Origin of the sequence: Glaciimonas soli (genome assembly GCF_009497155.1) — a bacterium.
GTDB classification, from domain to species: Bacteria; Pseudomonadota; Gammaproteobacteria; order Burkholderiales; family Burkholderiaceae_D; genus Glaciimonas; species Glaciimonas soli.
The window spans coordinates 7137-237822 of the sequence record NZ_WINI01000007.1 but is presented as its reverse complement, the minus strand read 5'-3'; the positions used below and the strand labels follow the sequence as shown (position 1 = coordinate 237822).

Sequence of the window (230686 nt, the reverse complement as noted above, 5' to 3'; positions counted from 1 at the left end):
ATCCAACAAACACCGTAGTTCCCGGTGTCTGGTAATACTGCGCCAATTGGTATTTTTTATCAGCGATGTTATTCCAGCGTATCAGTGCCGACCAGTCAGGCGTGATTTGGTAGGTCGAATACAGATTCAGCAAGCCGTAGCCGCCGAGTTGATTTTGGTTGGCAGCATCGTCGAAGCGCGCACCCGACAGTTCCCATTCGAGTCCCGCTTTGAGCGCACCGGTGCCATAGTCTACGCCGAAATTGGCGTGTTTTTTGGCCCGACGTGCCAGCACAGTATCAGTAGTTTGGTCTACCGGGTTTTGCAAATCAATGTTGCCGCGTACCGTGAAATCACCCAGCTTGTGGCTACCGGATAAGGTCACCCCTTGCAGCACCGCATGGTCGACGTTGTAAGCACAACCATAGCTGTATGTTTGCGGTTCGAATGGGCAAGGGTAGGCGTTGACGATTAAGTCAGTGATGCGATTGTGATAGTAAGCCGCGCTTAATTGGGTCATGCCATCGTCATAGCGCAGGCCTGCTTCAGCATTGCGTCCTTGTTCCGGTTTATTGGTCGGAATACCGTAACCAGGGTAATACAGTTCATTGAAAGACGGCGCGCGGAAGCTGGTGCCATAACTGGCAGTGGCACGTAGTGTATCGGTGATGCGATAACCGTAGCCGAGTGCACCGGTAACTTTGGAACCGTATTGTGAACTGTCGTCGTCACGCACACTAACGTTGAGCAGATGATTGCCGCGTTTCATATTATATGAAGCGGCGAACGAATTGGTGGTGCGGTCACCGCCAAGTTCTGGTGTTGAGCTGGATACCACTTGTTCCTTGCGGTAGCCATACAACAGTTGCAAGACGTCGCTGCCGATGTTGATGTCATTTTGCCACGTGAAGTCTGTTTGTTTAGTGTTGATTTGACTAAAACCATAGACCGGATCGGCGCTGCTGTAATTGGCTTGATCGTCGCGCGTTTGCGAGACTTGTACCAGACTTTGCCAGTTGGATAAGATCTGATTTTTACTGTAGACCGCGATATTGTCTAAATTTTGTACTGCGTGTGAATTATAGGTAGATGGGCCATTGTCGAATTGCGCATCAAGATGACTATTCAAAAATACCAAGCCAACTTCCTGACCTTTTGCTAACTGAAAACTGAATTGTCCAGACGCGTTTTGCTTGTTGTAACCGTCGTTGCTACCGTATGGATTATAGGAGTAGTTACCGGGAAGAGTTGCCGGGAAACCGGTTGACTGTTCTTTGCCCGCTTGAATCGCATAGCTGAAATTATGATCGCCACCGGTAGAGCCAGAAATGCTGCCGTCGTATTTATTGGTGTTGTAAGTGCCAGCGCCAACAGAGGCAGTTACGCTTGGCGCACCTGCGCCTTTTTTGGTAAAAATCTGAATCACGCCGCCAATTGCATCGGCACCATACAAAGTGGAAAGCGGGCCGTACACAATTTCGATATGGTCAATGGCGCTTAATGGAATGGCGCTCCAGTTGGCAGCGCCAGTTGTTGACGATCCAATACGCACCCCATCGATCAGTACGACGTTTTGGTTGCTGTTGGCACCGCGGATGAAGACGCTGGAAGTTGTGCCAGGGCCGCCATTGGTCGATATTTCAATTCCGCGTTGGCGTTGCAACAAATCGACGATAGAACCGGCGCCGGATTGGGCAATTTGATCGGCATTAATGACCAGAGTATCGCTAATAACATCGCTGGTTAGTTGTGGCGAGCGGGTCGCGGTAACGATGACCTGATTGGCGCTGTCACTGCTACTGACATTGTTATTGTTGTTTGGGGCAGTTTGTGCAAAAGCAGAAGATGCCGAACTCATGGCGAGCGTAGCTAACGCCAGCGACGTCAAGGTCGCACGGTGTGAAACAGGATGGGTCATGATTTTTTCAATAAATAAGCAACCAGCCTACCTCCCCGTAGGCCGGATTGTACAGAAGCAGTAATGCAAAACGTGCTTCCACCTGATTTGGCCGGTATCCGGGCTGACAAGCAGGTAGTCAGTTCAGCTGAATTAGTGGGTATAAATTGTGTCTTTTTCCGCCTGGCTGCGTTGTTCGTTGTCGCCATAGCTTGCTATGACTCCTCCTCGCGCCTCGCCAGACGAAAAAATCCATCAATTTCTATCCCACCAATCCAACTGAACTGACTACCATCGCCCTACCTTCCCATGCAAACACAGTGGTTTTAAATAGGCGACTTATCGTCGATGATGCTGACGACACTTGTTGACCGTTGCGGGGGCAGCACACGTGAGCCGCAGGAATCTGGCGGCTTCGTGTTTCCCGTTTAACTGCACGTCTGGACAGACGCGCGGGCACCAAAACAGCGACATTATAAATGCAATGAGTGGGCAATGCGAAGGCAATCCGGTCAATGGGCGACGCAACTGTTTGAGAAGATCAACGTTCCAGAATGATGGGTGTACCGTATGGAATGCGGTGCCGGGTTGTCGCGGCATGACGCGCGATTTTCGATAGTGACAAATCTACATTGTTTTCGTGCTCAGCATGCTGATGACAAGCTGTCAGCAAACGGATGGTGCCAGCATGGCAAATGATGATGACTTCATCATCCGGTAAATTTTGAATATCTGCATAAAATCCAGCAACGCGTGTCGCCATTTGCAGCACACTCTCACCGTCACCGGGACGGTAGTGAATCAAATCTGATGCCCAGGCGTCAATTTCTGTGCGTGGAATTTCGTCCCATGAACGCATTTCCCATGCACCAAAATGCATTTCGGTGAGACGAGCATCGAACTGTAGTGATGGATAATTGAGACGTGCAGCTAATTCCGCGCAGCGTCGTAACGGACTCGAAAAGAGTGCGGCCGTTTGCGGTAACGTTATTGATAAAGAGTTTGATACCCGCGTCAGCTCGTCATCTGCGATTGCCAGATCGCTGCTGCCGTAACAGATGTTAGCAGCGACTATGGGTTTGGGGTGACGGACTAAGGTGATGCGCATAGGAACAATGATATCAGTGCCAGACACCGTGCTGCAGGCTGGTGAGTATAGCCAGATAAATAATCACTTCCGTCACTTGTTGTACCGCGCCCAGACAATCGCCTGTATAGCCGCCAATGCGACGCACAAATTTTTGTGCGAGCCAGGCGGTAGCGATGACGGTAGCGAGTACAGCGCCGGCCAGCGTAGTCCAGGACACATAACCTGCAGCGCCACATAACAGGATTGGTAGTGCAGCGGTGATGGCCGCAATTAACCATTCTGAATTTTGCATTTTCTGCGCCAGTGGTTTGGCTTTTCCTTCTGCACGCACATATTCCAGTTGCCAAATCAAAGTCGTTGCCGCTAGCCGCGACAAAGGATGGGCAACAAATAACGCCACGATTACCAGCTGTGGTGGTAGCAGCGCCAGAGTAACGCACTTTAATGCCAGCAAACTTCCTATGCCAATAGCCCCATATGCGCCGATGCGTGAGTCCTTCATGATTTCCAGCACGCGTTGCGCCGTCAGACCGCCACCGAAGCCATCGCACATATCGGCGAAACCGTCTTCGTGAAAGGCGCCGGTAATATAAATTCCGGCAGCGGTTGCCAGTAGTACAGCTACTGGTGTTGGTAACAGCCATGCCGCCAGCGCATAGACCGCAGCACTAATGGCGGCGACCACGACGCCGACTAAAGGAAAATAACGTGAAGAGTGATGCAGCCAGTCAGGCTCAAATCCGACCCAGCGCGGAATTGGCAGGCGCGTAAAGAATTGCAGGGCGGTGAAGAAAAGGCGGATTTGATGCATGGGTGATTTTATTTATGCGATTGTTTTTAGCTCTTCTCCTGCTTGTGAAAGAAGAGCTAAACGATAGGCGCCAGTAATAGGCGAAGAGGTTAAGACGCTAAGATTTTTCGCTAACCTGAGCCGATTCAAACGTCGCCATCTGATTCAAAAAATTAACCGATGCATGCAAGAGCGGCAAAGCTAATGCGCAACCGGTACCTTCGCCTAAGCGCAAACTCAGTTGCAGCAGCGGACGTGCGTGCAGGTGTTGCAACATCTCCCGATGCCCATGTTCGTTCGAGCAATGCGAGAAAACGCAATAATCCAGAATAGCCGGTGAAATCCGTGCCGCAACCAGCAGAGCGCTGGTGACGATAAAGCCATCAATCAGCAGCACCATGCGACGTTCTGCCGCTTGCAACATCGCACCCACCATCATCGCGATTTCCAGACCACCGAAGGTGGCCAATATGTCTAGTGGTTCTATTGCAGTTGAATGCAACGCCACAGCAGCTTCAATCACACGCTGTTTGTGGAGGACGCCATCGCTAGACAGGCCAGTTCCGGCACCAACGCATTGCGCTACCGGTATGCCAGTCAGTTTATGCATTAACGCAGCCGCAGCGGTGGTGTTGCCGATCCCCATTTCACCAAAGCCAATCACGTTACCTTGAAGTTCTGCTACCAGTGCCATGCCGCTAGCAAGGGCGCGATGACAGGTCTCTGGCGTCATAGCGGGTAGTTGTGCGAAGTTGCGAGTTCCGTGCGCCAGTTTGCGGTCTATCAAACCATCACGTGATCCGAAATTGTGATTCACGCCGGCGTCAATAATTTGCAAATCGCAATGATTTTGTTGTGCGAACACGTTGATGGCTGCGCCTTTGGCAAGAAAATTTGCCACCATTTGCCAGGTTACGTCTTGTGGGTAAGCTGAAATACCCTCCGCAACAATCCCATGGTCTGCGGCAAACACCAGGATCACCGCTTGTTTTAGTGAGATGTCGGTCGTTTGCTGGATTAATCCAATTTGTTTGGCGAGTGTTTCCAGCATCCCCAGGCTACCGAGCGGTTTGGTTTTGTTGTTGATGCGCTGATCGAGTTGTGCCGCCAATGCGGAATTGTCGATTGCTGCAATGGTGGGGATAGTGGTAGGAATAGACATGGTCATCAATATGAATAAAGTAGTGGCGTAAATTTTCTAGCGCTACGATAGCACACTGAGTACATAGAAAAAAAAGCCAGTCAGCAACGTACTGACTGGCTTTAATACTTCAAATACCGAACTTGATTACAAACCTAATTGCGAGATGAAAGCATTGGTGAAGCCTAAAGTGCCTGCTGTGCCATACGTATTGCAAGTCGATGAAGCCGACCCTGGTGCGCAGTCATTATCACGATCAAACGACCAGAAATGGACACCGGCTAGTTTGTTAGCGAGCACGAATTGCGACACTGTCGCGACGTTAGCGATAGTGAAAGTTTCGCTAGCTGAATCGTTACCACCTATCATTGGCGTCAGTTCGATCTGGGTAAATGGCACACCATATTGTGTGTTCAGATCTTTGGCCGCCTGGATGGCTGATGCCCCCATATCGCATTGACCGCTGCTATTCAGCATGCAATTGCCACCTGCCGGGCTACCGTAGTCCATGACCATCAAATTGACGTAGTAGTTGGTCAAACCATAGGCTTTGATCGCGCTCATAACATTAACGCCATAAACATTCAGGCTAGGCGATACATTGCCACCCAAGGTTGCGATGGTGAAGCTGAAGCGCATATTTGGATAGGTTTTTTGTGCAGTTACTACACGTTGGACCAAATTGTTGATGTCGGCTTGGCTTTGACCTGCTTCGATGTCAAAGTCGACACCCACCATGTTTGCCGAGTAGTAGGTCTTGATGAAACTCAGGAATCCCGCATCGGTAGTACAAGTGAATGAACCCGCAGCGCCGCCAGTGGAGACGATGTAGTTTTTGCCCGCATTGACGAAGGCTTGAACGTTAGCGGCAGCAAATGCCGATGCTGTTACACCGCCCCAGTTTTCGCTACCGCAAGCACCAGTAGCGAATGCCCAAGTCAATGTGGATAGCTTGGCCGGCATAACCGAAGTAACAGGAGATAACGTACCAGTTACTGCTGAACTAGCGACATTTGTGTTCCAGTTCATGTTGATGCCAACGTCTTTATAGGCGCTGTAGGAGAACGGACCAGCCGGCGGGGTCGTTGGTGGCGGTGTCACCGGAGGAGGTGTTACCGGTGGTGGCGTAACAGGCGGCGGAGTTACCGGAGGCGGTGTCACGGTTCCGGAGCCGCAGCTGCCTTGACTGGTCCACGGTTGACCAGTACCGATAACGCCGTTATTGGTCGCCGGATCATTTCCTTGTGTCCACCAGTTAGCAAGGTAATTGATGTTGTTTTCGCTGGCAGTATTGCCGCTGGTATAGATGGCGGTAGCAGTCCATGCTGCTGCACACGCCGGTGCTGACGTTGTTTGCGTTTTCACTTTGGTTGTCGTGACTTTAGCACCCATCGCTGAAGCACAACCACTCGCCACTGCGCTACAAGCAAGCGCGATGGCAAGTACCTTTGTAATTTTTACTTTCAAGTTTTTCTCCTAGATTCGTCAGGTTTTTCAACTCGGATGGCAGGTAAGGAGGCCAGCCATCAATCCCTAAAAACCGGATGATTACTTCCTCTTATTGCCGCAATTATTTCCTCATGGAAATAATGTACGCACTGTAGAAGCGTCAAAAGCGGCTGTCAATCGGTATCTAAGTGGTACTAGCGAAATAATTTTTTATTACGTTTCGATACAAATTTGAAGAGGGTAATGCCTTGTTTTCATTGATTTTCTTTGATTATTCAGAACCGCTCATTAGGAAGTGGACTGGTCGCCCTTTTTTGGTTTTCTTTAAAAATTTTGATGAAAATAGCTTTATTGACTGCGTTTTTGAGCAGCAGATTGCATTAAAAATGTAATGCAGCTTTCCAATGGGAATTCCAGTCGTGTAATACGAATAAAGTAATTTAGCGTGATTTCACCGATTATGAGCAAAATTTGGTGAATTTCCATAGACAAAACCGAATGCAGAGAACAACAACACCTGCCGCATTGTCAGCAATATTCAATATTGCCAAATATTCCCCTGATTTTCGCGTTATTTCGTGTTGCAACGCAGCAATTGCGAAAAATGACTACCAGTCCACCTCTCAAAACAACAAAGTAAACAATTTACACAATAGGCAATAAAAACAAGCGCTTAAGTAACGCTATGTATCGTTGAAATTAAGACCAAAATTTATATTGACAATACCAGTTAAATACCGATTGACAGTCCAATTGGGTACTTTTAAAGTTCGCCTGATTCAAATTTCCTTAGGGAAATGTTTTGATGGGGCAATGTTTTGTTGTAAGCCGATTGGTTGCTCAGAGTTGCATGAAGTGGTCGAAAAAGCGGTTGAAAAAAGGGTTTGGAGTCGAGGTAAATCCGGACCAAAAAAAGATACAAAAAAAAAGCGTTCTGCGTGCGTCAGGCTCATTTTTTTGGCGTCAGAACAAAAAAAAATCATTTTTAAAAAATTTTAGCCGGAACGATTTCCGAGACTAAATCCACGGAGGATAGACGAGATGAAACGAAATTTGACACCAATCGCATCTGCAGTTGCGCTTCTTGTATTGAGCGCTGCGATGCCTGCAATGTCAGCTTATGCGCAGCAAACGACGGACGGTACTGTCGCTCCAACTAGTGCAATCGCTCAAGCCAGTACACCTGACCAAACCACTCCAGCGACCAAAGCAGCCGTCAACGACCAGCAACCTGAAAAAGGTATTCAGACAGTGGAAGTGTCTGGTATCCGCGCTTCTTTGCAAAAATCCCTGGATCAAAAGCGCAACGCCAGCAGCTTGGTTGAAGTGATCACCGCTGAAGATGTAGGCAAGTTACCGGATAAAAACGTCGCCGATGCGATTCAGCGTTTGCCCGGCGTTAATACAAGTTCAGCAGCTACCGGGGAGGGTGGTTTTGATGAAAACGATCGCGTCAGTATTCGCGGTACTAGTCCTAGTCTGACGCAAACGACGATCAATGGTCATGCGGTCGGCACTGGCGACTGGTTCATTCTGAGTCAAGAAGGTAGTGTTGGCCGTAGCGTGAGTTACTCTTTGCTGCCATCGGAAATTGTCAGCTCGGTAGTTGTGCACAAAGGTTCGCAAGCCGATTTAGCAGAAGGCGGCGTGGCCGGTACGGTCGATATCATCACCCGTAAGCCTTTGGATGAAAAGCAGCAACTGACGGCCGAAGCGTCGGTCGGTGCTGCCTATTCCGACTTGGCGGATAAAACAAAACCGCAGTTCAGTGCTTTGGTGAACTGGAAAAATGATGCGAATACGTTCGGTATGTTGTTCCAGGCATTTTCAGAAGAACGTAGCTCGCGCCGTGATGGTCAGGAAATGTTGGGTTACACCACCATTGATGGCACGATGGCAGCCGGTAAAGCGCATCCCGATTTAGTCGGTGTTGCCGTGCCAACCAGTATCAACCAGGCGTATTTTACGCAAGATCGTAAGCGTGACGGTGGCGTCCTGAATTTTGAAATCAAGCCGACCAGAGATTTAACATTGGATCTTGAAGGCTTCTATTCAAAAATGGATGCATCGAATACCAATATCAGTTTTCTCGGCTGGCCGGGACATGCGATTGCAAATGGCGCAATCCCAAGTTCTTATACTGTCAAAAACGGTACTTTAGTTGGCGCAACGTTCCCGACCAACACGACCACTCCGATGGCTTTGGTGGACTCGATCTATCGTCCAGGTGAAGGCGAGAAAACCAATTATATTAATTTGGATGGTAAATATCGGGCAACCGATGCGCTGACAATCTCGGGCCAGATTGGATATACCAAGGGCGAAGGTTATACGCCATCACAACCAGCGTATGAGTCCGATATTAATGACATCGGTCTAACCTATCAAATGCATGGCATCGGTGCGCCAGCCAGTTTGTCTTTCCCTGGTTATAACGTGAAATATAATCCTGCACAGGCTTCAACCGGTTGGGCGTGGGATAACAATTTGATTGTCGACGACACCGAGTCTTATGGAAAATTGGATGCCAATCTGAATATTGAAAATGCCGGTCCATTGGATGCAATCAAGTTTGGTGTGCGTTTCAACGACCATCAGCGCGTCAGTCATTGGGAAGGTTACGGTTGTAACAGCGGTTGTTGGGATGGTTCTTTAGCTACATATACGGGCGCAACTTTCCCAAGTAATTTTGGTAACAATCTGGGCGGTGGCGGCTTTCCTACCAACGGTTTCTATTTCAATCAAGGTCCTATCCAGACCTATAACAATGTCAATGTTAACTTTGATGCGACACAACGTCACAATTGGCCAGGTGAGTTGAACGTCAAAGAAGACGATACAGCTGGATATTTGATGGGAGACTTGCAGGGTGATCATTGGAGCGGCAACGTTGGCGTACGTCTGGTGCGTACCGATCAAACCAGCATCGTCAATGTATTAGGTGGGTCTAGTCCTATCGTCGGCTCTTTATTTGGACCTTATACGCCAACCTCGATCAATCATGTATACAACGATGTTCTGCCTAGTTTGAACTTGAAGTATGACTTAACCAAAGATCTGGTATTGCGTGGATCACTTGCACGAGTGATGTCACGGGCTGATTACAGCGCGCTTGGTGGCTCGGTAACGTTGAACGACAGCACTTTGAGTGGTGATGGCGGCAATCCAAATCTGAAACCAATTCTGTCTAACAATTTCGATACCAGTCTGGAGTGGTATTTCGCACCGAAGTCGTTGGTGTCGATTGGCTTCTTTAATATGGATTTCGGATCGGCGGTATCGTATGGCGTCAATTCCGGTTTGTATTACAACCAGCAGCAACGCCAATTTACGATGTATGAAATCACGTCACCAACAAATGTTAAAGCGACAAACAGAGGCGTAGAGCTATCATATCAAGCGCCAGTCTGGGGTGGTTTCGGCGTATTGGCAAACTATACCTACGCTGATGGTCGGGAGAAGGATGGCAATCCTATGGTCGGCAATTCGCAAAACACATTCAACGTTGAAGCGTATTACGAACAAAATTCTTTGAGTGCACGTCTGGCTTATACCTACCGTTCTGACTTCCTGGTTGGTTTGGATCGTAGTTTTGCTGAAAATGAAGCAGCTGTTGGTACGCTTGCAGCATCTATTAATTACAAAATTAATGATCATTTGACGCTTAATTTCGATGCACTCAATCTGAATAATCCGACATTGAAGTATTACGCCGAGAACAAAGATCAACCTCGTGCCTTCTATACAAACGGTCGGCAGTTCTATTTGACCTTGCGCGCAAAGATGTAATTTACGGCTAATCCGCTTGGGAGCGGGGCAATTTAGAGCGTTGTTTTGCCCCAAGTGGTATTAAAGTGGTTGCTCTAATGGTAGGTAAAGTGGTCTGCAGAATAATGTAAAATAGAAGTGCACGGTTGTGCTTTTATTTGGTGAATTTAATCATCCTTGATAAAAATATAACTGCACAAATGCGAGCAAAAAGGTGTTGGAAAATCGGGCACAGAATTTGCATAGCTAATGCAGGTGCATTACAACTCATCGTAATGCTTTTATAAGAAATTTGCAAAAACACAAGGAAGATACTGAGAATTTGATAGCAAAAATTCACGAAACAGAAATATACCGATATTAAAATACGTATTAATTAAGCAGAAGCACATTAAGGCAACAAAGAGCCGGGCGTCGTCACCAAAATATAAGTTGCCAAATGTCGGGCGAAAAATAGGAGTCGTTGTATGGATTTTGCGAAGAATGGGGAAAGCCCCGGAAAGAATTTCACCGGCATTGCTCTGGTGATTCTTTTGCATGTAGTGATTATCTACGCGCTGCTTACTGGATTGGCACGCAAAGTAGTTGAAGTAATCCAAAAACCCGTTGAAACGGTGATTGTTCCGGAGATTAAGCCGGATATACCGCCACCACCACCAAAGCCTAAGCCAAAAATGGAGGTAACTCCTAAGACGAAGGCGCCGCCACCACCATTTGTACCTCCTCCAGAGGTAAAAGTGAATGTGCCGGTACAGCCAACCATTGCTGCGGTATCGCATGACGCGCCACCAACGCATGATTTGCCACCGCCGTCGGCTGAGCAACCGTCTGCTAAAGCAGCGCCGTCAAATACGGCACCAACTGCTGTTAGTAGTACTTGTGCCAAGCCAGAATACCCACGCCAATCATTGCAAGATGAGGAAGAAGGTATTGTTACGCTATCATTCTTGATTAGTGCACAAGGTAAGGTCGTCAAGGCTGATGTAGCGCACTCAAGTGGTTTTAAAGCTTTGGATAGAGCTGCTCTAAACGCATTGAGTCAATGTACGTTTAAGCCAGGTACTGTCAATGGTGAGCCACAAGAATCGTCAACGAAGATGCAGTATGTTTGGAAGCTGGAGTGATGAGAACGAGAGTAAATAAAATAATCTAGTACCTCATTTATCTTAAAAAAATTATTGTGTTTATTCTGTATTACGATTTTAGAACCCATTTAACAAACTAACATTAACACTGCATGTAAACATTTACTGACCGCTTACAAAGCACTCATTAAATGGTTATATATTAGATTTCATTAAAAATTTTGGAGAACTTTATGTCAATTCTATCAACCCGTACATCGACTTCAGTTTCAGCACTGATCGCAGGCTTGCTACTGTCAGTAGCTACATTAGGCGTGCCAATGACCGCCGGTGCAGCTGATGCAGCGCCAGCAGCAACAGCTGCGGCATCAACTGATGCTGCTGCTTCAGCAACTGCACCTGCTGCGAGCGCAACAGATGCTGCTGCATCAACAGCAATGGCTGATACACCAGTTCCACCACCGCAAGCAGCGGATCATGAGACAGTTAGCAATCCATACGGCCTGGACGCTTTGTGGAAAGGCGGCGATTTTGTGGCACGCGGCACTTTGATCATTCTGGTTCTGATGTCCATGGGTAGTTGGTACATCATCATCACTAAGTTGATCGATCAGATGAAACTGATGGGCCAAGCTTCTGCTGCTAAAAAATCATTCTGGAAAGCTAGTTCAGTACAAGCTGGTATCGCTAGCTTGAAAGAAGGCAGCCCATTCCGCTATATCGCTGAAACAGGCAGCACTTCAACTGAACACCATGACGGTGCATTGCTGGAACAAATCGACTTGAACACATGGGTGACTATGTCTATTCAACGTGCTGTTGAAAAAGTGCAAAGCCGTCTGCAAGATGGTTTGTCATTCCTGGCAACTGTTGGTTCAACTGCTCCTTTCGTTGGTCTGTTCGGTACAGTTTGGGGTATCTACCACGCGTTGACAGCAATCGGTATCGCTGGTCAGGCTTCTATCGATAAAGTTGCTGGTCCAGTTGGTGAAGCGCTGATCATGACAGCAATCGGTTTGGCTGTTGCTGTACCTGCAGTGTTGGGTTACAACTGGTTGGTACGTCGTAACAAGAGCGCAATGGAAGATATCCGTTCGTTCAGCGCTGATTTGCACTCTGTTTTGTTGAGCGGTGTTATGTCTTCTGCTGCTGGTCAAGCTCCACGCGCAGTTAAAAAAGTCGGCTAAGCAAAGCAAAGCAAAGTAAAGTAAAGGTTAATAATCATGGCAATGCAACTCGGCTCCGATGAAGGCGAAGACGAAGTCATCGGCACGATCAACACGACACCACTAGTTGACGTCATGTTGGTTTTGCTGATCATCTTCTTGATTACGATTCCAGTGGTGACACATACAATTCCTGTGAAACTGCCGAACGAAACGGTTAATCCTTATAAGACAAATCCGGCAAATATCAACCTCGCAGTGAATAAAGAGGGAAAGATATTTTGGAATGAGCAATATGTTCCAAGTACCGATATTTTGTTCAATAAGTTAGCCAAGGTCGCTGTGATGGTGCCTCAACCAGAAGTTCATATTCGCGGCGATCAAGCCACGCCATATGAATATATTGGACGAGTGATTTACACAGCACAGCGTGCACAAATCGCGAAGATTGGTTTCATTACAGAACCACCTGCGCGTGGCGGCTAATCGCAGTTAAATTAGCGCATTAGTGCACTGGGATAGAGCAGAGCGAAGCGTTGGTCTAGCTCTATCCCCGACTCAATAACAGGACGAAGGAATAAATCATGGGCATGAATATTGGTTCAGGTAACAGCAATAAAGAACCTGAAGTGATGATGGAAATGAATATGACGCCGTTGATTGACGTGATGTTGGTATTGCTCATCATGTTAATTATCACGATCCCTATTCAGAATCACGCAATTAAACTGAATATGCCGGTGGGAAATCCACCTCCGCCATTGACGCAGCCATTGGTGATCACGATCGACGTGACCCCTGACGGTACTGTTATATGGAACGGTGAAAATATCCCGAATCGTACGGTATTAGAAGCAAAGTTGAAAGATGTTGCTGCGACACCTGATCAGCCAGAAGTGCATCTGCGCCCTAATAAGTTAGTTCCTTATAAGGATGTTGCTGCAGTAATGGCGTCGGCACAAAGATTGGGCGTTACTAAGATTGGTATGGTTGGTAACGAGCAGTACACCAACTAAAAAACCTGTCTGAGTTGCTACTCAGTTAGCAGATGTATGTGTTTTGTTCCTCTCCCCAGAAAATGGGCGAGAGGGACAGTCTAGAAATCCATTAAAAAAAGTTAAAGATAATGTCCAAGCTTCGCCTTACGCACCTTGGCCTGATAGTGGCCGCAATTAGTTTCACCAGCTTTGCAGTTATGACTTCCGTACATGCAGCAGAGGCCGCGGCGACAGCGCCCGCCAAAGTAGAGACAGTGCGACCAGAAGTCGGTAAGCCACTGAATGCTGCGCAAGAGCTGATCAAACAGAAAAATTATGCGGATGCACTGGTACAAGTACGACTGGCTGATAGTGTTGGAGAGCTAACCCCATTTGAAGCATTTTCCATAGATCGTATGATGGCACTGCTTTCAGCTGCCACTGGTGACGATATCACTGCGATTAAATCACTCGAAGCGGTGATTGCGACTGGCCGCTTGCCGGCAGCAGAGCAAAGTGTCTATATCCAGACACTGGCGCAAGAATATTACAAAGTTAAAGACTACCCAAAAACAATCAGCACTGCCACGCGTTACTTCAAGGAAGGCGGCACCGACGCCAAAACGCGCAATATGTTGATTCAGGCTTATTATCAAAATAACGAATTTGCCAAAGTTGAAGCAGAAATAAGCGCAGACATCGCTGCACAAGAAAAAGCTGGAAATGCGCCAAGCGCAGATCAGCTCAAAATGCTAATCAACTGTGAAAAACAACTGCACGGTGATAAAAGCGCTGGCTATGCGGCTGCAATTGAGAAGATCGCGACTTATTATCCTGAAAAGCAATATTGGGATTTCCTGTTAAATCGGGTGCAGTTGCAGCCAGGTTTCTCCGACGCTTACTTGTTGGATGTTTATCGTCTCAAGCTAGCGGTTGGACCACTTGATAACGCGAAACAGTACAGTGATGTTGCACAGCTTGCCAATGCCAAAGGCTTTTCGGCAGAATCGCAAAAAATATTGGCGCAAAAGTCGCAATCCGGTATGTTGAAAATGCCTTTTGAGTTAGCAAAGTCACAGCAATGTGTCGCGACAGGAAAAACGGGCATTGGCCTGATTAATGCGGGTTACGACTGCGTAACACAAGGTAAATTTGATCAGGGCCTGAATTTGATGGAGCAGGGTTTGCACAAGGATGATTTGAAACGTCCCGATGAGGCCAAACTTCACACCGGTATTGCTTATGCCATGGCTGGTCGCAAAGCAGATGCCATCAACATGTTCAAAACGGTGCAAGGTACTGATGGCGCCGCAGATTTAGCGCGATATTGGGTAATACAACTTAGTCGTCCAGTAAGTCAGTAAGCAGTAAGCAGTAAGTCAAGTCAGTAGCGATAAATCCCTTATGACGGTGACGTTGAATGAACAGAGACAACGACACAAGTAATGCCGACAACGGCAACAATTACAAAGCAGCGCTAGCAGCAATACACAACGCGCCGTCATAAGAAGAATTTCCCATTTTGGTACTCGCGTAAGTATCGACAGGTGATCTGTCGCATGCTCGGGCAGTGCTGTACCTGAAAAATGGAACGCACGTTGAAACATCAGGAACAAAAATAATAATACCGCGTTGATGATGGTGGCTTTGTCACGCCGGTATGCATCAAAATTGATTCAAAAAAACCGATTCAGCAGTGATCATGTGAAAGTTAAAGGAAAACACCATGTTAGCCCAGCTTCGTGATTTTAAACCTGATAACGATAGCGTCACCCCTTTGTATTTGCAGCTGGCAAACAAACTCTCGGCCGGTATTGCTGAAGGTCTTTGGCAGCCTGCCGAAGCATTGCCTTCAGAGCGCGTATTGTCCGACTCACTGAGTATTTCCAGAGTGACGGCGCGTAAAGCCATCGATATTCTATGTGATCGCGGATTGCTGACACGTCGCCGCGGATCAGGTACTTACATTACACCCAAATTGGAGCAGCCCTTGTCACGTCTGACCAATTTCAGTGAAGAATTGCGACAACGCGGATTTCAGCCGGGATCGCAATGGCTGGTCCGAACTAGCGGGATTGCCGTCGCCGAAGAAATTCTGGCACTGGGCTTATCGCCCAATACTGCGGTATCGCGCTTAAAGCGTTTGCGTACGGCTGATAACGTAGTGATGGCGATAGAAACGACTACTATTCCAGCACTTTATTTACCGGATCCAAAAGCGGTGACAGATTCTTTATATGTCTATTTGGGCGAACATGGTCGTGCGCCGACCAGAGCTTTACAGCATATCCGCGCCGTCAACGCCAATGCGGATCAGGCGCGTTTAGCCGGGATCAAATTAGGCGCGGCGATGTTGCATATCACGCGGGTTGGCTATCTGGAAAATGGGATGGCAATTGAACTGTCGCATTCGTATTGTCGTAGTGATTACTATGATTTCGTCGCGGAGTTGCGTAGATGAACAGCGTACAACAAGCGCAAAATAATTTGCATGGAAAACTGACAGGTAATGTCCTGACGCCGCACGGTTGGGTTAGCGGGACAATGTATTTCAACGATAGGATTGCCGAAGTTAACGGTTTGACAGTCAACCCCGACCACAACGCCGACGATTACATCTTGCCGGGATTTATTGATTTGCACGTGCACGGTGGCGGTGGCAAAGACATCATGGATGCTGGCGATGCGGTGTACGCCATCGCGAAAATTCACGCGCAGCACGGCACTACCAGCATGTTGGCTACCACCATGACGTCGCCGCCTGGCGATTTGGAACAGGCGCTCAAAGCAATCGGCCACGCATGTTGGGAGCGTAAGCCCGGGACTGCACGCGTGTTGGGAACGCATCTGGAAGGTCCCTATATCAACCCCGACAAACTCGGTGCGCAACCGGATTACGTACAGGAAGCGACATTGGCAGAGGTGGAGCGTCTGAGTGCTTTAGCGCCACTGAAATTAATCACCGTGGCACCGGAAATGAGCGGTCATCTGGAGCTGGTACGTGTGCTAAGCAATGCCGGTATGAGAGTGCAGATAGGCCACACCTCAGGCACCTACGAAGACGGTGTCCAGGCTTTGCAGCACGGCGCTTCTGGTTTCACGCATTTGTTCAATGCGATGAGTTCTTTCCATCATCGTGAACCGGGAATGGCTGGAGCTGCGTTGGCACACGCCCAATATTCCGAACTGATTCCCGACTTGCTGCATGTACATCCAGGGGCGATTAAAACCGCATTGCGCGCAATCCCGCATTTATATTGTGTTACCGATTCTACCGCTGCCACCGGCATGCCAGACGGCGAATATATGCTGGGGCGCCAGATTGTGCACAAATGTATGGGAGGAGTGCGTTTGGCCGATGGAACCTTGGCAGGCAGCACCCTGACCATGGATCAGGCACTGCGCAATCTGGTTTCGCTGGGTTTGGAGATAGAGGATGCATCGCGTCGTGTTTCCACATACGCAGCAGATCATCTCGGTCTGCATGATCGTGGGCGCTTAATTCAAGGCAGCTTTGCCGACGTAGTTGTGCTGGATCGACAACTCAATTTAAAAGCAGTATATGTTGAAGGGGAACAGATTGGTCTCACCGATATGCAGTTTGGCGCCACAAGGCTCAATGGCCAGTAATTTACCAACATACAGTTCACTGATGCTGAAAGAAGCGTGCTCGGCATCGGAATATGTAGCGTTACAACTGGCCGCAGATAGAGAGCGTTATACCGAACTAGGGCAGCATTTGCGTGCGGCACAGCACTCTACGGTATTGACCGTGGCCCGCGGCAGTTCTGATCACGCCGCAAATTATTGCGCTTATTTGATCATGGCGCGTTTGGGGCGGATAGTGGCATCGCTGCCAATGTCTCTGGTGACGCTTTGTAATGCACCTTTGCAGACTCGCGCTACCCTTGCTATTGCGATTTCTCAATCAGGGCAAAGTCCCGATGTCATCGAGCCAATACGTTATTTTCGCGAAGGTGGTGCAACGACTGTTGCCTTGGTTAACGATGCCGCATCGCCTCTTGCGCACGGTGCTGAGTGGTCGATGCCCTTGCATGCCGGGCCGGAACTCAGTGTCGCAGCCACCAAAAGTTTTATTACCAGTCTGGTTGCGGCTGCACGACTGACCGGTCACTGGCAAAATGATGCCGCATTTTTAGATGCAATTGCAGAGCTACCGGAAGCTTTGCATAGAGCGACCTGCTGCGATTGGTCGCAAGCCATCGACGTATTGGCTCCATCGTCAAAAATCATGGTGGTGGGACGCGGCACTGGTTTTCCTGTTGCGTTAGAAGCTGCACTCAAATTAAAAGAAACGTCGGCGATACAAGCAGAGGCGTTCAGCGGTGCAGAAATTAAGCACGGTCCGATGGCGTTGATAGACGAAGGTTATCCGCTGTTGATTTTTGCACCACGTGGCCCGACACAACATAGCCTGATCAGGCTTGCTGCCGAAATGCGCGGTCGTGGTGCACGCGTATTGTTGGCAGCACCCGACGATATAGTCGAACGAGATTTGACCTTGCCGATTGCCGCAACACCAGATTTAGACCCGATAGTGGCGATACAAGCGTTCTATGTGATGGCGGCACAGTTGTCGATTGCGCGTGGAATGAACCCGGATAAGCCGCGCCATTTGAACAAGGTAACGAAGACGAATTGAGAGTTAGGAAAAGCGGTATGGCGGATGAGTATCACAGCGCTCCATCCATCCAACTCCGTTCTGTTTTTCGATGAAAAAGTAGATAATGCAGAACGCACAAATGCAGAGAAACGAATTGATATGAACACAGAAATTAAGTCCTTAAATCCGCGCCAGCTAGCTGGCCAGCTCATCATGATCCGCATCCCCAATACGGTGTTGGATGCAGAGACCGCCGATTTTTTGCGCGACAATCAGATCCGCGCCATTTGTCTGTTCCGCCAGAATATGGTCGATGCCGCACAACTATCAAAATTGACTGCAGATTTGCGCGAGGTGATGGGGGAAAACGCGTTGATCGCGATAGATCAAGAGGGCGGTGCGGTGGTGCGCTCAACCTGGGTACCCGCACCGCCAGCGGCAATGTCGCTGGGCGCTGCCGATGATACGACGTTGGCGTATGCCGTCGGCGCCGCGGTAGCGCGAGGTGTTAAAGCCTTGGGATTTAACTGGAATTTTGCACCAGTACTGGATTTGAACAACAACCCGGCGAATCCAGTGATTTGCGAACGCTCTTTCGGTTCCGATCCCAAACGTGCTACCGAATTAGCGTTGGCATGGATGGAGGGTAGTTTATCCGAGGGTGTCGCATGCTGCGTCAAACATTTCCCCGGTCATGGCGATACGCACGTTGACTCACATCGCGATTTACCTACAGTCGATAAGCCTCGAGCTGAACTAGACGCGCTTGAATTGGCACCATTCAAGGTCGCCGCCATGGCAACTAAAAATGCTCCTGCCATGATGAGTGCGCATATTGTTTACCCCGCGCTGGATAGGGAATTTCCCGCCACCATGTCGCGCAAAATTCTGACCGGTTTGCTGCGTGAAGAATGGCAATATCGCGGTGTCATTATTACCGATGGCATGGATATGCATGCGATTGCCGGTCGCTATGGCGTTGGCAAAGCTGCGGTACAAGCGTTTGTCGCAGGTGCCGATATGGTGATGGCTTTGGGAACCAGAGCCACGCAAAATGAAACTTTGGATGCATTGGCTGAAGCGATTGCATCCGGACAATTCCACCAGGAAGAAATTGCGACTCGCTTACAACGTCTTGACCGTTTGGCGCAGACTTACCCTTGCGCCGGCACCGACGGCATTTATGCCGCAGAAGCAGCTGATCACCAACTGATGCGTGGCGCCTGGCAGCGCGGTTTGACAGTGCATGGCAATCCACAAGCAATACCCGTGGGCAGCAAAATCCGTCTGGTCATGCGTACCGATACTGTCAGTGACGGCGTCTCCGAAGCAGGCGTGCCTGCCAGTGTGGTTAGTGCGATGTTGGCCCAGCATTACGACGTTGAGATGACTACCTTTGCTGATCCAGATACGTTTATCTGGCCATCCTTGCCGGCCGATGGTCGCATCACTGTATTGGCTTCCACTTCGCGTGCACGTTATAGCGAGCAGGTTCGTAACAGCTGGCGACCAGCATTGCATCTGGCGTTGTGGAATCCGTTTCATGCATTTGATATTGCCGCTCCGGCAGTGATGTCCTATGGATTTGCACCGCCTGCGTTACAAGCGGTGAGCGCATGGTTGACGGGAGAAATAGAGGCGCACGGACAATTGCCTGTGGCCGGGATGATGTAATGCGTTTTATCCCCTCTCCCGGACGCGGGCGAGGGGAGGTGTATGTGCTGTATCTAAAACAAAGTTTTATCGAAAAAAACGAAAATATACTGAGACCATGCATAACGAAAAAACACCAAAACGTCACCCCATCACCTGGGTTCCCACCTTGTATTTTGCCGAAGGCTTACCCTATTTTCTGGTCGCCACCATGGCCGGTCTGATGTACAAAAGCATGGGCATAGCAAACGAACAGATCGCTTTATGGACTGGCTTACTTGGTTTTGTCTGGGTCTTCAAACCGCTGTGGAGTCCGTTTCTGGAAGTCGCACGCAGTAAAAAATCCATCGTTTTGCTGTTTCAATTTCTCGGCGGTGCTGCACTTGGTTTGCTGGCATTGGCGCTGCATTTGCCGACGTATTTCGCCGCCAGCATTGCCTTGTTGGCGTTGGTCGCGATTGCTTCTGCAACCCACGATATTGCTGCCGATGGTTTGTACATCGCCAGTTTAGACGCTAAACAACAAGCCGCATACGCAGGGTGGCAAGGCGGTTTTTACAATGTTGCACGCTTTTTTTCTTTAGGCGGATTGGTGGTATTGGCCGGCTATTTTGAAAAACGGATGGATGTAGCACACGCCTGGTCCATCATTTTCGGGATGCTTGGCGCCATTATGATCACATTGGCCGCGTACCATATCTGGGCACTGCCGAATGCAAACAATGTGGTTCGTTCTGATACCTCTATGCGCGGTGTCTACAAGACATTGCAAGACGTGATTCTGGATTTTTTCAAGAAGCCTGGTATTTGGTTAGCCATTCTTTTTATTATCTTGTTCCGCGCAGGCGAAGGCCAAGTCACTACCATTGGCCCTCTGTTTTTGCGCGCTGCGCGTGCCGAAGGCGGTTTGGGGTTAACCACCACGGAAGTTGGTGCCTTGTATGGCACTCTGGCGACCGTGGCGTTCATCGGTGGCAGTATTCTGGGCGGCTATTTCACTGCTTGGTTAGGCTTACGTCGAGCGATGTTCTTTCTGATTTTAGCGATGAATTTGCCTAACCTTGCATACTTCTTTTTAAGCACTTTTTTACCAACTAATTTCAGTGTGATCGCAGGCGCGTTGAGTTTAGAAATGTTTGGCTATGGTTTTGGTTTCGTCGGTTTGATTTTGTTCATCATGCAGGAAGTCGCTGTCGGCAAATATCAAATGGCGCATTACGCACTGGGTACTGGGGTGATGCAACTCGGTTATGTGCTGTTCAAAATCATGAGTGGCGCGATACAAGCCGCATTGGGCTATCAGCATTTCTTTTTGTGGGTCTTGCTGTCTGCAATACCGGTGTTGCTATTGTCACGCATTGTGCCGATAGGGCGCCATGACAGAGCGGTGCTGCATGTTTCATCGACGCGTGCGGTTGAGGGATAACATGCGACGCATGCTACTCTTGTGTGGGTTGGCAGCGAGTACTTTAGTATCCGCTGCGCATGCCAGCCAGGAAATATTCTTTGACGATTTTCACTATGCAGACAAAGCAGCGCTGCTCAAAGGCGGTTGGATTATTCGTGGTCAACGTGGTCATCCCGGTATCGATGGTGGGCAATGGGGATCCGATAGTATTGCGTTGATAGACGATGTGGATAATAAAGGCCGTCGTTTATTACGATTAACAGCTCGCACCGACGGCACGCCACAAGGCACATTCCAGGCACAGCTATGTCATCAGCGTAAATATCTAGAAGGTACGTACGCCGCCCGTATACGCTTTTCCGATGCACCTGTTACCGGGCCGAATGGTGATGTGGTGGTGCAGACTTTCTATGCCGTCAGCCCGTTGCGCTTTGATCTTGATCCGCAGTACAGCGAAATGGACTGGGAGTATTTGCCCAACGGCGGTTGGGGTGATGTCAACAGCCGACTGTATAGCGTCACCTGGCAAACAGTACAGATGAATCCATGGCAAGCCTACAATCAACCGCATCAAAAATTCGTCAAGTTAGGTAATCAATCTGGTGGTTGGCACACTTTGGTGATGCAAGCGGCAGCCGGCAAGACGCGCTTTTTTCTGGATGGCGAACAGCAAACCGAGAATGGCGGTCGCAATTATCCGGTGGTGCCAATGTCGATTAATTTCAATCTTTGGTTTTCACCTGGCGGGCAGTTGCCAGATACCAGTGCTGAACGGGTTTACCAACAAGATGTTGCCTGGGTTTTTCATGCCCGCAATCAGGTATTGTCGCCCGCTGAAGTGGATGATGCTGTGAAAGATTATCGGAGGGCGGGGACACATCAGATGGATACCGTTCCGCAGAGTGAGCCGCCATTGGCGTCGACTTGTGATTTTTAGAAGTGTAGAAAATAGTAGGATGAGTATCGCTGCGCTCTACCCATCCTACTTCGTAACATAATTAACGCCGGTGTTGTTTCATCGCCGATTGCACTTCACGATGCGCATCGCGATCTTTTTCGGTGGCGCGTTTATCGTGTTGCTTTTTACCTTTGGCTAAACCCACTTCGCACTTAATCCGGCCACCCTTGAAATGCAGGTTGATCGGTACCAGCGTGTAGCCAGAACGTTCAACCTTGATCATCATGCGGCTGATTTCGGCTGCGTGTAACAGCAATTTGCGGGAGCGTAGCGCTTCTGGATGAACGTGGCTGGAGGCGCTGAGCAGGGCGCTGATGTGCGCACCAAACAAGAAGATTTCGCCATTGCGAATGATCACATAGGCCTCTTTCAACTGCGCACGCCCGGCGCGGATGGCTTTGACTTCCCAGCCATGCAGTTCCATCCCCGCTTCGAAGCGCTCTTCGACAAAATAGTCGTGGAAAGCTTTTTTATTATCAATAATACTCATAATGTCCGTAACGCTTGCTGCTCGGTTAAAATTCCAGGTTGTGATTCTATCAAATGGTAGGGATTTAATGGCAGTTGTGCATAAAACAGTGTTATTGGGGTACAGCGCAGAACAAATGTTCGCGCTGGTTGATCGGGTCGAAGATTACCCGCAATTTTTGCCATGGTGCGGCGGAGTAGAGGTACGAGAGCGCACCGACACCAGCTTGATTGCCACCTTGAATATCCATTACCATGGTATCAAACAGTCATTTACTACCGAAAACGCACACATTGCACCGGTCGAGATGAAAATGCGTTTGGTCGAAGGGCCGTTCAAACATCTGGACGGCACCTGGCATTTTAAAGCACTACGCGCCGATGCCTGCAAGATAGAATTCAATTTGCATTATGAATTTTCCAACAAAATCCTGGAAAAAATCATAGGACCGGTTTTCAGCATGATCGCCAACAGTTTCGTCGATTCCTTTTGCAAACGCGCTGAAGTTGTTTATGCGGATAAAACACGATGACCGCGCCAACAATAACTGTTCAGGTTTGCTATGCCACCCGTGAACATCAAATTTTGCGCAGCTGCACGGTACCAGAGGGTATTTCGTTGCACGATGCGATTAAGCAAAGCGGCGTGCTGGAAGAAGTTAAGGAATGCGATTTAAGCACTTGCAGAGTTGGTATCTTCGGTAAATTAAAATCGCTTGATACGCCCTTACGTGATCAGGATAGGGTGGAAATATATCGTCCTTTGACTGTCGATCCTATGGTTTCCCGACGCCGACGTGTGGCGAAAGTGGTTAAGGAAGAGGCGCGGATCGCGAGTATGAAGAAGTCCCGTTGAATATACTTGGTAACTGATGCAACGCCCACCGATAATTTAACCGCAGTCATTCCGGCGAACGCGGAAATGACGGTGATGGGGCATTGCAGTCTAAAAAGGTTGGACTTTCCAACCCAAGCTATAAAACTATTTATTCGCCGCGTCTTTGGACTTGATGTTGCAATTTTCCTTCAAAAATTTCAGCGCCAACATGTATTTCAAATCATCTTCGTCCAGCAAATATTGTTCAGCTTCCGGCAGAAATTCCTCTTCCCACAACGCCAGTAAATTCTCTTTTAACTCAAACGGCGCTTCATCTTTAATGAAGCTGGCAACCGCATCATTATCAAAACCAAACTCACGCACTTGGCGGATGATGGTTCTGGCTTCTGTTTCAGATAATGTCGTTTTTGGTTTGATGCTGGCAGCCAGGCATAAAAACACCGTCAGGCGAGAGTAGGGATCTTCTTTGCCTTGAGTGATTTTGTGCCACTCTTTAGCAATTAAAGCATCAAAACTACCGATTTCTTCCATGCCACTGTCGGCGATGAAGTAACGCAGTTCTATTGTGTTGATTAGCTCGGCCAGCGTCATGCTTGCATTTAAGATCAATGAAGCATCATTTTTTTCGATTTCACGCCGGACTTTTTGCGTTATGGCGCTATATTCTGATGGCACATCATCCAGCAGTTTTTTTGAAATTTTGAATTTCCCGCTCGCTAAAAATTGCGTACGGATGTGATCCAAAGCGTGCGCAAAGGCCAGGCGTGTAGGTGGGTTGTTCGCATATTCCTCTACACCGCTGGCGCGCAATAATAACGCTGTACGGATCACGGTTTCGGCGCTGGTGAAATCTAAAGCAGATTGTTGTGCAACTTGCATCTGTTCGGCAAACCACAAGGCTGCATGCATGGTCAGCTCGGCATCCAGACGAACTTGACGTTCTTTCCGGTATGCCTTGAGAGAAAACGGCTTCTTCAGCGTGTGTTCGTTCTGAAACTCCTTTACCGACTGGCTTTCGCTATCGCCGAACACCGTGCAATTGGGTAGCGCATGCAATGCTTTGAGCATCTCATTGCCGCCGCGAGAGTGCGACAGAAACGTATTGTCACGCAGTGATTCAGCGGCTAGTTTCAGGTTGTCTTCAAACCGATCTTCGAGATACAGGCTGACCAGATGAGTAATGCGTAAGCGTGCATTTTCTAAATCTGATTGCAAATGTTTAGTGCCGAAAAAATCGGCGACTTGCAACGTGCCTTTGGCGCCATCAGCGATGATGGTCTGGCATTTTTCGTGCGAAATGATGGCGTTTTTTACACCGAACGCTAACGCCTTCTCAAAATAAGGGCGCTTGTCGATGGTGGCAATGCTGTGTTGTTTGGACATGTTCAGGGAGGTTACAGAGTTACTGTTCTGCTCCTCTCCTGCAAGCAGGAAAGGAGAGCTACTCTTAATTACAGCGCCGATTCTTCCGAAGGATCGATCGGGGTAGATGGCTTGCTTGGCGCTTTCGCCAGTGCGGCTGGTTTAGTGGTGCGGTGATGCACAGGTTCCGGATCAAGTCCCAAACCAAACTCATAACCATCTTCTTGTTCCAGTCGTTCCAATTCGGCTTCACGCTTCTTGCGTTCTTTACTGCGTTTTTTCAGCGTTGGCCAGACTTGTTCGAAGATATCAGCATGCTCGTGTTTTAACAGCCAGGCTAATTCTTTCCAGTCATGATCACTGACCTCGCCTCTGTCAACGGCATCAGCTTCTTCGGTAAAGTTAATATTGAAGGTATCAAATTCTGCGAAATGGGCAATTTCTTCATCGCGATCGGCCAGGTAATCAATGAAAGCCGAATATCCACCATCAAGGTCACCGATAGCTTCGATGAAGTCGCCGGTTTTGGTATCGTCGCGGAACAACACCGCATTCATCATCCCACGCAAACGCGCATGGGTAACATCTGCGTACAGCTTTTCGATGATGACGGCGCGGGCGAATTGCTCCGGCGTGACCAGCAAATTGACGACAGATTCTTTCGAGGAGTCGAATTCACGGATTACTGCCAACAAATCCTTTGGCGGCATTTCTTCCAGTACGGCGACCAAAGCGTAATCGCCTTCAGTTTCCGCTAAATTGACTAAAGCATATTCGGCGCCGGCGATATCGCCTTCGCGGATCAGGCTACTGGCTTTGAGAACTAGGGCATTTTTTGTCATGGATTTACTTTGAAAAAAGAATTTGCTTTAAGCCCTTCCTCCGGTTGCAGGAGAAGGAACAATTCAGTGTTGACACAGTAAGCTTAATGTCGGTCAAAGCCTTGCTCCGCCAACCAATCCGCACCCTCGGCCTCAAGATCTCCTTCGCGGTCTTCATCGCGCTCGACTTCATCGACGCTGTCGTCGGTTTCGTCAATTTCGGGAGCGTATTTGCCGTGGTAATGACCTTTATTTTTTTCGTATAAATATTCCAGGCAAACGCTGGTAATCAGAAAACGTTCGCCGGCAGGTTCTTGCAGCGCGATCTCGACCAGTTTTTCTGCCCACGGTGCAAACTGCACCATATCAGCGTATTCGTACCACGATGGGAATTCATCCGGCTCGTAAGAGGCCAGCATGACCATTGCATGCGCATTGGAAAAGCTGATGCCGCCATGAAAAGACACTGCCACCATTTCCGGCGCCATATCGATCATCGGCATCATTGCAGCAAATTGCGCGCGTTTGGTCTTTAACCGCGCAGCAAGAACATTTTTACCTTCGGAATCGCTTTGCAAGTCTTCTAGTTCGGCTTGATACGCCTTGGTCAAATCTTCAAAATAGGAAGAAAGCATCATTGCAAAACCTTATTTATGTATGTGGTCCAGATTTGTTCGGCGGAGGCCAGTGGATTTTCCAGCAGGCTGCGGCGCCGATTCTCATCGTAACTTTGTCGTTTGTCGGTATCCGATAACAGGTCATATGCTTCCTGCACTTCCCTGAATTGGGCAGGTGCATCGGACGCGGTATTTCTATCGGGATGAAACTCAGCTGCTTTTTTGCGATAGGCGGCTTTTATCGCGCTTTGTGATGCATCACTGTCTATGCCAAGAACGGCGTAATAATCGTTCATGCGTCCTTACTGTTCTGTGCTTGTATGAATGATCAACGCTAGATGATCAGGAGGAGAGTACAGCGTAGCGTATTGAGTATTTCTTTGTTGCATTTCTTCGAAAATGCTCGCGTGAGTATACGCCAGCTGAGCTCCGAAGTCCATTCTCCTGCGAATAAAAGATTTCTGTTATGCAAAATGGTTCTATGTACATGCGAAAAATTTCGTTCTCTTTATAACATTCGAGTGCGATTATCTCTGTTCGTTAGCCGTTTTTGTAATAAGAGAACCGAAGAGGATGCATGATGGCTACATTGGCCACTTTATCGAATAAGCAACAAATCGCTATCAGTCGCCCATTTCGCGTGATGCCCGGATTTCGTTTGTCGCTAGGTTTCACGCTGTTTTATCTGGCTTTGATTGTGTTGATCCCATTGTCGGCGGTGTTCCTTAAAACCTTCACCATGACTTGGGATGCGTTTGTGGCCGCAGTGACATCGCCAAGGGTGATGGCTTCATACCGATTAACATTTGGTGTTGCTTTTTTGGCTGCGTTATTAAATGTGCTATTCGGCGGCATCGTCGCCTGGGTGTTAGTACGTTATCGGTTCCCGGGTAAAAAAATAATCGATGCCTTGGTCGATTTGCCGTTTGCCTTGCCGACCGCAGTGGCCGGGATTGCGCTGACTACGTTGTACTCCGCCAACGGCTGGTTAGGGCGTTATCTGGAGCCATTGGGTATCAAAGTCGCTTTTACGCCGTTGGGGATATTGATAGCACTGACTTTTATCGGCTTGCCGTTTGTAGTGCGTACCGTGCAACCGGTATTGGAAGATGCCGAATGTGAACTCGAAGAAGCCGCCGCCAGTCTCGGCGCCGGACACTGGCAAATTTTCATCAAAGTGATATTTCCAACGGTGTTGCCGGCTTTGTTGACAGGATTTGCATTGGCTTTTGCGCGGGCCACTGGTGAATATGGTTCGGTCATTTTCATCGCAGGCAATATGCCGATGATTTCGGAAATTACGCCTCTATTCATTATCACCAAATTGGAGCAATACGATTACACCGGCGCGACCGCGATTGCGGTGGTGATGCTGAGTGCTTCATTCATTTTGCTGTTGACGATCAATGTTTTACAGGCCTGGACCCGCAAGCGCGGACAGGCAGTTTAAAGGGAGAGGAAGTATGGGCACCTATGCTAGTTATATTCCAACTCCGGCGACGTCGGCTGCTGTAACGCCAAGCAAGCCTGCATCCGTTGTAACACCAAGTGCGACGCAGGAGCCATTATGGGTACGCACGATATTGATTAGCGTCGCATTGTTGTTTTTGACCTTGTTTCTGGTGGTGCCGTTGGTTTCGGTTTTTGCAGAGGCTTTAAAAAAAGGATGGGAGGCATACATCGCCGCCATCGTTGAGCCGGATGCCATCAGCGCCATCAAATTGACCTTGCTGACAGCAGTCATTGCGGTCCCGCTGAATCTGGCATTTGGTGTGGCGGCATCGTGGTTGATTGCAAAATTCAATTTTCGCGGCAAGAGTATTTTGTTGACCTTGATTGATTTACCGTTTTCCGTATCGCCGGTAATTTCAGGTTTGATTTATGTCTTGTTGTTTGGCGCTCAGGGCTGGTTTGGACCGTGGTTACGTGAGCATGACATCAAGATTTTATTCGCTGTGCCAGGCATCGTTTTGGCGACTATTTTTGTCACCTTTCCTTTTGTTGCACGTGAACTGATTCCATTGATGCAGGCACAAGGCAGTGAAGAAGAAGAGGCCGCTTTGGTATTAGGTGCATCAGGCTGGAAAACCTTTTGGCACGTGACGTTGCCGAATATTAAATGGGGTTTGTTGTATGGCGTGATTTTGTGTAACGCCAGAGCGATGGGGGAATTTGGTGCAGTGTCTGTCGTCTCTGGTCACATTCGTGGTGAAACGAACACCATTCCATTACAAGTCGAAATTTTATATAACGAATACAACATTCAGGCCGCATTTGCAGTGGCGTCACTATTGGCGTTTTTAGCTTTGGTGACGTTGGCTTTGAAATCGTTTATCGAGTGGCGCTTACGAGATGAGACAGGTCTTGAAACGCATCATTTTGTTGAAGAAGGAAAGAGGCCATCATGAGTATCAGCGTCAACAATATCAATAAACAATTCGGTACATTCACCGCATTAAACAATGTCTCTCTCAATTTCCCCAGTGGCGAATTGACAGCGTTACTAGGCCCATCCGGCTGCGGAAAAACCACCTTGTTGCGCATTATCGCCGGCTTGGAAGGACAGGATTCCGGTCAGGTTTTATTAGATGGCGAAGACGCTTCTGCGCGTCATGTGCGTGAGCGTCAAGTCGGATTCGTGTTTCAACACTACGCTTTATTTAAGCATATGACCGTGTTTGAGAATGTCGCTTTTGGCTTGCGTGTGAAACCGAAGGCGCAAAGACCTAGCGAAGCGGCGATCCGTGAAAAAGTCAAAAAATTATTAGATTTGGTGCAGCTGGACTGGCTGGCAGATCGTTATCCGCCACAACTATCTGGCGGTCAGCGTCAGCGAATTGCCTTAGCCCGTGCTTTGGCAGTGGAGCCGCGGGTACTGTTATTGGATGAACCATTCGGCGCACTCGACGCAAAAGTGCGTAAGGAGCTACGTCGCTGGTTGCGTCGTTTGCATGATGAACTGCATGTGACCAGCATTTTTGTGACGCATGATCAAGAAGAAGCGCTCGAGGTGGCGGATCAAATTGTGTTGATGAATAAAGGTAATGTGGAACAAGTTGGCACGGCAAAACAAGTGTATGAGCATCCGGCGTCACCATTCGTCTATGGATTTTTGGGCAGCGTCAATGTGTTCCATGGCCGTGTTCATCAAGGTGTATTAGCCAGCGATGGCATACGTTTAGCGTCACCAGCGCATGCAGAAACTGAAGATACTGCTGGTATCGCCTATGTTCGTCCACACGATCTGGAAGTGGATCGTTACACCACCGGTGCAGAAGGCGTGGTGGTGCAACTCAAACGCGCCCACGCAATCGGTCCGTTGGCGCAATTGGATCTGGAGCGAGATGACAACGATGGTTTGATAGAAGCTGTAATTTCGAGTGAACGTTTTCATCAACTCAAATTAAAGGAAGGGGAAACCTTAGTCGTGCGACCGCGTCGGCTGCAGGTTTTTCTAGAACAGAGCGCGTAATGTCAGGCGCATATGTGGTATCCGCCTCACTTGGGCGAACCGTAAATCACAAAATATAGGAATCTGGAAAATGAACTTCCAACAGCTAAGATCCATTCGCGAAGCAGCGCGTTGCGGCTTTAATCTAACCGAGGTAGCCAACGTTCTTTTCACCTCACAACCTGGCGTAAGCCGTCAGATCCGTGAATTGGAAGAAGAGTTGGGCGTCGATATTTTCGTTCGTAATGGCAAGCGTCTGATGGGTTTGACCGAACCAGGAAAAGGGATTTTGCAGATCGTTGAAAAACTCCTGCAAGAAGCCGAAAACCTGCGTCAAGCCAGCCAGGAATACTCCGGTGAAACTACCGGAACCCTGACGGTCGCTGCGACGCACACACAAGCGCGCTACGCCTTGCCACGTGTGGTGCAAGGTTTTCGCGCACGCTTTCCTGACGTTCGCATCGCTCTGCAGCAAAGCTCGCCAGAGCACATAGCTGAATGGGTGATTTCAGGTAAAGCCGATGTCGGTATTGCGACGGAAGGCTTATCGCAGTTTAAAGAGCTTATTTCATTTCCATGCTACGAATGGCGCCACATAGTGGTAGTGCCGCAGCATCATCCATTGCTGCTGATAGAAGGCCCGATTAGTTTGCACGATTTGGCCGCTTATCCATTAATTACTTATGACGTCGGATTCACCGGTCGGGGTCATATCGACAGCGCATTCCAGCGCGCTGGCATCAATCCCGATATCGTGTTGACGGCGATGGATTCGGATGTGATTCAACAATACGTTTCACTGGAACTGGGTGTCGGTATCATCGCCGGCATGGCGGCAGAACATACGCGCCAGAATGGTTTGCAGACTATCGAAGTCCCGCATCTATTTGGTTCCAATGTCACCCGTTTGGCGGTGCGTCGCGGTGCTTATTTGCGGTCGTATATCGTTGACTTTATTCTGCAATTTGCCCCGCAATTGAAGCGCTCCGATATCATGGAAGCATTGTTGGCAGAGGCAGCATAAATAGCTATTTGGTCGCAAATCGATGGAAAAGCGCGTTTGAATTGCGCAATAGCATCTTAAAACTGGATAAATGGATAGGCTAAACATACAATATGTTTAGCCTATTTTATTTTTATCCCATGAAAATTCTAGAAACTGAACGCCTCATCTTGCGCACTATTAACGTTGAAGACGCTGCGTTTTATCTTGCATTGATCAATTCCCCGGGTTGGTTGGCTTATATCGGCGATAGGGGTATACGGACGCTGGAGGCGGCTAAAGAAATGGTGATAGCCGGGCCGATGGCGGCGCAAAAACGGGTAGGTTTTAGCTTCTATCTCACAGCTTTAAAAGATAGCGAAGAACCGATTGGTATTTGCGGTTTAATGAAAAGGGAAGGCTTGGACGACGTCGATATCGGCTATGCGTTCATGCCAGAATTTTGGGGTAAGGGTTACGCCTATGAGTCGGCATCTGCGGTGCTCGCTTACGGTAAAAATACGCTCAAATTGCCACGGATAGTCGCTATTACGAATCCTGCAAATCATGCTTCGATCAAGGTGGTAGAAAAGATAGGTCTGAAGTTTGAAAAAATGGTGAGACTAGCTGAAGATAAACCTGAAATAAATTTATATAGTATCGATTTTTGAATATATGCCAAATCAATTGAAGAGATAAGCGAATAAACAAATATCAATAGAAAAAATCATTAGTTTCTACGTGGAAATTGTCGAAGTAAAGTAAGTTTCCTTCACTTTTCGACAAAGACCATGACCACAATCAATGCCTTAACTTTGCCATCACAATTTCGTCTTTCTAAAATTGCCATGCTGGTTTTCTCGGCAGCTTCTTGCTTAAGCCTCAGCAGTGCGTGGGCTAGTCCAGGCAATCCACTGGCAACGACGGATCAGCAGAATCTCGATGCGACTGCGATTCGCGTGCTTGGGAAAAGCCAGCAATTTTTATCAGGAGGATTGACCTTTGATGCGCTCATCGCGACCAACAAAGCGGCTTATCTTGCTGGCAGTCTGGGGGCATTGATTGGAGATGCGCAAGCAAGTGCAGCATTGGCGCCGACGATTAATGAGTTGGTTTTTAGCGCCATTCAGAAAGCGGTAAACAGCGACCCGGCGCATCCGAAAGTCTATTGGGACAGTGACGCAAAAGCAAAGCAATGGTTCGGATTAAATGTACCTGCTGGTCGCTATTCGTATGACAACCCGGATGCGATTTATCGTTTGATTCCTATTGGCGGCCAATATACGTATGCAATCAGTGCTCATCGCACAGGCAATGGCCCAACTGATCAGACCTTTTCTTTGATCAGCGATCCAAACTCACAAACCACGATTGCTTACCTCTCTAAAAATAATATCGTCGTCGATGCCAATGGCAATTACACCATTACGATTTCCAGCGCTGCTCCCGCCAGTGGTCAGACGAATTACATTCAATCGACAAGCGCCGCTAAATTTCTTCTTGTACGTGACAATCTTGGTAACTGGAATACCGAAACCCCAGATGTGTTATCGGTGCAACGCACTGATAGCCTGACTACGCCGGCAGCTATTACTGATGCGCAGATTATTGCCACTGCAGCAGTCAACCTGACCGAAGATGCGGCAACTTATGGGGCAGGTACTTTGGGCGTGAAAACGTATATCAACCCGGTCAATACCTTTTCATCACCAACCCAGTCCTCCACATTGGGCACTTTGGTAACGCAGGCCAGTTCGTTCGCGCACGTCAACATTCCGACTGGTCAGGCATTAGTATTTACGGTGCAGACGGGTGGCGCAGGTTATTTTGTGGTTCCAGTCAGTAATCCCTGGACGATCACGGTTGATCCGGTAGGTCATCAATCCAGCTTGAATAACAAACAGGCAGTTGCCAATGCCGATGGTTCCTATACCTTTGTCATTGCCAATCAAGATCCGGGCGTGGCGAACTGGATTGATCCGGCAGGGTTTGTAAATAACACGTTGATGGTTCGCTGGCAGAATTTGTCGGCTAGTGGCGTCCCGGCGATCACCAACGTACAGTTCGTCACGTTGCCAGCAGCATCGGTGCCATTGACAGCAGTACCACCAGGATTGCAGGAAGTGCTTCCGGCAGGAAGCGCGTCTGATTTCTTTAGTTCTACGCAACGTGCAGCGCAGTTGGCAGCACGCGCTGCTGGCTACGCACGTCGTTTGTCTACGCAATAATTGCGTTTTAATTTGCGTTTCATCGCCTCTCTTTCGTTGGATTGAGAGGCGTTTTTTTGCTGTAAGCTGCATCAAGTCACGTCAACGCCCATCCGCCTGCATTCCCCACCGCTTTTACAATGAATAGGTAATGACATAAGATGTACTCACACTAGCCTAAGCTATTCATGGGTACATTTTTCATCCTGTTTATTTGAAAGCATTTTCAATGACAAAATCTGATTCCCTTCCGGAAGAAATTCATACCAAACGTCTGTTGATTCGTGTCGCTCGTCCAAGTGACGGAGCGATGTTTAATCAAGCAATTGTTGAGTCAGCAGGGCAGTTAAAAGATTGGCTGGGATGGGTGACGCCGGTGCCCGGCATTGACGATTCCGAGCAGTCTTGTCGCCGTGCTTATGCGCGCTTTTTATTGAATGAAGATTTGATGGCATTCTTCCTTTTAAAGTCGAATGGTGTACTGGTTGGTGGAAGCGGTTTGCATAACGCCAATTGGGATTGGCGCCATTTTGAAATCGGCTATTGGGGAAGAACCAGTCATCTGGGAAACGGATTGATTAGTGAAGGCGTGAGCGCATTGGCGCAATATGCGATTGAAAACTTGAGCGCGAACCGTGTCTTTCTGACGACGGATGAAAAAAATCTTGCCAGTTGGCGGCTTGCCGAGAGAATTGGTTTCGAGCTGGAAGGGACGCTCCGGCAAGATAGAAAGAACTTACAGGGGCATCTGCGCAACACACGCGTCTATTCCATTATTCCAGCTTCGAGATGAATCGCAAGGGTGTAAAAAAAGCACTGCGTGCAGTGCTTTTTTATTTTGCGTCAGATTAATTCTACGATGGTTCTACGCTGGGATTGCCGACGGCGGTGTGTGCTGCTTTATGCTTCTTGCTAAATTTCTTTTTCGACCACACCAAGAAATCGTCCACATAAGTAAACACCACCGGTATCACCAACAAGCTCAAGAACGTTGATGTCACCAGGCCGCCGATCACCGCAATTGCCATCGGCGATTGGAAACTGGCATTCGCACCGAAACCTAAGGCAATTGGCAACATGCCGGCACCCATTGCGATAGTGGTCATGATGATAGGCTGGGCACGTTTATGGCAAGCATCTATCAACGCATCGAAGCGACTCAAGCCGTGATCGCGTCTGGCTACGATGGCATATTCGACTAGCAAAATCGAATTTTTAACCGCAATCCCCATCAGCATCAACAAGCCAATCAGCGAAGGCATGGAGAATGAATTATGCGTGATGAGCAACGCGGCAAAAGCACCACCGATAGACAACGGTAAAGCAGCCAGAATCGTTACTGGTTGCAAGAAGCCTTTGAACAGCAATACCAACACCATGTACACGCACAACACGCCGGTCAACATTGCCAAACCAAACCCGGTGAACAGTTCTTTCATGACTTCTGCGTCACCTAATTCGCCACGATGTACATTCGGTGGCAGATTTTTCACGCTAGGTAAGGCATCAATTTTTTTCATGACTTCCCCGATTTCATGACCATTCAGTTCTACGTGAATGATGACGCGGCGATTGCGATCCAGGCGATCAATGCGTGCCGGGCCACTATCAAAATGAATATCTGCTACCGCGTTTAACGGGACGTTACCATTTTTTCCGGGTACGGATAAACGCTCTAATACACTCAAATCTTGACGTGCATTTATTGGCAAGCTCACGCGGATAGGGATCTGACGTTCTGGCAAATTCAATTTTGCCAGCGACTGATCATAATCACCGCTCGTGGCTATCCGCAAGGTTTCACCGATTGCGGCTGCAGTGACGCCCAGATCCGCCGCTTTGGCAAAATTCGGGGTAACAATGATTTCTGGGCGAACCAGATTGACGCTGGAGGTGATATTGCCCAAATCAGGAATGGTACGGATATCACGTTCAATGTTACGCGTCACATCGCGGATGGCTTTTGCGTCATCGCCGGTTAACAACAATGCAAATTCTTGACCGTTACCGTCGGCACCAACGGTGGTACGCAGACCTGGAAGATTGGCCAATGCTGCCCGCAATTGGATATCAACTTTGGTTTGACTATCTTTGCGCTCTGGCATGTCTTTTAACAAGATGGTCAACGTGGAGCGTTTGGCTTCATCACCGCCGATGGCACTATATACCTGTTCAACATTCTTGTTTTTCATGATGATCTGGCGTGCAATTTCAGAACTGACACGGGTTTCTTCCAAGGTGCTGCCAGGAGGTAATTCCAGTGTCACTTGGGTGCGGCCTTGATCGCTCGGTGGAATAAAGCCGGTAGGCAAAAAGGGAATCATTGCCAGTGAGGCGATAAAGAACGCTGTCGCCATCATTGCAGTTTTGACGCGATGCTGTAAGCACCAGGTCACTACTTTCAAGTAGGTGCTCATCATGCGGCTGTCTTTTTCCGGGCGCACGATAGGCTTGAGCAGATACGCGGCCATCATCGGTGTCAACAAACGCGCGACTACCAGTGACGCCAACACCGCGATGGCAGCAGTCCAACCGAACTCCCTGAAAAATTTACCGACGATACCGTCCATGAAAGCTGTCGGTAAAAATACGGCAACTAGCGTAAAGGTAGTGGCGACTACGGCCAGCCCAATCTCATCGGCTGCTTCCATGGCGGCTTGATACGGCGTTTTCCCCATATGCAGGTGGCGTACGATGTTTTCAATTTCGACAATGGCATCGTCCACCAGAATACCTATCACTAAAGCCAGTGATAATAAGGTGATGCCATTGAGCGTAAAACCAAAGAGATGCATTACCATGAAAGTCGGAATGATCGACAGTGGCAACGCGGCAGCAGCAACTAGCGTGGCACGCCAATCGCGTAAGAAAAACCATACAACCAGGATCGCCAAAATCGCGCCTTCGTATAGCATGGACATCGAGCCATCGTAGTTTTCTTTCACCGAATCGACTTGATTGAATGCCTCTTTGATGGTGACGTGTTTTTCTTTCGCGCTCAATTCAGCTATGGCTTTGTGAACCGCATTGGAGACAAGGATTTCACTGGCGCCTTTGCTGCGGGTGACTTCAAAACCGACTACTGGCTTGCCATCAAGCAGGGTGATGGCAGTACGTTCTGCGATGCCATCAGTGACTTTGGCGACTTGGTCGAGGCGGATAATATTGCCGCCTGGCAGAGCCATCTGTAAGGCCGCGATTTCAGCAACGTTGCCGACGGTGGCGATGGTACGTACCGATTGGCGCGCGCCGCTGATATCGGCTTTGCCACCGGGTGCTTCTTGTTGCACCTGACGCAATTGATGTGAAATTTGGGCGGGAGACACATTCAAGGCTGCCATGCGTACCGGATCAAGTTCGATCAATACCTCACGATCAACGCCACCGACCCGATTGATTTTTCCAACCCCCGGTACTGTAAGCAGTGCTTTAGATACGTCGTTATCGACAAACCATGACAAGGCCGCTTCATCGAGTTGATCGGACTTGACTGTGTAGGTCACGATCGGTCCACCAGACGTAGTGATCTTGGAATAGATCGGATCACGCACATCAGATGGCAAATCGGCACGAATGTTATTGATGGCATCGCGCGTTTGATCCATGGCTTCGCTGATGTCTTTTTCCAGGCGAAACTCCAGTTGAATATTAACCACGCCATCATTGATGGTGGTGTACATATGGCGTATGCCAGAAATCGTTGCCAGCGAATTTTCTATCTTACGGGCGACCTCAGTTTCCAACTGCGATGGTGAGGCACCAGGCAGGCTGGTGGTGATGGTGATGATAGGTAATTCTATATCCGGTTGATCCTGAATGATCATGCTTTTGAAACTCATCAGGCCCATGATAGTGAGCAAAATGAACAGCAAAATCGCCGGAACCGGATGCTTAATGGAGAGGGCGGAAAAATTCATGGTGTCCTCGCTTATTTCGAAGCTAAGGTTGAAGTGCCTGCTACTTTTGCACTTGCTGAGTGTGTTTTAGCGGGCGAAGTAACTGCGGATGACGCCGGTGCAGTTGGTGCAGCCACCACATTGACCGTGTCACCATCAGCTAAGAAGCCGGCACCTTGTGCCACCAGCGCCATGTTCTCGTTAATCCCATTAGTCACTTCAATCCGGTTGCCGACGCGTCGTCCCAGGCTAACTTTGATTTGCGTGACTTTATTGTCCTTACCAATTTGGTACACATAGCTATAACCATCGCGTATCACCACGGCAGCTTGTGGCAAGCTGAGTCCTTCCGCGCTGCCAATTTCGAACTCGCCGGTACCAAACATACCTGCATGGACTGCGCCCGGAGCAGGCAAATCAACATACACCAGACCGTTGCGAGTTGCAGAGTCTACGGTAGGCGCAATCATGCGTACTTTGCCATCGACGGTGAGGCCGTTGGTGATGGTTAATTTCACCGCCTGACCCGGTTGAATCCGCAGCAGATCGCTGGCATTGACTTCGGCACGCCATTCCAACCGATTCTTACGTATCAATTTGAATAACTCTTGTCCCGAATTCGTGACTGCGCCGACAGTGGCGGTGCGCGAAGAAATCACGCCATCGTCAGGCGCAAGCACTTGTGTCTGGCGCATGCGAATTTGCTGCATATCCAGAGTCGCCTGGGCATTCAGTACACGTGCCTTGGCGCTGCGTTCCGCCACTGCATATTGTGTGGTTTGCTGTGCGCTCAAGGCGCCGCTGTTAGCTAAAGTCTGTGCACGTTCAACGTTTGATTGTGCTTCAAACAAAGCTGCGCGGGCTTCTTCCAACGCGGCTTTTTGTTGCGCCAATTGTGCTGCCACGCTGTCGCTATCAAAGCGTGCCAACACTTGACCACGATGTACAACATCGCCGACATTGACGCGGACTTCGGCTAACTGCAAACCGCTTAACTCGCTGCCGACCACTGCCTCTTGCCAGGCAGCGACGCTGCCGTTAGCAGTTAAGGAAGTCGGCCAGTCACTATTCTCGGCTTTGATGGTGGTGACGTTCAGGGCAGCTTTAACCTGATCACCACTAGTTGGTTTATCTGCCGGCTTGCTTTGACTGGCGCGGGTGTACCAAAACACACCGCTACCGATGACAGCGATAAGGGCGATTGCCGTAATATGTTTGCAAGAGAGCTTTTTCATAGAAGGTCTTTTGTAATTATCTTGTGTAGGACTTATTGAATTTTGGCGTCATTATCGGCAGTGCTAAGCCAACCGCCACCCAATGCTTTGTACAACGCAATCCACGCATTGATGCGGTCACGTTGTACGCCAATCAAGGTTTGCTGTGCAATCAGCGAGGTGCGGCGGGCTTCTTCCAGATCTAACAAACTACCGCTACCGGCTTTGAATTTATCGTCGTTGGCGTGAAAGTAACGTTGATAATCACGCGCCGAATCGGCTGCATCATCTTCACGTCGGGTGTTGGCATCCAATTGCACCAATGCACCTTCGATTTCACGTACCGCACCGCGTACCTGCGCCTGATATTTGGCATAGGCCTCATCGTAAGTGGCTTGCGCCAGAGCGACATCGGCTTTGCGCTGGCCGCCATCCATTATTGGCAGCGTGAAGGTTGGCCCGAACGACCATGAATTGGAACGTTGGGTTGTGCCATCCAGATGCAAGCCCAGAACGCCGATGCTGCCGAGCAGCGATATGCTGGGATAACGCTTGGCTTCAGCGACATTGATATTGGCACTGGCGGCAGCTAAGTCACGTTCGGCAGCAGCGATGTCGGGACGTTGTGACAATACCTTGGCCGGTATCGCAGTCACAGTGAAGTCGCGCGGCTGTGGCAAACGCGGATTGGCGGCGAGCTTGCTGCGCAGAGTGGGCTCTGGAATATCCGTCAATTCAACCAACGCTTTGATATCGACATCACACTCGGCGCGTTGTTGCGTCAAACGCTGCTTGGCATCGGCGGTAGTAGCGTTGCTTAGTGAGCCGTCAGCTGGTGCGGTGAAGCCCGCTTTTACTTTGAGTTCGGTCAGCTGCGTGGTTTGCTGACTGGAGCTGACATTTTCCGCCAGCACTGCAGCGGTCGCCACACAAGCGCGATAATTGACCAAATCGGTACCGACTTCAGCCGCCAGCGTTACGCGTGAACCATGCCAGTCTGCCTGACGAGCGCGGTAGCGATCATCAGCGGCTTCGTTACCTTTGCGGATACCGCCAAACAGGTCGAGTTCCCATGTGGCGTCAAAGGCTGCAGTGCTATAGGTGCTGGGGATGGATTGGCCAATACTAATGTTATTGCTACGCGAGCTGCTGGCATCGGCGTTAAGTTTTGGATACAAACCGTTGGCAGAAGCCTGAGCACGTGCCTGAGCAACCCGCGCCAGCGCTTGAGCGACTGTCGGATTGTTGGTCAATGCCGTATCCACCAATTCAGCCATCAGAGGATCATCAAATTGCGCCCACCAGTTCACCAGATCACTAGTGCCCTTGGCGGTAGTCGGTAAATTTGCCTGAAACTGCGGTAACACAGCTTGTGACGCGGTAGTTGGCGTGGGGACTTGATAAGTCGGCCCGACCACACAACCTGCGATCACGGTCAGCAGGGGTATGCTGACCATCATTTGATACAAACGCATCCAACTCTCCCAAAGTTTAATGATTTTCTCTTTACGGAACTCTTATGTAAGCCAGCATAACTGTTTATACGTCGGCCCCTTCCTTGTCGTACCGGTCGTTCTACCTGCTTCGGGGCACCGGGTCTAAACAGTTATGCAAATTCACTTGATTTTATTGCATTGTTCTATTGCCAAATAATTGTCTTGCGGGAACTCGCAATCTTACTATGTTTCACAGCGTTTTCTGCTGCTAAGTCTATCTATTTAAAGGGGAATTTGCAGATAGAGCATGACTAACTGTAATGAGGATTGTTGCCTTGTGGTATGAAATTGCGACAAGCTGCACGTTCGAGGGGATGAAGTGAGTAAAAACAGGGATGAACAGTAATTATCGGTGGATGAAATGCGCAAATAGCCATTTTTTGGCATTTTGCTTAAGACTTCCCCATACGTTGAGCAGTTACAAAGTACTTTATTTTTCCGAAGTCTCAGTTGGGCTGAATGTTGCCGATTGAGGGAATACACTTTCCTGTAGCTTAGGAGATTTGCCATGTGAAATCAATGCAGGTGAGGCTTGCTTCCTCATAAAAACGCGCTTAAACCAAAAGTGAATAGGGCTAATTAAAAACACGTTGATTGCAGTCCAGTTTTGGCGTAATTGAATACTAACCAACAAAATGAAAATATCGGCACCGATAACATTCATCAATAGTACAAAAGACAATAGCTCAGGATTGATGACAAATAAAATAATCGTGCACAGACCGATTACCCCGGCATATTTTTTTGCAAAACGACTTTTTAAAACGTTACTGATAAAAGGCATTTTTCCCTCGGCTTAATTGTGCGCGATTAAAACCACACTGACCGCGAATGAGCAGATCAACCGAAAATATTGCATATTTGGAACTATCAGGTAACTGATAGAACTTACATGTTTTGTAACGAAATCATTCAGCGCCTTCTATCGATGTTCAAACTTGATCTGACTGGCTGTATCAGATCAAATCTAGTTCGGGTTGCATTGTGGCTGGCTAAATATTCCTGGCCAGTTTTTACTGGCAATTGCCTATTCGCGTTAAAACTGCCGCAGTTTTACTTCGGGAATTCCTTGATAACCATGTAGTCACGCACGGCTTAGTTCGAAGGCTTCGGCTTGGCGGTGAAGTTGGTTGCTGTGACTTCATCGTGGTAGACGATGAGCGTCTTCGTGTCGCCAGCCGCCGATTTGGCCCCATTGCGATACACGCCATACTGGACAGAGCCGATGCCGGTCCACGGTGTGCCGTCGGGACTCGCGGTCACATAAGTCTGGAGATTTTTCATCGCGACGGTGTGTCCTAACCCCGTTTCTCCGGGCAATTTCATCTGGAAGGTGAAATCGCCAGAGTTGTCGCTCTTCCAGAGGACATCGAAACGAAAATCTATCCACTGGTTCACATAGGGCATGACATTGTCGATGACTACCATCTTATAGGCATTGCCACCCCAACCGAGTTTGAGCTGCGTACCCTGAAGTGATAGATGAATATCGTGCCCGCCGCCGTGATGTTTGAACTGCCAGACCACATCCTCGGAAGGTGCTTTGCGTGTGCCTTTCACGGACGGCACGAGATCTTTCAACAACATACTGAAAGTGTATAAGCCATGGTCGCCGTCGCGATAGCTGGCACCTGCTACGTGCCCAAGTCCGAATTCGCTGCGCGGGAAACCGCCGCCCACATAAGCAGGGTCATCCAAAACCACCTTGTTCGCGACCGCGAAAGCAGTGTTATGAGCGCCGCCGGCCACAATATAAGCAGCATCTTGGGCGGTGGCGAGACCCGGTTCGATACCTGGAATTTCGACTCGGTCCGGGCCTTTCGTCGGATATCCAGAACTCACCGTGCCATCTTCGTAGTCGGCATGAAAGATCGCCTGCGCCGAGGAAGACGCGGCAAGCGTCGAGAGAGCTATCACAGCAATTATATGTGTCGATTTCATGATGGTTGATCTCAAAAAAAACGAGGCAGAGCCCGTTAAGCTGCATTATATTGTTACGATGCAACTTTAATGTGCGATTTCCTCCATTTTTTGCGCTTCCCGCTTTTAACGTCAAAGTTCTGGGAAATTTCGGGTAGGTCGTCTGTTCAATATTTGGCATCTCGTCGTTCCCAAAATGCCAAATTGATGTATATTTTTTAATCTATGAATTGCAGTCGACCTTCATGTTCAGGTCGTCTCATCTGGCCCAAAACGCGTTGCGCCAACCAATCCTACAGAAAGCTTTTAAATGACTTATGAAACTTTATCCGTCAGTCTGACGCAGAACATCGCCATTGTTCGCCTGAATCGCCCGGACAAGGCAAATGCGATGAACATGCAGATGTGGCAAGAGATTCGTACAGCTTTCGAATGGGTGGATGCGACACCGGAGGCGCGGGTAGCTATTCTCGAAGGAGAAGGAAAAAATTTCACCTCTGGCATAGATCTGCAAATGATGTCGGGACTGGGATCGCAAATCCAGAACGAATGCGACGGACGCAAGCGTGAAGCCTTGCGTAGCTTAATTCTACATTTGCAAGACACGCTAACCAGTCTGGAGCGCTGCCGCAAGCCGGTATTAGCCGCAGTGCATGGCGCTTGTGTTGGTGGCGGTATCGATTTGATTACTTGCGCCGACATGCGTTATTGCTCAAGCGACGCTTATTTCAGCATTAAGGAGGTCGACATCGGCATGACCGCCGATGTAGGCACGCTACAACGGCTGCCAAAGCTCATAGGAGAAGGCATGGCGCGCGAATTGGCCTACACGGCGCGCAAGGTGGATGCAGCGGAGGCCCGCGAAATTCATTTGGTCAACCGCGTATTCGAATCCCACGAAGCGCTACGCGAGGGAGTGTTGGAGATTGCCGCCAACATTGCAGCAAAATCGCCTCTCGCCATTCGCGGCACCAAGGAGATGATCACTTACGCACGCGATCATTCGGTAGCCGACGGTCTGAAATACATTGCCACTTGGAACGCAGCGATGTTGATGTCTAACGATCTGCAAGAGGCCATGATGGCCAACGCGGGCAAGCGTTCAGCTAAATTCAAGGATTGATGGTAATTACGTTCTATATACCAGCGCAGAGTGTTGAGGGTTTATTAATTATCGCGGCATCTTTCTTTGACAGGCTGTTATTGGTATGGCTTGTACGCCGTTCAATGTAATGCGGCGTCAGCTTGCGGTATCATCTCGCTCTATGAATATATCTGAAAAATTACCTGAAGTAGAACCGACACCAACGCTCTATCAACGCATCGGTGGCGACATCAAATTACGCGAGTTAGTCGACCGCTTTTACGATTTAATGGATTTGGAGCCTGCTTTTGCGACTATCCGCGCCTTGCATCCAACCACATTGGATGGTTCACGTGACAAGTTTTATTGGTTCTTGTCCGGTTGGAGCGGCGGGCCCGATTTGTTTGTTGAGCGTTTCGGCCACCCGCGTTTGCGGGCGCGCCATTTACCTTACGCGATTGCTACACCGGAGCGTGATCAATGGCTGCGCTGCATGGCGTTGGCGATGCAGGGCGTTGGCTTCGATGAATCCTTGCAACTGCGGCTGATGTCATCATTTTTTGAAACGGCTGATTGGATGCGCAACAAGGCCGATAAAGTCGATTAGTTATTAAGTAACATCAAGGGCTGCGATGGCAGCCCAAATATTTTGTGATTTTGAACATTCAGCAAATAGAACCTTATGACCACCCAGATCGAATTCATTATTTTCTTGTTATTAGCCGCTGTTGTCATTGTCTTGCAAGTGATTGCAATTCTGCGCAATGGCCGTGGGTTGGGAGAGCAAATCGCACCACAACTGACGCAGTTACAAACGGATTTACAGCGCCAGCAGCACGACATTAGCGAACGCCAGCATCGCAGTCAGCAAGAGCTGCGCAGCGAAGTGCAAACCAGCGCGCAAAGTACGCGACAAGAACTAGGCAGCAATTTTGGACAGTTTCAGCAAACGCTGGCAGCGCAGATGACCAGTGTCGCTACGATGCAAAATAATCAGATCGATACGTTTGCTCAACAACTGGTCAAGCTCAATGAAACCAACGCACAGCAATTAGATAGCATGCGTTTGACGTTGAACCAACAAGCACAAAGCAATCGCGAAGAACAGGCGCAATCACTTAAACGTTTTGGCGATACGCTGAATCAGACTTTGGTAACGCTGACAGAATCAAATGCACAACGCATGGCGGAAATTCGTACCACCTTGGAAGCCAAAATCAAAGACCTGCAAAACGATAACGGTTTACGTCTGGAAGAAATGCGCAAAACGGTCGATGAGAAACTTCATGCGACCTTGGAAAAACGCTTGGGGGAGTCATTTCAGATCGTTTCAGATCGCTTGGAAAAAGTGCATCAAGGCTTGGGGGAAATGCAGCAATTGGCGATTGGCGTTGGCGATCTCAAACGCGTGCTCACTAACGTCAAAACGCGCGGCACATGGGGTGAAGTGCAACTGGAAATGTTATTAGAGCAGGTATTGACGCCAGAGCAATACGCCAAGAACGTCGAAACCATACCTGGCACCGGAGCGCGGGTGGAGTTTGCCATCAAATTGCCCGGCAACGATGATGGTGGCACACCGGTATGGATGCCGATTGATGCCAAGTTTCCGAAAGAGCAGTATGAACGTATCGTTGATGCCGCCGATCGCGCAGATGCTGACGGTGTGGCACAGGCCGGACGTGAGCTGGAAAACGCCATTCGCGGCGAAGCCAAGACCATCGCCGAAAAATATCTGTCGCCGCCATTGACCACTGACTTTGCGATTCTGTTTTTACCGACCGAAGGTTTGTATGCTGAGATCATGCGGCGCCCCGGTTTGGCTGATGATTTGCAACGCATACATCGGATCAGCATCGCTGGGCCATCGACTTTATCGGCGTTACTCAATAGTTTGCAAATGGGTTTCCGTACTTTGGCGTTGGAAAAGCGTTCGTCGGAAGTGTGGCAAGTGCTGGGTGCGGTGAAAACAGAATTCACTAAATTTGGCGACGTGTTGGCAAAAACCAAGCAAGCCTTGGAGCGTGCCGCAAGCAATATTGAGAAAGCCGAAGTACGCAGCCGCGCCATGACGCGTCAGTTGAAATCGGTGGAAGCGCTGCCGAGTGATGTAGCGCAGAAGCTATTGGGTGGTGCGTTGGCAATTGAAACTGAGCCGGAAGAAGATGCTTTGCCGGATGAAGAGGGCATTTAATTAGATTGAGCAAGGCCAATCTATCATTCTTAAAATGACCTCGTCATTCCCGCGAAGGCGGGAATCCATCTTACGTAACTTGGATCCCCGCGTTCGCGAGGATGATGGCGGTAGTTTTTGAAATGATTATTTAAAATCACATAATGTCCGTTTGGAAATAGGATGTATAGATAGGCGATGGTATCTAAGACTCTGCAGGTCTTTACAATGGCGCGTTTCCCCCCTCTCTCGTAAGCGGGTACGGGGCCACATTCAAGACTTATCAGAGTTGCCTAATCTTAATATCCACTATGACTTTGTCTCGTCGTTTAGTTGCCGAAGCGCTCGGCACGGCTTTTTTGCTTGCGGCTATCGTCGGTTCCGGCATCATGGCCACGCGTCTGTCCGGCAGCAATGAAGGTGTTGCTTTACTTGCCAATACCGTGGTCACTGGCTTGGCTTTGATGACCTTGATACTCACTTTTTCACCAATTTCTGGCGCACATTTCAATCCCGTTGTGACTTTGCTGGAGGCATGGCAAGGGAAAATGGCATGGCGTGAAGTGCCTTCTTATTTGGCAGTGCAGGTGATAGGTGCTTGCGCTGGCGTGGCTGCCGTTGATGTGATGTTTGGCTTGCCGGTTTTTTCTGCGGCAACGCAAGTCAAATCTGATTGGCCGCAATTGTGGAGTGAATTTGTGGCGACGTTTGGGTTGATCGCGGTGATTATCGGCTGTTCGCGTCGTCGTTCTTCGGTAACTCCTTTTGCTGTCGCCGCTTATATCGTGGCAGCATGCTGGTTTACTTCCTCATCGTCATTTGCCAATCCGGCGGCGACCATAGCGCGGGCGATGAGCAATACGTTTACGGGTATTCGGCCAGTCGATGTAATCGGTTTTATTGTTGCCCAAGTCATGGGTGCGAGCTGCGCGGCCGTGGTGTTTGATTGGTTGTTTCCGTCTGAGGGGCCAGTGCAAGCGATTGTCGATGTTGATAAAAATGTCGGCAGAGAAACTGATAATCGGGTAATTTTTTGATGCTTGTTTGAGATGTTGATTTTGGTGTTGGCTTTATTGTGTCATTGATATTTAATTGTTTTTATCATCATAATATAATTGCAAAAAGAAAAACGTTATTGCCGATTGTGCAAGTTGCTTTTTATATCAACCCTAAGCCATCCATACTACAAACCATCATGAAAACAATCACCTTCTCGGATCTGGGCTTGCGTATCGCAGCCTCTCTCGTTTTAGTCTCCTGTTTGCCGACTATGGGCATTGCGCAAACTACGGCAGTTTCTACTCCAGCGGCGGTGGCGGACGTACCTGCTCATGCGCATGGCTTTGATTACGCTGATCAAAAGGCATGGCGTATTGAGTCAGGTGAATCGCAATCGCCGATAGCAATCGTCACCAAAGATTTGAAATTGGCAGAACGCACTGCAGATGAAAACGATGCAATCAAACTGCACATTGCATCTGGCAGTGCTGATGTAATCGACAATGGACATACCATCCAAGTCATACCAAAAAATAGTACGGCAACTATTCGTGGCCGTCACTTTACGTTGCAGCAAGCCCATTGGCACGCACCGGCAGAACATACGGTCGATGGCAAGCGTTACCCACTTGAAGGGCACTTCGTATTTAAAGCTGAAGATGGTCGTTTGGCAGTGATTGCAGTGTTTTATGAAGAAGGCGCTGAAAATGCGCAGTTTGATGCAATTGCTAACGCGGCTCAGCGTGACAAAACCGTACCTTTAGCGAATTTTACTGCTGAATCATTGTTGCCAAGGTCAACCAGCACCTACTATCACTATGACGGTTCGTTGACGACGCCGCCACTGACTGAAAATGTGGAGTGGTATATCTTGGCTAAACCTGCGCAGTTATCGGCAAAAGATATTGCAGACTTCACAAAATCTTATGCGCATAATGCCCGTGATCAACAGCCATTGAATGAACGTCCTGTGTTGAAGTATCAGGACGTTAAATAACTGTTTTTTTGTGACGGTTTTGGACGCGACCGAGTTTTACTCTTCGCGCCCAAAATAAGAGGCGCGTGATCAGCCAAATACGGTATCGAGCAAACGCTTTACGGTCACCGTTTCAGCTGCCACCAATTCCGATGCAACCCGTGCCCGTTCGTCCCCTTGCAGACGGCGCTGATGTTGTAATTTGCGGAAGTGGCGATAGGCATTCGCCACTTCGCCTGCCAGCGCAGCGTCGATCAATCCGAGATCCCCACACAGTTTGAGCAAAGCGATATTGCCGATGTCGGCGGTCAATTGTGGATGGGTTGCCGCGTAACGCAAGATTAGAAATTGCACGAGAAATTCAATATCTATCATGCCGCCGGCATCATGCTTCAGATCAAACAAGTCACTACGATTCGGATTGGCGTCGCGCATTTTCTGCCGCATGTCCATTACTTCTTTTTGCAATTTTTCCGGGTCACGTACTTGCCGTAACACGTCTTCGCGTAGTGCTTCAAAACGTTCGCCGATCTGCGCATCACCCGCGCAGAAACGGGCACGTGTCAACGCCTGATGCTCCCACAGCCAGGCGGAATTGCGTTGGTATTTCTCAAACGTGGCAAACGATGAGACCAGCAAACCACTGGCACCATCCGGGCGCAGCGCAATGTCAATGTCAAATAAAATCCCGGCAGGCGTATGGCTGGTCATCCAGGTGATAAAGCGTTGCGCCAGTTTTGAGTAGAGTCCCGGGGCTTCTTGATCATCATCGTCGTAGAGGAATACGATATCCAGATCGGAGGCATAACTGAGTTCTTTTCCACCAAGTTTGCCGTAAGCGATGACGGCAAAGTGCGGTATTTCACGATGACGGTTATTGATCGTATGCCAGACCGCAGGAATGGTGATGGATACCAGTATATCGGCCAAAATGGAGAGATAGTCAGCCAGTGTTTCAACGCTCAATTTCCCTTCCAGATCTTGTGCCAGCAAGCGGAATAATTGTGCATGATGGCATTCGCGCAAGACATCCAGTTGACGTTCCGTATCACCCGCGACGCTGTCGAGCTGGCGTTGGCAATCTTGTGTAAAAGTCGGCCAGTCAGGCGCTGCATTGAGCGTTCGACTATCTAATAACTCATCCAGCAAAATAGGATGATGTGTCAAAAATTTTGCGGCCCAGTCGCTGGCACCTATCATGCGAATCACGCGCAATAAAGTATGCGGATATTCTGCCAGTAATGCCAGATAGGCTGCACGACGGGCGATGGTTTCCAGAAAATCGAGCAAACGTCCCAATGTCGTTAATTGCGATGCAAATTGGCTGTTGGCATTGACTTCGCTCAGTTTGCCGATGATGGGTAACGCGACATTGATTAATGTGGCAAAGCGGCTGCGGCTGATTTCCGGCAGACTTTGTATTCGCGATGAATTCCAGGTGCTGTGCAGGCGTCGCGCGCTATCTTCTGCTTCACTGAAGCCCAAGATGGTCAATCTGCCGGTAATAATTTCCAACGGATCGGTATCGCTTAAGATGATCTGCGTTTCTTTTTTGTCTGTATCACTGCCGGTGCTATGTGGATTTTCTGATTTCTCTTGTTTGTCACTGAAAATGGCATCGAATTGCGTTGCGACTAACACGCGCCGCTTTTCCAGCTCGTCCAATAAAGTGGCGACATCTTGATATCCCATAGCTTGAGCAATAATCAAACGTTCTGCTTCTATGCTTGGCAGGGTATGGGTTTGAGCATCATTGAGATATTGCAATCTATGTTCCAGATTGCGTAAAAAATCATAGGCCTCAAGTAGCTGTGCGACAACATCAGCAGTGAGCAGATTTTTTTCTGCCAGGGTGCGCAGCGTTTTACGGGTGGAGCGGTCACGTAAATCATGGTCGCGGCCGCCGCGTATTAGTTGAAATACTTGCGCGAGGAATTCGATTTCACGAATCCCGCCACGTCCCAGCTTGACGTTGTTATTTCGATCTGGGTGCAGCGCTTCCTGGCGTGTCACTTCAGCGCGAATTTGCGCATGCATGGAGCGCATCGCATCAATTGAACCAAAATCCAGGTAGCGCCGAAATACAAACGGGCGGCAAATATTTTCCAGCAGTGCGATATCTTCCGTCCGCCCGGTCATGGCGCGGGCTTTACACCAGGCGTAACGTTCCCATTCACGGCCTTGGGTGACTAAATAATTCTCGACCATGTTCATGTTGGCAACCAGTGGCCCGGATGCGCCGTTGGGGCGCAATGCCATATCGACACGGAAAGTGAAGCCGTCTTCAGTGATCTCTGAAATGGCCGCAATCAGTTTTTTGCCCAGGCGAATAAAGAATTCGTGATTCGATAATGCGCGTTGCCCGGCATTGCTGGTTTGGGTGTCGCCTTCTTCAGCGTAGACAAATATCAAATCAATATCAGAAGATACATTTAACTCACCGCCACCCAGTTTGCCCATGCCCAAAACGATTAACTCTTGCGGCTGGCCGGACTCTTCCCCTATAGGTGTGCCATGCAACGCCACCATGTCGGACATCAATGCGGCCAAATGGGTTTGGACGGCGAAATCGGCGAAAGCGGTCATGGTTGCAACCACTTCTTCCAGATCAGCTTGCCCCTTGAGATCGCGCTCAATTAACGTGCAAACAATCAGGTTGCGCAGGCGCCGCATAGCACGGGGCAAAGGCATGCCAGAATCTGTTTCAGATTGTAACAACTGCGCGAACGGTGCATGGGTCAAGGATAATTGTGCAAGTACAGCAATTTTCTCTGCACGATGGTTTTCAGCGTTAACCCAATGCGTATAGTAATGGGACGCGGCGGAACTGCTTATGAGAGAAGGGGTCACAGTTTTGAGTGTAAATAAATAATGTGCAAGGTAAAATATCATACAAAATAAACAACGCGATTTATTTTACCTCGATATCTCCTCAAGACTGAGACAATGTGGTTTTAAAACGGCCCTGGCAGTTCTGTTTTTAGTATATTCCCCGTCGTTGTTTTTACCTCTTATTTTAAATTTCACTTGCATCCTGATTAATGTCGGCAGAACAAAAAAATATTTCCTCTAGTTTTAGTCGGCTTTCATACTGTTGGCGAGCCTTGTCTGCGGGCTGCCGTCATACCTATCGTCACGTTAACCTGATCACGCATCATTTAGTAGGTTTTGTTTTAAAAACCTTGCTGGTGTTATATTTTTTGTTTTGTGCTTTGTTCCTGACGCTGCGTTATGGCATTTTGCCTAACATTGATCATTACAAAGCGGACGTCGAGCAACTTGCCAGCAAAGCGTTGGGAAATCCGGTTTCTATTGGCACTATTTCAGCATCCTGGCATGGCTTGCAACCGAGTTTGAGGCTGGGCGATGTATTGATTCGTGACAAGCAGAATCAACCCACATTGCGATTGCAGCAAGTTGCTGCAATCGTGTCTTGGCGTTCGCTAATGCTAGGCAAAGCCCATCTGGCTTCGCTGGAAATAGAAAAGCCGGATCTGCAGATATCACGCGATGCGCAAGGTCATCTTTTTGTCGCGGGTATCTGGGTCAATAATCCGGCTGATCAGCGTGGTGAAGGAGTCAATTGGATATTGTCGCAACAACAGATTGTGATTCGCAAAGGGAATGTCCGATGGAATGACCAATTGCGTCAGGCACCGGAATTGACGTTGAGCGACGTTAATCTGGAATTGCGCAATGGTTGGCGCAGCCATCGCTTCACGTTGCAAGCAACACCGCCTTCCTCATTCTCTGCACCTATAGATGTACGAGGAAAGTTTGTGCATCCAGTGTTTGCCAAGAATATCGCTGATGTGAGTCGCTGGAAGGGAACCTTATATGCTGACCTGCGCGATGCGGAATTAATGGCATGGAAACCATATATTGATTATCCGATAGAAATTAATCAGGGGAGTGGTTCAGTACGCGCCTGGCTGGATGTCAATGCCGCCAAGGTCAGCAATTTGACGGCGGATTTGCGGCTGTCGAATTTGTCGACACGTCTGCGTCAGGATTTAGCGCCACTGGAACTGATGCAAGTCGGTGGACGTATTTCTGCCAGCGAGAATCTGGGGCCGGAATGGCAAGTGGCTTTAACCGGAAAATTGCTTAAAAAAGCAGAGTCGGAGCAAAGCGTGCCGGGCGATGGCAAGCTGGCGTTTGGCCGGAATGGCTACAGCATCGGGCTAACTAATTTCACTTTAAAAACCGACGCTGGTTTGACTTTGCCACCCACTACGCTGCAAACGTCGTACTTGCCTGCTCAGGGAAAACAACCAGAAAAATTTACCGCAAGTGCCAGCCAGCTTGATTTGCAAAACATGGCGACATTTGCGCAAAGCCTGCCATTGACTGCGGCGCAGCTGCAGATGCTGACTAATCTTGCACCTCGAGGGCAGTTGCAGAATTTTTCTGCGGAGTGGCAGGGTGCTTATCCAGCAATTACAGCCTATCAGGTGCAAGGTCAATTTCAAGGCTTAAGCATCAACGCACAAGCGAAGCAGGCAACTCCTCAGGCAAACTCTCCGGCTGCGCCAGGGATACCGGGGGTGCAAAATCTATCGGGCAGCATCAACGTCACTGAAAAGGGCGGCAGTCTGGATTTGGCATCAGAGAATATGACCCTGATATTGCCGGGCAGTTTGGCGCAACCCGTCGTGCCATTTTCTGTTTTGAAGATGCAAACCAAGTGGGATGTTACGGATGTCGAAGCGCAGAAGAATATTTTGCTAAAAATCGACAACATTGAGTTTGTTCAAGATGGTGCTACCGGCTCTCTCGCCGGTAGTTACGCTTTTCCGCTAAAAGATGGCCATATAGCTGCTGCGGGTGTCATGGATATGACGGGTAAGCTCGATGCTTTCGATTTGAAAAAACTCGATGCCTATTTGCCATTGCATACGCCAGTGCCTTTGCATGATTGGCTGGTTGGCGCAATTCAGGGCGGTCAGGCGCACGATGTCACGATCAGGCTGAAAGGGGATTTGGCACATTTCCCATTTAGTGCAGGGACTGCAGCAGGAACCACGGGAAATACAACGGCGGCGAATAACGCAGCCAATAAAATCAACGGTGAATTCACCGTGCAAGGCAAGATTGAAAATGGCAAGCTGGAATACGAGCCGGGTCATTTTGGACAGGATGGCAAGCAGCCTTTATGGCCCGTTCTGGAAAAAATAAATGGATCGTTCGCGCTGGATAGGCATCACCTGCAAATTAAAGGCGACAGCGCCAGCACCTCGTCCGTCGCGTTGAGCAATGTAGTGGTGACGGTGCCAGACTTGTTCACGCACGATGAGATGTTGATCATAGAAGGTAATGCAGCAGGAGCATTTCAAAACTTCGTACAGTTTGCAAATAACAGCCCTGTAGAACATTGGATCGGTGGTTTTACTAACGATATTGAAGGCAAGGGCAACGCTAAATTAAAACTGAATCTGGAAATCCCTTTATCGCATGGACAAGATACCAAGGTGCGTGGCGAATTGCAGTTTGTGAACAATGATGTCGTGTTGCAGAAAATAATTCCGCCGATTCTGAACGCGAACGGTGTGCTGAATTTTAATGAAAAGGGTTTCGCAATAAATACCATCACCGGTAATTTTTTAGGTGGCCCGGCGCAAGCCAGTGGCGGCACACAAGCCGACGGGCAAAGTCAGATAAAAATTACGGGTAGTGCTTCGGTGGAGGGATTATTGGCCAATTTAAGTGCTAATAAGCCTGTCAATTCCGCTAACAATACGAACACAGGTATGCAGCATCTGTTGGGCCATGCCAGTGGTGGTACAAATTACACTGCCACCGTCAACATTCATGATCACCGACAGGAATTGTTAGTTGAGTCGAGCATGCAAGGGTTGGCATTGAATTTCCCCGCACCATTGCGCAAGGCTGCTAATGAGAGCATGCCTTTGAAATTTGAATGGCTGACTACACCGTCAAATGGCGCTGCGTATCAAGTGCAGAATCAAGTGCAGAATCAAGCGCTGAACCCAACGCCGAATCCACCTTCGATAATCAACGATGAAATACGCCTGTCACTTGGCAGCACTATCATGGCGCATTATCAACGCCAGAAATTGGGCAATGCAGAGTGGCAGGTATTGCGCGGCGGGATTGGCATCAATGTTCCTGCGCCAGAACCGGAAAGCGGCGTGGCACTACACTTACAGGCAAAATCATTGAATGTAGATGAATGGCACAAGTTGGACAAGCAGCTGAGCGATGGTGCGACCAACCCAGCTGCCAATGCAGCTAATGATGGGTTTTCACAATTGATCACGCCCAACGTGGTAGCGGTTCAGGCAAATGAATTAATTCTTTTAGATAAGAAACTGGATAACGTGGTGGTCGGGGCGACCCATCAAAAAAATTCCTGGCAAGTTAATCTTGATGCGACTCAGGCATCGGGCTACATTGCCTGGAACGAACCAGATTCTGGCAGGGGATTAGGCAAGGTGACTGCGCGCTTGTCGTCATTGCATATTCCCGAAAGTGCCACTTCCGATGTCAAAGACTTATTGGAGAGCAAAGATACGGCGACGCAGATTCCAAGTTTAGACATCATTGCTGACGATTTTGAGCTGAAAGATAAAAAACTGGGGCGGCTGGAACTGGCCGCCGATAATGTACGTGCGAGTGTTGGCACGGAGTGGCGTATTAACAAGCTATTAATCACTAATCCTGATGCAGAGTTCAAAGCGACAGGGAAATGGACTACGGCGAATGACCATAATCTGACCAATTTAGCCTATACCTTAGACGTTATTGATGGTGGAAAGTTACTGGATAGGTTTGGCTTTGTCCATGTCTTGAAAGGCACCAAAGGCCACATGGATGGGGATGTGAACTGGAAGGGCTTGCCGTTTTCGTTCGACATTCCATCGCTGTCAGGGAAAGTTAATCTGGAGATGAAAAAAGGCCAGTTTTTGAAGGTTGACTCTGGTGCTGCGAAATTATTGGGTGTGCTCAGTTTGCAATCGTTACCGCGTCGTTTAGCGCTGGATTTCCGGGATGTGTTTTCTGATGGATTTGCATTTGATACGGTGGTGGGATCGGCTGATATTACAGATGGTAAGCTACACACGGACAACTTTAAAATGGGCAGCGTCTCAGCCACCGTGTTGATGGACGGCGGCGTAGATATTGCAAAAGAAACACAAGATTTGCATGTGGTAGTGTTGCCGGAAGTGAATGCCGGAGCCGCTTCGTTAGCCGTTCTCGCGATTAATCCAGTGGTTGGTATCAGTACCTTTTTAGCACAGTTGTTTTTGCGGGAACCATTGCGGAAAGCATTTACCTACGAGTATCACATTACAGGTCCCTGGAGCGATCCAGTAGTGCAGAAAATTGAGAGTAAAGCGGCTGAAGCAGTGTCGGCGACTAAAGAGGAATTTTCACTGGGGAATCGGTGATTTTTCTTTAGTTGGTCTGACGTAAACTGGACTAGTGGCAGCATTTTCTGCTCAGGGTCTTATGGTGTAGATTTGAATGGCATGTTTTTCCGGGTGAGCATCTCAGATATTAACTTTTTTCTTTTTCAGCTTCGTCTTTTCTGAGCACAAAATGCTGCCACTAGCCCAGTTTACGTAAAACTTATTTAGTATCTCTTCATTCTTCACTCATCAGCGTTTTTAGGAGTGCTTCATCATGAGTCGTAACTATAAAGTGGCCGCCATCCAAATGGTAGCTACTCCGCAGCTGGAACAAAATATCGTGACTGCACGTCGCCTGGTGGGCGAAGCAGTGCAGCAGGGCGCGCAATTGGTGCTGTTGCCTGAATACTGGCCTATCATGGGGATGCAGGATAGCGATAAAGTCGGTATCGCTGAAACACCGGGTTCGGGGCAAATTCAGACTTTTATGGCGCAGTTAGCGCGCGAACATAAAATCTGGTTAATCGGTGGCACTTTGCCGCTGGCGTCAAGTGAAACGGGCAAAGTTCTTAATGCCACCTTGGCTTATGATCCTGACGGCCAACAGATTGGCCAATACGACAAAATACATCTTTTCAGTTTTACTAAAGGCGAAGAATCTTACGACGAAGCGCGAACGATTTCTGTCGGAAAAAACGTCACGACTTTTGATGCGCCTTGCGGAAAAGTGGGACTGTCGGTTTGTTATGACCTGCGTTTTCCCGAGCTCTATCGCGCCATGGGGCCATGTACACTAATCGTCGTGCCTGCCGCGTTTACCTATACTACCGGCAAAGCACACTGGGAAATTTTGCTACGTGCGCGTGCAATTGAAAACCAATGCTATGTGCTGGCATCAGCACAAGGCGGCATGCATGTGAATGGTCGTCGTACTTGGGGACATAGCATGCTGATCGATCCATGGGGCACAATTAAAGCGGTATTGCCTGAAGGCGAGGGTGTCGTGTGTGGCGAAATTGACGAGGCATTCATGCAGAATGTGCGTGAGAGTTTGCCAGCTTTACGGCATCGGAAGTTGTAAGGTATCCAATCAGGAGAGTCTTGTGGCAAATGTAATTGTGCGTAGAGCAGAATTATCTGAGAAAGTAGCTATCAGGAATTTGCTAGAGCTATATACGCACGATTTGTCTGAGTTTTGGCCAAACGAAGTGGACGAGCATGGATTGTTCGGCTATCCCACCCTTGACTACTATTGGCGTGAACCTGACCATACTCCGTTCATATTCACTGTCGATGATAACTATGTTGGTTTTGCGTTGGTAAACAACGATGTTTGTTTGCCTGAAAATAAACTATGGATGGCGCAATTTTTTGTGATGCGGCGATACCGCGGTCGTGGTATCGCACGTGAGGCTGCAATCGCTATCTTTGATGAGATGCCAGGGAAGTGGGAAGTTGGCCAAATCCCTTTAAATAAACCTGCGCAAATATTTTGGCGTAAAACTATCCTTGCCTATACAAAAAATAAGTTCAACGAAACTTATCTCGAAAACGATGCGTGGCACGGCACGCTGCAATGGTTTGATAATAGTCGCCCGCCGTTAGAGGTGAGCTAATCGATACAATTGTTGATTAGTATTGATTCATCGCTTATTTGAATCGCTTTATATCTACAGAGAAATTGCTTAAATTGTTATTGTAAAAGTTATAGTGCTTATATCTTTATGCGTGTTATATTTTTCATGCTGCACTTGCACAAATTGATTTGATGCCAATATGTACAGAGTTGGTCTAGTGTTAATGCACCCGTGTTGACCCATTTCATGAAGAGGAAACTATGACTGAAGACGACGTTCGTCGCAACGCATTTGCGATGCCAATAACCAACCCCGCATATCCTCCGGGCCCCTATCGTTTTGTGGATAGAGAGTTCCTGATCATCACCTACCGCACAGATCCCGAAGCGCTGAAAAAAATCATTCCTGCACCACTTCAATTTGTAGAGCCTATCGTTAAATATGAATTCATTAAAATGCCAAACTCGACCGGGTTTGGTCATTACTACGAATCAGGACAAGTGATTCCGGTGACACTGAATGGTGTCAAAGGTGGTTATGTTCACAGCATGTATTTGAACGACCACCCACCGATCGCTGGTGGCCGTGAACTGTGGGGTTTCCCGAAGAAATTAGGTGATCCGGAATTGCGTGTGCATAAAGATACCTTGATGGGTACACTCGATTACAGTGAGTTTCGGGTAGCCACTGGCACGATGGGCTACAAGCACAAAACACTGGACAACGATGTCATCAAAAAATCGCTGGAAGAACCAGCTTTCTTATTGAAGATCATGCCGCACGTCGATGGCACTCCGCGGATTTGCGAGATCGTGCAATATTCATTGACCGATGTTGTCGTTAAAGGTGCGTGGAGTGGCCCTGGCGCGCTTGATTTACATCCGCATGCATTAGCACCAGTCGCCGGTTTGCCGGTGCTGGAAGTATTATCCGCCACACATATTTTGTCTGATTTGACTTTGCCGCTCGGTACAGTTGCGTATGACTATTTAGCCAACAACAAATAAAGGAGATACCCATGTCACTTAACAATAAAGTAGCACTGATCACAGGTTCAGCCAGTGGTATTGGTAAAGAAATAGCGATTGAATACGCCAAGGCTGGCGCGAAAGTCGTTATCGCCGATTTGAATCTGGAAGCAGCACAGGCGGCGGCGAACGAAATCACAGCAGCAGGCGGTACAGCTATGGCCGTAGCGATGAATGTGACTGACGAAGCACAAGTTGATAAGGGGATTGCCGATACGGTTGCCGCTTACGGCAGTATCGATGTATTGATCAGTAATGCCGGTATTCAAATTATTGCGCCTATCGTTGACTCCACTTTTGATAACTGGAAAAAGATGCTGGCGATTCACCTCGACGGCGCTTATCTGACTACGCGCGCTGCGATGCGCGAAATGATTAAAAAGGGTAACGGCGGTTCGATTATTTATATGGGTTCAGTGCACTCGCATGAAGCTTCACCGTTAAAAGCGCCTTATGTCACGGCAAAGCATGGCTTGCTTGGTTTGGCAAAAGTGGTAGCTAAAGAAGGCGGCAAGAATAAAATTCGTGCCAATGTTATTTGCCCAGGTTTTGTGCGTACGCCATTGGTAGAAAAGCAAATTCCTGAGCAGGCAAAAGAATTAGGTATCACGGAAGACCAAGTCATCAAAAACGTGATGTTGAAAGACACAGTTGATGGCGAGTTCACAACGACTCACGATGTCGCGCAAACTGCGATATTCCTTGGCGGATTTGAATCGAATGCATTGACTGGTCAATCGATCGTGGTAAGCCACGGATGGTTCATGCAATAAGCAATAAGTAATGCAGGGGCACAAATGGTAAAAACCGGCGTGCCCTTTTTATATTTGCCCACATAAACCTCGTCCCTAAATTCTCCCTCCTCATGACCAAAAAAAATACGGCATCAAGTTCTGCAAAAAAGTACTCCAATGATGACTTTTCTCAACCGCGTGTAGTGTTGGTTTTGCAAGGTGGCGGGGCGCTGGGTGCATATCAGGCAGGCGTTTTTCAGGCCTTGGATGAGAGCGATTTAAGTCCCGATTGGCTGGTTGGAACCTCGATCGGCGCGATTAATGCGGCGATTATTGCGGGTAACAAGCGTGAAGACCGCGTGCCACGATTGCGGGAATTTTGGGAGCTTGTTAGCCACGGCGATATGTTGGATGTGATGAATGCTTCTGATCGTCTGCGTCAGGCCAATGTCTGGACGACTACGCAAGATACTTTTTTGCGCGGGGTTCCGGGATTTTTTGAACCACGTGGAATCTTTAATCCATTTGCATTGGGAATGTCGGTAGATCCGGAAAAAGCCAGTTTTTACGATACCACTCCGTTGGCAGCGACCTTAAGCCGTTTGATTGACTTCGACTATTTGAATTCCGGCAAAGGTCCACGCTTAACAGTCAATGCCTTGAAGGTTGCTTGTGGCAATCTGGAGAATTTTGACACGGAACAACGCACTATTGGCGCAGAACACATCATGGCCAGCGGAGCATTACCACCAGGATTCGCACCAGTGCGTATTGATGGTGATCTGTATTGGGACGGTGGCTTGTATTCAAATACGCCATTGGATGTCGTGCTTGATGATGGAGCGAAGGTTGACACGGTATGTTTGATGGTCGATTTGTGGCGGGCAGAAGGAGAGGAGCCTACCACGTTGGAGCAAGTCCAGACGCGCCAGAAGGATGTCACTTACGCCTCGCGTTCGCAGCGTCATCTGGAAGAACATGCTGAAGCGCATGAGTTACGCCGTGCAGTACAAGCAATGGCACTTAAATTACCAGCATCAGAACGCACCAAACTCAGCACCGATCCTGCATTGAAAAAACTGATAGGAGCACGCGATGACAGTACGTTGCATATCGTACGTCTGCGCTATGCCGGACATGACTGGAATATGTCGACCAAGGATGTAAATTTCTCGAAAAGCTCAGTGCAGTGGCGTTGGGAACAAGGTTATGAAGATGCCAAGCGTGTGATACGTAATGCTAAAGGTAAAGCTTTCACAAAGTCGGAAACCGGCTTAGTGATTCATGATGTACCACTGAACCATGGTCAGTCCGGCTAAAACAGGCGAAAGTTCTATTTCATTCAAGTAAGGTCTAAAAGTCGATTTGAATTTCAGATGCAAGCTTGGCAAGCAATAACTCCGCCGCGCTCACCGTTGATTTAGAAATGGAATTACAATTGTTCCTTTATGCCTTCATTTTTACTCTAAAGACCCTACCATGATTCCATTTGAACCAAATATCGGCACACTCGCTGTTGCACGCGACATTCTGTTGACGCCTTTCGGCCTCGATGAAACAAGTTTGCAAAAAGCATTGGCGACGATGTTTACACATAAAGTGGACTACGCCGATTTGTATTTTCAGTTTACTAAGAGCGAGGGCTGGAGTTTAGAAGAAGGGATCGTCAAGACGGGAAGTTTCTCTATTGATCAGGGCGTTGGCGTACGCGCGATATCGGGCGATAAAACGGCATTTTCATATTCGGATGAAATTTCCGAGCGTGCTTTGCACGATGCCGCAGTGGCGACTCGCACAATCGCGCGACAAGGCGCAGGTAAAGTCAAAATTGCCAGTCATATGCAAGCGAGCGGTGGTCGCTCACTGTATTTGCCAAACGACCCGCTAAGCTCATTGGATGCAACTGAAAAAGTCAAACTGCTGGAACGCGTAGAACGCATTGCACGTGCCAAAGATCCTCGCGTGGTGCAAGTCATGGCAGGTTTGGCAGCAGAATATGATGTGGTGTTAGTGGCGCGTAGCGATGGCGTAATGGCGGCTGATATTCGGCCATTGGTGCGCTTATCGGTAACTGTGATTGTTGAACAAAATGGTCGACGTGAAACGGGTAGTAGCGGTGGCGGCGGCCGTTATAGCTATAACTATTTCAGTGAAGCTTTGTTGGAAAAATATGCATCTGAGGCAGTTGCCGGCGCGTTGGTGAATCTCGATGCGCGGCCTGCACCGGCAGGGCCGATGACGGTGGTATTGGGTAACGGCTGGCCGGGCATTTTGTTGCATGAGGCAATAGGTCACGGCCTGGAAGGCGACTTTAATCGCAAAGGTTCCAGCACCTTCTCAGGACGTATCGGCGAACGTGTTGCAGCTAAAGGCGTGACAGTAGTGGATGACGGCACTTTGGCTGATCGTCGTGGTTCATTGAATATCGACGATGAAGGTAATCCTACACAATGCACGACGTTGATCGAAGATGGTATTTTGAAAGGTTACATTCAAGATACGATGAACGCGCGTTTGATGAAAATGCCGGTGACTGGTAATGCGCGTCGTGAATCATTCGCGCATTTGCCGATGCCCCGTATGACGAATACGTATATGTTGGCAGGCGACAAAGATTCTGCAGAAATTTTGGCATCAGTAAAAAATGGTTTGTACGCAGTCAACTTTGGCGGCGGTCAGGTCGATATCACTAACGGGAAATTTGTGTTTTCCGCCAGCGAAGCCTACATGATAGAAAACGGCAAGGTTACTTATCCAGTCAAAGGTGCGACCTTGATTGGTAATGGCCCGGATGTCTTGAATCGCGTGTCTATGATAGGCAACGATATGCAACTTGATCCCGGTGTAGGCGTCTGCGGTAAAGAAGGACAAAGTGTGCCGGTTGGCGTGGGTCAGCCGACGTTGCGGATCGATGGTGTGACGGTTGGCGGCACCGCATAAGTAAAAAGCATAGAGGTTGTAATGACAGCATCGGATAGTAAAAGTCTAGAGAGTAGAACTGATCAAAAAATGACCGCAAATAAAGTCCCTTTGTTGTGGTCCTGGCAGCCATTTCACTCTTTAACTACCGCGCAGCTGTATGAAGTCATGGTTTTGCGCCAAAGGGTTTTTGTGGTGGAGCAAGCGTGTGCATTTCAGGATGCTGACGGTATCGATCCGCAATGCTGGCATGGGCTCGGTCGCATGCCTGATGGTGAGTTGGCTGCTTATGCGCGGATAGTTCCACCTGGTTTGGCATTTATGCAACCATCTATCGGGCGGGTCGTGACCTCTCCGACTTTGCGCGGCGTCAACGCGGGTAGGCAGTTGATGGAACAGGCGATGGTGCAGATACGGCGTTTATTTCCAAGTCAGGTAATTCAGATCGGCGCGCAAGTTCACCTCCAGGGTTTTTATAATGGCTTCGGCTTTGAGACTATAGGCGAACCTTATGATGAAGATGGCATCATGCATGTTCATATGGTCACAAAAGCAGGAGATGCGATGAGTGTGCGTGATCCAGAAACTACAAAATATTAATCAGCAGTAATGAATTGATATTTTTTTGCCATTGTTTAGCAATCTGACTTGGTTCAGCTTGCTAAAAAATCAGAATTGCTGCACTATCTTGTGAACAGATTTAACTACTCATCGAAAACTATGTCTTTTGCGTTCACATATTTTTATTTCTTCTTTAGCTATTCCAGCCCCAAGGCGGTGAAAAGCGGTGAGCGTTCGTAGACTTAAAGAACAAACCGAAATTTCTAAAAACCGCCTGGACAGGCGGTTTTTTTATGTCCAATTACTTTTGAATCAGGAGAAAAAGATGCCACGTACCGACGATTTACGTATCAGAGAAATGAAAGAACTTGTGCCACCTTCGCATTTAATCCGTGAGTTTGGCGCTACTGAAAAAGTGGCAGAAACTGCCGCACAATCACGTATTGCACTGCACCGCATTTTGCACGGACAAGATGATCGGTTGATGGTGGTGATTGGACCTTGTTCAATTCATGACACCAAAGCGGCGATGGAGTATGCCCATAGGTTAGTCGGTGAACGTGATCGTCTCAAAGGCGAGTTGGAAATCGTGATGCGGGTGTATTTCGAAAAACCACGTACTACGGTAGGTTGGAAGGGCCTGATCAACGATCCATATATGGATAACAGTTTCCGCATCAATGATGGACTGCGGATGGCACGTGAATTATTGTTAAATATCAACCAGCTAGGTCTGCCGGCCGGCACAGAATTTCTGGATGTGATCAGCCCACAATATATTGCGGATTTGATCAGTTGGGGCGCGATTGGTGCGCGTACGACTGAATCACAAGTTCATCGTGAACTCGCATCTGGATTGTCATGTCCGGTCGGTTTCAAAAACGGCACCGATGGCAATGTCAAAATTGCCGTTGATGCGATCAAGGCGGCATCGCAACCCCATCACTTTTTGTCAGTTACTAAAGGTGGCCATTCAGCGATTGTGTCGACCAATGGTAATGAAGATTGCCACATCATTTTACGTGGTGGAAAAACGCCGAATTATGATGCAGCCAGTGTTGATGCAGCTTGCAAAGACATCGCAGCGAATGGTTTGGCGCAGCGTCTGATGATTGATGCGTCGCATGCAAACAGCTCCAAAAAGCCGGAAAATCAAATCCCGGTATGTGCTGATATCGCAACGCAAATTGCTGCTGGCGACGACCGTATCACAGGTGTGATGATTGAGTCACATTTGGTCGCAGGTCGTCAGGATTTGGTACCGGGTAAGGAATTGACCTATGGACAATCGGTCACCGACGGATGTATTAGCTGGGAAGAAAGTATTGCCGTGCTGGATGGTTTGGCCGCAGCTGTCAAACAACGTCGTTTGTTGAAAAGCACCAACAATTAATCATCAGATTTTTCCTCTCTTCCATCAATAGAAGAGAGGAAAATAGGCATTAGTCTCTGAAATTATTAAATTCCAACGGCAAATCGGCAATTTCTTTGCGTAACATCGCCATCGCTGCTTGTAAATCATCGCGTTTGGCACCAGTGATACGGACTGCATCACCTTGTATGCTGGCCTGGACTTTCATCTTACTGTCTTTGACGACGCGTACGATTTTTTTAGCATCATCACCCTCGATACCATTTTTGATCTTGATGACACGCTTGACCTTGTCGCCGCCAATTTTTTCAATTTTTCCCGTATCCAGAAAACGTACATCAACATTGCGTTTGACCATGCGCCCGACCAGAACGTCGTGCACCTGATCTAATTGAAAATCAGAGTCGGCATAAGTAATGATTTCGCGCTCTTTTTCTTTTAACTCAACCTTTGAAGAGCTTCCTTTAAAATCGAAGCGAGTAGTGATTTCTTTCCCTGCCTGTTCGACGGCATTCTTGACTTCAACAATATTTGCTTCTGAGACGGTATCAAATGATGGCATGACGGCTTCCTTAGTGGCGACTATAAACTAGGATTTACGTAAAACTGCTCCGGCGGCGTTGCGCATACTACTGCATGTAGTCAGGGTTCACTGCTACACCATTCGTATTGTCTGCGTACGGCAGGGTTTGCAAACTCGTTGCAGGGACAATTTTGCGTAAGTCCTATAAACGTACGCATTTTAGCGGAAAAATGCGCTAATACGGTTTGCTGCGTGCGATGTCCCTGCTATCCAGCTTAACTTACGTCTATAATTCTAAGCCTATGACAGTACACTCACACACCATTCCCTCATTGCCGGTACAAACCACATTCTCACTGCGTCATTACAATACTTTGGGTATAGATGCCACGGCGCGTGCTTATCTTTCAGTGACATCAATCTCTCAATTACAGCAGCTTATAGCTGAGCCTGCGTTGGCGAAATTGCCACGTTTGGTTCTTGGTGGCGGCAGTAATTTAGTGTTGACGCAAGACTTTGATGGCTTGGTGCTGCATATGTGTAATCTCGGCATGCAGAAAGTCGGCGAGGATGACGATACCGTGTATGTACGCGCCGCCGCAGGTGAAAATTGGCATGGTTTTGTGCGGTGGACGTTGGCGCAAGGGTTTGCAGGTTTGGAAAATTTATCACTGATACCCGGCAATGTTGGCGCTGCACCGATACAAAATATCGGTGCTTATGGCGTTGAGATGCAAGAACGTTTTCATAGTTTGACCGCGTTTGATTTCAACACAGGCAATGTCCTGACCTTAGATCGAACGGCCTGCGCTTTTGCCTATCGCGACAGTGTGTTTAAACATGCGTTGCGCGATCGTGTTGTGGTGCTGGATGTGACCTTTGCGTTGCCTAAGCATAGTCAGCCTGTATTGGCTTACGCCGACGTTGCGCACGAATTACATACACTAGGCATCAAAGTGCCGACCGCAAACGACGTCAGTGCGGCAGTGATTGCCATTCGTACGCGTAAATTACCGGATCCTGCTGTCATTGGTAATGCCGGAAGTTTTTTCAAAAATCCTATTGTGACAGCGATGCAGCGCGACGCTCTGTTTGCGCAGCATCCGCAATTGGTTAGCTATCCTCAACCCGATGGCCGTTTTAAATTGGCAGCCGGCTGGTTAATCGATCAGTGTGGATGGAAAGGCAAAAATCTCGGTCCGGCCGGGATGTATGAAAAACAGGCTCTGGTATTAGTCAATCGCGGCGGGGCGACCGGTCAGGATATCGTTCGGTTGTCACAAGCAGTGCAGGATGATGTGATGCACCGCTTCGGTGTGAATTTAGAACCTGAGCCTATCTTTATTTGATTTCCGCTTAATTTTCGTCCAAAGCTTTCAATAACGCCTTATTAAATCGTTCTGGCGCTTGTATTTGCGGAGCGTGGCCGAGATCTTCGAATTCAATTAACTGCGCATGCGGGATACGTGCTGCGGCCGCCTTTCCCAGTTCTTTGTAATTTCCCAAACGTGCACGGACTTCCGGTGGCGCCGTATCTTTACCAATCGCCGTATTATCTTTCCAGCCGATAAATAGCGCGGTTGGCATCTTTAACTGTTCAAACTCATAAAACACCGGCTGGGTGTAGATCATGTCATAGGTCAGCGCAGAGTTGCGTGCGACGGCTTGTAACCCGGGGCCACGATACATGCCAGCCAGCATCTGTACCCAACGATCAAATTCAGGTTTCCACTCATCGGCGTAATACGTATTACGTTGATAATTTTTAATGCTGTCAGCAGAAGTCTTCAATTCTCGCGCGTACAGCTGATCTATGGTTGAATAGGGCACGCCTTGCGCTTTCCAATCTTCTAAACCGATAGGATCAACCAAGGCTAAGCGTTCTACTGCATCTGGATACATCAATGCATAACGTATCGCCAACATACCACCCATCGAATGTCCGACTACGATGCTTTTGCCAATTCCTAAACTATCCAATAAAGCCCGCGTGTTGTTAGCTAATTGATGCAGGCTGTATTGATAACGTTCTGGTTTGGTCGATTTACAAAAGCCGATTTGATCTGGTGCGATGACGCGGTAACCATCATCGTTTAACGCTTTGATGGTGGTTTCCCAGGTACCGGCACAGAAATTTTTACCATGCAATAAGACTGCGGTGTGGCCGTTAGGTTTGCTCGCATTGCTTGGCGGAGAGTCTATATACGCCATATGCATTTCTTCCGCTTGCGATTCAAATGCATAGATGTGAACCGGATAGGCGTAATCAAAGCCTTCAAGTTGCTCACCGTAGACTACCGGTTTGTTCTTAGGATTACCTTGTGCCTGACTGAGGGAGGCCATCAAGAGTAATGAAAGTAACAGGATGGTTGCGGTAAAGATTTTGTGCGTAAACAAAATTTTCTCCTGGTTGATTGCTGCATTCTTTGACAAGGCCAACGCCAACACTTCATAACATGACGTATTTTATATAAAAAATTGCAAATACAATCACATATAAATATGTATTGACTACCTTCAAAACCTCGGACTATATTGAGAAGAATTCCATATTGGAAACTTTCAAAAATGCCACTTTTCTAGTTGAAAACGCAAAAAAATAAAATACAGCACAGGTAATTTAGTCACTTCTAAATGAGGGAACTAAATGATGGAAGTTAAAGCTTCAGAACGGCCAAAGTCGAAGCGAAAACATACCTCTAGACGCGCCGACTTTTTGCATGCAATGGATAAGCTCGTGCCGTGGGATAGTTTGTTGGAAAAGATAGATCCTGCCTATCCAAAACCAACTAAAAAAGGAGGGCGCCCAAGCTTTCCGTTAACCGTGATGCTGCGCATATTTTTGTTGCAGCATTGGTTCAAATTATCTGATCCAGCAATGGAAGATGCTTTGTATGACATTAAAGTAATGCGCGCATTTGCGGGCATTAAGCGTGATCAGCAAGTCCCATCGGATACAGCAATGTTGCGCTTTCGCCATATCTTAGAGAAGCATAATCTGATGGTGCAGGTTTTGTGGGAAATCGATGCAACCTTACATGTGCATGATGTTTCGCTGCGGATAGGGAAGATGGTTGATCCTGGCTTGCATGCGATAGTCGGCAAATCGCATGCAAGCCATTGAGGGCTTACGTCAAGCTATCAGACGAAATGGCAAACGTAATTCAAGGTTTCAACTACTTCAATATCAAAACGCGAATTTGCTGCGACTTCAAAGCGATCACCTGCACTGTATTTAGTCCAAATCTGCTGGCCCAATAACCGAACACGGCAAATGCCGCTGGTGATTTCCATCACTTCAGCTGCATTGGTATTGAATGTCAGTGACGACGGCAAAATGACGCCCAACGTTTTCTTGTCGCCGTTGGCGGTGATGACGGTGTGAGAAACGCATTTGCCGTCGAAATAGACGTTGGCTTGTTTTAAAACGGATACGTGGTCGAGTTGTGATTTCATTTTTATTACCTCATAAATGGCTAATGAATTTTGGCAAAAAAGAACCGGCATGTGCCGGTTCTTAATAGTTACGGTGCAGATTAATGCTTATTGACGTTTTTATTTACGTTTGTTGCGTGCATTTGCAGCAATCCGCATACGTAGCGCATTCAATTTAATGAAGCCACCAGCATCGGCTTGATTGTAAGCGCCGCCATCTTCATCGAAGGTGGCGATTTTCATATCAAACAGAGAATCGGTCTTGGAATCACGAGACACCACAATCACATTGCCTTTGTACAATTTGACGCGTACCCAGCCGTTGACGGTTGCTTGAGTATGATCGATCAGGGTTTGCAACGCGATACGTTCTGGTGACCACCAGAAACCGTTGTAAATCATCTCGGCGTAACGTGGCATCAGATCATCCTTCAGATGCGCGACTTCGCGATCTAAAGTAATGGATTCGATAGCACGATGGCCTTTCAGCATAATCGTGCCGCCCGGGGTTTCATAGCAGCCGCGTGACTTCATGCCGACAAAACGGTTCTCGACCAGATCCAGGCGACCGATACCATGCTTGCCGCCTAAGCGATTGAGTTCTGCCAACACGGTAGCAGGTGACATGCGTGTGCCATTCAGTGCAACGATGTCGCCTTTTTCGTATTCGATATCCAGATATTCAGCCTGGTCCGGTGCCGCTTCCGGGCTAACGGTCCAACGCCACATGGATTCTTCAGCTTCGGCACTTGGGTTTTCCAGATGGCGACCTTCAAAGCTGATGTGCAGCAAATTGGCATCCATAGAATACGGAGCGCCGCCGTTTTTGTGTTTCATGTCGATTTCAATGCCAGCGTCTTCTGCGTATTTCAGCAATTTTTCGCGCGACAGCAAATCCCATTCACGCCACGGCGCGATGACTTTTACGTTCGGCATCAATGCATAAGCGCCCAATTCAAAACGGACCTGATCGTTACCTTTGCCAGTGGCGCCGTGTGAAATTGTGTCAGCGCCAGTTTGGCGGGCGATGTCGATCAAGCGCTTAGCGATCAATGGACGTGCGATAGATGTGCCGAGCAGGTATTCACCTTCGTACACAGTGTTAGCGCGGAACATCGGGAATACGAAGTCACGAACGAATTCTTCGCGGACGTCGTCAATGAAAATATTTTCTGGCTTGATACCAAATTTCAGCGCTTTTTGGCGTGCTGGTTCCAATTCTTCACCTTGGCCCAGATCGGCGGTGTAGGTGACGATTTCGCATTGGTAATTATCTTGCAGCCATTTCAAAATGACTGAAGTATCAAGGCCGCCGGAGTAGGCGAGGACTACTTTTTTTACGTCGCTCATGGTGTGCTTTCTAGTGTTACAAATGATAAAAAATTAGGAGGTGAGTTTGCCTAGTACCAAATATTCCAGCAATGCTTTTTGCACATGCAAGCGGTTTTCAGCTTCATCCCAGACTACAGATTGTGGACCGTCAATGACTTCGGCAGAAACTTCTTCGCCACGATGTGCTGGCAGACAATGCATGAACAAGGCGTCAGGTTGGGCACGGGCCATTTTTGCCTGATCAACGATCCAGCCGTCAAATGCCGCCAAACGTGCGTTGTTTTCTGCTTCATAACCCATGCTGGTCCAGACGTCAGTGGTTACCAGATGCGCGCCTTGGCAGGCGTCAGAAGGGCTGTCGAATAAAGTGTAATGGCGACTATCGGCTGTCACCAAAGTTGGGTCGAGATCGTAACCTTTGGGCGTAGACACATTCAGATGGAAACCAAATACCTCTGCCGCTTGCAGCCAGGAATACAACATATTATTGGCGTCACCAACCCAAGTCACTGTTTTGCCGGCAATAGAGCCACGCTGTTCGATGAAGGTAAATACATCGGCCAATACCTGGCAAGGATGATGCTCGTTGGTCAGGCCATTGATGACTGGTACACGTGAATTGGCGGCGAAGCGTTCAATAATGTCTTGGCCAAAAGTACGAATCATGATGACGTCGCACATGCGTGACATGACTTGACCCGCATCTTCGACAGGTTCACCGCGGCCGAGTTGGCTATCGCGAGTGTTTAAATATATCGCGGCACCGCCGAGCTGATGCATACCAGCTTCAAATGATAAGCGGGTGCGAGTGGAATTTTTCTCAAACACCATGACCAACGTACGATCCAGAAGTGACCAGTGTTGTTCGTAATTTTTGAATTTGCGTTTGATGAGATGGGTACGTGCTATCACGTATTCATATTCATCCAGAGTAAAGTCAGAAAACTGCAGGTAATGTTTGATAGCCATAGATGGACTTTAGAAACGAAAACGGCGGTCAGTAAGACCTGCCGCCGATGATTGTAAGCCGTTCAATTATAAGGGATTTTATAAGAATAGGCAGCTCTTGGGGCAATACAGATTATTGCAATAATAAAAATCTTTTCATCGCGATATCTTTGACTTGTGCCATGCGAGGGTAGGATGGGCACGGCAGGCATTTTGTGCCTGCATGGTATTCAGTCTGTTGTGCTTGTGGCTGGATTACGCTTGCATCGGTATTTCTGGTCTTAATAACGCTCTTTTCTGAAGTCTTGGCATGGGCACAAAATGTCGCGCCCATCCTGTTTCGAACTCCATATTCATGAAGGCTTTTGAACCTCAATACAAGGTCTGTGACGATTCATGCAACAACTGCTTATATAGCTGATGTCGCATGGGCGCAATTTTGCCCTCTTGTACTGCTTCTAAAACGGCGCAGCTGGGTTCAGTCAGATGATGGCAATTATAGAATTTACAGTGCCCAAGGTACGGTTTAAATTCGCGGAACGCACGTTCCAGCATACCTTCACTTAATTGATATAGGCCAAACTCTTGAAAGCCTGGTGAGTCGATGATGCTGGTTCCAGGCAGATCGCTTGCCACCGGATTTTCAACTTCATAAAGCCGGGTAAAGGTTGTTGTGTGTTTGCCAGTATCCAATGCCGCCGAAATTTCTCGGGTGGCGATATCCGCATCCGGCACGATCAGATTAATCAGTGACGATTTCCCCATCCCGGATTGACCAATCAGGATGGTCGATTGGCCGATCAACAATGGCATCAGCGTTGCGCAGGTCTGTTCGGGCATGCCGATCGCTGAGACTTCATGGACTGGATAACCCAGATTTGTGTACAACCGCAAGCGTTCGCGAGTGCGGGGCAGGGCATCTGCGATATCAATTTTATTGAGAATGATATGCGCAGCTATGCCAGCAGCTTCCGCCGCAACCAAGGCGCGGGAAATCAAGTCATCGGTAAACCCCGGCTCGGTCGCCACGACGATAAATAATTGGGTAACGTTGGCGGCCAATAATTTGGATTTATATTGGTCGGAGCGATACAACAAGCTGCGCCGTTCGGCTATGGACTCGATCACCGCCTGATTGGCGGAGGTCATGTTCAGATTCACATGATCGCCGACGGCGACATCGCTTTTCTTGCCTCGTGTTACGCAATGCAGTTTTAACAGCTTTCTATCTACTTCGGCATGCACCAGATAGTGACGCCCGTGAGCGGCAATGACTGTGCCTATGGTTGCGGCGACGTTGATTTTAGCCGTTTTAGAAGGCTTCGCTTTGTAATGATCAACCATGTATCGCTACCGATTGTGCTGTCAATTTAGCGATACGCGCGGTTGCCGGCGGATGCGAATCATAGAAAGTCGAATGCAATGGATCTGGTGTCAGCGTAGAGGCATTGTCTTCATATAGTTTGACCAGCGCCTTGATCAGATCGTCGGCGTTAGTGTGTTTGGCGGCAAAAGCATCGGCTTCGAATTCATGTTTACGAGATGTGATGGAGTTGAGCGGCGATAACAGGAAAGTAAACACCGGCAGCACCAACATAAACAAAATCAAGGCCATTGCATTGTTATTTGATAAATTGTCCAGCAAGAGCGGATTGACACCCAGACCTGTGTAAAACCAGACTTGTTGTTTCAAATAGCCCAGCAATGCCAGAAATACCAATGAGATCGCAAACATCACAACGATACGTTTGACAATGTGTTTGAGTTTGAAATGTCCAAGTTCATGCGCTAATACGGCTTCGATTTCATTTGGTGCCAGACGGGCGATCAAGGTGTCGAAAAACACGATGCGTTTGCTTGCACCGAAACCGGAAAAATACGCATTGCCATGCGCGCTACGTTTGGAGCCGTCCATCACAAACAAGCCTTTGGACGCAAAACCAACACGCTTCATGAGACCTTCGATGCGTTCGCGCAGGCTGTCATCCGTCATCGGCGTGAACTTGTTGAATATCGGTGCAATGACGCTAGGGTATAAAACCATCATCAATAATTGAAAAGCACTCCACACCAGCCAGGCATAGAACCACCACAGTGCGCCGGATTTTTCCATTAGCATCAATACAATCCAGATTAGCGGCAAGCCTATTGCGGCACCAAGCAAGGTGTTTTTCAGCATGTCAGTAAAAAACAGTTTTGGTGTCATCTTGTTGAAGCCAAAACGTGCTTCCAGTACGAATTGTTTGTAATAATCAAACGGCAAGTCGATCAGACCAGAAATCAAGGCAAAGGCTACCAGCAAGCCGATTTGATAGGTCATGCCCGGTCCGGCCCAGTCAAATATTGTGTGTGAAAGCCACTGCAAACCGCCTAATAACGTAAAGCCAATCAGCACTACGGTACTCACAAATAAGCCCAGCAAGCCAAATTTAGTCTTGGCAATCGTATAATCAGCGGCTTTTTGATGTGCCTCCAAGGGGATTTTTTCGGCAAATTCAGCAGGGACAGCGCCTCTGTGTTGTAGTACATGGCGTATCTGGCGCGAGCTTAGCCACAGGCGCAACAAAACGCTGATGGCGAGAAAAACGATAAATAATATTGAAAAAGCAAGTGAAGACATGTTGCCCCTATGTGAGAAAATACACGCATATATAAAATTTATGCGTATTCCCCAAATTTAAATAGTAAAGAGAACAATTATGTCACAAGCCATAGATACATCCACTGCAAATGACACGACATCCGCTGTCGTTCCTGCAGAAACTGTACGCCCGAACGAATTCAATTTGATCTGGGTCGATATGGAAATGACGGGTTTAGATCCTGATGCGGAGCGCATCATTGAGGTTGCAGTCGTCGTAACGGATCCGCAATTGAATATCCTGGCAGAAGGCCCGGTGTTTGCGATTCATCAGTCAGATGAATTATTAGACGGCATGGATGCATGGAATAAAGGAACACATGGCCGGTCAGGTTTGATTGAGCGCGTGAAAACCTCCACCGTTACCGAAGCTCAGGCAGAAGAAGAGTTGATCGCGTTTCTGCGCAAGTATGTACCGAAAGGGAAGTCGCCAATGTGCGGCAATACCATATGCCAGGATCGACGATTTATGGCGCGCGGTATGCCGAAACTAGAAGCATTTTTTCATTATCGCAATCTGGATGTTTCCACGCTTAAAGAACTTTGCCGTCGTTGGAAGCCGGAATTGGCCAGCGGTTTCAAGAAGCATCAAAAACATACCGCATTAGCCGACATTTTGGAATCGATCGAAGAGCTGAAATATTATCGCGAGCATTTCATTAAAGAATGATGGCTTAAGATTCTCCTAAGTTTGCGCATGTAATCTACGTCCTTACTTAGTGGTATCAATTACATCGCACCGTTTGGTGCGATGTGCCGTTTACGGAGTTTGTATGGAAGCATGGAATCAAAACCTGTTTTTAATGCTGAATGCGCCTGCGCATCCCAGCAATTTCATGTTACTGACAGGTGTTTTTTTTGCCGAATATCTGATTTGGATCGTGCCGGCACTTTTAGTAGTTGGATGGTTGTGTCAGCCTGAAAGTATCAAGAAATTATTATTGGAAGCTGCATTGGTCAGCGTTGTCGCTTTGTTGATTAGCGCCTTGATTGGCTCGCTCTGGGAGCATCCTCGGCCATTTATGATTGGGCTGGGTCACACCTTGATCTATCATGCAGCCGATGCTTCTTTCCCTAGTGATCATATGACCTTGATGTGGTCGGTGGCATTTAGTTTGTTATTTAATCAGCGCACCCGCACGGTGGGTTGCGTCCTGGCCTTGCTCGGTTTGCCGGTTGCCTGGGCACGCATTTATTTGGGTGTGCATTCACCGATTGACATGGCCGGTGCCTTAGCAGTTGCGATTGCCAGTGCAGTCCTGGGTTTGATGCTGAAAAAAACGGTTGTTGAATTTTTGTACGGCTTGATTTCAACGATCTATCGTTGGTTATTTGCACCGCTTATTCGCAGAGGTTGGGTGAAGTAATGATGATAAGAACTTACGCAATATCGTCCTGTATGAACAATTTTGTGCTGGTTCTCAATTTTCAAGAAGCGTATTTTCTAAGCCAGGCTATTGCGCCGGGCAAAATCAATTAAGTCAGCTAACGTTTGTAAATTAAGTTTTTGCATCAGACTTACTTTATAAGTACTTACCGTTTTATTGCTAATGGAAAGCAGCTCACCGATTTCCTTGTTGGATTTACCTGCGGTGAGATGTTGCAATATCACGAGCTCACGTACTTTCAGTCGCGGTATCAAATCTGCTTCTTCAAACGATCCTGCAATACTGGTAAGTCTGCTTAGCGTAATTTGTGGGAAGTGCACGTAGCCATCCATCAAGGCTTTTGCAGCGCCGATGACGTCTGCAATGTTATTTTCTTTGCAGACGTAACCTGATGCGCCGGCTTGCAGGCAGCGTGCAGCAAAGTGCCTGGGATTTTGTGTGCTTAACACTAATACCTTGATCCGTGGCATGTTGAGGCTGAGACGTTTAATGACGTCAAGACCATTTATTCTCGGAATGCCGATATCAAGTATCACCAGATCAGGCTTTAATTCTGCAGCTAAACGCAAAGCGTCGATACCGTTTTCCGTTTCACCAACGATTTCGTAATTTTCTTTCTCTAGCATGATGCGTAAAGCATGCAAAATGACAGGATGATCATCGACGATTAATACTTTGATTTTATGCATATATTTAATCCCGTTTGCCTTTGGTTGGTTGCAAAAAATATAACATAAATTATCAAATGATTAAAGTTGTGCGTAAGGAAATCGCTATACCCGCCATAGTGAGAGTGCGGTAACATCGCTACCAGCCAAGCCGGGTAGCTGCATATCTGGTATCAAAAGGGTAGCCAAGTGGGTAGCTAGCGCTAGAAAATTAGCCTTATATTCTTGGTAACCCGCATAAAATAAGGATGTTAAGTAATGTTAAAAATAGCGACCTGGAACGTTAACTCGCTCAAAGTACGTTTGCCGCAAGTATTGCAATGGCTGACGGAGAATCCAGTGGATATCTTGGCTTTGCAAGAAACCAAACTGACAGATGATAAGTTTCCACAGGCAGAAATCGAAGCAGCGGGTTATAACGTCGTTTTTAGTGGTCAGAAAACATATAACGGCGTCGCTATTTTGTCGCGCCATCCCATCACGGACGTGATCAAGAACAACCCGTTATTTGAAGATGAACAACAGCGTTTGCTGACAGCGACGATTGCCGGAATACGGATAGTCTGCGCTTATATCCCTAACGGACAGTCGCTGGAGTCTGATAAATATCAGTACAAACTAAAGTGGTTGGCTGCTTTGTATGACTGGATAGCGAGTGAATACGAGCAGCACGAGAATTTGGTATTACTAGGTGATTACAACATTGCGCCAGAAGATAGAGATGTGCACGACCCGGCTGCATGGGTAGGTGAAAATTTAGTATCGCCCTCGGAACGTGCCGCTTTTGCCGGATTTCTGGAATTGGGATTGACCGACGCTTTTCGGATGTTTGAGCAGGAAGAAAAGTTATTTAGCTGGTGGGATTACCGTCGCATGGGATTCCGCTTGAATCGGGGAATGCGGATTGATCATATTTTGCTTTCACCGCCATTGGCGGCAAAATGCACTGCTTGCGTGATCGACAAAGTGCCACGCAAATGGGAGCAACCCTCTGATCACGCCCCGGTGATCGCAACTCTGGATTAAAAAATGCTTTAAGTTGTCGGCATTCGCTGCACATATATTTGTAGAAATTGAAAAGGCCGTTCTCTGTTTGAGAGCGGCCTTTTTTTATCAAAAATGGTGGGTTTATTCTGATGCATAGGCTTATTGCGGGAGTCAAATTTTGTCGAGGTTCGCTTAAAACAAGCAGTTTCCGATCAAAAAAGTAATAAACATATTTGCAAATATTATAAGCAATTGCTAAAAAACAGCACAAATAATTAAACTTCATGAATTTATCAAAATTCATCAAGAAAAAGTATTGAAAAACATGTTTTTTGATTGCGAATAGGTATTATTCATTTCGTCCAGTTTGTAACATTAAGTAACGTTAAGCGTCATTTTGTTGCTAATGGATAGAGCTATCACCTGATAAGTCATTGCTCATCAAGGCGGGCGCCAATATAAAAATATTTTTATATCAACAAAGGAAAGAAATGAAAAAAACAGTATTCGCATTAGCCGCTCTTGGTGTCATCAGTGTCAGCGCGCAAGCGCAAAGCAGCGTCACCATTTACGGGATACTCGACGCCAGCATCACCTACACTAGCAAAGTCGGTCCTCAAAACAATAGCCGTGTCAGTCTCGATTCAGGTGATCTGACAACTTCCCGCATAGGTTTTAAAGGAGTGGAAGATCTTGGCGGCGGATTAAAGGCGCTTTTCCAGTTAGAGAACGGCTTTAATACCAATGACGGCTCACTGGCTACAGCTAATACATTGTTTGACCGTAAATCGGTGGTTGGTTTGTCGGGCGATTTCGGGATTGTTACTATCGGTCGTCAAACCGACTTCTTGGATGATCTGGGTAGCAAATATACATCAACGCAAACATTTGGCGGCAACGGTATCAAAGGCGCTCACTTTAATAATCTTGATCGTGTTGCAGGCGGCGCGCGCACCAATAGTTCGATTCGCTATGACAGCAGTAATTTCAGCGGATTTACTGGTAGTTTGTTCTACGGTTTCGGCGGGGTTGCAGGACAAGCTACTGCTGGCCAATCGTTCGGTATCGGTGGTAACTACGCGAATGGCCCATTTGGAATTGGTGCCGCCTATTTCCAAACTAAACTGGCTGCGAATACGTTGACTGCAGAAGCAGGCGACACCAGTTTGAAAACCTTCACTCTCGGCAGCAGCTATCAGCTCGGCTCTGCAAAGATCTACGGCGCTTGGTCGCAAGTAAAGCAACCGTTGGCAGTGGCTGTAGCATCGATTGGCCTGGTCAACATTACGACTGCAACCAAAGCGAATATCTTTGATGTGGGTGTCGATTACGCACTTTCAGGAAATCTGCATTTACTGGGAAGTGTGATTTATGATCGTGCCAACATCAGCCGAAAAACGGTTGGCCCGACGAGCGTAAATACTACTCAGCTCAATTTTGGCGCTGACTACTATATGTCAAAGCGTACCGATATATATGCTCTCTACAGCAATCAGCGCGCGAATGACATTAAGAATCCCGGTGTGATTAACGCCGCTTACTCTAATGCACCGGCAGATGACAGCAGTCAAAACGTGTTGCGAGTCGGCATACGACGCAAGTTCTGAGTAATTTTCCTATAGCCTGATAAAAGAAAATGGCCACAGTTTTTACTGTGACCATTAAAAATAGGAAATTTTTCAGTGAAATGGACTGGCTACTTACGAAGTTTTGCCGCCACCCATTTTTGATTTGATCAAGCCAACGATTATCATCAAGACTGCACCGCCAATCCCGCCGCTACCGATGCTGCCAATGATGGAGGTTAGATCGAGCCCGCCAGCTGCTGCACCTGCGCCAGCCGCGGCACTACCAGTCAGAGCCGCAATAATTTGACCACCCAGACCGCCGCCAACGATACCAGCGATGGAATTGCCTAAAGTACCGAGATTAAAATTCTTCAAAAGCCCACCTGCAACATTACCGCCTATAGCGCCAGTGACTAATTGGATAATCAGTGTGGTTAAGTCCATAGCAGATTCCCTTTTCGTAGTGTCAGTTAGTTGAGTGATGACAGTATCCGTTTTCAGACGATAGACAAAAAGACATCGACTAATCAGGATGCGCTTACTATACGCTCAGATTATTTCCTTGTGTTAATAATCTCTTGGCAAGAAAGCTAATTGCCTTTATTGCAATCTCATTGATTTTTCGTCTGAAACCCTACACTTTTAAAACGTAAATTCCAGCACAAATAAAAACAGGAGCCATAGGCTCCCGTTTTTGTTTTGCATGACTACATCGTCATTTTTGTATCTTCATTCAACAATGACTACCTTATTTTGCATTCGCCCGTTGAATCAAGAAGTTTGTCAGCAGTGGTACAGGACGTCCGGTAGCGCCTTTGGCAGCGCCACTTTTCCAGGCTGTACCAGCAATATCCAGATGCGCCCAAGTGTATTTCTTGGTGTAGCGCTCCAGGAAGCAAGCTGCAGTAATGCTGCCGCCAGCAGGGCCGCCGATGTTTGCCATGTCGGCAAAATTCGACTTCAGCTGCTCTTGATAGCTATCCTCAATTGGCATGCGCCAGGCAGTATCACCAGATGCTTTACCAGCACTGAGCAACTCGTTCGCCAAATGATCATGCGCACTGTCATGACGTGTGAACAAGCCCGAATTGTGATGGCCGAGAGACGTAACGCAAGCACCAGTCAATGTCGCAATGTCCACTACAGCAGCCGGTTTGAAGCGTTCAACATATGTCAAAGCATCGCATAAAACCAAGCGACCTTCAGCATCGGTATTGAGTACTTCAATGGTTAGGCCTGACATTGATGTGATGATGTCGCCAGGTTTGGTTGCTGTGCCAGAAGGCATATTTTCTGTCGCAGGAACCACGCCAATCACATTCAACTTGAGCTTTAACTCAGCAATCGTACGGAAAGTACCAAATACCGACGCTGCGCCGCCCATGTCGTACTTCATCTCATCCATGCCAGCACCGCCTTTAAGCGAAATGCCGCCGGAATCAAAAGTGATGCCTTTGCCAACCAGCACCACTGGCGCGTCTTTCGCTTTGCCGCCCATGTGCTTCATGATGATGAATTTTGGTGGCTCACCGCCATTAACACCGCCGTTTGCGACAGACAGGAAACTGCCCATCTTCAACGCTTCAAGTTGTTTGCGATCGAGAATCTCAACGCCCAGTTTGAATTCTTTAGCTAATTTTTTGGCTGTATTGGCCAGATAGGTCGGGGTGCAGACGTTGCCAGGCAAGTTACCCAGATCCTTAGTCAGATCCATGCCGTTTGCAAGAGCAACAGCATGCACGACGGCTTCTTTTGCTGCAGCAGTCTGGGCTGGCGTTGCCAAAAATATAAACTTGTTGACGCCGTTATAAGCCGCTTCTTTTTTGCTTTTCAGTGTGTCAAAAACATAGCTGTTTTCACGTATGGCCTGAATCGTTGTGCGAATTGCCCATTCGTTACTATGCTGACCGTGTTCTTTGATGTGGCTGAAAGGCAGGGCAATGACAATGTCGTTGCTACCGAGCGCAGCACTAACTTTGGCAATGCACAACGCGGCGACGGAAATTACTTTGCCCGTGATTTCCGCTTCCTGTCCAAGACCGATCAGTAATACGCGTTCAGCTGTGACGCCAGTGACTTTACGCAAAAGCAAAGTTGAGCCGGGTTTGCCTGAAATGTCGCCCGATTTCAGGGCAGCAGTGATCTCGCCGCTTTTGTCCAGCGCTTGTGCTTGTGGTGAGAGTTTTTTTCCTTCAAAGACGCCGACTGTGATACAGCCGGTTTTGATTGTAGCGATTGATGTTTTTGCCTCGTGGGTTTTTATGCTAAAGTCCATCAGTTCCTCCATGTTGGTCTTTAATTATATCCTCCCATGATCTTTCAGCGCGCACTTCGACGCGAATTAATTAGCACCGCTGGTGCAGTTTTCACGACGCTCTTCACAATTACCATCACTGTGATGTTAATTAAGATATTAGGACAGGCCGCCGGTGGCCAGATTGCCTCGGGGGATGTGCTCGCCCTTATCAGCTTTCAAGCCTTGAATTATTTGCCAACCATTCTGATTTTGACTGGATACATTTCGGTCTTGATGGTGGTCACGCGCAGCTATCAGGATTCTGAAATGGTGGTTTGGTTCGCTTCCGGCCAGAGCCTGACACGATGGATTGCACCAGTGCTCACTTTTGGGCTGCCCATCATTATTTTGACTGCCATTTTGAGTTTTGTAGCTACCCCTTGGGCCAATCAGAAAAGTGCGGAGTATCGGGAGCGCTTTGAACAGCGCGAAGATCTGTCGCGTGTTTCGCCCGGTAAGTTTCAGGAATCGGCTGCCGCCAATCGCGTTTTTTTCGTTGAAGGCATGTCCGGTAATAGCGGCAATGTCAAAAATGTTTTTATCAACACGCAAAAAGATGGCAAAAACAGCATTGTGGTAGCCAAAGAGGGCATGGTTGAAGTGAAGCCTAATGGTGAAAAATTCCTGATTTTGTCAAAGGGTCGTCGTTACGACAGCAGCGGAATACCCGGCCAGGCCGATTTTAAGATTATGGAATTTGATCGCTATGGTGTGCTAGTGGCCAATCAGTCGGCCGCCGTTACCGGTGATAAATCGGCACAAGCTCTTTCGACTGCCGCTTTACTGGCACAGCCGACCAATTTTAATCGCGGCGAATTGTTGTGGCGTTTATCGCTGCCGTTGATGGCCTTATGTCTGATGTTGTTGGCAGTGCCGCTCAGTTTCGTGAATCCGCGTGTAGGGCGCTCTGCCAGCCTGGTGATTGCGCTTTTACTGTGTGTCACTTATCTGAACGTGATCAATATTTTTCAATCAGCGGTGCAACAAAACAAATGGTCGTTCGGCGTCGCATGGTGGCCGGCACATTTGGTGCTCTTGTGTATTGTGGCCTTGCTGTTCTTGTGGCGTTTGAACGTCAATAGCCCTTATCACCCATTGGTGATGTGGTCGGCTATAAAACATGCACGTTTAATTGATAAAACGCGTGACAGCAATAAAAATAAAAAATCGGTGGCGCCATGAAGGTATTACAACGTTATTTCACCGCTGAGATTGTGCGCTCGGTCATTTTCACTCTGATTGCATTTTTGGCTTTATTCACTTTTTTCGACTTGCTTGGCGAGCTCAAATCCGTAGGGCGCGGTGGCTATAAATTGCAGCATGCATTTGGTTTTGTCATGCTGGGCTTACCAAACTATGCCTATGAATTGATGCCGATTGCGGCATTGATTGGTACCATTTATACCTTGTCGCAATTTGCTGCGCGGTCGGAATTCACCATCATGCGCGCATCCTCCATGTCGACCAAAATGGCCGCATGGATGTTGATCAAGATAGGACTCATATTTGTGATTGCCACCGTCTTGATTGGCGAATTGGTTGCGCCCAAGAGCACAGAGTTTGCCGAGAAAGTAAAACTGCAGGCACAAGGTTCATCCATCTCGCAAGAATTCCGCTCCGGATTGTGGAGCAAAGATGTGATCCGTCAGAATGGTATGGAGGGCGACATTATTGGTTCGCGCTTTATCAACATTCGTGAAATTCGTCCTGATGGCCAATTAGAGGGCGTCAAAATGTACGAATTCGATAGTGAATTTCATATGACGGCGATGATATTGGCCAATCATGCCGACTATCAGGGTTCTCATGTATGGCGCTTGAGCGATGTCGTGAAAACCGATTTCGTCGCTGGTACGGGGGCTACCACAGAAAATATCAGTACCGCGCTCGCCACCATAAAAACGCCGCAGGTGGATATGGTGTCTGAGGTGACGCCAGAAATTCTTGCGGTATTGTTCGCCGATCCGGATCGTATGTCTTTGTATAACTTGCATAGTTATATCAATCATTTGAAAGAAAATAACCAGCATACTGAGCGCTATGAAATCGCCTTCTGGAAGAAGCTGATTTATCCATTCTCGGTCTTAGTCATGATGGCTTTGGCATTGCCATTTGCTTACTTACATTTCCGTGCCGGCGGCGTCAGTCTGAAAATTTTTACCGGCATCATGATTGGTGTCAGTTTTCAGTTGGTCAATAGTTTGTTCTCGCATGTCGGTTTGTTGAACACATGGCCGCCATTGATTACGGCCGCATTGCCAAGCCTGATATTCCTGCTGGCAGCGATGGGCGCTTTATGGCGGGTTGAGCGACATTGATATGTCTGTAAAAACACAACAAGCGCTGATTTTATTCGCCCATGGCTCACGCGATGCCGGATGGTTAGCGCCGTTCGAGCGCCTGCAAAAGATCACGCAGACGCAGCTGCCGGATGTGCACGTCAAGTTGGCATTTCTGGAGTTGATGGAGCCCAGGTTGCCGCCATTGTTGGCTGATTTAGCGGCAATGTCGATTCAAGAAGTCAGCGTAGTTCCAGTATTTTTAGGGCAGGGTGGGCATGTAAAACGTGACTTACCGGTACTGATTGCGCAAGCGCAGCAGCAATATCCGTCTATGCAGATTAAAGTCGTAGAGGCGGTTGGAGAGCAGGTAGAAGTGCTGCAGGCGATTGCGCAGTATTGTGTGAAGAGTTTGTAGATTTCTTAGGATGGGTATCGCTATGTTCTACCCATTCTGTGTCATGCAGCGTTTTGGCTAATTGTTTCTGTGATTGTTACTTGTTGAGCGATCCGACTTTGCAAGGCCTCACCTATCATCACCAACACCGGCCCATCACATTGCGCCAAACCTTCTTCTAACTGATCCAGTCGCAAGCGCAAGATACGTTGATTGTCACGGCTGCAATTTTCCACTACGACTACCGGAGTTGTTGCAGCACGGCCTTGTGCTAGCAAGCGTTGCGCTGTAGTGCTGGCTTCCCGGCCACCCATGTACTGCACCAGTGTGTCGCAATTTGGAATGTTGACTTGATCTGATTCATCTGGAGCAGTGCTGGATGTGAAGAAAGCCACGCTACGGGCGATTCCGCGCTTGGTCAGTGGCTGTTGTGACGCGGCAGCGGCGGCCAAAGCGGCGCTGATGCCGGGTACAACCTCTACTGTGATGCCATGACTTTCCAACGCACGTAATTCTTCATCTGCCCGACCAAACAACATCGGATCGCCGCCTTTCAAGCGAACGACGACCGCATATTTTTTTGCATTGTCGATCAACTGTTTGTTGATAAATTGCTGTGCGGTGGAGAGTTTCCCGCAGCGTTTCCCGACGGCGATTTTTTTCGCTTGCGGACAGAGTGCGAGCATGTCTTCAGTGACCAAAGCATCATGCAAAACCACATCTGCCAGCGCCAGAAAACGTGCGCCACGCACCGTGATCAGATCGGCAGCGCCGGGGCCAGCGCCGATTAGATAGACTTTGCCATAATGGGATGTGTGGTTGTTTTGCATAATGCTAAATCACTTTGCTAATTGCTTTAATTGCAGTAACTACGATTTAATCTAACCGAATCATCCCAGCTGCCACAGTCTGATGCGTCACTTCATCAATCAAAATGAACGCGCCGGTTGCACGAATTGCATCATAAGCATCGACAGCAATCGCTTGTTGCACGTTCAATGATACGCGCGCGATGTCGTTCAGTTGCAATGATGTTGCCGGACGTCGTTCTTGCGTATTAATGTCGAGCAGTGTATCGACATTAGTCACGCGGGCGGCACATTGTTTGCTGGTATGTTTGATCCAATACTTGCGACGCAGATCCAGCGCATCTTCCGACAGCCAGCATAAATCGGCGCTGACTGTTTTCAGCAGGGTTGGCGCACGGTCACTGGATGCCAGCATGTCACCGCGCGAAATATCCAGATGCTCTTCCAGCAATAAGGTCACCGATTGTCCGACTACGGCCGATTCCAGCGAACCTTCCAGTACCAAAATATCTTTCACCGTCGCACTCTGGCCACTCGGCTGTACCGTCAGCTTGTCGCCTTTGCTGACTTTGCCTGCTTCGATGCGACCCATGTAACCGCGAAAATCGTTGGCTTCGTGGCCGTTGTGGCGTGCCACTAATTGCACGGGGAAACGGAATGGCTCATCATGTGCTTCATCGTAGACGCTCAATGATTCCAGCAACTGAATCAGGGTTGGCCCTTGATACCACGGCATGTTGTCGCCAGCATCGACGACATTATCGCCAGCCAGTGCCGACAAAGGAATTGCCGTCACATCACGCAAACCGAGCTGCTGTGCGAACGCTTGATAAGCAGCGACGATGCGGTCATAGACGGTTTGATCATAATTCACCAAATCCATCTTATTGACGGCCACAATCACGTGTTCGATTTGTAGCAAATGCGCGATGGTGGAGTGGCGTTTAGTTTGCGTTAATAATTCAACGCTGCCGTCGTCACCGAATTTAACTTTAGAGACATCGACCAGAATAATGACCGCATCGGCAGTCGAGGCACCGGTCACCATGTTGCGTGTGTATTGCTCGTGCCCTGGGGTATCGGCGATGATGAATTTACGCTTTGGCGTTGCAAAATAACGGTAAGCGACATCAATCGTGATGCCTTGTTCGCGTTCTGCTTCCAGGCCATCGGTCAACAGCGACAGATCTATCGTGTCGCCGACTGTGCGCTTATGTTTAGCGCGCGACATGGCATCAAGTTGATCGGCAAAAATACCCTTGCTATCGAACAGCAAGCGACCTATCAGAGTGCTTTTTCCATCATCAACAGAACCAGCTGTAATAAAGCGTAGCAAGCCGCGTTCTTGAGCGGAGGTTTTCAACAGTTTTTCAGAAACGGCGGCATTCATCAGAAATATCCTTCTTTTTTACGTTTTTCCATGGAGGCTTCAGAAGTCTGATCATCCATCCGGGTAGCGCCACGTTCTGTAATTTGCGTGATCGCAGTTTCGGCGATGATGGCTTCGACAGTCGTGGCATCGGAAGCAACAGGGCAGGTGCAGGAGATATCGCCGACGGTGCGGAAGCGCACTTCGCGGGTTTCAACTACTTCACCTTCTTTGGCTGGCGTCAACGGCGTTAACGGCACTAACAAACCGTTGCGTGGAATAACCTGGCGCTGGTGTGCGAAATAAATGTTTGGCAATTCCAGTTTTTCACGTGCGATGTATTGCCAGACATCGAGTTCTGTCCAATTGGAAATCGGAAATACGCGCATGTTTTCGCCCGGATGGACGCGCGTGTTATACAAGTCCCACAATTCCGGGCGCTGTGCTTTTGGATTCCACTGACCGAATTCATCACGGAAAGAAAAAATCCGCTCTTTGGCACGGGCTTTTTCTTCATCGCGACGAGCACCGCCTATGCAGGCGTCAAATTTGTATTCGGCGATGGTTTCCAGCAAAGTTACTGCTTGCGCTGCGTTACGAGAATCGGTTTGCGGATTGCGCAGGCGTACCGTACCGCGTTTGATTGAATCTTCAACAGAACCGACGATCAGGCGTTCACCTAACTCGGCAGCACGTTTATCGCGGAAGGCAATGACTTCTTCAAAGTTATGACCAGTATCGATATGGACTAAAGGGAAGGGGAATTTGCCGGGGCGAAAAGCTTTTTCAGCCAGGCGCAACATCACCACCGAGTCTTTACCACCGGAAAATAGCAGCGCCGGATTACTGCATTCGGCAGCAACTTCACGCATGATGTGAATGGCTTCGGACTCCAACCAATCCAGATGACGGTCGCTGGTGTTATCCAGGAAAATTTTGTCTACGGCAGTGTTCATATCGATTTTCTTTTTTAAAAATTTCAACAAATGCTAATTAAGCGTTTTGCTGTGCAACCGGTTTAATCCGCACCAACTTCCCATCCACTACATGCAAACCACATTCCTTCGACTCTGGGGTTTCCCACCACCAGCGTCCGGCGCGTACATCTTCACCGGGTTGAATGGCACGGGTGCACGGTTCGCAACCTATCGATGGATAGCCTTTATCGTGCAGCGGGTTATACGGCACATTGTTGCTGCGGATGTATTCCCACACATCTGCTTCAGACCAATCGGCTAGTGGATTAAATTTCACCATGCCATGCGCTTCGTCCTGCTCTTGCACATGCAGTTCTGCACGTGTGACAGATTGTGCGCAGCGTTGGCCGGTAACCCATGCCTTGTTGCCAGCTAACGCACGATTCAATGGTTCCATCTTGCGTATGCGACAGCATTCTTTGCGCATTTCCACGCTGTCGTAAAACGCGTTCAAACCGTTTTGCGCAACGTACTGTGCGATTGCCTCAGGTTGTGGGCGGTAAGGCGTAACGTCATAACCATACGTCGTTTTAATCGTGTCCAGCATACCTAGTGTTTCAGCATGCAAACGACCAGTTTCCAAAGTGAAGATGCCGATAGAAAGTTTGTTGCGCAAGATCAAATCAGTTAGCACCATATCTTCAGCTGCCAGGCTGGAGGCAAATACCGCTGGCGTGAATTCACTGGCGATATTCTCTAAAGTCGCCGTTGTGGAGGCAATTAATTCTGGCAATGAAAAAGTAGTCTCCATCATGCACTTTCGCTAACCGACTGGCGATTTACACGGCGGAATAGCGGCGTTTTTTCATCCCACGATGTTTGATATTTTTCCGAAAAATCGGTCAACCCTTTTAACGCATCGTGAATGTCTTTATCTGCACGCACTGCAAAAGCATCAAAGCCGACGCGTGACATATAAAACAGTTGATCGCGTAAGACATCTCCAATCGCGCGTAATTCACCGGTAAAGCCAAAGCGTGTACGCAGATGAAAAGCGATAGAGTAACCACGGCCATCGGTGAAAGCAGGGAAGTCAACCGCGATCACGTCAAAATAGCTGAGGTCGTTTTTGATAACTTCAGCGCCCGTATCACCATTGAGCCATACACCTAAACCAGTGCGACCCTCCAACGGCGCGCGTTGTGCTTGCCAGACGGCGAAAGGAACGATCACTTTGCCGGCAGGTATAGCTACGCTTTCAGCAGTTTCACCTTCAGCTAAACGCAGTACGGTCCAGTCATCGGCGACGATTTGTTGATTTTTTATGATTTGATTAGACACAAGCTGCCTCTTCACTTTTCACTTCATTTAGTGCGGTTGCTATCGGTGTTGCGTAAACATATTCTTTGAACGGTGCGACGCCTATCCGTTGCACGGTGTCGATGAATAATTCTTCATCGGTACGCTGTTGCACATAGACATTCAGCAAGCGCTCGATCACGGTTGGCATTTGATCAGCTGCGAATGATGGGCCGATGATTTTGCCTATGCTAGTGCTGTTGCCTTGCGCGCCGCCGATAGACACTTGATACCACTCCGAACCATCTTTATCGACACCGAGAATGCCGATATTGCCGACGTGATGATGACCGCAGGCGTTGATGCAACCTGAGATGTTCAACTCGATATCGCCGATGTCATGCTGGAAATCGATGTTGTCGAATTTCTCTGCAATTGCTTCTGCAATCGGGATCGATTTGGCATTTGCCAATGAGCAGAAATCTCCGCCAGGGCAGCAAATCATATCGGTCAGCAAACCGATATTCGGCGTTGCCAGACCTTGTGCTTTAACCGCTTGCCAGAGCGTGAACAAGTCAGTTTGCTTGACATCAGCCAGCACCAGATTTTGCTCGTGCGTGACGCGGATTTCACCGAAACTGTATTTGTCGGTTAAGTCGGCAACGAAATCGAGTTGTTCTGCGGTGATGTCACCCGGTGGTACGCCGGTTTTTTTCAAAGATAGAACGACGGCGGCATAACCACTGCGTTTATGCGTTTTGACGTTGCGTTTTAACCAGTTTGAAAAAGCTTTATCAGTGGTTTTCAATTGTTCAAATTGTGCGTCAACAGCAGGTAAGGCTTCGTATGCAGGATCGTTGAAGTACTGAGCAACGCGTTGCAATTCTTCGACAGTCAATGTGCCTGGACCATCTTTGATTTCAGCCCATTCCGCTTCGACTTGACGACCAAATTCCTCTGGGCCCAATGCTTTTACCAAAATTTTGATACGTGCTTTGTATTTATTATCGCGCCGACCATATTGGTTATAGACGCGCAAAATTGCTTCCATGTAGGTCAATGCATGTTGCCAGGGCAGATATTCCCGGATTACGCTACCGATGATAGGCGTACGACCCATGCCGCCACCGACCATGACTTTGAAGCCGACTTCACCAGCGGCATTTCTGACCATGGTCAAACCGATATCGTGCACTGCCGTAGCGGCGCGATCTTCTTCAGCGCCATTGATGGCGAATTTAAATTTGCGCGGCAAGAAGGCGAATTCTGGATGGAAGGTACTCCATTGACGCAACATCTCTGCATAGGGGCGTGGATCTATCACTTCATCCGCAGCGACACCCGCGAACTCGTCGGAAGTGATATTGCGGATGCAATTGCCGGAAGTCTGGTTAGCATGCATTTCGACAGTAGCCAATTCCTGCAAAATCTCTGGGACATCTTCCAGTTTTATCCAATTGAATTGAATGTTTTGACGGGTTGTCATATGCCCATAGCCACGGTCGTATTTACGGGCAATATGCGCAAACATGCGCACTTGTGCTGACGACAGCAAGCCATAAGGGACTGCGATGCGCAGCATGTAGGCATGGCGCTGCATGTACAAACCGTTTTGAAGGCGCAGTGGCAGGAATTCTGCTTCGGTCAATTCACCGGACAGGCGACGGCGTACCTGATCTCGAAATTGTGCGATCCGTTCTTTAACAAGTTGATGGTCGTATTGATCGTAGCGGTACATCTTGTGTTCCTAACTCAGTATTTAAAATAAATTTTAATAAATTAATTTCACAGCAACTGTGGACAACGTGATGGCTAATAAGCCACGTAAAAACTTTTCAGGCACGGCACGTGCAGCGAGCGAACCTAAAGTGATGCCGGGGACAGAGCCAAGCAGTAGGGCTGCTAGCAGATTCCAGTCGATAGAGCCCAGCCACCAATGGCCTAAGGCGGCAATCGCGGTTAACGGCACGGCGTAGGCGATATCAGTTCCCGCAACTTCTGCAGGTGTCAGACGGGGGTAGAGCATGACTAGCAAAGTGGCGCCGACAGCACCCGCACCGATCGATGAAATCGTCACCAGTGCGCCGAGTACGACGCCAGACAATATCGTTGCGGCAGTTAACTTGGCGCCGCTTAGTTGTTTTTCCGGATGTGCATTTAGCCAGCGCAGTAACTTGCCTTTGAACAGCAAAGCGATAACAGTCAGAAATACCGAGGTGGCAATCGAATAGCGAATAAATTGACCTACGCCAGCATCGACAGCACCAAAATGTTTCAGGCCTAATGCGGTAATGATCGCTGCCGGCAGAGCGCCGATACAGAGCAGTCTGACGATGTTCCAACGTACGGTTCCACTAACGCGATGCGCAACCGTTCCCGCGACCTTGGTTGCCGAAGCAAACGCCAAATCGGTGCCGACTGCAACGCTGGGGTGTATGCCGAACAGCAGCGTCAACAATGGCGTCATCAGCGATCCACCGCCAACTCCCGTCAACCCTACCAATAATCCCACGGCAAAACCGCTCACTACATAAGAAAGAGTCATAAAGCCTCGTACAGAATAGGGTGAATCGTAATAAACTTCACACTTGATACCAACTACAGAGTATTTATTTGCTTATATGCATATTTGGTATATGAAAATTCGGGATGAGAATACGAATGATCAGCAATTGCTGCAGTTGAGTTAATAGAAAGTAAATTGATGGGCTTTTCCGCCTGCCAAGTCGGAAGCAGTAGGGCTTTATGCGGCTTGTTGCACGCGTGGGTAGTGGTTTCGCCGCTCCCTTTAAGGAAGGCGGCAGTCGTCGTGCGATATGGCGATGGCCGATATTGCTGTCAGATGAGAACAAATTGCGATGCTGCAGGAGCGACATATCGTATCCTGCAAACAAAAAATGAAAGAAATACAATGAAAGATATGTCATGAATCTCCATCAGTTCCGTTTTGTGCGCGAAGCAGTGCGGCAAAACTTCAATCTGACTGAGGCCGCCAAAGCGTTGTATACATCGCAACCCGGGGTCTCGAAAGCGATTATTGAATTGGAAGAAGAGTTGGGTGTTGATATTTTTACACGTCACGGAAAGCGCATCCGAGGTTTGACCGAACCCGGCCGTGAAGTGCTGAAGTCGGTTGAAATGATCATGCAAGAGATTGAAGGTCTGAAACGAATCGGCAAAGAGTACGCTGCTCATGACAGCGGAAGTTTCACGATCGCGACTACACATACTCAAGCGCGTTATTCATTGCCTAAGGTGGTACAGGCTTTTACGCAAAAATACCCTAAGGTACGATTGTCTTTATTGCAAGGAAATCCTAAGCAAGTGGCGGACATGGTGCGTAATGATCAGGCTGATTTGGCATTAGCGACGGAGACCATTGCTAATGCGGAAGGCTTGATTACTTTGCCGTGTTATCAATGGGAGCATGTGGTGGTGGTCCCGCCAGATCATCCGTTATTGCAGTCGAAGTCACTTACCTTAGAAGAGATCGCAACGTTTCCGTTGGTGACGTATGACCATGCTTTTGCGGGACGCAGCAAGATCGATCATGCCTTTTCTTTACGTAATCTCAAACCTGATGTGGTGTTAGAGGCAATTGATGCCGATGTGATCAAAACCTATGTTGAACTTGGCATGGGGGTAGGAATTATCGCTGGTATGGCATTTGATCCAGAACGTGATCCGAATTTACGAGCGATTAAAGTAGCGCATTTGTTTGGTACCAATGTCTCGCGCGTCGCGGTCAAGCAAGGCGCATATTTGCGTGGCTATGTGTACACATTCATTGAGTTATTGGCTCCCACCATGAACCGCAAGTTAATAGAGCAGTTGATGGCCGGAGAAAAAGATATGTACGAACTGTAATTGCGACGCATCTCAATGCATAAAAAAAACGCACCCGGGAGGGTGCGTTTTTTGTTCATGCTGCAGCGTTGATGCCAATTAACGATCATACCCACGATAGTAACCACCGCCACCGTAATAAGGACCGCCGCGTGGGACAACGATGCAACCGGCAAGCATAGAGCTTAATATTGTGCCAAGGACTACTAGTTTAATGAGCTTTTTCATATGCGCTCCTCCACGTCAATTGATGATGGAGTGAGGATGCCCGTGTTGTTGCTGGCTAGGTGATACCGTTTGGTGTTAGTTGTAAGCGCATGTTAAATCACACTTTAATAGAGCGCGATAAGCAAAGCCAATTTACAACGCAAAGCTTATTCACCAGCCGCGACATGTTCAATTTTCCCCTGCAGCTTAATTTGCGGTACGCGACGCACCAGAAATAATGAGATGACGGCAACCGCCACCGCCAAACTTACACCGGTATGAATAGAGCCGACCAGAGATTGTCGCGCTGCTTCTAATAACAATTGGCCGTTATGCCCGGCATCGGCTAATTGTTTTAAGACGCTGGCTTGGGTTTCGTGGCTGATCAGAATTTGCGGGTCTGCAAAGCTGGAAAACCACTGACCAGCCTTGTCGCTATCCAAAGCCTGTTGAACGCCATTGGCATACATATGATTAATCAGCGTGCCAGTGATGGCGGTGCCCAACATGCTGCCGATCATACGCAATGATTGCATTAACGCTGTGGCTATACCAAGATTTTCACGACCAGCTTCTTGCTGAATAAAGATCGTCAGATTCGGCAAGATTAGCCCTAATCCGAGTCCACCTAACGCCATGAAAGCAACGATCACGCTATGCGATGTCCAGCGGTGGGATATCACCACACCCATGCAGGATAATGCCAAGAGGGCGAAGCCGACATACAGCATCGTAATCGGATTTTTAAGGTGCATGATTATTCGGCCATTGGCGATACTGCTAATGGTGATACACGCTACCAGCGGCGTGATAAGCAAACCGGCTTCTTGCGGTGACAAGCCAAAACCGCCCTGATACAGCAGTGGCGAATAAAACATTAGCGCAAACATGGTAAAGCCGCTAAGTACCGATAGCAAAAACAAGGCCGATAATTTTGGGGCAAACAGTAAATTAAATGGCAATATCGGATGGGACGTATAGCGCTCCCATTTCCATAGTGCATAAAAAGACGCAATACTAGCGGCCAGCAAGCCCAGCATCACCAGCGATAGACCATGCTTAGGGAACATTTCGACGAACAATTGCAAGCCGCCTAGCGAGGTAGCAATTAACACAGCGCCTGGCCAATCAAGGCGCATCTTGCTATCAGGATCGCGATGTCGTAAATGCGGCAGGAATTTCCAGACGAAAATCAGCGATAAAACACCGACCGGAATATTGATATAAAACACCCAGCGCCAGCCCCAATATTGCGTCAAAAATCCACCCAACGAAGGGCCAACGGCGGTAGAAATACCGTACGCGGTGCTCATAAGCACCTGCCACCGCAAGCGTACATGCGCGCCGGGAAATAAATCAGGGATGCAGGCGAACGCAGTGCCGACCAGCATGCCGCCGCCTATGCCTTGAATGCCACGTGCAATGACGAGCCACAACATGCTATCGGACATGCCGCACAACACTGAAGAGCCCGTAAATAGAATAATCGAGACAATCACAAACGTCTTGCGACCGTAATAATCACCGAGACGACCGAAAATCGGGACGGTGATGACTGAAGTGAGCAAGTAAGAAGTGGCGACCCAAGCATATAGATCGAAGCCTTTCAGCTCAGCCACAATGGTTGGTAAAGCAGTACCTACTACGGTTGAGTCGAGACCAACCAGCATCACCACAAAAGCGATGCCTATCATGGCAAGTAAAGATTCACGGAAAGGGAGGACTTGATCGCTGGAGTGTGCAGCGGCGGAATGGAGAGCCATGTTATTGGTTTTGGAGCGATTGACTAACTGTGAATTATGTCTACAGCGATCAATTCAGATTGATTGGCAAAAACGTCATCATACGCTCGTTCGCTTGAGTCCGCTTAGGCATACCGATTAATGCATAACCAAACATGGTGACTTTGCCTCTTCTTGCTGTACAGTTATGAATACAACGTAAATAAATTATAATGCTGCCTTTGCATCGCGCTTGATGTCCGTATTTGGTGTCCGTACTTGAGCTGCTAAGAGCACACTTCATGATCCATTTTCTCTCTACTATTCCAGATCAGACTTGGCGACGTATTCGCCGCGCATGGCGCAAATACGGCATTTTATGGTTGGGAGCTGTGCTGGTTGGTCTCGTCGCGGTGTTGTATGCATGGCTGATAGATCTTGGATTTGCCGCTTTTCGCTCTGTACAACAAGCACATTTCTGGTTGCCCATCATTATTACTCCCGCGGTGAGCGCTTTATGCGTGTGGCTGACACGGCGTTATTTTCCGGGAGCCGAGGGCAGTGGTATTCCCCAAGTGATTGCAACGCTGGAAGAGGATACGACCGAGCGTGGATTGTCTTTATTGTCGATAAAAGTCGCGTTGGGGAAAATTGCCATTTCTTTTATGGCAATACTTGGCGGTATGACGATAGGCCGCGAAGGGCCGACAGTGCAGATTGGCGCCGCATTAATGTTCAATTTGCGGCGTTTGTATCCACGTGCCAATGCCGCCTTGGAGCGACGTTTGATTTTAGCCGGTGCTGCAGCGGGGCTTTCCGCCGCATTTAATACGCCGTTAGCGGGGATTGTGTTTGCGATCGAGGAATTGACGCGCAGTTTCGAGCATCGTGCCAGCGGTGTCGTGATTACGGTGATTATTTTTGCCGGGGTGGTGGCGTTAGGATTAAATGGCAATTACACCTATTTCGGCACGATACAGATCAATAGTGCGTTGACCGATATGGTTGCGTTGGCGGTCGTGATAACTGGTGTGGTGACCGGAATTGCGGGCGGTATTTTTTGCTGGTTGTTATTAAATACCAAACGCTGGATGCCTAAGGTTGTACAAACTTTGCGTAGCGAACGTCCGGTAGTGTTTGGCGCTGCTTGTGGTTTGCTGGTGGCGATGATCGGCATCGCTGCAAGCGGCCATACTTTTGGTAGTGGTTACGCTGAAGCGAAAAATCTGTTGGAAGGAAAAGAACAACTCTCGGCGTTTTATCCAGTGCTAAAAATGGCCTCCATGGTGGGGTCGTACTTGCCGGGTATTCCAGGCGGGATTTTTGCCCCGTCATTGTCGATCGGTGCGGGTTTTGGCAATCTGCTGCATCTGCTGTTTGAGCACGCTTCGTTGCAAATGTTGATTGCGTTGGCGATGGTTGGTTATCTGGCTGCTGTGACGCAATCGCCGATTACGGCATTCGTGATTGTGATGGAAATGATTAATGGCCACGCTCTGGTGATTTCGCTAATGGCAACTGCGCTCATCTCTAGTCGTATCTCACGTTTTTTTGCGCCACCGTTGTACGATGCATTATCTGAGCGTTATCGGCTTGCTGCCGCGTCAGCTATACCGGTTAAGTAATCGCCATAAGTATTTATGCGTTGTTGCCCTGCCTTGTCGTACTAAAGTACTGCCTGCGACTGGGTGTCTGGTCTAAATACTAATGCGGAATTACTTACTCCAGCTCCATTAAAGAATTAAAGTATTAAGGAAATGAAAAATGTTGAAAATTGATATGGCGGAGTATTACGCCAAACGTGCCGCAGTTTACGAAGATATTTATAGTGCGGCCGAACGCCAGGATGATTTGCTGACCTTGCAAGTGCGTGTGCAGGAAATTTTAGAAGGTCATGATGTATTGGAGGTTGGTTGTGGCACAGGCTTTTGGACTGAGCAGATTGCCGCAACTGCAAATTCTGTACTAGCGACGGATGTGAATCCAGAAATGATGAAGCTTGCTCAAGCGAAGAATTTTCCTGCCGATAAAGTTCAGTTTGCAATTGCAGACGTGTTTAATCTGCAGTTTGATCCACAGCCTGCGCAGCCATTTACTGCGGTTTTCCTTGGGTTTTTATGGTCACATATCGGCCGTCAGGATCAAAGCAAATTGCTGGCGCATTTACGGGAAAAACTAGGTGCTGATATCTTGTTGGTGATGATAGATAACAGTTACGTTGATGGCAGCAGTACCGTGATTGCGCGCACTGATGAATACGGTAACACCTATCAACATCGCCGTTTGCCGGGACAACCGAATGGTGATCGTTATGAAATTATGAAAAATTTTCCGACCGATAGCAATTTACGCAAGAGATTAGCCCCAGATACGCGTGATTTACGCATATTACGATTGGAATATTACTGGATGTTGAATTGCAAGTTGAAATGAAAATAAAGAAATAAAACAAAAAAACGCCGGATTTTATTCGGCGTTTTTTTTTCGTTTTAACGGATGAGATTACGCAAAATGGCAGTGAGCGGATGTGTTGTGTTTGATGGAGGTGCTTGTGTAGCATTGCTTTATTTATTTTTGATGCATAAGCAATTTGCAGGCATTAATTTCCCATTTTGTTGAAAATATAAAAATATTTCCCTTAGTCCCCCATGTGAATTAGTGTCAAATACTAAATTGATAATACTGCTATCTTAAAAAGATAGCAGTACCTCATATTGCTCTATAATGCTTTTCTGGCATTAATTTTTTAATAATTAAAACAGAAGAGGAAGACGATATGAGTATGATCGAAGAGGCAACACTAGATAGTAGGGCAAGCGTTACGATCGCCGAAAAAAGCCCAGCAAAAGTACAAGGAAAAATCAGCAAAGTTAAGTCCATAGTAGCCATTACTGTTGGCAACGGTTTGGAGTTTTTCGAATTTACGAGCTACAGTTTTTTTGCCATTATTATCGGCAAACTTTTTTTCCCCGCCGAAGGTGATATCGCGCAGTTATTGATGATCACGGCAACCTTTGGGATAGGCTTTATTGCACGTCCTGTCGGGGGTTTATTCCTGGGTTTGTATGCCGATCGTGCCGGCCGTAAAGCCGCGATGACATTAACATTGTCGCTGATGGCAATTGGTTCTGCCATCATCTTACTGGCTCCACCGTATGCTTACATAGGCGTGGCGGCACCGGTGCTCATTGTGCTGGCGCGCCTGATACAGGGTTTTGCGCTGGGCGGTGAAATTGGCGCATCCACATCTTTGCTGATGGAGTACGCGGATAACAATTCGCGCGGTTTTTATGGCGGCCTGCAACTTCTCAGCCAAAATGCTAGTGCGTTAGCCGGGTCATTGCTGGGATTGACGTTGACCACTTTCCTGAGCACAGAATCTCTGGAAAGTTGGGGATGGCGCCTCCCTTTTGCGATAGGTTTATTGATGGGGCCGCTTGGTGTGTTTATCCGTCGTAATCTGCATGAAACCCTGGATCATGAAGCACAAGAGGAAGCCAAAAGCAAAAGCACAAAACAAGCTATCGGCACCATTTTTTCGGAACAATGGCGCGTAATTTTGGCGGGCATTGCCATTGTCTCTGCAGGCACGTCTGCCGTGTACATCTCGATGTATTACATGCCGACATACGCCAAAATTTTGCATTTTCCGATGACGACAGGATTGTTGGCATCGTGCGTAGCGACGGGAGCAGCGAGTATTTTCGCACCGATCTGCGGCATGATTGCCGATCGTGTTGGCCGCAAAAAAATGTTGATAATGATAGTTACAGTGCAGATGATAGTAGCTTGTCCGGCATTTATGATTATCAACTCCCATCCATCACTACCACTATTTTTGACGGTGGTTGGAGCGTTGGCCTTGTTAGCTACTTTAATCGGTGTGCTGATGACGGTTTTTATCACAGAAATGTTCCCTAAGCACATACGTGCAACCGGCATATCGATTGTCTATTGTGTCGGCGTATCTTTATTTGGTGGCTTCGCACCTTTTATTTCAACCTTATTGATTCAACTATCGGGCAGTAATCTGGCGCCATCATGGTACTTAATATTCTGCTGCGTTTTGTGTTTATCGGCAGTGCCTTTTCTTGTTGAAAAAAACGGCAAGTCGCTTGATTAGTCGTTTGATGGGTTACTTGATTAAACGACGTAATGCGCAATTGAACAGAAGCAGGGCGGCAAAAAAATGTAGCTATCCTACTTCTGCGAGATAGTTGTCGCACATGAAATAAATATTTATATAGATAATATGAGGAGACGCAACATGAAATTGATCGACGCTATTGTTCAATCCCATGCTGAAATTCAAGCTATCCGACGTGACATTCACGCACATCCAGAGCTCTGTTACGAAGAAGACAGAACCGCCGATCTCGTCGTGAGCAAGCTGACAGAGTGGGATATTCCTTTTGTCCGTGGTTTGGGTAAGACGGGTGTCGTCGGCATGATTCAACACGGAAGTAGTTCACGCTCTATCGGCCTGCGTGCCGATATGGATGCATTGCCGATGGCAGAATTAAATACTTTTGCACATGCTTCTACGTATGCAGGAAAGATGCATGGATGTGGGCACGATGGCCACACTGCGATGCTGTTAGGTGCCGCCAAATATTTGTCAAAGCAACGTCATTTTGATGGCACGGTCTATTTGATTTTCCAGCCGGCAGAAGAAGGTGGCGCCGGTGCCAAACGAATGATAGAAGATGGACTATTTGAAAAATGTCCGATGGACGCAGTATTTGGCATGCATAACTTTCCCGGTGTTGCTACAGGTGCTTTTGCCGTCAAGTCTGGTGCGATGATGGCATCCAGTAATGAGTTTGAATTGACGATTATCGGGAAGGGTTCACACGCGGCACAACCGCAAAATAGCATTGATCCCGTGATGATCGCGGTGCAGATTGCGCAAAGCTGGCAAACCGTCATTACCCGCAATCGGAATCCCATAGATCCTGCCGTATTGTCGATTACCCAAATTCACGCAGGCACCGCAATCAATGTCATCCCTGATGAAGCGAAATTAATTGGTACCGTTCGCACCTTTTCAATGGAAACGACCGATTTAATCGAGCATCGTATGCGTGAAATCGCGTTACATACCGCAGCCGCATTTGGTGCTGCCATCGAATTCACATTTCATCGTAATTATCCACCACTGGTGAATCATGAAAAAGAAACGGCGTTTGCGATCGAGGTGATGCGTGCCATGTCCGACGAGGACAATGTGAATGTGGCCTTTGAACCGACGCTAGGATCAGAGGATTTTGCTTTCATGTTGCAGCATAAACCAGGTTGCTATGTCATCCTTGGTAATGGATCAGGTGATCATCGTACAAAAGGTCATGGGCTAGGGCCATGCCATTTGCATAATGGTAGTTATGATTTTAATGATGAACTACTGTCTATTGGTTCTAGTTATTGGGTGCATTTGGCGGAGGCATATTTAAAACCAGCCGCATAATGGGTTGTCCACGTGAGTTTCGTGTGTAATTTATATATCCTTAAAACCGCCGCAAGGGCACGAGATGTCGTGCCCTTGCGGGCAAAGGTAGTTATCGGCTATCGCAGTATTAAGGAAATACTGGAATATGTGATTCGACGCCACCAAATTTTGCTTCAGGATGACGCTTTTCTATCATGGCTTCGATTTCATTGACGCGTTGATAAGGCACATCGACTATCAATAAGACTTTGCCATTTTCAATATCCCCTTGAAAATTCGCCAGTCGCGAATTCGGTAAGGCTGCAGCTGCCATGCCGGACATCCAGCCACCCAATACCAGGCCGACGGCGGTGGTGATCAATATTGTTAATATATTCAGATGTATCCAGGCGGGTGGAAAAAATACTAGCCAGATGCCCCCTAGGAAACCGAGTAGTCCGCCGATAATCATGCCGTTTTGCGCACCATGAGTCAGGTCGGTTTTGTGCCAGAAACTGGCGTCCGGCATATCGTCGGGCAAGTCGCCATCTTTCGCCCAGAAGCGCATATGACTGATTTCTATCCGCGCTAATAACAATTCATCCAGCATTCCACGTGCGCTGCGGACATCCGGTAACATGAAATAAAGTCTTTGTCTGGCTAACATGATGGTCTCCTTGGCTTAAGTAGTGCCCAAAAACCGTTTAGATGTTGTTGCATCTATTTGTCGTCCTTGCTGGACGCGGTCGTGCCTGCATGCACAACCTGTTTCGCAGGCGAACTGCTGCGCAGTTCGAGTTCCCTGGCCTGTACTGCTCTCGTCGATGCGCCTAATCTAAACGGAATTTAGGCGCTACTTCACTTCAGTTTCCGCCACAAGGTGGTTCGATTACCATTGAAACGCGCAAGCACTTCTTCGACCGTTGGCGTTACTTCAGGTATTGCTTTTGGTACCGTTAATAATGCGCTTTTTGGTGATGTTGTGAAAGTAGTTTTTATCGTTGTTTCGGCGGCTAATTCCGGTGCTAAATTGATCACAAATACGAATACAAATACAAGCGCTCGCGCTTGCAAATGCTTTGCAGCCAAATGTAGTGTCTAACGCTCCATCAGATTAGGTAATTCACGCACATTACCAGGGCAGTGACAGCTCACAAATAATGTAGCGGGCGCTTTTAGCTCGACGTGCTAATTGCGATGTTTGCGCCTTTTTTTGTCATCGCTTGCACTTCAGGTTGGGTGGTGCATACGATAGAACAACGAATTGATAGCAAAATTATTTGCTGATCGACTAACTATGTTGGCCCAGAAGATTTAAAATTTGTTTTAATTGGTAGGCGAAAATAAACCCTGATCGGGATTTAATCTACACTCCGCCAGTCAGTAATAACTTCCTCAACAACTCATTTCCAGGTGAAAAAAATGTTCGCAAAATTCCCGATTTTTTCCGTAATGACCGCGACTTTATTGTTGAGTGCTTGTGGATCCAGTGTGCCATTAACTGAAACGCGTCCGGCATTGGCGGCTGTTATCCCTGGAATACCATCACCGTCGCTACACGCAGGGAAATATTCTTGTGAGTCAGGCAGTCGTGTAGAGATTCAACAAGATGATCGGGGCGCTGTGCAATTAATCTGGCTAGGCCGTGCTTATGTGATGACGCCGGTGGTTACCTCAACCGGTGCTGTGCGTTTGGAAAATGCGCAAAGTGGTTTGGTATGGATACAGATTCCCGCCAAGTCGATGCTGCTTAATACCAAACAAAGCTCTCAACTGGCGAATGGCTGTAACGCCGGTTAAATATAATTGTGCGGGGTAGGCGGCTCAAGAGCCAGCCCTCCCTATGCATCACAGGTGAAGGCGCAAAAAATCTGCCCCATTTTATTTTGTTTTTATCAGGAGTTTCATTAGTCCCTCATCAAATCAATAAGGGAAAAGATGTCTGCACATATCTCCAACGTCCGTCCAAAATTCGACAAAGTGCTAGTCGATATCGTCGATTACGTCACTAAATACAAAATCGTTTCCACGGTTGCTTACGATACGGCGCGTAATTGTTTGATCGACACCTTGGGTTGTGGTCTGGAAGCGTTGGAATATCCTGCGTGCAAAAAATTAATGGGCCCGATTGTACCGGGGACAGTGGTGCCGAATGGGGCCAAAGTGCCCGGCACCCAATTTCAATTAGATCCGATTCAAGCCGCCTTTAACATCGGGATAATGATACGTTGGTTGGATTTTAACGATACCTGGCTGGCAGCAGAGTGGGGTCATCCTTCCGATAATCTGGGTGGCATTTTGGCGACTGCCGATTGGTTGTCGCGCAATGCAGTGGCCGGCGGTAAGAGGCCTCTGACGATGAAAACTGTCTTGACCGGCATGATCAAGGCACATGAAATTCAAGGGTGTATCGCGCTTGAGAATTCGTTCAACAAAGTCGGGCTGGATCATGTCGTGCTGGTCAAAGTGGCATCCACTGCGGTGGTTGCAGAGATGATGGGATTGACGCGTGAAGAAATACTCAACGCCGTGTCTTTGGCATGGGTCGATGGGCAGGCATTGCGCACTTATCGACATACCCCGAATACCGGCTCACGCAAATCATGGGCAGCCGGTGACGCAACATCACGCGCAGTGCGTTTAGCGTTGATGGCGAAGACCGGCGAGATGGGTTATCCATCTGTATTGACGGCAAAGAGCTGGGGTTTTTATGACGTCTTATTCAAAGGTCAGCCATTTAAATTCCAACGTAAGTACGAATCCTACGTGATGGAAAATGTCTTATTTAAAATTTCCTTCCCTGCAGAATTTCATGCGCAAACTGCGGTAGAAGCGACGATGACCGTGCATCAGCAATTGGCTAAAGCCGGTAAATCGGTTGATGACATCAAGAAAATCACGATCCGTACCCATGAAGCTTGTATTCGCATCATTGATAAAAAAGGGCCGTTGAATAATCCAGCTGACCGTGATCACTGCATACAATATATGGTTGCCGTGCCATTGATTTTTGGCCGGCTGACTGCGTCTGATTATGAAGACAACATCGCAGCAGATAAACGCATTGATGTGCTGCGCGACAAAATCGTCTGTGTTGAGGATGTCGCGTTCAGCAAGGATTATCACGATCCTAAAAAACGTTCAATCGCCAATGCGTTGACGGTTGAGTTCAACGACGGCAAAAAACTCAAAGAAGTCGCGGTTGAATATCCGATCGGTCATGCGCGTCGCCGTAAAGAAGGCATCCCGCTATTGGAAGCGAAATTCAAAATCAATTTGGCGCGTCAGTTCCCCAGTAAACAACAGCAAAAAATTCTGGAAGTATCTTTAGATCAGAAGAAGTTGGAAGCGATGGCGGTGCATGAATATGTGGATTTGTATGTGATTTAAGTCATCGCTGATGGGCATCCGTTGTTAAAATATTCATGCTCAGATATTGTCATACACCATGATAAAATCAAAAGCATTGGAGATTTACATATGGCAGCCGTCACATTTGATACTTTGAAGTTTGTTAAGACGCTGGAAGCCGCAGGTGTTCCTGCGTCACAAGCCGAAGCTTTTTCCGATGCCGTCCGTGATTCACATGAGGCGGTGGATGTTGCTACGAAACGTGATGTCGATGATCTGCGAAAAGATGTGCGTAAAGATATTGACGTACTACGATTCGATATGGATTCCAAGTTCGAGAAATTGGAGCTTCGCTTAACGATAAAACTCGGTACTATTGTTGTATGTGCCCTCGGTGCTTTTACAGCACTGTCAAAATGGATCGCCTGATCGTTCACCTTTAACGTCCCTGCAGCAAACTATCCCATGCAAACTATCATTCGCCCCGCATCTATCGCCGATGCTGAAGCCATTTGCCATATTTATAATCACTACGTATTAAATACTTCCATTAGTTTTGAATCGGACGTTGTGTCGACACAGGAAATGGCGCAGCGGATAACTGAAGTCACTGCAACATATTCGTGGTTGGTGTGCGTTCAGGATGAACGGATTGTCGGCTATGCCTACGCCAGCAAATGGCGCGTGCGCGCAGCGTATCAGCATGCGGTTGAAAGCTCCGTCTACCTGGCGCACGACGTTGGTGGAAAAGGTTTTGGGTCATTGTTGTATCGTGCTTTGATCGAAGAGTTAAAAAAACTGCGCTTGCCAATTCATACCGTGATCGGTGGCGTTGCGCTGCCTAATGCTGGCAGTGTTGCGTTGCACGAGAAGTGTGGTTTTGAAAAAGTTGCTCATTTTCGAGAAGTCGGAAAAAAATTCGGCAAATGGATTGATGTCGGTTATTGGCAGCTAGTGTTGCAACCGCAATCGTGACGTCGCAAAAATCATCGTTAACGCCATTGCCGGTTGTGGATGGAGTCGCGCCAAGTTATCTGTGGCTGCCGGTGGGAGAATGGCCAGACTTGTTGGCGTTTTTAACGCAGCGTTTCCCGGCAATTTCCAGTGATACCTGGATTGCACGTATGGAAAAAGGCGAAGTAGTGGATCAGTATGGCGTCCGGTTGCTTCCTGAAACGCCATATCATCGGGGGACTTGTATATTTTATTATCGTGAACTGGATGCAGAAACCGTTATTCCTTTTGAGGAAACGATTCTGTATCAGGATGAACGTTTGTTAGTCGCCGATAAACCCCATTTTTTACCGGTGATTCCAACCGGGCGGTTTTTGCATGAGACTTTGCTGGTACGCCTGAAAAAGAAAACCGGATTGATCAATTTGACGCCAATTCACAGGCTGGATCGTGAAACTGCCGGCGTGGTCATCTTTTCTCATGACATTGCTACACGCGGTGCTTATCAATCATTGTTTCAACAAAGAGTGGTGGAGAAAGTGTACGAGGCAGTAGCGGCGACCATACCTGATATGGTATTGCCGATGACGTATCGCAGCCGCATGGTCGACGGCACGCCTTTTTTCCGCATGCAAGAAGTACCCGGCGAGCCGAACTCTGAAACACGGATTTCCGTGATTGAACGACGTGAAGAAAATAGCTTGTATTGCTTACAGCCGTTGACCGGAAAAAAACATCAATTAAGAGTGCACATGGCGGCATTAGGCATGCCGATCATGAATGATGCTTTTTATCCAGAAGCAAAGCCATGCAAGGGCGACGACAATTCGGCGCCACTGAAATTATTAGCGCGTGCAATAGCATTTGACGATCCGGTGACAGGTAAGCGCATGCATTTTGCAAGCGATAGAACATTGTAGTTTGATTAAAGATATGGAGAAACAAATGGCATCCAGCGGCAGATCAACCAGAGCAGCAACCGCAGTGGAGCGGCTTAACGCGCGCAGCGAGGGTGTGCGTTATTCGATGGCGCGCACCGGTGATCAATTGTTTTATCTCACACAAAATGCAGGTGATGAACCGGCGATTCGTCTTTGCGATGCGCTGGACCTGGATGGCTTCGTGCAATTTGTGAATGCCTATGGGCCACAAAAGCCCAAGCGGATTAGTAAATTGGATGTGGCTTTTGAGAAGCAATTGCAGAAAAAAGAAAAATGAATTTGAAAAAATACCGCGCCATCTTGAAAACTGGCGCGGTATTGGTTTTAAGCTACCGATCTAAACTTAACCCTTGCACTCACTCAATATCTGCTGGTTATCTCGCGATGCCTGTGCGCGTTGATTGTCGTCGAGAAAACTGCGCTGACCATTTGCATCGGTTTGCACTAGTCGTATGCCGGAATCGAGACTCCGTTGATAAGCCTGTGCATGCGCACAATTTTGCGCTTTATCTTGGGCTAGCTTTGCATCGGCATCGGCTTTTTTATTTTTTTCTGCTAATTCATCCTGGCGTTTGCGAAAAGCCGCATCTTGTTCCGCCAATGTCGGCGTCGTTTTATCTGTAGCCTTACTCGCGCCTTTGTTGTCATCGTCGCTTGCGCCGGAAAAATCACCTTGCAAAGTACGAACGTTTTTGACATGGGCAGAGGTTGGCGGCGGCATATCTGAATATTGTTTATGGCCATTTTCGTCCACCCATGCGTATTGGGCTAGGGCTGCACTGCTGATGCAAAGCAGGGAAGTGGCGATCAAAAAATGTTGCAAGCGTAATACGGTCATTTCAGTCCTTGCTCTGCTAAAAGGGATAAAAAAGTGATTTAAGGCAATGTTTAGTGATTCTCCATGGTTTGCTCAACATGTCAATCAGTTAAGGGCATTTTTTAAGCGAATTAAAGCATTAAATTTCGTGAAAGCAGCAAAAACCTTGCGCAACTCAATGACGCGTTATTCAAATTTCTGTATAATTTGCTTTTGCGCCTATAGGAAAAACTATGCGTTTAGTTCAAAATGCACTCACATTCGATGATGTGCTCTTAGTTCCAGCTTATTCTGACATCCTCCCTAAAGACACCACTCTTAAGACTCATTTGACGCGCAATATCGTGTTGAATATTCCACTTTTGTCTGCTGCAATGGACACAGTGACAGAGGCGCGTTTGGCGATCGCCATGGCGCAAGAGGGCGGTATCGGTATCATTCACAAAAATTTGACCGCGCAAGAACAAGCGCGTGAAGTTTCCAAGGTCAAGCGTTTTGAGTCCGGCGTGGTACGTGATCCGATCACGATTCCACCGACCATGAAAATTCGCGAAGTGATTGCCTTGTCAGAACAGCATGGCATCAGCGGCTTTCCGGTAGTCGAAGGTAAGAATCTGGTCGGTGTTATCACCAACCGCGATCTGCGCTTTGAAGAAGAACTGGATGCTGAAGTGCGTGCCAAAATGACACCGCGTGACCGTTTGGTCTACGTTCAGGATGGTGCCAATCTGGAAGAGGCTAAGCGCTTAATGAATAAGCACCGCCTTGAACGCGTGATGGTGGTTAACGATGCATTTGAATTGCGTGGTTTGATTACCGTCAAGGATATCCAGAAATCGACTACCCATCCGCTCGCTTCAAAAGACAGCCAAGGCAAACTGCTGGTTGGTGCTGCAGTCGGTGTCGGTGTTGATAACGAAGAACGCATCGATCTGTTGGTGAAAGCCGGTGTGGACGTGATCGTGGTTGATACTGCGCACGGCCATTCCAAAGGCGTACTGGATCGCGTCAAATGGGTTAAAGAAAAGTATCCTCAGGTTGATGTCATCGGCGGCAATATTGCTACTGCTGCCGCAGCGTTAGCATTGGTTGCGCATGGTGCTGACGGTGTTAAAGTCGGTATCGGCCCGGGTTCGATTTGTACCACCAGGATAGTCGCTGGTGTCGGCGTTCCGCAGATTTCTGCTATTGCTAACGTCGCTGAAGCACTCAAGGGCACAGGCGTGCCAGTGGTTGCTGATGGCGGTGTGCGCTTTTCTGGTGACATCGCCAAAGCGATCGCCGCCGGTGCTTCAACCGTCATGATGGGCAGTATGTTTGCCGGTACAGAAGAAGCGCCGGGCGAAGTGATTTTGTTCCAGGGCCGCAGCTATAAATCATATCGCGGCATGGGTAGTCTGGGTGCGATGTCGGATGGCTCTGCTGACCGCTATTTCCAGGACTCTGCTAACAAAGCTGATAAGTTTGTACCAGAAGGTATTGAAGGTCGTGTTCCTTACAAAGGCAGCGTATTGACCATTCTGTATCAAATGATTGGTGGCATGCGTTCTTCCATGGGTTACTGTGGCTGCGCGACGATAGAAGATATGCAGAATAAAGCTGAGTTCGTCCAAATTACTTCCGCTGGTATGCGCGAATCGCATGTGCATGATGTGCAGATTACCAAGGAAGCACCGAACTATCGGACAGAATAATAAAGTTTTTATTTTTTGAAACTGCATAGCATTCTGCGCCACGTCTGGTTTACCAACGTGGCGTTTTTCGTTTATCGCATCGCTTTTTGAACCATTATTAGTTTTTTTCTGATTCTCTTACTAAGGCATTTGTCATGTCCTCACATTCAAAAATCCTCATCCTCGATTTCGGTTCTCAAGTGACCCAGCTAATCGCTCGCCGTGTACGCGATGCCGGTGTCTTTTCTGAAGTCTATCCTTATGATGTCAGCGACGAATTCATTCGTAACTACGGCGCATCCGGAGTGATTTTATCGGGCGGTCCAAACAGCGTTACCGATGGTGATACGCCACGTGCCCCGCAAGCTGTGTTTGAGTTGGGCGTGCCGGTATTTGGTATCTGTTATGGCATGCAAACCATGGCGGAACAACTCGGTGGTCAGGTTGAAATGGGCAAGGTACGTGAATTCGGTTATGCCGAAGTACGTGCTCGTGGCCATACTGCGCTGCTAAAAGATATCAGTGACTTCATCACACCTGACGCGCATGCGATGCTGAAAGTATGGATGAGTCACGGCGACAAAGTGACGCATATGCCTGCTGGCTTCAAACTCATGGCGTCGACACCAAATTGCCCGATCGCGGGTATGGCCGATGAAGAACGCAGATTTTACGCGGTTCAGTTTCACCCGGAAGTCACGCACACTGTGCAAGGCGAAGCGATGATCAAACGTTTTGTCATCGACATTTGCGGCTGCAAAGCGGATTGGAATATGCCCGATTATATTTCCGAAGCGGTCGAATCCATACGTCAGCAAGTTGGTGACGATGAGGTCATACTCGGCTTGTCCGGCGGTGTCGACAGCAGCGTTGCGGCAGCCTTAATTCACCGTGCAATTGGCGATAAACTCACTTGCGTATTTGTCGATCACGGTTTGCTGCGTCTGGACGAAGGCAAAATGGTGATGGAGATGTTTGCCCAAAACCTCGGCGTCAAGGTGATTCACGTCGACGCCACTGCACAGTTCATGGGGCATCTGGCGGGTGTCACCGATCCAGAAGCCAAACGTAAAATTATTGGTCGCGAATTCGTCGAAGTTTTCCAGGTTGAATCTGCCAAACTGAAAAATGCGAAGTGGTTAGCACAAGGCACGATTTACCCTGACGTGATCGAAAGCGCTGGAAAAGGTAAAAAAGGCGCGCACACTATTAAGAGCCATCACAACGTCGGCGGCTTGCCGGAAACATTGAATCTGAAATTGTTGGAACCTCTACGCGAATTATTTAAAGACGAGGTTCGCAAGCTCGGTGTAGCGCTTGGCCTGCCACATTCCATGGTGTATCGCCATCCGTTCCCAGGCCCAGGTTTGGGCGTACGTATTTTGGGTGAAGTGAAAAAAGAATTTGCAGATTTACTGCGACGCGCCGATGCGATTTTTATCGAAGAATTGCGTAGCACCATAGAAGAAAATGGTGGTGAAGAACCACGATCATGGTACGACAAAACCAGCCAGGCATTCGCCGTATTCTTGCCAGTCAAATCCGTTGGCGTGATGGGGGATGGTCGTACATATGAATACGTAGTTGCATTGCGTGCAGTACAAACGCAGGACTTCATGACAGCACATTGGGCGCATTTGCCGCACGAACTGTTGGGCCGCGTGTCGAATCGCATCATCAACGAAGTGCGCGGGATTAATCGTGTGGTGTACGATATTTCTGGGAAGCCACCTGCGACGATTGAGTGGGAATGATTTGATGTCTAGCATTAGCTAGCATGCAAAAGTAGAACGTCCAAAAAAGCCCGCTTAAATGCGGGCTTTTTTATTTGGATCCGGCGGTTGCATAAAGTAGAGGGACGAGCGTAGCGATACTCGTTGGCGTTTGTTCCTGTAAATGACGGATATCGTTACGCACCCATCCTACGGTTAGAGATAAGTTACAGTCATCACTACCGGATCAGTTTTCCCGGAAGAGTTTTTCTCACCATTGGCAATAACGTTTAACGATTTTTGACCTGAAAATTGCAGGTTGACGCGCTGCATCTGGTCTTTTGAAAGTGCTTTGCCACCTTGCGTTAGAGTGACATTCGACAAAGCTGGTCCAGCAGCGTTTTTCGCGTTATTAAAAGATATGTCGAAAGCGGCTGGGCGAGGGCAGTTGGCATTGATAGTATTAGCTGATTGTTCTGTCGCAGCAGTATCGAAAGTACATGGAGACTCAACAATGCGGCCGCTAAAATGAATAGTTCCACCGGGCGCTGAAGCGGCAAAGGCAATGGATGTCGTTGCAATAAATGCCGTGGCAATGATAGTACGTGCGATTAGTTTCATGCTTGCTCTCCAAAGTGACATGAGAGGAAAACTCTCAGATGTACAGGGATGCAGAATTTATAGCTCTGTAAATGTATTGCTTGGCTACTTGATTACTTGCAGCTCTATGTTGCATTGCATAGATAACGGCAAACTCATCTGAATAGTTATGGCAGTACATCTAACAACGATAAAAAATCGCACCCTATATAGTTCCATATGGAAACATAAAAATTGCTTGGTATCAATTAACTTCGCACGTAAATATCACCACATTTTTTTGTAAATGTGAATGTTAAATTAATGAAATGTGAGATCGAAAATATCTCTAGGAGACGGGAAGTTTGATTTAACAAAAAAGCCCGATTTGAAGAAAATCAAATCAGGCTTTTGATGTTGTAAAAAATCGTTGTTAACTATTATGGAGTGTGCAAAATGCGTCCGATTTCAGCGCTGCGTACTACTATCTTGTCGGCATCGAGATAAAGTTGAGCGATACGTCGTTGTAATGGCCACCATCCTGACCAGGCGACGCATTCCTCTGTCGCTGGATTCATCATCGTGTTTGTTGGCTCCGGCGTTATTGTCGATGGAGTAGTCGAAGTTGATGCGGAAGCTGTCTTACGCATTAACGCATGTTCTGCTTGTTTCAATGATGCGCAAACATATGAAGTCGCTTGTTCTATTTGCGCATTAATTACTGCCTGCGGAACATCCAAATCATAACGGCGCAACAGCAAGCGCAGCCCCGCCATATGCGCCATCACCAAATAATTTTGGACGATTAATTGATTCAATTCTTCTACTGCACGTTGCTTACTGACGGGTTCATCGAGCATCCGTACCAGCGTGCCGATTAAATCGGCAATACTGTCGAGGAAGCGTTTGCGGTTGACGCGATAAATAAAATCGTCCGGGGTTTCGCCGCGCAACATGGCATTGCCTGCTTTTAGAAAGCCTTGATTACTTTGCAGCGTGCGGCGAATCAGCTGTGGCAAGGTGCGATATTCCCAGCTCGGTAGCACAAAGCTGCAAGCGGTTGCGATGGCTGCGCCTATCATTGTGTCAAGCAGGCGCTCGCCAATTACAGCACTACTGCTCGGTATCACTAAATTAATCTGCAATAAAATTTGGATACTGGCCGCAATCGCGGTGTAACGATATTTGATGTAAATAAACGCCGGTGCTGCCACCGTTGCGACAAATAACAAACCAAGCAGGGCGATGGGTTCATGCACAAATTGCAGAATTAACGCGGTCGCTACGCAACCGATCAAGGTACCAATCAGACGATCGACACGGCGTTGTTTGGTTTGGCTGAAACTCGGTTTAAGGATAATCGCAATCGTCAATACGACCCAGTAACCATGCGATGCGTACGGTAAATGATCCGCGATAAGCAAGCCCAGCATGATGGCCAGCGCAGCACGCAAGGCAAAACGAAAGACCGGCGATTCCCAGCGCAAATTTTGAATCAATACGCCCAGCCGATATTTTTGTTGCGTCAGGAACGGTGTCATATCCGCCCCTAGCATTTTAGGCATGTCGCTCTGCACGCCTTGCGTCGCCAGATGCAGTTTGTCGATAATGTCGAGGGTGTCGCGGACTTTGCTATAGGCTACGCGGACTATATCTAATGTTTCATCCGCCATTTTTCCCGCTAATCCATCTTGCTGTAATTGCTGCATTTCGATTTCAAGTGAGCGCAATTCTGCTTTGTAACTGATGGTGGTAAATGCCGGACGCTTACGAGTAATGGCATACGCAATGGTTTCAATATCCTTGGCCATCTTGTTGATCAAATCGCGCAAATAGATCAGCACGTCAGCATCGGCAAAATGATGACGTAGCAGAGCGTATTCGGTTTGTGTCGACAAGATATGCTCATACAGATCGAACATCACAAAATGCACTTGCAGCAAAATCTTGTCTTGTTCAGTCTGGACATCTCGCAATACCAGGTCGCGCGATGCTTGCTGTTTTTCCGCTAAGATGATTTGCTGACGTACCAGCCGATTAAACTGGCTATTCAAGTCAACATGGATATCGTAAAAATCAGCCTTGATATCAATATAACGTGCCAGCTCAAACAACGCTTCCGCCAATATTTGTTGTTTGACCCGATGGCGCAAAAACCACGACACCGTCATCGAATAAGCCAGATAAACCAAACCGCCGACCAGGAAAAATCCGGTATGGAAAAACGCCTGCGATACCGATACCGCATTTTCCATCGACAACACCATCGCAAAAAGTGCCGAAAACTGCAAAGGCATCGCTTTTTTTCCATACACCAGCATCATGCAGGCTAAAAAAGTCACCAGCACCAACACAGCGGATAGCAGCAAATGAAACGGTGCACACAGGCTGACGATCAACGTAACGATAGTGCATAGCAACACGCTAGCGAACATTTCATTGAACTTATGTCGTAGCGGACTTGGCAAATCCATAAAACTGGTCGACAGCGCACCGATACAAATGGTCATCGCTGTCGTTAAATCCGTGTAGGGAAGCACCAGCATGGTCAACCCAACGACGCCGACTGCAATGCGTAGCCCGGTATAGAAATAATGGCTATAAATGAACGTGCGCAGGTCTAGGGCGTAGTGCATAGATGGTAGCGGTGGCTGTCGAAGTACGAAAGTGTACCGCGTTTGCGCATCAAAATCCGTGTCTTTTCGGCAAATATTGGATAAATGCCAATCTTCATTTTTACACTTTGTTTACACCCCATCCCCATCTCTTTACACCATTTTTAGAACGCTCTCGATAACATTGCACAGTTGGAATTATTCAATTTGTGTAACGTGGAGATCGCAATGGACTTGCTAATGGATGCAATTTTCATCGGAGGCATCGCTGTATTTTTGGCTTTGACCTGGGGTTTGGTGGTTGGTTGTAAAAAGTTAGAGGAGCGGAAATGAATCCGTTTTATGTGTTGGGCGCGGTGGTAACCGTAGCGTTGCTGGTTTATCTGGTTGTTGCGTTATTGAACGCGGAGGATTTTTAGAATGACTACCCAATCTGTTCTGCTATTAGTCGCCTTTTTGGCGGTGCTATTAGCATTGAGTTATCCACTGGGTAAATTTATCGTACACGTTGCTGGTGATGGCGCGGTTCCTGGTTTTGGCTGGTTTGCACGCGTTGAGCGCGGTTTGTATCGCGTTGCTGGTATTCCTAAAGTCGGTGCCGAGAACGGCGAAATGGGCTGGAAGCATTACGCAATTGGCTTGTTGATTTTCAATACAGTCGGTGCTTTGTTCGTTTACGTGCTACAGCGCTTCCAAATCTGGTTGCCGTTGAATCCACAACATTTTGTAAACGTATCTCCTGATTCTTCTTTTAATACAGCAGTGAGTTTTATCACTAACACCAACTGGCAAGGCTACGGCGGCGAAAGCACGATGAGCTACTTGACACAGATGTTGGCATTGGCGGTGCAGAACTTCCTGTCGGCAGCGACAGCGATTGCAGTAGCGTTTGCATTGATTCGGGGTTTTTCACGTCATTCAGCACAATCCGTCGGTAATTTCTGGCGCGATCTGACCCGTTCGACGGTGTACTTGTTGTTGCCACTGTCTCTGATTTTTGCGACGTTTTTGATGGCGCAAGGTGTGATCCAGAATTTCGATTCTTATAAAGATGCGACCTTGACGCAATCGTTGACCTATCAACAGCCTAAAAACGGCCCCGATGGTCAACCATTGAAAGATGCTAAAGGCGAGCCAGTAATGGAAACCTTGACCACACCAACGCAGCCGTTGGCGATGGGACCGGTAGCATCGCAAGAAGCGATCAAGATGATTGGTACCAATGGTGGTGGATTCTTCAATGCGAACTCCGCACATCCATATGAAAATCCAACACCGCTGACTAACTTCTTCCAGATGATCGCGATCTTTTTGATTCCGGCTGCGCTGTGTTTCACCTTTGGTTTTATGGTGGGCGATATCCGGCAGGGTTGGGCCGTATTGGCGGCGATGACGGTGATTTTCGTCGCGATGACGCTAGTGGTGTTGTATGCCGAACAGCAGGGGCATCCGGGTATCAGTGCTTTGGGTGTAGATCAATCGGCCAGCTTGATGCAGTCGGGCGGCAATATGGAAGGTAAGGAAACCCGCTTCGGTATCAGTGCATCAGCCTTGTTCGCAGCAGTGACTACGGCCGCCTCTTGCGGTGCAGTGAACGCGATGCATGACTCCTTTACTGCGCTCGGTGGCATGGTGCCGTTGGCATTGATGCAAATGGGTGAAGTGGTATTTGGGGGAGTGGGTTCCGGTCTTTACGGCATGCTGATATTTGCCATCATGTCAGTGTTTATCGCTGGTTTGATGATAGGACGTACGCCGGAATATTTAGGCAAGAAAATTCAAACGTTTGAAATGAAGATGACAGCGATTGCGATTTTGGCGGTGCCACTGTTAGCTTTGGGCGGTACAGCGATTGCGGTGATGTCGACCGCAGGGCTGGCTGGTCTTGCTAATCCGGGTGCGCACGGTTTTACCGAAATTCTGTATGCCTTTACTTCGGCAGCGAACAATAACGGCAGTGCATTTGCCGGGTTATCAGCAAACACACCGTTCTACAACATTGCCCTGGCGGTTGCGATGTGGTTTGGTCGTTTTGTTCCTATCGTTGCTGTATTGGCGATTGCCGGTTCGCTGGCGTCTAAGAAGCGTATCGCCGTCACCTCGGGCACGATGCCAACGCATGGACCGTTATTTGTCGCGTTGTTGGTGGGTGTCGTACTGCTGGTAGGTGTGCTCAATTATGTGCCGTCATTAGCACTGGGACCGATAGTCGAACATTTACAGATATTTCATTAACTGACTTGCTTCCTTCTCCCGCTTGCGGGGGAGGGAGTAAAAAAGTGAATCATCAATTTGAAATTCAAGATCAAGGAACATCATGTCACGCACTAATTTGAAGTTGTTCGATTCCGCGCTGTTAGGTCCGGCTATCGTTGCTTCGTTTAAAAAACTCAGTCCACGGGATCAATTACGTAATCCTGTCATGTTTGTGGTGTATATCGGCAGCATACTCACCACGTTATTGTTTTTCCAAGCCTGGTTTGGCAAGGGTGAAGCCAGCCCTGCATTTATTTTGGCGATTTCTATCTGGCTCTGGTTCACGGTATTGTTTGCTAACTTTGCCGAAGCTTTGGCAGAAGGACGCAGCAAAGCGCAAGCAGAATCACTGCGTGCGTTGAAACAAACGGTGATGGCAAAAAAGTTAGACAAACCAAATGCACCAAAGGGTAATGTCAGTGACTGGACGGTTGCCTCGGCCACTACCTTGCGTAAAGGTGATGTCATCTTGATCGAAGCCGGCGATGTAGTGCCGGTCGATGCGGAAGTTATCGAAGGCGTCGCATCCGTAGATGAAAGTGCCATTACCGGTGAATCAGCACCCGTTATTCGTGAGTCTGGCGGCGATTTCTCTGCGATTACGGGCGGTACACGCGTATTGTCCGATTGGCTGGTAGCACGCGTCGCCGTTAATCCCGGTGAAGCCTTTTTGGATCGCATGATCGCCATGGTGGAAAGCGCTAAGCGCCAAAAAACACCGAATGAAATTGCATTGACGATTTTGTTGGTGGCGTTGACGATTGTGTTCTTATTGGTGACGGTAACGTTGCTGCCATTTTCGCTGTATAGCGTGACCGCCGCTAAAGTCGGTGTGCCAATTACGATTACCGTCTTGGTGGCATTGTTAGTGTGTTTGATTCCGACCACGATCGGTGGTTTGTTATCGGCGATTGGTGTGGCGGGCATGAGTCGTATGATGCAATCGAATGTGATTGCGACTTCTGGCCGTGCGGTGGAAGCGGCTGGTGACGTGGACGTATTGTTGTTGGATAAAACCGGCACCATCACACTCGGTAATCGTCAGGCATCTACTTTTATTCCTGCACCAGGCGTCACTGAGCAGCAATTGGCGGACGTTGCGCAATTGGCGTCATTGGCAGATGAAACACCAGAAGGCCGCAGCATCGTGGTGCTGGCAAAACAGCGCTTCAACATCCGTGAGCGCGAAATGAGTTCGTTGCACGCTGAGTTTGTGCCATTTACAGCACAAACCAAAATGAGTGGTGTCAACATCGGCACAGGTTCGAACATTCGTGCTATCCGCAAAGGTTCGTCTGAAGCATTGAAGAAATATGTTGAATCGCTAGGTCAAGCATTTCCACCAGAAGTCGCGTTGAATGTGGATGATGTTGCTCGTCGCGGTAGCACTCCATTGGTAGTCGTTGACGGTGGTGTGGTGATGGGCGTGGTCGAATTGAAAGACATCGTCAAAGGCGGTATCAAGGAACGTTTTGCAGAGTTGCGTCAGATGGGTATCAAAACCGTGATGATTACCGGTGACAATCGCTTGACCGCTGCAGCGATTGCGGCAGAGGCTGGTGTTGATGACTTCCTGGCTGAAGCGACACCTGAAGATAAACTCAAATTGATCCGTTCTTACCAATCGGATGGCCGTATGGTGGCGATGACGGGCGATGGCACTAACGATGCGCCAGCCCTGGCACAAGCCGATGTTGCGGTTGCGATGAACAGCGGTACGCAAGCGGCGAAAGAGGCCGGCAATATGGTGGATCTGGATTCCAATCCGACCAAATTGTTAGAGATCGTCGAAATCGGCAAACAGATGTTGATGACGCGCGGTGCATTATCAACGTTTTCGATTTCCAATGACGTGGCTAAATACTTTGCGATTATTCCGGCTGCATTTGTCACTACTTACCCACAATTGGGTGCGCTTAATGTGATGCATTTGGCTAGTCCATCTTCGGCAATTATGTCCGCGGTGATTTTTAATGCATTGATTATCGTGGCCTTGATTCCATTGGCTTTGAAAGGTGTGAAATATCGTGCAGTGGGTGCAGCTTCGCTGTTACGTCGTAATCTGCTGATATACGGCCTGGGCGGGATTATCGTGCCATTTATCGGTATTAAAGCGATTGACATGTTGTTGTCCGTTCTTCATTTGGTATAGGAATTTTTCATGAAATCCTCATCTACATCTTTAGCATCACCAGCTTTAGCAACAAATAAAAAGGCAGCGGCAGTAACTAGTGCAGCAACCCCGATGTTGCGTCCGGCGTTGGTATTATTTGCCGCATTAACTTTGGTTTGTGGCGTGTTGTATCCGGTGGTTGTAACGGGTATTGGTAAGCTGGCTTTCCCCGATCAGGCAGCAGGCAGTTTGATCGTGAAAGATGGCAAAGTAGTCGGTTCACGCCTGATTGGCCAGGAGTTTTCAGATCCTAAATACTTCTGGGGACGCGTATCCGCAACTAGCCCAATGCCTTACAACGCGACTTCTTCCGGCGGTTCTAATTTCGGTCCAAGCAATCCTGCCTTGATGGATGAAATCAAAGGACGTATCGCAGCTTTGAAGGCTGCCGATCCTGGCAACACCAAAGCAATTCCAGTCGATCTGGTTACTTCGTCGGGTAGTGGCCTTGACCCGGAAATCAGCTTGGCTGCGGCGTATTACCAGGCCGATCGGGTTGCGCGTGAACGTAAAGTCAGCGTCGATGCTGTGCGCGGAGAAATCAATGCACATCAAATGGTGCGTTACTTCGGCTTCTTCGGCGAGCCACGAGTTAATGTATTAGAGCTTAATTTAGCGTTGGATAAATTAGCTAAATAAGCCATGTTGGTTGGGCTGCTCAGCCCAACCAACCGCTCTGTCAATACGCAAAATCTGCGTAAAAAATAGTCATCGTTTGTTCCTGTTCGATTTGACGACATTTGTCGTTGGGTATTGTTGCGCCCATATAAAAGCACTTATTAATAAAAATTTTATTAGAGCATTGTTCATTATGAAAAAAATCATTATTGCTTCAGCAATTATCTCGACTTTTGCCACATCGTTTTCTTATGCACAAGAAGCGCAGACTGTTGCTCAGCCGGCGGCTACGGCAACAGAGCCAGCCGTAGCTGTTGTCGATGTACCGCTAACTTCAACCGGCGTAACGTCTGCAGCCCCGGCAACTGCTGCAGTTCCGGACAATGCAGTTACTTTTAATATCGGTGCCGTTTCAGATTATCGCTTCCGTGGCATTTCCCAAACACGTTTAATGCCAGCCTTGCAAGGAGGTGCCGATTATGTCAATAATCCAACTGGATTCTATGCCGGTACATGGCTGTCCACATTGAAGTGGATAAAAGACAGTGGTGGTCATGACAATATTGAATGGGATATCTACGGCGGAAAGAAAGGGAATATTACGACGGATTTGACATACGATATCGGTGTACTTAACTATGTCTATCCTTCAAACGACTTGCCTACAAATGCCAATACAACTGAAATTTATGGTCAGCTGGGTTATGGACCGGCCTACATTAAATATTCAAGTTCGGTAACCAATCTGTTCGGTTTCGCGAATAGCAAAAATAGTGGTTACCTGGATATTGGTGCAAACATTGATGTGACTAATGGTTACACACTTAATCTGCATGCAGGTCATCAAACCGTTAAAAACAATTCTGCTTCTAGCTACAACGACTGGAAAGTGGGAGTTACCAAAGATTTCGGCTTTTTATCTGCCAGCCTCGCTGTAATTGGTACGGATACAAAAAACTATGTGGGACCAAGTCCAGATATGAAAAACCTGGGTAAAACAGCGTTAAATCTGAACCTTACCAAGACTTTTTGATTGAATAGAAAAATCTGTTAAACGCGACAGCGACTCTACTGTCGCGGCATAATCAAGAAACCAGGCATCGCTTAATTCAGATATTTTTGAATAAGTGATTGCTTGGTCTTTGTTTACCTGCATTTGTGTTGATAATAGCCATACAATCATGAGCAATAGCGCATGACTTATATCGCTGATAAAACCTTACATCCACCTATGTCATCAAACTATCCAAACAAAGACCAACGTCCTGACCCCGATGCTTTGTTAGCGCGTATGCAAGCGGAACAGATCGCTATTGCGCGCGGCAAGTTACGGATTTATTTCGGTGCTTCGGCAGGTGTTGGCAAGACTTACGCCATGCTTCGGGCAGCGCATGCCTTGGTTGCAGAAGGCCGTGAAGTACTAGCGGGCGTGATCGAAACGCATGGTCGGGTGGACACGGCAGCATTGCTGGCAGGTTTGGAGATATTGCCTTTAAAGCAGATTAGCTATCGGGATAAGCAACTTCCGGAATTTGATATCGATGCCGCGTTAGAGCGTCATCCTTCATTGATCTTGATGGATGAACTGGCGCATTCCAACGCGCCGGGCTCTCGCCATCCTAAACGCTGGCAAGACGTTGAAGAATTGCTGAGCGCCGGGATCGATGTCTTTACAACGCTTAATGTGCAGCATCTGGAAAGTCTGAATGACGTAGTTGGTGGTATTACCGGTATTCGGGTTGCAGAAACACTACCCGACACGGTGTTTGATCATGCCGATGAAGTGGTGCAGGTGGACGTACCCGCGGATGAGTTACTGGCGCGTTTGCGACTGGGGAAAGTGTACAAGCAGGCGCAGGCGGAGCGTGCGTCACAGAATTTTTTCCGTAAAGGGAATTTGATTGCATTGCGCGAATTAGCCTTGCGCCGCACGGCGGACAGGCTGCAGGGTGATGTCCAGGCATATCGCATTGAGAAATCGATCGGCACCGTCTGGCAAACTGATAGTGAGTTATTGGCCTGTGTCGGTCCATCGCCGGACGCGGAACACGTAATCCGCAGTACGGCCAGATTGGCGCGTCAATTGAATTCTGAATGGCGTGCCGTTTATGTGGAAACGCCAAGCTTGCAGCGTTTGTCGTCAGCCAAGCGTGAAGCGATTTTGGAAAACTTAAAGTTGGCGCAAAATTTGGGTGCGACCACGGCCGTATTGTCTGGTGGTGATGTCGCCACGGTGATCACCGATTTTGCGCGTGGCCATAATATTTCTAAAATATTGATAGGCCGTACGCATAAAAACATTACCTGGCGAACGTTATTTTCTTTTTTGAAAATCAATTATGCGGCACGAATCGCGGCGCACGCGGAAGATATTGATTTGATAGAAATCGGCCATCCGGTCATTCGAGCCAGTAGTAAGCAAGAAAAAGCCGATAATAGCGGCAAACACACCATAGATCTTTCAGTAACCAAACCGACAAAAATATTTAGTCGTTCCAGTAGTTGGGGATATGTCTGGGCCGTTGGCGTATGCGCGTTAGTGACATTATTGGCGACACCGATTACGCCGTATTTTGATCTGGCAAATATTGTGATGCTGTATTTATTGGCAGAGGTGTTGATCGCGATTCGTTTTGGTCGAGGTCCCGCGATTTTGGTGGCTCTGCTGAGTATCGCGTCCTTCGATTTCTTTTTTGTGCCACCGCGTTATTCATTTGCGGTCAGCGATTTTCAATATTTACTCACCTTTGGCGTGATGCTGGCGGTGGGGTTGACGATCACCCATTTAACCACCGGTCTGCGTTATCAGGCACGCGTGGCGTCCTATCGTGAAAGCCGTTCGCGTGCTTTGTTTGAATTTTCGCGCGAACTGTCAGGGGCACTACAAACCGAGCAGGTTTTTGATATTAGCCGTAAATTTTTGCAACGTTCCTTCAATGCGCAGACTTTGTTGCTGGTGCCTGACTTGAATGACCGCTTGCACCTGGCAGAGTCGCGTGATGAGGTTCCTGATGCGCAGGACATTCACGCTTCATTTGATATGGGCATTGCGCAGTGGGCGTTTGATAATGCTAAAAATGCCGGGATAGGGACGGACACCTTGCCCGCTAGTCCCTACCTTTATTTGCCGCTGGTAGCACCGATGCGCACGCGCGGCGTGCTGGCGATTTTGCCGCATAGTCGACGCTGGATACTGATTCCGGAACAGCAACAACAGCTGTACACATTTGCGGCATTGGCAGCGATTGCGTTGGAGCGTGTGCATTATGTTGAAGTGGCGCAGGATGCCTTAGTGCGTATGGAGTCGGAGCGTTTGCGCAATTCGCTGTTGTCAGCTTTATCGCATGATTTACGTACACCATTGACGGCGCTGGTCGGCCTGTCGGAGTCGCTGGTCATTAGTAAGCCGCCTTTGGCGCAGAACGCACAAACGCTGGCGACCGCGCTGCACGACGAAGCATTGCGCATGAGCGCGCTGGTCACCAATTTGCTGGATATGGCAAGGATACAAAGCGGCGAAGTGAAATTGAATTTGCAGTGGCAACCGTTTGAAGAAGTGGTCGGCAGCGCCTTACGTGCCAGTTCTTCGCTATTGCATGGGCATATTGTGGAGACGCACGTTGCGCATGATTTACCACTGGTACGATTTGACGCAACTTTAATTGAACGCGTGTTATGTAATTTGTTGGAAAACGCCGCCAAGTATGCGCCAATTCAGGCAGCAATCACATCTGCACTCCCGGCTGGACGATCTGCCGCACTCATCGGCTTGTCTGCAGTGGTAATGGGGCGATTTTTAGCTGTGACGGTGTCAGATCACGGACCTGGTATCCCCGCAGGAATGGGCGATGCCATCTTTGAAAAATTTACACGCGGCGAGCGCGAATCGGCCAAACCTGGTGTTGGTCTTGGCTTGGCGATTTGTCGTGCAATTGTAGAAGCGCATGACGGAACTATCAGCGCAAAAAACGGATCAGATGGCGGTGCGGAATTTACTTTCACCATTCCTTTGGGCACACCACCGAGCATGCCAGAACCTGAAGATATAGAGAGACCCATAGCATGACAGCACAAACCACTCCGGTAGCAATTCTGGTCGAAGACGAGCCACAGATCCGTCGCTTTGTACGCGCCGCGTTGGAGGCCGAGGGCTGGCATATTTTCGAGGCGGATACGCTACATCGCGGTTTGATTGACACCGGTACACGCCAACCAAATTTGATTGTGCTCGATCTTGGATTGCCGGACGGCGACGGCATTGATTTTATTATCGATGTGCGGAAATGGTCAAAAGTCCCAATCATCGTGTTATCTGCGCGTGTCAGCGAGACGGAAAAAATCAGAGCGCTGGATGCGGGTGCCGATGATTATCTGATCAAACCTTTTGGCGTCGGCGAGTTAATGGCAAGGGTGCGTGCGACATTGCGACGTCAGCACCAACCTTCATTGGATGCCGATGGCCTAATTCGTTTTGGCGACGTAACACTCGATCTGCAAGCCAGATTAGTTACTAAAGCGCAGCAGCAAGTGCATTTGACGCCGACGGAATATCGCCTGCTTTCAGTGCTGGTGGCGAATGCGGGCAGGGTGGTCACGACACCGCAATTGCTACGTGAAGTGTGGGGGCCATCGCATTCGGAAAGCGGTCATTATCTGCGAATTTACATGGGGCATTTACGGCAGAAACTGGAGGATGATCCGACTCAGCCTAAACATTTGCTGACTGAAACGGCGGTGGGATATCGGATTGTGTTGTCTGCTTAAATACAAATAGATAGTCCAGTTAATTGCGCTGGACTATCTAATTTATCTATTCGACCAACATTTATTCGTTGTACCCCAACATCGCCGAAATCTGATGCGCGGTGCTGACCAAGTCTTCCACCCATTCATCTTGCAAACGATCTGCAGGCGCTGAAATTGACAAGCCGGCAACCAGTTTTCCGCTATCGTCTCGGATGCCTGCGGCCATGCAGCGCACGCCTAATTCCAATTCTTCATTATCTCGGGCATAACCCAACGAGCGAACCAGACTCAATTCGCGTTCCAACTTAGTCAAATCGGTGATGGAATTTTTATTATGGCCCGCTAAGCCTGTGCGCGTGGCGTAAGAGCGTACTAGTTTTGGATCATCTATCGACAGAAAGAGCTTGCCGGTCGACGTCAGATGTAGCGGCGCACGGCCACCGATTGCACGGACAACCTGCATGCCCGAGCGCTCAGAAAATGCGCGGTCAATGTAGATGATTTCATCACTTTGACGCACAGACAGATTAACGGTTTGGTTGGTTTTGCGATGCAGAGCACGCATGAAATCAAGCGCCGCTTCACGTACATTGAGACGGCTTTTGACGACATTGCCAAGCTCTAGCAAGCGCATGCCTAGCCGATATGTACCTGGTTCGGAACGATCAACTAAACGCTTGAGTACCAGATCACTCAATATTCTATGGGCGGTGGAAGGATGCAATCCGGTCGCTGCTGAGAGGTCTTTCAGACTGACCGGATCGGGCGCGAGCGCAAGCGTATCCAATAACGATGTCATGCGCTCGATAACTTGTATCGAGGTTTTTTCAGACGTGTCAGGTGTTGCAGTTTTCATCTGTGTTTATATTTCTTTAATGTTATTTCTATGCAAAACAAGCGATGATTTTTCTATATGATGTTATATCATAATGTGAAAAATTGCGGAATGCTCTGCGCATAAATGACAAGATACATATTGATAAATAACAACAAATAATTAAGATTCTCTTGATTTCAGCCAGGTCAGCACACCTTGCGCGGCATGCCGGCCCGTCGCAAAACAGGCGGTTAATAAATAGCCGCCGGTTGGCGCTTCCCAATCCAGCATTTCACCAGTGCAAAATACTCCGGGTACGGCATTCAACATCAAATCGTGATTGAGCGCTTCAAATGGCACGCCGCCAGCGCTACTGATAGCTTCGTCGATTGGTCTTGCTGCGATGAGTGTGATTGGCAGGGCTTTGATTGTGTTGGCGAGTTGTTCCGGGTCGTTAAAGTCATCCATCGCGCATTCACGTAACAGGCCAATTTTGACGCCTTTTAAGCCGAGACGGCTTTGTAAATGGCTGGACCAGGAGCGGGCGCCGCGCGGGCGAGATACTTCATCGGCGACACGTTGCAGTGACCAGTCAGGTAATAAATCGAGGTGTATGCGCGCGCTGCCGTGACTGGCGATGCGGTCACGCAGTTGTGCAGAGATCGCATAAATTAAACTGCCTTCCACGCCGTCGGCACTGATGATGAATTCGCCTTGCTTGCGGTAGATGGTGGTTTTGTCTGCAGTTCCCTCCGCAGTTTCGCTCATGTCGGGCAAGCTAATTGCGACCGACTTCAAATGATTGCCGGCAAAGCGCTCTTGAAAATAAGCGCTCCAGTCAACGTTGAAGCCGCAGTTGGATGGACGTAAGGGGGCGACTGTGACGTGGCGCTGCTCCAGGAATGGAATCCAGCTACCGTCGGAACCCAGACGTGCCCAACTGCCGCCGCCAAGCGCTAATACGACAGCATCGGCCGAGGCGGTTATCGCTCCATCTGGCGTCGCAAATATCAGTTGTTGTGCGTTGTCCCAACCTTGCCAGCGATGACGCATATGAAACGTTACACCGGCCTGGCGCAGCCGTTGTAGCCACGCGCGCAATAAAGGAGCGGCTTTCATGTCGGATGGAAAAACTCGCCCGGAGCTGCCGACAAAGGTATCTATGTTCAACGACTGCACCCAGTCACGTAGCGCTGCCGGGTTGAAGTTGTTGATGATAGGTGTCAAATCTTCCTGGCGTTCAGCGTAACGCGTTAAAAAATCGGGTAACGGTTCTGAGTGCGTCAGATTCATGCCACCTTTACCGGCGAGCAAAAATTTCCTGCCAACCGATGGCATCGCATCGTAGAGATGAACCTCTGCACCATTGTTACTTAGTACTTCTGCCGCCATTAAGCCTGCGGGACCACCGCCGATGATGACGACTTTGTGAGAGTTGAGCATAGGGTAGTTGTATGCCGAATGATTTGTTTAAAAGGTTTAAGTAATACCAAATAATCGACTTGAAAATATCGCCGTCATCCTCGCGAACGCGGGGATCCAAGTTACGTAACATGGATTCCCGCATTCGCGGCAATGACGAGGGTATTTGCAAAAAATGTCTGGCCCTACTTATGCAATGCGTTTTGCGTAAATTCTAATAGATATTAAAAAGCCGTTCGTGCTAACTAACCCGAACGGCTTTTGTCACAAATAGGATATTAAATCCTGACCTGATTACTTATCGACCACGACCACCCGAGCGGCGTGGTGCTGATGGCTTAGCATTACCGCCGCCGAAGCCGCTTCGCGCTGGGCCAGCTGGTTTAGCGCCAGGTGCTTTGCCTTGACCACTACGTTGACCCTGTGAACGACCGCCACCGCCGCCATGACCGCGTCCACCGCCGGCACTGCGCAGCTGGATCGGTTGTGGCTTAGCATTCGGATCGGGAATAAATCCGTCAATGATTTCTTTGGGCAGTTCACGTTTAATGAATTTTTCGATGTCCTTCAACATTTGCAGTTCATCGACGCAGACTAGCGATACCGCTTCACCACTGGCGCCGGCACGACCTGTGCGACCAATGCGATGCACATAATCTTCAGGGACGTTAGGTAAGTCGTAGTTGACTACGTGTGGCAACTGATCGATATCAATCCCGCGTGCAGCGATGTCGGTGGCGACCAGCACTTGCAAGCTACCGTCTTTAAATTCAGATAGCGCTTTGGTGCGGGCAGCCTGGCTCTTATTGCCGTGAATTGCCATCCCGCTGATTTCATCTTTTGCCAGCTGTTCCACCAATTTATTGGCGCCGTGCTTGGTGCGAGTGAAAACCAGCACTTGCGACCATTGATGGGTTTTGATCAGATGGGCTAATAAAGGATGTTTTTTATCGCGATCAACCGGATGCACCTTTTGCTGAATCACTTCAACAGTGGAATTGCGACGTGCCACTTCTATCATGGCAGGTGAGTCGAGCAAGTTATCCGCAAGGGCTTTAATGTCGTCGGAGAAGGTCGCAGAGAACAGCAAGTTCTGACGCTTCTTCGGCAATACCGCCAGAATTTTTTTAATGTCACGGATGAAGCCCATGTCCAGCATGCGATCTGCTTCATCCAATATCAGGATTTCTACGTGTGTCAAATTGACTGTACCTTGTTGCATATGGTCCAGCAAACGACCAGGTGTACAGACCAGAATATCGACACCGTGTTTCAATAATTTAATTTGTGGGTTGATGCCAACACCACCAAAAATCACGGCCGATGTAAGCGGTAGATATTTACCATACACGCGCACGCTTTCTTCAACCTGTGCAGCCAATTCACGCGTCGGCGTCAAAATCAGTGCGCGAATAGGGCGCTGTGATCCTGATCCAGTTGGCATGCTTGCTGCAGTAGCCAGGCGATGTAGTAATGGCAAAGTAAAGCCGGCAGTTTTGCCGGTGCCGGTCTGTGCACCTGCCAGTAAGTCACCGCCAGCTAGCACGGCAGGAATCGCCTGCGCCTGAATGGGGGTAGGGGTGGTGTAACCGTGTTCGGTAATAGCACGAACAATGGCTTCGGACAAACCGAGTTCAGAAAATAACATGGGGACTCTATAGAGGAATATCGGCCTGTCGTCACAGAAGGACGCCAGTCGCAGGCAAACGGATTAACGGATGGGTGTTGTCGAAATGATTAACCCTGACAGCGGTATTTGACTGGTGAATCACCGTGCCGGGGCAGAGTATAACAGTGACAGCCAGAAGTTAAGCAATTCTGATTGGATTATTAATTTTTGTTACACAAAAAATAGCAGTCGCATGTTATGCCTAGCCATAAGTTATCCGCCGTCATTCCCGCGAAAGCGGAAATCCATTTTCCGGAATGCAAAGCTACGGCGTGTTTACTGAAGTAAACTGGATTTCCGCGTTCGCGGGAATGACGGTGGGGTAAGCGCAGCACGCGATGCCCGCGCTACTGCTTAACCCATTCAAGCTGGCTTTTTACTTGCCATTTCTTTCATGAAAGCAGCCGCACGTTCACGGATTTCTTCTTCGGAGTAATCGGCAATGTGGGTGGAGACGGTCCAGACGTGACCAAATGGATCTACTAATGTGCCAGAGCGATCGCCGTAAAACTGATCTTGCACTGCGCGCATTTCCTTGCCGCCGGCGGCAATGGCTTGTGAAAATAGTGTATCCACATTGTCTACATACAACATGATGCCAACCCCTGTGCCGCCTAATGTTGCGGGTGATTTATTACACGCCATTTCAGGATCGGGAGAAAGAAATTCATCGGCCAGCATGATGCGCGCATTGCCGATTTGAATCTCAGCGTGCCCAATTTTCTTATCGGGACCTTCCATGCGCAGGATTTCGGTGGCACCGAAGGCTTTTTTGTAGAAGATGAGCGCTTCTGCCGCACCTTTTATGGTGAGATAGGGAGTGATACTGGTATAGCCATCAGGAATAGGTTTGACCGCCATGATTGATCTCCAGGGTGATGTGTATGTGTTAAATGCATCAATGTGAAAAAAATAACGTCGTGGTAATGCTGCAACGCGCTTTTTTATCAATGTCCTTTTTTCACCTGGCGCACGTCGCTTGCTAAGGTTTTGAAAGAACTCTATTGATCACTTCATACTGATTGATATCAGCCTGAATGTGCGGCGCTATGTAACATCCCCATTAAGGATAGAACGTCGCACCGCATCATGCTACCTGCCTTACTATTATTTTTTTGCGAAAGGCGATAGTAAGTTGACCATTTGCGAAAAGATCTTTGGGCTACCGGCTAAGACATCGCCCTTGTAGAGATAATCTGACTCGCCTGAAAAATTACCAACAATACCGCCGGATTCCATAATTAACAACGAGCCTGCAGCGATATCCCAAGGCTTCAGGCCTTTTTCAAAGAAGCCGTCAAGGTAACCGGCAGCTACGTAAGCCAAGTCCAGCGCTGCAGAGCCTGGGCGACGCAAGCCTGCGCAATTCTGGCTCATGATACGAAACATTTTGATGTATTCATCCATGACCAGACCTTCAGTGTCGATCCCGCGGAAAGGAAAGCCAGTACCGATCAGGCCATCGGCAACGCGATCACGTTTACCGACGCGGATACGTTTGTCATTTAAGTAAGCACCGGCACCTTTGGTGGCGGTAAACATGTCGTTACGCGTAGGGTCGTAGATGACGGCTTGTGTAATTTGGCCGCGATGTTGCAGGGCGATTGAAACGCAATATTGTGGAAAGCCGTGGATGAAATTGGTGGTGCCGTCGAGCGGATCGATAATCCAGACATTCTCGTTTTCGTCATGCAGATTGTCGGAGGCGCCAGACTCTTCGGCCAGAATCGCATGATCAGGATACGCATTTTTCAACACGTCGATGATGGCAGCTTCCGCGTTGCGATCAACTTCGGTGACAAAATCGTTATGTTCTTTTTTCTCGACTGACAATAAGCCAAGATCAAAAGAGGCGCGAGTGATGACCGCGGCACCGCGACGGGCGGCCTTGACGGCCGTGTTGAGCATAGGATGCATATTCTGAATTCGATTCCGTTAGAATGGCGGCACTGAGCGCTTTATCTCTCTAATTGAGGGATAAATGAAAGCAGAGCCACCTATATTAAATAATAATGAACGATGCAGATAATTGGTTGTGAATTATCCGCGATACCTCTATTTTAAATGAACCTGACCAAAACCAACATGCCTGTTTTTGATTCCTTGTCGAATCGACTATATTCTCGACTACGTTTTGTACTGGTTGAAACCAGTAGCCCCGGCAACGTCGGCGCTGCTGCACGGGCCATTAAAACCATGGGATTTTCCGAATTGGTATTGGTAAATCCTCGTTTTCCTGATGTGTTACAGCGCGAAGAGGCGATTGCGTTTGCGAGTGGCGCACAGGATATTTTGGAATCGACCAGGATAGTAGATAGCGTTGCGGCTGCATTGGAGGGTTGTAATTACGCCGCTGCATTGAGTGCACGGTTACGCGAGTTTTCACCACCAGTGGTGGCACCCAGAGCCTTAGCCACGCAATTAACGGCGCAGCTTGCCAGCGACGAGAATTTTCATGCTGCATTGCTGTTTGGGAGTGAGCGCTATGGCTTGCCAAATGAAATCGTGGAAAAATGTAATATTTTAATCAACATTCCAGCAAATCCAGTCTATACCTCACTTAACCTGGCGCAAGCGGTGCAGGTGTTAGCGTATGAATGTCGTATTGCGGCAGAAACTTCCAGCGATATTGTTACTAATAGTGTTGCCAGTATTGCAAATAGCAACACTGGTAGCGGCGACGACATAGGATTCAAAGGACAGGCTGCGAGCCTGGCTGAGATTGACGGCATGTTTTCTCACCTAGAGCGTGCTTTGATAGAAATCGATTTTCTCGACCCGGCACATCCGAAAAAACTGATGTCGCGGTTGAAACGCTTATTTTCACGGGCTGGGCTGGAAGCTGAAGAAGTAAATATTTTGCGTGGCATTGCCAATCAAATTTTGACCAAGAGACGCCGGCTGGATCGTTAAATTAGTCTAAACAATCAATTTGAAGCCCATCGTCATCCCCGCATGGGCGAAGATGATGATGGTGAGTTCATCTGCAGAACTTGCAATTGAAATTCAAAACGGTTTTTAAACGCATTGCAAGGGCGCGACAGGTCGTGCTCTTTTTAATTCCAGCTACGCAATAATCCTACCGCCAAACCTTCGAGTACAAAATCCTCTTGATCGCTCGTGACTACAATAGGCTGAAAATCCGGATTTTCTGGCAGCAGCTGTATCGTCGTCCCGGTTTTTTGATAGCGTTTCACCGTCACATCGTCACCTAAGCGAGCAACAACGATTTGCCCATTTCTGGCGCTGTCGGTTTTCTTTACGGCCAATAAATCGCCTTCAAGTATCCCGGCGTCGCGCATAGACATGCCACGTACTTTTAACAAGTAGTCAGGTCTGGCACTGAAAAGCGCAGGGTCAACCTGATATGTTGATTCAATATGTTCCTGTGCCAGTATTGGCGAACCAGCGGCAACCCGCCCAACCAATGGCAAGCTCAGTTGCATGATGGCAGGGTGAGGCAATGTAAGCTGCAAATGCTCCGTACTGCGACTCTTGGGGCGTGAGCTGATGCTGTTCAAGTCATCCGCGTGTCGGGCGATCAGGCGTATGCCGCGCGAAGTGCCGGGAGATATTTCAATGGCACCTTTTCGCGCCAATGCCTGCAAGTGTTCTTCTGCGGCATTGGCTGAGCGAAAACCAAGCTCTGCGGCGATTTCTGCGCGAGTGGGAGGGAAGCCAGTGTTTTCTATTGCATCCTTGATCAAATCAAGGATTTGCTGCTGTCTGGCGGTTAGTTTGATCATGGTGTTGGTTAGCTGTGTATATAAACAGTCTGTATTTTTGTACAGTCTTTGTGATAAAGCAAGTGAATTTACCTGCAAAATAACTTAAGTTGAGTCGTTTGCTTAGTGAAAGACCAAGTAGACCAAGTGCGCGGCGGGTAAGTCATTGAAAATATTGAATAATGGTAGGGATTAATTCAAATGAGGCGTTGAGTTTTGACAAGTTTGGCTGTATAATTCCGCGTTTTCCTCTTCCCACACTCGTCTTGACGCCGAGGTGGGCGATTTTTCAATCAGTCCATAAAGGAGTTTTCATGCGTCATTATGAAATAGTATTTATCGTACATCCGGATCAAAGCGAGCAAGTGCCTGCAATGATCGAGCGCTACAAAGGCATCGTCACTACACGTGGTGGCGTTGTACATCGCGTTGAAGACTGGGGCCGTCGTCAATTGGCATACCAGATTCAAAAACTGGCGAAAGCACACTATGTTTGCTTGAACATCGAATGTGATAGCGAAACCTTAGCTGAAATCGAAACTGGCTTCAAATTCAATGATGCTGTTTTGCGTCATTTGACAGTCAAGTTGAAAAAAGCTGAAACTGCGCCGTCGCCAATGATGAAATCTGTGCAGAAGGAAGATGCTGCTAAGAGTCATCGTGCTGAAGCACCGGCCGCGCCAGCAGCTGCAGCTTAATTCATTTCCAGATATTTATACGTACCCGCAGGTGCTTTTAAGCGCCATTAAGGAGTGAGCCTACCAAATAACAACGTGTTTCAACTGGTTGCCGAAATCGTCGAGCGAGAAGTATTGCGCTATACGCCAGCAGGCATCCCGATCGTTGCAGCAACTTTGCTGAATCGTTCAGAGCCAATTGAAGCAGGTGTGCGACGTCAGATTGAGTTTGAAATTGCCGCGCTGGCCGCGGGTGAGATTTCAGGGCAATTCGATAAAGCGGTGTTAGGTGGGAAGTATCACTTCACAGGATTTTTGGCACGTAAGAGTCGCAACGGTAAAACTCTGGTATTTCACATCACTGAATTTGCTGCTATTGATTGAGTTAATTATTAATTACCTTAGCTAGAGCAGCATAATATTTTATACAGGAGCCAAAAATGGCATTCGGTAAAAAGTTCGATAAAAGCAAACTGAAAAACAAGCGTCCACAACAAAACCCATTATTCAAGCGTAAGAAGTTTTGCCGCTTCACCGCTATGCACGTTGCAAGCGTTGATTACAAAGACGTCGACACCTTGAAAGATTTCGTTCAAGAAAACGGCAAAATCATGCCAGCGCGTTTGACCGGTACTAAGGCAATCTATCAACGTCAAGTAGACACCGCGATCAAACGCGCGCGTTTCTTGGCTTTGTTGCCATACACCGATCTGCATCACGCTTGATCGACGACTTGAATTAGGAGAAAAACATGCAAATTATTCTGTTAGAAAAAGTCACTAATGTCGGTAATCTTGGTGATGTAGTTAAGGTTAAAGATGGCTACGCTCGTAACTTCTTGATCCCGCAAAAATTGGCTCGTCGCGCGACAACTTCAGCAGTTGCTGAATTTGAAGCAAAGCGTGCTGAACTGGAAAAAGCAGCTGCAGCTAAATTGGCAGCAGCGCAAACCCAAGGCGAAAAATTGAACGGTTTGACCGTGACAATTTCGCAAAAATCTGGCGTTGATGGTCGTTTGTTCGGTTCCGTTACTAATGCAGATATCGCAGAAGTATTGACCAAACAAGGCTTCCCAGTTGAAAAAGCGCAAGTGCGTTTGCCATTAGGTCCGTTGAAGATCGCTGGTGAGCACGCTGTTGCCGTTTCTTTGCACACTGACGTAGTGGTTGACGTAACTGTTGCTGTGGTTGGTGAGCACGCTTAATTGCGCGTACTTATTTGAGGCTTCAGCCAAGGTTGAAGCCCCTGATCATAAAAAAGCCGGGTTTTCCCGGCTTTTTTTGTGACTTTTTTGTGACTTTTTTGTGTGGTGCAGCAATGTGAGGGAAGCTTAAGCAGGTATAATTCGCGCCATGAACGCACCCCCAGATCCCCAGCTAGATTCCCTTCGTGTCCCGCCACATTCCATCGAGGCAGAGCAATCTGTACTGGGTGGACTGCTGCTTGATAATGCTGCCTGGGATCGCATTGCCGATTTTGTTCGGGCAGATGATTTCTATCGCTACGATCACAGAATGATTTTTCAGCACATTGCCAAGCTGATCAATAACACGCGGCCAGCTGACGTCATTACCGTTTTCGAATCACTGAACAGCATTGGTAAAGCCGAGGAAGTCGGCGGGCTGACTTATCTCAATGCGCTCGCGCAAAATACTCCCTCCGCCGCTAATATCCGCCGTTATGCCGAAATCGTGCGTGACCGTGGCGTCTTGCGTCAACTCATTACCGTTTCCGACGAAATTTCTGGACAGGCTTTTAGCCCGCAAGGAAAAGAAGTCAAGCAGATGCTGGATGAGGCTGAATCCAAGATTTTTGCAATCGCTGAAGAAGGCTCGCGCGGCGCATCCGGTTTTCAAGGCATTCAACCGCTGTTGACACAAGTTGTCGAGCGTATCGATGAGCTGTATAGCCGCGATAATCAAAGTGAAATCACTGGTGTTCCAACCGGTTTCGCCGATCTGGATAAGATGACTTCCGGCTTGCAGCCTGGTGATTTGATTATTGTTGCAGGGCGCCCATCGATGGGTAAAACTGCATTTTCGATCAATATCGGTGAAACCGTCGCCATTGAGAGCGGCTTGCCAGTTGCCGTGTTTTCAATGGAGATGGGCGGCACACAGCTGGCAATGCGTATGCTTGGCTCTGTTGGAAAGCTGGATCAACATCGTCTGCGTACCGGTAAGCTAAATGATGAAGACTGGCCAAGATTAACGCATGCGATTCAAAAAATGAACGATGCGCAGTTGTATATTGATGAAACGCCAGCCTTGAGCTCAATGGAGCTACGAGCGCGTGCGCGTCGTTTATCGCGCCAATGCGGTAAATTAGGCCTGATCATTATCGATTATTTACAATTGATGACGGGTAACAGCCAAGGTGAAAACCGTGCTACCGAGATTTCTGAGATTTCGCGTAACTTAAAAGGGCTGGCGAAAGAATTGCAATGTCCCGTGATCGCTTTGTCACAGCTTAATCGCTCTTTGGAGCAACGGCCGAACAAACGTCCTGTCATGTCCGATTTGCGTGAATCCGGCGCGATTGAACAGGATGCGGACGTGATTTTGTTTATCTATCGCGACGAAGTCTACAATCCCGATTCACAAGAAAAGGGAACTGCAGAAATTATTATCGGTAAACAGCGTAATGGTCCGATTGGGAGCATACGTTTGACCTTCTTGGGTCAATACACCAAGTTTGATAATTATTCAGGTGCTTTGGCGGCACCATATGGCGGCGATTAATCGCATTCCCGAAGTTGAGTTTTAATTAAGAAAAGAGAGTAACCATGTTTGGACGACTGATGCCCACCGAGGGCAAATTTTTTGATCTCTTTAATCAGCATGCTGAATTGTGCGTAAAAGGGGCAAAAGAAATGGTGGCGCTGATGACCAATTTCGATGACCTGGAAATTCGTGTGCATGCGATCGAAAGCATTGAAAAAGAAGCTGACAAAGTTACGCATACTGCGATCGACATGCTGCACAAAACGTTTATCACGCCGATAGATCGCGATGACATTCATCAGTTGATCACACGTATGGATGACATTCTTGATTTGCTCGAAGATGCGGCGCAAACCATTTCGCTGTACGACATCAAGGCGATCACGCCGGAAGCCAAGCGACTGGCTGAATTATGTCTGGCATGCGCTGAGAAAGTTAAAATCGCAGTAGGTTTGTTGCACAACATGGACAACTCGGGCAAGATTTTGGATGTTTGCCAGGAGATTGACCGTTTGGAATCGGATGCCGATCATGTGATGCGTGCCGCCATGTCCAAGCTGTTCCGCGATGAACCCGATGTCCGTACTTTGATTAAACTCAAGGCCATTTACGAAATTTTGGAAACTGTGACTGATCGTTGCGAAGATGTTGCCAATATCATCGAAGGCATCATTGTAGAGAACGCCTAATCACATGCAAACTCTTCACATCAGTATCTACGTTCTAGCAGGACTCATCGCATTGGCGTTGGTATTCGACTTCATGAATGGTTTTCATGATGCGGCCAATGCCATCGCCACCGTGGTTTCTACCGGTGTACTCAAGCCGCAGCAAGCCGTCGCCATGGCAGCGATTTTCAACTTTGTTGCGATTGCTATTTTCCAATTGCACGTTGCTGCCACAGTCGGCAAGGGCACCATACATCCCGAAGTGGTCGACCATTACGTGGTGTTTGGGGCACTGGTCGGGGCTATTTTCTGGAATATCATCACGTGGTATTACGGGATTCCTTCTTCTTCATCGCACGCATTGATCGGTGGTCTGGTCGGTGCTGCAGTGGCCAAGGCTGGCACCGGTTCATTGATTGCTTCCGGCTTGATCAAAACTATTGTCTTCATCGTTTTGTCACCGCTGTTGGGCTTTGTTTTTGGCTCCATCATGATGGTGCTGGTATCGTGGATATTCGTAAAATCGACACCGCGTAAAGTGGATAAATGGTTCCGTCGTCTGCAACTGATTTCAGCTTCTATGTACAGTCTGGGTCATGGCGGTAACGATGCGCAAAAGACTATCGGGATTATCTGGATGCTGTTGATTGCAGCCGGTGCGACCAGCGCTTCGGATGCGTTGCCACCATGGTGGGTGATCTTGTCCTGCTACAGTGCGATTAGTTTGGGCACCTTGTTTGGCGGCTGGCGTATCGTCAAAACCATGGGACAGAAAATCACGAAGTTGAAACCAGTCGGCGGTTTTTGTGCTGAAACAGGTGGCGCGATTACCCTGTTTTTGGCAACGATATTAGGTGTGCCGGTATCGACTACGCACACGATCACCGGCGCGATTGTCGGCGTTGGTTCAGCGCGTAAAATGTCGGCGGTCCGCTGGGGCGTGGCGGGTAATATTGTATGGGCCTGGATTTTCACGATTCCGGCATCCGCTTTTGTTGCCGCGATTGCCTGGTGGATTGGGGTGCATATTTTGTAATGCATAGCCGTATTCGGCGATGCCGGGTACGTCGAGCGAGTTCGTTTAGCGGGGCAGGGTTTTCAATTGAGAACCTTGCCCCGTTTTACGTGATAAGACCATTAACGCAAACGCGCCATATGATAAACACTCACAAATTCTCCGTTGCGAAAAGCGTACTGCGCTGATTCGCCCTCAATAATGAAGCCATGCTTCTTGTAGGTAGCGATGGCAGCAGCGTTGTCAGTGAATACAGTCAGTTCAATCCGAGTGATATTGAGCCAGTTATCTGCAAGATCAATCGCAGCAGCGAGCAATTTACTGCCGACTCCTTGACCTTGATAGGCATCTTTTACTGCAATACCAAAGCTTGCGACATGCTTGCGTCGCGGCCTTTGATTTGCCTCCAAACCTAACTGTCCGACAATGATGTTATCAATGACGGCGACCAGACTGTACACGCCCACTGGTAATTCACTCAGCTGTTTTTGCCATTTTTTTAGTGTCGGAAAGGGTAGTTGCAGCGTCCCGGCCATCGCCTTGGGACACGCATAAATATCTTTTATCGCTTCAATGTCTTCTGCTTCACTATGCCTTATGTGGATCTCTTGCATGATTGCCCTTTGAGAGTAGTTCACTGTGCGATCTTGAATTTCAAGATTCAATTTCATTATGCTTGCGTTGGCGCATGCTGAATACTACGCAAGCAATACTAAACAACAATAAGAATAAGTTCAGACATCTCAGGAGCGTAGGGTGATCTGTACTAAAAGTGAGATACAAAGGCGATATAGCAAATCCCATTGTCGAAATGAATAAAAATATCGCGATTGTGAGACTTAAAGCAGCTGCGGCAACGAGTGTCGTTTGTAGTTTTTTCATGTCGTCGCTTTAAAAATGATAAATAGATGCAATCACTGTTTTTTTAAATCCGACCAGGACGGCATTGCATGTTTACATGCACTGTAAAAATAATAGACAACTGCACATAGTGCAATACCTAAATCGCTACCGGCAGTTATAGCCAGCAGTATGCGAATCATTGAGGCGCCCCAAATCGGTCGACATATAACCACGCGGTACCTGTCATTTATCCATTCCGGTATCAGCAAAAATCCCTGCTATGAGTAGTCAACTCCCCCAGCAAGTGAGACATATCCACCAGCCGCATCGCCACCAGATGCTGGACGCCACCTTTGCTCTGCCAACGCCCATACACCGCTAACATCGCCGAGTTGTACACCTCGTTGCGGAAGTCTTCCACCAGTTTGGGCCAGACGATTACATTTACCGTCCCGGTTTCGTCTTCCAATGTGATGAAGATCGTCCCTTTCGCCGTCTGCGGCCGCTGCCGTACCGTGACGATGCCGCAGCCCCTGACCAGAGCACCATCGCCACAGGCATTCAGAGCATCGGCGGTCAGCAGTTTTTTTGCGCTCAGCTGATGCCGGAGTAGTGCCAACGGATGGCGGTTCAGCGTCAGCCCGGTACTGCGATAGTCGTCGACTATGGTCTGGCTCTCGGTCGGCGCTGCTAGTTCCAGGTGCTCTTCAGCGACTTTGGCTGGCCGCAATAAGTCCTTGTCCGGGATGCTGACTGCCGATTGCCACTGCGCCTGACGCCGGTTGCCTGCCAACGATTTCAGCGCGTCTGCGGCGGCCAAGGCCTGCAGCGTCTTGCGACTCAATTGCGCGCGCTCCGCCAGATCGCTGACGCTGGCAAACGATTTGATCGCCCGGGTTTCTTCGATGCGCCAGGCGGCATCCTGCTCCAGACCTTTCACATTATTCATACCCAGACGTACTGCGGCATGTTGCTTATCGCTTTTCTCCAGCGCGGCCTCCCAGCCGCTGATGCAGACGTCAACCGGCCGCACTTCGATACCGTGTCTCCTGGCATCCTGTACCAATTGTGATGGTGGATAGAAGCCCACAGGCCAGCTATTCAGCAACGCAGCCAGGAAAGCGGCTGGTTCATGGCATTTCAGCCAGCTACTTGCATAAGCCAGCAGCGCAAAGCTGGATGCGTGCGATTCCGGGAATCCGTATGAGGCAAATCCGCGGATTTGCGCGACGATAGATTCGGCGAATTCCGGGGTATAGCCGCGCTCGGCCATGCCGGTCCGTAGTTTGGCGTCGAACTGCTCCAGGTTGCCCTTGCGCTTCCAGGCGGCCATGGCTCTGCGCAGCCGGTCCGCTTCTCCGGGCGTAAAGCCAGCAGCAACCATCGCGATTTGCATCACCTGCTCCTGAAAGATAGGCACCCCCAATGTGCGCTCCAGTACAGCTTCCATCGCCGGACTCGGATAGCTGACCAGTTCCTCGCCGGTGCGTCGGCGCAGGTAGGGCTGGATCATGCCGCCCTCGATCGGCCCAGGTCGGATGATCGCGATCTCAATCACCAGGTCGTAAAAGGTACGCGGCTGCATCCGGGGCAGCATAGCCATCTGCGCGCGACTCTCGATCTGAAACACGCCGACCGTATCTGCCTGGGAGATCATGTCATAGGTCGCCGGATCCTCGGGCGGGATGTCGTACAGTTCGAAGCGTTCGCCACGCTGTTCCGACACGATGTCCAGTGCCCGCCGCAGGCAGCTCAGCATGCCGAGTGCCAGGATATCCACCTTCAGCAGCCCGACCGCATCCAGATCATCCTTGTCCCACTGCACAATACTGCGGTCGATCATCCGAGCCGGTTCAATCGGCACCAGCCTCGACAACTTACCGCGCGAGATCACGAAGCCTCCCGGGTGCTGCGACATATGGCGTGGGAAGCGCATCATCTTATCGGCGATATCCGCCCATTTGGCAGCGATCGCCGAATCCGGATCGAATCCGCAACTGGCTAATCGTTCCATCAGGTCCGAAGTACCACCCCAGCCGTCGCGCGCATCGTTCACCTTATCAATGATGGACTGGTCCACGCCCAAGGCCTTGCCGACGTCAGTCAGGACACTCTTGACACGGTAGCTGCGGACGACTGCCGTCAGTGCAGCACGAACCCGGCCGTATTTATTGTAGATGTACTGGATGACTTCTTCGCGGCGCTGGTGTTCAAAGTCGATATCGATATCCGGCGGTTCGTTGCGCTCCGCACTGATGAAGCGTTCGAACAGTAATGTGCCGCGTGCGGGATCGACTTCCGTGACGCCCAAACAGTAGCAAACGGCAGAATTGGCCGCCGAGCCGCGGCCCTGACACAGGATTTTCTGACTACGGGCGAAGCGGACGATATCGTAGACCGTCAGGAAATAGGCTTCGTACTGCAGTTGCGCAATCAGCGCCAGTTCATTCTCAAGCTGTTGCTGAACGTTGGCTGGGATACCACCGGGAAAGCGCCAGTTAGCGCCGATATAGACTTCCTTGCGCAGGTAGCTGGTCGGCGTCTCGCCGGGCGGTGCCAGTTCTTCCGGATATTCGTATTTCAGCTCATCCAGGCTAAAAGTGCACAATTGCGCGACTCGTAGCGTCTCTTCCAAGGCCTCCCGCGAGTACAGGTTGCCCAGCCGTAGTCGGGAACGCAGGTGCTGTTCCGCATTCGAGGCCAGCCGGAAGCCGCATTTTGCGATCGGTAGTTTGTGCCGTATAGCGGTCATCGTGTCCTGAATCGGTTTGTATGAGCGAACATGCATGCAGACATCACCGGTCGCCACGACAGGCAGGCTATATTCCTCGGCGACTTCAGCGACGAGCGCCTTGTGTTCGTCGTCCTTGGAGCGGTAATGCAGACTCAATGCGATCCTGGCTCGACCCGGCGCCGTATGCACCAGCCAGGCCGCTTGTCGGGACAGCGTTTCCTGATCGATACCGTACGCCGGTGCCAGGATCAACTGGCAGTCCGGCATCCCGCGCAGATAGAACAACTCACCGCCGGGGTTGGCGATATCTTCCGGTTTAACCAGATAGCTGCCTTTCTTGCCACGCATGCGGCCGGCGGTGATCAGCTCGCACAGATTACCGTAGCCGTTCTTGTTCATGGCCAGCACGATCAGATTGAATGGCGGGCTATGTTCTTCGGGAGTGACTAACATCTGGCTGCCGATGATCAGATGCAGGCCCAGGTCCTTGGCCGCGACATGCGCCTTGACGGCACCGGCAACGCTGCATTCATCGGTGATCGCCATTGCCGCGTATCCGAGCTTGGCTCCGCGCTCGACAAGGTCTTCAGGGCAGGATGCGCCGCGCAGGAAGGAATAATTGGAGACGGTTTGTAGTTCGGCATAGGCTGGCAGGATGGAAGGAGCAGCCATGATCGTTCACGCAAACAGTCCGTGCAGGTACCAGCGGCTGTCCGCTATCCGTTCCAGATAGACCCAGTAACAGGTACCGTCTACCCCTTGGCCGACGTAGTAATCGCGCGCTGCCAATTTGTCGTCAAACCACCCAGACTCGATTCGCTCCGGACCGCTGATCAGTTTCAGCGCCGAGCCATAGAAGGGGCGCTCATCGCGTATCAGCAATTGGATGGGTTTGTCCAACAGCAGTGCTGGTCGCCGCAGCGGCTCGGGTTCTTCGGTCTTCCGGGGGCGTTTGTCGGTTACCGGCATCCAGCAATTGGCTGTTTCGGGTCGATGGTCGGCCTCGCCAACCAGAGTCAAGACATTCTCTTTGCCGAGACGTGCCACCAATAGCTCCACCAGACGATGGAATTCTTCCGGCGAGCCGCCGGGCTCCGGGAATAGCGATTCGGTCGGCGGTAGCATTGCAGTGAGCTGGGCGGCGTCCAGGCGCAAGGCGATCACCGGCGCGATCAGTTCTATCCGGCCCAGGCGTTCCTTCAACAGGCGGACCAGATGCTCCTCGCGCCAGGCAGGCTCGGCCAGAGCTACTTCCAGTTCGGTCGGCGCAATCGCGGTGCGGCCGCGCTCATGCTCCATGGTCAGCACGAACCGGGTCACCGCCAGCTGGTGTGAAACCAGCCAGCCGACCAGTTGCAAGATCAGCCGGTGGGCGCCGATCAGCAGCGCGTCCGCATGTTCGATACGATCGTGCGTTTCCACCCGAGCTGAGAACAATTGCGGGGTCTTGATCCATTCGAACAGCTCGAGGGCTTCACCATAGGCTTTATCGAGGGATTCCAATAGCTTTTCGTTGGTGCGTCGCTGCAGGCCAGCGCGTGGTAGCGCTCGCAACTGGCCTAAGCAGTCGCAGCCTATGCCGCTGAGCCAGTCGGCGTAGATGACTGCATTGGGTAGCAAGTCACATGGGAGTTTATCCAAGCGGCGCGCCATCGTGTCCATCTTGATCGCGCGACGCCGGACTGGAAGCTTGCGGGTGGATCTCGCTCTAGCCAGTAGCCAGGCGCCCAGTGCTGTCGGCGCAGTACCGATTCGGGCAGTGAATCCCAGTGCCTTGACGTTGGTCTGCAGGCACCTGCACAGCGCTAGTTGGCCGCCGAACAGGCGCAGGCTCGCGGTGACATTGAGCAGGATGCTGAAATCATCCTGGATCGTGACTTCCGGCGTAAATTGCAGCAGCGCCATGGTGATCGCGTCGAAAGCGATTGCCTCCTTGTGGAGGTCACGCTCCAGCAGGACCGTGCTCGGTGAAATGGCCGACACGCTGCCGCGGCGCATGCCAGGGCGAATACCGGCGGCGGCCGCTTCGATGGAGACGGTGAGCACGCGGTCCTGGTCCAGAAGCGCGTACTCAGCAGGTTCACACCAGCAGGGTCGGAATGCTTCGAGCGGCAGCGATGGCAGGTGCACGCTGATCCATAGGCGCATGTTCGATTTCCTGAATGTGGCGGGTGGTTGGCATATCCGGTAAAGGGATATACAAGGTTTCTTCCGAAGTCGGGCCGCGGCGTTTGACGATGTCGACGCTGACACCGCCGAAGGCCGGCCGCAGCGCCAGACGCAATGGCGCCGGCGAAGTATCTTGTCGTGCGGAGATCGGGCGTATCAACCAAAACACCGTATCGCCGGACTGGGCGGCCAGATTCAGACGGCGCAGCGCTTCAGTACGGATATTGTTTTGCCAGAGGATGAGGGCGCCGCAACTGCCGTTTTTCAAGATCTGCTCGGCGCTCCACAATGCATCAGCGGTCGACTTGGCTTTCATCCAGAACAGGCTTTCGGGGCGCAGGCCCCAGCCATGGAAGGCGGCACCGTGGGGTAAGTGTGGCGGCTGAATCAGTGCGATACGTTGGCTGCGAGCCAAGGTGCTCAATGTCGGTTTCAACAGTTGCAGTTCGCCTATGCCGGCTTGTTGGAGTAGCAATTCAATCAATGTGGACTTCGGCCATCCGGCGTTCGGCAATTCGCCGTCCAGGGCTGTAAAGCCGGATGGCAGCGTTGATGTCCGGCAGGTCGCCATCTCGTTCGCCCGCCATAAAGCATTCGGCATCTGGGCGATGGCGTTGGCGGCACCCGCCGACATGGTTGAGACTATTGCCATGTTCTCTCCTCTTGCGTGGTGAATTAGAGAGCTTTTAATAACTCTGAATACTGTGCATGCATACAGTATAAATGAAAGAATTAAAAAAGTTTATAGGCGGGTGAAATTTAATTTATCATTTCTTATTGGCAATAAAATTCGCGAGCTAAACAGACTTAGCTGCAAGACGACACAGATGTTGCAGCGAGTGCAGGATTGCGGATGACGTATATGAGCACTCAAAACGCTCTCATTTTGTTGTGTGATATTGGACGGTGATAACGTGAGATCAATAAAAGACATGGATCTTAATATTCGTGCGTGCGTGACGGATTTGGAAACTAGTCGTTTACATCTTCGGCGATTCCAGTCTGGAGATGAGGACGCATTATTTCGAGAATATTGCGGAGACGCGGAATCTTCGAAATATCTGCAACGAGAAGTGCATTCGAACATTGATCAGACGAAAAAAATGCTGGACGCTTGGTGCAATATAAGATGGAGCGATAAGAGCCCGGGATTTGCTTGGGTAATTAGTTACCGTGAAACAAATATGGCGATTGGAATTTTTTTGATTTGCTTCGAAGGAGGCACTTGCGAGATACATTTTGGAATTGGCCGCCGTTTTTGGGGGAAAGGTCTGATGACGGAAGCCGCGGGAGCAGGGTTGCTTTTTTTGGAGCAGAGTGGTTGTTTTGAGAGAATCTGGACAGCCTGCGATATTGAGAATATCGGTGCGCACAGAGTCCTTGCGAAACTTGGGCTCCAGCAGGAAGCACTGCTGGAAAAGTGGTTCGTGCTGCCCTCATTCGGCGACAAAGCCAGGGACTGCTTTCGCTTTTCTCGTGTCTATAGTTAGTGTTTTGAGAACGTACTAAATCCGTATTTTTGAACGGAATTTTTGGTATTTAGGCTCACTGAGGTACGAATGATGACGACTCCATTAATTACTATTCCAAATAGTATGCAGGCATTTGTATTGAAGGCTTACGGTGGCCCGGAACTGACAAGCCTTGGGCAAGTGCCTGTACCCGTGCCTAACGCGAGGCAACTTCTCATCCGCGTCAGAGCTGCAGGACTGAACCCCGTGGACTTCAAGATTCGCAAGGGCGACTTGCGAATCGTCCAGCGTTATCAGCTGCCAGCAGTGCTTGGCAACGAACTGGCGGGTGAGGTAGTCGCATGCGGCGGACAGGTGCATCGTTTTCACATTGGCGACCGCGTGTTCGCACGCGTTGCCAAGGAAAGAATGGGAGCTTTTGCGCAGTTCGCGATCGTCGAGGAGGATCATGCGGCCCAGCTACCGGCGAGCCTCGACTTTGCAGCCGCCGCTGCCATACCCCTTGCCGGACTGACCGCTCTTCAGGCACTGCGCGATGAATTGCGCGTTGAGAAGGGACAGTGCATCTTCATTTCCGGAGGCGCTGGTGGTGTAGGTAGCTTCGCCATACAGATCGCCAAACACCTTGGCGCCCAAGTCGCGACCACAGCGTCACCGCGCGGGGAAGCGCTGGTACGGCAACTTGGAGCTGACATTGTCGTCGATTACACGAAAGAAAAGCCCATGTCAGTTCTGTCAGAATTCGATGGTGCATTCGATTTGCTTGGCGGCGATACCCTTGAACAGGCTTTCGCCATAGTGCGTCCAGGCGCAACCGTTGTGACGGTTGCCGGCATTCCGGAGCCGCTAACCGCATCGAAAGACTTGGGGCGCGGGTTTGGTTTGCAGGCATTGTTCTGGTTCGCAAGCTTCTTGTTGCGGCGTCACGCCAGAAAGCATGGCGTGCACTACCGCTATCTGTTCATGCACCCGAGCGGAGCAGACTTGGCCGAACTCGCTCGCCTCGTTGATGCAGGTGTGATCAAGGTGATCGTCGACAGCGTTTATCCGTTTGAAAACATCATCGACGCGATGGCCAAGCTTGAATCGGGACATGCAAAGGGAAAAATTGTTGTCACAATGCCGGAAATCTCTTCAACACAGAAGTAAAAAAAATGAATGACTGCTCTTCGGAATCTCGTCCAGCAGTTCCGGCTGAGAAGCAAAACAAATAAGTGAAATTTTTAGAGACGGCTCGCGGTCAGGAGCGCCGCTCGATCCAACTACAATATACTTTTCATTAGGTGCCGCGAATCATGGAACAGATAAATAAAAATGCAGCTTTGCTCATCATCGACATGCAACAAGGCATCAAACACCCTAAACTTGGCAAGCGCAACAATCTGCAAGCAGAAGAAAACATGGTATCGCTGTTGACGTCATGGCGATTGACTAAGCGTCCCGTGGTGCATATCCGACATGTATCCAGGTCGCCTGAGTCTGTATTCTGGCCCGGTCAATCGGGTATTGAATTTCAAGATTCGTTCATTCCGCTGCCGGACGAACACATAATCGAAAAAAATGTTCCCGATGCTTTTGTTGCAACCGGATTGGAGCGTTGGTTGCATGTGCGAGGAATTTCTCATCTGGTGCTGGTCGGCGTCGTGACGAACAATTCAGTCGAAGGGACAGCCAGGTCCGCTGGGAATCTGGGCTTTAAAACTATCGTTGTCGCTGACGCTGCGTTTACTTTCGATCAGCGTGATCTCAATGGTCGTATTTGGTCGGCAGAAGACGTGCATGCGCTCTCGCTGAGTAATATTGCTGCGGATTACGCATCAATTTGCACGACAGCGGAAGTGATAAATGGCCTGCAATAAGTCAATGGTTCGGTTATCAATGCGTGCTTGTGTAATGACATCGCCGACGATCCCGACATGATTCGCATCTACGAAGCTTAGAGTGCCTTTAGTTAGTCTCTTGCGCAGAGCATTCCTCTTTTGCGCAATTTTTCTTCAATTCCGGTAGCCACGCAACAAGGACACAGGGAGCGTGGCCCCGGATCAAAAGGCTACGGTCGCTGTTGCCATCACGGTGTCCGTACTCGACGGCCGGTTCTTGCTACTTACTGTCGGGATCCAGCGCAGAGCGAAGCTAAGTGGTGTTTTGCCGCTGAGCTTCGTATCATAAGTTATGATCGGTCCGACCGCCCAGTCGTAGCCGCGAAAGCCATTGAGCTTGTCCGCAGTCGGGCCGCTGTCGTTACCAAGTTGCTGGACCGTACCCACGACCAGGCCGGCGCCGACGCCGTTGGCGAAACGTTTGAGCCCCATGACGTCGAGGGTAAACAGGGGAGCGTTCTGATAGTCAGTGGCGTGGTTGCGCGTATAGAATTCGACACCCGCCGTTGCGTCAAATTCCATACCGCTGGAGGGAAGGAGCTTGGTATAGCTGACGGTGGGGATAAAGGTCCAGTTATTCAGACTGACGTTGGCCAGACTGGTCGGATCGTACTTGCCGGTGGGAGCCCATATATTGAGGCTCAAGGCAACGTGATCAGTTGAGGAAAAGTGGTATCCGGCGATGATCGGCGCGAAGGTCAGATCGAACAGCCCCGACGCTTCCTGTTTCACGCTGCCCGCGCGGGTGCCCACACCAAGCGTTGCGCTTGCACTGGTCCAGGCATAGGGAAGCGTCACGCTTGACGCAAAGTTCCATCGACCGGGTCCTGTATCCCATACTTTGAGCAGTGTCGCAAGCGTAAACGAGACTTTGGCATCTAGGCCAAGAGTGGCCTTGCCCGCTATCGGCACGGAGTGGCTGGCGCTGATGGTACCATCGTAGTAGATCTCGGCCAGGTTCACGATCCAGCCTGGCTCGGGCGGAATGATCCCGGCATCATTTGTCACGCCAGAGCCGGAGATGGGGCGACCAAGCCCCCCTTCGGTGCCGTACGCGGTGAACGGAAATCCCAGCGTTACAACGACCACAGAAGTGCCACAGATTCTCTTGAACATATTCCTTTCCCCCTGAATAGTTTGCGTCGTTTTTTTCTGCTTTCTTTGCACATTTAAAATGGCAAATTCTGCACTCCTTTAATTTATCTTCTCGATATCCGGTAAGACCCAAGTCTTTTCGAACAATGCCTTCTCTGGACCATAGAGACGGAACAAGACTTCAAAGCTCCCGCCGGGCCGGGTCGGAATCCAATTTGTTTCCTTGCCGCTGGGCGCGTTCGGCCCGAAATAGACATCCACGGAACCGTCGACGTTCTGTTGGAGCCCGGGGTTCTGCGAGGAACGACTGGACCACTGCAGATCGCGAATGAAACCATGCGTTGCGCGATCGTAAACGGTAGCAGACCAATACTGCGTGACAGGCGCCTTTGCCGGCACTGTCAGACGGTAGGTGCTACCTCCATCGAAGTTCTCGCCGTCTTTATCCTTGATTGTCATCAGATAGAACTGCCCGGTTCCCAAGTGCTTCGCACTGAAGAATCCCATGGAGTAGGTGCGGGCTCTGGAATCGATGGGATAGGTGTCGGGATTTGCGAACAATGTTGCATTTCCCTCTATAACATCGGGCGTTGCTGGTATTGCCCATCGACCGGTTTTGAAAAAAGGCGGCTGAAAAAGAGTTTCATTGTATAAGTCCAACCAGGCGCGCGCCTCACTGGCGGCCGACTTGAGGATTTCCTGGATGGTGGCATCGGGCTTGAAAGCCTTGCCTTTTTCGATGCCGAGCGATTTGAGGTGATTGATCATCACTTTGTCCCGCGTCAGCCAAGGCTCAATTTGCACAATGCGGTCGAGCGACTGAAAGTAACGTAAATCGTACGGGATAGTGGCGTCGAATACGACATCGATCGCATCAACGAATATGGTCGCAGGTGGATTGGCAGCCTGCGAGAGAGGATAGAGTTTGATTCGCTTGCCGTAGGCGACGGCCTTGGTAATATCGGCCTCGCTGCCACCCTTCAAAATGGAGCGAAGAAGCGCGTAACTTTGATAGGTATCGGACGGTAGCGTGATATAGCCATCGGGTGTGCTGTTCTTATACCCAGGCGGCAGGATCAGATACTTACCCCCTTTACCTTTGTCCACACCGGCGGTCCCCACGTCTTCCAAGGCTGCCTGCCAGGCATCGTCTACGCTCCCGGTTATCGAGCCATCGTCGGCGGGAGGGATCTCGAGCACCATCGGACCGACGTCCTTCGTGTTGATAAAAGGCATGATGTAGATCGCGTCGGGGTTAGGTGTCAACGTCTGATTTTTCCAATCAGGGAGTCCTGACCAGTAAACGATTTGGTTGTATACACCTTTAGTCTCGCGGACCATTGCTTGATACATGAGATCGTAGTTAACTGCTGGCATGCCCCAAATTACCGCCTCAAAGGCGCGGCGCTCAAGCATGCGACGCTCAAGCTCAGCAGAACCGAATACTGGTGGTGCTGTTTCCATGGTGAATCCTCCCATTCTGGTTGAAATGCAAAGATAAGTTACGGTAGCAAAGAAAATTACGACTCGCTATTGCCCTTTAGGGCAGACAAAGATCGCGGCCCGGAACCCACTGAATTTTGAAGAAAACGTAAGCGTTGGAAGATGTCTGTGCAACAACGGAGTGAGTTCGGACGGATAGGTAAGTACCCATATGACTGAATGAATGCCAACGTATGAACCTTGGAGGCATCTCCGATAATGCAATTAAAACCGCTATCTACCAGCGACTGTCAGCGGAATGGCATCGGTAAAATCATAGACCGCAGTGTTGAGCAGCTTCCTCGTTGCCTTGTTTATATCTATGGGAAAGCTGTTTTGATAATGGCTTTGGAAAGCAAGCTAGAGAATGAGCCAGATGAAAAAGTAAAACACGGGCATAAAACCACGCGCTGGCGGATTGGAGATTAGTTCCGATATTTCATACAGTCGGTATCGGCCAGGAGCTGTCGTTGAGAATGAGTCTTCAAAGCAGACAGTCGGGTGTGTAGGGTGTATGCTTGCCTGTCCATCGCAAATATCAGACCCGACGTTCCAACGGCCGCTCGCATGTGCGTTTAGAATGCGTTCATCAATCATTGACCTACGCTAGCGATCGGGAAGAGCCGTTTGGCGGCGTTATTAATTGTTAGGAGCAACATGCCTCACCTCACGCTCGAATACACAGACAACTTACATCAGTTTAATGCCGACAACGCTTTGCTGGAGCTAAATAAAACTCTCGTTGCTTCCGGTCACTTTGACGAGATCGACATTAAAAGCCGCGCCGTTCGACTCGGCACATTTCTTGTCGGCACATCACCGCAAGACCGAGGCTTCGCATATGTAAAACTAGCCATCATGAGCGGTAGGTCAACTCAAACGAAGCGTGAGCTTTCGGAAAGCTTGCTGCGCATACTGAAGCAGGTCTGTGGGGCGCCCACTAATTCAAATGTTCAGCTTTGCGTTGAAGTTCAGGATATCGTACGGGAATCTTACACAAAGACTAGCATTGGCCCTTAATCAGTCTGGAAATGCGATGGCCAACTATCGGCCAACAGCGGCCTTTCGCAGGCATCAGCAAACTGTAGTGAAACTATTTTCAAACGAAGCTAATGGTTGAGCGTAAGTGAATTGCCCAAGCTATTGATTGCTTTCGACCATCGACACATCATTGATATGGCGCAGCAGCGGCTTCGACAGAAAACCTTGTATTCGATGATTCCAGTATTCTGTTTGCCTGAAAAATTCAGCATCGGCCAATTGATCAAGGTGATTGACGCAATCATCGAAAAGCCAATTCAAAGAAAAAGTTTAATGCGACGGATTGAAGCATCAGAAATGTTCGAAATTTCCAATGAGAAAATATCTTCTGGGGGGGCGATTGGCGCAGCTCTATGCACTGAAGCCAGGTGTTGATATTGTTAATTTTGAACGAAATTTAAGCGTTTAACGCGAGAGAAATCCTTAAGGAAAACATGATGGCATTTAACGCCCCTGCGCCGATTCCCGGATTATCAGACACCAATGGATCCAGGGAAGTTATCGGTGATCTGTCATCTTTATACGCAGCCGGACAAGGCGATACCGTTGCAGGCGCCGTTTTGGCAATACTCGACAAACACGCGATAGCTCTCGATACGCAAAGTTATCCAGCAAACCTCTATGCTGAATCGTTGCTGTACATGGTGTATTGGTTCCATCGCCTGCGTGACCCCATCCGCAAGCATGGCATCGAAAATTGCATCGGTAAATATCTGAACGTGGATCATCAATCCGCGGTGGTGAACGCGTTGTTGTCCGATCAAGAACTGAAAATTCAGGCCAGGCAGCGAATCGATCGGGGAGTCATGGTTCGTAAGACTGTCGACGTACTTGTGATGCGGGAAGGAGAGCACGGGCGGGAATTCTTGACGGTGAACCGGACGTTTTTTCCTGAAGGCATGTCGCTGCCGGGCGGCTTACTTCGGGACGAAGATGAACAAAACGAGATCGGAATTCCGGCCAACATTTTTGCCGCGCTAAGGGTAACGAGCAGCAAAGTGTTCGGATCAGTAACACCAGAATATGGCATCGCAGAATTAGACGGGCGTAAATACTATTTCGTCCGGAGCGAAGCTGGAAAAGAAGCGCGAATCTATATGGATAGAACCATTTCTCACGGCTATCGCGATCACCTTAAAGACATCGCTTTACCGTCAGATCCGCGCCATATCGTTGATACGGTTGGATTCCTCGTAGAAATCCTCGAAACGGAAGGAGTCGATGGCCGGTGGCTCTCCGAGAGCGTGATTACTACGCCGAACGCGAAAGAAGGCTCCTTTGCTTTCGGTCACCATAAACAGATCGCCGCTGCGCTCATTGCGAAAAACTTTACTAAAACGCTGGGAGTTTCTCATCATGAATGGATACGGGAAACGGTAAAAAACCCATTGGATGTTTACCGTGGATTACGGGCACGGTTTGCGTCGAATAACGACAACCTGGATACGCCAATTCTGGAATTGTTGCCGGTGGTCGAATACGTTCGCAGCCAGATGATGCTATCTGGGATAGAAGAGAAGTGCCGCGACAATACCGCACTTGCGTCGATGCGTGACCAGTTGCTGCACAAGCTTCACCACGTTACGATCCAGAATGGCCCGATGTGTCCTTATGCGCCGACGCTGCGTATCTTGTTTGAAGCCGTAGGCTTTTTTGATGTGGCCTGCCGTATCGAGAAAGATTTGAGCATCCACTTTCAAAAGAAGTACTGGTACCGGTACGAAGAGCTGATGCATCGGCTTCCCGAAGTGTTCATCATTCCGACTTTTGATAACATTTCCGCCACCGATCTCATGAAGATCCGCGGCACTCCAATCTATTTCATAGGGGTATCAACGGAGCCTGTGTATGTTGATGAGTTCTGGCAGTCTCCACTCGAATTTCTCATTCATGATCTTAACCATGCCTGGAAGATGATGGACATGGATGACAGGTTTTTGGAAAAACAAACAGATTTGAGCAGGGACGAGCTCATGAATGAATCCAATGAATTCATCCGTGAGTACTTTCCGAGTATCGCCATCCAAAAAACAGATACGGAACAACAAAAGGAAATGAAGAAGCTCAAGAAAATTCTTTTGTTTGAAGTCAGTCATGAAGACGCCAGGCCCCTGTTGCCGAATATCGTCAATGAGGCGCTTCTGGAAGATGAGGGATACGAGTTTCCAGACAACGTCGTCCGTTACGACGAAGGCGCGAATCAGGCCTATTTGGAAAAGCGCACCATTCCTGGCATCACTGCGCTTTCTTACGTCAGACACAAATTGCAACACGGCTTCTTTGACCAGACTGACTCGCAGAACATTCAGATAGTATCGCCAAAATATCGGACGGTAGAGTGGATTGTGAGAGCAGCGGAAGAATTACTGACAGAAATGCATGCGAAAATTCCTCCCGCTGTTCAAGCGGAAGGATTGACGGAGTACCTGACGCGGCAAGCCTGTTCCCGAGGTCCCACGATTCTTCACTCGCTAGAAAATTTAGACCCCGTTGTGGGAGAGTATGGGGATGGAACGATTATTCAGGCGTAGTTATTGACCAGCGGCTCTGACGATACAGAGAAATCAAGCTACGGCTCTTTTCGGGCAGAAGCGGCCATCTATCAATTGGTATAGCTCGTAAGATGGAAATCGCTTCATGAAGGGCCGCCGCAGTTGCACTCCAAATTGACCTGCCAGTGTGTAGACCAGTGACAGGAAGTATTTTTTACGAGCTGTTAGGGAGTTGTATACGTGAAAGCGAAAATAGTCTTCATTGCTTCGTTAGGAATTTTATTTTTTCAAACATCGCTATCTTTTGCGAATACTGGTAATGGGAAAAATATTTATTTGGCGAGATGCGCCATGTGTCACGGAGTAGATGGCAAAGGCACAGGGGCATTAGCCAATAAAAGCAATCCTCCTACACCTGACCTTACAACGCCCGCTTTCAAAAAACGACTAAGTGATTATCCTGGTGTTATCGTGTCATCAATAATACTCCGTCCAAACGGAGACTTGATTCCAAAGACTTTGCGAGAAAATGGCATAAAGCTGTCACCGTACCCGTGGACGATCAAAGACCTACGGGATTTAAATGAATACATGATTGGTGTGATTTCAAAAAAGTGACGAATTCAAGATGCGAGGTAGGCGACATGCCCTCCCATTTGAATTAGTCTCAAGTTTGGACTCCCATCCATTGAGTGACTTCTCAGGGAGGCGGATTCAACCGGTCGCGATGGGCGCAAAACGGCCAGCAACGGTCATTCAACATTCGTCCCATCATCGTCCATGATAGAGAACCAAATACTGGCGCGCCTTGCAGGCTATGTAACCAAAATGTAATCAAGGAGAAAATCATGCGAAAAATCGTTTCGTTTGTACATGTGTCACTGGATGGTTTTGTTGCCTCCACCGATGAGGGCATGGCTAGCCTGGGCTGGATAAGTTTGAGCGACGATATGTTTGGATATGTGGAGCAGCGGATTCAGCAGACCGACACTGCGTTATACGGGCGCGTCACCTACCAGATGATGGAGTCGTACTGGCCAACCGCTGCCGAGCAGCCCAACGCCAGTCCGCATGACCGTGCGCATTCGCGTTGGTATAAAACCGCCCGAAAAATTGTGTTATCGAAAACCTTGTTGGAAAAAAATCATCCTGATATCCAAATTATCAGTAGCAATTTAAGCGATGAAATCAGCAAGCTCAAGCACAGCGCGGGCAGCGAGATTTTAGTGTTTGGCAGCCCCTCCGCCACTCACGCGCTGATGGCGGAAAACCTCATCGACGAGTATTGGCTATTCATCAATCCGATTCTGCTGGGGCAGGGCATTCCCTTATTCAAAAACATTAAGGACAGAACTGCACTCACGCTGGTGAAAAGTAAAATTTTTGCGTCGGGCGTGGTGTGCCTGCACTACGAGGTAAAACGAAATCAATGATGTAAGGTTGTGATTTTTCATTGTGGTATTAGGAAGCTATCTGTCTCTTATGGGGCGAACTCGCTCATTCTCGAAAGACCGAAATCAATTCATTGTGGGTGGTGCTTGCTGAAATTATTTAATTATGGGATATTGAACGCATGAAATTTTTCTACACGCACGCCACTACGATTATTTGCTCCATTCAAAAAATGGTGGGGTAGCTTTTGTATTCAAGTAGCTAAATAACCTGCCCCAAGAGGCAGTTTTTTTTCGACTGCTTTTTGGGAAATTTACCCACGCAATCGGAGAATTCCAAAAAAATGACAGCACAAGTATCGCCAATGCTTCACCTGATATGCGGAAAAATCGCCTCTGGGAAATCCACATTGGCTCATCGGCTTGGGGCAGAGCCGAAGACCGTGTTAATCAGCGAGGATGAATGGTTGAGTCAACTTTTTCCAGGTGAAATAGCCTCACTGCAGGACTATGTGCGATGTACTGCTCGTCTCCGTGGCCTCATGGGTATTCATGTTGAACACTTGCTTCGCACCGGGATTTCGGTCGTACTGGATTTCCCGGCCAATACATTGGATAGTCGTCAATGGATGCGCAATATTTTTGAGAGTGCTGGCTCGGCCCATTGCCTTCACTATCTGGATGTCGCCGATGAAGAATGCAAGCGAAGGCTGCGGCGAAGAAATGATGACGGCTCCCATCGATTCACGACCAGTGAAGCCGAGTTCGATGCGATAAGTCGCTATTTTATAGTGCCATCATCTGAAGAAGACTTTAACGTCCTTAAGGAATAAATACCTTTATCCAACGAATGTCTATTTTGGGTTGAATTCGGTTTGTTGCAAACGACTGAGTCCGCCGCCTACAATCGGCTGAGCGCGGCAAAAGCAATGCAAGCAGGTATTCTTGTAATTTGCATTCAACATGAAATAGTGATCTTGAAGATCACTCTTAAAACCGGGCCTCGTTGTTGAGTGATAAGTGGCATATGTGGCGATACCAAAATTAACTGATGGACCGCAGCTCAAAGCTGTCAAAGGATATTGGAGTGCAAATTGACAAATCAATTACCTATTACGGATAACCTGTACAAATTAAGCGGCGAATGCCATTGCGGGAACATCAATCTCGACATTAACTTGTCCAAGCCGCCATCATCTTTTCAGGTACGGGTCTGCGATTGCGATTTTTGTCGCAAGCATGGCGCAGGTTTTATCTCTGATGTACATGGTTCGTTGCTAATTAGTGTCAAACATGCAAATCAGTTGGGTCATTATCAGCAAGGCAGCAGTCTGGCAGATTTTTTATTTTGCAAAAAATGCGGGGTATTTATGGCTGTTACGTTTCAGTCCGGCGGCCAGCTGTATTCTGCAGTCAACAGCAAAGCGATCAATGAGAATGTGGTTTTTGGCGAGATAGTCCCGGTATCGCCTAAACTTCTTTCCGCATTGGAAAAAACCGATAGGTGGATAAATAACTGGTTTGGCGATGTAAGTATCCAAATCCTGGATACATAAAAATTCACCATCAAATCTTGCAGATACAGCTATCGGATTGCGTAGTTTTGAACGAATATCTTCTTACGGGAATAAGGACTGTTTCTTTCGGGGCGGACGCTGCCAATCTCCAGTGTCCCCTAAATGAACGGTGGCAACCCGAACTGGCTACCACCAGAAAAACGGACGCAGCGCTTTTGGTCATGAGCGTCTACTAGTTTATTAATCTCGTCGTGATCATCACTTCAAAAATCCTGGGGAAATAAATCATGAAAAGCAGCCCAAAAGGCGGTCTCGTCTATTCGACCGACGTCGGGCGCATGTGCTCTGAATGTCGGCTTGCGCTCGCAGAATGCATCTGCAAGGCTAGAGCCAAGGCCGTGCCAGTAGGTGACGGCAAGGTGCTAGTGTCGCGCCAGACCAAGGGCCGGGGTGGTAAGAGCGTGACCATCGTCAAAGGACTTGCGCTCGATCCGCTTGCTCTGGCTTTGCTGGGCAAGCACCTGCGCACGACCTGCGGTTCTGGTGGGACAGTTAAGGACGGTGTGATTGAAGTCCAGGGCGACCATTGCGAGCTGGTCATGGAGGTGCTTAGTAAGCATGGTCATAGTGCGAAGCGGGTTGGTGGCTAACCTTGCGCATTCTCGAATGGAGCCTATCGGATGAATAGTTTCAATGTACGATCATTCAGATGGCAATGGCAGCGTTGGGGCGTGGCGCGATTCGGCACTTGGCAGTCCGTGGCGTATCCCGCGAATTTGATGGTGTTATTGCAATTTGCATGGCAACTTACCCAACATTCGACAGATGGGTACTTTTAGGCGAACTACACCAGGAGGAAATATGTCTGAGCGCGACACTAAGCTTCACGGTTGTTGGCGGTTGGTTTCTTTTGATACTGAATTTCAGGATTCAAAGGAGCGTACTCAACCGTGGGGTACCGACCCCAACGGCCACCTTATTTTCGGCTCTGATGGGCGAATGATGGTGCTAATTACTGCAAAGGCGCGGGAGCCAGGAAATACGGATGAGAAACTGCTGGCACTTTTCCGTACTGTGATGGCCTATACCGGACGGTATCGGATAGATGGGGATAGGTTCATCACAAAGGTTGACGCATCTTGGAATGAAGCCTGGAACGGCAGCGAGCAGGAACGCTTCTACCAGTTGGATGGAGACGCGCTCGACGTCAGAACGAACTGGATGCCGAATCCGTTAGTATCAGGAAATCCCATAGGAAGGGCTATTCTCAGTTTCAGACGCGAGTAATTTTTCCTGCGCTGCGTGCGCAACTAGTCGTTAGTTTGCAGGTCATCAACTTGACGGTGAGTCTGGCGCCAGGCAACCACTTTTGACTGACAGCATTGTGGCGGCCCCTCGGTCGGCAAGAGCAGGGGCGAATTGCGACTCTCACGTTGGGGCGTGTCTTGTCGATCAAATCACGATTTATACAAGTGTGGCAATCAACTCTTTCGCTGCTTGATTGCCACTACGTACCGCCGATTCCAGCGTGGCAGGATAGTCGCCAATCGTATAGTCGCCAGCAAGATAGATCCCGCTAATGCCACTGTCATTACTTGGGCGAACGAGTGATGGAGCGCAGGCGAAGGTGGCGCGTTTTTCTGAAATCACTTTGCTCCAGATAGGCTGAGCCAGTTCTGGCCGCTGAAATACTTGAGCAAGTTGTTTGGCCGCTGCGGCGATTAATGTTTCGTGACCGTCCGCTATTGCGGCTGAGGATGCACTGATAACAACCGCAAATAAGCCAGCTTGGGTAGCATCGAGTTGACCGCGATCAAAAACGAATTGTCCCCAATGTCCTTTTTCCTGATCGTCGACCAAAGCAAAAAACGCCTGTGATAATTGCACTGTGGATGCGTATTGTAAATAGCAGGTGGTAATGGGTTCGTAGGTAAATTGTTTGAGTAAGCTGGTGTCCGCGCTGTTATTTTCAATTCCATCTAATAAATGTGCGGCGGTTTCGGCTGGCGTTGCAATAATGATGGCGTCAAATTTTTCTTGCACGTTGGACGTAATCACTTGCCAGCGGTTGCTATTGGGTAGGTTTGTAGTGATTGGATTAATTTTTTTAACGCTGCAACCAAGTTCAATTTTTCCGCCATGCTGCGCGATAAATTTTGCCGCATGATCAGGCATGAGCGCGCTCAAATCTACGCGTGGTATCAACATATCCGATGCGGCACGACGTGCACCTAAACTATCGCGCAAGACCGCTAAAAACACTTGAGCAGAAGCGCGTTCTGGCGGGGTATTCAGTGCCGCAATACACAATGGCCGCCACATCAGTTGGCATAATCTTTCCGTCTGAGCGAAGCGTTCGAGCAGCGTACTGACGCTGCAATCATCATACAATTGCCAACCCATCCAACGCGCCGCGGAAGAAAATCTGGCCAATGCGAGTTTGTCATCACGCTGCAAACCTTTTGCCCGCCACAGCGCCACCGCCAGATGAAAGGGCGCTGGTAAACGCGCAGCTTCAAACGTCATGCCGTCGGTCCCATCGGGATAGCACATTTGCATGGGCAAGCGCAGCAGTGCCTCATGCTCTGCGATGCCTACGGTGCGCATGAGTTGTAAGCTTTGTTGATACGCGCCCAGCATGATGTGCTGACCGTTATCCAGTACGACATCGTTGACATCGACTCTTCTGGCGCGACCACCTAAAACGCGTGCCGCTTCGAACAACGTGACTTGATGCCTAGCTTCGGTTAATGCAACCGCAGCAGCACAACCAGCCCAGCCGGCACCGATGACAGCAATTTTTTTACTGTCACCCGCGGACATAGGTCTTCCATGCCAGCCACAATTTACGAATCGGTGTTAATGAAATCCGTTGGTTCAGTACGTGATAACCATCACGTTCGATTTCTACCAGCAATGCACGATAAATCGCTGCCATCATCAAGCCGGGACGTTGCGCGCGGCGATCTTCTTTGGGTAATAAGGCGAACGCTTCATCATAAGTTTGCTGCGCACGGGCGACTTGAAAGCGCATCAGGTTTTCAAAATTATCGGTGTGTCGCGCATTGAGCAGATCGGCGGCGGTGACGTTGAACTGTTGCAGTTCGTTGACTGGTAAATAAATACGGCCGATGCGGGCATCCTCGCCGACATCGCGAATGATATTGGTCAACTGAAAGGCTAAACCGAGTTTTTCAGCAAATTGCAAAGTTTGAGCTTGCGTCACGCCAAAAATTTTGGCCGATAAGATGCCAACTACACTGGCAACGTGCCAGCAATATTTTTTGAGTCCGGGATAGTCCAGATAGCGCGTCTGGTTTAAATCCATTTCCATGCCATCGATGATGTCTTGCAGATGCTGACCTTCCAACCGATAAGTCTGCATATGCGGCTGTAGCGCTTTGGTTACCGGATGGGTGGGTGCGCCATCCAGCATCGCGGCGATTTCTTTGCGCCACCAGACCAGCTTGGTACGGGCGACTGCTTCATCGGTGCAATCGTCAACGGTATCATCGACTTCACGGCAGAACGCGTACAGCGCAGTAATTGCACGACGACGTTCAACCGGCAAGAACAGAAAGCTGTAATAAAAACTGGAGCCGCTCTGAGCGGCTTTTTGTTGGCAGTAATCGTCGGGGGACATGAGTATTTGGGTATATGGAGGCAAGGGCTGCGCAAAATGGCGCGGCAAAGGCGCTATCCTAGACTACTGTGGCGGTCAGGACAACCTTGACGCCATACGTAAAGCCCGCCAACCCAGTACCAAGCTATCCAATTTGCCTATTTTGGGGCGGCGTTGGAAAACATCGTAATCAACTGACTCCAGTTTTTCCAGAATACGTAAGCCACCTTGTATGACCAAACGCAGCTCCCAGCCTAAGCGTCCGGGCAGGCGTAAAGCGAGTGGAGCACCGGATAACATCATTTCGCGGGCCCGCAGTACCTCAAATTGCATTAATGCGTGCCAGGCCTGGTCGTTGTCGCCGTTGGCAATATGATTCGGACTGACATGAAAGCGCTGCAGATCCTCAAGAGGTAAATAAATGCGTTGCTTACGCCAGTCTATGGCGACATCTTGCCAAAAGTTAATCAGTTGTAGCGCCGAACAAATAGCGTCGGAATCCCTACAGTTTTGCTCACTGGCTGCACCATATAGGTGCAGCATCAAATGACCAACCGGATTGGCCGAGCGCCGGCAATAATCCAGCAAGTCATTAAACGTCGGGTAACGTGTCGTAACTACATCCTGCTTGAAGGCTGAGAGCAGGGCGCGAAACGGAGCTAGCGGGAGCTTGTATGCGGTAATGGTTTGTTGCAGCGCGTTGAATATGGGACTGTCGGCAGGTTCTTGTCGCTCTATTCGATCTAATTTCACTTCATAATCGCCTAAAGCTTGCAACCTTTGTTCAGCCGTTGCGTCACCTTCATCCGCCAGATCATCCGCGCTGCGGGCAAATGCATAAATAGCACGCACCGCTGGCCGCAAGTGGGCTGGCATTAAAATCGACGCGACGGGGAAGTTTTCGTAATGATCTATTGGGTTCGCAACCATAGGGTAGGAGGGGAAAGTCACAACCCCGCATTGTTGCATGAATATTTTCAAAATACCCATATTTAAAGCTATGGCTAATTGCGCGAGCTCACCGCTATAATTGCCAATTAGAAAATTGATGCCAGAGCAGAACCTAAAGGACAACGTAGTGACTCAAACAAAATTGCGCCCATTTCTTAATCCTTTGTTTATGGCAGCGTTGTTATCTGTCACTGCGTTAACCTTAACTGCTTGCTCAAAGACACCGCCACCGACTGAGGATATTCGCCCTGTGCGGGTGATGACGCTTAGCGCCGCCGATACCGATACGACCCTGGAATTTCCTGGCGAGGTGCGGGCGCGTTACGAGTCGCAATTAGGGTTTCGTATCGGCGGCAAGATTATTGCGCGTAAGGTGGATGTAGGGAGCGTGGTAAAGCGTGGTCAGGTTTTGATGCAACTTGATGCCGAGGATGTGCGCCTGGCGCAAATGCAATCGTCCGCGGCCTTGCGTTCGGCTGAGAGCAATCGGGATTTGGCGAAAGCAGATTTACAACGTTATCAGGAATTGCGCGCTAAAAATTTCGTTAGCCAGGCAGTGATTGAACAAAAGGAAAGTGCCTTCAAGGTAGCGCAAGCCAGTTACGATCAAGCTGTCGCGGGATTGAAAGGGCAGTCAAATCAGGCGGCTTATACAACCTTATCTTCTGATGTAGATGGTGTTGTCACAGCAGTTACTGCTGAAGTCGGTCAAGTGGTGGCCGCAGGTACGCCAGTGGTGACGGTGGCCAAATCAGGGGAAAAAGAAGTGGTAGTCAGTGTGCCTGAGAATCAGGTGGAACTGTTCCGCCATGGCGTCGATGCTCAGGTTCGTTTGTGGGCCGATCATCAACAAACCATCACAGGCACTGTGCGTGAGGTTTCGCCGATTGCTGATGCCGCGACGCGCACCTATGTTGTCAAAATAGCGATTCCAGATAGCACACCCAACGTCAAACTTGGCATGACGGCTTACGCTACGTTTATTGTTAAACACGTTGGCGACAATGCCGGCGACGGTGCCATGGCTGTTCCTCTTTCTGCGATTTACCAGACCAATAACCAGAACCTGGTATGGGTAGTCGAAAAAAATAGCGTACACACTGTACCAGTGCAAGTGAGTGGTCATCGCGGCAATGATGCGTTAATCAAGGCTGCCAATGAAGGCGCATTGTCAGTCGGCCAGCAGATTGTGACGGCAGGAGTACATCTTTTGAAGCCTGGGCAGAAAGTAACGATATTAGGCGCCGAGGATAGCGCGGACGGAGTCAAACAGTGAGCGCTGACAAGGGTGGTTTTAATCTGTCTCGCTGGGCGCTGGAGCATATTCCACTAGTACGTTATCTGATGGTGGTATTGGTGATCGGCGGCATTATCAGTTACAGCCGCCTGGGCCAGGATGAAGATCCGCCATTCACATTTCGTGCGATGGTGGTAACGGCGCAATGGCCAGGTGCAACCTCTTTGCAGATGGCCGAGCAGGTGACGGATAAGCTTGAGAAAAAACTGCAGGAAGTGCCCAATATTGACATCATCCGTAGCTATTCCAAACCGGGTGAAACGCTGATTATTTTGCAATTAAAAGAATCAACGCCGCCGCAAGATGTGCCGGCATCGTGGTATCAGGTCCGCAAAAAAATCAGTGACATTCAATACACCTTGCCCCAAGGCGTGCTGGGTCCATTTTTCAATGACGAATTTGGCGATACCTTCGGTTCCATCTATGCTGTTTCGGGTGATGGCTTTAGCTATGCGGATGTCAAAGACTATGCGGATCTTATTCGTCAACAGTTATTGGAAATCCCTGCTGTCGCTAAAGTGTCGCTATTTGGCGTGCAAGATGAAAAAATCTTCATTGAATTTTCCCAGAAAAAATTCTCGCAACTAGGCATCACAGTCGACGACATTGTGGCGCAATTAAGTGCGCAAAATGCGTTGCAATCAACAGGCATATTAACCACGCCCAGTAATAATCTGCAAATTCGTGTGACAGGCGCATTGGCTTCGACCAGAGATTTAGAAAACCTGCAATTGCGCGCCAATAACACCACCTTCCGGTTAGGAGATTTTGCTGTCATCAAACGCGCCTATCAGGATCCGCCGCAAAACAAGATGCGTTTTAATGGCAAAGAAGTGATAGGTTTGGGCGTGTCGATGGAAAAGGGCGGCGACATTATCGAATTAGGCAAAAACCTGGATAAAACCGTCGCAGCGATCAAGGCCAAATTACCGGTTGGGATTATGTTGGAAAGGGTTTCTAATCAGCCGAAAATTGTTGCAGAGTCGGTCAATGAGTTCTTGAAAACGCTGCTGGAGGCGATAGTGATCGTCTTGGCGGTGAGCTTTGTTGCTTTGGGTTTCCATACCAAGCCGTTACGAGTCGATATGCGACCGGGTTTGGTCGTCGCGTTGACGATCCCATTGGTGTTGGCGATTACCTTTTTGTTCATGAAGATGTTTAACATTGACTTGCACAAAATTTCGTTAGGCGCTCTGATTATTGCGTTGGGTTTGTTGGTGGATGACGCGATTATTGCGGTTGAAATGATGGTGCGGAAGATGGAAGAAGGCTTGTCGCGGCTAGAAGCTGCAACTTTTGCCTACACTTCAACTGCGATACCAATGTTGACGGGAACCTTGATTACAGCGGCAGGCTTTTTGCCGATAGGTTTAGCAAAATCCGCTGCCGGAGAATATACGTTCTCGATGTTTTCTGTTAATGCAATCGCGTTGCTGATTTCGTGGCTGGTTGCGGTGATATTTACGCCGTACATAGGTTATTTATTATTAAAAATAAAACCAGCTGCCAATGCAGATGGCCACCATGAATTATTCAATTCCCCAATGTATACGCGCTTTAGAGCGTTAGTGAATTGGTGTGTTGAGTGGCGCAAAACGACGATAGTGCTGACTCTGGCGGTGTTTGGATTGGGTTTGTTTGGATTCAAATTTATTGAAGAGCAATTTTTCCCGGATTCCAGTCGGCTTGAGTTAATGGTAGAACTATGGTCGCCAGAAGGTTCCTCTTATGCGGCGACCGAAACACAAGTCAAAAAATTTGAGCAATTCATACGCAAACAAGAGGGTGTTGATAGCGTCACTAGTTACGTCGGGACTGGCAGTCCGCGTTTTTATTTGCCGTTAGATCAAATTTTTCCACAGGCGAATGTTGCGCAAATTGTAGTGCTGCCGAAAGATATCGAAACCCGTAACCGTTTGCGTTTGAGAATTGAGGATGCGTTTAAGCACGATTTTCCAGAAATACGCGGCCGGGTAAAGTTATTGCCAAGTGGCCCGCCAGTGCCATACGCAGTGCAGTTTCGCGTTAGCGGACCAGACATTGCAGAGGTGCGCAAGTTTGCGGATCAAGTTAAAGCCGTCATGGATGCGAATCACAATATTCGCGGCTTGAACGACAATTGGAACGAAAATATCAAAGTTCTGCGCATTGATCTTGATCAAGATAAATTGCGCACACTCGGTATCAGTTCGCAGACAGTGATGCGTGTCACCAACACGATTTTTACTGGAGCCACCGTCGGTCAATATCGCGAGAATGATCGCTTGATCGACATCGTGGTGCGCCAGCCGTTGGATGAGCGTGCAACGATGGACGCCTTGAATCAAATTAATGTGCCGACCGCTAGCGGTAAATCAGTGCCATTGTCGCAAATTGCCAGTATCAAGTTGGTGGTAGAGCCAGGGATAGTATGGCGTGAAAACAGAAGTTGGGCGATCACCGTGCAGGCGGATGTTGCCGATGGTGTGCAAGGCCCGACAGTGACTGGTCAGATTGATCCTGAATTGGACAAAATCCGTGCAAAATTGCCTTCCGGTTATTTGATTGATGTGGCAGGTGCCGCGCATGATAGTGCGAATGCGCAAGCTTCCATCGCAGCCAATGTCCCGTTGGTGATTTTTATTATTTTCACTTTATTGATGCTGCAATTGCATAGCTTCTCGCGCGCGCTGTTAGTGTTCCTGACCGGGCCATTAGGAATTGCTGGTGCAGCATTTGCGCTATTAATTTTGAATCGGCCTTTTGGCTTTGTTGCTCAGCTTGGCGTGATTGCGCTGTTCGGCATGATTATTCGCAATTCGGTGATCTTGATTGATCAAATTGAACACGATATTGCCAATGGCGCTGCACCGTGGGATGCGATTGTTGAGTCGGCGGTGCGACGTTCGCGACCGATCATGCTGACAGCGGCAGCGGCGGTATTGGCGATGATCCCGTTATCGCGTTCTATCTTCTGGGGGCCGATGGCAGTGGCGATTATGGGTGGTTTGCTTCTGGCGACTGCGCTGACGTTGTTGTTTTTGCCAGCACTGTACGCGGCATGGTTCAGAGTGAAGAAGCCGAGTTAAGATGGCAGGCGCTTCCGCAGAGCGTCACAGCAGCAAGGCGTGCATTTTGTGCTCTCGGTCCTGTGGTGCGGGGAGCAAGAAAAGTCGGCGCGGCATTGCTAATGCGGATGATACGGTCTTTTCCTTCGGAGATTAATCACCATGCGCGCAGAATAGCTTAGCCGCTGCCACGTTATTTTGTCGAATCAGTACGATTTTTGTGGCGTTCTGGTAATAGCTTTGATAGAATACTGCCTCCTAAAGCGGATATGGCGAAATTGGTAGACGCACTAGATTTAGGTTCTAGCGTGGCAACACGTGGGGGTTCAAGTCCCTCTATCCGCACCAGAAGCTCAAAAGCCCTCGAATGAGGGTTTTTTTGTGCCCATAGATTTAAGTGTTTCCCAAAAAATTTTGAAATTGCTGTGCCTCTGAGTCGTACTAAAGTACTCTTTTCGTCGGCGCGCCTATTCAAAATGGTCGTCGGGAAGCGCTTATGGAATTTCATTGTGTTACTTCTTTTTTGGGAGTTTCTGCTATGCGGGTCAAATTGCATCTACCATTTCTAATGGGAGCGCTGGTGATGGCTCTCAGTGCAACAACTGCGCTGACGGCGCAAGCAGGATCGGAGCAAATTGGTGAGGTCAGCACGGCCTTTCGTTGGCTGGGGCGCAATGATAGGGTAGTGATTGAAGCTTACGATGATCCAAAGGTGCAAGGCGTTACTTGCTATGTATCACGGGCACGCACTGGTGGCGCCAAAGGAACTGTCGGTCTGGCAGAGGATAGGGCGGAAGCGTCGATTGCCTGTCGTCAGGTTGCTGCCAACGTCAGTTTTACCGGGAAACTACCTTTGCAGGAAGATGTATTCACTGAGCGGATGTCGATCTTATTTAAGCGTTTGCATGTAGTACGTGTCGTCGATCCGAAGCGTAATACATTGGTGTATTTGACTTACTCCGACAAGCTGGTCGATGGTAGTCCGCAAAACAGTGTAACGGCGGTACCGGTTATAACCAGCACGCCAATTCCACTGAAGTAATCTTTAAGTACAAACTAAAAATCGTTTATACATTTGCACTGTCTTCGTCGTTGTGCCTGGTCTAAGCGGTTTTTGTATGTGCTTACCCCACGAAATTTGCCGAAAATCAAAGAAAATTCACTTGATTTGTGGGGCAAGAGCGTAGTTTTGGCGCAAGCAATCCATTTGCGTATAGAATATTGGACTTTAGCGCGGCAGGGCGGTGCATAAATAATGGTAATTTGTTATTTATGTTGAAAGTAATTGCTGATTACTTTACCTTCTTGGCCGTAGACATAAAACACAGAATTTTTTAATTTTTGGGCGATCTTTACATGGCAACTGCAGTCGAAACTTTAAGCAAACTTGAGCGCCGTCTCACTATCACTATCCCTATGGCTGAAGTGCAAACTGAAGTCGAAAAGCGCCTGAAAGTACGTGCGCGCACGGCCAAAGCGCCAGGTTTCCGCACAGGTAAAGTGCCAATGAAAATGGTCGCAGCACAATACGGCTATCAAGTCGAAAGCGAAGTGCTGAACGATAAAGTCGGACGTGCATTCAATGCTGCCGCAAACGAAAATAATTTGCGCGTTGCCGGCTTCCCAAATATTGAGCCAAAGACAAGCGAAGGCGTTGCTGACGGTTCCATCGCATTCGATGCAACTTTCGAAGTTTATCCAGAAGTTACCATTGGTGACTTGAGTGGTGTTGAAGTTGAGAAAACCAAAGCTGACGTCAGCGATGTTGAAATCGATAAGACTATCGACATTCTGCGCAAACAGCGCGTTCATTACCATGTCAAAGGCGAACAAAGCGCCCACGGCGACGGTGGTAGTGATTTGGCGGCAAAAAATGGCGATCGCGTAACAGTTGATTTCGTCGGCAAGATTGACGACGTTGAATTTGCTGGCGGCAACGCTGAAGACTATGCATTCGTGCTAGGCGAAGGCCGTATGTTGCCAGAGTTTGAAGCGGCTACAGTTGGCCTCAAAGTAGGCGAAGCAAAGACATTTGATCTGGCTTTCCCTGCGGACTATCACGGTAAAGATGTCGCTGGTAAAACAGCACAATTCACCATCACTTTGAAAAAGCTGGAATGGGCGCATTTGCCGGAAGTCGATGCAGAATTCGCTAAATCATTGGGAGTCGATGACGGTGATTTGGTAAAAATGCGTGCAGACATCAAATTGAATCTGGAACGTGAAGTCGGTGCGCGCGTCAAAGCAAAGAACAAAGACAGCGTAATGGATGCATTGATCAAGGTCAGTGAATTGGACGTGCCAAAAGTGTTGGTCGATCAAGACGTGCAGCGTTTGGTAGAAATGACACGTCAAGACATGGCGCAACGCGGTATGGATGTCAAAAACATGCCATTCCCTCCAGAGTTGTTCACAGCGCAGGCTGAGCGTCGCGTCCGTTTGGGCTTGATCTTGGCTGATGTTGTTAAAACCAACAATCTGCAAGCGACTGCTGATCAAGTCAAAGCACAAGTTGAAGATTTCGCACAAAGCTACGAAGATCCATCGCAAGTCGTTAAATATTATTTCAGCGACCGTAATCGTTTAGCAGAAGTAGAAGCCCTTGTATTAGAAGAAAACGTCGTTAACTATGTGTTGGGCAAGTCGAAAGTGACAGAAAAATCGGTCGCATTTGACGAGTTGATGGGCAATAACGGTCAACAACAAGCGTAACCGGAGTGTCCTGGTGAATCTGCCCGAAATGTAGTTTTGGGCAGACTCAAAGAGGGTTCCAACAAGGATCGCTTCAACAAGGAATAATATGACAAGTTTTCATCGTAACTCAGCACTAGATACTGACATGCTCGGTATGGTGCCTATCGTAGTTGAGCAAAGTGGTCGCGGCGAACGTTCATATGATATTTACTCGCGTTTATTACGCGAGCGTGTAATTTTTTTGGTTGGACCGGTCAATGATCAGACTGCCAATTTGATCGTAGCGCAGTTGTTGTTTTTGGAAAGCGAAAATCCGGAAAAGGACATTTCCCTTTACATTAACTCTCCAGGCGGTTCCGTGTCAGCTGGTATGGCGATTTACGATACCATGCAATTCATCAAGCCTGATGTCTCCACTTTATGTACAGGAATGGCCGCATCGATGGGCGCATTTTTGTTAGCTGCCGGTGCGAAAGGTAAGCGCTTTTCCTTGCCAAATTCACGCATTATGATTCACCAACCATTGGGCGGTGCGCAAGGGCAAGCTTCTGATATCGAAATTCAAGCCCGCGAAATTCTGTATTTGCGCGAGCGTTTGAACGGTATTTTGGCTGAAAAAACTGGTCGTACCGTTGACCAAATTGGCAAAGATACAGATCGGGATAACTTTATGTCTGCTGACGCTGCGGTTGAATATGGTTTGATTGATAAGGTACTGGCAACACGCGCTTAATGATGTAAGTGTGGCCAGACAACTGTTTATACGTTGTTACACCTGCTGTACTGTCGTCGGTCGGTGAGCCTAGTCTAAAAATTGTTTGGGCACACTTATTTAAGGAATGTGTATTTACGAACATAAGTGCAAAATAAATACCCGTACCTTGTAAAAGTCACATAAAGCGCCTGCACCCACACGGGGCGGGCGCTTTTTCTTGTCTGCAATATTGCTATATACCGTAGCGAATTTGTCGAATTGGTTTTTAGCAGGTAATATAAGTCTGCATCGAGAGTGTTGTTCGCTTCCCTTTGTTTTGATTTCCCAAGTTTATTGCCACTCACTTAAACATAGTCTTATGTCAGATAAAAAAATTTCCAGCGGTGAAAAATTGCTTTACTGCTCCTTCTGCGGGAAAAGCCAGCATGAAGTGAAAAAACTCATCGCCGGGCCGTCAGTCTTTGTGTGTGACGAGTGTATTGATCTTTGTAACGATATTATTCGCGACGAAGCTTCAAACGTAGAAACTTTGGACGGTCAGAAATCAGAGTTGCCAATTCCTCAGGAAATTTGTGATCTGCTGGATCAATATGTGATCGGCCAGGAAACTGCAAAACGAATTCTGTCTGTCGCGGTGTACAACCATTACAAGCGTCTGAAGCATCTCGGCAAGAAAGATGATATCGAACTGGCCAAGAGTAACATTCTGCTGATTGGACCGACTGGCTCTGGTAAAACACTGCTGGCGCAAACATTGGCACGCATGTTGAATGTTCCGTTTGTTATTGCTGATGCGACTACCTTGACTGAAGCCGGCTACGTCGGCGAAGACGTTGAAAACATCATTCAAAAATTACTGCAAAACTGTAATTACGAAGTTGAAAAAGCGCAAAAGGGTATCGTTTATATCGACGAAATCGACAAAATTACGCGTAAATCAGATAACCCGTCGATTACTCGCGATGTTTCTGGTGAAGGTGTGCAGCAAGCCTTGCTGAAATTGGTCGAGGGAACGATGGCATCGGTGCCGCCTCAAGGTGGCCGCAAACATCCGAATCAGGATTTTGTACAAGTCGACACCACCAATATCTTGTTCATTTGTGGTGGCGCATTTGATGGTTTGACGAAGATTATTTCTGAGCGCTCAGAGAAAAGTGGGATCGGTTTTTCAGCCAATGTGAAGAGCCAAAGCCAACGCACTTCCAGTGAAGTTTTATTGGATGCTGAGCCGGAAGACTTGACGCGTTTTGGTTTGATTCCAGAATTAGTGGGTCGTTTGCCGGTGATTGCGACTTTGACCGAATTGAATGAGGCTGCTCTGATTCAAATTCTGGTCGAACCGAAAAATGCTCTGATCAAACAGTATGCGAAGCTTCTGCAAATGGAAGGTGCGGAGTTGGATATTCGCCCAGCAGCGCTGCAAGCCATTGCTAAAAAGGCGTTAAAGCGTAAAACCGGTGCACGTGGTTTGCGTTCTATCCTGGAGCATGCTTTGCTGGACGTGATGTATGATTTACCGAGCCAGAAGAACGTGTCAAAAGTGGTGATTGATGAAAATACGATCATGCATGGCGCTAAACCATTGATGATTTATCATGATCAACCCAAAGTTTCGGGCACAAAAGCCTGATTCTGCCTGATTTGACCTTCAATTGTAAAAGTAAGTAAAAATTAGCTAAATAAATAGGTCGTAAGACCCGAATGGGGAACAAAAGCAGTAGAATTTCCCCATACTATAAAAAAATCGGCTTCAATCGTAAAGCCACTCGAAGACAGCTTCGTGTGGCTTTTTTATTGCCTATCGAAACTGTTTCAAAATTGTTTTGAAATTGTTTGTCTTGTATTTTTTGTTAAATTGCATTTTCGGTAATTTTTACTGATATTGCACAGATTTTTTAGGCTTTTATCGTTTTTGTTGTTACTAAGGGCTTGTGTTTGAGCCACTAGCGCCAACATCATTAATACGTTTTTTTGATAGGGCCAAATTCATCATGACAACTCCACTATTTACTGAGCAAACTCAGTTACCACTGTTACCGTTACGGGATGTGGTGGTATTTCCCCATATGGTGATCCCGCTATTCGTCGGTCGACCAAAGTCGATCAAAGCGCTTGAAGCGGCAATGGAGCAAGGCAAAAGCATCATGCTTGCTGCACAAAAAGCGGCTGCTAAGGATGAGCCATCTGCTGATGATATTTATGAAATTGGCTGTGTTGCCAACATCTTGCAAATGTTGAAATTGCCTGACGGCACAGTTAAAGTATTAGTTGAAGGCGCGCAACGCGCCCGCATTCATCAAATCATTGATTTTGATACGCATTACTCCGCTGATTTGACTCCGGTTGAATCGGAGATCGGCGATGAAGCTGAAGTAGAGGCAATGCGTCGCGCTATTGTTCAGCAGTTCGATCAATACGTAAAATTAAACAAAAAAATCCCACCAGAAATTTTAACGTCACTGGCTGGTATCGATGACGCCGGACGTCTGGCCGATACCATTGCTGCACATTTGCCTTTGAAATTAGAGCAAAAACAGGTAATTCTGGAAATTTTCAATGTTGCCAAGCGCTATGAGCATCTGCTGGGTGAGTTGGAAGGCGAACTTGATATTCTGCAAGTTGAGAAGCGCATCCGTGGCCGTGTCAAACGCCAAATGGAAAAATCACAGCGTGAGTATTACCTCAACGAGCAAGTTAAAGCGATTCAAAAAGAGTTGGGCGAAGGCGAAGAAGGCGCTGATTTAGAAGAGCTAGAGAAGAAAATCTTAGCCGCTAAAATGCCTAAAGAAGCGCTCGAGAAAGCGCAAAGCGAACTGAAAAAATTAAAATTGATGTCGCCGATGTCTGCGGAAGCGACTGTGGTGCGCAATTATATTGATACGCTGATTGGCTTGCCTTGGAAGAAAAAATCCAAAGTAAACAACGAACTAAGCAATGCAGAAAAAGTGCTGGAAGGCGATCACTATGGCTTGGATAAGGTCAAAGAGCGCATCCTGGAATATCTCGCAGTGCAACAACGCGTTGATAAACTGAAAGCACCTATTTTGTGCTTCGTTGGCCCTCCAGGTGTCGGTAAAACTTCACTGGGGCAATCAATTGCACGTGCGACCAACCGTAAGTTTGTGCGGATGGCGTTGGGTGGTGTGCGCGATGAAGCTGAAATTCGTGGGCATCGTCGTACCTATATCGGCTCTATGCCCGGCAAAATTTTGCAAAGCTTAACCAAAGTTGGTGTGCGCAATCCATTGTTCTTGCTGGACGAGATTGATAAATTGGGCATGGATTTCCGCGGTGATCCATCGTCAGCATTACTGGAAGTGCTCGATCCTGAGCAGAACCACACGTTCTCTGATCATTACATTGAAGTCGATTTTGATCTGTCGGATGTGATGTTCGTTGCGACGTCAAATTCGTTTAATATTCCGCCGGCTTTGCTGGATCGGATGGAGGTCATTCGTCTATCGGGTTATACCGAAGATGAAAAGACACATATTGCATTACGTTACTTGCTCCCTAAACAAATCAAAAACAATGGTTTGAAGGTAGAAGAAATCAGCGTTGCTGAAGGTGCGATTCGCGACATTATTCGTTATTACACACGTGAAGCCGGGGTGCGTTCTTTGGAGCGTGAAATCTCCAAGATTTGCCGCAAAGTGGTGAAATTACTGCTGCTGAAAAAGCAGGAGAAAAAAGTCGCCATTACGTCCAAGAACATCGACAAGTTCCTGGGTGTGCGTCGCTTTGATTTTGGCGTCGCCGAAAAAGACAACCAGGTTGGCCAAGTGGTTGGTTTGGCGTGGACCGAAGTTGGCGGCGAATTGCTGACGATTGAAGCGGTTGCCATGCCAGGTAAGGGCGGCGTGATACGCACTGGTACGCTGGGCGATGTGATGAAAGAGTCGATTGAAGCTGCGCGTACGGTGATACGTAGCCGTGCCAAAGCACTAGGCATCAAAAACGAAGCTTTCGAGAAGACTGATGTTCACATTCACGTACCGGAAGGCGCTACACCAAAAGATGGACCTTCTGCCGGGATAGGCATGGCGACGGCATTGGTGTCTATCTTCACCGGCATTCCAGTGCGCGCCGATGTGGCAATGACTGGTGAGATTACTTTGCGCGGTGAGGTTCTGCCGATTGGCGGCTTGAAAGAAAAACTGCTGGCAGCACATCGCGGCGGTATCAAGACAGTGTTAATTCCGGAGCAGAACGTCAAGGATCTTGCCGAGATTCCTGATAACGTCAAAAACAAGCTGGAGATTATCCCGGTGCGGTGGTTTGACAAAGTGCTGGAAGTTGCGCTGGAGCGGCAGCCTGTGGCTTTGCTTGATGAGGAAGTGGTAGTCGATACCGCTGTAGCGAGCAATGCAGAGAAGTCTGCGACGACGGTCGTGAAGCATTGATTGTCACGTGATTGAAAATTGTTTTAAATAAAAAACGCTCTTAGGAGCGTTTTTTTATGGGGAATTACTGAAGTAACCGAGCTTGCAGCGCTCTATTTGCAATTAAAAAGCATGAAATTCCAAAAACCAAGTGATACTGGCCAGCAAACCGCTTGACACAAGGCTTTGCGGCTTGTTTAATGATGCTTGCAGACATTTCTGCCTTCTCTGCGGTGGCCATTCATACAAAATGTGAATAAGAAAAGCCATCTCGAATTTCAATCTTTTTGAGGGGACTTAATTGAACAAAACCGAACTAGTTGAACACATTGCGATTAAAGCAGAAATTTCAAAAGCAGCAGCAGCACGCGCACTAGACGCAGTGATTGGTGCCGTTAAAACCACCTTGAAAAAGAATGGTTCAGTTACTCTGGTTGGCTTCGGTACTTTCTCTGTTGGCAAACGTGCTGCTCGTGTCGGCCGTAACCCACGTACCGGTGACGCAATCAAGATCAAAGCTGCTAAAGTGCCTAAATTTAAGCCTGGCAAAGGGCTGAAAGATGCGGTAAACTAACTCCTTTTGGCGTGTTGACAAACGCCGAGCATTTTGTCTGACTCTGCTCTGAATATGTGTTTCTACGTATCAAATAACGCTGTATCAAGTTATACGTTTTGCTTGATTAAGTAAGTGAGGATCGGTTAGTCAGGCAAAGTGTATACGTAAAATATACGTATTTAGGAGTGGTAGTTCAGCTGGTTAGAATACCGGCCTGTCACGCCGGGGGTCGCGGGTTCGAGTCCCGTCCACTCCGCCAGAATTGAAAAGGCGAACGAGAGTTCGCCTTTTTTTATATGTGCTTTTGATTTTATCGAACGGTTACTAATACCATGTTTGAATTTATTCGCTCTCATCAACGTTTAATGCAGTTTTTGCTGCTGTTGTTGATCATTCCTTCCTTTGCTCTCGTCGGCTTACAAAGCTATAGCAGTTTTGGTGACAGTGCCAATACCGTGGCTAAAGTCGCCGGACAGCCTATTACCCAGCAAGAATGGGATGCTGCACAGCGCCAGCAAATGGAGCGTGCCCGCCAGGCCTACGGTGCTCAGTTTGATGCCAAGATGTTTGATACGCCGGAAGTTAAGCAAAGTGTTTTGGACGGCATCATCGCACAACGAGCCCAGTTGGCAGCAGTGACGCGTGAGCACATGACAGTTTCTGACCAAACACTGCAGCAAACCTTGCTCGCAATTCCAGAGCTGCGTGGCGCTAATGGTCAATTTGATGATGCAAAATATCGGGAGTTGTTAGCAGCTCAGGGTACAACACCAAGACAATATGAAGCGGGTCTGCGTCAAGATCTTGCTTTGCAACAGCTGACTGGCGGCGTGCAGACTACTTCTTTTGCACCTAAGGCGGTGGTTGAGCGGATCTCAAATATCATTGATCAAGAACGTGATGTTCAAGAGTTATTGTTTAAAGACAGTGATTTTGCCGGTAAAGTAAATGTAACCGACGATATGCTAAAAGCGTATTACGATAAAAACGGTCAGCAATTTGAAATACCTGAAAATGTTAAAGCAGAGTATGTTGTTCTTGACGCTGCTGCGGTCGCTGCGCAAGTGACGGTGAACGATGCGGATGTCAAGTCGTATTACGATCAAAATATCAAACACTACACCACGCCAGAACAACGTCGTGCCAGCCATATTCTGATCACCGTCAATAAAGATGCTTCTGCCGCAGACAAAGCTGCTGCGAAAGCAAAAGCGGAAAGTCTGTTAGCAGAAGTGCGCAAGAATCCAGCTGATTTTGCCAAGATTGCGAAAGAAAATTCGCAAGATACGGCATCGGCCGAGCAAGGCGGGGATGTGGGTTACTTTGGTGACGGCATGATGGTTAAGCCATTTGCAGATGCTGCGGCCAAGCTCAAACAAGGTGAGATAAGTGATTTGGTCCAATCTGATTTCGGTTATCACATTATTGAATTGACTGGAATTAAGCCGGCGGAAGTTAAGCCGTTGGATCAGGTCAAAGATGAAATCGCAGCCGCAATTAAAACTCAGCTGGCATCGAAGAAATTTTCTGAGTTGGCCGAGATATTCAGTAATACCGTTTATGAGCAGGCCGATAGTTTGCAAGCGGTTGCAGACAAGCTCAAATTGCCGATTCAGACAGTGGCAGATCTTGGCCGTCATCCTAATCCGGCATTGGCGGCAACAGTTCCTCCGCCGCCTTACAATAATGAAAAATTCCTGACAGCGTTGTTCTCCAACGAGTCTGTGAAAAATAAACATAACACTGAAGCGATAGAGGTTGCGCCGAATACATTGATTGCCGGGCATGTAGTGGCCTATCAGCCAGTGACTAAGCGTGCTTTTGATGTGGTGAAAGATATCGTCCGTGCGAAAGTCATGCAAATTGAAGAAGCTAAACTGGCGCAAAAAGCTGGCGAAGAGAAATTGGCCGCATTAAAAGCAAAAGATGACGAAACTGGTTTTGCCGCAGCAGTTGTCGTTTCTCGCGCTAAAAGCCAAGGTATCGCACCTGCTGCATTTGATGCTGTGATGAAAGCCGACACGACGAAGTTGCCAGCCTATGTAGGCGTGACTTTACCTGGTCAAGGTTATGGCGTATATCGGATCGCTAAAGTCGAGCAACCGGCGACTATCGATCAGGCACGTCGTGATGGCGAGAAGCAGCAAGTCACATCGGCGTTGGCGCAACAAGATATGAGTGCTTATATCGCGACCTTGAAACAGAAAGCTAAAGTGAAGATATTGAAACCAGCGGTGGCAGCGCCTGCTGATGGTTCGACAGCTTCAAAATAAGCAAAGCGATTTAAATAAAAAAGCCACTTTAAGTGGCTTTTTTATTTGGCCGGTTGGAAAAGCTCGGGTCTTCTGATATTGCCGCGCCTATCCAGTTTACTGATAAGTACGGCACAAAAAACGATTTATATTTCAGATGTAAGCTCGGCAAGTAATACTGTCACCGTCGTCCTTGCTAGCCAGAGATCCATCTTGCGCTAATATGGATTCCCGCGTTCGCGGGAATGACGATGGTTTTCAAGTAGGTTGTTTGGACTTGCTTGCAGCTGAAATGCCAAATATCGGAAGGTGCTTAATTTTTCCGACCTGCATGATTGTTCGCTTTATTTTTCAGTATTCGCTATTTGGTTTTTACATTCAGTAAGGGCTTCAAATTACTCCACACATTGTTCAATATTATTGGGTGAGCCTGCGCGATGGGATGTATCCGGTCAGCTTGAAATAGCTGCGGCTGGTTGGCTACGCCATCTAATAGAAATGGCACCAATGCAGTTTTGTTTTGTTTGGACAGAGCCGCATAAAGACCAAAAAATTTCTCGGTATAGTCGCGCCCATAATTTGGTGGAATGCGCATGCCAACCAACAATACTTTCGCTTTGCTTTTTTGTGCAGCACTGATCATGTCTTGTAAATTGCTTTCAGTGGTTGTCAGTTGCAGGCCGCGCAAAGCATCGTTGGCGCCGAGTTCGATGATGACAATGTCGGGCTGATCTTTCAGCAAGGAGGGTAAGCGAGTTTTGCCGCCGCTGGTCGTTTCGCCGCTGATACTGGCATTGGTGATGGTGGCGTTGATTTTTTCTGCCTGCAGGCGTTGCTGCAACAAAGCGACCCAACCAGTGCCGCGGGGTAAGCCGTATTCTGCGGATAAACTATCGCCTAACACTAAAATGGTTTTTGATGCAGAATGAGCGCTGGTTGTCGCGCTGGCTATCATCACTAGGCTAGCTGCACCGATGAACAATATTATTCGCAGCTTATTAGCCAGGCCGTTAAAGAAGCCGCTAAGCATCTTTTTTTTCAATATCTTATTCAATCTCCGCATGCCGACATCCTCTTCTGTTGATATTTCTCATCCTGTGCATATACCTCATGCGCCAGTAACGCGCGCCGTTTGCGCCATTGAAACACAAAGTTTGAGCAAGCGGGTGCAAGACTCGAGTGGTGAGTTGGTCATTCTGAACGACATCAATTTTACAGTTCAAGCCGGAACGACGTTAGCTATTGTAGGAGCGTCAGGTTCTGGCAAGTCGACCTTGTTGGGATTGTTGGCCGGATTAGATACGCCGTCTAGTGGTACGGTCAAAATAGACGGTGTCGATATTTTTGCATTAGATGAAGATGGTCGTGCCGGAGTACGTAAAGAAAAGCTCGGCTTTGTATTTCAATCATTTCAATTATTAAGTCATTTAACCGCGCTTGAAAATGTCATGCTGCCGCTGGAACTACGCGGTGATGTCGATGCCAAAGAAAAGGCCCAAATAATGTTAGGACGCGTAGGTTTGGCCAGTCGCGTGCGACACTATCCAAAATTCATGTCTGGAGGCGAGCAGCAAAGGGTCGCATTGGCACGTGCTTTTGTGACCGAACCGCCTTTGCTATTCGCCGATGAGCCTACTGGGAGTTTAGATGCCGCAACCGGCGATGCAGTGATTCAATTGATGTTCGATTTGAATCAAGAACGCGGTTCGACTTTGGTACTGGTAACGCATGACAGTTCCATCGCGATGCAATGTCGGCAGACAATTACGATTGCTGCCGGGCGGTTATTGCGTCCGGGGGATACGATGCCGCCGAGTGAAGCGCAGATTTTTTGATGAGTAATGGGGATAACACATGTCAAGCTGGCTGCCGGTAGCAAAAGCGATTCTGCCTTACGTGAGCGACATTATCTCGGTTGCCAAGCCAGTGTTTACGCATCGCAAAGGCAATAACCCCGCGAATCAAATCGAGATTTTGCAAGAACAGGTGGAGCAATTGCAAACCGCTACATTGCAAAATACACATGATATTAAGGCGCTGGCGGAACAATTTAAAACGGCGTTACCAGCGTTAGAGAAGGAAATCTGGGACGCGCATACAAAAGCGGGGCGCGCGCAGCTTATTTCTGTAGTCGCTTTGATCGTGGCGTTACTGGCATCTGTCATCGCCGTCATTGCTTTAGTACGTTGATGTTGAATAAGTAAAGGGCAAAAATGGATAGGCTACAGTCAATGCGGGTTTTTGCCAAAGTGGTGGAGCAGGGGAGTTTCGTCGCTGCTGCGAATGCATTGGAGCTATCTAACGCTGTGGTCACGCGCCATGTTGCAGATCTGGAAAATTATCTTGCTACGCGTTTGCTTAATCGGTCTACCCGGAAAATGTCCCTGACGGAAACGGGGCATGCCTACCTGGAACGTGTCCGCCATATTTTGACCGCGATTGATGAGGCTGACGCGATTGCTTCAGAGCTCTCCAAAAAGCCCGCCGGCATTTTGAATATTTATTCGCAAATTGGCTTTGGCCAGATGCAACTGGCACGATTATTACCTGCCTATTCTTTGCAATATCCAGATGTGATGTTGAATGTCACGATGTCGGACCGTACGGTTGATTTAGTTGAAGATGGTTTTGATGTGGGGATCTTTACTGTGCATCAGAAATTCGATGTCAGCATGGTGGCACGTCAGTTGGGAATTGCTGAGGTATTGCTATGCGCATCTCCAGGGTATATCGAAAAGCATGGTACGCCAGCGGTACCGGATGAGTTGCTGCAACACGCCTGCCTGAATTTTTCCTTGGAGCATTTACGTCATCACTGGACTTTCCAGTCGCCTGATGGCATCACGACCGTGCCAATCAACGGTAAGGTGGTATCGAATAACGCCGACTTACTGCGCCATTGCGCATTGGCCGGTATGGGCATCGTGATGCGCAGTTCGTATTCTTTAGGTGATGATTTGGTGACCGGAAAACTGGTGCGCATATTGCCAGAATATGCCCTTGGCAATGTTGCCGTGCAGCTGGTTTACCCAAGCCGGCGTTTGTTATCGGCCAAGGTGCGCAGTTTTGTTGAATTTATGATGATGCAGTATCCGCAGCCGGAATCCGACCCGTGGTTGGCTGTTTAACCGTTCTCATTGAGAGCTTGCTGCAATTTTGATAGTAAATTGCCATTGAATTGCCAGTCTTGACGCTCGGAGCTGCTATTCGCCTCAACGATCAATTCGTCAACATTTTTTTCTTGCTGCGCCATAAAAATCCGTTCCGCCTGCTTCAAGTCCATGTTAACTGGTGCCAGATAAGTAACAATATCACCACGTTGTATTAACAGCGTAGGGAAGTTCTCGACATCGAGATCGCCCATCAAATCGGCTTGATCTTCTATGTCTATCCACGCAAACTGCGTTTTTGGGTGGCGTTTGGCAAGTTCGGCAAACGTCGATTTATATTCATCACAGCTGCGACACCAGGCAGCGCACAGGCAAGCAACTACCCAGCCGCCATCGGCCAGTATCCGGGCCAGATCGGGGCGGTTATCGTTATTCATCGTTAAAATAGACATAGCGCGTATTTTACCGTTTCTAATGAATTTGGTAGTGGAAAGAGACGTGGTCACTATCGCTATGCGTTGTTCCACGGGGTAAAATAGCGGTTATGCCGATAATTCTAGCCATTGAAACTTCTACCGAACTCGCCTCTGCTGCGCTGTTAATCGATAACGAACGCAGTAATCACAACAATGAGGTGAGCGGTGCGCTCGCTTATCGTGAATCTGAAGGTGTCCAGACCCATTCTCAAACCATCTTGCCTATGGTGCAGAGCTTGTTGAGCGAAGCGGGCATTACCTTGTCACAGTGTGATGCGATCGCTTTTGGGGTTGGTCCAGGATCGTTTACAGGTGTGCGTACAGCATGCGGTATCGTACAAGGATTGGCGTTTGGTGCGGAACTGCCCGTATTGCCTGTTAGTACGCTTGAGGCGATGGCGCAGGCCTGTCGTGATGTCAGCGGTGCGCCAAAGGCTGTTGATGTGCTGTGCGTGCTGGATGCGCGAATGGGTGAGGTGTATTGGGCACAGTATCGTTATGTGACCGGTGCGATTGGCGGTAATTGGCAAGCGATAGTTGAACCGACTTTATCAGCGCCATCGCAAGTCCAGCCAATAGGACAAGTGCAAGCCTGCGGTAACGGCTTGTCCGTTTGTGCCGAGCAATTCGCTGGTGCGCCGTTTGCAGCGAATGCAAACTTGGGTGCCATGCCACATGCACGCGACATTGCCGCGATAGGCACAATGATGTTTGCACAAGGATTAAGTTTGCCAGCAGTGGAAGCGCAACCGCTTTATTTGCGCAATAAAATCGCTTTGACTACGGCAGAACGGGCGTTGAAGGGAGTGATGAAATGAGCGCACATTGTCATACATCACTCGTCGAGCCACAGAACAATACGTTGGCTTTACCACTGACTTTTTCCCCTATGCAACTCATTGATGTGGATCAAGTAGTTGCGATAGAAAATTGTATTTATTCTCACCCCTGGACGCACGGGAATTTTGTCGATTCAATCAATGTCGGATATGAATGCTGGATACTGCGCGACGCTACGCAGCGCATGGTCGGGTATTTTTTTCTGATGCCTGTAGTGGATGAAATGCATTTGCTGAACATTAGCGTGCATGAGCAGCTTCATGGGCTCGGCATTGGCAAAACTATGCTCGATAAAGTCGTTGAGATCACGCGAGATAACGGCATGAGCTCTTTGTTGCTGGAAGTACGTCCTTCGAACACGCGTGCGGTGACAATTTACCAGCGTTATGGCTTTGTCGAAATCGGCTTGCGACGAGGATATTATCCTGCTGTTGGCGATGGCAGAGAAGATGCCATTGTGATGAGGTTGGCGATATGAATGCAAACCGACGCGCTGCAATACTGGAAGAGTGTGGAGTCGGTCCCGTATGGCTGTTACGTGGTGCGGGCAGCGAAGAGCTACAGACTACGTCGGTAGAAATTATCTCGAACGCACCGTTGGATTTGATCGCGACAACTAGTGCGATCACTCCTGAAAAGACCGCTCCTGAAAAGATCGCTCCTGCAAAAATTGTTCCTGAGCAGATTATTCCTGAGGCGGTGAGTGAATTTGCGGGTGGATTAGTCGCTGAGGGAAAACCTAGAATCGTACATGCTCCAGCCGCCTCCGCATGGGATGTTACGCCGCTATCATCTTCTCCCGACTCTACGCAGATTGCCAAAATGGATAGCGCGCAATTGCAAATGTCTGTTGCCGCTTGCAAAAATTGTGGCTTATGTCATGGCCGTCGCCACACCGTGTTTGGTGTTGGCGATCAAAAGGCGCGTTGGTTATTTATAGGTGAAGGCCCAGGACGTAATGAGGATCAACAAGGCGAGCCATTCGTCGGTCCAGCTGGAAAATTGCTGGACAATATGCTGGCTGCAATGGGTGTCGGGCGTGGCAAGGGCGGTAGTATTGGCGACGCCTACATCGCCAACATTGTCAAATGTCGGCCTACCGATGAGAGTGGTCGTGATCGCCCGCCATCAGCGGAAGAAGTGGCAGCTTGCTTGCCATATTTGCAGCGACAAATTGCGTTGATTCAGCCGACCGTTTTGGTTGCATTAGGTAAAACAGCAGCATTATCACTATTAGGATTTGAGCCCACTACGGCCGTTGCTGCGTTGCGAGGTAAGGTGCATCGTTATGCAGAATTACCACTGATCGTGACTTATCACCCCGCGTATTTATTGCGACAACCTGCCGACAAAGCTAAAGTCTGGGACGATTTGTGTCTGGCCATGCGCACTATGCAAACTAACACTCGTGATGCCGCCTAATTCTGCATCTTCCGCGACGAATTCCGTGTTCGCGTTCTCCGCTGAAACATTGGATGTCATCAGCGCATATCAGGCACAGTTTCATCAACGCTGGAATCATTTGAGCGATCCGCACGTGCGGGCGTTAGCCTGGTTACTGGACGCACCCGACTTGCTGGATGGACAAGCGCCGCAGTGGCAAGGGAAAATTGCGCATCTCCTTGATCAGAATGAGCGCGATCAGATTGCTATTTGGCTGCATGCGCTCGATAGTGAGCCAGTAAAATTAGAAGAACTTCATTTTTACATCGGTAGCTTGCCATCGACCCGCCTCGGCCTGTATGCAGAAAAGCTGATGGCGTTCTACTTTCACAAGCAACAGATGCTAGTGGCGCATAGCTTGCAGGTAAGAGCGGCAAAAAATGATACTGTCGGCGAATTTGATTTCCTATTGCGACGTAACGATGCATTAGTGCATTGGGAGTTCGCGACTAAGTTTTATTTGCTGGAAACCAGTCAAGCCGGGTTTCTGGCGGACGATTTTGTGGGACCAAATTTAGCGGATTCGCTAGGCGCAAAGGTCAATAAAATTCTTGATCGCCAACTAACTTTGTCATCACACCCGGCTGCACAAATACATTTAACTGAAACCGTCACGTCGGCTCAGGCATTGATAAAAGGTTGGCTGTTTTATCAGAATCCACTCTGCGAAGTTCCTGGAACTATGGGCATTGCCAAGACGCATTGTCGTGGTTATTGGCGTGGTTGCTCGGATGTCCTGGCATCCATTGATCATGTTAATTCTGTTGCCGATGAGAGCGAAAACAAGGTGTATGCGATCTTGCCGCGCTTACGCTGGCTGGCACCGGCAAAGATTAAGATGCGAGAAACGATGACTGCAGTACAAGTGCGAGAAGTGTTAGAGGATTATTTTTCGTCGCAACATTCGCCGTTGATATTGGCAACGTTGCGCCAACAAGGTGACCATGCTTTAGAGGTTTACCGTGGTTTTGTCGTGCCCGATGACTGGTCTAGCAAAGCAGCGGAGACACGTAAGTTGGCAGTACGGAAAATTCTGTAGGGGATACAGGGCACGGAATGTCGTGCCCTTGGTTTTGTTAATGCTTGGCTTCGCCAATCAAGGCTAGCGAATCATGCTCACGTTGATTTTCTGCGTGTTTTTTCATGATTAACAGCATCAGACCAGACACAAACAAGCCAAACAAAACAATCACGACATTGATATTCAAATCCATTTTCACCATGACGGCGTACAGAAGCAGCATGACTAATATGGATAGATTTTCATTGAAATTTTGTACCGCAATCGAATGACCCGCACTCATCAGCACATGCCCGCGATGCTGCAATAAAGCATTCATTGGGACCACAAAATAGCCTGCCAATGCGCCAATAATGATCAGCAACGGGTAGGCCAGCCATATCGAATGCACCACGGTCATGGTCGTGACGACCAGACCCATCAACACACCCATACGCATCACAGTGAGCGACTTTTTTAACGGAATGTAATGTGCCGCTGTCATCGCACCGCCAGCAACGCCAATGGCGACAATTCCTTGCAAAACCGCCGCTTTGTCGAGCGGCATATGCAGTGATTTTTCCGCCCATTTCAACACGATAAACTGTAACGTTGCGCCGACACCCCAAAACAAGGTTGTGACCGCAAGCGAGATTTGTCCCAGTTTATCTTTCCATAACGTGGCATTACAGTGGGCAAAATCGGCAATCAGTTTGATAGGATTGCGTTCCTGATGTGCGTATCGTGCGCCAGTATCGCGGATCTTTAAATTGAGGCCGGTGGCAATTAAATACAGTACACCAATAACCAATAGAGCGGCATGCGTCGGCGTGCTCGGGCTCCAGTTAACAACAGGAATATGCACATTAATTAATATTGCAGACACATGAGGATTCACTAGTGCACCACCCAACACCGCACCGAGGATAATCGAGGCCATCGTCAGGCCCTCAATCCAGCCATTTGCTGCCACCAGTTTTTCTGGAGGTAAAAGCTCAGTCAAAATGCCATATTTTGCGGGTGAGTAAGCTGCAGCGCCGAAGCCAACGATCGCATAAGCGAGTAAAGGATGGGTGCTGAAAAACATCATCGCGCAGCCCACGATTTTAATCATGTTAGTGATAAACATGACCTTGCCTTTTGGCAAGGCATCGGCAAAAGCGCCAACGAAAGGGGCCAGCAAGACGTAAGAGAGGATGAAAAATAATTTGAGTAGTGGCGTCATCCAGCTTGGTGACGCCATTTCAATCAATAATGCAATCGCCGCTATTAATAGGGCATTGTCGGCCAGCGAAGAAAAAAACTGCGCTGCCATGATGGTATAAAAACCGCGATTCATCCGCATCTTATGTGGGTACTCTTCAACGTGTAGGAATTAAACAAGCGTTTTAGCAATAGACTTCTTTCGGAACCTACTGCGCACTCCACTATTGCACCTGTGATGCTCACCATATCTGCGTACGGCTGCGCTTCTCTGCACAAACTTATATTCGGGCCAGCCTTAGCTGAGGCAACGGTTCATAAAGAAGTTTAATGCCAAATATTGCCGGCTAAACTGCTTAAGAATTGTTTAATTCTTACGTGTAACAAAATGTCTCTGGCCTGCTTTATACCATGAAAATGTCGCAATACGTGATTATGATAGGCACGTTTATAAAACGTTCATTAACTGATCATAAGAGATTGAAAATTGATTATGGAATTTGCATGTTCAAGGTAGGCTTGCATCCGGTAAAATACTTTTTTGCCGATTTGTTGTTCAATTCACTTTTGACTTATCGCTTCCATGCCAAGACCCATCATAGCCACAGTTTCTATTTCAGCTTTGCAACATAATTTACGTATTGCAAAATCCCGCGCGCAATCTACTGGTCGCGCTGCCAAAGTGTGGGCCGTTGTTAAGGCCAATGCGTATGGTCATGGTTTAGAGCGTGCGATTCGCGGTTTCGGAGAGGCAGAAGGTTTGGCGCTGATTGAGCCAGACTACGCATTGCGTTTGCGCGAGCTAGGTTGGAAAAAACCGATTTTGCTGCTAGAAGGTTTTTTTGATGCGGCTGATCTGGAACTGATCGTTACGGCGCAGTTGGAGTTTGCTGTCCATAGCCACACGCAGTTGGCGTTGCTGGAGCAAGTTTTGCCAACATTGGCTATCAAATCTCCATTGAATGTGCATTTGAAAATGAACAGCGGCATGAACCGCCTGGGTTTTACGCCAGCAGAATATCATCAGGCATACCAGCGCCTGCGCGCATTGCCAGCGGTGGGAAACATTGTCCTGATGACACATTTTGCCAATGCCGATGATCCACGCAATCCCGGTTTGCCTTTGACGCCGCAATATGCGTGTTTTGAAGCGGGCATCGCTGGTCTGACTGGCGAGCGCAGTATCGCTAATTCAGCGGCGGATTTAATGCATCCGGAACTGCATTCCGACTGGGTGCGACCCGGCATCATGCTGTACGGTGCGACTCCTGGCGGCGGTAGTGCAGCATCCTTCGGCTTGAGGCCGGCAATGACACTCTCCAGTGAAATCATTGGAATCCAGCATTTGTCAGCAGGGGACGCCGTCGGTTACGGTAGCCGTTTCATTGCGGAAAAAAGCATGACGATAGGTGTCGTCGCTTGCGGTTATGCCGATGGCTACCCGCGTCACGCGCCGACCGGTACGCCGGTGATGGTGAATGGTGTCAGAACTGGCACGATAGGGCGGGTGTCGATGGATATGCTCTCTGTCGATTTAACGGATGTACCGAATGCGAAGATTGGCAGCAAGGTGCAGTTGTGGGGCGATGATTTATCGGTTGATGAAGTGGCAGAGGCCGCAGGTACCATAGGATACGAATTGTTGTGCGCCGTAGCACCCCGTGTGCGGATGACTGAGAAAGAATAGTTGGGTTTATTTACACTCCGCCGGCATTCCCGCGAACGCGGGAATCCATGTTACCTAGTGCAACAAGCCTGCGGTTAGCTCTTCCCAATAACGTGCCTCGCGCATTATTCGATAGCTTGTAATCGTAACGTTGCCTTTCGTAAAATGGATTCCTGCGTTCGCGGGAATGACGGCGATTAGATCGCAACTCTGCGTACATCAGTAAATAAGAAAGAATACGCCACATGGCTAAAGCTAAAACCAATTTCACCTGTACCGAATGTGGTGGCATTACGAATAAATGGACGGGGAAATGTCCCAATTGCGGGCAATGGAATACGCTGGTGGAAACCACCGTTGAAACTGCCGGTGTCGGTAATCGTTTCTCCAATCAACATCAGGGTTTAGCTCAGGCTGCGCCCGTCATGAGTTTGACCGATATCGAAGCAATCGACGTGCCACGTTTTGGTACAGGGATTGAAGAGTTTGATCGGGTACTCGGCGGCGGCTTGGTGGCTGGCGGTGTCGTACTGATCGGCGGTGATCCGGGAATTGGTAAATCGACTTTACTCCTGCAAGCTCTGGCTAATTTGTCGCGTACCAAAAAGGTACTGTATGTCAGCGGCGAGGAGTCCGGCGCCCAAATCGCCATGCGCGCCAAACGTCTGGCGGTAGATGCCAAAGAATTAAAGCTGCAAGCTGAAATCCAACTCGAAAAAGTTTTGAATACTTTGGTGGATCTGAAGCCCGAAGTGGTGGTGATCGACTCGATACAAACCGTCTATTCCGACGCGCTGACGTCTGCTCCCGGCTCTGTCGCTCAGGTACGGGAATGTGCGGCCCAATTGACTCGGGTTGCCAAGCAATCGGGCATTACCATCATCATGGTCGGTCACGTCACCAAAGAGGGGGCATTGGCCGGGCCGCGGGTATTGGAACATATTGTCGACACGGTGCTGTACTTTGAAGGCGATACGCATTCTAGTTTCCGCTTGGTGCGTGCGGTTAAAAATCGTTTTGGCGCAGTCAATGAACTCGGTGTGTTTGCCATGACGGAAAAAGGATTGAAAGGCGTATCGAATCCTTCAGCGCTTTTTCTCTCTCAACATGATGTTGAAGTTCCTGGTTCTTGTGTGATGGTGACGCAAGAAGGCACGCGGCCTTTGCTGGTAGAAATTCAGGCGTTGGTCGACACTTCACATTTGCCCAATGCGCGCCGTTTAACCGTCGGTCTCGAACAAAATCGCCTGGCCATGCTGTTGGCTGTGCTGCATCGTCATGCAGGTATCGCTGCGTTTGATCAGGATGTCTTTATCAATGCAGTGGGCGGTGTCAAAATCACCGAGCCGGCGGCAGATCTGGCGGTGCTGCTCGCAATTAACTCATCAATGCGCAATAAACCTTTACCGCGTGGTTTGGTGGTGTTCGGTGAAGTGGGGTTGGCGGGAGAAATCCGCCCGGCACCGCGCGGTCAAGAACGCCTGCGGGAAGCAGCAAAACTGGGGTTTTCAATAGCCATAATTCCGAAATCGAATGAACCTAAACAGAAAATTGAAGGCTTGACGGTGATTGGCGTCGATCGCATTGATGATGCACTGAGCAAAATACGCGACGCTAGTCTATAGACGAGATTATTGGCGTGGGGGGAATAATCTCTTCGCGAAAAACAATACAAATCAAATAAAGGATCATCATGAAAACGAAAGCAGCCATTGCCTGGAAAGCCGGACAACCATTAACGATAGAAGAAGTCGAACTCGCAGGTCCGCGCGAAGGTGAAGTCTTAGTCGAAATCAAAGCCACCGGTATTTGCCATACCGATTACTACACCTTATCCGGTGCAGATCCAGAAGGCATCTTTCCATCCATTCTGGGACACGAAGGTGCGGGCGTGGTGGTGGATGTTGGTCCGGGTGTGAAAAGTATCAAAAAGGACGATCACGTCATCCCGCTGTACACACCAGAATGCCGTGAGTGCAAATTCTGTCTCTCGCAAAAAACCAATTTGTGCCAAGCGATACGCTCGACTCAAGGGCGTGGTTTGATGCCGGACGCAACCAGTCGCTTTTCAATCGATGGCAAGCCTATTTTCCATTACATGGGCACATCGACTTTTTCCAATTACATCGTTGTTCCGGAAATTGCATTGGCCAAAATTCGCAAAGACGCACCGTTCGATAAAGTTTGTTATATCGGTTGTGGTGTTACCACTGGTGTTGGTGCAGTGTTGTTTACAGCGAAAGTGGAAGCAGGCGCCAATGTTGTGGTGTTCGGTCTTGGCGGCATTGGCCTCAATGTGATTCAGGCTGCGCGCATGGTCGGCGCTGACAAAATTATCGGCGTCGATCTCAATCCCGCACGTGAAGCGATGGCGCGTAAATTCGGTATGACGCATTTCATTAATCCGAGCAAAGTTGAAAACGTGGTTGATGCGATTGTCGGCTTGACCGATGGCGGCGCGGATTACAGTTTTGAGTGCATCGGTAACGTCGATACCATGCGTCAGTCATTGGAGTGCTGCCATAAAGGTTGGGGACAGTCGATTATCATTGGCGTTGCTGCTGCCGGTCAGGAAATTAAAACCCGACCGTTCCAGTTGGTTACTGGCAGGGTCTGGAAAGGCTCTGCGTTTGGTGGAGCGCGGGGGCGTACTGATGTGCCTAAGATTGTTGATTGGTATATGGAGGGGAAACTTAATATTGATGATTTGATTACGCACAAGTTGTCGTTGGATCAGATTAATGTGGGGTTTGATTTGATGAAGAGTGGGGAGTCGATTCGGTCGGTGGTTGAGTTTTGATGGTGATCCTATGTTTGTTTTCAAGCGTGCTTGCTGATTAGATAGTCACTCTGTGGTGCCATGCCGGTGCTAGACCGGCGGCTACTCACTTTTCTTGCTTCGCCAAGAAAAGTAAGCAAAAGAAGGCGACGCAGAGCCGTTGCCCGCCGTTGGCGGGTTCCCAAAATTACGGGCAGCATTCGGGAGGAAAGACCAACTCGCCTTCGGCTCAAACATGTCTTCCCTCTTTTTCCGAATGCTGCCCGTAATTTTGGCAACGTCCAATGCGAGGTACTTCAAAAACAACTTCAACTTCAAAGGCAACTTCAACTTCAAAGGCAACTTCAACTTCAAAGGCAACTTCAATAGCCTTGGCGTTGCCGGGGTGTTTTGTATTAACTGGATACTAGGTGGTATATAAAAATGGACATCATCAGCAAGCACGTTTGTTTTGGCGGAACGCAGGGGTTTTATCGGCACGATTCAATTGAAATTGGCTTGCCTATGCGTTTCTCGGTGTATCAGCCGCCGCAAGCAAAGCAGGGCAGTGTGCCGGTTTTGTTCTTTTTGGCTGGGTTGACCTGTACCGAGGAAACTTTCATGATCAAAGCCGGTGCGCAGCGTTATGCTGCAGAGCACGGCATTATGTTGGTGACGCCTGATACTAGTCCGCGTAACACTGGCATTGTTGGGGCAACCGATGATTGGGATTTTGGTGAAGGTGCGGGGTTTTATGTGGATGCAACTCAAGCGCCCTGGTCTACGCATTTCCGCATGTACTCCTATATCGTTCATGAGTTACGAAAAACCATACTGGAAGCTTTTCCAGCTGATGCGAAAAGTGTCGGTATCTTTGGTCATTCCATGGGCGGTCATGGGGCGTTGATGCTTGCGTTGCGTAATCCTGACCTTTATCGCTCGGTGTCCGCATTTGCGCCGATAGTAGCGCCCAGCCATTGCCCTTGGGGGCAAAAAGCTTTCAGTCGTTATTTAGGCGAGGATCAACAAAGCTGGCAGCAATACGATGCCACGCTGTTGGTGGACAGTGTAAATGCTGTTGCGCCATTTCCTGATGGGATTTTGATAGATCAGGGTTTGAGTGACAAATTTCTAATGGAGCAGCTATTGCCAGAACGATTTGAAGCAGCTTGTTTGAAGGTGAAGCAGCCGCTGACTTTGCGCCGCCATGCCGGTTATGATCATGGATATTATTTTATTTCCACGATGATGGAAGAGCATATAAAATTCCATGGCCGGATTCTCAATAGCACCGTCAATCGCAGTTAAACCATTTACATTTCAGATGATTTTATGAAATCTGCCGTCCTTGTCGTCGATGTTCAAAAAGGTTGTTTTGATCCATCTCCACATCCGTATCAAGCCGATCTGGTAGTCGAACGTATCAATGAACTCACCGCAAAAGCAAGGCAATCGGGTGTTCCAGTGGTTTTCGTCCAGCATGAAGAAAGTGGACTTGAATTTAATTCTGACAATTGGAAGCTGGTGTCAGCATTAGATGTGGCTGAAAATGATGTGAGGTTGCGCAAGACAGCATCTGACTCTTTCCTTCGTACGAATCTTGATGCCTTACTCACTTCCTGGGGAATTGAACAAGTTATCGTTTGTGGTTACGCCACGGAGTTCTGCGTCGATTCGACCATCCGATGCGCTGCTGCAAATGGTTATGCCGTGGTTATCGTTTCCGATGCGCACACAACACACGACAAGCCTCATGCGTCGGCGCAGCAGATTCGTTTGCATCACAATGTCACCTTACCTTCCATTGACAGTTATGGCGTAAAGATTAAAGCGCTTGCTACATCAGAAATAAATTTCTGATGGAACTAGCCGCCCGCCACCTGATTTTCCATGCCGCCATTGTTCTATTGATTGGTTTGCTTTGCGGGATTCCCTACGCCAAAGCGATTAATCGTGATGCTCCAGAAAATGTGGTGAGATCGTGGAGAGTCGCGCATTTAGCACTGCCATTGGGTGCAACGCTGATGCTGGCGATCGCCGCAGTGCTGACACATTTTATGGTGAGTGTGAATGTGAAATGGGGCATCACAGCCAGCTTTGTTATTTCTGGTTATGGCTTTTGTTTTGCTTTATTGCTGGCTCCGATAGTCGGGCATCGTGGCATATCTTCAAAAGGTCCTCTCGCGGCCAAGTTGGTTTATATCGGAAATAGTATTGGTGCGTGGTTCTCGTTAGCCGGCACTGTTTTTCTGATATATGCGGCGTATATGTCGTTGTAATTGCGCATGATGTCTGCCTAGGCATCACCTCAAATTTTATGATGAATGCCTTAGCGTGTTGCAACTCGCATGCGCTGATGATCGGTCACATATTTCTTACTTCCAAACGAAGCATAGCCAATTTTTTAGCATGCCTTCTATCACAAAAAACACTCAATTCATTTGAGTTAGTTATCCCCATCTCCAAAAAACGACATACCACTTGCTGTCATTAGCGGGTCATATTTTCTATCAATAATCCGTCAAATAATTTTCCGTGCGGAAATTATTTGACGGTGCACGTCGGCCGTCGATCGACTGTTTTTTGCATTTTTCTACGCACTAATTAGGGCTTACGCAAAAGCGTCCCAGCAAGGCGCAACGACCAAGGCAGTACGAACTGTACGGCCAGGAGGCGCAACGCTGTTGGGGTGATTTTGCGTAAGCCCTTCTCAGGTTCACATTAATTCCACTCTACTTTAAGGCGCGGATATGACACCACCTATTGATCGTCGGAAATTTATTCAAAACTCTATGGCCGCCATTGGCACCACCATGCTGCCGCCAGCATTGATGAAAGCCATTGCAGCACCAGCAACTACAGGAACCTTGGGTTCCATCGCGCATGTCGTTATTCTTTGTCAGGAAAACCGGTCGTTTGACCACTACTTTGGCACCATCAAAGGAGCACGTGGTTTTAATGACGACCATGCCGCCACTATCCAAAGTACAACTCACAATGTGTTTTCACAAAACGATGGCAGCGGGAATTTGTACACGCCCTGGCATTTAAATACCACCGCTGTTGCCGGGCAATGGTTGGGTGACGTGGCACATGATTTAACGACAGGCACTGCAGCATGGGATTACGGTCGCAGCGATAAATGGATACCTGAAAAAACCTTAAATTCAGCAACGTATTTCAACCGCAACGACATTCCATATCACTATGCATTGGCTGATGCGTTCACTTTATGCGATAACTATTTCTGTTCAGCGCGCACATCGACTAATCCCAATCGTCTATTTTTAATGAGCGGTGGCGTTGATCCGGCGGGGACAAACGGTGGCCCGATTGATACCAATAGTTTTACCTACGGCACGTTGACTTGGCAGACCTATCCAGAAGCATTGCAGAATGCCGGCGTTTCCTGGCGTGTTTATCAAGCTGCCGATAACTATGACGACAATGCGTTAGCGTGGTTTAAGCAATTCACCAATTTACCGACGACATCACCGCTTTACATCAATGGCAGACAGACCCGCGCATTGTCGGATTTCCAGAATGATGTGACGAACAATACGCTGCCTGCGGTGTCATGGATCGTCGCTCCTGCTGCGCAATCGGAACATCCTGCTTACTCGCCGAATGTCGGCGTCGATTACGTCAACCAATATCTGAGCGCATTGGCATCGAACCCGGCGGTATGGGCGAAAACAGTATTCATTCTGACTTACGATGAAAACGGTGGCTTTTACGATCACGTTACTACACCAACACCACCGACTGGAACCACAAATGAGTTCATCAGTGGTGTGTCGATTGGTTTGGGTTCACGCGTGCCAACCATCGTCTGTTCGCCATGGAGTACCGGCGGTTATGTCGCGAGTGAAGTGTTTGATCATACTTCCACTTTGCAATTTTTAGAAAAATGGACGGGCGTGACTTGTCCCAATATCAGCGCATGGCGACGTAGCGTCTGTGGTGATTTAACTTCCTGCTTTAACTTCAGTAGTGTGAATAATTCTTTCCCTGTGTTGCCGAATACCGCAGCATTGGTCACGCTGGCAAATTCTCAACAAACTTTACCGACACCGACAGCACCCGCGCCGAATACCGTCATGCCGGTTTTTGAGGCTGGACAAAAACCTTTGCGTATCCAACCTTATCAACTTGATGGCTGGCTAACACAAGATTTAACCAATAAAGAGGTTTGGACAAATTGGAACAATGGCGGCAGCAAATCGGTTGCCTTGCAAATCAACGTCAATAACTATCGCACCGATAATCCTTATCAATATTTGATTGCGCCGAATTCAGGTGGAAAAGACTATTGGCATGCCATCGCCTACGGCAAAGGTTTTTACGACATGGAAATGATCGGGCCCAATCAGTTCTATCGCCGTTTCCAAGGGTATTTAAATGCAACGGCGTGGCAAGGTCAGCCGGAACCGCAAGTACGGTTGACGAACAATGGCGCAGGTCAACCAGTCAGTATCTTGCTTGACAATACTGGCACGACCAATAGCGCTGTCTTCACTGTGCTCGATCGGGTTACTTCTACTGGCCAAATCAGTCAAACTATTACGGTTGCGCCTAAGTCCAGTGTGACGTTATCACTGACAACCACGCAGGGCTGGTATGACGTCAAAATTACGCTGGCGGGCGACACGTATTTCATGCAGTCGTTGGTAGGATATACGGAAGGTGTATTGGGCTATACCCGACCACCGGTTTTGCGTTGGTCGTAATTTGTAATTGAGTGCGCAGGTCGGAACAGCGTAGCGCCGTCCGACTTGCATTCCATTGCTTGCTTGTGTAGATCTTTATGCTTGAAAGCGAAGATGATGATACATCACGAATTTACACCTCAAACTCGCCATCATCATAAGCTTTGCTATAAGTTTTCCAATCCTTATTTACTTGCGCGGCGCAGTCATGCGCTGCGATTAGCATTTGCTTTTTCCACTTTTCATTTTGCGCAAACGCGATCAGATCATCTGCAATCGCTGAGCCTGCTCTGCCAGAGCTGCGTAGCTGCCCCCAAGCGACGAGATGCCCCATGGTTTGCATCACGGCTTTCAATTCATCCATAGAGCGTGTCGCCCGATCCAGGGAAACCCGGTCTTCTGTAGGTTGCAAGCCGCGCAGGATATAGCTCTTCTTGCCGATGGTGACCGCTTGCAAGAAGGCCATGGAAACTGCTTGTACACGGCGCTGTATGGTTACTACGCGTTCGGCATCGTTGGACCATTTAGGTTGTGGCACTTTCAAAAATGCCGCTAGCGAACAGGGCGCAGCTTGTTTTAAATCCAGCAGATAGTTGCCATTCGGCGAACCCTTGCCTTGCACCAGAATGATGTAACGCTCTACACCGAGGCTACCGGTGCCGGCGATACGGCGTGCCACATCTAATACTTTATAGAAATCAGGATGCCCTTGTTCGGCAGCGAACTTCTCCATGAAAGTCGTCACTTTGGCGCGTTGCTTGTCGGTGACTGCCAAGGCTTTTTTGCCGTCGATACGGATGACACGCTGTCTGGCTCTGCCTTTGCGCTCAGTGCGACTATCAAGATAACTTGATCGTTGCCGCTCACGCAAGCTGTTGAGCAGGCTGCCAACTATGCCTACTGCTGTGTCTCGCTCTACCCATCGCGGCTTACCGAGGCTAAGCGCTGCAATGTAAGCGTCGAGAAAGTCCTGGCATAGTTTGTTGGCTTCGATAAGGCTGGCCGAAAAACTTGCTGCACCTATCTGTATGCTGGTCAGCAAACGCACAATTTCCCATGTCGCTGGTGCCAGTGATGCCTCGTCAAAATCGTTCATGTCGAAATAAACGAGGCGATTATCACCCTTGTAGCTACCAAAATTTTCCAAATGCATATCGCCGCAAATCCAGGCTAGCGGCGCCGACTTGGCACCAACTTTAAAGATGCCGCTTTTTGGAAGATTTTCGTAAAAAAGATGACAGGTACCCCGTAAAAAAACAAACGGGCTGCTGCGCATATTTTTATACTTCATGCTGAGTCGATCTGGGTCACGGCCAACGTTATATTCTTGAATGCGGCGGACGACATTTACCACGATGGACTCCTTGTAGTTTTTTCACTCGCATAGTATGGGCTTAGTTATTGCAATCTATCAAGTCTCTTCAAGTTGAGAAGGTGTCGATCGTTGTTTACATCCACTACAAAGTGAATAATTCACGCACTTTCACATAATCTCACCATACAAAATTCTCATTTCATAATGCGGAAAATGAAAATGCGCAGCAACATTTATATATTTCATTTACAGAAATATCGTTCCGTATCGCAAAAAATCGTGATTAACTAATTGATTTAAAAAGAAATAAAAATAGTTATGTGTCTTATATAAGACATTGTTGCTGTGCGTGGAAAAGCCTATGATTAATCCATGGCATTCAATGCTCTATCCGATTTTTTTGGTTTATTTTCATTTGCATTCTCAACAGGAGAAATAACATGACAACTCAAACACGCGAACAACAAGTTCAAGCTTTGGCTAAAGACTGGGCCGAGAACCCACGCTGGAAAGGCGTCAAGCGCAACTACTCGGCAGAAGATGTGGTGCGTTTGCGTGGTTCGGTTCAGGTTGAGCACACATTGGCCAAGCGTGGTGCCGAAAAGCTATGGCACTTACTCAATACCGAACCCTTCGTTAATACGCTGGGTGCATTGACCGGTAATCAGGCGATGCAACAAGTCAAAGCTGGTTTGAAAGCGATCTATTTGTCTGGCTGGCAGGTGGCCGGTGATGCGAATCTGGCAGGTGAAATGTACCCGGATCAATCGCTGTATCCGGCAAACTCTGTCCCTATGGTGGTTAAGCGTATCAATAATACGTTTACGCGCGCTGATCAGATTCAATGGTCGGAAGGCAAAAACGATGTCGATTATTTCGCACCTATCATTGCCGATGCTGAAGCCGGTTTCGGCGGCGTGTTAAACGCGTATGAATTAATGAAGTCCATGATTGACGCTGGCGCGTCCGGTGTTCACTTTGAAGATCAACTGGCATCGGTCAAAAAATGTGGGCATATGGGCGGTAAAGTGTTGGTGCCAACGCGTGAAGCAGTTGAAAAACTGAATGCAGCACGGCTGGCTGCCGACGTATCAGGCACACCAACTTTAGTCATTGCCCGTACTGATGCAGAAGCGGCCGATTTGCTGACATCAGACGTGGATGATTTGGACAAGCCATTTTTGACGGGCGAGCGCACCGTCGAAGGTTTTTTCAAAACACGCCCAGGTATTGATCAAGCAATTGCCCGTGCGATCGCGTATGCGGAATATGCTGACTTGGTCTGGTGTGAAACTGGTAAGCCTGATTTAGCTTTTGCCAAGAAGTTTGCTGAAGCAGTGCACGCCAGGTATCCAGGAAAAATGTTGGCGTATAACTGTTCGCCATCGTTTAACTGGAAAAAGAATCTGGACGATGCCACTATCGCCAAGTTCCAGAAAGAATTGGGCGCAATGGGGTATAAATTCCAGTTCATCACATTGGCCGGTTTCCATTCTCTGAATTATTCGATGTTCAATCTGGCATACGGTTATGCGCGTAACCAAATGTCTGCTTTCGTCGAATTACAAGAAAACGAATTCGCCGCAGCAGAAAAGGGCTTCACCGCAGTGAAACATCAGCGCGAAGTCGGTACGGGTTATTTCGATGCAGTGACCCAAGTTATTCAGCAAGGTAATTCCTCAACGACGGCATTGCATGGCTCAACCGAAGATGAGCAGTTTTTCGATCAGAAGGTCGCGTAAATTAAGAATGTGGGGGCGGCATGCCGTGCTCTTCGCAGGTCAAAAAAATGGCTGAGAAAATATCTCAGCCATTTTTTATATCTGTGTTAACCGATGCAATAAAAATTATGCGCCCCGATTGATTGGAGTAGGGCTAAGCAGCGGTTTTTTGTGCATAGGCTTGGCCATTTTTTTATCCATATCTTTGTCCATTTTGTTCATAGACATGTCTTTATCCATTTTCATCTCACTCCCTTTTTTCATCATCATGGCGCCATCTTTTTTCTGCATGTCACCAGTCATTTGCATGCTGTTTGGTTGTGCCATAGTGCCTTGCGTCATTGTGTCAGCTGCAGAAGCTCCGGCACTGGAGAAGGCGATGGCGGCGGTAATTACAGCGAATGTGAATTTGTTCATAGTAAGTTAGTTCCTAAGTGGAGAAATAAAATTGCAAACGATCTATGCCTGTCAAGGCAGCAGGTCACAACATGGACTTGTTTGTTTCGTGACCTGTTATCGCATAAGTCGTACTTAGGGAGAGAACCTTACAAGCTTATGAAAAAATATTTTAGAGCCAATATTTGAGCGTCTGAGCGATCCACTCTTTGATTCTTTGCGTCATGGAACGCCGATTCCATGACTCAGCGCTGATTTCATCGGCATTACTGATATCTTCAGAAAAAGCGCTTTCCATTTCACCGCCAAACGCGGCATCTAACACTACGACATTGGCTTCATAATTATGCAGAAAACTGCGGATGTCGAGATTGGCAGAACCGACGGTTGACCAGGTTCCGTCAATCACGGCGGTTTTTGCATGGAGTACGGCGGCCCTCAACTGATAAATTTTAATGCCTGCATCAAGTAATTGATCGTAGTACGATTGCCCGGCCTGGAATACCAATCCGCTATCGGAAACACTGGGAAATATCATCACCACTTTGACGCCACGATGTGCCGCGTTCAGCAATTCTTGCAACATCTGAGGATCAGGTGCGAAGTAGGGAGTGGTGATATGGATAGTTTGTTTGGCGTTGCGGATGGCCAGAATATAGGTTTTATAAAGCGCATAGTCACCACCGGGCCGACTAGTCAGCACGCGTAGCGCTTTGTCGCCAGCGAGCGGCAATGCTGGAAAATAATCCAGATCTTCTAATGTCTCCGTATCATCCGATGTGCCAGTGCGTTGCCTTACCCAGTTTCGTAGAAATGCTAGCTGTAATTGCGCGACGGCGGGGCCTTCTATCTGAATATGGGTATCGCGCCAGCCAATTGTTGCGGTTGCCGGGTGTGGATGCTTGAAGGCGCGAAATAAAGAGCTATTCGCATAAGCAGCGCTAATGTTCACGCCGCCAGTAAAAGCAATCTTGCCATCAACGATGAGAATTTTCCGATGGTCACGATTGTTCAAGCGCCAACGACCAAAACGTTTGAGAGGATTTACCGGGTTGAATTCCACCAAATGGATACCCGCATTACGCATCCGTTCGAAAAATTCGGATGGCGTCCCTATTGTGCCGACGCTGTCGTAGATGATGTTGACTTGTACTCCGGCACGTTGTTTGGCAATCAATAAATCGGCAAAACGCTGTCCCAGTTCATCCTGATCAAAAATGTAGGTTTCGAAATTGATATGGCTTTTCGCATTGGCAATGGCGACCATCATCGCGTCTGTGGTTTCCGGACCATCGAATAATAAGGTGACTTTGTTGCCAGTGATGACAGGGCTGTTACTGGCGGTTTTTTCCAAGGCTGCCAATTGCTGCAAATTGACTTGAGTGTGTTGTAGTTTTGTCGCCAGTAAGGATGCGGATGTAGGCGCGATGTAAGAGGTGGATGTTGTTGTCGATTCTACGTCACTGAGATTGCTGACATCGGGCAGCGCTGCACAGGCGGCGATGACGAGACACAAAAGTGCGATCAATAGTCTGGATAACAATCGCATCACCATCGGGCTATTCCTGTTTAAATGAAAGCAAGCAGAAAAATTTATTGTTTGGGATTATCTAAGCAAAATCAACCGTAGGTTTTGAAATAAGCTTGTCATTCCCGCGAACGCGGGAATCCATGTTGCGCAATTTGGATCCTCGCGTTCGCGGGGATGACGGGGCAAGCCGATTGTTTGGCATTACCTTAAACCATTTTCAAGACTATACCTGCTCATCTTCGTTTGCTAATTTTGCGCTTCTCGGCGGCACGAAAAAATCAATTGGTCGCTTCAAAAAACGCTTCCATACCGCTTTGCTTAAGGCCAAGCCCTGGCGGAAGCGCACTTGACGAGAGCGCAACGCGACAAATAAGGCTAATGAAAAACTCACCCACAAATTAATCATTCCTATGCCAAATACACCGATAATCGAACGCACCGCTGTGCTTAAATCGATATGATTATCCAAACCAATTAAGGCGAAGGAAAAATTGGCCGAGGAAAATGTGATGTGGCGGATATCAATCGGTAAACCGATCAAAAAGCCGATGGTGCCGATGGTGCCAAGCAAAATACCGAAATAGAAATTCCCCATCAAGCCGCCAAGATTGCGCTCCAAATAATTGCCAAATCGGCTCAAGCGTTCAGCGCCAAGCATGCTACGCAACCAGGCGGCGCGCTCAACCCGTTTTGCCATATTGGTATACAGGGCGCGGTTGTCGTAATACCCAGAAATCAGGCCCGCCAAAAATAAACAAACACCTGCAATGGCCGCATGAAAAAAAGCCAGACTACGTATCGGATCCAGATCATGCAAGAGATGCTGCGCCTTATCTGGTGTGACTAGATTGTGGCCGAAAAAATACAAATAGCCTTCACCAATCAAATAAGCAACTGGAAAAGCCAGCAATAAATTACCTGCGACAGCAATGAACTGCGTGCGAAATACTTTCACCATTAAGTCAACCAAGCTATCGAGATCGATATTCCTGCCATCTTTACTATGCAATCCGGCAGCGATGCGGGACGCTGTCATCGCCGGCTGTTTGGTTGCGACCGTGAAATGCAGCACGTGAATGAGCATGAAACCTAGCGAATAATTCATGCTAAACAAAAAGGCTTCTACCAACGGAGCGGCACGTAAATACGAGTACAGAATTTTAAACATCGCCATAAAGCCGATGATGAAACCGGCACCTGCAGCCGAACGAAACATGGCGCCGTATTCACTACGTGTTTCGGCGATGTAATGCTCGCCAGTGCGGCTGGCATTTTCAGTAACATTGCGTGCCAACAAATTGATATTGTCCGCGAATAGCTCACGGATCACGTATTTGCGGTTATGCGCTGCTATCAGTTCTTGCGCCAAGGTCAGCGCTGCTAGTCGTTTGGGATGTGCTGCCGCTTCATTTTCGGTCTCAGCATCCAGACTGATATCGATCAACACCAGTAATTTACGTAGCCGACCGATGCTTTGATCCAGGCGCACCAATAAATAAGTGAGTGAAACACTGGTGCCGCGTTTTAAAGCGTTCTTGCGGATTTTGGCGACGATGTCATCGCATTGATCCAGCATGACCTGCAGATGCTTGGTATCTTCAATGGGAGCCTGAGGGGGACTATCCGCCGCAGTTTCTTCAAGAGAGCGTAAATAACTGGCCAAATAGAGATGCAGTTCTACGTTTTGCATCAAAAATGGTGATTCGAAATCTTCTATTTGTGGATACAGACGAATTAGCGATGGCTCCAGGCCCATGGCGCTGATGCGATACGATAAAGTTTGGATAGCCTCCAGCAATTCGAGTTTCGTCTTGCTGCGATCACGCGCATCACTGGCTTCTGCTTTGATGGCGTTTGATACGGCGAGTGCAGCGGCGTTTGGCGCGCTATCATCATTATTTTCGAGCGATTCGCCTGACAACGATATCGGCGCTTCGTTTTCACTACTGGGCGCCGCGTTGGCAAGTGTCTCAATTAAATTGAGCCATTCATCTTTTTGTGCCGCATCGATCCAGACGTAGTCATCTTTCTCCGGTAGTACAAGATCCAAACAGTCGCGCAGATAAGTGTCATCTAATGCCGGTGGCAAGATGCGGTAAGCAATACGTTGGAATAACTCGGTGAAAAAACCAGCATTGGGCAAGATGCCAATATCGGTATATAAGCTCGACTGACGTCGGCGCGCATAGAGACGCAACACATAGTGGCGTAATGCGCAGGCTTGTTCAAGGTTGCCCTGCAATAGCTGCGTCAACATCCGCACATTCTCTGTCGCTGATTCGTGGCGCTTGGCGCGCAGGGCGTCGACCAGTGCCGTCAAGTGGCTGATATCGTCAGAGTTCGGATTTTCTGCAATGATTTTGAGTGTGGACAGCATCTAAAACATTCTCAATTAGCAAAGCACGTAGTGTACGTTTTGTCACGCTGGTTTGCATTATGAATGTGAAATTTTCGAGGTTTGAAGTCGTACGAAAAGTGCGAAATACAAGTGAAATGCTATTTTGCACATGGACGTTGATCAGCTTTTACAAGTAAGATGGCATTGTAAATTCTTGCAGGCAATTGTTACAAAATGATGAATTAAGCGCGATGCGGAATAGTTTTTGGTAGGATGTTGCAATGTAGAATTAATTGCATAAATTGTTTATATCTTTTCATGTGTTTATTTGTGGAGTATTTATGGTTACCCGAAATGTACGTAAGCCTGTTGTGAAGCCTGCTGTGTCTGCTGTTAAAAAGCCGGTTGCCAAATCAACTGCAACCACTTCAACGGCGAAAGCAAAAATTGCGGCCACAAAGCCAGCACCTAAGCCAGCACCGAAGTTGGCACCTAAGTTGGCACCTAAGTTGGCTCCTAAAGCGAAGCCAGTTGCGGCAGTCAAAAAGGTAGTAAAAGCGCCAGCAGTCGTCAAAAAAATCGTGGTTGCTAAAACAGTCGCGAAACCTGTTGTTATCGGTGCTGCTGTCGTTACACCACCAGCTGCGATCGCAGGAAAAGTGCTCAATAAGCCAGTACTTGCTGTAAAACCGTTGGTGGATGCCAAGCTAAAAGTGAAAAAAGCAAAATTGGTGCGCGACAGTTTCACCATGCCAGAAGATGAATATCAGGTGTTAAGCGACGTCAAAAAGGCCTGTTTGAAATCTGGTTTGGCAGTGAAGAAAAGTGAGTTACTACGCGTTGGCGTTGCATTAATACGCGATTTGGACAAAATCAAATTGAAGGCCGCGATTGCCGCTTTGCCGCCAGTGAAGGCAGGGCGTCCAAAGAAAGAAAAGTAAGCTGCAGTAAGCGATTTGACATCCATCGTCATTCCCGCGTATGCGGGAATCCACATTTACGCAAGGTGGATCCGCGCGTTCGCGAGGATGACGGGTGTTGCTTGCAAACTTACATCTGATACGTTGTAAATTAAAACGCGCCAGCATTGCACTAGCGCGTTTTTGTTTGATAGTGCTACCCTCGTTGCGCCAAACGGTTTTCATAAAGGCCGGCAATCAGATCTGAATGGGTAATGATGCCGACGAATTGGCCAGCATCATCAATCACAGGAAAATGATGTAGCCCGGAATCAGCCATGATGGGAACCAGATCAGTGATTGGCGTTGCTGCTTTGATCGTTTTAACTGGCATTGTCATGATGTCGCCGACTACGGTCGATAGATTGATCGCAGTATCCTTGGCCGGTCGAACAAAACGCCCTAATTTTTCCGCGATAGATTTGTATTCCGGCTTCTGTGTATTCACGCCGCTATGCAGTAGAAAGTCAGTTAGTGTCACAATCCCCGCCACATTGCCGTGCTGGTTGACAACCGGTAGCGCGGTCAGGTGATGCTCGCACATCAATTGCCATGCTTGTTCTAATTTCGCTGTGGCCGCTACGGTTATTACATCTTTGGACATGATATCGGCACAGCGTATCAATCCGAAACGGCGCTGATACGCATGCATTTCTGTGCGCAAGAGAATTTCTTCGAGATCGTCCCGACTGACATCGAGAACCTGATTGTATTGTTGTAAAACCTCTTCCAAGTCTTCCGGCGTGAATCCGAGTCGCCGAGTCGGAACGATGTCTTTAGTGTCATGCACATTTGGGTGGATGATTTGCTGCGCATGCGGATAACGGCGGCCGGTTGCGTTGTTATACAAGATAGCGGTGGTAACCAATATCACAGAGTTGAGCGCCACCGGCATCAAGGCAAATTCGAATCCAAGTGCGTGTACCGCAGGCCCGCCAAGCACTGCGGTTAAGGCGACTGCGCCACTGGGCGGATGCAGGCAGCGCAAGAAAAACATCGCACCAATTGCTAATGCACCAGCTAGTGTCGCTGCAATAATCAGGCTATCAAACATCGTCCCAAACAACTTAGTGCAAGCTACGCCAATCAGTGCAGAAACGACATTTCCACCGATTACGGACCAAGGTTGTGCCAATGGACTGGCCGGAACACAAAATAGCAACACTGTGGAAGCCCCCATAGGGGCAATCAAATAAATAATAGCGTCGCTATGACCGAGCACGGCATGACAAAGCAAGCCTGTGATGAAAAGACCAAATACAGCGCCAGCACAGGCGCGCATTTTTTCGATGTGATCAACGGTGTTGCGTGAGGGGAGAAAGCTGTTTAGCCAGGGGAGTATGGTGGTTTTCATCAACGATGGAATTAAGCGAGCAAAATTGAGTGACTGCAATTACATCATATTATGATATATTCTGTCACTTCGATTTTTGCTATATGCCATATTACTTATATGGTTGTACATATGAAAACATCTCGGCCACTGACAAAAAAAGACTTTGAATCCCTCTCGGAATTTCGTTATCAATTAAGGCGATTTTTGCGCTTTAGTGAGGATGTTGCGCATGCCGAAGGAATGACAGCTTTGCAATATTTGTTGCTATTGCATATCAAAGGAAGTGCGGGGCGCGAGTATGCCACCGTCGGTGAGTTGGCGGAGCGCTTGCAAGCAAAGCAGCATGGTGTTGTTGCATTGATATCTCGTTGTGAAAAGGCCGGATTGGTGAGCCGCTCGACAGGGACAGCGGATCGCCGTCAAGTGCATGTGTCCTTGACGCCTGCAGGGGAGCAATGTTTGCAACGTGTAGCAGCACTGCATCGAGACGAGCTGACCTCGTTAAATAAAGTATTTCAGGTCGCCAATATTTCGGCATTTAATGATCGCGAATAATACTTTTAAGACTGTTACTACTTCGTTTTCTTTTTACATCTAACTGTTAATTTACCCTCCCAACGTATGCGTCATCATCAACGAGATTTTGCTGTCGATAATCGATTATTCTTTACCGCCGCAATTGCTGCAGTCATAGGTGCTATTTGCACAGTGGCCGCTTTTATTTTGCTCAACCTGATTCATTTTTTTACGAATCTGTTTTTCTTTCAGACATTTTCATTTGTCGATAAATCTCCGGCCGGTAATACACTTGGATTGTGGAGTATCGCCATTCCGGTAATCGGTGCATTGATCGTCGGTTTGATTGCACGGTTTGGTTCGGAAAAAATCCGTGGTCACGGTATTCCTGAGGCGATTGAGACCATCTCGTTCGGTCAGAGTCGCATGTCGGCAAAAGTCGCGGTGCTTAAACCATTGGCGTCCGGTATTGCGATTGGTAGTGGTGGTCCGTTTGGTGCAGAGGGGCCGATCATTATGACCGGCGGTGCGATTGGTTCGCTGATTGCGCAGCGCTTTTCCATCAGCGCTGCGGAACGCAAGACGTTGTTGGTTGCCGGTGCGGCAGCCGGGATGACTGCAGTGTTTGGGACGCCAGTGGCAGCTGTCTTATTGGCAGTGGAATTATTGTTGTTTGAATTGCGGCCACGCAGTTTGTTACCGGTTATTTTCGCCTGTGCCGTGGCAGCATTTACGCGCCCATTATTAATGGATGGAGGGCGCTTGTTTCCGTTGCATACCGGATCGGTAGGTTTGTCTGTACTGGGCATTTGTCTGGTGGCGGGTATTCTCAGTGGTGGATTGGCGTCACTGATGTCGATTGTTTTGTATAAGGTGGAGGATAGCTTCCACAAATTACCGGTGCATTGGATGTGGTGGCCCGCCATCGGTGCGGTTGCGGTTGGTATTGGCGGTTATTTGCAACCGCGCGCGTTGGGCGTTGGCTATGATGTGATTGCCGATTTGTTAAACCATCGCATGCTGGCTTCGGCGGTGATTTCATTGTTAGTGGTCAAGGCGATTATCTGGGTAATTGCGCTCGGTTCAGGTACTTCTGGTGGCGTGTTAGCACCTTTGCTGATGTTGGGAGCAGGGCTTGGGACGATCATCTCTATGCTGATTCCGGGTAGCGATCCGGTGCTGTGGCCGTTGGTATGCATGGCTGCAGTATTGGCCGGTGTCTTGGGCGCACCATTGACGGCAGCGATTTTTGCGGTGGGGCTGACCGGTGATTTTGATGCCATGCTACCGCTGTTATTGGCCACAGGAGTGTCCTACGGATTCACCGTCCTATTGATGCGCCGTTCCATCATGACGGAAAAAATCGCCAGACGCGGTTTGCATATTTATCGTGAATACGGTGTTGATCCATTGGAGCGCGCGTTTGTCGAAGATGTGATGACAACCGATGTCAGTGCTATCCCGGCAGCATTACCGTTGCAAGAAGTGCTGAGTCAATATTTTGGAATGAATCAGCAATTTCGGGCAATGCCGGTTGTTACCGAAGACGGCGCAGTGCTTGGTATGCTCGACCGTGGCACTTTGCAAAAAGCGCTGCAGAGCGCATCAGTCAGTGATGGTGTGGCTTCTTTATTCGACCATAATGGACATAACACTTTGCATGTAGCTAAAGCAACCGAAACTTGCCAGACTTTAGCCAGACGCATGGCAGCCTTTCACCTTGAGCGGCTCCCGGTCGTATCAGATATCAAAACGATGCGTCTGGTCGGTATTATCAGTCGCAGTGATTTGGTCAAGCCGGCGCGCATTAGTTATCAGGAAGAGCACATTCGAGAGCGATGAAAAACGCAACATGCAGTAAATATGATGCGTTTTTGTCAGTCTTTTCTGCATTGATTCCGGCACCAAATAGCGACATGGAATATTCTTCATATTCGGCTATTATTGGTGGTGCTTGATTCTGCCATTGCTAAACAAGCTTGCCTTTAGAATGCATAGATCGCGTTGGCAAAGGCCTTTGCTAAGGCCTTTGCATCCGCCCATGCCGATGTACCGAGTGATAATGTTGAGTTCGTGCAGTGAGTTCTGAGGGCAGCGTTGCCCTTTCAAGGTGAAATTATTCCCGGGAGCGCACGAAATGTCCGAAATTTGGTCCGCGATACTGGTGTTTGTTCTGCTACTTGCTAGTACGGCGATCGGTGTACTCGTCAAACCATTGCTGCCGGAAGAGCACAAAGCGCATGAAACGGTGCAGCTGATGCAACTGGTCATGGGCATGCTCATTACGTTCGCAGCTTTGGTATTGGGATTGATGACCACCTCAGCGAGAAACCACTTCGATTCCGTCACTAATGACATCAGAGCGTACTCCGCCGATCTGATACAGCTCGATGTCACTTTTCGAGAATACGGTGCTGACATGGATTTCGCACGGCGTAACTTGCGTGCCTATACTGCAGCTGCCATTGCGACGACGTGGCCAGATGAGATAAGACCAGCCGGCGACTATTATCCTAAAGACATCCCAGCGGAAAATAATCAGGAGAAACTTGAGGATTTTCGGCTCGGCGCTATGCTCCATGCCACCGAGCAGCAGGTACGTCGGGTAAGTCCGCACGATGCGTTTCATCAGTCGCTGTTGGATGTCAGCCTTACGCAGTTCGATCGCGTGATTCAGGCGCGCTGGAAATTAATTGAGGAGGCGCACAGTTCAATTTCCTTGCCGTTTTTCTCAATGTTGGCATTGTGGCTGATGATTATCTTTCTGAGCTTTGGCTTGGTCGCGCCACGCAACGCTCTGGCACTAGTCACAATCACATTAGGTGCTCTGTCTATTGCTTCCTCCCTCTACGTGATTGTCGATCTGGATACACCATTTACAGGCCCGATTGTGGTTGCCAGTCAGCCCATGCGTGATGCGCTAATGCATATGAATCGCTAATGCGTCATATTGACAAAGCAAGCCATCAGAATCATTAGCTCTGCCTTGTAATAATTGAAAAATTACCTATACTTAATTTCACAGAATCAGGCGGTTATCCAGAGGTATCTCTTTCTTCGTCATACCGGTAATTGTCAAGTGAACAGACGCCTGAAAGACTGCTCGGGCCGGAGCGTTACGAATACTCAACATATGGAGGATTTATGTTAAAAACGACAATTCTGTTGTTAGCATGCGCCAGTTTTGCGGCTTCCGTGTTTGCTGAAGCGCCTATGCAAAATAATGGGAAATGGGTCGACAAAGATGGTCACACGCTTTACGTTTTCGACAAGGATACGATGCCCGGTAAAAGTGCATGCGATGCTAATTGTTCCAGCCATTGGCCACCAGCACTAGCCGATGCGAGCGACAAAGGTGATGCAAATTGGAGCTTTGTGCAGACTGCCGACGGCAAACGTCAGTGGGCATATAAAGGACATCCGTTGTATCGGTTTATGATGGATGAAAAAGCTGGTGATGAGAAGGGTGACGGCAAGGGCGGCATGTGGCACACGGCGAAGCCCTGATTCAGTACTAGGGGGGCGAAAGAGATAAAAAAAAGCGCCGCATCGATTGATGCGGCGCTTTTTTTAGACTTACAGAGTATTGAATTACTTAACGCTTCAACTGCGAAATATCTCGCACCGCACCGCGATCAGCCGAAGTGGCCATTGCCGCATATGCCTGCAATGCTTGTGATACATAGCGCTGACGGTTAACTGGTTTCCATGCATCTTTGCCTTTAGCATCCATCGCACTGCGACGTTTGGCCATTTCCGCATCACTGATAGCCAGGTGCATACGACGATTTGGAATGTCGATTTCTATTGTGTCGCCATCTTCTACCAAACCAATCGCGCCGCCTTCCGCTGCTTCCGGAGAAGCATGGCCGATGACCAAGCCGGATGAGCCGCCAGAGAAGCGGCCATCCGTAAACAAGGCGCAGGATTTGCCTAGCCCTTTGGATTTGATATAGGAAGTCGGGTACAGCATTTCTTGCATGCCCGGGCCGCCTTTCGGTCCTTCGTAGCGAATAATGATGACATCACCAGCTTGCACTACGTCGCCCAAAATGGCTTCGACTGCAGTGTCCTGACTTTCAAAGACACGGGCTTTACCTGTGAATTTGAGAATGCTTTCATCGACACCGGCGGTTTTAACGATGCAACCGTTTTCTGCCAGATTACCGTACAAAACTGCCAGACCGCCATCTTGCGAATAGGCGTGTGCTTTGTCGCGGATGCAGCCAGTACTGCGATCACTGTCTACACTTTCAAAACGCTGTTCCTGTGAAAACGCGACTTGGGTTGGTACACCGCCCGGCGCAGCTCTAAATAATTTATGGACGGCAGGATCTTGTGTTTGTGTGATGTCGTTGTTGGCAATTGCCTCTGCCATGGTTTTGCTGTGAATGGTCGGGCGCGTAGTGTCAAGCAAACCTGCGCGTGCCAATTCACCCAAAATGCTGATGATGCCGCCGGCGCGATGCACGTCTTCGATATGATATTTATCGGTCATTGGTGCGACTTTACACAAGCAAGGTACATGACGCGAGATGCGGTCAATATCCGCCATTTTGAATTCGACTTCGGCTTCTTGTGCAGCTGCCAGCAAATGCAATACGGTATTTGTGGAGCCGCCCATTGCAACGTCCAGTGTCATTGCGTTTTCAAAGGAAGCTTTGTTGGCGATGGTGCGTGGCAAGACCGTGTAATCGTCTTGCTCGTAATGGCGTTTAGCCAGTTCTACAATCAAGCGACCTGCGCGTAAGAATAATTCTTTACGATCGGCGTGTGTTGCCAAAATCGTGCCATTACCTGGCAAAGCCAGACCCAGGGCTTCGGTCAAACAGTTCATCGAGTTGGCGGTAAACATGCCAGAGCAAGAGCCGCAAGTAGGGCAGGCTGAACGCTCGATTTCAGCGACGTCCGCATCGCTGACGCTGGCATCGCCAGCTTTAATCATGGCGTCGACCAAATCCAGCTTGATGATTTTTTTGCCGCTATGGATATCACCAGGGATCACTTGCTTGATGACTTTACCGGCTTCCATAGGGCCGCCGGAAACGAATACGACTGGAATGTTCAGGCGCATCGCTGCCATCAACATACCCGGTGTAATTTTGTCGCAGTTAGAAATACATACCATCGCATCGGCACAATGCGCATTGACCATGTACTCAACCGAGTCGGCAATTAATTCGCGCGAAGGCAGTGAGTACAGCATGCCGCCATGTCCCATCGCAATACCATCATCGACAGCAATAGTGTTGAACTCTTTAGCGACGCCGCCAGCCGCTTCAATCTCGCGCGCGACCATTTGACCCAGATCTTTTAAATGCACGTGACCCGGTACGAATTGTGTGAAGGAATTGACTACGGCAACAATCGGCTTGTCAAAATCGCCATCTTTCATGCCGGTAGCGCGCCACAGTGCGCGGGCACCAGCCATGTTGCGGCCGTGGGTGGTGGTACGGGAACGGTATTCTGGCATGACGTTATCTCCAATAATCAAACAAAACAATGGCACTAGAGTGCCTTGTCCATATTCGCATGTCAAATATATGATTCAGTATCAATTAAGATGTTTTACATATCATTTGCGATATTGTTTTGAACCGTATAACGGCGCTCAGCGTTTAGTCTCGCTGATTCAAGAAATCACTGATTCAGGAAATCACTGACTCAGGAAATCACTGACTCAGGAAATCACTGACTCAGGAAATCACTGACTCAGGGAATCAATCAAGCGCTTGACCCGCAGCGGCATCATTCGTCTCGGTAAATGTAGAGCATATGCCTGCTTGCCATATCCTGCATCGATCACCCACTCTGGCAGCAAACGCTTCAATCGCCCAGTCTGTACATCCTGTTTTACGTAATAATCGGGCAATATCGCCATCGCCAGCGATTGCCTCGCCGCATCCCGGACAACTTCAAGCTCATTTGAAATGAGGATGGGGGAACGCATAACGGTCAATTTTTCCTGAGCACGCGTAAGCTCGATTTCATGTAACTGACTGGCTCTGGCAAAACCTGCCAGAGGTATTGCCGAAAGGTCTGGGACCGCCAAGTCATCTGCAAAGCGTGTAGTCAGTTCGGGACTACCGCAAAGCCACCATGAAACATCAAATAATTTTTTGGCGACGACATTCTCGGGAGGCGTAGTCGTCACACGAATGGCAAGATCAAAAGGGTCTTTGGTAATGTCGACGGCATGCTCACTTGCGCGTAAATCGATACTAATGTGTGGATTGGCTTGCATATAAGCCATGATTAAAGGCCGCAGCCATGCTGAACTCAGACCTGCAGGTGCGGATATGCGTACCAGACCTGCGGCATCCTGATTAAGACCGTTGGCCAGCAAATTTGCCTCGCTCAAGGTTGCAGCTATCCGATTTGCATAATTGGCGAGCCGGTAACCCGCATCGGTTAGGGTGATGCTCCGCGTAGTGCGAATCAGTAGCTGACAACCCAGGCGCATTTCAATTGTCTTGATTCTGTGACTAAGTGCTGAACGAGAAAGATCTAGCGTCTGCGCAGCCTTAGTCAGGCTGCCAGTAGTGGCTACGTGATGAAAAATGATGAGGGAATTGGCATCAAGATTATTCATATTGGTGAATTTGTCTCAACAAAGATATGACGATAACATACCTTATGCATTGCTGATTCAGCCTCTATAATCAACTGCACACGGATCAAAAAACTACAAAAATGCCCATAGAATCGCACATTCATATTTCTGCCACAGATGATTATCCCTTAGGTGCGAGCTTGTATTTCCCCGACGGGGTAGCGGCTCCGCAGACGGTCGCGATCATCAATTGTGCCACTGGCGTTAAAGCTGCCTATTACTCCCGTTATGCCAGTTTTTTGGCGACGCACGGCTATTTAGCCATCACTTATGATTATCGCGGCATCGGCACATCGCGTCCGGCATCGTTACGTAAACTGAAAGCGACAAAATTCGACTGGGGCAGCAAGGATTTTGAGGGCATCATGCGATGGATAGACAAAAATTTTCCTGATGCAAAAATCGTTGTCATTGGACACAGTATTGGTGGCGTTGTACCCGGTTTCAGCGCCTCAAACGGACGCATAGCGCGCATGCTGACAGTAGGTGCACAATTCGCCTATTGGCAGGATTATGCCGAATCGGTACGTTACAAAATGCTGTTGAAATGGCATGTGCTGATGCCTTTGGCGACAGCGCTTGTCGGCTATTTTCCCGGTCGTCAGATGGGCTGGTTGGAAGATCTTCCTGCTGGAGTAGCGTATGAGTGGGCGTTTCGACGGGCTACATTGAGTACGGGCAGCGCAGGCCGGTTTAGCTATGCCGCAAACAATGTCGCCAAGTACGGCGGCAACGGCGACAGCACCCGCTATTTTTCGCAATTGCAATGCCCGCTGCTGGCTTACAGCATCGCTGATGATGACTTCGGGACAGTAGCCGCAGTCCTGCGGCTGTTGCGATATTACCGTCGCAGTAATAGAACCCTGGTGGTTGTGGCGCCGGAGGAGCTCGGATTAAGCAAGATCGGCCACTTTGCGTTTTTCCATGATCGCTTCAGTCAAAACTTATGGCTAGAGTCGTTGACCTGGTTGGATACCGGTGCCGTACCACGGAGCGTTACAGAGTTTTTGCCAACCGAGTCAGCATAGTCTGTACGAATATCCCTATAGAAAAAAGAAAACGCAAAAATGCGCAAAGTATGACTTTGCCATGTGTATCCATGTATATTATTGACAAATAAGCATATGACAAAGGAAGAAAAATGACGCAAAATACTGATCTGAAATCATTCTTTCCAGTGATTATGACGCCGAGTCACGATGGGAAGTTTTTCCAGAATTATGTGACGTCGCTATTAAATTTTGCGATTCAGGCCGAGCGTGCAGGCATGCCTTTGCAGATTGTGATGCATCAAGGTGAAAGCCTGGTGACACGTGCGCGCAACAATTGTGTAGCGCAGTTTCTTGAACATCCTGAATGGACGCATTTGTTTTGGATTGATGCTGACATTGGATTTTCTGCTGAAGCTGCGTTTCGATTGCTGGGTTCCGGCTATGATATTGCGGCCGGCGTGTATCCGCTCAAGCGTGAGAACTGGCCTATTGAAGGAGTGCCTGCAGGCACCACGCAGCAGCGGTTTGAGGCTGGTTACACCCGTTATACGGTGAATGCAAAAGAAGAGATTGAGGGAAGTAAAGAGGTAAAGCTAATCGTTCAGCCGGACGGCTTCATGAAGATGGACGAAGCACCGACCGGATTTATGATCATCAAGCGCAGCGTGTTCGAACGGCTCATCACAAGTTACCCTGAACTGAATTATGTCCCGGATAGCATCGGTGTCGCCGACAAGAAATTACACTACCGCTTTTTCGATGTGATGGTCGACCCTGTGACGCGTCGTTATTTATCTGAAGATTATGGCTTTTGCCGACTATGGTCAGGACTAGGGGAGTCGATTTACATCGATGCCAACTCCAATCTGAGTCATCAAGGTTCCAAGCTGTATAAAGGCGACTTTGCCGATTCATTGATTGACTCGCTGGCTTATGCTGTTGGTGCTCCTGTCGGAGCATCTATGCAGTTGATTGGGGGAGAGTATTTAAAACCCAATCCAGCGGGTTGAATCCGGAGTAAATCCATACTCAACCGTAGTGCGCAATCCTTTAGCGGCTATGGTTTTATTACTGCGCTTTGTTTAGTCTTACTCAGCAAACTCAACGCTTTGCGATACGAGCTAGTCACCAGCTCTCTCAAATAATCCTCAGGAAAACTATCCACTGTCACGATAGTCACCCAGTGAAAGCGTCCTCTGAATCGTGCCGATTTAATACCCGGCATATCCGTGAGTTCAAGAAAACGATCAGGTGAAGTGCGAATAGAAAAACGCCATTGTTCCGGCTGACTGGTTTTGAAATAAGCGAAAATTCTGTCGTCGACGGAATAAGTCAGGATATTGGTAGGGGCCTGATACAAGCGCTCGCTTGCACCAGGAAAGCTGAGACAGAATTTTTTTAATTGTTCTGTATTCACTTGATACGAGAAGGGTGAGTTTGACGATTAGATTTCTTTCGAAGCCACCGCTTCAGGCTGGCTCCGAAAGAAGTTCGATTAGCCTATACGCATTTCCGACGCTGGATCAAAAAACACCGATTTCGACAAATCAAACGCCAAAGCCATTTGTTCTTTTGGCTTGGCTGCAGCACGCGGGTGAGTACGACAAGTGATACGTGAGCCATTGAAATGCGTGAACACAAGCGTGTCTGGGCCAGTAGGCTCAGTCAATTCAATCGTGCAGTTAACTTCACTTGGGCGGTAATCGCCATGCGAACCATCTGACTCTGAACCGCGGGCACTGAGCGCATCGGTGAGATGTTCAGGACGAATGCCCAACACCACTTCACGGTCTAGCCATGCTGCAATTGCCGGTGTGTTTGCTTGCGCTTTCGGTAACGGTAGCAATGCAGTTTCACCACCATGTTCAAGGGTGAATGCCATGCCGCCGCCGTTGCCATTATCGTGTTTTACCAATTTGCCGCGCATGAAATTCATGGATGGTGAACCGATGAAACCAGCGACAAACAAATTTTGCGGATTGTCGTAAATTTCTTGCGGGCTGCCAAATTGCTGTACCACGCCATCTTTCATGACAGCGATGCGATCACCTAGCGTCATTGCTTCGATCTGATCATGTGTTACGTAGACGATGGTGCTGCCTAAGCGTTGATGCATGAGTTTGATTTCAGCGCGCATTTCTACACGTAGTTTTGCATCCAGATTCGACAATGGTTCATCGAACAAAAATAAAGAAGGATCACGCGCAATTGCGCGTCCCATTGCAACCCGTTGACGTTGTCCACCGGAGAGTAGGGCAGGTTTTGTGTCCAGCAAATGGGTAATTTGCAAGGTGTTGGCGACTCGTTCTACGATTTGCTTTTGTTCAGCTTTCGGTACCTTGCGAATGCCGAGGCCGAAAGAAATATTTTCGCGCACAGTCATGGTTGGATACAACGCATACGACTGAAACACCATCGCAATATCACGCGATTTGGGCGGCACGTCGTTGACTACCCGATCGCCAATGACGATTTCACCTTCAGAAACGGTTTCTAAACCGGCAATCATGTTGAGCAGTGTCGATTTTCCGCAGCCAGAGCCGCCGACCAAAATCAAGAACTGACCATCTTCAATTTCTAAATCGATCCCTTTGAGAACTTCGTTCCCATTTGGATACACCTTGCGTACATTACGGATTGATAAGCTTGCCATTTTTAAAGCATCTCCTGAATTTTCTCTAAATACGATTTTGCTTCCCTCACCTGCAAGCGGGCGAGGGAAGCAAAATTTCTTAGCCTTTGACTGCACCCGCAGTTAAGCCGCGTACAAAATATTTCCCAGCCAACAGATACACAACCAACGTTGGCAATGCCGCGATAATCGCTGCCGCCATGTTGACGTTATATTCGGTTACGCCGGTTGAGGTGTTAACCAGATTGTTGAGTGCGACCGTGACTGGCTTCGCATCGGAACCACCAAACACAACACCGAATAAAAAGTCATTCCAGATCTGCGTGAACTGCCAGATAAAGCAAACCATAAAAATCGGCAGCGACAACGGGAAAATAATTTTGCGATAAGTCATGAAGAAACCCGCGCCATCAATCCGTGCAGCCTTGACCAGTTCTTCCGGTACCGTGACATAGTAATTACGGAAGAATAGGGTGGTAAAGGCAATCCCATAGACCACGTGGACAAACACCAAACCGGTTGTGGTGTTGGCCAGATCGGCCAAGCCCAGTAAACGAGCCATCGGCAAAATCACAACCTGGAACGGAATAAAACACCCGACCATCAAGGCAGTGAAAACAATTTCCGAACCACGGAAACGCCAATGCGCCAACACATAACCGTTGAGTGAACCAATCAAGGTAGAAATCAGCACCGCTGGAATCGCCATTCTTAACGAATTCCAGAAGAATGGCGCAAGGCCGTTACAGTCAACTCCCGTACAAGCGCTGCTCCAGGCTTTAACCCAGGCAGCAGAAGTTGGTGAGTGTGGCAATGACAGCAAATTGCCGCTACGGATTTCGTCCAGTGTTTTAACCGAAGTAGACAGCATCACATACAAAGGTGCGAGGTAATACAGCGCGCAAAACACCAGCAAGATGTAAATCAGAGCACGCCCGACTGTTAGTTTCTTAGCGTCCATTGCGCGCTCCTTTCGTTTCCAGATACATCAATGGCACCAAGACGGCCAATACAGTAGCAAGCATCATCATGGCTGATGCAGCACCCAATCCGAGTTGACCGCGTGTGAATGAATATTGATACATAAAAATCGCTGGTACGTCTGAGGAGGTTCCAGGACCGCCGGCAGTCAACGCCATCACCAAGTCAAAACTCTTGATCGCGATATGTGCCAGTACTAACAACACACTGAAGAAGACGGGGCGCAAAGCTGGAATGATGATACGCAGATAAATGGTCGGCAAGCTGGCACCGTCGACTTGCGCTGCTTTGATGACACTGTCATCCACGCCGCGTAAGCCGGCAAGGAACAAAGCCATCACAAAACCAGACGATTGCCAGACGCCAGCGATGACGATGGTGTAGATCGAGAAATCGGAATTGACCAGCCAATCAAAGGTGAAATGCGCAAAACCCCAATCGTGCATCATTTTTTCCAGACCAAGACCTGGATTCAATATCCATTTCCATGCTGCACCGGTAACGATGAAAGACAGCGCCATTGGATAGAGGTAGATAGCGCGTAGCGCACCTTCAGCACGAATACGTTGATCGAGCAAAATTGCCATGAACAAGCCGATGGCGAGGCAAAAGAAAATGAACAGGCCGCCGAAAATGCCTAGATTGGCGGCTGAAGTCCACCAGCGATCCAGTCCAAATAAGTCGGTATATTGATGAAAGCCCGCAAATTCATAATTGGGCAACATGCGCGAATCGGTTAGTGATAACCAGGCTGTGAGCGCAATAAAGCCATAGACAAATACCAACGATAAAATGATAGTTGGTGACAACACCAAACGCGGCAACCAGCGGTCAGCAAGTCCGGCAAAGCGTCCTTGCCCACCTTGTTTCAGCGGCGGTTTTGTTGGTGTTACGGGACTCCCGACTGATGCGTTTTTTGCGTCAGTAAAAGAGAGGGTTTGATCGGACATGCAAGTCTCCTGAAACAGGATATGGCTTACGTCGGTATGTCGGTGGGTTGAAGAATACACCGAAACGAGGACGAAGCTAATATCAACGTGACGGTGTTGTCACGTTGATATGCTGTTTTGTTTGTTGATTGATTGCTGATGTAATGAGATGCGTCCCCCCATCCACGAATGGACGAGGGGAGGACAGCTTGCTTTACTTAGCTCACTTCGTTTTTGCTGCTTTTGCCAATTCTGTTACCGCTTGTTGCGATGTCATGTTGGAGTTCATGAATTTCGTGATCACGTCGAACATCGCGCCTTGCACTGCAGAGCTGACCGCCATACCGTGCGCCATACTTGGTTCCAGAGTGCCAGCTTTGTTAGACGAAGCCATGTCATTCATCGATTGAATGGCGCAGCTATCAAATTTTGTGCGAGGCACATCTGGGCGAACTGGGATCGAACCTTTGTTCAGGTTAAAAATTTCCTGGAACTGTGGGCTCATGATCGCTGTTGCCAGGATCAATTGATCTTTAACCTGGGTCGGATCTTTCTGTTTAAACATGGCTATAGAATCGATATTGTAGGTATACGATTTAGCCGTATCTGGTGCAGGCACGCACAAGAAATCCTTGCCTGGTACTTTGCCAGCAGCAGTAAATTCGCCTTTGGCCCAGTCACCCATGAATTGCATACCGGCTTTGCCGTTGATAACCATCGCAGTAGCCAGATTCCAATCACGACCAGGTGCATCTTTGTCGATGTATGTTTTGATTTTTGCCAAGGTATCAAAGGTCTTGATCATAGTTGGGCCGGTGAGTGCTGCAGGCTCTAATTTGACCAGTGCTTTGTTATAGAAATCTGCACCATTACTCAATGCTACGGTTTCAAAGATAGTCGCGTCTTGCCATGGTTGGCCACCGTGCGCAACGGCTATAAGACCGGCTTTTTTGATCTTGTCAGCAGCATCAAAGAATTCTGGCCAGGTTGTTGGCGTTTTTGCGCCCGCTTTTTTCAAAACTTCAGGATTAATCCACAACCAGTTAACACGATGCACATTGACCGGTGCAGCGACGTAATGGCCTTGATATTTCATGGTGTTAGAGACTACTTTTGGCAACAAGGTATCCCATTTGCCTGGAATCGCTGCGGCGTCGATATTGGCCAACACACCTTCTTGACCCCACTCTTGAATCGCAGGTCCTTTGATTTGTGCTGCTGTCGGTGGATTACCCGCCATGACGCGTGCTTTTAAAGCAGTCGTGGCATTTTCACCAGCGCCGCCAGCTACTGCAAAATCTTTCCATGTCACGCCTTTGGCTTCGACGATTTTTTTCAATTCGGCGACGGATTTGGCTTCACCACCGGAAGTCCAGTAATGCAGAACTTCGATTTCATCTGCATGAACCTGTGCCGGGATGCAGACGGATAGTAGCGCTGTCGTAGCAGCAGTAGTGATGAATGTAGATTTGATGATTTGTTGCAGTTTCATACTTGTCTCCTGTATGGATAAGGTGTTCTTTTTACTTTACTGGATAGGACGCATGTGATGCTTGGTATTGGTACTTACGTGTTCTACTCTGATCTCTACTAAATATAGCCTTACATCAATACATGACAACATCATGTCTAAAAAATCAAGCTTTAAAAACGATGTTGCAATTTTGCATTTATTTACTCGAGACAATAAATGCGACATGCATTTGTTCATCAAGCTAGTAAAACTACATGATAATGCTCATTTATAAGTCAACATGGAGAAAACAACTTCTCCATCACTTGCGATTGTAGTAAAGCTACATTAATATTGCAATATAAGTTTTTAATTATTACACGCGTAATTGCATGTTGTAGTTTTCCGGATAGCAACGGCTGCATAGCCTCACTGAAAGCATCTTAATGTCATCATCTTTTTCGACCAACGCTAGCGTTGCTTCGGCAGACTATTATTTAGACGGTCCGCGCTTGCTGGCCGACATCGGCGGCACCAACGCGCGTTTTGCTTTGGAGCGTGCGCCTGGGCAAATCGACACGATACAAACTTTGCGGTGCGCTGACTTTGCAGAATTTGCTTTGGCGGTGGAGGCTTATATTGCTGCGAATGTGACTAGTTCGGCTGGTAACCAGCAATCAACGATACGTCATGCCGCCATTGCCATTGCTAATCCAGTGCATGGCGATGAAATTAAAATGACCAATCATCATTGGGCATTTTCCATAGAAACGACGCGTCGTCGCTTGCAGCTCGATACCTTATTAGTGGTGAATGATTTTACTGCCTTGTCGATGGCTTTGCCGCATCTGGAGCATGAGCATTGCGTGCAAGTAGGTGGCGGTAAGTCGTTGGCGGGTGGGGTGATCGGTTTGGTCGGCGCTGGTACCGGGCTGGGCGTCGGCGGTTTAATTCCAACTGAAGGTCGCTGGATTGCTTTGGGCAGTGAGGGGGGGCATGTCAGCTTCGCCCCTGGCGATGCGCGTGAAGCAGCAATATTGGCTTATTGCTGGCGTACTTTTCCACACGTTTCGGCAGAGCGTCTGGTATCTGGTCCCGGGATAGAGATGACTTACCGCGCATTGGCGGATATGCATGGCAACGCTAATCCTGAACCATTGCATACCGCGCAGATTGTAGAACGTGCTTTGGCCGAGACTGACCCAATATGCGTCGAAACCCTGGAATGTTTTTGCTCTATGCTTGGCACTGTGGCAGCCGACGTGGCTGTGACTTTGGGTACGTTAGGTGGTATATATATTGGTGGCGGCGTAGTGCCACGCTTGGGTGAGTATTTTGCAAGCTCGCCATTTCGTACCCGCTTTGAAAGCAAAGGGCGTTTTGGTGAATATACGGCCAAAATTCCGACCTATATTATTACAGCGCCGTATCCGGCTTTTGTTGGTGTTGCCGCTATTTTGGCGGAGCATCTGGGTGGCGGCAACGCTACACCATTATTAGAGCGCATCCGTAAAGCCCGCCCACAATTTTCCCCTGCAGAACAAAAAGTCGCCAGCTTGATCCTGGCGCATCCTCGGGCCGTGATGAGCGAACCGATTTCTGAGATTGCCCGACGTGCCGATGTCAGTCAGCCAACCGTGATTCGTTTTTGTAGAACCATGGGCTGCCAGGGTTTGGCCGATTTCAAGTTGAAGCTGGCGTCTGGTGTCAGCGGCACAGTACCGGTTGCGCATAGTCAGGTGCATGTTGGCGATTCTTCGTTGGATGTGGGCGTTAAAGTGGTGGATAACACTATTTCTGCCATGTTGGAGGTCCGCGATAATCTCAATGCCGATACCTTGAGCAAGGTGATTGATATCTTGAGTCAGGCAGCCAGGATAGAGTTTTATGGCTTTGGCAGTTGCGGTCTGGTGGCAGAAGATGCGCAACAAAAATTCTTCCGATTAGGTATTGCCAGTTCTGCCTACACTGACCCGCAATTACAAGAAATTTCTGCGGCAATGTTGAAAAGCACCGATGTCGCCGTGATTATTTCCAATTCTGGCCGCTTACGTCATTTGGCGCCGGCGGTGGAAGTCGCCGTTAATTCCGGCGCTACCATCATCGCGCTTGCGCCGAGCAATTCACAACTGGCAAAACGCGCTGATTTCACGCTAGCAGTGGAGCATGACGAAGGCAGCAATATGCATATCCCGATGGTGTCGCGGATTTTGTTATTGTTGTTGATTGATGTATTGGCTGTTGGTGTCGCGATGAAGCGTTCCAGCCCGTTTGCTGAGATGCAGCGACAGGCCAAGCGCGGCATTCTCGCGCATGTGGCAGCGATTGCCGGGGATACGGCTAGCGATAAGGTTGCTGCAAAAGAGGATGCGGCGGGTGCTGTGTCGTCGAATGTTATTTCGCATACGAAGTAGAATGGTCATTTTTGCCGATGAAAATTCTCGCCATATCAGGTAGCTTGCGGGTAGCTTCAAACAATACTATGTTGCTACGCGCTGTAGCGCGTTTGGCCCCAGCAGGCATGAACGTCGCTATTTATTCAGGTCTCGGCACATTGCCATTGTTCAACCCGGATCTTGAAGCTAGCGATCCGGCGCCGGTTGCTAGCTTGCGACAACAAATTATCTCAGCCGATGCCTTGATTATCGCAAGCCCGGAATAGGCGCACGGCATCACTGGTGTCATGAAGAATGCACTGGATTGGATGGTTGGTTGCGAAGCTTTTGTCTACAAGCCCGTAATGCTGTTGAATGCATCACCAAGAGCGGTGCATGCGCAAGCCGCCTTGAGGGAGGTGATTACAATGATGTCGGCACGCATAGTTGAAGAGGCTTCAATTACAGTGCCCATTCTTGGGAGTCATTTGACGGAAGACGAGATAGTGGCGCATTCAGAGACATCTACGTCATTGCAAGCCGCCCTGAGCGCCTTGCGTACCTCATGCATGTCTACTTCTTAGCGATAATTTTCGGGAAAGAAATGTCGCTCTATCAGTTCGATCAGGATATGCAGGACTTTGATATGCAACTCTTGTACGCGATCTGCAAATTTTCCTCCAGGCGTACAGATATACACATCGCTTAAGGCTTCCAAAACTTCGCTAGGACGACCGCTGAGAATGATAACTTTCACGCCCAACGATTTAGCGGCTTGCGCAGCGCGGATGACGTTTTTGCTGGTGCCGCTGGTGCTAAGTGCGACCAGGCAATCCCCAGCGCGGCCATGCGCTTCGATGTAGCGCGAGAACACCTGTTCATAACCCAAATCATTGCTGACGCAAGTCAGGTGGCCGGCATCGCTGATGGCAGTTGCTGGCAGCGCGGCGCGGTCATTGCGATAGCGACCGGTTAACTCTTCAGCAAAGTGCATGGCGTCGCACATGGAGCCGCCATTACCACAAGAATAGACGCGGCCTTTACGTTCGAAGGTGGCGATGAGTAACGCCGCTGCTTGCTCGACCGCTGATAATGCACTCTGATTCTTCAGAAGTGCTGCCAGGGCATCGTTAGCTTCGTTTAGACTGAATTCAATATGTTGTTTCACGGCTTGTTCCTATCGTGTATTTTGCACATCATGCTTGCTTGTTTTTTGCCAGAAAAGCGCGGGACCTGCGCAACTTAACCCATTCGAGGATCGTAGAGCCATTTCCTGACTTTGCTTGCCGTGATGCTTTTTGCATCTGGGTGCAAGGGATTAATCAATATATTTCTTTCCTCTGGAATAATGACGGATGGTACCAGCAGCAAAGCAGAAATGCCTTTGTTTACCCACGCGTCGCCCGCATCCAGGCTGATTTTGCCTGTTGGTATAGCATCCCATCCTATTGCTGCATTTTCTGCAGTCACTTGTATTGCGGCCTTCCATACGGGATCTGGAATCTCGATGCGCACTAAATACCGATTCAAGGGCAGTCCGGCAGATTTCACATGCACGAATGTTTCCAGGCAAGCCAGAGCGATGTTTTCTGCGCAGTAAAGTAAGGCGTTTCCTGGACGATTCCAGCGTCCACCCGTAATTTTAGCACCTGCGCCGGTCAGATCATCAGCGGTGTAGTCTGGTGTGTCTGTGGCAATCCGCCAAACCACTTGACTGGCCGTTGGCATCAGGCGTAAGCCCCGCTTTGCATCATAGACAATAAATTGGAAACCAATTTTTGTCCCTCCATCGTATCCATATAGCTTGCCGGACATTCGCCACCCAGAGCGGGTATTGGTTCTTCCAGCCAATGCGCGACCCATTTCGCAGCATCAAATCCAGCTGGATTCCCGGATTGTTCCACCATGGCTTGAACCTGGCCAATTAAATTGGACATGCCAACTACACGCTCACTGTCCTCCGTGGAGAGTTCTTCATCTCTGCTGGCCTTGCGATTTACGGTGGCCGTTGACAGGCGCAGAAATTTAAAAATTTTATCCTGAGAAGTATCCATCATCCGCACCATATCCTTCACTTCCACCGCACGTACGCCTTTCCGTATCAATCTCACTTTTATAGCGGGAGTGGAATCAAAGACGATGCGAAAGTCTGTCAGCGATATCAGATCGGACTTGGGCTGTTGTTTAGATGAGAACACTTTTGTCATCAACGCTTTTTTGGCTTGAGGACGTTTATCACTTAAGGCGGACATGATTTGCTCCTTTGAGTGTTTATTTTAGCTCAAATGAGTAGTCGGGCCAAAATAAATTGCGTGGCCGCTCTATTTTCCGTTCGTCCATAAAAAATGCCCATTCGCATTCGAATGGGCAGAATCTGGGAAAACCCAGGGACGTTACTACTAACTAATCGTTACAACAAGATAGAGATCATCGTGATGCCGAGCTCAAGCGGCATCACGCCGACGTACTATCCTAGGCTATTCAACAAATTAAAACGAGTGGCTGATACCTGTATAAATCGCGTTTTGATTTTGTGCAATCATGCCTGCGCTGCTACCAACTTCAACCTGGAAGTCGGCTTGACCTTTGTTGCGAACTGTACCAACGCTTCCGTACAACAGAGTACGTTTAGACAAGTTGTAGTTAGCGCCCAACATGTACAGTTGCGCATTGCCGCTGTCATTGTTGAGTTTGGTGTAGTATGCCGCGCCGATCAATGTCCATGCTGGTGTCAACATATAGTTAGCACCGAGCCAGCTTTGATTTGCCCGGGTATATGGCGTGTCTACAGCTTTTGAAGCTGTAATGGCTTGCCATGCAGCGAACAATTTCAACTTATCGAACGTAGCAGTACCGCCGATAGTGATTTCTTGCGATGACGGACCATAAGTGCCGTTAATGCTGTCGCCATACAAGCTGCTGTACTGACCATTTGCATTATTCATGAAGTCATACATTGCCAGGACAGTGAAGTTTGACTGTGAGTATGACAAGGCAACACCACCGGTGCTCTTATCTTTTGTCGCGCCTGGAACGCCGCCGAAGCCGTAAGAACCCTGCGCAACAAAGCCGCCGAAGCTTGGTGAAATATATTGAATCTGATTGTCTGTTTGAGGCCAGTTACGTCCTTTTGCCAGAGTAGCAGAGCTCAAATTCTGTTGACCGGTCGGATCTATGCTCCAAACCAAATCGCTAGGCAGAGTCAAATCGCGACCCAGTTTGACGGTACCGAAGTCACCTGTCAGACCAACCCATGAACGACGTGACCAAAGGCGCGAAGGGCCGCCATTTGTTGTGCCGTTGTTAGCGCTAAAGCCGTTTTCCAATGTGAAAATGGCTTTCAAACCACCGCCTAGATCTTCCACGCCTTTAAAGCCGAACATACTGGTACCCCAGTTATTCCCGCCGATAGTCACTGCGCTACCGCGTGTGCCATTAGGGCCGACTTGATTGGATTGAAAATCGAGGCCAGCATCGACGCGACCGTAGATTGTGACGTTAGATTGTGCTTGTGCAGTGCCTGCGCAAGTTGCAGCCAAGATGATGGCGGCTACGAATGGATTGATTTTTAGTACTGTTTTACTCATCTCATCTCCTATGGTGAAAATATGGTGTATGCCACCGTTTTCCGAGTCATTGCCCGAAATTCTTTCTTCTGTTGGTCAATTGCAAAGCATTCAGGTAATTGCAACAGTAATTTATTGTTGCTGATGTTAAACCTTATTGCTTTGCTTTTGGTTTATTTATGTAGTTTTACTATATTTGTGTTGCAAATTCACACCGAAAACAAAACTTTACACTGCGATAGTTGCAATATTGAGGAAACGCTGGGCTGATTCCGTACCAGAGGGGCGAGGATGAAAATATGTAATTAAATTGTAATGTGTACTTTTACTACAAGTACTTCGGGTGTAAACATTCGGCGAGGAAATATAGTGCCGACTGGAAATTACTTTATCCCCCTTGGCATTGTGAGCAATGGCAAGAGGGGATAAGTGGGAGCGGATTGCGCTATTGGCATCTCTGAGGGCGTTGCGCCTTTCAGAAGGGTATTTTAATCAAGCAATGCCAGCACTTGTTCCAATTGCGGTGGTTTCGGACCGGCATTTAAACAAGCAGCAGAGCCGCAAGCAACTGAGAAGCGTAGATGCGCGTGCCAGTCAATGTTTGTGGACGAGGATTGTTGTGCTTCTTGTATCAACGCGTAAATCAATCCGGCAATCCCGGCATCGCCGGCGCCGACGGTATCGACTATGTCTATGGCAGGTGGCTTTACATGCCATTTCTGATCGCCAACCAGCATTGCTGCGCCTTCGGCGCCCAAGGTCAGCAACACTGCGGCTTCTGGGTTGAAGCTGCGCAATTTTTTGAGTGCAGTTACCTGATCGTCGGTTCTGAACAAGCCACATAAATCTTCATCAGATACTTTGATCACATCCGCCAATTTAGCCATTTTCTCTAAAGTGGCATCGTAGCGTTCATCCATCAAATTGCGAAAATTAGGGTCGTAGCTAATCTTTACGCCGGCTTGCTTTAGCGATGAAGCGAGATCTACCAAGCGCGCGGCCAAGGGCTCGCGTGCCAGGCTGATGCCGCCAAAATGTGCCCATTTCGCCACTTGCTGCCAATTTGCGGGTAATGCAGTGGGATCGAATGCCAGATCAGCGCTGTTCTCCCCGATGAAGTTATATTGCGGCGGGGAGGTTTCGTAAACGATGGCCAATAAAGGCGGGCGGTTAACGCGCTGTAAAAAACGCAGATCGAGATTCGCAGCGGTACTGGCGGCAAACAAGGCGTCACCAAACCAATCTTGGCTAATCGCTCCGGCAAAGCCGGTAGAAACGCCGAAATTGGCCATAACGCGGGCGACATTCCAGTCCGAGCCACCGGTTTTGCTGAGCCATTGTTCGCCGTCGACGCGGATAAGATCGGTAAGTGCTTCGCCTATGCTAACGAATTGCGGCAAAGGAGAATTAGTATTTGTAGGCATGATTATTTCAACTCCGCGCCAACGGCATACAAGGCTTCCAGGCAAGCTCCCATAGGGTGATAAAAATCGGTTTTACCATGTGGCGGTTTATCCAGGCCATAGCGTTGATTGTTTTGATGCAGCACGCGATACCAACCGCCTTGTTGTGGATCGATCAAATGCTTTTCGCTATAGCGCCAGAGTTCGTCGTAACACTCCCAGTAATTAGCTTCCTGGCCGGTGCCTTTTAAGCGCTGAGCCAGCAGCGCCGCGGTAGCAAGTGATTCAGCCTGCACCCAAAAGTATTTGTCGCCATCGCATACCGAGCCATCCGGTGCCAGGCCATATACCATGCCGCCGTGGGTTTGATCCCACGCGAGTGGGACGGTCACATCAAACAGTGCTTTTGCGCGTGGCAATAACCATTCGCTATCACCTGCCAGGTGCGCCGAATGACGCTCCAGCAGTAACAATAATTTTGACCATTCTGTCATGTGGCCAGGTTGATAACCCCAAGGCCGAAACATATTACTGCTGTCATGTTTGTTGTATTCCCAGTCTATGCTCCAGTCTGCGTGATAGTGTTCCCAGATCCAGCCATTGGCCAATGCCGCTTGTCGTATTGTGATGTTGTGCGCGAGCAGTTCGGCACGATGTAGATAACGCTGGTCGCCGGTTGCTTCAAAGGCTGCGATCAGCGCTTCACAACTATGCATATTGGCATTTTGCCCGCGATACGATGACACTTCGCCGGCTGGCGTCGCTTCATCCGCATAAAGGCCGTCCTGCGCTGACCAGAACAAATTTTCCATCAAATCGAATGTCGCCGAGATCCCCTCTGCTGCTTCAGTGATGCCGATTCGTAGCGCATGCGCGTGTGCCAGCAGTACAAAAGCCAAGCCGTAGCAATGCTGGGTGCGATCGATCGGCACGCCGTTTTTCAGCACCCAGGCATAACCACCGTACTCAGGTTGATAATGCTTTTGTTTTAAAAATTGCAGACCATGACGAGCCGCTTCTCTATATTCTTCTTTGCCATCCAGACGGAACGCCAGTGCGTAACAAAACACCATGCGCGCACTGTTCACCAGATGGCGGCTCGAGGCGTCGTAAATGCTGCCATCATCATTCAGGTAGTGGAAAAAGCCGCCGTTGGGGTCTATGCAGCGTGGATGAAAGAACGCGATATCGCGGCGTAGTTGATTCTGTAAAAAAGCAGGGGTTTGGAATACGGATACTGACTGCACTGGTAATCTCCTGTTTGTCTTGTTTATCTATTTCTGGTTATGCCGATGTAATTTCAGCGATAAATAAGGCCAAATAATTGCGTTCACAATAACGTCGTTGTTCCCGCATTCGCGTGGATGACGACGGAATTTTTTAAGTCGATTATTCGATTATTGGCATCGCATAGATAATTTTAAAAATTATCTGTAAGTTTACTCAATCACCCTCGTCCTTGCCATACAACTCTGTATTGAACGGCAAACTAAACATCGATACATCGTCTTTGTCGAAGGTTTTCGATGCATCATTCATATCAGCAATTGCCAGAGCAACAGCAACACCTAATTCGCGCAAATCATTGCTACTTATCCAGTGATCAAAACCCGCACGGCCATAGGTTGTTTCCATAGTAATGGCATTGACTGCGCTGCCTTTGTGTTCCCACCACCATGATTCTGGGAAAGCTGAGTTAAGAAAGCCGGAACCACCATCTTTTGGGGGTTGTTCAATTTTGCCGTGATAATGACTGGCGACGGCTTTAATGAATGCGTCTTGCGTTTGCCATAAAGCTTGTTCCGCTTGATTATATTTAATCGGATCAATGCCAAAATGTGGGAAAAAGAACGCGGCGGTATCAGGCGTGGAGTTCGATGAGTGCAGATTCAGTGCCAACACCGGTGGATTTTTTTGATCGCGCAAAATCGGCACCATTGCTTTGGTATTCAGTAGCTTATCCTCCATCGGCGCCTGATCATTTAAATAGGGGGAACTTTGCTCATCGAAAAACCAGCGATGTTCAAGATTAATGCTGGCAGTGTTAGTTCGATAATTTCCTGCCGTGACACCGTCAACATTATGCATAGGTACAATCTTGAAGACGTAATGCTGGCGCAAATATTTACCGATGCGATCATTTGCCAACACGGTGTGAATCAAACCTTCTAATAAAAATGACGGCCCGGTTTCTGCCGGGTGAGTGCGAGCGTTAATCCAGACGGTTTTTTTGTGGTCGGCGGCAGCAGAGTGAGCGGAGTGACCGGTAAGGCGATCTCCAATGGTAATCATGCGTATAGGCTGGTCATTGGGGGATTTCCCCAATGTCTGAATGCGGACATGTGGATTGTCCGTAATACTGTCTAAAAATACGGATAAATCGTTGGCTGTGTAAGGGAAGGTGCGTGCAATCCATACGGTAGTTTTATCAAACCGTTTATTGACAATCAGCCCGCAATCTTTCTGTGTGAGGTCAGTGCAATTGGGTTTGAAGGTCACTTCATCTTCATGAAAATACTGCCAGTTCTTTTGATCGTATGAGTAAACGGGAATGAAAAAGTAGGGAAAGCCAAAGCCAGAAAATTCCAGACGCAAGGCGCTGGCTGTCGGCACATCATCAGCTCGAAAATAAAACCATGTGCGATAACTTACGGGTAGATTGGCATCATTATTATCGTCCTTAATCGCGACATTCCAGGCATGGCCACTACCATCTAAAGCGCTAACGATGCCGAGGCTGGCTGATTCAAAGCCAGCAGAAAATTGTGGGTGAACAATGTCAATGGGTTCTGATTTATTCAGCATGTTGTTATTACTCAAGCCGTTGCAACCACTGATGCTAACGGTCATTAGCAGCATCAGTGCTGTGATCAGACTAAAAAAAACACGCGGTGCCAGATAATGTTGAGTGCGGTGTATTTTTGGCATGCCAAATTAAACTTTTCTTCTTGTAGAGTGCATTCGCATCACTACTTTCCATTGTATTTTTATTGATGCAGCAGACTAAATAAAGTGCCGTCGACGTCGATGCTGTGATATTGCAGAGATATTACTAGGAGTTACGTAAAACAGGGTTAGATATGGCATTTTTGTGCTCATGATTTGTGCCGAAGCTACGGGTCCCTGTTTTGCGTAGGATTTGACTTTATTGATCGAATCAAGACGAATCAATTTAATCTAACGGAAGAAAGAATCGAACTGCATATCATATTGCTGCAGCGCCTTTTGAGCATTCTGCATTTTTTTGCGGAACTCGGGACCACGTTTAAGTGCCAATCCGACTGCCAAAATATCAATCACCACCAGGTGCGCCAATCTCGCAGAAATAGGCGTGTATGGATCCGTATTGAAACTTAAATCAATCGGCACCAGCACGGTCGCCAATTCGGCCAAAGGTGTACCGGATGGGCCAAGCACGATAATAGAGGCGCCGCCTTTTTTCGCCAGTTGTATGCTGCGCAACAATGCAGCATTGCCACCACGCTGAGAAATAGCGACCACTGCATCACCGGGTTGTAGCAAAGAGGCGGCAATGCTGTGAATGTGCGGATCTGAATAGGCTACTGTTGGTACGCCAGAACGAAAGAACTTATGCTGTGCGTCCGCAGCAACGATACCGGATGTGCCTTGGCCATAAAATTCTATCTTGTTCGCCGTCAGCAATACGTCCAATGCGCTCTGGATCGCATCTGGACTCAAGTGATTGCGCAAGTCGAGCAAGGTATTGATGGAGCGGCTGCAAATCTTGTTGACCAGATCGGTGGCGATATCATCTTGCGCCAGCATTTCGTTGGCGCCCGGTAGTGCCACTGCGAGGCTCTGTGCCAGTTTAAGTTTGAAATCGTGCCAGCCTTCGTAGCCTATGGCGCGGCAAAAACGTACCACCGTTGGTTCTGATACTTGTGCGTTCTTTGCCAGAGCGGTGATGTTTTCTGCTAGTGCCAGCTGCGGGTTGTCCAGAATTGTGAGTGCGACTTTTTTCTCTGACTTGGAGAGCAAGTCAGTGTGTGCTTTTATCGCGTCTAGGACTATGGCCACTGGGTTTTCTTTCTTACTAATTTGATTTAAGTTCGGCGCTAACTTATCAAGTCGCTACTCCGTGGTTACGACAATGTCGGGGGTAGCCCGACAGCTACTCACTTTCTTTGCTTCGCCAAAGAAAGTAAGCAAAGAAAGGCGACGCAGAGCCGTTGCCCGCCGTTGGCGGGTTCCCAAATATAGCGATCATCATTCGGGAGGAAAGACCAACTCGCTACGCTCAAACATGTCTTCCCTCTTTTTCCGAATGACGACCGCTATATTTGGCAACGTCCAATGCGGGGTACTTCAACAACAACTTCAAAAGCAACGGCAACTACTTTCTTGTTTCTATACTTCAGGCAGTGCTTCTTCACGCCATTGCAAACCGTCGCGGCCTATGAGTGCGCTGGCGGCGGCTGGGCCCCAGGTGCCGGCGTTGTAGGGGATGGGTTCGTTTTCTTCTTGCTCCCAATATTCTAGTATCGGTTCTACCCATGCCCATGCGGCTTCTAGTTCGTCGCTGCGCATGAATAGTGTTAAGCGTCCACGCAAGACGTCTAGTAACAGGCGTTCGTACGCTTCCATGCGTGGTGCTTTGAAACTTTCGAGGAAATTCAATTCCAGTTCGACCGGTTTTAAACGCATGCCATCTCCCGGGGTTTTTGCCATCAGATTCAGGTGTAAGCCTTCGTCAGGTTGCAAGCGAATCACCAGGCAATTTTCTTCAAAACTGCTATTGGGTTGGGTAAAAATTGAATGAGGGATTTTTTTGAAACGAATCACAATTTCAGCCAAAGAGTCGGCCATGCGTTTGCCTGTACGCAGATAAAATGGCACGCCAGCCCAACGCCAGGTGTCGATTTCAGTTTTGACTGCGACATAGGTTTCGGTGCGTGAAGTGGGATTCGCATCCTTTTCTTTGCGATAACCTGGTACTGCGACGCCGTTCACATGGCCGGAGCGATATTGGCCACGTACGACGTTTTGCGCCAGTGTCACGGGTGTAAATGGCTTCAGTGAATGCAACACTTTCAGTTTTTCATCGCGCACAGCATCCGATGTCATGGATGTTGGCGGTTCCATTGCGACGATGCATAGCAATTGGAGCAAATGATTTTGCAGCATGTCACGCAAAGCGCCTGATGTTTCATAGTAGCCCATACGATTGCCAACGCCGAGTTCTTCAGCAATCGTGATCTGAACATCGGATATCCATTCGCGTCTCCACAGCGGTTCAAACAGCACGTTACCAAAGCGCAGCGCCAACAGATTTTGTACGGTTTCTTTGCCTAAGTAATGATCTATGCGGAAAATCTGCGTTTCGGAAAATATTTTCCCAACTTCCAGATTAATTTGCTTCGCACTGGCCAGGTCGTGGCCCAATGGTTTTTCCAGTACGACACGTGAATTTGGAGTCGCCAGGCCAGACGCCGACAAATTGTTGCAGACCTTGGAGAAAAGTGCCGGAGGAGTCGCCAGATAAAACACGTTAGTGATTTCTGGCTCAGGGCGCATTGCATCAACCAGCGCTTTATATGCTGCAGGATCAGTGGCATCCATGCCAACATATTGAATGCGTTTGCAAAAGCGCTCCCACACCGCTGCTTTGAATGTTTCGCGTGGAATGTGTGGTTTGGCATCTTTCTCAACCTGCTTGAGAAACTCTGCGGTGTCACCAACGTGACGGCCGATACAAAGTATGCGTGCGCCGGCAGGTAAATCTTCAGCGAATTCGCGTGAATACATCGCCGGTAACAATTTACGCATCGACAAGTCACCAGTGCCACCAAAAATTGCGAGGTCAAATTCTTCTAGAGCCATGATATTGAGTATCCTGATTATTCTGAGTATTCTGATTGTCCGATATCTCGGAAAATTATTCGAGAGACGTATTATTTTTGCAATGCGGCCCGCGCTCGGGCAATTAAACCGTTGGTGGAGCTGTCATGATGTGCGTTTGTGTTGTCGCCAACTAATTCGTCGCGAATCTGCGTCGCTAACACTTTGCCCAATTCCACTCCCCATTGATCAAAACTGTTGACGCCCCAAATCACCCCTTGCACGAAAGTTTTGTGTTCATATAGTGCGATTAAAGCACCTAACGAAGCAGGCGTTAATTTATCCATCAAAATCGTGTTGCTGGGACGATTTCCTGGGAAAATTCTATGCGGAAGTAGTGCCTCGATTTCTGTTTCAGCTAAGCCTTTAGCTTGCATTTCAGCGCGGACTTCATCGGCAGTTTTACCGCGCATGAATGCTTCTGATTGGGCAAAACAATTCGCCAATAGTGCTGCGTGGTGATCTGGCAAGGTGTGGCTAGGATGTAATGCGGCGATAAAGTCAACAGGTGTAATGTCCGTGCCTTGATGCAGCAACTGGAAATAAGCATGCTGACCATTGGTGCCAACATTACCCCAAATAACGGGGCAGGTTTTAATCTGTAATAGCTCACCATCCAAGGCGACTTGCTTGCCATTACTTTCCATCTCCAGTTGCTGCAGATACGAGGCAAAATTGAGTAAATCTTGATGGTAAGGTGCAATGGATAGTGAACTACTGCCGCAAAAATTGCGCTGCCAGATGCCGATCAAAGCCAGAATGACAGGCATATTTTTTTCTAATGGCGCTTGACGGAAGTGCTCATCCATCGCGTGTGCGCCAGCCAGGAATTCTGAAAATTGTTCAAAGCCGACAGCGAGTGCAACCGCTAAACCGATTGACGACCATACAGAGTAGCGACCGCCTACCCAATCCCAAAACGGGAACATGTTTTCTGGATGAATGCCGAAGGCTTTAACTGCTTGAGTATTCGTTGAGACTGCCACAAAGTGCTGCGCCAAATCGCTTTCTTTGGCGCCCTTGGCATTTTGCAGAAACCAACTGCGCGCCGTTTGCGCGTTCATCATGGTTTCCATTGTCGTAAAGGTTTTTGACGCAATTACGAACAGAGTCGTTTCCGGATTTGTTTGTGATAAAACAGCATCCAGATCATGTCCATCCACGTTGGAAACGAAATGCATGGTCAAACGAGCATGCTCAAACGGGCGCAAAGCCTGACACACCATTTTGGGGCCGAGATCAGAGCCGCCGATGCCGATATTGACGATATCGGTGATAGCCTTGCCGTTATAGCCGCGCCATTTTTCCGAGCGTACCGCATCGGTAAATGCATGCATTTGTTGCAGCACTTCGTGGATGTCGGCATGGACGTTTTGTCCATCAACGATAAGGGGATTTGTGCTTTTGAGCGGGGCGCGTAGGGCGGTGTGCAGCACCGCACGATGTTCGGTAGTATTGATTTTTTCGCCAGCAAACATCGCATCGCGCTGAATTTCTACATTGCGCTCACGCGCTAAACGGCACAACAGCGCCATCGTTTCTGTTGTAATCGTATTTTTTGCGTAATCTAAAAACAAGCCCGCAGCTTCCAGTGAGAATTCACCGAAGCGACCGTCATCAGTCGCGAACAAGTCTCGTAATGTGTGTTTTGTTGTTGTGGCGTGATGCTTTTGTAGTGCCTGAAATGCGGCACTGGTTGACTGCAAAGCGGTGAGATTAGGCGCGGCTCGTTGCATGATGTCTGTCTTTTTGGTAATGAGTTTTGATGTGACTATACAACATTGATCGTAAATTTACTACAAAATATGATGGATTTTGGTGGATTTTATTTGGTTTGTTGACAATTTATTTATTTGTCCACGTTCCGCATTTCATGAGTTTAAATAGCTAAATGATTTTATTGGCATTATCAGAAGGTCGAATTTAAGAAAAAATGGATAGCGCTAAGTCAGGCTAAGTAATTTGTAGTAAAATTTCATTTTCTTCATTGCTTCTAGGATCTTCATCATGACCATTCAAGCTAACGTAGCCAAAGTAACCGAGCGCATCGTCAAACGTAGCCAGCCTTATCGTAGCGCTTATTTAGCGCGCCTGGAGGTGGCTCGACGCAAGGATGTGCAACGTGGGGCTTTGTCCTGTACGAATCTGGCGCATGGATTTGCGGCTTTTCCTACCAATGACAAATTGCGTTTGAAGCACGATAAAGATCCTTCCGTCGCGATTATCTCGTCATATAACGACATGTTATCGGCGCATCAGCCGTTTGAGCGTTTCCCGCAAATTATTAAAGATGCTGTTCGTGCCGCTGGAGGTGTAGCGCAGTTTGCTGGTGGTACGCCAGCGATGTGCGATGGTGTGACGCAAGGGCAGCCAGGAATGGAGTTGTCACTTTTTTCACGCGATGCGATCGCGATGGCAACGGCGGTGGCGTTATCTCACAATATGTTTGATGCAGCGTTGTATCTGGGTATCTGCGACAAAATCGTCCCGGGTCTATTGATTGGTGCCTTACATTTTGGGCATTTACCTGCCGTGTTCGTTCCTGGTGGCCCAATGACCAGTGGTATGAGCAACAAGGAAAAAGTCAAAATTCGCCAGCTTTATGCTGAAGGAAAAGTCGATCGTGCTGGTTTGCTGGAGGCTGAGTCGCAGTCTTACCATGGCGCCGGAACGTGTACTTTTTATGGTACGGCGAATAGCAATCAAATGTTGATGGAGGCACTCGGCTTACATTTGCCGGGTTCCGCTTTCATTACGCCGAACACACCTTTGCGTGATGCCTTGACTGCGGAAGCTGGGCGTCAGGCATTGAGAATCACCGATCACACTGAAAATTATCGTCCGGTCGGTCACGTCATCAGTGAAAAAAGCATCGTCAATGCGATAGTCACTTTGCTGGCAACTGGTGGTTCGACTAATCATACTTTGCACCTGATTGCGATTGCGAAAGCAGCCGGAATCATTGTCGACTGGACTGATTTTGATGAGTTATCGGCGGTAGTGCCATTGTTGACGCGGATTTATCCAAATGGCGATGCCGACGTAAATCATTTCCACGCCGCGGGTGGTACTGGTTTTGTCATTCGAGAATTGCTCGACGCTGGTTTGATGCATGACGATGTCACCACGATTTTGGGTAACAGTTTGCGTGCCCATTGTGCCGAGCCTTTCCTCGAAGGCGCTGGCGTTGTCTTTAAAGCCTCACCAGAAAAAAGTGCTGATGATACTGTTTTGCGCACTGCTGCAACACCATTTTCAGCCGACGGTGGTTTGCGTTTGTTGACGGGCAATTTAGGGCGCTCTGTCATCAAAATTTCTGCAGTTAAACCAGAGCATTGGCTGGTACAAGCGCCAGCGATTGTATTTAATTCGCAAGCAGAATTCATGAAGGCATTTAAAGCGGGTGAACTGGATAAGGACTTTGTCGCAGTCTTGAGTCATCAAGGACCTCGCGCCAACGGCATGCCAGAGTTGCACTCGTTGACGCCGGCATTGGGCATCTTGCAAGACAAAGGCCGGCACGTCGCGTTAGTAACCGATGGTCGCATGTCAGGCGCATCAGGCAAAGTTCCGGCGGCTATCCACGTAACACCGGAAGTATTGGCAAATGGTCCGCTAGCTTTGGTGCGTACCGGCGATATCATCAAGCTCGACGCCAACCACGGTATACTTGAGGCTTTGGTTCCCGCTGAAGAATGGGCGAAGCGCCAGCCGGAAGACGCTGATTTGTCGGAAAATCAAGTTGGTATGGGGCGAGAGTTATTTGCCATGTTCCGTCAGTCGATTAGTGCGGCGGAAGAGGGCGCAACGATATTTTCCCTGCCTCCGGTACTGACGGCGAGTGAACTGGTGGCCGCAAAATAAATATGATGCGATGTAGGATGGGTGAAGCGTAGCGATACCCATCGTTCTGACACTTGGAAAGCAGGAAAAATGATTACTCGTGAAGGCATGAAGCATTGGGTGCTTGAAGCACTAAAAAACTTGGGTGGTAAAGGGAGACCCAAGGATGTTGCTAAATATATCTGGGGCCATTATGAGTCAGAGTTAAAGCAATCTGGCAGTCTTTTGTATACATGGCAATACGATGTTCGTTGGGCAGCCCAATCGTTACGAGATTCTGGTGAATTAAAGCCAGTCCATGGTCGTCATGATTTGCCATGGGAGCTGGCCTAATTCAGATGAGTGATGGGTATCGCTACGCTCCACCCATCCTATGATTTGTGCAATTTCTAGAAATAAATTAGAAGAAAGTAATCAGATGATAAACGCTCTATATAAAGATGAAGTTCTCGACATCATGCGCACATCACCGGTGATACCGGTGATTGCCATTGACGATATCGCCCATGCCGTGCCGCTTGCAAAAGCGTTGGTTGCGGGCGGCATTCGTGTATTGGAAGTGACGTTACGCACGGTGCATGGGTTGGCAGCGATACGCGCAATGGCAGAACAAGTGCCGGGCGCAATTGTTGGTGTTGGCACCTTGACGCATCCTGATGAATTTGCTGCTGCACGGGATGCGGGAGCGGTGTTTGGCGTGTCACCAGGCTTGACGCCAGCGTTGATCGCAGCTGCTAAGTCCAGTGGCTTGCCATTGTTGCCAGGTGTGATGACGCCATCCGAAGTGATGACAGCACGCGAAGCGGGTTTCCGTCAGTTGAAATTATTCCCAGCCGTTCCCGCAGGTGGCGTCGGCATGCTGAACGCAATTGCGGGGCCATTAGCTGATATTACTTTTTGCCCGACTGGTGGAATTTCCATCGACACTGCGGCACAATTTTTGGCCTGCAAAAATGTTGCCTGCGTTGGCGGTTCATGGTTGACGCCGAAAGCGGCGTTGCAAGCGGGTGATTGGGCACAAATTACTGCTTTGGCAACAGCGGCTAGTCAATTACGTGCGAAGTAAAACGTTTAACCTTAACGCTTAACCTTTGCGTTTTGCTTGATACAATGGCGGATTAATTCTAATTCGCCATTTTTTTATCGACCGATCCCATGATAGATATTCAACTTCTTCGCAAAGACATCGCCACCGTCGCCAGCCGTCTGGCAACGCGCAAATTTCAGCTAGACGTCGACGCTTTCAATGCCTTGGAAGCAGAACGCAAGCAAATCCAGACTCGTACTGAGGAACTGCAAAGTCAACGCAATGCCTTATCCAAGCAAATCGGTATGCTCAAAGGTAAAGGCGAAGATGCCAGTGGTGTGATGGCGCAAGTCAATAGTATTGCCGATGAACTGAAAACATCAGCAACACGTCTGGATCAGTTGCAAGAAAAAATCAGTACATTTTTGGAGGCGATTCCGAATCTGCCGAATGAATCGGTGCCGGTTGGTATAGACGAAGCCGCGAACGTCGAAGTGCGTAAAGTTGGCACGCCGCGCACTTTTGATTTTGAAGTGCGTGATCATGTCGATATTGGTGCTACGCTTGGTCTCGATTTTGATGTTGCCGCTAAGTTGACGGGTTCACGTTTTTCGGTAATGAAAGGTGGCATCGCCCGTTTGCATCGCGCATTGGCGCAGTTCATGCTCGACACGCACGCAGCGGACCACGGTTATACGGAATGCTATACACCTTACATCGTTAACGCGGATTCGCTACGCGGCACAGGCCAGTTGCCGAAATTCGAAGAAGATTTATTCGCTGTTAAAAAAGGTGGTCAAGAAGGCGAAGAGGGCGTGGATAGCACAGCGCTCTATTTGATTCCTACCGCCGAAGTTCCATTAACCAATATTGTGCGCGACGAAATCGTACCTGCTGAAGCGTTGCCAATCAAAATGGTGGCGCATTCACCTTGCTTCCGTTCCGAAGCCGGCAGCTATGGCCGTGACACGCGCGGCATGATACGTCAGCATCAATTCGATAAAGTCGAAATGGTGCAAATCGCGCACCCAGAAAAATCTTACGAAGCACTGGAAGAAATGGTTGGTCATGCAGAAAATATTCTGAAAAAACTTAACCTGCCATATCGTGTGGTTTCGCTATGTACTGGCGACATGGGTTTTGGTGCAGCTAAAACATACGATCTGGAAGTCTGGTTGCCAGCACAGAATATGTATCGAGAAATCTCATCCGTCTCCAACACGGAAGCGTTCCAGGCTCGCCGCATGCAAGCACGCTTCCGCAACGCGCAAGGTAAGACCGAGCTGGTGCATACACTGAACGGTTCTGGCTTAGCGGTTGGCCGTACTTTGGTGGCATTGTTGGAAAATTATCAGCAAGTTGACGGCAGCGTGGAGATTCCAGCAGTATTGCATCCCTATATGGGCGGACTAACCCGTTTAACACCGTCTAAATAGGGCTTTCGCAGAGAAATAGTCTCTGCTATAATTATGCGCTTTGCTGCTCCGGCAGCAAGATCGACCAAAAAGGAGAAGTGGCAGAGTGGTCGAATGTACCTGACTCGAAATCAGGCGTGGGATCATATCCCACCGAGGGTTCGAATCCCTCCTTCTCCTCCAGAACAAGTCTCAAGCAGTATCAAAAAGCCCCGCACAGTCTCTGCGGGGCTTTTGTTTATGCGGGTCTACTGTATCTTCTCGTCTCAAATTACCCCATCCGGTTTTCCCCTATCTCATTGCTTTTAGGGTATCGTAATAGGGTATTTTTAATGTATACCCTACAGACGATGCCACTCACCGCAAAACAAGTCGCTGCTGCGCAGCCAAAAGACAAGGCGTACAAGCTAGCCGACGCCAATCAGTTGTATCTATACGTCGCCACTTCTGGTGCGAAATCGTGGCGTTGCAATTACTCCGAATCTGGAAAGTACAAAACAAAAACTTTTGGCCGTTATCCCGAAATGTCACTTGCGGATGTCCGTATGGAGCATGCGAAGTTTCGTGATGGGCAAGCCGCGCCAGTAGTTGCGGCATCGCCATTTTTTGAAAAAGTCACTGCGGACTGGTTGAAAATTAAATTGCCAACGTTGTCTAATGGAAAACATCAAATACAAGTAGTGAATACAATTGATGAGTACGTCCTTCCCTACATTGGAAAAAAACCGATAGACCAAATTCGCCGGGCTGAATTAGTCGATATTGTGCGTAAGGTTGGGGAATTAGGCTTGGTTGAAACCGCGCATCGTGTTGCTGGAAGAATCAGTATGATTTTTGATTACGCGCAAGATGCCGGATTGATCGAAGCGCATCCAGCCAGTGGGCTATCTCGGGTGATTGAAGCACGTAAGCGCAAAAAGCCAATGCCGTCGATCCCGCCAGAAGAAGCGGGCGTGTTGTTTTCTACAATCAAAACTTATGATGAAAAAGTATCACGCCTTGGATTGATGTTGGTGGCGCATACATTTGTTCGCGTTAACGAGCTTATTGGGGCGCACTGGGATGAGATAAATTTTGCGGATTCTGTGTGGGTGATACCGGAAGGGCGTATGAAATTACGCAAGCCGCATGTTGTGCCATTGAGCAAGCAATCTATAAAACTGCTGAAAGAGCTGCAAATATTGGCGGGCGATTCTAAGTGGGTGGTGAGTTCACCACTTCGCGCAGGTAAGCCGGTTAGTGAGAACACGTTACTTTTTGCGCTCTACCGGCTTGGCTATCGTGGTCGCATGACTGTGCATGGATTCCGCGCGCTGGCTAGCACAGTTCTAAACGAACAATCAGACTTCGACCGTGATGCAATCGAACGGCAACTGTCCCATAAAGAGAC

General features: G+C 48.6%; 202 protein-coding genes, 3 tRNA genes, 1 pseudogene and 1 riboswitch (1 of these 207 running past the window's edge). Of the genes and pseudogenes, 127 read left to right on the top strand and 79 right to left on the bottom strand.

Annotated elements, in window-relative coordinates; genetic code table 11:
- The 5 genes from GEV47_RS13310 to GEV47_RS13290 all read right to left on the bottom strand — a co-directional run.
- Positions 1-1897, bottom strand: the 5' portion of a protein-coding gene (locus GEV47_RS13310) for a TonB-dependent receptor domain-containing protein (RefSeq protein WP_153235243.1). The gene continues 20 nt to the left of window position 1, outside the view; 1897 of the gene's 1917 nt are visible here — the first part of the coding sequence; the start codon lies at positions 1895-1897; its stop codon lies beyond the left edge, outside the window.
- Between the two features lie 72 nt (positions 1898-1969).
- Positions 1970-2355, bottom strand: a riboswitch (cobalamin riboswitch).
- A gap of 62 nt (positions 2356-2417) precedes the next feature.
- Positions 2418-3011 (bottom strand): histidine phosphatase family protein, encoded by a 594-nt coding sequence (locus tag GEV47_RS13305; protein ID WP_322741643.1) that lies wholly within the window; start codon positions 3009-3011, stop codon positions 2418-2420.
- Positions 2998-3777 carry an adenosylcobinamide-GDP ribazoletransferase gene (locus GEV47_RS13300; RefSeq protein WP_153235242.1) on the bottom strand — a complete coding sequence of 260 codons (780 nt, stop codon included), beginning with the start codon at positions 3775-3777 and terminating at the stop codon, positions 2998-3000. The genes GEV47_RS13305 and GEV47_RS13300 overlap by 14 nt, the downstream gene beginning before the upstream one ends.
- Before the next feature lie 97 nt (positions 3778-3874).
- Complete coding sequence (gene cobT, locus GEV47_RS13295; protein WP_153235241.1) at positions 3875-4918, bottom strand: nicotinate-nucleotide--dimethylbenzimidazole phosphoribosyltransferase; 1044 nt, start codon at positions 4916-4918, stop codon at positions 3875-3877.
- 126 nt (positions 4919-5044) lie between these two features.
- On the bottom strand, positions 5045-6364 hold the full coding sequence (locus GEV47_RS13290) for a glycosyl hydrolase family 18 protein (RefSeq protein WP_228124707.1): 1320 nt from the start codon (positions 6362-6364) through the stop codon (positions 5045-5047).
- 735 nt (positions 6365-7099) lie between these two features.
- Between GEV47_RS13290 and GEV47_RS13285 the strand changes: the two genes are divergently transcribed.
- From GEV47_RS13285 to GEV47_RS13225, 13 genes are all read left to right on the top strand, one after another.
- A complete protein-coding gene (locus tag GEV47_RS13285) occupies positions 7100-7345 on the top strand; it encodes a hypothetical protein (protein ID WP_153235240.1) in 246 nt (81 codons plus the stop codon).
- A 42-nt stretch (positions 7346-7387) separates the two neighbouring features.
- The gene (locus GEV47_RS13280) at positions 7388-10135 is read left to right on the top strand and encodes a TonB-dependent receptor (RefSeq protein WP_153235239.1); all 2748 of its coding nucleotides are present in this window, start codon (positions 7388-7390) and stop codon (positions 10133-10135) included.
- A gap of 446 nt (positions 10136-10581) precedes the next feature.
- On the top strand, positions 10582-11238 hold the full coding sequence (locus tag GEV47_RS13275; RefSeq protein ID WP_153235238.1) for an energy transducer TonB: 657 nt from the start codon (positions 10582-10584) through the stop codon (positions 11236-11238).
- Positions 11239-11432: 194 nt separating this feature from the next.
- Positions 11433-12386 (top strand): MotA/TolQ/ExbB proton channel family protein, encoded by a 954-nt coding sequence (locus GEV47_RS13270; RefSeq protein WP_228124706.1) that lies wholly within the window; start codon positions 11433-11435, stop codon positions 12384-12386.
- Positions 12387-12422: 36 nt separating this feature from the next.
- Entirely contained in the window at positions 12423-12851 is a 429-nt protein-coding gene (locus GEV47_RS13265) for an ExbD/TolR family protein (protein ID WP_153235237.1), read from the top strand.
- A 98-nt stretch (positions 12852-12949) separates the two neighbouring features.
- The gene (locus GEV47_RS13260; RefSeq protein WP_194270666.1) at positions 12950-13381 is read left to right on the top strand and encodes an ExbD/TolR family protein; all 432 of its coding nucleotides are present in this window, start codon (positions 12950-12952) and stop codon (positions 13379-13381) included.
- Between the two features lie 110 nt (positions 13382-13491).
- Positions 13492-14706, top strand: coding sequence for a hypothetical protein (locus GEV47_RS13255; RefSeq protein ID WP_153235236.1), 1215 nt, complete (start codon positions 13492-13494; stop codon positions 14704-14706).
- Positions 14707-15068: 362 nt separating this feature from the next.
- On the top strand, positions 15069-15803 hold the full coding sequence (locus GEV47_RS13250; protein ID WP_153235235.1) for a GntR family transcriptional regulator: 735 nt from the start codon (positions 15069-15071) through the stop codon (positions 15801-15803).
- Positions 15800-16972 (top strand): N-acetylglucosamine-6-phosphate deacetylase, encoded by a 1173-nt coding sequence (nagA, locus tag GEV47_RS13245; protein WP_407646246.1) that lies wholly within the window; start codon positions 15800-15802, stop codon positions 16970-16972. The genes GEV47_RS13250 and nagA overlap by 4 nt, the downstream gene beginning before the upstream one ends.
- Entirely contained in the window at positions 16962-18005 is a 1044-nt protein-coding gene (locus GEV47_RS13240; RefSeq protein ID WP_228124705.1) for an SIS domain-containing protein, read from the top strand. The genes nagA and GEV47_RS13240 overlap by 11 nt, the downstream gene beginning before the upstream one ends.
- Positions 18006-18125: 120 nt before the next feature.
- Entirely contained in the window at positions 18126-19640 is a 1515-nt protein-coding gene (gene nagZ, locus GEV47_RS13235) for a beta-N-acetylhexosaminidase (protein WP_228124704.1), read from the top strand.
- A gap of 97 nt (positions 19641-19737) precedes the next feature.
- Positions 19738-21045 (top strand): MFS transporter, encoded by a 1308-nt coding sequence (locus tag GEV47_RS13230; protein WP_153235234.1) that lies wholly within the window; start codon positions 19738-19740, stop codon positions 21043-21045.
- Position 21046: 1 nt separating this feature from the next.
- Complete coding sequence (locus GEV47_RS13225; RefSeq protein ID WP_194270665.1) at positions 21047-21964, top strand: glycoside hydrolase family 16 protein; 918 nt, start codon at positions 21047-21049, stop codon at positions 21962-21964.
- 61 nt (positions 21965-22025) lie between these two features.
- Here the strand turns inward: GEV47_RS13225 and smpB are convergent, their stop codons facing one another.
- Positions 22026-22475: an SsrA-binding protein SmpB gene (gene smpB / locus GEV47_RS13220; RefSeq protein WP_153235232.1), complete on the bottom strand. Its 450-nt coding sequence runs from the start codon at positions 22473-22475 to the stop codon at positions 22026-22028.
- A gap of 67 nt (positions 22476-22542) precedes the next feature.
- Between smpB and GEV47_RS13215 the strand changes: the two genes are divergently transcribed.
- Positions 22543-22986 carry a type II toxin-antitoxin system RatA family toxin gene (locus GEV47_RS13215; protein ID WP_153235231.1) on the top strand — a complete coding sequence of 148 codons (444 nt, stop codon included), beginning with the start codon at positions 22543-22545 and terminating at the stop codon, positions 22984-22986.
- Positions 22983-23309, top strand: a complete 327-nt coding sequence (locus GEV47_RS13210; RefSeq protein ID WP_153235230.1) for an RnfH family protein — start codon at positions 22983-22985, stop codon at positions 23307-23309. The genes GEV47_RS13215 and GEV47_RS13210 overlap by 4 nt, the downstream gene beginning before the upstream one ends.
- 126 nt (positions 23310-23435) lie before the next feature.
- On the opposite strand, the gene GEV47_RS13205 is transcribed toward GEV47_RS13210, so the two are convergent.
- The 4 genes from GEV47_RS13205 to GEV47_RS13190 all read right to left on the bottom strand — a co-directional run bounded on the left by GEV47_RS13205 (position 23436) and on the right by GEV47_RS13190 (position 26387).
- A complete protein-coding gene (locus tag GEV47_RS13205; RefSeq protein ID WP_153235229.1) occupies positions 23436-24674 on the bottom strand; it encodes a hypothetical protein in 1239 nt (412 codons plus the stop codon).
- Positions 24675-24742: 68 nt separating this feature from the next.
- Positions 24743-25495, bottom strand: a complete 753-nt coding sequence (locus GEV47_RS13200) for a hypothetical protein (protein ID WP_153235228.1) — start codon at positions 25493-25495, stop codon at positions 24743-24745.
- Between the two features lie 83 nt (positions 25496-25578).
- A complete protein-coding gene (locus GEV47_RS13195) occupies positions 25579-26112 on the bottom strand; it encodes a hypothetical protein (protein WP_153235227.1) in 534 nt (177 codons plus the stop codon).
- Complete coding sequence (locus tag GEV47_RS13190) at positions 26109-26387, bottom strand: DnaJ domain-containing protein (protein WP_153235226.1); 279 nt, start codon at positions 26385-26387, stop codon at positions 26109-26111. Before GEV47_RS13190 ends, GEV47_RS13195 begins: the two co-directional genes overlap by 4 nt.
- 281 nt (positions 26388-26668) lie before the next feature.
- Here GEV47_RS13190 and cysT point away from each other — a divergent pair, with 281 nt between their 5' ends.
- The 7 genes from cysT to GEV47_RS13155 all read left to right on the top strand — a co-directional run bounded on the left by cysT (position 26669) and on the right by GEV47_RS13155 (position 33524).
- Entirely contained in the window at positions 26669-27541 is an 873-nt protein-coding gene (gene cysT, locus GEV47_RS13185) for a sulfate ABC transporter permease subunit CysT (RefSeq protein ID WP_153235225.1), read from the top strand.
- A gap of 13 nt (positions 27542-27554) precedes the next feature.
- Complete coding sequence (gene cysW / locus GEV47_RS13180; protein WP_228124703.1) at positions 27555-28499, top strand: sulfate ABC transporter permease subunit CysW; 945 nt, start codon at positions 27555-27557, stop codon at positions 28497-28499.
- The gene (locus GEV47_RS13175) at positions 28496-29563 is read left to right on the top strand and encodes a sulfate/molybdate ABC transporter ATP-binding protein (RefSeq protein ID WP_153235224.1); all 1068 of its coding nucleotides are present in this window, start codon (positions 28496-28498) and stop codon (positions 29561-29563) included. Before cysW ends, GEV47_RS13175 begins: the two co-directional genes overlap by 4 nt.
- Positions 29564-29633: 70 nt before the next feature.
- Entirely contained in the window at positions 29634-30566 is a 933-nt protein-coding gene (locus tag GEV47_RS13170; RefSeq protein ID WP_153235223.1) for a CysB family HTH-type transcriptional regulator, read from the top strand.
- A gap of 119 nt (positions 30567-30685) precedes the next feature.
- Positions 30686-31195 carry a GNAT family N-acetyltransferase gene (locus GEV47_RS13165; RefSeq protein ID WP_153235222.1) on the top strand — a complete coding sequence of 170 codons (510 nt, stop codon included), beginning with the start codon at positions 30686-30688 and terminating at the stop codon, positions 31193-31195.
- 120 nt (positions 31196-31315) lie between these two features.
- Complete coding sequence (locus GEV47_RS13160) at positions 31316-32752, top strand: DUF1214 domain-containing protein (RefSeq protein WP_153235221.1); 1437 nt, start codon at positions 31316-31318, stop codon at positions 32750-32752.
- Between the two features lie 208 nt (positions 32753-32960).
- Complete coding sequence (locus tag GEV47_RS13155) at positions 32961-33524, top strand: GNAT family N-acetyltransferase (RefSeq protein WP_153235220.1); 564 nt, start codon at positions 32961-32963, stop codon at positions 33522-33524.
- 61 nt (positions 33525-33585) lie between these two features.
- Here GEV47_RS13155 and GEV47_RS13150 read toward each other — a convergent pair whose 3' ends face one another.
- From GEV47_RS13150 to GEV47_RS13130, 5 genes are all read right to left on the bottom strand, one after another.
- Positions 33586-36648: an efflux RND transporter permease subunit gene (locus GEV47_RS13150; RefSeq protein WP_153235219.1), complete on the bottom strand. Its 3063-nt coding sequence runs from the start codon at positions 36646-36648 to the stop codon at positions 33586-33588.
- Positions 36649-36659: 11 nt separating this feature from the next.
- Positions 36660-37862 (bottom strand): efflux RND transporter periplasmic adaptor subunit, encoded by a 1203-nt coding sequence (locus tag GEV47_RS13145; RefSeq protein WP_153235218.1) that lies wholly within the window; start codon positions 37860-37862, stop codon positions 36660-36662.
- A gap of 32 nt (positions 37863-37894) precedes the next feature.
- Positions 37895-39316, bottom strand: coding sequence for an efflux transporter outer membrane subunit (locus tag GEV47_RS13140; RefSeq protein WP_153235217.1), 1422 nt, complete (start codon positions 39314-39316; stop codon positions 37895-37897).
- A gap of 451 nt (positions 39317-39767) precedes the next feature.
- Positions 39768-40121, bottom strand: coding sequence for a hypothetical protein (locus GEV47_RS19390; RefSeq protein WP_194270664.1), 354 nt, complete (start codon positions 40119-40121; stop codon positions 39768-39770).
- 311 nt (positions 40122-40432) lie between these two features.
- Positions 40433-41278, bottom strand: a complete 846-nt coding sequence (locus tag GEV47_RS13130) for a heparin lyase I family protein (protein WP_153235216.1) — start codon at positions 41276-41278, stop codon at positions 40433-40435.
- A gap of 289 nt (positions 41279-41567) precedes the next feature.
- On the opposite strand from GEV47_RS13130, the gene GEV47_RS13125 reads away from it, so the two are divergent.
- The 5 genes from GEV47_RS13125 (at position 41568) to GEV47_RS13105 (ending at position 46510) form a co-directional block, all read left to right on the top strand.
- Positions 41568-42380: a crotonase/enoyl-CoA hydratase family protein gene (locus tag GEV47_RS13125; RefSeq protein ID WP_153235215.1), complete on the top strand. Its 813-nt coding sequence runs from the start codon at positions 41568-41570 to the stop codon at positions 42378-42380.
- Positions 42381-42522: 142 nt separating this feature from the next.
- On the top strand, positions 42523-42948 hold the full coding sequence (locus GEV47_RS13120; RefSeq protein ID WP_153235214.1) for a group II truncated hemoglobin: 426 nt from the start codon (positions 42523-42525) through the stop codon (positions 42946-42948).
- A gap of 75 nt (positions 42949-43023) precedes the next feature.
- Complete coding sequence (gene rmuC, locus GEV47_RS13115) at positions 43024-44535, top strand: DNA recombination protein RmuC (protein WP_153235213.1); 1512 nt, start codon at positions 43024-43026, stop codon at positions 44533-44535.
- A 290-nt stretch (positions 44536-44825) separates the two neighbouring features.
- Positions 44826-45551, top strand: a complete 726-nt coding sequence (locus tag GEV47_RS13110; protein ID WP_153235212.1) for an MIP/aquaporin family protein — start codon at positions 44826-44828, stop codon at positions 45549-45551.
- Positions 45552-45709: 158 nt separating this feature from the next.
- On the top strand, positions 45710-46510 hold the full coding sequence (locus GEV47_RS13105; RefSeq protein WP_228124702.1) for a carbonic anhydrase: 801 nt from the start codon (positions 45710-45712) through the stop codon (positions 46508-46510).
- Positions 46511-46579: 69 nt separating this feature from the next.
- On the opposite strand, the gene glnE is transcribed toward GEV47_RS13105, so the two are convergent.
- A complete protein-coding gene (gene glnE, locus GEV47_RS13100) occupies positions 46580-49381 on the bottom strand; it encodes a bifunctional [glutamate--ammonia ligase]-adenylyl-L-tyrosine phosphorylase/[glutamate--ammonia-ligase] adenylyltransferase (RefSeq protein ID WP_153235211.1) in 2802 nt (933 codons plus the stop codon).
- A 149-nt stretch (positions 49382-49530) separates the two neighbouring features.
- Between glnE and GEV47_RS13095 the strand changes: the two genes are divergently transcribed.
- The 9 genes from GEV47_RS13095 (at position 49531) to aroG (ending at position 62074) form a co-directional block, all read left to right on the top strand.
- Positions 49531-53901, top strand: a complete 4371-nt coding sequence (locus GEV47_RS13095) for a YhdP family protein (RefSeq protein WP_153235210.1) — start codon at positions 49531-49533, stop codon at positions 53899-53901.
- A 235-nt stretch (positions 53902-54136) separates the two neighbouring features.
- Positions 54137-54943: a carbon-nitrogen hydrolase family protein gene (locus tag GEV47_RS13090; RefSeq protein ID WP_153235209.1), complete on the top strand. Its 807-nt coding sequence runs from the start codon at positions 54137-54139 to the stop codon at positions 54941-54943.
- Between the two features lie 22 nt (positions 54944-54965).
- Positions 54966-55478: a GNAT family N-acetyltransferase gene (locus GEV47_RS13085; RefSeq protein WP_194270663.1), complete on the top strand. Its 513-nt coding sequence runs from the start codon at positions 54966-54968 to the stop codon at positions 55476-55478.
- Between the two features lie 221 nt (positions 55479-55699).
- Positions 55700-56446, top strand: coding sequence for an acetoacetate decarboxylase (locus tag GEV47_RS13080; RefSeq protein WP_153235207.1), 747 nt, complete (start codon positions 55700-55702; stop codon positions 56444-56446).
- A gap of 11 nt (positions 56447-56457) precedes the next feature.
- Positions 56458-57240: a 3-hydroxybutyrate dehydrogenase gene (locus tag GEV47_RS13075; protein ID WP_153235206.1), complete on the top strand. Its 783-nt coding sequence runs from the start codon at positions 56458-56460 to the stop codon at positions 57238-57240.
- Between the two features lie 92 nt (positions 57241-57332).
- Positions 57333-58520: a patatin-like phospholipase family protein gene (locus tag GEV47_RS13070; RefSeq protein WP_153235205.1), complete on the top strand. Its 1188-nt coding sequence runs from the start codon at positions 57333-57335 to the stop codon at positions 58518-58520.
- 160 nt (positions 58521-58680) lie between these two features.
- Entirely contained in the window at positions 58681-60141 is a 1461-nt protein-coding gene (gene tldD, locus GEV47_RS13065) for a metalloprotease TldD (RefSeq protein WP_153235204.1), read from the top strand.
- A gap of 69 nt (positions 60142-60210) precedes the next feature.
- Positions 60211-60720: a GNAT family N-acetyltransferase gene (locus GEV47_RS13060; protein ID WP_153235203.1), complete on the top strand. Its 510-nt coding sequence runs from the start codon at positions 60211-60213 to the stop codon at positions 60718-60720.
- Positions 60721-61006: 286 nt separating this feature from the next.
- Positions 61007-62074, top strand: coding sequence for a 3-deoxy-7-phosphoheptulonate synthase AroG (aroG, locus tag GEV47_RS13055; protein ID WP_153235202.1), 1068 nt, complete (start codon positions 61007-61009; stop codon positions 62072-62074).
- 49 nt (positions 62075-62123) lie between these two features.
- Here the strand turns inward: aroG and GEV47_RS13050 are convergent, their stop codons facing one another.
- A complete protein-coding gene (locus GEV47_RS13050) occupies positions 62124-62615 on the bottom strand; it encodes a YajQ family cyclic di-GMP-binding protein (RefSeq protein ID WP_153235201.1) in 492 nt (163 codons plus the stop codon).
- A 263-nt stretch (positions 62616-62878) separates the two neighbouring features.
- On the opposite strand from GEV47_RS13050, the gene murB reads away from it, so the two are divergent.
- Entirely contained in the window at positions 62879-63925 is a 1047-nt protein-coding gene (gene murB, locus GEV47_RS13045; RefSeq protein ID WP_153235200.1) for a UDP-N-acetylmuramate dehydrogenase, read from the top strand.
- A gap of 7 nt (positions 63926-63932) precedes the next feature.
- Here murB and GEV47_RS13040 read toward each other — a convergent pair whose 3' ends face one another.
- Positions 63933-64919 carry an alpha/beta fold hydrolase gene (locus tag GEV47_RS13040; RefSeq protein ID WP_153235644.1) on the bottom strand — a complete coding sequence of 329 codons (987 nt, stop codon included), beginning with the start codon at positions 64917-64919 and terminating at the stop codon, positions 63933-63935.
- Positions 64920-65223: 304 nt separating this feature from the next.
- Between GEV47_RS13040 and GEV47_RS13035 the strand changes: the two genes are divergently transcribed.
- A complete protein-coding gene (locus tag GEV47_RS13035; RefSeq protein WP_153235199.1) occupies positions 65224-65700 on the top strand; it encodes a transposase in 477 nt (158 codons plus the stop codon).
- 17 nt (positions 65701-65717) lie between these two features.
- Here the strand turns inward: GEV47_RS13035 and ppnP are convergent, their stop codons facing one another.
- From ppnP to GEV47_RS13010, 5 genes are all read right to left on the bottom strand, one after another.
- Positions 65718-66032 (bottom strand): pyrimidine/purine nucleoside phosphorylase, encoded by a 315-nt coding sequence (gene ppnP, locus GEV47_RS13030; RefSeq protein ID WP_153235198.1) that lies wholly within the window; start codon positions 66030-66032, stop codon positions 65718-65720.
- A 99-nt stretch (positions 66033-66131) separates the two neighbouring features.
- Entirely contained in the window at positions 66132-67361 is a 1230-nt protein-coding gene (locus GEV47_RS13025) for an argininosuccinate synthase (protein WP_153235197.1), read from the bottom strand.
- A gap of 33 nt (positions 67362-67394) precedes the next feature.
- Entirely contained in the window at positions 67395-68312 is a 918-nt protein-coding gene (gene argF, locus GEV47_RS13020; protein ID WP_153235196.1) for an ornithine carbamoyltransferase, read from the bottom strand.
- Positions 68313-68663: 351 nt separating this feature from the next.
- Positions 68664-69635 carry a ribosome small subunit-dependent GTPase A gene (gene rsgA, locus GEV47_RS13015; RefSeq protein ID WP_153235195.1) on the bottom strand — a complete coding sequence of 324 codons (972 nt, stop codon included), beginning with the start codon at positions 69633-69635 and terminating at the stop codon, positions 68664-68666.
- Positions 69628-70911 carry a M48 family metallopeptidase gene (locus GEV47_RS13010; RefSeq protein WP_153235194.1) on the bottom strand — a complete coding sequence of 428 codons (1284 nt, stop codon included), beginning with the start codon at positions 70909-70911 and terminating at the stop codon, positions 69628-69630. The genes rsgA and GEV47_RS13010 overlap by 8 nt, the downstream gene beginning before the upstream one ends.
- A 79-nt stretch (positions 70912-70990) precedes the next feature.
- Between GEV47_RS13010 and orn the strand changes: the two genes are divergently transcribed.
- Together orn and GEV47_RS13000 are read left to right on the top strand one after the other, a co-directional pair.
- Positions 70991-71602 carry an oligoribonuclease gene (orn, locus tag GEV47_RS13005; RefSeq protein ID WP_153235193.1) on the top strand — a complete coding sequence of 204 codons (612 nt, stop codon included), beginning with the start codon at positions 70991-70993 and terminating at the stop codon, positions 71600-71602.
- 103 nt (positions 71603-71705) lie between these two features.
- Entirely contained in the window at positions 71706-72299 is a 594-nt protein-coding gene (locus GEV47_RS13000; protein ID WP_153235192.1) for a phosphatase PAP2 family protein, read from the top strand.
- Between the two features lie 77 nt (positions 72300-72376).
- Here GEV47_RS13000 and GEV47_RS12995 read toward each other — a convergent pair whose 3' ends face one another.
- Positions 72377-73009 carry a response regulator transcription factor gene (locus GEV47_RS12995; RefSeq protein ID WP_153235191.1) on the bottom strand — a complete coding sequence of 211 codons (633 nt, stop codon included), beginning with the start codon at positions 73007-73009 and terminating at the stop codon, positions 72377-72379.
- Between the two features lie 237 nt (positions 73010-73246).
- Here GEV47_RS12995 and xth point away from each other — a divergent pair, with 237 nt between their 5' ends.
- Both xth and GEV47_RS12985 read left to right on the top strand, forming a co-directional pair.
- The gene (gene xth / locus GEV47_RS12990; RefSeq protein WP_153235190.1) at positions 73247-74014 is read left to right on the top strand and encodes an exodeoxyribonuclease III; all 768 of its coding nucleotides are present in this window, start codon (positions 73247-73249) and stop codon (positions 74012-74014) included.
- Positions 74015-74466: 452 nt separating this feature from the next.
- Positions 74467-75582, top strand: a complete 1116-nt coding sequence (locus GEV47_RS12985) for a porin (protein WP_153235189.1) — start codon at positions 74467-74469, stop codon at positions 75580-75582.
- Between the two features lie 93 nt (positions 75583-75675).
- Here the strand turns inward: GEV47_RS12985 and GEV47_RS12980 are convergent, their stop codons facing one another.
- Together GEV47_RS12980 and GEV47_RS12975 are read right to left on the bottom strand one after the other, a co-directional pair.
- Entirely contained in the window at positions 75676-75987 is a 312-nt protein-coding gene (locus GEV47_RS12980) for a hypothetical protein (protein ID WP_153235188.1), read from the bottom strand.
- Positions 75988-76291: 304 nt separating this feature from the next.
- Entirely contained in the window at positions 76292-77818 is a 1527-nt protein-coding gene (locus GEV47_RS12975) for a leucyl aminopeptidase (protein WP_153235187.1), read from the bottom strand.
- A 36-nt stretch (positions 77819-77854) separates the two neighbouring features.
- On the opposite strand from GEV47_RS12975, the gene lptF reads away from it, so the two are divergent.
- The 3 genes from lptF to GEV47_RS12960 are packed head-to-tail and all read left to right on the top strand — an operon-like array spanning position 77855 to position 80536.
- Positions 77855-79021 carry an LPS export ABC transporter permease LptF gene (lptF, locus tag GEV47_RS12970; protein ID WP_153235186.1) on the top strand — a complete coding sequence of 389 codons (1167 nt, stop codon included), beginning with the start codon at positions 77855-77857 and terminating at the stop codon, positions 79019-79021.
- Positions 79018-80157 carry an LPS export ABC transporter permease LptG gene (lptG, locus tag GEV47_RS12965; protein ID WP_153235185.1) on the top strand — a complete coding sequence of 380 codons (1140 nt, stop codon included), beginning with the start codon at positions 79018-79020 and terminating at the stop codon, positions 80155-80157. Before lptF ends, lptG begins: the two co-directional genes overlap by 4 nt.
- Position 80158: 1 nt before the next feature.
- The gene (locus GEV47_RS12960) at positions 80159-80536 is read left to right on the top strand and encodes a sirohydrochlorin chelatase (protein ID WP_153235184.1); all 378 of its coding nucleotides are present in this window, start codon (positions 80159-80161) and stop codon (positions 80534-80536) included.
- Between the two features lie 41 nt (positions 80537-80577).
- Here the strand turns inward: GEV47_RS12960 and cobA are convergent, their stop codons facing one another.
- The 7 genes from cobA to GEV47_RS12925 are packed head-to-tail and all read right to left on the bottom strand — an operon-like array spanning position 80578 to position 87454.
- Positions 80578-81345 (bottom strand): uroporphyrinogen-III C-methyltransferase, encoded by a 768-nt coding sequence (gene cobA / locus GEV47_RS12955; protein ID WP_153235183.1) that lies wholly within the window; start codon positions 81343-81345, stop codon positions 80578-80580.
- A gap of 46 nt (positions 81346-81391) precedes the next feature.
- Entirely contained in the window at positions 81392-82714 is a 1323-nt protein-coding gene (locus GEV47_RS12950) for a sulfate adenylyltransferase subunit 1 (RefSeq protein ID WP_153235182.1), read from the bottom strand.
- Positions 82714-83649, bottom strand: a complete 936-nt coding sequence (cysD, locus tag GEV47_RS12945) for a sulfate adenylyltransferase subunit CysD (protein ID WP_153235181.1) — start codon at positions 83647-83649, stop codon at positions 82714-82716. The genes GEV47_RS12950 and cysD overlap by 1 nt, the downstream gene beginning before the upstream one ends.
- A gap of 37 nt (positions 83650-83686) precedes the next feature.
- Positions 83687-84424, bottom strand: coding sequence for a phosphoadenylyl-sulfate reductase (locus tag GEV47_RS12940; protein ID WP_153235180.1), 738 nt, complete (start codon positions 84422-84424; stop codon positions 83687-83689).
- Positions 84421-84951, bottom strand: a complete 531-nt coding sequence (locus GEV47_RS12935) for a DUF934 domain-containing protein (protein WP_322741642.1) — start codon at positions 84949-84951, stop codon at positions 84421-84423. Before GEV47_RS12935 ends, GEV47_RS12940 begins: the two co-directional genes overlap by 4 nt.
- A complete protein-coding gene (locus tag GEV47_RS12930) occupies positions 84944-86647 on the bottom strand; it encodes a nitrite/sulfite reductase (RefSeq protein WP_153235179.1) in 1704 nt (567 codons plus the stop codon). Before GEV47_RS12930 ends, GEV47_RS12935 begins: the two co-directional genes overlap by 8 nt.
- A gap of 33 nt (positions 86648-86680) precedes the next feature.
- Positions 86681-87454: a sulfite exporter TauE/SafE family protein gene (locus tag GEV47_RS12925; protein ID WP_153235178.1), complete on the bottom strand. Its 774-nt coding sequence runs from the start codon at positions 87452-87454 to the stop codon at positions 86681-86683.
- Positions 87455-87834: 380 nt separating this feature from the next.
- Between GEV47_RS12925 and GEV47_RS12920 the strand changes: the two genes are divergently transcribed.
- Positions 87835-88776 (top strand): CysB family HTH-type transcriptional regulator, encoded by a 942-nt coding sequence (locus tag GEV47_RS12920; protein WP_153235177.1) that lies wholly within the window; start codon positions 87835-87837, stop codon positions 88774-88776.
- 78 nt (positions 88777-88854) lie between these two features.
- Here GEV47_RS12920 and GEV47_RS19720 read toward each other — a convergent pair whose 3' ends face one another.
- Together GEV47_RS19720 and GEV47_RS12915 are read right to left on the bottom strand one after the other, a co-directional pair.
- Positions 88855-88983 (bottom strand): hypothetical protein, encoded by a 129-nt coding sequence (locus tag GEV47_RS19720; protein ID WP_265588508.1) that lies wholly within the window; start codon positions 88981-88983, stop codon positions 88855-88857.
- 146 nt (positions 88984-89129) lie between these two features.
- The gene (locus GEV47_RS12915) at positions 89130-90725 is read right to left on the bottom strand and encodes an MFS transporter (RefSeq protein ID WP_153235176.1); all 1596 of its coding nucleotides are present in this window, start codon (positions 90723-90725) and stop codon (positions 89130-89132) included.
- Between the two features lie 260 nt (positions 90726-90985).
- On the opposite strand from GEV47_RS12915, the gene GEV47_RS12910 reads away from it, so the two are divergent.
- The 4 genes from GEV47_RS12910 (at position 90986) to GEV47_RS12895 (ending at position 96147) form a co-directional block, all read left to right on the top strand.
- Positions 90986-92308 (top strand): chloride channel protein, encoded by a 1323-nt coding sequence (locus GEV47_RS12910; protein ID WP_153235175.1) that lies wholly within the window; start codon positions 90986-90988, stop codon positions 92306-92308.
- 139 nt (positions 92309-92447) lie between these two features.
- A complete protein-coding gene (locus GEV47_RS12905) occupies positions 92448-93116 on the top strand; it encodes a class I SAM-dependent methyltransferase (RefSeq protein WP_153235174.1) in 669 nt (222 codons plus the stop codon).
- A gap of 343 nt (positions 93117-93459) precedes the next feature.
- Positions 93460-94806: an MFS transporter gene (locus GEV47_RS12900; RefSeq protein ID WP_228124701.1), complete on the top strand. Its 1347-nt coding sequence runs from the start codon at positions 93460-93462 to the stop codon at positions 94804-94806.
- Positions 94807-94950: 144 nt separating this feature from the next.
- Entirely contained in the window at positions 94951-96147 is a 1197-nt protein-coding gene (locus GEV47_RS12895; protein WP_153235173.1) for a M20 aminoacylase family protein, read from the top strand.
- Positions 96148-96256: 109 nt separating this feature from the next.
- On the opposite strand, the gene GEV47_RS12890 is transcribed toward GEV47_RS12895, so the two are convergent.
- Positions 96257-96775: a DUF1269 domain-containing protein gene (locus tag GEV47_RS12890; RefSeq protein ID WP_153235172.1), complete on the bottom strand. Its 519-nt coding sequence runs from the start codon at positions 96773-96775 to the stop codon at positions 96257-96259.
- 755 nt (positions 96776-97530) lie between these two features.
- On the opposite strand from GEV47_RS12890, the gene GEV47_RS12885 reads away from it, so the two are divergent.
- From GEV47_RS12885 to GEV47_RS12860, 6 genes are all read left to right on the top strand, one after another.
- Entirely contained in the window at positions 97531-97908 is a 378-nt protein-coding gene (locus GEV47_RS12885; RefSeq protein ID WP_153235171.1) for an MliC family protein, read from the top strand.
- Between the two features lie 138 nt (positions 97909-98046).
- Positions 98047-99498: a bifunctional 2-methylcitrate dehydratase/aconitate hydratase gene (locus tag GEV47_RS12880; protein ID WP_153235170.1), complete on the top strand. Its 1452-nt coding sequence runs from the start codon at positions 98047-98049 to the stop codon at positions 99496-99498.
- A 90-nt stretch (positions 99499-99588) separates the two neighbouring features.
- Entirely contained in the window at positions 99589-99888 is a 300-nt protein-coding gene (locus tag GEV47_RS12875; RefSeq protein WP_153235169.1) for a CCDC90 family protein, read from the top strand.
- A 36-nt stretch (positions 99889-99924) separates the two neighbouring features.
- Positions 99925-100434, top strand: coding sequence for an arsinothricin resistance N-acetyltransferase ArsN1 family B (locus tag GEV47_RS12870; protein WP_153235168.1), 510 nt, complete (start codon positions 99925-99927; stop codon positions 100432-100434).
- A complete protein-coding gene (locus GEV47_RS12865) occupies positions 100431-101333 on the top strand; it encodes a pseudouridine synthase (protein ID WP_322741641.1) in 903 nt (300 codons plus the stop codon). The genes GEV47_RS12870 and GEV47_RS12865 overlap by 4 nt, the downstream gene beginning before the upstream one ends.
- Before the next feature lie 25 nt (positions 101334-101358).
- Positions 101359-101631, top strand: coding sequence for a hypothetical protein (locus GEV47_RS12860; RefSeq protein WP_153235167.1), 273 nt, complete (start codon positions 101359-101361; stop codon positions 101629-101631).
- Positions 101632-101697: 66 nt separating this feature from the next.
- Here the strand turns inward: GEV47_RS12860 and GEV47_RS12855 are convergent, their stop codons facing one another.
- A complete protein-coding gene (locus GEV47_RS12855; RefSeq protein WP_153235166.1) occupies positions 101698-102192 on the bottom strand; it encodes a DUF4124 domain-containing protein in 495 nt (164 codons plus the stop codon).
- A gap of 212 nt (positions 102193-102404) precedes the next feature.
- Here GEV47_RS12855 and guaB point away from each other — a divergent pair, with 212 nt between their 5' ends.
- Positions 102405-103865, top strand: coding sequence for an IMP dehydrogenase (gene guaB / locus GEV47_RS12850; protein ID WP_153235165.1), 1461 nt, complete (start codon positions 102405-102407; stop codon positions 103863-103865).
- 134 nt (positions 103866-103999) lie between these two features.
- Entirely contained in the window at positions 104000-105598 is a 1599-nt protein-coding gene (gene guaA, locus GEV47_RS12845; protein ID WP_153235164.1) for a glutamine-hydrolyzing GMP synthase, read from the top strand.
- A 174-nt stretch (positions 105599-105772) separates the two neighbouring features.
- Here guaA and GEV47_RS12840 read toward each other — a convergent pair whose 3' ends face one another.
- Both GEV47_RS12840 and GEV47_RS12835 read right to left on the bottom strand, forming a co-directional pair.
- Positions 105773-106177, bottom strand: coding sequence for a type 1 fimbrial protein (locus GEV47_RS12840; RefSeq protein ID WP_153235163.1), 405 nt, complete (start codon positions 106175-106177; stop codon positions 105773-105775).
- A gap of 398 nt (positions 106178-106575) precedes the next feature.
- Positions 106576-108771, bottom strand: coding sequence for an FUSC family protein (locus tag GEV47_RS12835; protein WP_153235162.1), 2196 nt, complete (start codon positions 108769-108771; stop codon positions 106576-106578).
- A 308-nt stretch (positions 108772-109079) separates the two neighbouring features.
- On the opposite strand from GEV47_RS12835, the gene kdpF reads away from it, so the two are divergent.
- The 7 genes from kdpF (at position 109080) to kdpE (ending at position 118561) form a co-directional block, all read left to right on the top strand.
- Positions 109080-109169: a K(+)-transporting ATPase subunit F gene (gene kdpF, locus GEV47_RS12830; protein ID WP_153235161.1), complete on the top strand. Its 90-nt coding sequence runs from the start codon at positions 109080-109082 to the stop codon at positions 109167-109169.
- Position 109170: 1 nt separating this feature from the next.
- Positions 109171-110985: a potassium-transporting ATPase subunit KdpA gene (kdpA, locus tag GEV47_RS12825; RefSeq protein WP_153235160.1), complete on the top strand. Its 1815-nt coding sequence runs from the start codon at positions 109171-109173 to the stop codon at positions 110983-110985.
- A gap of 82 nt (positions 110986-111067) precedes the next feature.
- Positions 111068-113158: a potassium-transporting ATPase subunit KdpB gene (gene kdpB, locus GEV47_RS12820; RefSeq protein ID WP_153235159.1), complete on the top strand. Its 2091-nt coding sequence runs from the start codon at positions 111068-111070 to the stop codon at positions 113156-113158.
- Positions 113159-113251: 93 nt separating this feature from the next.
- Positions 113252-113818 (top strand): potassium-transporting ATPase subunit KdpC, encoded by a 567-nt coding sequence (gene kdpC, locus GEV47_RS12815; RefSeq protein WP_228124724.1) that lies wholly within the window; start codon positions 113252-113254, stop codon positions 113816-113818.
- Between the two features lie 172 nt (positions 113819-113990).
- A complete protein-coding gene (locus tag GEV47_RS12810; protein ID WP_153235157.1) occupies positions 113991-114830 on the top strand; it encodes a TorF family putative porin in 840 nt (279 codons plus the stop codon).
- A 162-nt stretch (positions 114831-114992) separates the two neighbouring features.
- Positions 114993-117863 (top strand): DUF4118 domain-containing protein, encoded by a 2871-nt coding sequence (locus tag GEV47_RS12805; protein WP_228124700.1) that lies wholly within the window; start codon positions 114993-114995, stop codon positions 117861-117863.
- Positions 117860-118561 carry a two-component system response regulator KdpE gene (gene kdpE, locus GEV47_RS12800; RefSeq protein WP_153235156.1) on the top strand — a complete coding sequence of 234 codons (702 nt, stop codon included), beginning with the start codon at positions 117860-117862 and terminating at the stop codon, positions 118559-118561. Before GEV47_RS12805 ends, kdpE begins: the two co-directional genes overlap by 4 nt.
- A 61-nt stretch (positions 118562-118622) precedes the next feature.
- On the opposite strand, the gene GEV47_RS12795 is transcribed toward kdpE, so the two are convergent.
- The 5 genes from GEV47_RS12795 to GEV47_RS12775 all read right to left on the bottom strand — a co-directional run bounded on the left by GEV47_RS12795 (position 118623) and on the right by GEV47_RS12775 (position 124368).
- Positions 118623-119399 carry an IclR family transcriptional regulator gene (locus tag GEV47_RS12795; RefSeq protein ID WP_153235155.1) on the bottom strand — a complete coding sequence of 259 codons (777 nt, stop codon included), beginning with the start codon at positions 119397-119399 and terminating at the stop codon, positions 118623-118625.
- Between the two features lie 141 nt (positions 119400-119540).
- A complete protein-coding gene (locus GEV47_RS12790; protein ID WP_153235154.1) occupies positions 119541-120803 on the bottom strand; it encodes a TIGR03862 family flavoprotein in 1263 nt (420 codons plus the stop codon).
- 277 nt (positions 120804-121080) lie between these two features.
- Positions 121081-122430, bottom strand: coding sequence for a DEAD/DEAH box helicase (locus tag GEV47_RS12785; RefSeq protein ID WP_153235153.1), 1350 nt, complete (start codon positions 122428-122430; stop codon positions 121081-121083).
- 384 nt (positions 122431-122814) lie between these two features.
- Positions 122815-123312: a VOC family protein gene (locus GEV47_RS12780; RefSeq protein WP_153235152.1), complete on the bottom strand. Its 498-nt coding sequence runs from the start codon at positions 123310-123312 to the stop codon at positions 122815-122817.
- Between the two features lie 246 nt (positions 123313-123558).
- Positions 123559-124368 carry an inositol monophosphatase family protein gene (locus GEV47_RS12775; protein ID WP_153235151.1) on the bottom strand — a complete coding sequence of 270 codons (810 nt, stop codon included), beginning with the start codon at positions 124366-124368 and terminating at the stop codon, positions 123559-123561.
- 147 nt (positions 124369-124515) lie between these two features.
- Here GEV47_RS12775 and GEV47_RS12770 point away from each other — a divergent pair, with 147 nt between their 5' ends.
- Positions 124516-125364, top strand: a complete 849-nt coding sequence (locus GEV47_RS12770) for an RNA methyltransferase (protein WP_153235150.1) — start codon at positions 124516-124518, stop codon at positions 125362-125364.
- Positions 125365-125507: 143 nt separating this feature from the next.
- Here the strand turns inward: GEV47_RS12770 and lexA are convergent, their stop codons facing one another.
- A complete protein-coding gene (gene lexA, locus GEV47_RS12765; protein ID WP_153235149.1) occupies positions 125508-126197 on the bottom strand; it encodes a transcriptional repressor LexA in 690 nt (229 codons plus the stop codon).
- A 293-nt stretch (positions 126198-126490) separates the two neighbouring features.
- On the opposite strand from lexA, the gene rpsF reads away from it, so the two are divergent.
- The 7 genes from rpsF (at position 126491) to GEV47_RS12730 (ending at position 131280) form a co-directional block, all read left to right on the top strand.
- Positions 126491-126874 (top strand): 30S ribosomal protein S6, encoded by a 384-nt coding sequence (gene rpsF, locus GEV47_RS12760; RefSeq protein WP_153235148.1) that lies wholly within the window; start codon positions 126491-126493, stop codon positions 126872-126874.
- A gap of 54 nt (positions 126875-126928) precedes the next feature.
- Positions 126929-127237: a primosomal replication protein N gene (gene priB, locus GEV47_RS12755; protein WP_322741640.1), complete on the top strand. Its 309-nt coding sequence runs from the start codon at positions 126929-126931 to the stop codon at positions 127235-127237.
- 56 nt (positions 127238-127293) lie between these two features.
- Positions 127294-127578, top strand: coding sequence for a 30S ribosomal protein S18 (gene rpsR / locus GEV47_RS12750; protein WP_153235147.1), 285 nt, complete (start codon positions 127294-127296; stop codon positions 127576-127578).
- Between the two features lie 26 nt (positions 127579-127604).
- Positions 127605-128057, top strand: a complete 453-nt coding sequence (rplI, locus tag GEV47_RS12745; protein WP_153235146.1) for a 50S ribosomal protein L9 — start codon at positions 127605-127607, stop codon at positions 128055-128057.
- 148 nt (positions 128058-128205) lie between these two features.
- The gene (locus GEV47_RS12740; RefSeq protein WP_153235145.1) at positions 128206-129594 is read left to right on the top strand and encodes a replicative DNA helicase; all 1389 of its coding nucleotides are present in this window, start codon (positions 128206-128208) and stop codon (positions 129592-129594) included.
- 44 nt (positions 129595-129638) lie between these two features.
- Complete coding sequence (locus GEV47_RS12735) at positions 129639-130265, top strand: DUF47 domain-containing protein (RefSeq protein ID WP_153235144.1); 627 nt, start codon at positions 129639-129641, stop codon at positions 130263-130265.
- Between the two features lie 4 nt (positions 130266-130269).
- Positions 130270-131280: an inorganic phosphate transporter gene (locus GEV47_RS12730; RefSeq protein WP_153235143.1), complete on the top strand. Its 1011-nt coding sequence runs from the start codon at positions 130270-130272 to the stop codon at positions 131278-131280.
- Positions 131281-131381: 101 nt separating this feature from the next.
- Here GEV47_RS12730 and GEV47_RS12725 read toward each other — a convergent pair whose 3' ends face one another.
- From GEV47_RS12725 to imuA, 4 genes are all read right to left on the bottom strand, one after another.
- Complete coding sequence (locus GEV47_RS12725) at positions 131382-131873, bottom strand: GNAT family N-acetyltransferase (RefSeq protein WP_153235638.1); 492 nt, start codon at positions 131871-131873, stop codon at positions 131382-131384.
- A 491-nt stretch (positions 131874-132364) separates the two neighbouring features.
- Positions 132365-135508: an error-prone DNA polymerase gene (locus GEV47_RS12720; protein ID WP_153235142.1), complete on the bottom strand. Its 3144-nt coding sequence runs from the start codon at positions 135506-135508 to the stop codon at positions 132365-132367.
- 6 nt (positions 135509-135514) lie between these two features.
- The gene (locus tag GEV47_RS12715) at positions 135515-136984 is read right to left on the bottom strand and encodes a Y-family DNA polymerase (RefSeq protein WP_153235141.1); all 1470 of its coding nucleotides are present in this window, start codon (positions 136982-136984) and stop codon (positions 135515-135517) included.
- Complete coding sequence (imuA, locus tag GEV47_RS12710) at positions 136917-137657, bottom strand: translesion DNA synthesis-associated protein ImuA (RefSeq protein ID WP_228124699.1); 741 nt, start codon at positions 137655-137657, stop codon at positions 136917-136919. Before imuA ends, GEV47_RS12715 begins: the two co-directional genes overlap by 68 nt.
- A 280-nt stretch (positions 137658-137937) precedes the next feature.
- Between imuA and GEV47_RS12705 the strand changes: the two genes are divergently transcribed.
- The 3 genes from GEV47_RS12705 (at position 137938) to GEV47_RS12695 (ending at position 140336) form a co-directional block, all read left to right on the top strand.
- A complete protein-coding gene (locus tag GEV47_RS12705; RefSeq protein ID WP_153235140.1) occupies positions 137938-138495 on the top strand; it encodes a GNAT family N-acetyltransferase in 558 nt (185 codons plus the stop codon).
- A 69-nt stretch (positions 138496-138564) separates the two neighbouring features.
- Entirely contained in the window at positions 138565-139626 is a 1062-nt protein-coding gene (locus GEV47_RS12700) for an NADP-dependent oxidoreductase (protein ID WP_228124698.1), read from the top strand.
- Between the two features lie 146 nt (positions 139627-139772).
- Entirely contained in the window at positions 139773-140336 is a 564-nt protein-coding gene (locus GEV47_RS12695; protein ID WP_153235139.1) for a cysteine hydrolase family protein, read from the top strand.
- Between the two features lie 183 nt (positions 140337-140519).
- Here GEV47_RS12695 and GEV47_RS12690 read toward each other — a convergent pair whose 3' ends face one another.
- Together GEV47_RS12690 and GEV47_RS12685 are read right to left on the bottom strand one after the other, a co-directional pair.
- Positions 140520-141473: a SphA family protein gene (locus tag GEV47_RS12690; RefSeq protein ID WP_153235138.1), complete on the bottom strand. Its 954-nt coding sequence runs from the start codon at positions 141471-141473 to the stop codon at positions 140520-140522.
- Positions 141474-141551: 78 nt separating this feature from the next.
- Positions 141552-142916: a DUF1254 domain-containing protein gene (locus tag GEV47_RS12685; protein ID WP_153235137.1), complete on the bottom strand. Its 1365-nt coding sequence runs from the start codon at positions 142914-142916 to the stop codon at positions 141552-141554.
- A 237-nt stretch (positions 142917-143153) separates the two neighbouring features.
- On the opposite strand from GEV47_RS12685, the gene GEV47_RS12680 reads away from it, so the two are divergent.
- The 10 genes from GEV47_RS12680 (at position 143154) to GEV47_RS12635 (ending at position 150662) form a co-directional block, all read left to right on the top strand.
- Positions 143154-143363: a hypothetical protein gene (locus GEV47_RS12680; RefSeq protein WP_153235136.1), complete on the top strand. Its 210-nt coding sequence runs from the start codon at positions 143154-143156 to the stop codon at positions 143361-143363.
- Between the two features lie 228 nt (positions 143364-143591).
- Positions 143592-143954, top strand: a complete 363-nt coding sequence (locus GEV47_RS12675) for a 5-carboxymethyl-2-hydroxymuconate Delta-isomerase (RefSeq protein WP_153235135.1) — start codon at positions 143592-143594, stop codon at positions 143952-143954.
- A gap of 156 nt (positions 143955-144110) precedes the next feature.
- Positions 144111-144350, top strand: coding sequence for an NrtR DNA-binding winged helix domain-containing protein (locus GEV47_RS19865; protein WP_407646257.1), 240 nt, complete (start codon positions 144111-144113; stop codon positions 144348-144350).
- 59 nt (positions 144351-144409) lie between these two features.
- Positions 144410-146506: a hypothetical protein gene (locus GEV47_RS12665; protein WP_153235134.1), complete on the top strand. Its 2097-nt coding sequence runs from the start codon at positions 144410-144412 to the stop codon at positions 146504-146506.
- A 201-nt stretch (positions 146507-146707) separates the two neighbouring features.
- Entirely contained in the window at positions 146708-147085 is a 378-nt protein-coding gene (locus GEV47_RS12660) for a cytochrome c (RefSeq protein WP_322741639.1), read from the top strand.
- Positions 147086-147315: 230 nt separating this feature from the next.
- Positions 147316-147900 carry a dihydrofolate reductase family protein gene (locus GEV47_RS12655; RefSeq protein WP_153235133.1) on the top strand — a complete coding sequence of 195 codons (585 nt, stop codon included), beginning with the start codon at positions 147316-147318 and terminating at the stop codon, positions 147898-147900.
- Between the two features lie 302 nt (positions 147901-148202).
- Positions 148203-148691 (top strand): AAA family ATPase, encoded by a 489-nt coding sequence (locus GEV47_RS12650; protein WP_228124697.1) that lies wholly within the window; start codon positions 148203-148205, stop codon positions 148689-148691.
- A 261-nt stretch (positions 148692-148952) separates the two neighbouring features.
- Positions 148953-149414, top strand: coding sequence for a GFA family protein (locus GEV47_RS12645; RefSeq protein ID WP_153235132.1), 462 nt, complete (start codon positions 148953-148955; stop codon positions 149412-149414).
- A gap of 248 nt (positions 149415-149662) precedes the next feature.
- On the top strand, positions 149663-150025 hold the full coding sequence (locus GEV47_RS12640) for a translation initiation factor Sui1 (protein WP_153235131.1): 363 nt from the start codon (positions 149663-149665) through the stop codon (positions 150023-150025).
- A gap of 211 nt (positions 150026-150236) precedes the next feature.
- The gene (locus GEV47_RS12635; protein ID WP_153235130.1) at positions 150237-150662 is read left to right on the top strand and encodes a lipocalin-like domain-containing protein; all 426 of its coding nucleotides are present in this window, start codon (positions 150237-150239) and stop codon (positions 150660-150662) included.
- A gap of 177 nt (positions 150663-150839) precedes the next feature.
- On the opposite strand, the gene hpnE is transcribed toward GEV47_RS12635, so the two are convergent.
- The 3 genes from hpnE to hpnC all read right to left on the bottom strand — a co-directional run bounded on the left by hpnE (position 150840) and on the right by hpnC (position 153966).
- Positions 150840-152198, bottom strand: a complete 1359-nt coding sequence (gene hpnE / locus GEV47_RS12630; RefSeq protein WP_153235129.1) for a hydroxysqualene dehydroxylase HpnE — start codon at positions 152196-152198, stop codon at positions 150840-150842.
- Positions 152185-153018, bottom strand: a complete 834-nt coding sequence (gene hpnD, locus GEV47_RS12625) for a presqualene diphosphate synthase HpnD (protein ID WP_153235128.1) — start codon at positions 153016-153018, stop codon at positions 152185-152187. Before hpnD ends, hpnE begins: the two co-directional genes overlap by 14 nt.
- A 75-nt stretch (positions 153019-153093) precedes the next feature.
- Positions 153094-153966: a squalene synthase HpnC gene (gene hpnC, locus GEV47_RS12620; RefSeq protein WP_228124696.1), complete on the bottom strand. Its 873-nt coding sequence runs from the start codon at positions 153964-153966 to the stop codon at positions 153094-153096.
- Between the two features lie 109 nt (positions 153967-154075).
- Between hpnC and GEV47_RS12615 the strand changes: the two genes are divergently transcribed.
- The 11 genes from GEV47_RS12615 to GEV47_RS12565 all read left to right on the top strand — a co-directional run bounded on the left by GEV47_RS12615 (position 154076) and on the right by GEV47_RS12565 (position 168912).
- The gene (locus tag GEV47_RS12615) at positions 154076-155224 is read left to right on the top strand and encodes an efflux RND transporter periplasmic adaptor subunit (RefSeq protein ID WP_322741638.1); all 1149 of its coding nucleotides are present in this window, start codon (positions 154076-154078) and stop codon (positions 155222-155224) included.
- Positions 155221-158313, top strand: coding sequence for an efflux RND transporter permease subunit (locus GEV47_RS12610; RefSeq protein ID WP_322741637.1), 3093 nt, complete (start codon positions 155221-155223; stop codon positions 158311-158313). Before GEV47_RS12615 ends, GEV47_RS12610 begins: the two co-directional genes overlap by 4 nt.
- 242 nt (positions 158314-158555) lie before the next feature.
- A tRNA-Leu gene (locus tag GEV47_RS12605) sits at positions 158556-158640 on the top strand.
- Positions 158641-158875: 235 nt separating this feature from the next.
- Positions 158876-159334: a CreA family protein gene (locus tag GEV47_RS12600; RefSeq protein WP_407646255.1), complete on the top strand. Its 459-nt coding sequence runs from the start codon at positions 158876-158878 to the stop codon at positions 159332-159334.
- Between the two features lie 314 nt (positions 159335-159648).
- Entirely contained in the window at positions 159649-161004 is a 1356-nt protein-coding gene (gene tig / locus GEV47_RS12595) for a trigger factor (RefSeq protein WP_153235127.1), read from the top strand.
- Positions 161005-161092: 88 nt separating this feature from the next.
- Complete coding sequence (gene clpP / locus GEV47_RS12590; protein WP_153235126.1) at positions 161093-161719, top strand: ATP-dependent Clp endopeptidase proteolytic subunit ClpP; 627 nt, start codon at positions 161093-161095, stop codon at positions 161717-161719.
- 340 nt (positions 161720-162059) lie between these two features.
- Positions 162060-163331 (top strand): ATP-dependent Clp protease ATP-binding subunit ClpX, encoded by a 1272-nt coding sequence (gene clpX / locus GEV47_RS12585; RefSeq protein ID WP_153235125.1) that lies wholly within the window; start codon positions 162060-162062, stop codon positions 163329-163331.
- Positions 163332-163692: 361 nt separating this feature from the next.
- Positions 163693-166104, top strand: a complete 2412-nt coding sequence (gene lon / locus GEV47_RS12580; RefSeq protein ID WP_153235124.1) for an endopeptidase La — start codon at positions 163693-163695, stop codon at positions 166102-166104.
- A gap of 280 nt (positions 166105-166384) precedes the next feature.
- Positions 166385-166657: an HU family DNA-binding protein gene (locus tag GEV47_RS12575; protein WP_153235123.1), complete on the top strand. Its 273-nt coding sequence runs from the start codon at positions 166385-166387 to the stop codon at positions 166655-166657.
- Positions 166658-166821: 164 nt separating this feature from the next.
- Positions 166822-166898 (top strand) — tRNA-Asp (locus GEV47_RS12570).
- Between the two features lie 73 nt (positions 166899-166971).
- Positions 166972-168912 (top strand): SurA N-terminal domain-containing protein, encoded by a 1941-nt coding sequence (locus GEV47_RS12565; protein WP_153235122.1) that lies wholly within the window; start codon positions 166972-166974, stop codon positions 168910-168912.
- Between the two features lie 340 nt (positions 168913-169252).
- On the opposite strand, the gene GEV47_RS12560 is transcribed toward GEV47_RS12565, so the two are convergent.
- Entirely contained in the window at positions 169253-169954 is a 702-nt protein-coding gene (locus GEV47_RS12560; RefSeq protein ID WP_228124695.1) for an arylesterase, read from the bottom strand.
- On the opposite strand from GEV47_RS12560, the gene GEV47_RS12555 reads away from it, so the two are divergent.
- From GEV47_RS12555 to GEV47_RS12545, 3 genes are read left to right on the top strand one after another with little or no spacing between them, the layout of a single operon-like run.
- Complete coding sequence (locus GEV47_RS12555) at positions 169953-170726, top strand: ABC transporter ATP-binding protein (protein WP_153235121.1); 774 nt, start codon at positions 169953-169955, stop codon at positions 170724-170726. The two genes, GEV47_RS12560 and GEV47_RS12555, sit on opposite strands and share 2 nt — an antisense overlap.
- A 19-nt stretch (positions 170727-170745) precedes the next feature.
- Positions 170746-171081 (top strand): hypothetical protein, encoded by a 336-nt coding sequence (locus GEV47_RS12550; protein WP_153235120.1) that lies wholly within the window; start codon positions 170746-170748, stop codon positions 171079-171081.
- Positions 171082-171104: 23 nt separating this feature from the next.
- Complete coding sequence (locus GEV47_RS12545; RefSeq protein WP_153235119.1) at positions 171105-172019, top strand: LysR family transcriptional regulator; 915 nt, start codon at positions 171105-171107, stop codon at positions 172017-172019.
- On the opposite strand, the gene GEV47_RS12540 is transcribed toward GEV47_RS12545, so the two are convergent.
- A complete protein-coding gene (locus GEV47_RS12540; protein ID WP_153235118.1) occupies positions 172016-172453 on the bottom strand; it encodes a thioredoxin family protein in 438 nt (145 codons plus the stop codon). The two genes, GEV47_RS12545 and GEV47_RS12540, sit on opposite strands and share 4 nt — an antisense overlap.
- 92 nt (positions 172454-172545) lie before the next feature.
- Here GEV47_RS12540 and tsaB point away from each other — a divergent pair, with 92 nt between their 5' ends.
- From tsaB to GEV47_RS12520, 4 genes are read left to right on the top strand one after another with little or no spacing between them, the layout of a single operon-like run.
- Positions 172546-173295, top strand: coding sequence for a tRNA (adenosine(37)-N6)-threonylcarbamoyltransferase complex dimerization subunit type 1 TsaB (tsaB, locus tag GEV47_RS12535; protein ID WP_153235117.1), 750 nt, complete (start codon positions 172546-172548; stop codon positions 173293-173295).
- Positions 173292-173795, top strand: a complete 504-nt coding sequence (gene rimI, locus GEV47_RS12530; protein WP_228124694.1) for a ribosomal protein S18-alanine N-acetyltransferase — start codon at positions 173292-173294, stop codon at positions 173793-173795. The genes tsaB and rimI overlap by 4 nt, the downstream gene beginning before the upstream one ends.
- Complete coding sequence (locus GEV47_RS12525) at positions 173792-174739, top strand: uracil-DNA glycosylase (protein ID WP_153235116.1); 948 nt, start codon at positions 173792-173794, stop codon at positions 174737-174739. The genes rimI and GEV47_RS12525 overlap by 4 nt, the downstream gene beginning before the upstream one ends.
- Positions 174740-174764: 25 nt before the next feature.
- Entirely contained in the window at positions 174765-175799 is a 1035-nt protein-coding gene (locus GEV47_RS12520) for a DUF1853 family protein (protein ID WP_322741636.1), read from the top strand.
- A gap of 37 nt (positions 175800-175836) precedes the next feature.
- Here GEV47_RS12520 and lplT read toward each other — a convergent pair whose 3' ends face one another.
- On the bottom strand, positions 175837-177099 hold the full coding sequence (gene lplT / locus GEV47_RS12515; RefSeq protein WP_153235114.1) for a lysophospholipid transporter LplT: 1263 nt from the start codon (positions 177097-177099) through the stop codon (positions 175837-175839).
- Between the two features lie 447 nt (positions 177100-177546).
- Between lplT and alr the strand changes: the two genes are divergently transcribed.
- The 7 genes from alr (at position 177547) to GEV47_RS12480 (ending at position 186117) form a co-directional block, all read left to right on the top strand.
- On the top strand, positions 177547-178650 hold the full coding sequence (alr, locus tag GEV47_RS12510) for an alanine racemase (RefSeq protein ID WP_153235113.1): 1104 nt from the start codon (positions 177547-177549) through the stop codon (positions 178648-178650).
- Positions 178651-178874: 224 nt separating this feature from the next.
- Positions 178875-180254, top strand: coding sequence for a DNA repair protein RadA (gene radA, locus GEV47_RS12505; RefSeq protein ID WP_153235112.1), 1380 nt, complete (start codon positions 178875-178877; stop codon positions 180252-180254).
- Between the two features lie 68 nt (positions 180255-180322).
- Positions 180323-181429, top strand: coding sequence for an S-(hydroxymethyl)glutathione dehydrogenase/class III alcohol dehydrogenase (locus GEV47_RS12500; protein WP_153235111.1), 1107 nt, complete (start codon positions 180323-180325; stop codon positions 181427-181429).
- Positions 181430-181831: 402 nt separating this feature from the next.
- Positions 181832-182695: an S-formylglutathione hydrolase gene (gene fghA, locus GEV47_RS12495; RefSeq protein WP_153235110.1), complete on the top strand. Its 864-nt coding sequence runs from the start codon at positions 181832-181834 to the stop codon at positions 182693-182695.
- A 24-nt stretch (positions 182696-182719) separates the two neighbouring features.
- Positions 182720-183247, top strand: a complete 528-nt coding sequence (locus GEV47_RS12490; protein ID WP_153235109.1) for a cysteine hydrolase family protein — start codon at positions 182720-182722, stop codon at positions 183245-183247.
- Complete coding sequence (locus GEV47_RS12485) at positions 183247-183666, top strand: hypothetical protein (RefSeq protein WP_153235108.1); 420 nt, start codon at positions 183247-183249, stop codon at positions 183664-183666. The genes GEV47_RS12490 and GEV47_RS12485 overlap by 1 nt, the downstream gene beginning before the upstream one ends.
- 471 nt (positions 183667-184137) lie before the next feature.
- Positions 184138-186117: a phosphocholine-specific phospholipase C gene (locus GEV47_RS12480; RefSeq protein WP_153235107.1), complete on the top strand. Its 1980-nt coding sequence runs from the start codon at positions 184138-184140 to the stop codon at positions 186115-186117.
- Between the two features lie 112 nt (positions 186118-186229).
- Here the strand turns inward: GEV47_RS12480 and GEV47_RS12475 are convergent, their stop codons facing one another.
- Complete coding sequence (locus GEV47_RS12475) at positions 186230-187450, bottom strand: DUF2252 domain-containing protein (RefSeq protein WP_322741635.1); 1221 nt, start codon at positions 187448-187450, stop codon at positions 186230-186232.
- Between the two features lie 401 nt (positions 187451-187851).
- Between GEV47_RS12475 and aceA the strand changes: the two genes are divergently transcribed.
- Positions 187852-189153, top strand: a complete 1302-nt coding sequence (gene aceA, locus GEV47_RS12470; protein WP_153235106.1) for an isocitrate lyase — start codon at positions 187852-187854, stop codon at positions 189151-189153.
- A 105-nt stretch (positions 189154-189258) separates the two neighbouring features.
- Here aceA and GEV47_RS12465 read toward each other — a convergent pair whose 3' ends face one another.
- The 3 genes from GEV47_RS12465 to GEV47_RS12455 all read right to left on the bottom strand — a co-directional run bounded on the left by GEV47_RS12465 (position 189259) and on the right by GEV47_RS12455 (position 193436).
- Entirely contained in the window at positions 189259-189549 is a 291-nt protein-coding gene (locus GEV47_RS12465; RefSeq protein ID WP_153235105.1) for a hypothetical protein, read from the bottom strand.
- 151 nt (positions 189550-189700) lie between these two features.
- Positions 189701-191083 carry a cardiolipin synthase gene (cls, locus tag GEV47_RS12460; RefSeq protein ID WP_153235104.1) on the bottom strand — a complete coding sequence of 461 codons (1383 nt, stop codon included), beginning with the start codon at positions 191081-191083 and terminating at the stop codon, positions 189701-189703.
- 199 nt (positions 191084-191282) lie between these two features.
- Complete coding sequence (locus GEV47_RS12455) at positions 191283-193436, bottom strand: site-specific recombinase (RefSeq protein ID WP_153235103.1); 2154 nt, start codon at positions 193434-193436, stop codon at positions 191283-191285.
- Between the two features lie 302 nt (positions 193437-193738).
- On the opposite strand from GEV47_RS12455, the gene GEV47_RS12450 reads away from it, so the two are divergent.
- Entirely contained in the window at positions 193739-194338 is a 600-nt protein-coding gene (locus GEV47_RS12450) for a hypothetical protein (RefSeq protein ID WP_194270661.1), read from the top strand.
- Positions 194339-194513: 175 nt separating this feature from the next.
- Here GEV47_RS12450 and GEV47_RS12445 read toward each other — a convergent pair whose 3' ends face one another.
- Positions 194514-195749 (bottom strand): HPP family protein, encoded by a 1236-nt coding sequence (locus tag GEV47_RS12445; protein ID WP_322741634.1) that lies wholly within the window; start codon positions 195747-195749, stop codon positions 194514-194516.
- A 72-nt stretch (positions 195750-195821) separates the two neighbouring features.
- Here GEV47_RS12445 and GEV47_RS12440 point away from each other — a divergent pair, with 72 nt between their 5' ends.
- The 4 genes from GEV47_RS12440 (at position 195822) to GEV47_RS12425 (ending at position 199715) form a co-directional block, all read left to right on the top strand.
- Positions 195822-196247, top strand: coding sequence for a MarR family winged helix-turn-helix transcriptional regulator (locus GEV47_RS12440; RefSeq protein WP_153235101.1), 426 nt, complete (start codon positions 195822-195824; stop codon positions 196245-196247).
- Positions 196248-196313: 66 nt separating this feature from the next.
- A complete protein-coding gene (locus GEV47_RS12435; RefSeq protein WP_153235100.1) occupies positions 196314-198050 on the top strand; it encodes a chloride channel protein in 1737 nt (578 codons plus the stop codon).
- A 295-nt stretch (positions 198051-198345) separates the two neighbouring features.
- Complete coding sequence (locus tag GEV47_RS12430; protein WP_153235099.1) at positions 198346-199149, top strand: bestrophin-like domain; 804 nt, start codon at positions 198346-198348, stop codon at positions 199147-199149.
- A gap of 203 nt (positions 199150-199352) precedes the next feature.
- A complete protein-coding gene (locus tag GEV47_RS12425) occupies positions 199353-199715 on the top strand; it encodes a COG4315 family predicted lipoprotein (RefSeq protein WP_153235098.1) in 363 nt (120 codons plus the stop codon).
- 88 nt (positions 199716-199803) lie between these two features.
- On the opposite strand, the gene ilvD is transcribed toward GEV47_RS12425, so the two are convergent.
- Both ilvD and GEV47_RS12415 read right to left on the bottom strand, forming a co-directional pair.
- On the bottom strand, positions 199804-201681 hold the full coding sequence (ilvD, locus tag GEV47_RS12420) for a dihydroxy-acid dehydratase (RefSeq protein WP_153235097.1): 1878 nt from the start codon (positions 201679-201681) through the stop codon (positions 199804-199806).
- A 231-nt stretch (positions 201682-201912) separates the two neighbouring features.
- Entirely contained in the window at positions 201913-202800 is an 888-nt protein-coding gene (locus tag GEV47_RS12415) for a LysR family transcriptional regulator (protein ID WP_153235096.1), read from the bottom strand.
- A gap of 101 nt (positions 202801-202901) precedes the next feature.
- On the opposite strand from GEV47_RS12415, the gene GEV47_RS12410 reads away from it, so the two are divergent.
- A complete protein-coding gene (locus GEV47_RS12410; protein WP_153235095.1) occupies positions 202902-203849 on the top strand; it encodes an alpha/beta hydrolase family protein in 948 nt (315 codons plus the stop codon).
- Between the two features lie 113 nt (positions 203850-203962).
- Complete coding sequence (locus GEV47_RS12405; RefSeq protein ID WP_153235094.1) at positions 203963-204823, top strand: hypothetical protein; 861 nt, start codon at positions 203963-203965, stop codon at positions 204821-204823.
- A gap of 47 nt (positions 204824-204870) precedes the next feature.
- Here the strand turns inward: GEV47_RS12405 and GEV47_RS12400 are convergent, their stop codons facing one another.
- From GEV47_RS12400 to GEV47_RS12380, 5 genes are all read right to left on the bottom strand, one after another.
- Positions 204871-205230, bottom strand: a complete 360-nt coding sequence (locus tag GEV47_RS12400) for an MmcQ/YjbR family DNA-binding protein (protein WP_322741633.1) — start codon at positions 205228-205230, stop codon at positions 204871-204873.
- A gap of 78 nt (positions 205231-205308) precedes the next feature.
- On the bottom strand, positions 205309-206466 hold the full coding sequence (locus GEV47_RS12395) for an ABC transporter ATP-binding protein (protein ID WP_153235092.1): 1158 nt from the start codon (positions 206464-206466) through the stop codon (positions 205309-205311).
- A gap of 79 nt (positions 206467-206545) precedes the next feature.
- Complete coding sequence (locus GEV47_RS12390; protein ID WP_153235091.1) at positions 206546-207406, bottom strand: carbohydrate ABC transporter permease; 861 nt, start codon at positions 207404-207406, stop codon at positions 206546-206548.
- Positions 207396-208376: a carbohydrate ABC transporter permease gene (locus GEV47_RS12385; RefSeq protein WP_153235090.1), complete on the bottom strand. Its 981-nt coding sequence runs from the start codon at positions 208374-208376 to the stop codon at positions 207396-207398. Before GEV47_RS12385 ends, GEV47_RS12390 begins: the two co-directional genes overlap by 11 nt.
- Positions 208377-208578: 202 nt before the next feature.
- On the bottom strand, positions 208579-209847 hold the full coding sequence (locus GEV47_RS12380) for an ABC transporter substrate-binding protein (protein ID WP_153235089.1): 1269 nt from the start codon (positions 209845-209847) through the stop codon (positions 208579-208581).
- A 407-nt stretch (positions 209848-210254) separates the two neighbouring features.
- Between GEV47_RS12380 and GEV47_RS12375 the strand changes: the two genes are divergently transcribed.
- Both GEV47_RS12375 and GEV47_RS12370 read left to right on the top strand, forming a co-directional pair.
- Positions 210255-212222 carry a glucokinase gene (locus GEV47_RS12375; RefSeq protein ID WP_153235088.1) on the top strand — a complete coding sequence of 656 codons (1968 nt, stop codon included), beginning with the start codon at positions 210255-210257 and terminating at the stop codon, positions 212220-212222.
- Between the two features lie 17 nt (positions 212223-212239).
- Positions 212240-212767: pseudogene (locus GEV47_RS12370) on the top strand (NADPH-dependent FMN reductase).
- On the opposite strand, the gene GEV47_RS12365 reads toward GEV47_RS12370, so the two are convergent.
- The 10 genes from GEV47_RS12365 to pgi form a co-directional block, all read right to left on the bottom strand.
- On the bottom strand, positions 212764-213351 hold the full coding sequence (locus tag GEV47_RS12365; protein WP_322741632.1) for an SIS domain-containing protein: 588 nt from the start codon (positions 213349-213351) through the stop codon (positions 212764-212766). The pseudogene GEV47_RS12370 and the gene GEV47_RS12365 sit on opposite strands and share 4 nt — an antisense overlap.
- Positions 213352-213425: 74 nt before the next feature.
- The gene (locus tag GEV47_RS12360; RefSeq protein ID WP_153235087.1) at positions 213426-213911 is read right to left on the bottom strand and encodes an RES family NAD+ phosphorylase; all 486 of its coding nucleotides are present in this window, start codon (positions 213909-213911) and stop codon (positions 213426-213428) included.
- On the bottom strand, positions 213911-214435 hold the full coding sequence (locus GEV47_RS12355) for an antitoxin Xre/MbcA/ParS toxin-binding domain-containing protein (RefSeq protein ID WP_228124693.1): 525 nt from the start codon (positions 214433-214435) through the stop codon (positions 213911-213913). Before GEV47_RS12355 ends, GEV47_RS12360 begins: the two co-directional genes overlap by 1 nt.
- Positions 214436-214672: 237 nt before the next feature.
- Entirely contained in the window at positions 214673-215770 is a 1098-nt protein-coding gene (locus GEV47_RS12350) for a porin (RefSeq protein ID WP_153235086.1), read from the bottom strand.
- 467 nt (positions 215771-216237) lie between these two features.
- Positions 216238-217173, bottom strand: a complete 936-nt coding sequence (locus tag GEV47_RS12345; RefSeq protein ID WP_153235085.1) for a carbohydrate kinase family protein — start codon at positions 217171-217173, stop codon at positions 216238-216240.
- A 2-nt stretch (positions 217174-217175) separates the two neighbouring features.
- Positions 217176-218399: an AGE family epimerase/isomerase gene (locus GEV47_RS12340; RefSeq protein ID WP_322741631.1), complete on the bottom strand. Its 1224-nt coding sequence runs from the start codon at positions 218397-218399 to the stop codon at positions 217176-217178.
- 196 nt (positions 218400-218595) lie between these two features.
- Positions 218596-220080, bottom strand: a complete 1485-nt coding sequence (locus GEV47_RS12335) for a M14-type cytosolic carboxypeptidase (RefSeq protein WP_153235084.1) — start codon at positions 220078-220080, stop codon at positions 218596-218598.
- A gap of 249 nt (positions 220081-220329) precedes the next feature.
- Positions 220330-221184, bottom strand: a complete 855-nt coding sequence (locus GEV47_RS12330) for an SIS domain-containing protein (RefSeq protein ID WP_322741661.1) — start codon at positions 221182-221184, stop codon at positions 220330-220332.
- 336 nt (positions 221185-221520) lie between these two features.
- Positions 221521-222993, bottom strand: a complete 1473-nt coding sequence (gene zwf, locus GEV47_RS12325) for a glucose-6-phosphate dehydrogenase (protein ID WP_153235083.1) — start codon at positions 222991-222993, stop codon at positions 221521-221523.
- A 71-nt stretch (positions 222994-223064) separates the two neighbouring features.
- Complete coding sequence (gene pgi / locus GEV47_RS12320) at positions 223065-224747, bottom strand: glucose-6-phosphate isomerase (protein WP_153235082.1); 1683 nt, start codon at positions 224745-224747, stop codon at positions 223065-223067.
- Positions 224748-225018: 271 nt separating this feature from the next.
- On the opposite strand from pgi, the gene edd reads away from it, so the two are divergent.
- The 6 genes from edd to GEV47_RS12290 form a co-directional block, all read left to right on the top strand.
- Positions 225019-226875 carry a phosphogluconate dehydratase gene (gene edd, locus GEV47_RS12315; RefSeq protein WP_153235081.1) on the top strand — a complete coding sequence of 619 codons (1857 nt, stop codon included), beginning with the start codon at positions 225019-225021 and terminating at the stop codon, positions 226873-226875.
- A 69-nt stretch (positions 226876-226944) separates the two neighbouring features.
- Complete coding sequence (locus tag GEV47_RS12310) at positions 226945-227187, top strand: hypothetical protein (RefSeq protein WP_153235080.1); 243 nt, start codon at positions 226945-226947, stop codon at positions 227185-227187.
- 85 nt (positions 227188-227272) lie between these two features.
- On the top strand, positions 227273-227920 hold the full coding sequence (eda, locus tag GEV47_RS12305; RefSeq protein ID WP_153235079.1) for a bifunctional 4-hydroxy-2-oxoglutarate aldolase/2-dehydro-3-deoxy-phosphogluconate aldolase: 648 nt from the start codon (positions 227273-227275) through the stop codon (positions 227918-227920).
- Positions 227921-228009: 89 nt separating this feature from the next.
- Positions 228010-229317, top strand: coding sequence for a serine--tRNA ligase (serS, locus tag GEV47_RS12300; RefSeq protein ID WP_153235078.1), 1308 nt, complete (start codon positions 228010-228012; stop codon positions 229315-229317).
- A 71-nt stretch (positions 229318-229388) separates the two neighbouring features.
- Positions 229389-229479: transfer RNA gene (locus GEV47_RS12295), tRNA-Ser, on the top strand.
- Between the two features lie 116 nt (positions 229480-229595).
- The coding region (locus GEV47_RS12290; RefSeq protein WP_228124692.1) for a tyrosine-type recombinase/integrase at positions 229596-230686 on the top strand (1091 nt) is incomplete at its 3' end.

Excerpts from the sequence above, each read along its gene's own strand:
- GEV47_RS13300 (WP_153235242.1), bottom strand. The coding sequence starts at position 3,777 with ATGCATCAAATCCGCCTTTTCTTCACCGCCCTGCAATTCTTTACGCGC.
- cobT (WP_153235241.1), bottom strand. The coding sequence starts at position 4,918 with ATGTCTATTCCTACCACTATCCCCACCATTGCAGCAATCGACAATTCC.
- GEV47_RS13280 (WP_153235239.1), top strand. The coding sequence starts at position 7,388 with ATGAAACGAAATTTGACACCAATCGCATCTGCAGTTGCGCTTCTTGTA.
- GEV47_RS13275 (WP_153235238.1), top strand. The coding sequence starts at position 10,582 with ATGGATTTTGCGAAGAATGGGGAAAGCCCCGGAAAGAATTTCACCGGC.
- GEV47_RS13270 (WP_228124706.1), top strand. The coding sequence starts at position 11,433 with ATGTCAATTCTATCAACCCGTACATCGACTTCAGTTTCAGCACTGATC.
- GEV47_RS13265 (WP_153235237.1), top strand. The coding sequence starts at position 12,423 with ATGGCAATGCAACTCGGCTCCGATGAAGGCGAAGACGAAGTCATCGGC.
- GEV47_RS13260 (WP_194270666.1), top strand. The coding sequence starts at position 12,950 with ATGGGCATGAATATTGGTTCAGGTAACAGCAATAAAGAACCTGAAGTG.
- GEV47_RS13255 (WP_153235236.1), top strand. The coding sequence starts at position 13,492 with ATGTCCAAGCTTCGCCTTACGCACCTTGGCCTGATAGTGGCCGCAATT.
- GEV47_RS13250 (WP_153235235.1), top strand. The coding sequence starts at position 15,069 with ATGTTAGCCCAGCTTCGTGATTTTAAACCTGATAACGATAGCGTCACC.
- nagA (WP_407646246.1), top strand. The coding sequence starts at position 15,800 with ATGAACAGCGTACAACAAGCGCAAAATAATTTGCATGGAAAACTGACA.
- GEV47_RS13240 (WP_228124705.1), top strand. The coding sequence starts at position 16,962 with ATGGCCAGTAATTTACCAACATACAGTTCACTGATGCTGAAAGAAGCG.
- nagZ (WP_228124704.1), top strand. The coding sequence starts at position 18,126 with ATGAACACAGAAATTAAGTCCTTAAATCCGCGCCAGCTAGCTGGCCAG.
- GEV47_RS13230 (WP_153235234.1), top strand. The coding sequence starts at position 19,738 with ATGCATAACGAAAAAACACCAAAACGTCACCCCATCACCTGGGTTCCC.
- GEV47_RS13225 (WP_194270665.1), top strand. The coding sequence starts at position 21,047 with ATGCGACGCATGCTACTCTTGTGTGGGTTGGCAGCGAGTACTTTAGTA.
- smpB (WP_153235232.1), bottom strand. The coding sequence starts at position 22,475 with ATGAGTATTATTGATAATAAAAAAGCTTTCCACGACTATTTTGTCGAA.
- GEV47_RS13215 (WP_153235231.1), top strand. The coding sequence starts at position 22,543 with ATGGCAGTTGTGCATAAAACAGTGTTATTGGGGTACAGCGCAGAACAA.
- GEV47_RS13210 (WP_153235230.1), top strand. The coding sequence starts at position 22,983 with ATGACCGCGCCAACAATAACTGTTCAGGTTTGCTATGCCACCCGTGAA.
- GEV47_RS13205 (WP_153235229.1), bottom strand. The coding sequence starts at position 24,674 with ATGTCCAAACAACACAGCATTGCCACCATCGACAAGCGCCCTTATTTT.
- GEV47_RS13200 (WP_153235228.1), bottom strand. The coding sequence starts at position 25,495 with ATGACAAAAAATGCCCTAGTTCTCAAAGCCAGTAGCCTGATCCGCGAA.
- GEV47_RS13195 (WP_153235227.1), bottom strand. The coding sequence starts at position 26,112 with ATGATGCTTTCTTCCTATTTTGAAGATTTGACCAAGGCGTATCAAGCC.
- GEV47_RS13190 (WP_153235226.1), bottom strand. The coding sequence starts at position 26,387 with ATGAACGATTATTACGCCGTTCTTGGCATAGACAGTGATGCATCACAA.
- cysT (WP_153235225.1), top strand. The coding sequence starts at position 26,669 with ATGATGGCTACATTGGCCACTTTATCGAATAAGCAACAAATCGCTATC.
- cysW (WP_228124703.1), top strand. The coding sequence starts at position 27,555 with ATGGGCACCTATGCTAGTTATATTCCAACTCCGGCGACGTCGGCTGCT.
- GEV47_RS13175 (WP_153235224.1), top strand. The coding sequence starts at position 28,496 with ATGAGTATCAGCGTCAACAATATCAATAAACAATTCGGTACATTCACC.
- GEV47_RS13170 (WP_153235223.1), top strand. The coding sequence starts at position 29,634 with ATGAACTTCCAACAGCTAAGATCCATTCGCGAAGCAGCGCGTTGCGGC.
- GEV47_RS13165 (WP_153235222.1), top strand. The coding sequence starts at position 30,686 with ATGAAAATTCTAGAAACTGAACGCCTCATCTTGCGCACTATTAACGTT.
- GEV47_RS13160 (WP_153235221.1), top strand. The coding sequence starts at position 31,316 with ATGACCACAATCAATGCCTTAACTTTGCCATCACAATTTCGTCTTTCT.
- GEV47_RS13155 (WP_153235220.1), top strand. The coding sequence starts at position 32,961 with ATGACAAAATCTGATTCCCTTCCGGAAGAAATTCATACCAAACGTCTG.
- GEV47_RS13150 (WP_153235219.1), bottom strand. The coding sequence starts at position 36,648 with ATGAATTTTTCCGCCCTCTCCATTAAGCATCCGGTTCCGGCGATTTTG.
- GEV47_RS13145 (WP_153235218.1), bottom strand. The coding sequence starts at position 37,862 with ATGAAAAAGCTCTCTTGCAAACATATTACGGCAATCGCCCTTATCGCT.
- GEV47_RS13140 (WP_153235217.1), bottom strand. The coding sequence starts at position 39,316 with ATGCGTTTGTATCAAATGATGGTCAGCATACCCCTGCTGACCGTGATC.
- GEV47_RS19390 (WP_194270664.1), bottom strand. The coding sequence starts at position 40,121 with ATGCCTTTTATCAGTAACGTTTTAAAAAGTCGTTTTGCAAAAAAATAT.
- GEV47_RS13130 (WP_153235216.1), bottom strand. The coding sequence starts at position 41,278 with ATGAAATCGACACATATAATTGCTGTGATAGCTCTCTCGACGCTTGCC.
- GEV47_RS13125 (WP_153235215.1), top strand. The coding sequence starts at position 41,568 with ATGACTTATGAAACTTTATCCGTCAGTCTGACGCAGAACATCGCCATT.
- GEV47_RS13120 (WP_153235214.1), top strand. The coding sequence starts at position 42,523 with ATGAATATATCTGAAAAATTACCTGAAGTAGAACCGACACCAACGCTC.
- rmuC (WP_153235213.1), top strand. The coding sequence starts at position 43,024 with ATGACCACCCAGATCGAATTCATTATTTTCTTGTTATTAGCCGCTGTT.
- GEV47_RS13110 (WP_153235212.1), top strand. The coding sequence starts at position 44,826 with ATGACTTTGTCTCGTCGTTTAGTTGCCGAAGCGCTCGGCACGGCTTTT.
- GEV47_RS13105 (WP_228124702.1), top strand. The coding sequence starts at position 45,710 with ATGAAAACAATCACCTTCTCGGATCTGGGCTTGCGTATCGCAGCCTCT.
- glnE (WP_153235211.1), bottom strand. The coding sequence starts at position 49,381 with ATGATATTTTACCTTGCACATTATTTATTTACACTCAAAACTGTGACC.
- GEV47_RS13095 (WP_153235210.1), top strand. The coding sequence starts at position 49,531 with ATGTCGGCAGAACAAAAAAATATTTCCTCTAGTTTTAGTCGGCTTTCA.
- GEV47_RS13090 (WP_153235209.1), top strand. The coding sequence starts at position 54,137 with ATGAGTCGTAACTATAAAGTGGCCGCCATCCAAATGGTAGCTACTCCG.
- GEV47_RS13080 (WP_153235207.1), top strand. The coding sequence starts at position 55,700 with ATGACTGAAGACGACGTTCGTCGCAACGCATTTGCGATGCCAATAACC.
- GEV47_RS13075 (WP_153235206.1), top strand. The coding sequence starts at position 56,458 with ATGTCACTTAACAATAAAGTAGCACTGATCACAGGTTCAGCCAGTGGT.
- GEV47_RS13070 (WP_153235205.1), top strand. The coding sequence starts at position 57,333 with ATGACCAAAAAAAATACGGCATCAAGTTCTGCAAAAAAGTACTCCAAT.
- tldD (WP_153235204.1), top strand. The coding sequence starts at position 58,681 with ATGATTCCATTTGAACCAAATATCGGCACACTCGCTGTTGCACGCGAC.
- GEV47_RS13060 (WP_153235203.1), top strand. The coding sequence starts at position 60,211 with ATGACCGCAAATAAAGTCCCTTTGTTGTGGTCCTGGCAGCCATTTCAC.
- aroG (WP_153235202.1), top strand. The coding sequence starts at position 61,007 with ATGCCACGTACCGACGATTTACGTATCAGAGAAATGAAAGAACTTGTG.
- GEV47_RS13050 (WP_153235201.1), bottom strand. The coding sequence starts at position 62,615 with ATGCCATCATTTGATACCGTCTCAGAAGCAAATATTGTTGAAGTCAAG.
- murB (WP_153235200.1), top strand. The coding sequence starts at position 62,879 with ATGACAGTACACTCACACACCATTCCCTCATTGCCGGTACAAACCACA.
- GEV47_RS13040 (WP_153235644.1), bottom strand. The coding sequence starts at position 64,919 with ATGGCCTCCCTCAGTCAGGCACAAGGTAATCCTAAGAACAAACCGGTA.
- GEV47_RS13035 (WP_153235199.1), top strand. The coding sequence starts at position 65,224 with ATGATGGAAGTTAAAGCTTCAGAACGGCCAAAGTCGAAGCGAAAACAT.
- ppnP (WP_153235198.1), bottom strand. The coding sequence starts at position 66,032 with ATGAAATCACAACTCGACCACGTATCCGTTTTAAAACAAGCCAACGTC.
- GEV47_RS13025 (WP_153235197.1), bottom strand. The coding sequence starts at position 67,361 with ATGAGCGACGTAAAAAAAGTAGTCCTCGCCTACTCCGGCGGCCTTGAT.
- argF (WP_153235196.1), bottom strand. The coding sequence starts at position 68,312 with ATGGCTATCAAACATTACCTGCAGTTTTCTGACTTTACTCTGGATGAA.
- rsgA (WP_153235195.1), bottom strand. The coding sequence starts at position 69,635 with ATGGTTGATCATTACAAAGCGAAGCCTTCTAAAACGGCTAAAATCAAC.
- GEV47_RS13010 (WP_153235194.1), bottom strand. The coding sequence starts at position 70,911 with ATGTCTTCACTTGCTTTTTCAATATTATTTATCGTTTTTCTCGCCATC.
- orn (WP_153235193.1), top strand. The coding sequence starts at position 70,991 with ATGTCACAAGCCATAGATACATCCACTGCAAATGACACGACATCCGCT.
- GEV47_RS13000 (WP_153235192.1), top strand. The coding sequence starts at position 71,706 with ATGGAAGCATGGAATCAAAACCTGTTTTTAATGCTGAATGCGCCTGCG.
- GEV47_RS12995 (WP_153235191.1), bottom strand. The coding sequence starts at position 73,009 with ATGCATAAAATCAAAGTATTAATCGTCGATGATCATCCTGTCATTTTG.
- xth (WP_153235190.1), top strand. The coding sequence starts at position 73,247 with ATGTTAAAAATAGCGACCTGGAACGTTAACTCGCTCAAAGTACGTTTG.
- GEV47_RS12985 (WP_153235189.1), top strand. The coding sequence starts at position 74,467 with ATGAAAAAAACAGTATTCGCATTAGCCGCTCTTGGTGTCATCAGTGTC.
- GEV47_RS12980 (WP_153235188.1), bottom strand. The coding sequence starts at position 75,987 with ATGGACTTAACCACACTGATTATCCAATTAGTCACTGGCGCTATAGGC.
- GEV47_RS12975 (WP_153235187.1), bottom strand. The coding sequence starts at position 77,818 with ATGGACTTTAGCATAAAAACCCACGAGGCAAAAACATCAATCGCTACA.
- lptF (WP_153235186.1), top strand. The coding sequence starts at position 77,855 with ATGATCTTTCAGCGCGCACTTCGACGCGAATTAATTAGCACCGCTGGT.
- lptG (WP_153235185.1), top strand. The coding sequence starts at position 79,018 with ATGAAGGTATTACAACGTTATTTCACCGCTGAGATTGTGCGCTCGGTC.
- GEV47_RS12960 (WP_153235184.1), top strand. The coding sequence starts at position 80,159 with ATGTCTGTAAAAACACAACAAGCGCTGATTTTATTCGCCCATGGCTCA.
- cobA (WP_153235183.1), bottom strand. The coding sequence starts at position 81,345 with ATGCAAAACAACCACACATCCCATTATGGCAAAGTCTATCTAATCGGC.
- GEV47_RS12950 (WP_153235182.1), bottom strand. The coding sequence starts at position 82,714 with ATGAATGCCGCCGTTTCTGAAAAACTGTTGAAAACCTCCGCTCAAGAA.
- cysD (WP_153235181.1), bottom strand. The coding sequence starts at position 83,649 with ATGAACACTGCCGTAGACAAAATTTTCCTGGATAACACCAGCGACCGT.
- GEV47_RS12940 (WP_153235180.1), bottom strand. The coding sequence starts at position 84,424 with ATGATGGAGACTACTTTTTCATTGCCAGAATTAATTGCCTCCACAACG.
- GEV47_RS12930 (WP_153235179.1), bottom strand. The coding sequence starts at position 86,647 with ATGTACCGCTACGATCAATACGACCATCAACTTGTTAAAGAACGGATC.
- GEV47_RS12925 (WP_153235178.1), bottom strand. The coding sequence starts at position 87,454 with ATGACTCTTTCTTATGTAGTGAGCGGTTTTGCCGTGGGATTATTGGTA.
- GEV47_RS12920 (WP_153235177.1), top strand. The coding sequence starts at position 87,835 with ATGAATCTCCATCAGTTCCGTTTTGTGCGCGAAGCAGTGCGGCAAAAC.
- GEV47_RS19720 (WP_265588508.1), bottom strand. The coding sequence starts at position 88,983 with ATGAAAAAGCTCATTAAACTAGTAGTCCTTGGCACAATATTAAGCTCT.
- GEV47_RS12915 (WP_153235176.1), bottom strand. The coding sequence starts at position 90,725 with ATGGCTCTCCATTCCGCCGCTGCACACTCCAGCGATCAAGTCCTCCCT.
- GEV47_RS12910 (WP_153235175.1), top strand. The coding sequence starts at position 90,986 with ATGATCCATTTTCTCTCTACTATTCCAGATCAGACTTGGCGACGTATT.
- GEV47_RS12905 (WP_153235174.1), top strand. The coding sequence starts at position 92,448 with ATGTTGAAAATTGATATGGCGGAGTATTACGCCAAACGTGCCGCAGTT.
- GEV47_RS12900 (WP_228124701.1), top strand. The coding sequence starts at position 93,460 with ATGAGTATGATCGAAGAGGCAACACTAGATAGTAGGGCAAGCGTTACG.
- GEV47_RS12895 (WP_153235173.1), top strand. The coding sequence starts at position 94,951 with ATGAAATTGATCGACGCTATTGTTCAATCCCATGCTGAAATTCAAGCT.
- GEV47_RS12890 (WP_153235172.1), bottom strand. The coding sequence starts at position 96,775 with ATGTTAGCCAGACAAAGACTTTATTTCATGTTACCGGATGTCCGCAGC.
- GEV47_RS12885 (WP_153235171.1), top strand. The coding sequence starts at position 97,531 with ATGTTCGCAAAATTCCCGATTTTTTCCGTAATGACCGCGACTTTATTG.
- GEV47_RS12880 (WP_153235170.1), top strand. The coding sequence starts at position 98,047 with ATGTCTGCACATATCTCCAACGTCCGTCCAAAATTCGACAAAGTGCTA.
- GEV47_RS12875 (WP_153235169.1), top strand. The coding sequence starts at position 99,589 with ATGGCAGCCGTCACATTTGATACTTTGAAGTTTGTTAAGACGCTGGAA.
- GEV47_RS12870 (WP_153235168.1), top strand. The coding sequence starts at position 99,925 with ATGCAAACTATCATTCGCCCCGCATCTATCGCCGATGCTGAAGCCATT.
- GEV47_RS12860 (WP_153235167.1), top strand. The coding sequence starts at position 101,359 with ATGGCATCCAGCGGCAGATCAACCAGAGCAGCAACCGCAGTGGAGCGG.
- GEV47_RS12855 (WP_153235166.1), bottom strand. The coding sequence starts at position 102,192 with ATGACCGTATTACGCTTGCAACATTTTTTGATCGCCACTTCCCTGCTT.
- guaB (WP_153235165.1), top strand. The coding sequence starts at position 102,405 with ATGCGTTTAGTTCAAAATGCACTCACATTCGATGATGTGCTCTTAGTT.
- guaA (WP_153235164.1), top strand. The coding sequence starts at position 104,000 with ATGTCCTCACATTCAAAAATCCTCATCCTCGATTTCGGTTCTCAAGTG.
- GEV47_RS12840 (WP_153235163.1), bottom strand. The coding sequence starts at position 106,177 with ATGAAACTAATCGCACGTACTATCATTGCCACGGCATTTATTGCAACG.
- GEV47_RS12835 (WP_153235162.1), bottom strand. The coding sequence starts at position 108,771 with ATGCACTACGCCCTAGACCTGCGCACGTTCATTTATAGCCATTATTTC.
- kdpF (WP_153235161.1), top strand. The coding sequence starts at position 109,080 with ATGAATCCGTTTTATGTGTTGGGCGCGGTGGTAACCGTAGCGTTGCTG.
- kdpA (WP_153235160.1), top strand. The coding sequence starts at position 109,171 with ATGACTACCCAATCTGTTCTGCTATTAGTCGCCTTTTTGGCGGTGCTA.
- kdpB (WP_153235159.1), top strand. The coding sequence starts at position 111,068 with ATGTCACGCACTAATTTGAAGTTGTTCGATTCCGCGCTGTTAGGTCCG.
- kdpC (WP_228124724.1), top strand. The coding sequence starts at position 113,252 with ATGTTGCGTCCGGCGTTGGTATTATTTGCCGCATTAACTTTGGTTTGT.
- GEV47_RS12810 (WP_153235157.1), top strand. The coding sequence starts at position 113,991 with ATGAAAAAAATCATTATTGCTTCAGCAATTATCTCGACTTTTGCCACA.
- GEV47_RS12805 (WP_228124700.1), top strand. The coding sequence starts at position 114,993 with ATGACTTATATCGCTGATAAAACCTTACATCCACCTATGTCATCAAAC.
- kdpE (WP_153235156.1), top strand. The coding sequence starts at position 117,860 with ATGACAGCACAAACCACTCCGGTAGCAATTCTGGTCGAAGACGAGCCA.
- GEV47_RS12795 (WP_153235155.1), bottom strand. The coding sequence starts at position 119,399 with ATGAAAACTGCAACACCTGACACGTCTGAAAAAACCTCGATACAAGTT.
- GEV47_RS12790 (WP_153235154.1), bottom strand. The coding sequence starts at position 120,803 with ATGCTCAACTCTCACAAAGTCGTCATCATCGGCGGTGGTCCCGCAGGC.
- GEV47_RS12785 (WP_153235153.1), bottom strand. The coding sequence starts at position 122,430 with ATGTTATTTTCTGAACTCGGTTTGTCCGAAGCCATTGTTCGTGCTATT.
- GEV47_RS12780 (WP_153235152.1), bottom strand. The coding sequence starts at position 123,312 with ATGGCGGTCAAACCTATTCCTGATGGCTATACCAGTATCACTCCCTAT.
- GEV47_RS12775 (WP_153235151.1), bottom strand. The coding sequence starts at position 124,368 with ATGCATCCTATGCTCAACACGGCCGTCAAGGCCGCCCGTCGCGGTGCC.
- GEV47_RS12770 (WP_153235150.1), top strand. The coding sequence starts at position 124,516 with ATGAACCTGACCAAAACCAACATGCCTGTTTTTGATTCCTTGTCGAAT.
- lexA (WP_153235149.1), bottom strand. The coding sequence starts at position 126,197 with ATGATCAAACTAACCGCCAGACAGCAGCAAATCCTTGATTTGATCAAG.
- rpsF (WP_153235148.1), top strand. The coding sequence starts at position 126,491 with ATGCGTCATTATGAAATAGTATTTATCGTACATCCGGATCAAAGCGAG.
- rpsR (WP_153235147.1), top strand. The coding sequence starts at position 127,294 with ATGGCATTCGGTAAAAAGTTCGATAAAAGCAAACTGAAAAACAAGCGT.
- rplI (WP_153235146.1), top strand. The coding sequence starts at position 127,605 with ATGCAAATTATTCTGTTAGAAAAAGTCACTAATGTCGGTAATCTTGGT.
- GEV47_RS12740 (WP_153235145.1), top strand. The coding sequence starts at position 128,206 with ATGAACGCACCCCCAGATCCCCAGCTAGATTCCCTTCGTGTCCCGCCA.
- GEV47_RS12735 (WP_153235144.1), top strand. The coding sequence starts at position 129,639 with ATGTTTGGACGACTGATGCCCACCGAGGGCAAATTTTTTGATCTCTTT.
- GEV47_RS12730 (WP_153235143.1), top strand. The coding sequence starts at position 130,270 with ATGCAAACTCTTCACATCAGTATCTACGTTCTAGCAGGACTCATCGCA.
- GEV47_RS12725 (WP_153235638.1), bottom strand. The coding sequence starts at position 131,873 with ATGCAAGAGATCCACATAAGGCATAGTGAAGCAGAAGACATTGAAGCG.
- GEV47_RS12720 (WP_153235142.1), bottom strand. The coding sequence starts at position 135,508 with ATGGCTGCTCCTTCCATCCTGCCAGCCTATGCCGAACTACAAACCGTC.
- GEV47_RS12715 (WP_153235141.1), bottom strand. The coding sequence starts at position 136,984 with ATGCGCCTATGGATCAGCGTGCACCTGCCATCGCTGCCGCTCGAAGCA.
- imuA (WP_228124699.1), bottom strand. The coding sequence starts at position 137,657 with ATGGCAATAGTCTCAACCATGTCGGCGGGTGCCGCCAACGCCATCGCC.
- GEV47_RS12705 (WP_153235140.1), top strand. The coding sequence starts at position 137,938 with ATGGATCTTAATATTCGTGCGTGCGTGACGGATTTGGAAACTAGTCGT.
- GEV47_RS12700 (WP_228124698.1), top strand. The coding sequence starts at position 138,565 with ATGATGACGACTCCATTAATTACTATTCCAAATAGTATGCAGGCATTT.
- GEV47_RS12695 (WP_153235139.1), top strand. The coding sequence starts at position 139,773 with ATGGAACAGATAAATAAAAATGCAGCTTTGCTCATCATCGACATGCAA.
- GEV47_RS12690 (WP_153235138.1), bottom strand. The coding sequence starts at position 141,473 with ATGTTCAAGAGAATCTGTGGCACTTCTGTGGTCGTTGTAACGCTGGGA.
- GEV47_RS12685 (WP_153235137.1), bottom strand. The coding sequence starts at position 142,916 with ATGGAAACAGCACCACCAGTATTCGGTTCTGCTGAGCTTGAGCGTCGC.
- GEV47_RS12680 (WP_153235136.1), top strand. The coding sequence starts at position 143,154 with ATGCAATTAAAACCGCTATCTACCAGCGACTGTCAGCGGAATGGCATC.
- GEV47_RS12675 (WP_153235135.1), top strand. The coding sequence starts at position 143,592 with ATGCCTCACCTCACGCTCGAATACACAGACAACTTACATCAGTTTAAT.
- GEV47_RS19865 (WP_407646257.1), top strand. The coding sequence starts at position 144,111 with ATGGCGCAGCAGCGGCTTCGACAGAAAACCTTGTATTCGATGATTCCA.
- GEV47_RS12665 (WP_153235134.1), top strand. The coding sequence starts at position 144,410 with ATGATGGCATTTAACGCCCCTGCGCCGATTCCCGGATTATCAGACACC.
- GEV47_RS12655 (WP_153235133.1), top strand. The coding sequence starts at position 147,316 with ATGCGAAAAATCGTTTCGTTTGTACATGTGTCACTGGATGGTTTTGTT.
- GEV47_RS12650 (WP_228124697.1), top strand. The coding sequence starts at position 148,203 with ATGACAGCACAAGTATCGCCAATGCTTCACCTGATATGCGGAAAAATC.
- GEV47_RS12640 (WP_153235131.1), top strand. The coding sequence starts at position 149,663 with ATGAAAAGCAGCCCAAAAGGCGGTCTCGTCTATTCGACCGACGTCGGG.
- GEV47_RS12635 (WP_153235130.1), top strand. The coding sequence starts at position 150,237 with ATGTCTGAGCGCGACACTAAGCTTCACGGTTGTTGGCGGTTGGTTTCT.
- hpnE (WP_153235129.1), bottom strand. The coding sequence starts at position 152,198 with ATGTCCGCGGGTGACAGTAAAAAAATTGCTGTCATCGGTGCCGGCTGG.
- hpnD (WP_153235128.1), bottom strand. The coding sequence starts at position 153,018 with ATGTCCCCCGACGATTACTGCCAACAAAAAGCCGCTCAGAGCGGCTCC.
- hpnC (WP_228124696.1), bottom strand. The coding sequence starts at position 153,966 with ATGCAACAATGCGGGGTTGTGACTTTCCCCTCCTACCCTATGGTTGCG.
- GEV47_RS12600 (WP_407646255.1), top strand. The coding sequence starts at position 158,876 with ATGGCTCTCAGTGCAACAACTGCGCTGACGGCGCAAGCAGGATCGGAG.
- tig (WP_153235127.1), top strand. The coding sequence starts at position 159,649 with ATGGCAACTGCAGTCGAAACTTTAAGCAAACTTGAGCGCCGTCTCACT.
- clpP (WP_153235126.1), top strand. The coding sequence starts at position 161,093 with ATGACAAGTTTTCATCGTAACTCAGCACTAGATACTGACATGCTCGGT.
- clpX (WP_153235125.1), top strand. The coding sequence starts at position 162,060 with ATGTCAGATAAAAAAATTTCCAGCGGTGAAAAATTGCTTTACTGCTCC.
- lon (WP_153235124.1), top strand. The coding sequence starts at position 163,693 with ATGACAACTCCACTATTTACTGAGCAAACTCAGTTACCACTGTTACCG.
- GEV47_RS12565 (WP_153235122.1), top strand. The coding sequence starts at position 166,972 with ATGTTTGAATTTATTCGCTCTCATCAACGTTTAATGCAGTTTTTGCTG.
- GEV47_RS12555 (WP_153235121.1), top strand. The coding sequence starts at position 169,953 with ATGCCGACATCCTCTTCTGTTGATATTTCTCATCCTGTGCATATACCT.
- GEV47_RS12560 (WP_228124695.1), bottom strand. The coding sequence starts at position 169,954 with ATGCGGAGATTGAATAAGATATTGAAAAAAAAGATGCTTAGCGGCTTC.
- GEV47_RS12550 (WP_153235120.1), top strand. The coding sequence starts at position 170,746 with ATGTCAAGCTGGCTGCCGGTAGCAAAAGCGATTCTGCCTTACGTGAGC.
- GEV47_RS12545 (WP_153235119.1), top strand. The coding sequence starts at position 171,105 with ATGGATAGGCTACAGTCAATGCGGGTTTTTGCCAAAGTGGTGGAGCAG.
- GEV47_RS12540 (WP_153235118.1), bottom strand. The coding sequence starts at position 172,453 with ATGTCTATTTTAACGATGAATAACGATAACCGCCCCGATCTGGCCCGG.
- tsaB (WP_153235117.1), top strand. The coding sequence starts at position 172,546 with ATGCCGATAATTCTAGCCATTGAAACTTCTACCGAACTCGCCTCTGCT.
- rimI (WP_228124694.1), top strand. The coding sequence starts at position 173,292 with ATGAGCGCACATTGTCATACATCACTCGTCGAGCCACAGAACAATACG.
- GEV47_RS12525 (WP_153235116.1), top strand. The coding sequence starts at position 173,792 with ATGAATGCAAACCGACGCGCTGCAATACTGGAAGAGTGTGGAGTCGGT.
- lplT (WP_153235114.1), bottom strand. The coding sequence starts at position 177,099 with ATGAATCGCGGTTTTTATACCATCATGGCAGCGCAGTTTTTTTCTTCG.
- alr (WP_153235113.1), top strand. The coding sequence starts at position 177,547 with ATGCCAAGACCCATCATAGCCACAGTTTCTATTTCAGCTTTGCAACAT.
- radA (WP_153235112.1), top strand. The coding sequence starts at position 178,875 with ATGGCTAAAGCTAAAACCAATTTCACCTGTACCGAATGTGGTGGCATT.
- GEV47_RS12500 (WP_153235111.1), top strand. The coding sequence starts at position 180,323 with ATGAAAACGAAAGCAGCCATTGCCTGGAAAGCCGGACAACCATTAACG.
- fghA (WP_153235110.1), top strand. The coding sequence starts at position 181,832 with ATGGACATCATCAGCAAGCACGTTTGTTTTGGCGGAACGCAGGGGTTT.
- GEV47_RS12490 (WP_153235109.1), top strand. The coding sequence starts at position 182,720 with ATGAAATCTGCCGTCCTTGTCGTCGATGTTCAAAAAGGTTGTTTTGAT.
- GEV47_RS12485 (WP_153235108.1), top strand. The coding sequence starts at position 183,247 with ATGGAACTAGCCGCCCGCCACCTGATTTTCCATGCCGCCATTGTTCTA.
- GEV47_RS12480 (WP_153235107.1), top strand. The coding sequence starts at position 184,138 with ATGACACCACCTATTGATCGTCGGAAATTTATTCAAAACTCTATGGCC.
- aceA (WP_153235106.1), top strand. The coding sequence starts at position 187,852 with ATGACAACTCAAACACGCGAACAACAAGTTCAAGCTTTGGCTAAAGAC.
- GEV47_RS12465 (WP_153235105.1), bottom strand. The coding sequence starts at position 189,549 with ATGAACAAATTCACATTCGCTGTAATTACCGCCGCCATCGCCTTCTCC.
- cls (WP_153235104.1), bottom strand. The coding sequence starts at position 191,083 with ATGGTGATGCGATTGTTATCCAGACTATTGATCGCACTTTTGTGTCTC.
- GEV47_RS12455 (WP_153235103.1), bottom strand. The coding sequence starts at position 193,436 with ATGCTGTCCACACTCAAAATCATTGCAGAAAATCCGAACTCTGACGAT.
- GEV47_RS12450 (WP_194270661.1), top strand. The coding sequence starts at position 193,739 with ATGGTTACCCGAAATGTACGTAAGCCTGTTGTGAAGCCTGCTGTGTCT.
- GEV47_RS12440 (WP_153235101.1), top strand. The coding sequence starts at position 195,822 with ATGAAAACATCTCGGCCACTGACAAAAAAAGACTTTGAATCCCTCTCG.
- GEV47_RS12435 (WP_153235100.1), top strand. The coding sequence starts at position 196,314 with ATGCGTCATCATCAACGAGATTTTGCTGTCGATAATCGATTATTCTTT.
- GEV47_RS12430 (WP_153235099.1), top strand. The coding sequence starts at position 198,346 with ATGTCCGAAATTTGGTCCGCGATACTGGTGTTTGTTCTGCTACTTGCT.
- GEV47_RS12425 (WP_153235098.1), top strand. The coding sequence starts at position 199,353 with ATGTTAAAAACGACAATTCTGTTGTTAGCATGCGCCAGTTTTGCGGCT.
- ilvD (WP_153235097.1), bottom strand. The coding sequence starts at position 201,681 with ATGCCAGAATACCGTTCCCGTACCACCACCCACGGCCGCAACATGGCT.
- GEV47_RS12415 (WP_153235096.1), bottom strand. The coding sequence starts at position 202,800 with ATGAATAATCTTGATGCCAATTCCCTCATCATTTTTCATCACGTAGCC.
- GEV47_RS12410 (WP_153235095.1), top strand. The coding sequence starts at position 202,902 with ATGCCCATAGAATCGCACATTCATATTTCTGCCACAGATGATTATCCC.
- GEV47_RS12405 (WP_153235094.1), top strand. The coding sequence starts at position 203,963 with ATGACGCAAAATACTGATCTGAAATCATTCTTTCCAGTGATTATGACG.
- GEV47_RS12395 (WP_153235092.1), bottom strand. The coding sequence starts at position 206,466 with ATGGCAAGCTTATCAATCCGTAATGTACGCAAGGTGTATCCAAATGGG.
- GEV47_RS12390 (WP_153235091.1), bottom strand. The coding sequence starts at position 207,406 with ATGGACGCTAAGAAACTAACAGTCGGGCGTGCTCTGATTTACATCTTG.
- GEV47_RS12385 (WP_153235090.1), bottom strand. The coding sequence starts at position 208,376 with ATGTCCGATCAAACCCTCTCTTTTACTGACGCAAAAAACGCATCAGTC.
- GEV47_RS12380 (WP_153235089.1), bottom strand. The coding sequence starts at position 209,847 with ATGAAACTGCAACAAATCATCAAATCTACATTCATCACTACTGCTGCT.
- GEV47_RS12375 (WP_153235088.1), top strand. The coding sequence starts at position 210,255 with ATGTCATCATCTTTTTCGACCAACGCTAGCGTTGCTTCGGCAGACTAT.
- GEV47_RS12360 (WP_153235087.1), bottom strand. The coding sequence starts at position 213,911 with ATGCCAACGGCCAGTCAAGTGGTTTGGCGGATTGCCACAGACACACCA.
- GEV47_RS12355 (WP_228124693.1), bottom strand. The coding sequence starts at position 214,435 with ATGTCCGCCTTAAGTGATAAACGTCCTCAAGCCAAAAAAGCGTTGATG.
- GEV47_RS12350 (WP_153235086.1), bottom strand. The coding sequence starts at position 215,770 with ATGAGTAAAACAGTACTAAAAATCAATCCATTCGTAGCCGCCATCATC.
- GEV47_RS12345 (WP_153235085.1), bottom strand. The coding sequence starts at position 217,173 with ATGCCTACAAATACTAATTCTCCTTTGCCGCAATTCGTTAGCATAGGC.
- GEV47_RS12335 (WP_153235084.1), bottom strand. The coding sequence starts at position 220,080 with ATGCCAAAAATACACCGCACTCAACATTATCTGGCACCGCGTGTTTTT.
- zwf (WP_153235083.1), bottom strand. The coding sequence starts at position 222,993 with ATGGCTCTAGAAGAATTTGACCTCGCAATTTTTGGTGGCACTGGTGAC.
- pgi (WP_153235082.1), bottom strand. The coding sequence starts at position 224,747 with ATGCAACGAGCCGCGCCTAATCTCACCGCTTTGCAGTCAACCAGTGCC.
- edd (WP_153235081.1), top strand. The coding sequence starts at position 225,019 with ATGACCATTCAAGCTAACGTAGCCAAAGTAACCGAGCGCATCGTCAAA.
- GEV47_RS12310 (WP_153235080.1), top strand. The coding sequence starts at position 226,945 with ATGATTACTCGTGAAGGCATGAAGCATTGGGTGCTTGAAGCACTAAAA.
- eda (WP_153235079.1), top strand. The coding sequence starts at position 227,273 with ATGATAAACGCTCTATATAAAGATGAAGTTCTCGACATCATGCGCACA.
- serS (WP_153235078.1), top strand. The coding sequence starts at position 228,010 with ATGATAGATATTCAACTTCTTCGCAAAGACATCGCCACCGTCGCCAGC.